The sequence below is a fragment of the Aeromonas rivuli genome (assembly GCF_020149575.1).
GTDB lineage: Bacteria > Pseudomonadota > Gammaproteobacteria > Enterobacterales > Aeromonadaceae > Aeromonas > Aeromonas rivuli.
In genome coordinates, this window is sequence record NZ_CP079742.1 from 3266801 (window position 1) to 3497486 (window position 230686).

At 60.3% G+C, this 230686-nt stretch carries 204 protein-coding genes, 9 tRNA genes and 5 pseudogenes; 117 read left to right on the forward strand and 101 right to left on the reverse strand.

All coding sequences use genetic code 11. The features are described from left to right. Positions 1–241: 241 nt before the first annotated feature. Together KYK33_RS14990 and dinB are read right to left on the reverse strand one after the other, a co-directional pair. Positions 242–2383: a methyl-accepting chemotaxis protein gene (locus tag KYK33_RS14990; protein ID WP_224431051.1), complete on the reverse strand. Its 2142-nt coding sequence runs from the start codon at positions 2381–2383 to the stop codon at positions 242–244. 62 nt (positions 2384–2445) lie between these two features. Continuing rightward, positions 2446–3504 (reverse strand): DNA polymerase IV, encoded by a 1059-nt coding sequence (gene dinB, locus KYK33_RS14995; RefSeq protein ID WP_224431052.1) that lies wholly within the window; start codon positions 3502–3504, stop codon positions 2446–2448. Between the two features lie 139 nt (positions 3505–3643). Between dinB and KYK33_RS15000 the strand changes: the two genes are divergently transcribed. Beyond that, positions 3644–3868: a hypothetical protein gene (locus KYK33_RS15000; protein WP_224431053.1), complete on the forward strand. Its 225-nt coding sequence runs from the start codon at positions 3644–3646 to the stop codon at positions 3866–3868. Between the two features lie 70 nt (positions 3869–3938). Here the strand turns inward: KYK33_RS15000 and nqrM are convergent, their stop codons facing one another. The 9 genes from nqrM to KYK33_RS15045 form a co-directional block, all read right to left on the reverse strand. Then, positions 3939–4163: a (Na+)-NQR maturation NqrM gene (gene nqrM, locus KYK33_RS15005; protein WP_042040789.1), complete on the reverse strand. Its 225-nt coding sequence runs from the start codon at positions 4161–4163 to the stop codon at positions 3939–3941. Between the two features lie 9 nt (positions 4164–4172). Beyond that, positions 4173–5216: an FAD:protein FMN transferase gene (locus KYK33_RS15010; protein ID WP_224431054.1), complete on the reverse strand. Its 1044-nt coding sequence runs from the start codon at positions 5214–5216 to the stop codon at positions 4173–4175. A gap of 3 nt (positions 5217–5219) precedes the next feature. After that, positions 5220–6443, reverse strand: a complete 1224-nt coding sequence (nqrF, locus tag KYK33_RS15015) for an NADH:ubiquinone reductase (Na(+)-transporting) subunit F (RefSeq protein WP_042040791.1) — start codon at positions 6441–6443, stop codon at positions 5220–5222. A gap of 18 nt (positions 6444–6461) precedes the next feature. Continuing rightward, the gene (gene nqrE / locus KYK33_RS15020; RefSeq protein WP_042040792.1) at positions 6462–7058 is read right to left on the reverse strand and encodes an NADH:ubiquinone reductase (Na(+)-transporting) subunit E; all 597 of its coding nucleotides are present in this window, start codon (positions 7056–7058) and stop codon (positions 6462–6464) included. A gap of 3 nt (positions 7059–7061) precedes the next feature. Next, complete coding sequence (locus KYK33_RS15025) at positions 7062–7694, reverse strand: NADH:ubiquinone reductase (Na(+)-transporting) subunit D (protein WP_042040793.1); 633 nt, start codon at positions 7692–7694, stop codon at positions 7062–7064. Next, positions 7687–8475 (reverse strand): Na(+)-translocating NADH-quinone reductase subunit C, encoded by a 789-nt coding sequence (locus KYK33_RS15030; protein WP_224431055.1) that lies wholly within the window; start codon positions 8473–8475, stop codon positions 7687–7689. Before KYK33_RS15030 ends, KYK33_RS15025 begins: the two co-directional genes overlap by 8 nt. After that, complete coding sequence (locus KYK33_RS15035) at positions 8465–9694, reverse strand: NADH:ubiquinone reductase (Na(+)-transporting) subunit B (RefSeq protein WP_042040795.1); 1230 nt, start codon at positions 9692–9694, stop codon at positions 8465–8467. The genes KYK33_RS15030 and KYK33_RS15035 overlap by 11 nt, the downstream gene beginning before the upstream one ends. Positions 9695–9697: 3 nt before the next feature. Then, positions 9698–11041, reverse strand: a complete 1344-nt coding sequence (locus KYK33_RS15040) for a Na(+)-translocating NADH-quinone reductase subunit A (protein WP_042040796.1) — start codon at positions 11039–11041, stop codon at positions 9698–9700. A gap of 422 nt (positions 11042–11463) precedes the next feature. Further along, positions 11464–11778: a BolA family protein gene (locus tag KYK33_RS15045; RefSeq protein WP_042040797.1), complete on the reverse strand. Its 315-nt coding sequence runs from the start codon at positions 11776–11778 to the stop codon at positions 11464–11466. Between the two features lie 234 nt (positions 11779–12012). On the opposite strand from KYK33_RS15045, the gene KYK33_RS15050 reads away from it, so the two are divergent. From KYK33_RS15050 to KYK33_RS15075, 6 genes are all read left to right on the forward strand, one after another. Then, the gene (locus KYK33_RS15050; protein ID WP_224431056.1) at positions 12013–13158 is read left to right on the forward strand and encodes a methyltransferase; all 1146 of its coding nucleotides are present in this window, start codon (positions 12013–12015) and stop codon (positions 13156–13158) included. Between the two features lie 11 nt (positions 13159–13169). Then, complete coding sequence (locus KYK33_RS15055) at positions 13170–13745, forward strand: YajG family lipoprotein (RefSeq protein ID WP_042040799.1); 576 nt, start codon at positions 13170–13172, stop codon at positions 13743–13745. 26 nt (positions 13746–13771) lie between these two features. Continuing rightward, positions 13772–14320 (forward strand): peptidylprolyl isomerase, encoded by a 549-nt coding sequence (locus KYK33_RS15060; RefSeq protein ID WP_224431057.1) that lies wholly within the window; start codon positions 13772–13774, stop codon positions 14318–14320. A 116-nt stretch (positions 14321–14436) separates the two neighbouring features. Beyond that, the gene (locus tag KYK33_RS15065; RefSeq protein ID WP_224431058.1) at positions 14437–14766 is read left to right on the forward strand and encodes a hypothetical protein; all 330 of its coding nucleotides are present in this window, start codon (positions 14437–14439) and stop codon (positions 14764–14766) included. A 214-nt stretch (positions 14767–14980) separates the two neighbouring features. Further along, positions 14981–16360, forward strand: a complete 1380-nt coding sequence (locus KYK33_RS15070) for an AmpG family muropeptide MFS transporter (RefSeq protein WP_224431059.1) — start codon at positions 14981–14983, stop codon at positions 16358–16360. A 156-nt stretch (positions 16361–16516) separates the two neighbouring features. Further along, positions 16517–17323 carry a nucleoside-specific channel-forming Tsx family protein gene (locus KYK33_RS15075; RefSeq protein WP_224431060.1) on the forward strand — a complete coding sequence of 269 codons (807 nt, stop codon included), beginning with the start codon at positions 16517–16519 and terminating at the stop codon, positions 17321–17323. Positions 17324–17425: 102 nt separating this feature from the next. Here KYK33_RS15075 and KYK33_RS15080 read toward each other — a convergent pair whose 3' ends face one another. Then, positions 17426–17908, reverse strand: coding sequence for a YajQ family cyclic di-GMP-binding protein (locus KYK33_RS15080; RefSeq protein WP_042040804.1), 483 nt, complete (start codon positions 17906–17908; stop codon positions 17426–17428). A 195-nt stretch (positions 17909–18103) separates the two neighbouring features. Here KYK33_RS15080 and KYK33_RS15085 point away from each other — a divergent pair, with 195 nt between their 5' ends. Together KYK33_RS15085 and KYK33_RS15090 are read left to right on the forward strand one after the other, a co-directional pair. Then, on the forward strand, positions 18104–19039 hold the full coding sequence (locus KYK33_RS15085) for a ketopantoate reductase family protein (RefSeq protein WP_224431061.1): 936 nt from the start codon (positions 18104–18106) through the stop codon (positions 19037–19039). A gap of 36 nt (positions 19040–19075) precedes the next feature. Beyond that, positions 19076–19633: a DJ-1 family glyoxalase III gene (locus tag KYK33_RS15090; protein WP_042040806.1), complete on the forward strand. Its 558-nt coding sequence runs from the start codon at positions 19076–19078 to the stop codon at positions 19631–19633. Between the two features lie 123 nt (positions 19634–19756). On the opposite strand, the gene tyrS is transcribed toward KYK33_RS15090, so the two are convergent. After that, complete coding sequence (gene tyrS / locus KYK33_RS15095; RefSeq protein WP_224431062.1) at positions 19757–20956, reverse strand: tyrosine--tRNA ligase; 1200 nt, start codon at positions 20954–20956, stop codon at positions 19757–19759. A 112-nt stretch (positions 20957–21068) separates the two neighbouring features. Between tyrS and KYK33_RS15100 the strand changes: the two genes are divergently transcribed. Both KYK33_RS15100 and KYK33_RS15105 read left to right on the forward strand, forming a co-directional pair. Beyond that, entirely contained in the window at positions 21069–22370 is a 1302-nt protein-coding gene (locus KYK33_RS15100) for a peptidoglycan DD-metalloendopeptidase family protein (protein WP_224431063.1), read from the forward strand. A gap of 98 nt (positions 22371–22468) precedes the next feature. Then, the gene (locus KYK33_RS15105; protein ID WP_224431064.1) at positions 22469–23593 is read left to right on the forward strand and encodes an anhydro-N-acetylmuramic acid kinase; all 1125 of its coding nucleotides are present in this window, start codon (positions 22469–22471) and stop codon (positions 23591–23593) included. Positions 23594–23902: 309 nt separating this feature from the next. Here the strand turns inward: KYK33_RS15105 and KYK33_RS15110 are convergent, their stop codons facing one another. Continuing rightward, positions 23903–24220: a hypothetical protein gene (locus KYK33_RS15110; protein ID WP_224431065.1), complete on the reverse strand. Its 318-nt coding sequence runs from the start codon at positions 24218–24220 to the stop codon at positions 23903–23905. Positions 24221–24623: 403 nt separating this feature from the next. Here KYK33_RS15110 and KYK33_RS15115 point away from each other — a divergent pair, with 403 nt between their 5' ends. Next, on the forward strand, positions 24624–25889 hold the full coding sequence (locus KYK33_RS15115; protein WP_224431066.1) for a RidA family protein: 1266 nt from the start codon (positions 24624–24626) through the stop codon (positions 25887–25889). A 104-nt stretch (positions 25890–25993) separates the two neighbouring features. Here the strand turns inward: KYK33_RS15115 and KYK33_RS15120 are convergent, their stop codons facing one another. Beyond that, positions 25994–26797, reverse strand: a complete 804-nt coding sequence (locus tag KYK33_RS15120; RefSeq protein ID WP_224431067.1) for a DUF3800 domain-containing protein — start codon at positions 26795–26797, stop codon at positions 25994–25996. A gap of 122 nt (positions 26798–26919) precedes the next feature. Continuing rightward, positions 26920–28911, reverse strand: a complete 1992-nt coding sequence (tkt, locus tag KYK33_RS15125) for a transketolase (protein ID WP_224431068.1) — start codon at positions 28909–28911, stop codon at positions 26920–26922. 375 nt (positions 28912–29286) lie between these two features. On the opposite strand from tkt, the gene metK reads away from it, so the two are divergent. The 7 genes from metK to ruvX all read left to right on the forward strand — a co-directional run bounded on the left by metK (position 29287) and on the right by ruvX (position 35146). Then, positions 29287–30438 carry a methionine adenosyltransferase gene (gene metK / locus KYK33_RS15130; RefSeq protein WP_042040813.1) on the forward strand — a complete coding sequence of 384 codons (1152 nt, stop codon included), beginning with the start codon at positions 29287–29289 and terminating at the stop codon, positions 30436–30438. Between the two features lie 149 nt (positions 30439–30587). Beyond that, positions 30588–31106, forward strand: a complete 519-nt coding sequence (locus tag KYK33_RS15135; RefSeq protein ID WP_396021354.1) for a SprT family zinc-dependent metalloprotease — start codon at positions 30588–30590, stop codon at positions 31104–31106. Between the two features lie 68 nt (positions 31107–31174). After that, on the forward strand, positions 31175–31858 hold the full coding sequence (locus KYK33_RS15140) for an endonuclease (protein WP_310504048.1): 684 nt from the start codon (positions 31175–31177) through the stop codon (positions 31856–31858). A gap of 95 nt (positions 31859–31953) precedes the next feature. Beyond that, positions 31954–32685 carry a 16S rRNA (uracil(1498)-N(3))-methyltransferase gene (gene rsmE / locus KYK33_RS15145; protein ID WP_224431069.1) on the forward strand — a complete coding sequence of 244 codons (732 nt, stop codon included), beginning with the start codon at positions 31954–31956 and terminating at the stop codon, positions 32683–32685. Between the two features lie 182 nt (positions 32686–32867). Beyond that, positions 32868–33818 (forward strand): glutathione synthase, encoded by a 951-nt coding sequence (gshB, locus tag KYK33_RS15150; RefSeq protein WP_224431070.1) that lies wholly within the window; start codon positions 32868–32870, stop codon positions 33816–33818. 314 nt (positions 33819–34132) lie between these two features. Then, a complete protein-coding gene (locus KYK33_RS15155; protein ID WP_042040818.1) occupies positions 34133–34687 on the forward strand; it encodes a YqgE/AlgH family protein in 555 nt (184 codons plus the stop codon). Positions 34688–34720: 33 nt separating this feature from the next. Then, positions 34721–35146 (forward strand): Holliday junction resolvase RuvX, encoded by a 426-nt coding sequence (gene ruvX, locus KYK33_RS15160; protein WP_005907859.1) that lies wholly within the window; start codon positions 34721–34723, stop codon positions 35144–35146. A gap of 30 nt (positions 35147–35176) precedes the next feature. On the opposite strand, the gene yidZ is transcribed toward ruvX, so the two are convergent. The 4 genes and pseudogenes from yidZ to KYK33_RS15180 all read right to left on the reverse strand — a co-directional run bounded on the left by yidZ (position 35177) and on the right by KYK33_RS15180 (position 40550). Next, complete coding sequence (gene yidZ, locus KYK33_RS15165) at positions 35177–36196, reverse strand: HTH-type transcriptional regulator YidZ (protein ID WP_224431071.1); 1020 nt, start codon at positions 36194–36196, stop codon at positions 35177–35179. Between the two features lie 13 nt (positions 36197–36209). Next, a pseudogene (locus KYK33_RS15170) lies at positions 36210–37425 on the reverse strand (MFS transporter). Between the two features lie 274 nt (positions 37426–37699). Next, positions 37700–38866, reverse strand: coding sequence for an FOX/MOX family class C beta-lactamase (gene ampC, locus KYK33_RS15175; protein ID WP_224431073.1), 1167 nt, complete (start codon positions 38864–38866; stop codon positions 37700–37702). Between the two features lie 253 nt (positions 38867–39119). Continuing rightward, entirely contained in the window at positions 39120–40550 is a 1431-nt protein-coding gene (locus KYK33_RS15180; protein ID WP_224431074.1) for an alanine/glycine:cation symporter family protein, read from the reverse strand. A gap of 714 nt (positions 40551–41264) precedes the next feature. Between KYK33_RS15180 and tal the strand changes: the two genes are divergently transcribed. Further along, positions 41265–42218, forward strand: a complete 954-nt coding sequence (tal, locus tag KYK33_RS15185; RefSeq protein ID WP_224431075.1) for a transaldolase — start codon at positions 41265–41267, stop codon at positions 42216–42218. A gap of 166 nt (positions 42219–42384) precedes the next feature. Continuing rightward, positions 42385–42567 (forward strand): DUF3545 family protein, encoded by a 183-nt coding sequence (locus KYK33_RS15190; protein WP_005907863.1) that lies wholly within the window; start codon positions 42385–42387, stop codon positions 42565–42567. A 127-nt stretch (positions 42568–42694) separates the two neighbouring features. Here KYK33_RS15190 and KYK33_RS15195 read toward each other — a convergent pair whose 3' ends face one another. Then, positions 42695–43240: a hemerythrin domain-containing protein gene (locus KYK33_RS15195; RefSeq protein ID WP_224431076.1), complete on the reverse strand. Its 546-nt coding sequence runs from the start codon at positions 43238–43240 to the stop codon at positions 42695–42697. A gap of 81 nt (positions 43241–43321) precedes the next feature. Next, positions 43322–43990 carry a uracil-DNA glycosylase gene (gene ung, locus KYK33_RS15200; RefSeq protein ID WP_042040825.1) on the reverse strand — a complete coding sequence of 223 codons (669 nt, stop codon included), beginning with the start codon at positions 43988–43990 and terminating at the stop codon, positions 43322–43324. A 472-nt stretch (positions 43991–44462) separates the two neighbouring features. On the opposite strand from ung, the gene grcA reads away from it, so the two are divergent. Then, positions 44463–44843: an autonomous glycyl radical cofactor GrcA gene (gene grcA, locus KYK33_RS15205; RefSeq protein WP_042040826.1), complete on the forward strand. Its 381-nt coding sequence runs from the start codon at positions 44463–44465 to the stop codon at positions 44841–44843. A gap of 71 nt (positions 44844–44914) precedes the next feature. On the opposite strand, the gene kdsA is transcribed toward grcA, so the two are convergent. From kdsA to hemA, 6 genes are all read right to left on the reverse strand, one after another. Further along, positions 44915–45769, reverse strand: coding sequence for a 3-deoxy-8-phosphooctulonate synthase (kdsA, locus tag KYK33_RS15210; protein ID WP_042040827.1), 855 nt, complete (start codon positions 45767–45769; stop codon positions 44915–44917). Between the two features lie 188 nt (positions 45770–45957). Continuing rightward, positions 45958–46761 (reverse strand): SirB1 family protein, encoded by an 804-nt coding sequence (locus tag KYK33_RS15215; RefSeq protein ID WP_042040828.1) that lies wholly within the window; start codon positions 46759–46761, stop codon positions 45958–45960. An 88-nt stretch (positions 46762–46849) separates the two neighbouring features. Then, positions 46850–47233 (reverse strand): SirB2 family protein, encoded by a 384-nt coding sequence (locus KYK33_RS15220; protein ID WP_042040829.1) that lies wholly within the window; start codon positions 47231–47233, stop codon positions 46850–46852. Between the two features lie 37 nt (positions 47234–47270). Then, positions 47271–48119: a peptide chain release factor N(5)-glutamine methyltransferase gene (gene prmC / locus KYK33_RS15225; RefSeq protein ID WP_224431077.1), complete on the reverse strand. Its 849-nt coding sequence runs from the start codon at positions 48117–48119 to the stop codon at positions 47271–47273. 51 nt (positions 48120–48170) lie between these two features. Further along, positions 48171–49259, reverse strand: coding sequence for a peptide chain release factor 1 (gene prfA, locus KYK33_RS15230; protein WP_224431078.1), 1089 nt, complete (start codon positions 49257–49259; stop codon positions 48171–48173). A gap of 51 nt (positions 49260–49310) precedes the next feature. Next, positions 49311–50567 (reverse strand): glutamyl-tRNA reductase, encoded by a 1257-nt coding sequence (gene hemA, locus KYK33_RS15235; RefSeq protein ID WP_042040832.1) that lies wholly within the window; start codon positions 50565–50567, stop codon positions 49311–49313. A gap of 128 nt (positions 50568–50695) precedes the next feature. Here hemA and lolB point away from each other — a divergent pair, with 128 nt between their 5' ends. The 14 genes and pseudogenes from lolB (at position 50696) to KYK33_RS15305 (ending at position 57050) form a co-directional block, all read left to right on the forward strand. Then, entirely contained in the window at positions 50696–51274 is a 579-nt protein-coding gene (gene lolB / locus KYK33_RS15240) for a lipoprotein insertase outer membrane protein LolB (RefSeq protein WP_224431079.1), read from the forward strand. Next, positions 51271–52141, forward strand: a pseudogene (ispE, locus tag KYK33_RS15245) (4-(cytidine 5'-diphospho)-2-C-methyl-D-erythritol kinase). The gene lolB and the pseudogene ispE overlap by 4 nt, the downstream one beginning before the upstream one ends. Then, positions 52121–52195 (forward strand) — tRNA-Gln (locus tag KYK33_RS15250). The pseudogene ispE and the gene KYK33_RS15250 overlap by 21 nt, the downstream one beginning before the upstream one ends. 217 nt (positions 52196–52412) lie before the next feature. Next, positions 52413–53360, forward strand: a complete 948-nt coding sequence (locus tag KYK33_RS15255) for a ribose-phosphate pyrophosphokinase (protein WP_005907893.1) — start codon at positions 52413–52415, stop codon at positions 53358–53360. Positions 53361–53583: 223 nt separating this feature from the next. After that, on the forward strand, positions 53584–54180 hold the full coding sequence (gene pth / locus KYK33_RS15260; protein WP_224431081.1) for an aminoacyl-tRNA hydrolase: 597 nt from the start codon (positions 53584–53586) through the stop codon (positions 54178–54180). Positions 54181–54314: 134 nt separating this feature from the next. Beyond that, a complete protein-coding gene (gene ychF / locus KYK33_RS15265) occupies positions 54315–55406 on the forward strand; it encodes a redox-regulated ATPase YchF (RefSeq protein ID WP_042040836.1) in 1092 nt (363 codons plus the stop codon). A gap of 236 nt (positions 55407–55642) precedes the next feature. Beyond that, positions 55643–55719: transfer RNA gene (locus KYK33_RS15270), tRNA-Met, on the forward strand. 14 nt (positions 55720–55733) lie between these two features. Next, positions 55734–55808, forward strand: a tRNA-Gln gene (locus KYK33_RS15275). A gap of 142 nt (positions 55809–55950) precedes the next feature. Beyond that, a tRNA-Gln gene (locus tag KYK33_RS15280) sits at positions 55951–56025 on the forward strand. Positions 56026–56355: 330 nt separating this feature from the next. Further along, positions 56356–56432, forward strand: a tRNA-Met gene (locus tag KYK33_RS15285). Positions 56433–56446: 14 nt separating this feature from the next. Next, a tRNA-Gln gene (locus tag KYK33_RS15290) sits at positions 56447–56521 on the forward strand. 152 nt (positions 56522–56673) lie between these two features. Continuing rightward, a tRNA-Gln gene (locus KYK33_RS15295) sits at positions 56674–56748 on the forward strand. A gap of 133 nt (positions 56749–56881) precedes the next feature. Then, a tRNA-Met gene (locus KYK33_RS15300) sits at positions 56882–56958 on the forward strand. Between the two features lie 8 nt (positions 56959–56966). Then, positions 56967–57050: transfer RNA gene (locus KYK33_RS15305), tRNA-Leu, on the forward strand. Positions 57051–57264: 214 nt separating this feature from the next. On the opposite strand, the gene KYK33_RS15310 is transcribed toward KYK33_RS15305, so the two are convergent. Then, entirely contained in the window at positions 57265–59097 is a 1833-nt protein-coding gene (locus KYK33_RS15310) for an SLC13 family permease (protein ID WP_224431082.1), read from the reverse strand. A 126-nt stretch (positions 59098–59223) separates the two neighbouring features. Then, positions 59224–60594 carry an MDR family MFS transporter gene (locus KYK33_RS15315; protein WP_224431083.1) on the reverse strand — a complete coding sequence of 457 codons (1371 nt, stop codon included), beginning with the start codon at positions 60592–60594 and terminating at the stop codon, positions 59224–59226. 253 nt (positions 60595–60847) lie between these two features. Here KYK33_RS15315 and KYK33_RS15320 point away from each other — a divergent pair, with 253 nt between their 5' ends. Together KYK33_RS15320 and KYK33_RS15325 are read left to right on the forward strand one after the other, a co-directional pair. After that, on the forward strand, positions 60848–61429 hold the full coding sequence (locus KYK33_RS15320) for an HAD family hydrolase (protein WP_224431084.1): 582 nt from the start codon (positions 60848–60850) through the stop codon (positions 61427–61429). Between the two features lie 221 nt (positions 61430–61650). Beyond that, positions 61651–62541 (forward strand): glycosyltransferase, encoded by an 891-nt coding sequence (locus KYK33_RS15325; protein ID WP_224431085.1) that lies wholly within the window; start codon positions 61651–61653, stop codon positions 62539–62541. Positions 62542–62765: 224 nt separating this feature from the next. Here KYK33_RS15325 and KYK33_RS15330 read toward each other — a convergent pair whose 3' ends face one another. The 5 genes from KYK33_RS15330 to KYK33_RS15350 all read right to left on the reverse strand — a co-directional run bounded on the left by KYK33_RS15330 (position 62766) and on the right by KYK33_RS15350 (position 68942). Further along, positions 62766–63563, reverse strand: coding sequence for a DUF1338 domain-containing protein (locus KYK33_RS15330; protein ID WP_224431086.1), 798 nt, complete (start codon positions 63561–63563; stop codon positions 62766–62768). A 428-nt stretch (positions 63564–63991) separates the two neighbouring features. Continuing rightward, a complete protein-coding gene (astD, locus tag KYK33_RS15335) occupies positions 63992–65461 on the reverse strand; it encodes a succinylglutamate-semialdehyde dehydrogenase (RefSeq protein ID WP_224431087.1) in 1470 nt (489 codons plus the stop codon). Between the two features lie 104 nt (positions 65462–65565). Continuing rightward, positions 65566–66585: an arginine N-succinyltransferase gene (gene astA / locus KYK33_RS15340; RefSeq protein ID WP_224431088.1), complete on the reverse strand. Its 1020-nt coding sequence runs from the start codon at positions 66583–66585 to the stop codon at positions 65566–65568. A 76-nt stretch (positions 66586–66661) separates the two neighbouring features. After that, positions 66662–67879: an aspartate aminotransferase family protein gene (locus KYK33_RS15345; protein WP_042040841.1), complete on the reverse strand. Its 1218-nt coding sequence runs from the start codon at positions 67877–67879 to the stop codon at positions 66662–66664. Between the two features lie 481 nt (positions 67880–68360). After that, a complete protein-coding gene (locus tag KYK33_RS15350; protein ID WP_224431089.1) occupies positions 68361–68942 on the reverse strand; it encodes an aminodeoxychorismate synthase component II in 582 nt (193 codons plus the stop codon). Between the two features lie 474 nt (positions 68943–69416). Between KYK33_RS15350 and kduI the strand changes: the two genes are divergently transcribed. The 3 genes from kduI (at position 69417) to KYK33_RS15365 (ending at position 71678) form a co-directional block, all read left to right on the forward strand. Further along, the gene (kduI, locus tag KYK33_RS15355) at positions 69417–70253 is read left to right on the forward strand and encodes a 5-dehydro-4-deoxy-D-glucuronate isomerase (protein WP_224431090.1); all 837 of its coding nucleotides are present in this window, start codon (positions 69417–69419) and stop codon (positions 70251–70253) included. A gap of 82 nt (positions 70254–70335) precedes the next feature. Then, positions 70336–71097, forward strand: a complete 762-nt coding sequence (gene kduD / locus KYK33_RS15360) for a 2-dehydro-3-deoxy-D-gluconate 5-dehydrogenase KduD (protein WP_224431091.1) — start codon at positions 70336–70338, stop codon at positions 71095–71097. Between the two features lie 65 nt (positions 71098–71162). Continuing rightward, the gene (locus tag KYK33_RS15365; RefSeq protein ID WP_042040845.1) at positions 71163–71678 is read left to right on the forward strand and encodes a YgjV family protein; all 516 of its coding nucleotides are present in this window, start codon (positions 71163–71165) and stop codon (positions 71676–71678) included. A 105-nt stretch (positions 71679–71783) separates the two neighbouring features. Here KYK33_RS15365 and kdgR read toward each other — a convergent pair whose 3' ends face one another. After that, positions 71784–72587, reverse strand: coding sequence for a DNA-binding transcriptional regulator KdgR (kdgR, locus tag KYK33_RS15370; RefSeq protein ID WP_042040846.1), 804 nt, complete (start codon positions 72585–72587; stop codon positions 71784–71786). Between the two features lie 335 nt (positions 72588–72922). Here kdgR and KYK33_RS15375 point away from each other — a divergent pair, with 335 nt between their 5' ends. The 6 genes from KYK33_RS15375 (at position 72923) to KYK33_RS15400 (ending at position 78307) form a co-directional block, all read left to right on the forward strand. After that, positions 72923–73894 carry a 2-dehydro-3-deoxygluconokinase gene (locus tag KYK33_RS15375; RefSeq protein WP_042040847.1) on the forward strand — a complete coding sequence of 324 codons (972 nt, stop codon included), beginning with the start codon at positions 72923–72925 and terminating at the stop codon, positions 73892–73894. Then, positions 73878–74498 carry a bifunctional 4-hydroxy-2-oxoglutarate aldolase/2-dehydro-3-deoxy-phosphogluconate aldolase gene (locus KYK33_RS15380; RefSeq protein WP_224431092.1) on the forward strand — a complete coding sequence of 207 codons (621 nt, stop codon included), beginning with the start codon at positions 73878–73880 and terminating at the stop codon, positions 74496–74498. The genes KYK33_RS15375 and KYK33_RS15380 overlap by 17 nt, the downstream gene beginning before the upstream one ends. 91 nt (positions 74499–74589) lie before the next feature. After that, on the forward strand, positions 74590–75063 hold the full coding sequence (locus KYK33_RS15385) for a YhcH/YjgK/YiaL family protein (protein WP_224431093.1): 474 nt from the start codon (positions 74590–74592) through the stop codon (positions 75061–75063). 319 nt (positions 75064–75382) lie between these two features. Then, positions 75383–76393 carry a TRAP transporter substrate-binding protein gene (locus tag KYK33_RS15390; RefSeq protein WP_224431094.1) on the forward strand — a complete coding sequence of 337 codons (1011 nt, stop codon included), beginning with the start codon at positions 75383–75385 and terminating at the stop codon, positions 76391–76393. Positions 76394–76445: 52 nt separating this feature from the next. Next, positions 76446–76997 carry a TRAP transporter small permease gene (locus KYK33_RS15395; protein WP_084218139.1) on the forward strand — a complete coding sequence of 184 codons (552 nt, stop codon included), beginning with the start codon at positions 76446–76448 and terminating at the stop codon, positions 76995–76997. A gap of 2 nt (positions 76998–76999) precedes the next feature. Further along, positions 77000–78307 (forward strand): TRAP transporter large permease, encoded by a 1308-nt coding sequence (locus KYK33_RS15400; protein WP_042040851.1) that lies wholly within the window; start codon positions 77000–77002, stop codon positions 78305–78307. A gap of 207 nt (positions 78308–78514) precedes the next feature. Here KYK33_RS15400 and KYK33_RS15405 read toward each other — a convergent pair whose 3' ends face one another. The 4 genes from KYK33_RS15405 to rpe form a co-directional block, all read right to left on the reverse strand. Then, on the reverse strand, positions 78515–78730 hold the full coding sequence (locus tag KYK33_RS15405) for a hypothetical protein (RefSeq protein WP_042040852.1): 216 nt from the start codon (positions 78728–78730) through the stop codon (positions 78515–78517). Between the two features lie 123 nt (positions 78731–78853). Next, on the reverse strand, positions 78854–79858 hold the full coding sequence (gene trpS / locus KYK33_RS15410; RefSeq protein ID WP_042040853.1) for a tryptophan--tRNA ligase: 1005 nt from the start codon (positions 79856–79858) through the stop codon (positions 78854–78856). Between the two features lie 18 nt (positions 79859–79876). Further along, entirely contained in the window at positions 79877–80545 is a 669-nt protein-coding gene (locus KYK33_RS15415; protein WP_042040854.1) for a phosphoglycolate phosphatase, read from the reverse strand. After that, the gene (gene rpe / locus KYK33_RS15420; protein WP_042040855.1) at positions 80532–81206 is read right to left on the reverse strand and encodes a ribulose-phosphate 3-epimerase; all 675 of its coding nucleotides are present in this window, start codon (positions 81204–81206) and stop codon (positions 80532–80534) included. Before rpe ends, KYK33_RS15415 begins: the two co-directional genes overlap by 14 nt. A gap of 346 nt (positions 81207–81552) precedes the next feature. Here rpe and KYK33_RS15425 point away from each other — a divergent pair, with 346 nt between their 5' ends. Beyond that, the gene (locus KYK33_RS15425; protein ID WP_224431095.1) at positions 81553–81744 is read left to right on the forward strand and encodes a DUF2970 domain-containing protein; all 192 of its coding nucleotides are present in this window, start codon (positions 81553–81555) and stop codon (positions 81742–81744) included. A 17-nt stretch (positions 81745–81761) separates the two neighbouring features. On the opposite strand, the gene KYK33_RS15430 is transcribed toward KYK33_RS15425, so the two are convergent. From KYK33_RS15430 to pilM, 9 genes are all read right to left on the reverse strand, one after another. Further along, a complete protein-coding gene (locus tag KYK33_RS15430) occupies positions 81762–82637 on the reverse strand; it encodes a Dam family site-specific DNA-(adenine-N6)-methyltransferase (protein WP_042040857.1) in 876 nt (291 codons plus the stop codon). Between the two features lie 69 nt (positions 82638–82706). Further along, positions 82707–84254 (reverse strand): SPOR domain-containing protein, encoded by a 1548-nt coding sequence (locus tag KYK33_RS15435; protein WP_224431096.1) that lies wholly within the window; start codon positions 84252–84254, stop codon positions 82707–82709. After that, the gene (aroB, locus tag KYK33_RS15440; protein ID WP_224431097.1) at positions 84247–85326 is read right to left on the reverse strand and encodes a 3-dehydroquinate synthase; all 1080 of its coding nucleotides are present in this window, start codon (positions 85324–85326) and stop codon (positions 84247–84249) included. Before aroB ends, KYK33_RS15435 begins: the two co-directional genes overlap by 8 nt. A gap of 14 nt (positions 85327–85340) precedes the next feature. Then, positions 85341–85859: a shikimate kinase AroK gene (aroK, locus tag KYK33_RS15445; RefSeq protein ID WP_005909680.1), complete on the reverse strand. Its 519-nt coding sequence runs from the start codon at positions 85857–85859 to the stop codon at positions 85341–85343. 191 nt (positions 85860–86050) lie between these two features. Then, on the reverse strand, positions 86051–88117 hold the full coding sequence (locus KYK33_RS15450; RefSeq protein ID WP_224431098.1) for a type IV pilus secretin PilQ: 2067 nt from the start codon (positions 88115–88117) through the stop codon (positions 86051–86053). Between the two features lie 71 nt (positions 88118–88188). Continuing rightward, positions 88189–88722: a pilus assembly protein PilP gene (locus KYK33_RS15455; RefSeq protein ID WP_042040861.1), complete on the reverse strand. Its 534-nt coding sequence runs from the start codon at positions 88720–88722 to the stop codon at positions 88189–88191. Then, positions 88719–89315, reverse strand: coding sequence for a PilO family type IV pilus biogenesis protein TapO (gene tapO, locus KYK33_RS15460; RefSeq protein WP_224431099.1), 597 nt, complete (start codon positions 89313–89315; stop codon positions 88719–88721). The genes KYK33_RS15455 and tapO overlap by 4 nt, the downstream gene beginning before the upstream one ends. Beyond that, on the reverse strand, positions 89312–89881 hold the full coding sequence (tapN, locus tag KYK33_RS15465) for a PilN family type IV pilus biogenesis protein TapN (protein ID WP_224431100.1): 570 nt from the start codon (positions 89879–89881) through the stop codon (positions 89312–89314). Before tapN ends, tapO begins: the two co-directional genes overlap by 4 nt. Next, positions 89869–90927, reverse strand: a complete 1059-nt coding sequence (gene pilM / locus KYK33_RS15470) for a type IV pilus assembly protein PilM (RefSeq protein WP_318010400.1) — start codon at positions 90925–90927, stop codon at positions 89869–89871. The genes tapN and pilM overlap by 13 nt, the downstream gene beginning before the upstream one ends. 287 nt (positions 90928–91214) lie before the next feature. Here pilM and KYK33_RS15475 point away from each other — a divergent pair, with 287 nt between their 5' ends. Then, positions 91215–93746 carry a penicillin-binding protein 1A gene (locus tag KYK33_RS15475; protein WP_224431102.1) on the forward strand — a complete coding sequence of 844 codons (2532 nt, stop codon included), beginning with the start codon at positions 91215–91217 and terminating at the stop codon, positions 93744–93746. Between the two features lie 106 nt (positions 93747–93852). Here the strand turns inward: KYK33_RS15475 and oxyR are convergent, their stop codons facing one another. The 3 genes from oxyR to KYK33_RS15490 all read right to left on the reverse strand — a co-directional run bounded on the left by oxyR (position 93853) and on the right by KYK33_RS15490 (position 96384). Beyond that, on the reverse strand, positions 93853–94752 hold the full coding sequence (gene oxyR, locus KYK33_RS15480) for a DNA-binding transcriptional regulator OxyR (RefSeq protein WP_042040866.1): 900 nt from the start codon (positions 94750–94752) through the stop codon (positions 93853–93855). A gap of 70 nt (positions 94753–94822) precedes the next feature. Further along, positions 94823–95452, reverse strand: coding sequence for a DsbA family protein (locus KYK33_RS15485; protein ID WP_224431103.1), 630 nt, complete (start codon positions 95450–95452; stop codon positions 94823–94825). Between the two features lie 71 nt (positions 95453–95523). Continuing rightward, positions 95524–96384, reverse strand: a complete 861-nt coding sequence (locus tag KYK33_RS15490) for a Vmh family MBL fold metallo-hydrolase (RefSeq protein ID WP_224431104.1) — start codon at positions 96382–96384, stop codon at positions 95524–95526. 115 nt (positions 96385–96499) lie between these two features. Between KYK33_RS15490 and KYK33_RS15495 the strand changes: the two genes are divergently transcribed. Next, complete coding sequence (locus KYK33_RS15495; RefSeq protein ID WP_224431105.1) at positions 96500–97396, forward strand: LysR family transcriptional regulator; 897 nt, start codon at positions 96500–96502, stop codon at positions 97394–97396. Positions 97397–97435: 39 nt separating this feature from the next. Here KYK33_RS15495 and KYK33_RS15500 read toward each other — a convergent pair whose 3' ends face one another. The 6 genes from KYK33_RS15500 to KYK33_RS15525 all read right to left on the reverse strand — a co-directional run bounded on the left by KYK33_RS15500 (position 97436) and on the right by KYK33_RS15525 (position 104016). After that, entirely contained in the window at positions 97436–98209 is a 774-nt protein-coding gene (locus KYK33_RS15500; RefSeq protein WP_224433033.1) for a BPSS1780 family membrane protein, read from the reverse strand. Between the two features lie 37 nt (positions 98210–98246). After that, the gene (locus KYK33_RS15505; RefSeq protein WP_224431106.1) at positions 98247–99242 is read right to left on the reverse strand and encodes a fimbrial protein; all 996 of its coding nucleotides are present in this window, start codon (positions 99240–99242) and stop codon (positions 98247–98249) included. Positions 99243–99301: 59 nt separating this feature from the next. Then, entirely contained in the window at positions 99302–100039 is a 738-nt protein-coding gene (locus KYK33_RS15510) for a fimbrial biogenesis chaperone (RefSeq protein ID WP_224431107.1), read from the reverse strand. Beyond that, a complete protein-coding gene (locus tag KYK33_RS15515) occupies positions 100036–102489 on the reverse strand; it encodes a fimbria/pilus outer membrane usher protein (protein ID WP_224431108.1) in 2454 nt (817 codons plus the stop codon). Before KYK33_RS15515 ends, KYK33_RS15510 begins: the two co-directional genes overlap by 4 nt. Before the next feature lie 209 nt (positions 102490–102698). After that, positions 102699–103460 carry a fimbria/pilus periplasmic chaperone gene (locus KYK33_RS15520; RefSeq protein WP_052448199.1) on the reverse strand — a complete coding sequence of 254 codons (762 nt, stop codon included), beginning with the start codon at positions 103458–103460 and terminating at the stop codon, positions 102699–102701. A gap of 10 nt (positions 103461–103470) precedes the next feature. Then, positions 103471–104016: a fimbrial protein gene (locus tag KYK33_RS15525; RefSeq protein WP_224431109.1), complete on the reverse strand. Its 546-nt coding sequence runs from the start codon at positions 104014–104016 to the stop codon at positions 103471–103473. A gap of 296 nt (positions 104017–104312) precedes the next feature. Between KYK33_RS15525 and KYK33_RS15530 the strand changes: the two genes are divergently transcribed. Then, complete coding sequence (locus KYK33_RS15530) at positions 104313–105140, forward strand: M23 family metallopeptidase (protein ID WP_224431110.1); 828 nt, start codon at positions 104313–104315, stop codon at positions 105138–105140. Positions 105141–105214: 74 nt separating this feature from the next. Here the strand turns inward: KYK33_RS15530 and KYK33_RS15535 are convergent, their stop codons facing one another. Continuing rightward, positions 105215–106555, reverse strand: a complete 1341-nt coding sequence (locus tag KYK33_RS15535) for an MATE family efflux transporter (RefSeq protein WP_224431111.1) — start codon at positions 106553–106555, stop codon at positions 105215–105217. Between the two features lie 156 nt (positions 106556–106711). On the opposite strand from KYK33_RS15535, the gene mscM reads away from it, so the two are divergent. The 7 genes from mscM (at position 106712) to frdD (ending at position 116748) form a co-directional block, all read left to right on the forward strand. Next, entirely contained in the window at positions 106712–109981 is a 3270-nt protein-coding gene (gene mscM, locus KYK33_RS15540; protein WP_224431112.1) for a miniconductance mechanosensitive channel MscM, read from the forward strand. A 103-nt stretch (positions 109982–110084) separates the two neighbouring features. Beyond that, a complete protein-coding gene (locus tag KYK33_RS15545) occupies positions 110085–110843 on the forward strand; it encodes a glycerophosphodiester phosphodiesterase (RefSeq protein ID WP_224431113.1) in 759 nt (252 codons plus the stop codon). A gap of 69 nt (positions 110844–110912) precedes the next feature. After that, positions 110913–112790, forward strand: coding sequence for a methyl-accepting chemotaxis protein (locus KYK33_RS15550; RefSeq protein ID WP_224431114.1), 1878 nt, complete (start codon positions 110913–110915; stop codon positions 112788–112790). 514 nt (positions 112791–113304) lie between these two features. Beyond that, complete coding sequence (gene frdA, locus KYK33_RS15555) at positions 113305–115167, forward strand: fumarate reductase (quinol) flavoprotein subunit (protein WP_084218143.1); 1863 nt, start codon at positions 113305–113307, stop codon at positions 115165–115167. Next, positions 115160–115894, forward strand: a complete 735-nt coding sequence (locus KYK33_RS15560) for a succinate dehydrogenase/fumarate reductase iron-sulfur subunit (protein ID WP_042040876.1) — start codon at positions 115160–115162, stop codon at positions 115892–115894. Before frdA ends, KYK33_RS15560 begins: the two co-directional genes overlap by 8 nt. 16 nt (positions 115895–115910) lie before the next feature. Beyond that, a complete protein-coding gene (locus KYK33_RS15565) occupies positions 115911–116309 on the forward strand; it encodes a fumarate reductase (RefSeq protein ID WP_042040877.1) in 399 nt (132 codons plus the stop codon). A gap of 82 nt (positions 116310–116391) precedes the next feature. Next, entirely contained in the window at positions 116392–116748 is a 357-nt protein-coding gene (frdD, locus tag KYK33_RS15570; protein WP_042040878.1) for a fumarate reductase subunit FrdD, read from the forward strand. 74 nt (positions 116749–116822) lie between these two features. On the opposite strand, the gene KYK33_RS15575 is transcribed toward frdD, so the two are convergent. From KYK33_RS15575 to KYK33_RS15585, 3 genes are all read right to left on the reverse strand, one after another. After that, complete coding sequence (locus tag KYK33_RS15575) at positions 116823–117785, reverse strand: hypothetical protein (RefSeq protein ID WP_224431115.1); 963 nt, start codon at positions 117783–117785, stop codon at positions 116823–116825. Positions 117786–117860: 75 nt separating this feature from the next. Next, positions 117861–119090 carry a winged helix-turn-helix domain-containing protein gene (locus tag KYK33_RS15580; protein WP_224431116.1) on the reverse strand — a complete coding sequence of 410 codons (1230 nt, stop codon included), beginning with the start codon at positions 119088–119090 and terminating at the stop codon, positions 117861–117863. A 103-nt stretch (positions 119091–119193) separates the two neighbouring features. Further along, complete coding sequence (locus KYK33_RS15585; RefSeq protein ID WP_224431117.1) at positions 119194–119844, reverse strand: class I SAM-dependent methyltransferase; 651 nt, start codon at positions 119842–119844, stop codon at positions 119194–119196. Positions 119845–120039: 195 nt separating this feature from the next. Between KYK33_RS15585 and KYK33_RS15590 the strand changes: the two genes are divergently transcribed. The 7 genes from KYK33_RS15590 to KYK33_RS15620 all read left to right on the forward strand — a co-directional run bounded on the left by KYK33_RS15590 (position 120040) and on the right by KYK33_RS15620 (position 126600). Next, a complete protein-coding gene (locus KYK33_RS15590) occupies positions 120040–120684 on the forward strand; it encodes a thermostable hemolysin (protein ID WP_042040880.1) in 645 nt (214 codons plus the stop codon). Then, positions 120681–122162: an AMP-dependent synthetase/ligase gene (locus KYK33_RS15595; protein ID WP_224431118.1), complete on the forward strand. Its 1482-nt coding sequence runs from the start codon at positions 120681–120683 to the stop codon at positions 122160–122162. The genes KYK33_RS15590 and KYK33_RS15595 overlap by 4 nt, the downstream gene beginning before the upstream one ends. Beyond that, positions 122159–122812, forward strand: a complete 654-nt coding sequence (locus KYK33_RS15600) for a TenA family transcriptional regulator (RefSeq protein ID WP_042040881.1) — start codon at positions 122159–122161, stop codon at positions 122810–122812. Before KYK33_RS15595 ends, KYK33_RS15600 begins: the two co-directional genes overlap by 4 nt. A gap of 40 nt (positions 122813–122852) precedes the next feature. Then, positions 122853–123692, forward strand: a complete 840-nt coding sequence (locus tag KYK33_RS15605) for an SDR family oxidoreductase (protein WP_042040882.1) — start codon at positions 122853–122855, stop codon at positions 123690–123692. Then, positions 123689–124312 (forward strand): tetratricopeptide repeat protein, encoded by a 624-nt coding sequence (locus tag KYK33_RS15610; RefSeq protein WP_224431119.1) that lies wholly within the window; start codon positions 123689–123691, stop codon positions 124310–124312. Before KYK33_RS15605 ends, KYK33_RS15610 begins: the two co-directional genes overlap by 4 nt. A gap of 151 nt (positions 124313–124463) precedes the next feature. Next, the gene (locus tag KYK33_RS15615; protein ID WP_042040884.1) at positions 124464–125135 is read left to right on the forward strand and encodes a response regulator; all 672 of its coding nucleotides are present in this window, start codon (positions 124464–124466) and stop codon (positions 125133–125135) included. Between the two features lie 34 nt (positions 125136–125169). Beyond that, positions 125170–126600, forward strand: a complete 1431-nt coding sequence (locus KYK33_RS15620; protein WP_042040885.1) for an ATP-binding protein — start codon at positions 125170–125172, stop codon at positions 126598–126600. 161 nt (positions 126601–126761) lie between these two features. Here the strand turns inward: KYK33_RS15620 and rloA3 are convergent, their stop codons facing one another. Next, positions 126762–127265 (reverse strand): retropepsin-like aspartic peptidase RloA3, encoded by a 504-nt coding sequence (rloA3, locus tag KYK33_RS15625; RefSeq protein WP_224431120.1) that lies wholly within the window; start codon positions 127263–127265, stop codon positions 126762–126764. A gap of 398 nt (positions 127266–127663) precedes the next feature. On the opposite strand from rloA3, the gene KYK33_RS15630 reads away from it, so the two are divergent. The 4 genes from KYK33_RS15630 to KYK33_RS15645 all read left to right on the forward strand — a co-directional run bounded on the left by KYK33_RS15630 (position 127664) and on the right by KYK33_RS15645 (position 131643). Beyond that, positions 127664–128707 carry a GMP reductase gene (locus KYK33_RS15630; protein WP_224431121.1) on the forward strand — a complete coding sequence of 348 codons (1044 nt, stop codon included), beginning with the start codon at positions 127664–127666 and terminating at the stop codon, positions 128705–128707. Positions 128708–128916: 209 nt separating this feature from the next. After that, positions 128917–130086 carry an elongation factor P maturation arginine rhamnosyltransferase EarP gene (gene earP, locus KYK33_RS15635; RefSeq protein WP_224431122.1) on the forward strand — a complete coding sequence of 390 codons (1170 nt, stop codon included), beginning with the start codon at positions 128917–128919 and terminating at the stop codon, positions 130084–130086. A 51-nt stretch (positions 130087–130137) separates the two neighbouring features. Next, a complete protein-coding gene (efp, locus tag KYK33_RS15640; RefSeq protein WP_042040889.1) occupies positions 130138–130704 on the forward strand; it encodes an elongation factor P in 567 nt (188 codons plus the stop codon). 183 nt (positions 130705–130887) lie between these two features. Then, positions 130888–131643, forward strand: coding sequence for a DUF3530 family protein (locus KYK33_RS15645; protein WP_224431123.1), 756 nt, complete (start codon positions 130888–130890; stop codon positions 131641–131643). Here KYK33_RS15645 and KYK33_RS20150 read toward each other — a convergent pair. Further along, positions 131625–131747: a hypothetical protein gene (locus tag KYK33_RS20150; RefSeq protein ID WP_259235476.1), complete on the reverse strand. Its 123-nt coding sequence runs from the start codon at positions 131745–131747 to the stop codon at positions 131625–131627. The genes KYK33_RS15645 and KYK33_RS20150 overlap by 19 nt on opposite strands. Positions 131748–131770: 23 nt before the next feature. Between KYK33_RS20150 and KYK33_RS15650 the strand changes: the two genes are divergently transcribed. Then, positions 131771–132727, forward strand: a complete 957-nt coding sequence (locus tag KYK33_RS15650; RefSeq protein ID WP_224431124.1) for a D-2-hydroxyacid dehydrogenase — start codon at positions 131771–131773, stop codon at positions 132725–132727. Positions 132728–132979: 252 nt separating this feature from the next. Here the strand turns inward: KYK33_RS15650 and KYK33_RS15655 are convergent, their stop codons facing one another. Continuing rightward, a complete protein-coding gene (locus KYK33_RS15655; protein WP_224431125.1) occupies positions 132980–134062 on the reverse strand; it encodes a glycerophosphodiester phosphodiesterase in 1083 nt (360 codons plus the stop codon). Positions 134063–134297: 235 nt separating this feature from the next. Continuing rightward, positions 134298–134813 (reverse strand): YMGG-like glycine zipper-containing protein, encoded by a 516-nt coding sequence (locus tag KYK33_RS15660; protein WP_224431126.1) that lies wholly within the window; start codon positions 134811–134813, stop codon positions 134298–134300. 389 nt (positions 134814–135202) lie between these two features. Between KYK33_RS15660 and KYK33_RS15665 the strand changes: the two genes are divergently transcribed. Next, positions 135203–135805, forward strand: coding sequence for a nitroreductase family protein (locus KYK33_RS15665; protein WP_042040893.1), 603 nt, complete (start codon positions 135203–135205; stop codon positions 135803–135805). A gap of 158 nt (positions 135806–135963) precedes the next feature. Here KYK33_RS15665 and KYK33_RS15670 read toward each other — a convergent pair whose 3' ends face one another. Then, a complete protein-coding gene (locus KYK33_RS15670) occupies positions 135964–136629 on the reverse strand; it encodes an HAD-IA family hydrolase (protein WP_224431127.1) in 666 nt (221 codons plus the stop codon). After that, positions 136626–136856, reverse strand: coding sequence for a hypothetical protein (locus KYK33_RS15675; RefSeq protein WP_224431128.1), 231 nt, complete (start codon positions 136854–136856; stop codon positions 136626–136628). Before KYK33_RS15675 ends, KYK33_RS15670 begins: the two co-directional genes overlap by 4 nt. Before the next feature lie 113 nt (positions 136857–136969). Here KYK33_RS15675 and KYK33_RS15680 point away from each other — a divergent pair, with 113 nt between their 5' ends. Both KYK33_RS15680 and KYK33_RS15685 read left to right on the forward strand, forming a co-directional pair. Further along, entirely contained in the window at positions 136970–137869 is a 900-nt protein-coding gene (locus tag KYK33_RS15680) for a LysR family transcriptional regulator (protein WP_224431129.1), read from the forward strand. A gap of 82 nt (positions 137870–137951) precedes the next feature. Next, on the forward strand, positions 137952–138203 hold the full coding sequence (locus tag KYK33_RS15685; RefSeq protein ID WP_224431130.1) for a putative hemolysin: 252 nt from the start codon (positions 137952–137954) through the stop codon (positions 138201–138203). Positions 138204–138291: 88 nt separating this feature from the next. Here KYK33_RS15685 and KYK33_RS15690 read toward each other — a convergent pair whose 3' ends face one another. Together KYK33_RS15690 and KYK33_RS15695 are read right to left on the reverse strand one after the other, a co-directional pair. Next, positions 138292–138876 carry a cysteine hydrolase family protein gene (locus tag KYK33_RS15690; RefSeq protein ID WP_042040898.1) on the reverse strand — a complete coding sequence of 195 codons (585 nt, stop codon included), beginning with the start codon at positions 138874–138876 and terminating at the stop codon, positions 138292–138294. A 29-nt stretch (positions 138877–138905) separates the two neighbouring features. Continuing rightward, positions 138906–140102 carry an FAD-dependent monooxygenase gene (locus KYK33_RS15695; RefSeq protein ID WP_224431131.1) on the reverse strand — a complete coding sequence of 399 codons (1197 nt, stop codon included), beginning with the start codon at positions 140100–140102 and terminating at the stop codon, positions 138906–138908. Positions 140103–140396: 294 nt separating this feature from the next. Between KYK33_RS15695 and miaB the strand changes: the two genes are divergently transcribed. The 5 genes from miaB to lnt all read left to right on the forward strand — a co-directional run bounded on the left by miaB (position 140397) and on the right by lnt (position 146079). After that, complete coding sequence (gene miaB, locus KYK33_RS15700; RefSeq protein WP_042040900.1) at positions 140397–141830, forward strand: tRNA (N6-isopentenyl adenosine(37)-C2)-methylthiotransferase MiaB; 1434 nt, start codon at positions 140397–140399, stop codon at positions 141828–141830. Between the two features lie 52 nt (positions 141831–141882). Continuing rightward, positions 141883–142938 (forward strand): PhoH family protein, encoded by a 1056-nt coding sequence (locus KYK33_RS15705; RefSeq protein WP_224431132.1) that lies wholly within the window; start codon positions 141883–141885, stop codon positions 142936–142938. Continuing rightward, on the forward strand, positions 142935–143420 hold the full coding sequence (gene ybeY / locus KYK33_RS15710; protein WP_224431133.1) for an rRNA maturation RNase YbeY: 486 nt from the start codon (positions 142935–142937) through the stop codon (positions 143418–143420). Before KYK33_RS15705 ends, ybeY begins: the two co-directional genes overlap by 4 nt. Positions 143421–143501: 81 nt before the next feature. Next, positions 143502–144386 (forward strand): CNNM family magnesium/cobalt transport protein CorC, encoded by an 885-nt coding sequence (gene corC / locus KYK33_RS15715; protein WP_224431134.1) that lies wholly within the window; start codon positions 143502–143504, stop codon positions 144384–144386. A 163-nt stretch (positions 144387–144549) separates the two neighbouring features. Then, the gene (lnt, locus tag KYK33_RS15720; RefSeq protein ID WP_224431135.1) at positions 144550–146079 is read left to right on the forward strand and encodes an apolipoprotein N-acyltransferase; all 1530 of its coding nucleotides are present in this window, start codon (positions 144550–144552) and stop codon (positions 146077–146079) included. A 69-nt stretch (positions 146080–146148) separates the two neighbouring features. On the opposite strand, the gene KYK33_RS15725 is transcribed toward lnt, so the two are convergent. Next, the gene (locus KYK33_RS15725) at positions 146149–146631 is read right to left on the reverse strand and encodes a zinc ribbon-containing protein (RefSeq protein ID WP_224431136.1); all 483 of its coding nucleotides are present in this window, start codon (positions 146629–146631) and stop codon (positions 146149–146151) included. Positions 146632–146779: 148 nt separating this feature from the next. On the opposite strand from KYK33_RS15725, the gene leuS reads away from it, so the two are divergent. The 17 genes and pseudogenes from leuS (at position 146780) to lipA (ending at position 161843) form a co-directional block, all read left to right on the forward strand. Beyond that, positions 146780–149356: a leucine--tRNA ligase gene (gene leuS, locus KYK33_RS15730; RefSeq protein WP_224431137.1), complete on the forward strand. Its 2577-nt coding sequence runs from the start codon at positions 146780–146782 to the stop codon at positions 149354–149356. A gap of 121 nt (positions 149357–149477) precedes the next feature. Next, positions 149478–149960 carry an LPS-assembly lipoprotein LptE gene (locus KYK33_RS15735; RefSeq protein ID WP_042040907.1) on the forward strand — a complete coding sequence of 161 codons (483 nt, stop codon included), beginning with the start codon at positions 149478–149480 and terminating at the stop codon, positions 149958–149960. A 13-nt stretch (positions 149961–149973) separates the two neighbouring features. Further along, positions 149974–150081: pseudogene (locus KYK33_RS15740) on the forward strand (DNA polymerase III subunit delta); the annotation flags it as partial. A 35-nt stretch (positions 150082–150116) separates the two neighbouring features. Next, positions 150117–150224, forward strand: a pseudogene (locus tag KYK33_RS15745) (DNA polymerase III subunit delta); the annotation flags it as partial. 35 nt (positions 150225–150259) lie between these two features. Beyond that, entirely contained in the window at positions 150260–150403 is a 144-nt protein-coding gene (locus tag KYK33_RS15750; RefSeq protein ID WP_396021355.1) for a DNA polymerase III subunit delta, read from the forward strand. Next, positions 150403–151437 carry a DNA polymerase III subunit delta gene (gene holA / locus KYK33_RS15755; protein ID WP_042040909.1) on the forward strand — a complete coding sequence of 345 codons (1035 nt, stop codon included), beginning with the start codon at positions 150403–150405 and terminating at the stop codon, positions 151435–151437. The genes KYK33_RS15750 and holA overlap by 1 nt, the downstream gene beginning before the upstream one ends. A gap of 94 nt (positions 151438–151531) precedes the next feature. Further along, positions 151532–152218 (forward strand): nicotinate-nucleotide adenylyltransferase, encoded by a 687-nt coding sequence (gene nadD / locus KYK33_RS15760; protein WP_224431138.1) that lies wholly within the window; start codon positions 151532–151534, stop codon positions 152216–152218. Between the two features lie 69 nt (positions 152219–152287). Beyond that, a complete protein-coding gene (rsfS, locus tag KYK33_RS15765; RefSeq protein WP_042040911.1) occupies positions 152288–152623 on the forward strand; it encodes a ribosome silencing factor in 336 nt (111 codons plus the stop codon). Positions 152624–152628: 5 nt separating this feature from the next. Then, positions 152629–153096 carry a 23S rRNA (pseudouridine(1915)-N(3))-methyltransferase RlmH gene (gene rlmH, locus KYK33_RS15770; protein ID WP_005894642.1) on the forward strand — a complete coding sequence of 156 codons (468 nt, stop codon included), beginning with the start codon at positions 152629–152631 and terminating at the stop codon, positions 153094–153096. Between the two features lie 41 nt (positions 153097–153137). Next, positions 153138–155075: a penicillin-binding protein 2 gene (gene mrdA, locus KYK33_RS15775; RefSeq protein WP_224431139.1), complete on the forward strand. Its 1938-nt coding sequence runs from the start codon at positions 153138–153140 to the stop codon at positions 155073–155075. Further along, positions 155068–156171: a rod shape-determining protein RodA gene (rodA, locus tag KYK33_RS15780; RefSeq protein WP_224431140.1), complete on the forward strand. Its 1104-nt coding sequence runs from the start codon at positions 155068–155070 to the stop codon at positions 156169–156171. Before mrdA ends, rodA begins: the two co-directional genes overlap by 8 nt. Before the next feature lie 23 nt (positions 156172–156194). After that, complete coding sequence (mltB, locus tag KYK33_RS15785) at positions 156195–157190, forward strand: lytic murein transglycosylase B (protein ID WP_396021401.1); 996 nt, start codon at positions 156195–156197, stop codon at positions 157188–157190. Then, on the forward strand, positions 157135–158049 hold the full coding sequence (locus tag KYK33_RS15790) for a septal ring lytic transglycosylase RlpA family protein (protein WP_224431141.1): 915 nt from the start codon (positions 157135–157137) through the stop codon (positions 158047–158049). Before mltB ends, KYK33_RS15790 begins: the two co-directional genes overlap by 56 nt. 207 nt (positions 158050–158256) lie before the next feature. Beyond that, entirely contained in the window at positions 158257–159459 is a 1203-nt protein-coding gene (locus tag KYK33_RS15795; protein WP_224431142.1) for a D-alanyl-D-alanine carboxypeptidase family protein, read from the forward strand. Positions 159460–159794: 335 nt separating this feature from the next. Continuing rightward, positions 159795–160058, forward strand: a complete 264-nt coding sequence (gene ybeD, locus KYK33_RS15800; RefSeq protein WP_042040917.1) for a DUF493 family protein YbeD — start codon at positions 159795–159797, stop codon at positions 160056–160058. Positions 160059–160123: 65 nt separating this feature from the next. Then, positions 160124–160792 carry a lipoyl(octanoyl) transferase LipB gene (gene lipB / locus KYK33_RS15805; RefSeq protein ID WP_042040918.1) on the forward strand — a complete coding sequence of 223 codons (669 nt, stop codon included), beginning with the start codon at positions 160124–160126 and terminating at the stop codon, positions 160790–160792. An 85-nt stretch (positions 160793–160877) separates the two neighbouring features. Next, positions 160878–161843, forward strand: coding sequence for a lipoyl synthase (gene lipA / locus KYK33_RS15810; RefSeq protein ID WP_042040919.1), 966 nt, complete (start codon positions 160878–160880; stop codon positions 161841–161843). Between the two features lie 119 nt (positions 161844–161962). Here the strand turns inward: lipA and KYK33_RS15815 are convergent, their stop codons facing one another. Next, positions 161963–163039 (reverse strand): Gfo/Idh/MocA family oxidoreductase, encoded by a 1077-nt coding sequence (locus KYK33_RS15815; protein WP_224431143.1) that lies wholly within the window; start codon positions 163037–163039, stop codon positions 161963–161965. Positions 163040–163227: 188 nt separating this feature from the next. Between KYK33_RS15815 and KYK33_RS15820 the strand changes: the two genes are divergently transcribed. Further along, positions 163228–163827, forward strand: a complete 600-nt coding sequence (locus tag KYK33_RS15820) for an RBBP9/YdeN family alpha/beta hydrolase (RefSeq protein WP_224431144.1) — start codon at positions 163228–163230, stop codon at positions 163825–163827. 99 nt (positions 163828–163926) lie between these two features. Here KYK33_RS15820 and recJ read toward each other — a convergent pair whose 3' ends face one another. After that, the gene (recJ, locus tag KYK33_RS15825; RefSeq protein ID WP_224431145.1) at positions 163927–165657 is read right to left on the reverse strand and encodes a single-stranded-DNA-specific exonuclease RecJ; all 1731 of its coding nucleotides are present in this window, start codon (positions 165655–165657) and stop codon (positions 163927–163929) included. 281 nt (positions 165658–165938) lie between these two features. On the opposite strand from recJ, the gene mscL reads away from it, so the two are divergent. Beyond that, entirely contained in the window at positions 165939–166346 is a 408-nt protein-coding gene (gene mscL, locus KYK33_RS15830; RefSeq protein ID WP_042040923.1) for a large-conductance mechanosensitive channel protein MscL, read from the forward strand. A 158-nt stretch (positions 166347–166504) separates the two neighbouring features. Next, positions 166505–168061 carry a sensor domain-containing diguanylate cyclase gene (locus tag KYK33_RS15835; RefSeq protein WP_224431146.1) on the forward strand — a complete coding sequence of 519 codons (1557 nt, stop codon included), beginning with the start codon at positions 166505–166507 and terminating at the stop codon, positions 168059–168061. A 1-nt stretch (position 168062) separates the two neighbouring features. Here the strand turns inward: KYK33_RS15835 and xerD are convergent, their stop codons facing one another. Then, positions 168063–168980 carry a site-specific tyrosine recombinase XerD gene (xerD, locus tag KYK33_RS15840; RefSeq protein WP_042040924.1) on the reverse strand — a complete coding sequence of 306 codons (918 nt, stop codon included), beginning with the start codon at positions 168978–168980 and terminating at the stop codon, positions 168063–168065. Between the two features lie 184 nt (positions 168981–169164). Here xerD and fldB point away from each other — a divergent pair, with 184 nt between their 5' ends. The 4 genes from fldB to KYK33_RS15860 all read left to right on the forward strand — a co-directional run bounded on the left by fldB (position 169165) and on the right by KYK33_RS15860 (position 173423). After that, on the forward strand, positions 169165–169683 hold the full coding sequence (gene fldB / locus KYK33_RS15845) for a flavodoxin FldB (RefSeq protein WP_224431147.1): 519 nt from the start codon (positions 169165–169167) through the stop codon (positions 169681–169683). 154 nt (positions 169684–169837) lie between these two features. Continuing rightward, entirely contained in the window at positions 169838–171238 is a 1401-nt protein-coding gene (locus KYK33_RS15850; protein ID WP_224431148.1) for a TldD/PmbA family protein, read from the forward strand. Then, positions 171238–172578 (forward strand): TldD/PmbA family protein, encoded by a 1341-nt coding sequence (locus tag KYK33_RS15855; protein WP_224431149.1) that lies wholly within the window; start codon positions 171238–171240, stop codon positions 172576–172578. The genes KYK33_RS15850 and KYK33_RS15855 overlap by 1 nt, the downstream gene beginning before the upstream one ends. 470 nt (positions 172579–173048) lie before the next feature. Further along, complete coding sequence (locus tag KYK33_RS15860; RefSeq protein ID WP_042040928.1) at positions 173049–173423, forward strand: VOC family protein; 375 nt, start codon at positions 173049–173051, stop codon at positions 173421–173423. Positions 173424–173499: 76 nt separating this feature from the next. On the opposite strand, the gene KYK33_RS15865 is transcribed toward KYK33_RS15860, so the two are convergent. Further along, positions 173500–174438 carry a L,D-transpeptidase family protein gene (locus KYK33_RS15865; protein ID WP_042040929.1) on the reverse strand — a complete coding sequence of 313 codons (939 nt, stop codon included), beginning with the start codon at positions 174436–174438 and terminating at the stop codon, positions 173500–173502. Between the two features lie 346 nt (positions 174439–174784). On the opposite strand from KYK33_RS15865, the gene KYK33_RS15870 reads away from it, so the two are divergent. Next, positions 174785–176158: an endonuclease/exonuclease/phosphatase family protein gene (locus KYK33_RS15870; RefSeq protein ID WP_224431150.1), complete on the forward strand. Its 1374-nt coding sequence runs from the start codon at positions 174785–174787 to the stop codon at positions 176156–176158. A 62-nt stretch (positions 176159–176220) separates the two neighbouring features. On the opposite strand, the gene KYK33_RS15875 is transcribed toward KYK33_RS15870, so the two are convergent. Genes KYK33_RS15875 through dsrO form a run of 3 tightly spaced genes read right to left on the reverse strand, consistent with a single transcriptional unit; the run spans position 176221 to position 181215 of the window. Next, positions 176221–179328 carry a tetrathionate reductase subunit A gene (locus tag KYK33_RS15875; protein ID WP_224431151.1) on the reverse strand — a complete coding sequence of 1036 codons (3108 nt, stop codon included), beginning with the start codon at positions 179326–179328 and terminating at the stop codon, positions 176221–176223. After that, positions 179328–180440, reverse strand: a complete 1113-nt coding sequence (gene nrfD / locus KYK33_RS15880; protein ID WP_224431152.1) for an NrfD/PsrC family molybdoenzyme membrane anchor subunit — start codon at positions 180438–180440, stop codon at positions 179328–179330. The genes KYK33_RS15875 and nrfD overlap by 1 nt, the downstream gene beginning before the upstream one ends. After that, a complete protein-coding gene (gene dsrO / locus KYK33_RS15885) occupies positions 180430–181215 on the reverse strand; it encodes a sulfate reduction electron transfer complex DsrMKJOP subunit DsrO (protein WP_224431153.1) in 786 nt (261 codons plus the stop codon). The genes nrfD and dsrO overlap by 11 nt, the downstream gene beginning before the upstream one ends. A 316-nt stretch (positions 181216–181531) precedes the next feature. On the opposite strand from dsrO, the gene KYK33_RS15890 reads away from it, so the two are divergent. The 3 genes from KYK33_RS15890 (at position 181532) to pepE (ending at position 184839) form a co-directional block, all read left to right on the forward strand. Next, positions 181532–183355: a sensor histidine kinase gene (locus tag KYK33_RS15890; protein ID WP_396021402.1), complete on the forward strand. Its 1824-nt coding sequence runs from the start codon at positions 181532–181534 to the stop codon at positions 183353–183355. A gap of 1 nt (position 183356) precedes the next feature. Next, positions 183357–183968, forward strand: a complete 612-nt coding sequence (locus KYK33_RS15895) for a response regulator transcription factor (protein WP_224431155.1) — start codon at positions 183357–183359, stop codon at positions 183966–183968. Positions 183969–184110: 142 nt separating this feature from the next. After that, positions 184111–184839 (forward strand): dipeptidase PepE, encoded by a 729-nt coding sequence (gene pepE, locus KYK33_RS15900; RefSeq protein WP_224431156.1) that lies wholly within the window; start codon positions 184111–184113, stop codon positions 184837–184839. A 90-nt stretch (positions 184840–184929) separates the two neighbouring features. Here the strand turns inward: pepE and KYK33_RS15905 are convergent, their stop codons facing one another. From KYK33_RS15905 to KYK33_RS15915, 3 genes are read right to left on the reverse strand one after another with little or no spacing between them, the layout of a single operon-like run. Next, on the reverse strand, positions 184930–186465 hold the full coding sequence (locus KYK33_RS15905; protein ID WP_224431157.1) for a DHA2 family efflux MFS transporter permease subunit: 1536 nt from the start codon (positions 186463–186465) through the stop codon (positions 184930–184932). A gap of 10 nt (positions 186466–186475) precedes the next feature. Continuing rightward, complete coding sequence (locus tag KYK33_RS15910) at positions 186476–187537, reverse strand: HlyD family secretion protein (protein ID WP_224431158.1); 1062 nt, start codon at positions 187535–187537, stop codon at positions 186476–186478. A 27-nt stretch (positions 187538–187564) separates the two neighbouring features. After that, a complete protein-coding gene (locus tag KYK33_RS15915) occupies positions 187565–187993 on the reverse strand; it encodes a MarR family winged helix-turn-helix transcriptional regulator (protein ID WP_042040938.1) in 429 nt (142 codons plus the stop codon). Positions 187994–188135: 142 nt separating this feature from the next. Between KYK33_RS15915 and fumC the strand changes: the two genes are divergently transcribed. Then, positions 188136–189527 (forward strand): class II fumarate hydratase, encoded by a 1392-nt coding sequence (gene fumC / locus KYK33_RS15920; protein ID WP_224431159.1) that lies wholly within the window; start codon positions 188136–188138, stop codon positions 189525–189527. Between the two features lie 55 nt (positions 189528–189582). Here the strand turns inward: fumC and KYK33_RS15925 are convergent, their stop codons facing one another. Next, complete coding sequence (locus tag KYK33_RS15925; protein WP_042040940.1) at positions 189583–190020, reverse strand: VOC family protein; 438 nt, start codon at positions 190018–190020, stop codon at positions 189583–189585. A 558-nt stretch (positions 190021–190578) separates the two neighbouring features. Here KYK33_RS15925 and putA point away from each other — a divergent pair. Further along, complete coding sequence (gene putA / locus KYK33_RS15930; RefSeq protein ID WP_224431160.1) at positions 190579–194562, forward strand: trifunctional transcriptional regulator/proline dehydrogenase/L-glutamate gamma-semialdehyde dehydrogenase; 3984 nt, start codon at positions 190579–190581, stop codon at positions 194560–194562. A 481-nt stretch (positions 194563–195043) separates the two neighbouring features. On the opposite strand, the gene alr is transcribed toward putA, so the two are convergent. From alr to KYK33_RS15945, 3 genes are all read right to left on the reverse strand, one after another. Next, complete coding sequence (gene alr, locus KYK33_RS15935) at positions 195044–196117, reverse strand: alanine racemase (RefSeq protein WP_224431161.1); 1074 nt, start codon at positions 196115–196117, stop codon at positions 195044–195046. Positions 196118–196313: 196 nt separating this feature from the next. Continuing rightward, a complete protein-coding gene (dnaB, locus tag KYK33_RS15940; RefSeq protein ID WP_042040943.1) occupies positions 196314–197708 on the reverse strand; it encodes a replicative DNA helicase in 1395 nt (464 codons plus the stop codon). Beyond that, positions 197693–197869 (reverse strand): hypothetical protein, encoded by a 177-nt coding sequence (locus KYK33_RS15945; protein WP_224431162.1) that lies wholly within the window; start codon positions 197867–197869, stop codon positions 197693–197695. Before KYK33_RS15945 ends, dnaB begins: the two co-directional genes overlap by 16 nt. Positions 197870–197996: 127 nt before the next feature. On the opposite strand from KYK33_RS15945, the gene KYK33_RS15950 reads away from it, so the two are divergent. Both KYK33_RS15950 and KYK33_RS15955 read left to right on the forward strand, forming a co-directional pair. Beyond that, on the forward strand, positions 197997–198857 hold the full coding sequence (locus tag KYK33_RS15950) for a Tim44 domain-containing protein (protein WP_042040944.1): 861 nt from the start codon (positions 197997–197999) through the stop codon (positions 198855–198857). Positions 198858–198983: 126 nt separating this feature from the next. Then, positions 198984–200567 (forward strand): EAL domain-containing protein, encoded by a 1584-nt coding sequence (locus tag KYK33_RS15955; protein ID WP_224431163.1) that lies wholly within the window; start codon positions 198984–198986, stop codon positions 200565–200567. A 147-nt stretch (positions 200568–200714) separates the two neighbouring features. Here KYK33_RS15955 and KYK33_RS15960 read toward each other — a convergent pair whose 3' ends face one another. Next, positions 200715–202586: a methyl-accepting chemotaxis protein gene (locus tag KYK33_RS15960; protein ID WP_042041018.1), complete on the reverse strand. Its 1872-nt coding sequence runs from the start codon at positions 202584–202586 to the stop codon at positions 200715–200717. 261 nt (positions 202587–202847) lie between these two features. Between KYK33_RS15960 and prfB the strand changes: the two genes are divergently transcribed. Further along, positions 202848–203946, forward strand: a protein-coding gene (prfB, locus tag KYK33_RS15965; RefSeq protein WP_157013917.1) for a peptide chain release factor 2 whose coding sequence is annotated in 2 segments (ribosomal slippage) — positions 202848–202922 and positions 202924–203946 — 1098 coding nt in all. Because the reading frame shifts where the segments join, the coding sequence is not laid out codon by codon here. Between the two features lie 18 nt (positions 203947–203964). Further along, entirely contained in the window at positions 203965–205503 is a 1539-nt protein-coding gene (gene lysS / locus KYK33_RS15970) for a lysine--tRNA ligase (RefSeq protein WP_042040946.1), read from the forward strand. 116 nt (positions 205504–205619) lie between these two features. Here the strand turns inward: lysS and KYK33_RS15975 are convergent. Beyond that, a pseudogene (locus tag KYK33_RS15975) lies at positions 205620–206410 on the reverse strand (PhzF family phenazine biosynthesis protein). Positions 206411–206615: 205 nt separating this feature from the next. Between KYK33_RS15975 and KYK33_RS15980 the strand changes: the two are divergent. The 3 genes from KYK33_RS15980 to KYK33_RS15990 are packed head-to-tail and all read left to right on the forward strand — an operon-like array spanning position 206616 to position 210946. Next, positions 206616–208403, forward strand: coding sequence for an assimilatory sulfite reductase (NADPH) flavoprotein subunit (locus KYK33_RS15980; protein ID WP_224433035.1), 1788 nt, complete (start codon positions 206616–206618; stop codon positions 208401–208403). Then, complete coding sequence (gene cysI, locus KYK33_RS15985) at positions 208403–210127, forward strand: assimilatory sulfite reductase (NADPH) hemoprotein subunit (RefSeq protein ID WP_224431164.1); 1725 nt, start codon at positions 208403–208405, stop codon at positions 210125–210127. The genes KYK33_RS15980 and cysI overlap by 1 nt, the downstream gene beginning before the upstream one ends. 60 nt (positions 210128–210187) lie before the next feature. Then, positions 210188–210946 carry a phosphoadenylyl-sulfate reductase gene (locus KYK33_RS15990; protein ID WP_224431165.1) on the forward strand — a complete coding sequence of 253 codons (759 nt, stop codon included), beginning with the start codon at positions 210188–210190 and terminating at the stop codon, positions 210944–210946. Between the two features lie 58 nt (positions 210947–211004). On the opposite strand, the gene KYK33_RS15995 is transcribed toward KYK33_RS15990, so the two are convergent. The 5 genes from KYK33_RS15995 to KYK33_RS16015 form a co-directional block, all read right to left on the reverse strand. Further along, positions 211005–211484, reverse strand: a complete 480-nt coding sequence (locus KYK33_RS15995; protein WP_042040951.1) for a 2TM domain-containing protein — start codon at positions 211482–211484, stop codon at positions 211005–211007. Positions 211485–211664: 180 nt separating this feature from the next. Then, positions 211665–212636, reverse strand: a complete 972-nt coding sequence (gene proX, locus KYK33_RS16000) for a glycine betaine/L-proline ABC transporter substrate-binding protein ProX (protein WP_224431166.1) — start codon at positions 212634–212636, stop codon at positions 211665–211667. Next, a complete protein-coding gene (gene proW, locus KYK33_RS16005; RefSeq protein WP_224431167.1) occupies positions 212633–213787 on the reverse strand; it encodes a glycine betaine/L-proline ABC transporter permease ProW in 1155 nt (384 codons plus the stop codon). Before proW ends, proX begins: the two co-directional genes overlap by 4 nt. Continuing rightward, positions 213784–214980, reverse strand: coding sequence for a glycine betaine/L-proline ABC transporter ATP-binding protein ProV (gene proV / locus KYK33_RS16010; protein ID WP_042040954.1), 1197 nt, complete (start codon positions 214978–214980; stop codon positions 213784–213786). The genes proW and proV overlap by 4 nt, the downstream gene beginning before the upstream one ends. Positions 214981–215572: 592 nt before the next feature. Next, positions 215573–216556, reverse strand: a complete 984-nt coding sequence (locus KYK33_RS16015) for an MsnO8 family LLM class oxidoreductase (protein ID WP_224431168.1) — start codon at positions 216554–216556, stop codon at positions 215573–215575. Positions 216557–216701: 145 nt separating this feature from the next. Between KYK33_RS16015 and KYK33_RS16020 the strand changes: the two genes are divergently transcribed. Beyond that, positions 216702–219650: an HD domain-containing phosphohydrolase gene (locus tag KYK33_RS16020; protein WP_224431169.1), complete on the forward strand. Its 2949-nt coding sequence runs from the start codon at positions 216702–216704 to the stop codon at positions 219648–219650. A gap of 45 nt (positions 219651–219695) precedes the next feature. On the opposite strand, the gene KYK33_RS16025 is transcribed toward KYK33_RS16020, so the two are convergent. From KYK33_RS16025 to rplU, 5 genes are all read right to left on the reverse strand, one after another. Then, positions 219696–221372 (reverse strand): AMP-binding protein, encoded by a 1677-nt coding sequence (locus tag KYK33_RS16025; RefSeq protein WP_224431170.1) that lies wholly within the window; start codon positions 221370–221372, stop codon positions 219696–219698. A 242-nt stretch (positions 221373–221614) separates the two neighbouring features. Further along, the gene (locus KYK33_RS16030) at positions 221615–222985 is read right to left on the reverse strand and encodes a YjiH family protein (RefSeq protein WP_224431171.1); all 1371 of its coding nucleotides are present in this window, start codon (positions 222983–222985) and stop codon (positions 221615–221617) included. A 390-nt stretch (positions 222986–223375) separates the two neighbouring features. Beyond that, a complete protein-coding gene (gene cgtA / locus KYK33_RS16035) occupies positions 223376–224578 on the reverse strand; it encodes an Obg family GTPase CgtA (RefSeq protein ID WP_042040958.1) in 1203 nt (400 codons plus the stop codon). Positions 224579–224767: 189 nt separating this feature from the next. Continuing rightward, positions 224768–225025: a 50S ribosomal protein L27 gene (gene rpmA / locus KYK33_RS16040; protein WP_005911261.1), complete on the reverse strand. Its 258-nt coding sequence runs from the start codon at positions 225023–225025 to the stop codon at positions 224768–224770. Positions 225026–225044: 19 nt separating this feature from the next. Beyond that, a complete protein-coding gene (rplU, locus tag KYK33_RS16045) occupies positions 225045–225356 on the reverse strand; it encodes a 50S ribosomal protein L21 (protein WP_005304210.1) in 312 nt (103 codons plus the stop codon). A 243-nt stretch (positions 225357–225599) separates the two neighbouring features. On the opposite strand from rplU, the gene ispB reads away from it, so the two are divergent. After that, a complete protein-coding gene (gene ispB, locus KYK33_RS16050; protein WP_042040959.1) occupies positions 225600–226571 on the forward strand; it encodes an octaprenyl diphosphate synthase in 972 nt (323 codons plus the stop codon). A gap of 348 nt (positions 226572–226919) precedes the next feature. On the opposite strand, the gene hflC is transcribed toward ispB, so the two are convergent. The 4 genes from hflC to hfq form a co-directional block, all read right to left on the reverse strand. Next, entirely contained in the window at positions 226920–227804 is an 885-nt protein-coding gene (hflC, locus tag KYK33_RS16055; RefSeq protein ID WP_042040960.1) for a protease modulator HflC, read from the reverse strand. A 3-nt stretch (positions 227805–227807) separates the two neighbouring features. Further along, positions 227808–228959, reverse strand: coding sequence for an FtsH protease activity modulator HflK (gene hflK, locus KYK33_RS16060; protein WP_224431172.1), 1152 nt, complete (start codon positions 228957–228959; stop codon positions 227808–227810). A gap of 83 nt (positions 228960–229042) precedes the next feature. Then, on the reverse strand, positions 229043–230329 hold the full coding sequence (hflX, locus tag KYK33_RS16065) for a ribosome rescue GTPase HflX (protein ID WP_042040961.1): 1287 nt from the start codon (positions 230327–230329) through the stop codon (positions 229043–229045). A gap of 56 nt (positions 230330–230385) precedes the next feature. Further along, positions 230386–230652, reverse strand: a complete 267-nt coding sequence (hfq, locus tag KYK33_RS16070) for an RNA chaperone Hfq (protein ID WP_042040962.1) — start codon at positions 230650–230652, stop codon at positions 230386–230388. Between the last annotated feature and the right edge of the window lie 34 nt (positions 230653–230686).

A 230686-nucleotide genomic window follows, 5' to 3' on the forward strand; every position in this document is an offset into this window, starting at 1 on the left:
TAATTCGCTCCGCAATCCGTTGTCATATGACTCACATTTTCTGCCCCATGTGGTTTACATGTGCCTTATGAGCCGACGATCCGATTGTGGTGTTGTGTTTCTTCCTCTGCGGGAAGAGGGTTTATGCCGTGAGGTGTTGACCCAGTCTGTCATCTGAATGTGTTTGGCGCCTCCTATTGGATGGCGCCTTTTTTATGGCTGCAACAAGGGGTTGGCCCGCAGCGCGCCACGGGCCCCATCATCATACTTTGAACTGACCCACCAACTGCTGCTGCTGATCGGCCAGGGATGCCAGGGAGCGGCTATTTTCGGCGGCGGTTGCCGCCTGTTCACGAATACGATGGCTCACGTCGCGAATATTGCTGACGTTGCGATTGATCTCGTCAGCCACCGTGCTCTGCTCCCCCGCCGCCCGGGCTATCTGCTCATTCATCTGGTGTATGGTACCCACCGCATAGATGATCTGCTCGAGCACCCGCACCGAGGAGTCCACCTTGTCCAGGGTCAGGCTCGCCTGATCATGGCCGCTCATGATCCCCTTGACCACCGCCTGAGTGCCCGATTGCAACTGATGGATCAGGGTCTGGATCTCGACGATGGCATTCTGGGTGCGGCCGGCCAGGTTGCGTACCTCATCCGCCACCACGGCAAAGCCACGACCCTGCTCCCCTGCCCGCGCCGCCTCTATGGCGGCATTGAGCGCCAGCAGATTGGTCTGCTCGGCAATGCTCTGGATCACCGTCAGTATGTCGTTGATGTTCTCGCTGTTGGCTGACAGGCGCTCCACCTCAGGCTTGGCCTCACTGATGACAGTCATCAGCCTGGCCATGGCGACCTGGGTATCGGCCACCACAAACTTGCCCTCCAGGGCCGCACTGTCCGCTTCATCGGCCGCCGCAACCGCCGCCTTGGCATGGCCCGAGACCTGCAGCGCAGTGGCGCTGAGCTCCTCGAACGCGGTCGCCACCAGATCCACTTCCTGATACTGGGCCTGCATCCCCTCGCTGGTACTGTCGGCCACCACTGCGGCCTGAGTGGCGCTGGCCCGAGTGCCGCCGACTGTGGTGATGATGTCGCCCATGGTGAGCTGCAACTTGTTGAGGAAGCGGTTGAAGCCATCGGCCAGTTCGCCAATCTCGTCGCTGCGCTGGATGTCGATACGCTGAGTGAGATCCCCCTCCCCGGAGGCGATGTCATTGAGACGAGCCACCACGGCGCGAATGGGCGCCACTATGTGATGGGCCATCCACCAGATAAACAGCAGGGCCGCCAGGGTGATCAGGCTGCCGACCCCAAGTTGGGACCAGATGCTGCGTGTTGCCTGGCTCGTCAGCTCGCGTTGCAGCTCGCTGGCCGACGCCAGCACCACAGCCCGTGGCAAATCGATATAGATGCCCCAGCGCTGCTCGCTGCCCCGCATGGTCACCGGCATGAAGCTCTGCAGGCTGCTGCCATCCTGGCTCCACTGAGTGAGCGGCTGGCCCGCACTGAGCCAGCCGGTGAGCATGGTCATCAGCCCCTGGAACTGTGCACCGGGGGCCTTGCCGGGGATGATGTCAAAACCGGCAGCACCGGCGACCCGCCCGCCATGGCTGAGCAGCAGTATCCGCCCCTGGCCCTGATAGAGGGTCTGATCCATCTCGGCCACCAGCGCTTGCAGCTTGGCCAAGGAGATATCCATGCCCACCATGCCGAGCAGCTTGCCCTCTTCGAGCAGCGGCGTGGTGACCGAGGTCATCAACACCTCCTCGCTACCCACCTCGTCGAGATAGGGCTCGAGCAGACAGAGAGCCTTGTCACGCAGGCTGCAGCGATACCACTCATTCTTGGGGGTGCCAGACTCATCGGGACTGGCATCATTCAGGGTGGCTTCGTTCATCACCTCCAGACTCACCTTATCCCCTACGTGGGCCCAATAGCTGGAGAAGCGCCCCTTGTCATTGGAGCCAAGATCCGTGGAGCCCTGGTAGTTGGCATCCTCACCATCGAGCTGATCGGGCTCAAAAATGGCATAGGCACCAAGCAGGTTCGGAGAGTGCATGACCGCATTGTGCAGTTGCTGGTTGACGGCCCCGCGCAGCGCCTCGGAGTGGATGAAGTTGTCGCTGGCATTCTGGCGCTGGAACAGCAGGCTCTGGGCCAGCAGGGTGGCCCGGAAATAGGCTTCATCCAGATAGCTGGTGATCCGGGCCGACTGCTCCGAGCCCATGGCCTGCATCCAGCGGGTCGCGGCCAGTTCGGCCTCCGCCGTGGTGGAGGTCATCACCTCACCTTGCATGCGGGACGCGTTGTAGAGAGAGGAGACCACTAGCGTGGCGGCACAGAGCAGCAGGGAGCAACCCGCAATCAGGGTAATACGCCCCTGTACTGAGAGAGAAAACATGCGAAACATCCTTTTAATGCAGTCGTCTACAGGTTATCGGTGACAATAACAAAAACTTAACCTCAACGGTCGAGATCCAGACTAAGTTGATTCACTTCCCCCTCCTTTGGCAGGCCCACCACCAAGCCAAGGAGTCGTATGGGTTTTCCTTCCGCTCGCACCAACCCCTCATGGAGCAGATCATGGAACAGAGGGGCCGAATAGCCTCCATGACTGCGGTAGACGGTGGTCTGCTGGAAATCGGCAAACTTGAGCTTGATCCCCTGCCCCATGATCTGGTCCCGCGGACAGCGCTGGCCAAAGCGCAGCTCCAGCTCGGGAATGAGCCGGGTCAGCACGGCCCAGCAAGCCGCCTCGTCATAGACATCGGCATCCAGGGTAGTTTCCACCCCTATGCTCTTGCGCACCCGGCTCGCCTGAACCAGGCTGTCGTCGCGTCCCCAGATGCGATCGGCCAGCATCACACCCAGCTTGCCAAATCGCCCCTTGAGCTCCTCTTTTGGCAGTTGACGTGCATCTTCGCACAGATAGAGCCCCTGTAGTTCAAGCCGCTCCGCCGTCTTGCGCCCTATCCCCGGGATCTTGCCAAGGGGCAACAGGCGCACGAAATCGTCCACCTCCTGGGGGGCGATCACGAAGAGACCATCGGGTTTGCGCCGCTCGCACGCCAGCTTGGCCAGGAACTTGTTGGGCGCCACCCCGGCCGAGGCGGTCAGCCCCAGCTCACTCTGGATGGCGGCGCGGATCTGCTCGGCCATCAGGGTGGCACTGCCGCCGCAATGGGGGCTGTCGGTGACATCCAGATAGGCTTCATCCAGAGAGAGCGGTTCAACCAGCTCGGTGTAGCGGGCAAAGATGGCCTGGATCCGGGTCGAGGTCTCCTTGTAGAGCGCCATCCGCCCCGGCAGCAGCACCAGCGGGGGACAGAGCTTGCGCGCCAGGGCGGTCGGCATGGCGGAGCGCACCCCAAAGCGGCGTGCCACATAGTTGCAGGTGGAGATGACCCCGCGCCTGTCCGCCGCACCGCCGATGGCCAGCGGCACCTCACGCAGGGCCGGGTTCTCGCGCATCTCGACGGCGGCGAAGAAGCAATCCATATCGATGTGAATGATCTTGCGCATGACACTGTACAAATAAACAGTTGATGCCAACATCTTACCCCAGCGCCGGGACCTAGACCAGATAGGTGTCATTCGGCATCTTTCGGCCACTTTTTCGACTAGTCTACAAGACTCGATAGATGACATATCAGGGGGCAATATGGAGAGAGGATGGGGATATCGGGGGCTGGTTCTGGGGCTGCTGCTCTGGCCTATGCTGGGGAGTGCCAAACAGCATCCCACCGCCGAGTGCCGCTGGCTGCACGACAGGATAGCCACGCTCAAGCAGGTTATCGCCAAGGGCGACACCCTGGGCACTCACGAGGAACTTGCCCGCTGGCAGCAGGAGTACAGCGAGAAACAGTGCCGCCAATACGACTACTAGCAATGCCAGGGGCGGTCTGCCTGGCCAGACTCAAGATAAAAAAGGCCATCCGAAGATGGCCTTTTTGCAATCAGATGATCCTGTGCTCTTCGAGCATCTTGCGGCGGGCCTCTTCCTTGGCCATCTTCTTCTTGCGATTGTCACAGGGATCAGGGCAGTCGCACGCCTTCTCGATACCTACAGTGCCCAAACCACCACAGGATCCCGAGATGCTCTTCTTCTGGAAGATGTAACCGATGGCCATACCGGCCACCACCAACAGAAACACCGCGAAGGTGATCAGAAAAATCTGCATATTGATTCCTTACTTAGCATCACGGGTCAGGAATGGTTCGAAAGCGGGAGAGTAACGCTCCTCAAACCCTTCATCCGTCTTGGTCACCATGAAGATGGCCAAGCCTTTTTCGGTCGCATAGGCCATCCCCTTCTCGGGGCCCATCACCGTCAACGCCGTGGCCAGCCCATCCGCCGTCATGCAGGAGGGGTGCACCACTGTCACCGAGACCAGTCGATGATGAATGGGTTTGCCGGTGGCGGGATCGATGGTGTGGGAGAAACGCTGCCCATCCAGTTCGTAATAGTTACGATAATCCCCCGAGGTGGCAACCCCGTTGTCACCGACCTGGATCACTTCCTGCACCGAGCCCAGATTGACGGTTGGCTTCTCGATGGCGACGCGCCAGGGGTGACCCTTGCCGTTGACGCCATTGATGCGCAGCTCGCCGCCGATCTCGACCAGATAATTGCGCGACCCCTTGGCTTCCAGATACTCGGCGACCTTGTCGACCCCAAAGCCTTTGGCGATGGAGGAGAGATCCACATAGAGATCCGGAATGTCCTTCTGCAGGGTATCGGCATCGGCCGAGGTGATCACGTGCAGATTGCCCAGCCCCGTCTTCTGGCGAGTCTGGCTGATCAGCTCATCGGATGGCACCTTGGTCAGCTTTGCATCCGGGCCAAAGCCCCACAGATTGACCAGAGGGCCCACCGTCACATCCAGGGCGCCGCGGGTCTCGCGGCCCAGATGCAGGGACTCGGTCACCACACGGGCGGTATCGCGAGAGACCACAACCGGCGTCGCGTTACGGGCCTGATTGAACCGGGACAGTTCCGACTCCGGCCTGTAGGTGGACATCTGATCGTTCACCAGCTCGAGCAGCTGGTCGATATCGGCCTGGAACTTGGCTTTGTCCAAGATGGCGTCATCGGCCACCTTGATGGAGTAATAAGTACCCATGGTGCTGCCGGTGATCTGCATCTCCGGATGAGTTTTGACATTCTCCTGGCCACACCCTGCCAAGAAAAAGGCTAGCCCGAAGGCTAGCCAGGTCTTTACAACACTGCGCATGGATTAACCACCAAAGTCATCCAGGAGGATGTTTTCGTCTTCAACGCCGAGGTTCTTCAGCATGTTGATGACGGCCGCGTTCATGACGGGAGGTCCACACATGTAGAACTCGCAATCTTCCGGCGCCTCGTGGTGCTTGAGATAGTTCTCGAACAAGACGTTGTGGATGAAGCCGGTGTAGCCATCCCAGTTGTCTTCCGGTTGCGGATCAGACAGGGCGACGTGCCACTGGAAGTTGTCGTTCTCGGCGGCCAGCATGTCGAAATCTTCGACATAGAACATCTCACGCTTGGAGCGAGCACCGTACCAGAAGGTCATCTTGCGATTGGTCTTCAGGCGACGCAGCTGGTCGAAGATGTGGGAGCGCATCGGCGCCATGCCGGCACCACCGCCGACAAACACCATTTCGGCGTCGGTGTCCTTGGCAAAGAACTCACCAAACGGACCCGAGATGGTCACCTTGTCCCCAGCCTTGAGGCTGAAGATATAGGAGGACATCTGGCCGGGAGGCGCAGTCCAGTTGCTCGGTGGCGGGGTCGCGATCCGCACGTTCAGCATGATGATGCCGAACTCTTCCGGATAGTTCGCCATGGAGTAAGCACGAATGATCGGCTCCTTCACCACAGACTCCAGCTCGAAGATCTTGAAGCGATCCCAGTCACCACGATACTCCTCGGGAATATCGAAGCTGTTGTACTTGACGTGGTGGGCCGGCGCTTCGATCTGGATATAACCACCGGCGCGGAACGGCACGCTCTCCCCATCGGGGATCTGCAGCTTGAGCTCCTTGATGAAGGTGGCCTTGTTATCGTTGGAGATAACAGTACAGTCCCACTTCTTCACCCCGAAGATCTCTTCAGGCAGCTCGATCTCCATGTCGGAACGCACTGTGACCTGACAGGCCAGACGCTCCCCATGACGGGCTTCACCCTTGCTGATGTGATCCAGTTCGGTCGGCAGGATATCGCCGCCGCCGGCTTTCACCCGCACCTTGCACTGACCACAGGAGCCGCCGCCGCCGCAGGCGGAAGAGACGAAGATGCCGCTACCGGCCAGCACGCTGAGCAGCTTGCCACCGGCCGGGCTGGTCACGCCCTTGGCCGGATCGCCATTGATGCTGATTGTCACGTCACCCGCGGTCACCAGCTTGGACTTGGCGAACAGAATGACTGCCACCAAGGCCAGCAGGATCACGGTAAACATGACCACACCCAGAATAATTTCCATTTATGATTCCTTTTCCGATTACAAGGAAATACCAGAGAAGGACATAAAGCCCAGCGCCATCAGACCCGCGGTGATGAAGGTGATGCCGAGGCCACGCAGGCCTTCCGGAACATCGGAGTACTTCATCTTCTCGCGGATCCCCGCCATCGCAACGATGGCCAGCATCCAACCGGCACCCGAGCCCACGCCATAGACCACAGACTCCGCGAAGTTGTAGTCACGCTGCACCATGAAGGAGACGCCGCCGAAGATGGCGCAGTTCACGGTGATCAGTGGCAGGAAGATACCCAGGGCGTTGTAGAGCGCAGGGAAATACTTGTCCAGGGCCATCTCCAGGATCTGCACCAGGGCCGCAATCACACCGATGAAGGTGATGAAGCTCAGGAAGCTTAAGTCCAGACCGGGGGCCAGGGCACCGTCTTTCAACACGAAGTTGTAGATCAGGTTGTTAGCCGGTACGGCGATGGTTTGCACCACAACCACGGCGATACCCAGACCCATGGCGGTCTTGACCTTCTTGGACACCGCCAGGAAGGTACACATCCCCAGGAAGAAGGAGAGGGCCAAGTTTTCGATGAAAATCGAACGAACCAACAGACTCAGATAATGTTCCATACCTTAATCCTTCGCCTCCACCTGCTTGGGATCCTTGGTGCGTACGCCCCAGATGATCAGACCAATGATGAAGAATGCACTCGGCGGCAGCAGCAGCAGGCCGTTGGGCACATACCAGCCACCGTTGTTGACCAGCGGCAGCAGCTCGATGCCGAACCAGGTGCCTGACCCTAAGATCTCGCGCACGGTCGCCACGGTCAGCAGCACGGCGCCATAACCCAGACCGTTACCGATACCGTCCAGGAAGGAGGGCAGCGGGGCACTCTTCATGGCAAAGGCTTCGGCACGACCCATCACGATACAGTTGGTGATGATGAGACCCACGAATACCGACAGTTGCTTGGAGATGTCATAGGCATAGGCCTTGAGCACCTGGTCAACCACGATAACCAGGGACGCGATGATCGCCATCTGGGCGATGATGCGCACACTGTTCGGGATCTGGTTACGGATCAGGGAGATGAACAGGTTAGAGAAGGCGGTGACCGCCATGACCGCCAGGGTCATGACGAACGCCGTCTTCATCTGGCTGGTAACGGCCAGGGCGGAACAGACACCCAACACCTGCAAGGCGATGGGGTTGTTGCCGAGCACTGGCGTCAACAGCAACTTCTTCATTGCGGTATTGTCAGCCATTGTTGAGTTCTCCTGCGCGGATCTTGGCAAGGAAAGGACCGAAGCCCTGGGGGCCCATCCAGAAATCGAACGAGTGCTGGACACCGTTGCTGGTCAGGGTCGCGCCGGAGAGACCATCGATCTCATGCTCGGAACCTTCCGGGGCATGACCCTTGATCACCCGCAGCGCAGGCTGACCATCTTGACCGAACAGCTTCTTGCCGACGAACAGCTCACGCCAGGCCGGGTTCTCGATCTCGCCACCCAGACCCGGGGTTTCGCCCTGGTCATAGTAGGTGATGCCCTTGATGGTCTGGCCATCAGCGGCAACGGCGACGAAGGCATACATGGTAGACCAGAGGCCCTGACCATAGATCGGCAATATGATGTTATCGACCTTGCCTTCGCTGTCTTTGGCGAAGAAGACCGGCATCAATTTGGAGATCTGACGGATCCCTGCCTTGTCATCGGAAGGTGCCAGACGAACATTCTCGGCCGGATTCTTGGCAGCCAGCTTGAAATCGAAGCCATCAGCATCGCCATCGACGAACTGACCGGTAGAGAGATCTACCAGACGGGCTTCGATCTTGTCGCCATAGAGCTTGCCGAGTTCATTCTTGGCGATGCTGGTCACATCAATGCCAGCAACGGCAAGGATGTTGCTCTGCTTGTCCAGAGCCTTGTTCAGCTGCTGAGCCGGACGCAGGCCCACGGCGGCCACAGAGACCACGATGGAGCAGACCAGGCACAGACCCGCCACTATGCTGACGGTGCCGACGGTTGAGTCTTTATTAAACGCCACGACTGATCCTCCGCTTGATGTTCGCCTGTGCCACGAAATGGTCAAACAGCGGGGCAAACAGGTTCGCAAACAGAATGGCCAACATCATGCCTTCCGGGAAGGCGGGGTTCACAACACGGATCAGCACCACCATGAGACCGATCAGGATGCCGTACCACCATTTACCTTTGTTGGTAAAGGAAGCAGACACGGGATCGGTTGCCATGAAGGCCATCCCGAAGGCAAAGCCACCCAGTACCAGATGCCAATGCCACGGCATGTTGAACATGGGGTTGGTATCGGAACCTATGACGTTGAACAGCAGGGAGGTCGCTATCATACCGATCATGACACCGGCGATGATGCGCCAGGATGCGATCCGCATGTAGACGATCATGGCCGCGCCGATGAGGATCATCAGGGTGGAGACTTCACCGATGGAACCCGGCAGATTGCCCAGGAAGGCATCCATCCAGCTGATGGCCTGACCGGTGGCGCCATTGATCAGCGACATCTGGCCACCTTGAGCCCACTGGCTCAGGGCGGTCGCACCGGAGTAGCCATCGACGGCAACCCAGACGGCGTCGCCAGAGATCTGGCTCGGGTAGGCGAAGAACAGGAACGCACGACCCGCCAGGGCAGGGTTCAGGAAGTTCTTGCCGGTACCACCGAACACTTCCTTGGCCATGACCACACCGAAGGTGATGCCGAGGGCAGCTTGCCACAGGGGCAGCTCAGGCGGCACGATCAGTGCAAACAGGATGGAGGTCACGAAGAAGCCTTCGTTGATCTCGTGCTTGCGGATCATGGCGAACAGCACTTCCCAGAAACCACCGACGATGAAGACGGTGATATAGATGGGGAAGAAGTGGGCCGCACCGATCAGCATCTTGCTGCCGATACCGGCCACTGCCGGATCCAGAGAAGCACCCAACAGGGTAGCCAGACCATACTGCCAGGAGACGGCACCGGCGGCGGAGCCGAGGTGCGCGATGGCAGCGATCGCCTGGTTGCCTATGTTGAACATGCCCCAGAACATGGCCGGGAACACGGCCAGCCATACCATGATCATCATGCGCTTCAGATCGAGGGCATCACGAACGTGGGCGGCGTTACGGGTTACAGAACCCGGTGTGTAGAAAATGGTGAAAGCCGCTTCGTACAGGGCGTAGTACTTCTCGTACTTGCCGCCCGGCTCGAAGTGGTGTTCCATATTTTCAAGAAATTGCTTGAAACTCATCGCTTAACCTTCCAGTTCGATCTTGGTCAGGCACTCACGCAAGATGGGGCCGTACTCTGTCTTGCCAGGGCAGACAAAGGTACAGAGCGCCAGATCTTCCTCATCCAACTCCAGGCAACCCAGGGCTTGCGCACTGTCGGTATCGCCAGAGATCAGATCCCGCAGCAGCAGGGTCGGCAGGATGTCCAGCGGCATGATGCGCTCGTAGCTGCCAATTGGCACCATGGAACGATCACTCCCGTTGGTCGTGGTGGTGAAATTGAGCAGCTTGCCCTTCACCAGGTGAGACAGGGTGGTGCGGGTGATGGAGAATTTGTCGGCACTGGGTTTGATCCAGCCCAAAAACTCCTTCTCGCGCCCCTCGGCCAGTACGCTGACCTGATTGTGGTAACGACCCAGATAGTCATGTACCTCATCGGTCTTGGCACCACTTAGCAGGGAACCGGAGATGACACGGTTTTCATCGCCGCGCAGCTCATTGTGAGTCAGCTGGCTGATGCAGGCGCCCATACGGGTGCGCAGCAGACGCGGCTTGACCACATTGGGGCCGGCCAGGGCGATCACCTTGTCGGTACAGATCTGGCCCGTGGTGAACAGCTTGCCCAATGCGATCACATCCTGATAGTTGATGTGCCACTGGATCTTGTTGCTGCCAACCGGATCGATGAAGTGAATATGGGTACCCGGCAGACCAGCGGGGTGAGGGCCGGTGAAGACCTCTTCCTGGACTTGCGCTGCGGAAGACTGCGGCAGACTGCCTTCGCCCTTGCACACATACACCTTGCCATCCGTCAGACGGCTGAGCACGGTCAGACCATCGATAAAGGCCTGGGATTGCTCCTTGATGATGAGTTCAGCGCTGGCAGCCAGCGGGTTGGAGTCCATGGCTGTCACGAAGATAGCGCGGGGCTCGGAACCGACGGCAGGCACCTTGCTGAAGGGGCGGGTGCGCAGTGCAGTCCATTGACCTGACTCGACCAGGATCTCTTGCACCTTGCTGCGCGCAAGCTGTGTCAGCTCGGCGGACGCAAACTGCTCAAAGGTCACCTGTTCGTCAGCGCCATCGAGTTCGATGACCACGGATTGCAGAATGCGTTTGGCACCACGGTTGATCTCTGAAACTACGCCGGTGGCGGGAGCCGTGAATTTAACGCCAGGGTTCTTCTTATCTTCGAAGAGCACCTGACCTTTAATGACGCGATCCCCTACTTTGACAAACATAGTAGGTCGCATCCCCACGAACTCTTCGCCCAGTGTAGCAACACGGGTGATGGCCGGGCCATCGTAGATTACTTGCTCTGGCGCACCCAGCACGGGGATGTCCAGTCCTCTTTTAATTGTAATCATACTCACTTGCACTACCGTTACGGGAGAGAGAATGGTTAGCGCCGAGAAATACATCACGACGGGTTGTTGAACACACTCGGCACATGGCTGGATGGATACAAATAAACAACAAATCAGCAACATACGGGGTGTTTCAAAAGCGCTTGAGTTTACCACTTTCAGGCTGCTGACTGCCACGTCAAATGGGGAAAATTAACCCGCTATCACAAAATTAACCCGCACACTTGCGTGCAGCACTCCCATCAAAACCCCTACTTCCGCCACACCTGGACTAAAATACCCACTAAGAGTTAGTTTCGTGAAAGTTCACTGCAGGATTAGAAAAATTGATGAGGTTGCCGACAAATGTTGCCGATGAAACAGGCAAAGGGGTGTCCCTTTGTTAACGGAACATCACAGCTTCTCAGTTATTTCCCTGTCACTCATTGGGAACCCAGCTTGCTGGCACAGACCGGACTGCGCGGCGCCATGCCCTTTTGTTGCCACTCTTCATCGGTATAGGTATGCAGTGCCAGCGCATGAACGGGCCCGGCCAGCAGATCGGCCAGCAGTTGATTGACCTGGCGATGACGGCTGATGAGGCGCTGAGCGGCGAAGGCTTCGCTCACGATGATCACCTTGAAGTGGCTCTCGGCGCCCGGCTCGGTACGATGCATGTGGCTCTCGTTGAACACCTCTAGATGGCTGGGATGAAGGGCCTCATTGAGGCGTTGGCTGATGGTCTCTTGGGTATTCATGATCTCTTCCGATGGCTGATAGGGACAAACCCCATTCTATCGACTTTGGCGCTCAGGGAGAACGTGCATGGCGGGACAAGGGGTGAATTGCCCCTGCGCCGTTGGAGCCGTTAGAGCAGCCCCACTCGATCGGCGTTGCCCCTGAGAGAAAGCCCTCACTGCGGGGTAATTGGTGAATTGCCCCGGCGCCGTTAGAATAGCGCCATTCGATCCAGCCGTGAGACAGACAGTTCAATGCAGACCCACCTCGAGACAGACCATTGCCGCCTGATCCTGCAGCGCTATCCGCGCCAGGCGCAGGATCCCCTGCAGGCATGGGATGCCGCCGATGAGTACCTGATCAATCAGTTGGCAGAGCAACCTCCCGAAGGCTGCGGCCCCGTCATCATCATGAATGACAGCTTCGGCGCCCTGGCCGCCTTTCTCCATGACCATCAGCCCCTGTGCGTGACCGACTCCTTCGTCAGCGAACAAGGCACCCTGGCCAATCTGGCCGACAATGATCTGGATCCGGCATCCGTCCGCATCCAGGACTCGCTGGCACCACTGCCAGCGGCCCCGACCCTGGTGATCATCAAGGTGTCCAAGTATCAGGCCCTGCTCGAGCAGCAGCTGCTGGCCCTGCGTGAGGTGGTCACCCCGGCCACGCGCATCCTGGCCGCCGGCAAGGCCAAGGAGATCCACAGTTCGACCCTCAAGTTGTTCGAGAAGTATCTGGGCGAGACCCGCACCTCCCTGGCCTGGAAGAAGGCCCGCCTCATCCATTGCAGCATCGCTGACGCAGCGGGGACAGACAGCCCCACCCTGGCCAACCCCTTCCCGACCGTCTGGCCACTGGAGGGAAGCGAGATGCACATCCACAACCATGCCAACGTCTTCTCGCGTACCAGCCTGGATATCGGCGCCCGCTTCATGCTGGCCAACCTGCCTATCCACAGCGCCCGCAAGGTGATCGATCTGGGTTGTGGCAATGGCGTGCTCGGTCTGGCCCTGCTGGCCCGGGACAGCGAGGTGGAGGTGGCCTTCATCGATGAATCCTATATGGCGGTGGCCTCGGCAAGGCTCAACGTCGAACACAATCTGCCCGCAGCCCTGCCCCGTGCCGAGTTCCTGGTCAACAACTGCCTGGATGGCTTGCCGACCGGTTATGCTGACCGCATCTTGTGCAACCCGCCGTTCCACCAGCTCCAGGCGATCACCGATCACATCGCCTGGCAGATGTTCGAAGATGCGCACAGGGTGTTGCCCAAGGGGGGGGAACTCTGGATAGTGGGCAACCGGCATCTGGACTATCACAACAAGCTGAAGCGACTGTTTGCCAATGCACAAGTCGTTGCATCCAATAGTAAATTCGTTATTTTGAAAGCCATTAAACGCTAGAGGAATCCATCATGAAATCACCACTCCTGCTGCTCGCCGCCCTGCTGCTTGGCGGCTGTGCCACCCACTGGCCCGAGACGGCACTGCTCAATCCCCAGGTGATCCCGGCGAATCAGCAGTACTACTCCGGCAACCGCATCACCATGGAAGGCATAGACAAGCGTGCCGCTGCCCATGTGTTCGCCATCAAGCAGAAAGAGAAGGCCCCCGTCTACATCAAGAGCGAGCAGCCCCTCAATACCCTGCTGGTCGAGCGCCTCAGTGAAGGGCTGCGCAGTCAGGGGCTGGAGGTGGGCAACAGCGGCACTACCAACCTGACGCTGCAGGTCAATAACGCTCTGGTAAACGTTGAAGAGAAGACCTTCACCTATGTCACCAAGACCAAGGTGAGCCTGCAGGTGATGGCCGATTTCCAGGGGAGCCGCCTGACCAAGGTGTTCAATGCCAGCGCCAGCAAGGAAGGTCCGGGAGAGCCCAGCATCGCCGATCTGGAGCTGGTGCTGAACCAGCAACTCGGTAGCCTGATCCAGCAGATCATGGCCGACGAACAACTGCGCGGTTACCTCAAAGGCCAGCCAAGCGCCTGATCTCTCTATGTATCAAGGATAATGTCATGAAGAAGCTGATGTTGCTGGCCCTGCTGGCCTGCCCCCTGGCCTTCGCAGCCCCCAAGGTGAAGCTTGAAACCAACCACGGCAATATCGTGGTGGAGCTGGCCCCCAAAGCGGCCCCCCAGACGGTGAAGAATTTCCTGCACTACGTGGCCGATGGCAGCTACGATGGCAGCCTGTTTCACCGGGTCATCCCCGGCTTCGTGGTGCAAGGGGGCGGCTACAACCAGCAGTTCCAGCAGCTGCCCACCTTCGATCCCGTGGTAAACGAGTCCAAGGGGGGCCTGCCCAATACCCGTGGCAGCATCGCCATGGCCCGCACCCAGGCGGTGGACAGCGCAACCCGCCAGTTCTACTTCAACCTTGCCGATAACAGCAACCTCAACGCCAATGCCGGCGCCGGCTATACGGTATTTGGTCAAGTGGTGCAGGGCATGGAAGTGCTGGACAAGCTGGCTCAGGTTCAGACCGGCTACAGCCCCATCCTGCGTGCCAATGACGTGCCGACCAGCACCATCATCCTCAAGAAGGTGACACTGCTCGCCGAGTAAATCCGACTGCCGGGCCCGCTCGGGCCCGGTCTCTTGCCCATCCAGTCCCTTTTCCCTCCCGATGCCAGATCGTTTTCTATACTGCTCACTCCCCTCAATCTGGATTGGAGCATCTCGTGACCTGCGATGACTATTTTGCCCAGCACAGGGCCCCCCTGGCCCTGGCCGTTCGTCAGTTTCTGGCACAACAGCTCGACTATGACGCCCTGCAAGACGTGAGCTGGCAACTGCTCGGCCAATGGCAGTCTCTGCCCCGGGACTGCGCCGACAAGCAAGCCGATAGCCCGCAGGAGAGCGTGTTCTGGCACCTGCTGCACAGTCTGCACCTCTGGAACCAGGATGAGCTGGCTCAGGATCCGGCGTTGCGCCACCAGCTGCATGACTGCGCCGCCTGTTTGCTGGGCGAGGGACCGGCACCGCTGGGCTGCATAGGAACCCGCCCCTGAGCTCATCGCACGGGATGGCTGGCTCCCGGCAGAGCAAGGTGAGGCCGACGAGCGTCAATAATCTCATTCGACACCGCGTTAACGACCCATCGCCGCCGTGATCTGCCCTCTGGCGGCCAGACGACCTCTCTTTGTCCCCACAATCTGAGCGCCCGCCTTGGCGCGGGCGGATGAACCTGCCAAAATGGCTCACTTTTCCCGAGGAGTCAGGCACTTGAACGCTGTCAGCAAACCAAGCTGGAAAGAATCCCTCCGAGTCTATCTCGAGCCCCGCGTCCTTATTCTGTTTGCCATGGGGTTCTCCTCCGGTTTGCCGCTGTTGCTGGTATTCGGCACCCTCTCCTTCTGGCTGCGCGAGGCGGGAGTGAGCCTGACCGACATCGGCTACATGAGCTGGGTGGCGCTGGCCTATGGGGTCAAGTGGCTGTGGTCCCCCCTGGTGGACAGGTTGGCCCTGCCGCTGCTCTCGCGTCTGCTCGGCAGACGCCGCAGCTGGATGCTGTTCTCCCAGCTGTTGATCGCCGCGGCCCTGGTCGGCATGTCCTTTTGCGATCCCAAGACCCAGCTCGCCCAGCTTGCGCTGTTCGCCCTGCTGGTGGCCTTTGCCTCCGCCACTCAGGACATCGTGATCGATGCCTATCGCATAGAATCAGCCCCTGAACGCCTTCAGGCGGCCATGGCGGCCTCCTACATGACGGGTTATCGACTGGCCATGATCATGGCCGGGGCGGGCGCTCTTGCCCTGGCAGCCTGGCTTGGCAGCAACAGCGTCTATGACTATCGGGGCTGGCAGTTAACTTACCTGCTGATGGCGGGAATGATGAGCATTGGCCTCATCACCACCCTCTGTTGCCATGAGCCCGACATCGATGTGGCAAGTCAGGACAGGCAGCAAGCGATGCGCAAATCCCTGCTGCTGCAACACGGCTGGCCACGCTCACTGGCGGGACTCGGCGCCTGGGCCTACGAGGCCGTCTGGTGCCCCTTTGCCGACTTCTTCGAACGCCATGGCCGTTCGGCCCTGTTGATCCTCGGGCTCATCGCCTGCTATCGCATCTCGGATGTGGTGATGGGGGTCATGTCCAACAGCTTCTATGTGGATCTCGCCTTCAGCAAGACGGAGGTGGCGACCATCACCAAGGTATACGGTGTCATCATGACACTGGTCGGCGCCAGTGTGGGGGGCATTCTGGTGATGCGCTTTGGCACCTTGCGCATCCTGATGCTGGGCGCCCTGCTCACCGCCAGTACCAATTTGCTGTTCGCGCTGCTCAATCAGATCGGTCACAACCTGGAGCTGCTGACCCTGATCATCTCCCTGGACAATCTGAGCGCCGGCATCGCTACCGCGGCGTTCATCACCTATCTGTCGAGCCTGACCAATGTCGCCTTCTCGGCCACTCAATACGCCCTGTTCAGCTCCGTCATGCTCTTGCTGCCAAAACTGCTGGCTGGCTTCTCCGGTGGCTTCGTCGAACAGTTTGGCTACAGCGTCTTCTTCATTGGGACCAGTCTGCTGGGCATCCCGGTGCTGATCCTCATCACCATGGTTGCCAGACGAAACAGTGCGTTGTTACCGAAATCGAACGAATAGCAAGCGTTTGCGCCAATTTGGGGGTGATTAGATTCACACTTCCAGAGAAAGTTCCCTCTTGATCGTTTATCCGCGGAAATTAATTGGCTAGAATCCCTCCGCTCCTTGTGGGCAGGCTACGGAAAACCTCAACTAAACGCACAAGAGACCAATAAAATGGCCAAATTGAACAAGACTCTGATCGCGGCAGGCTTGCTGGCAGCATCCGCCACTCCGGCTATGGCTGCCGACTATAGCGGTGACATCCACAAGAACGACTACAAGTGGTTCCAGTTCAACGTCATGCACACCATCGATCAGCTGCCTTACAGCGAATCCGAAGGTGGTTACAACGACACCTACTTCGAAATGGAATTTGGTGGTCGCTCCGGTATCTTTGACCTGTACGGTTACGTCGACGTGTTCGACATCTTCCAGAGCAAGCACGACGACAAGCATGACAGCGACAACCTGTTCATCAAGTTCGCCCCACGCCTGTCCATCGATGCCATGACCGGCAAAGATCTCTCCTTCGGTCCGGTGCAAGAAGTCTACATTGCCAACCTGGTCAACGTGGGTGGTCCGGATGGCCTGTTTGAAGCCATGACTGGTCTGGGTGCCGACGTACAAGTGCCTTGGTTCGGCAAAGTGGGCATGAACCTGTACGCACGTCACGTCAACGAAGGCTCTGGCGAGCAAGGCTGGAACGGCTATCAGTTCTCCATGAACTGGTTCAAGCCCTTCTACACCTTCAGCAACGGCAGCTTCGTCGCCTATCAGGGCTACCTGGATCACCTGTTTGATGCCAAGGACACCTCCACCGACGGTACCGCCATGTTCAACGGCCTGTACTGGCACTCCGACCGCTACGCCGTCGGTTACGGCCTGAAGTACTTCAACGACATCTACGGTATCCAGAACGGTACCTACGGCCTGAAAACCACTGGTTTCGGTCACTACTTCTCCGTGACCTACAAGTTCTAATCGAACCCGTAGCACGCAGAAACGAAAAACCGGAGCCCTGGGCTCCGGTTTTTTTATGGCGCAACGCGCAGAAAAAGAGGGCCGAACCCTCTTCCCCCGGGATCAGTCGCGGAAATTCTGGAACTGCATAGGCTGACCCAGCTCGGCGCCACGCACCAGGGCCATGGCCTCTTGCAAGTCGTCACGCTTCTTGCCGGTGACGCGCACTTCATCGCCCTGAATGGCGACCTGCACCTTGATCTTGGAATCCTTGATGAGCTTCACCAGCTTCTTGGCGACCTCTTTCTCGATCCCTTGCTTGAACTTGACGTTCAGATGGAAACGCTTGCCGGAGTGGACGCTATCGCCCGCCTCCATTGAACTGTTTTCGATGTTGCGCTTGAGCAGGGCTGCGCGCAGTATCTCTACCATCTGCTTGAGTTGGAAGTCGGCATCGGCCTCCAGCTTGACCTCTTCCTTGGCCATCTCGAAGCTGGCTTCTACACCGCGAAAATCGAATCGGGTGGCCAGTTCACGATTGGCGTTGTCGACTGCGTTCAACACCTCGTTCATTTTGACTTCAGAGACAATATCGAATGACGGCATGGCCGGGGCTCCTCATGTTGCGTTCGTTATGAGGGGGCAAATCTACCAGAAAACCGGCAAATTTGCTGATTTCGATAAAGGCGCTCTGTTAGAATCCTTGCCATTGCCGACAGGTGAGACCCATGAGTGTCCACCCTATCGCCATTCGGGCACCTCTCCAGGTCGAATGGCCCACCCTCTTGATCGAGTCATATCATGCCAAGCGGATCTCAATCCCCCCTCCCCCCCTCCTGGTCCCTGCTCGGTTGTGGCGCACTTGGCGGCGTCTTCGCCGCCCTGCTGACCCAATCCGGCCAACCGACTCAGGTGCTGCTACGCGAGCGCCACAGAGCGACACTGCACCCCGTCATCGACTTTACCGGGCTGGATGGCCAGCATGGGCTGCTCAGCATTGCCAGGGGTTTCCTGGCCGATAACCCCCCCATCCGTCGCCTGTTGGTGATGACCAAGGCGGATCAGGTGATCCCCGCCTTGCAGCTCCTGGTCGGCAAGCTGGACAAGTCTGTGCCCATAGTGCTGCTGCACAACGGCATGGGGGTGGCCGAGCGGGTCGCCGAGCTGTTTGCAGAGAACCCCATCATCGCGGGTGTCACCAGCCATGGCGCCCTGCAGCAGGGTCACTTCGTGTTCCGCCACACTGGCCGGGGCGAAACCTGGCTAGGCCCGGTCAACGAGCAGGGGCGCCACTTCGCCCATCTGGCAGACCGCCTTGCCCAGGCCCTGGGCCAGGCGGGCTGGGACGAGCAGATCCTCGCCCGACAATGGCACAAGCTCGCCATCAACTGCGCCATCAACCCCCTCACCGCCCTCTATCGCATCAAGAATGGCGAGCTGACAGGTCCACGCTTTGCCGACACCTTGCAGCAAGTCTGCATCGAGGTGGCCGATGTCATGAATGCAGAGGGCATTGCCACGACCCACGAGGAGCTGGCGCGGCGGGTACAGTCGGTCGCCGGACTGACCGCGGACAACTACTCTTCCATGCAGCAGGATCTGGAGCAGGGCAAAGAGACTGAGATAGAAGCCATCACCGGCTTCCTGCTGGCCAAGGCGCGCCTCCACGGCATCATGGTACCGGTCAATCAGGGCCTCTATCAGGCCGTCAAGGATCGCCACCAGGCCGAGCGCTGATCCACCTTTAGTCCTCAACCGGAGCAGGAGTCCCCCATGAGTGTCTTGGTATTGGTCGCCCCCGGCTCGGAGGAGATAGAAACCGTCGCCATCCTGGATGTGCTGGTGCGCGCCAACATAGCGGTGCTGCTCGCCTCCTGCTGCCCTTTGGGCCTGCGCCAAATTCGCGCCTCACGCGGGGTTCAGCTGGTCGCCGACTGCCATCTCGACGAGCTGCCGCAAGAGGAGTTCGAGATGATAGTGGTGCCCGGCGGCCTGCCCGGCAGCGAGTGCATCCGCGATAACAGCCGCGCCATCGGTCTGCTGCGCGAACAAGCCGCGAACGGTCGCTGGCGCGCGGCCCTGTGCGCCGCCCCCGCCGTGGTGCTGCTGCCCCATCAGCTGCTGGGGCAAGCCAGCGTCACCTGCCATCCCGGCTTTTGGGCCCAGATCCCCGCCGCCCAACTCCGCCATGAGCGGGTGGTGATAGACAAGGGCGCGCGACTGGTGACCAGCCAGGGACCGGGGACGGCCATCGAGTTTGCCCTCACCCTGGTGCAGGTGCTGCGTGGCGCCACTGCGGCCGAGGCCGTGGCTGGCCCGATGATCCTTTAAGAGAAATGGCCACTGGATCGACCCATCAGCTTGCCGAGGGGACATCGCCAACGAAAAGGCCTCCGCGAGGGAGGCCTTTCTGATCTCAGGACCAGCCTGATCAGGCTGGCGGAGGGGAAGCGCTTACTTCACCGTCACCCGGGCAAACTTGCGCTTGCCGACCTGATAGACGGCGGTGCCGGCAGCGATCAGCGCCTTGCCATCGTCCAGCTTGTCGCCATCCACCTTGACCGCGCCCTGCTTGATCATCCGCAGTGCCTCGGAGGTGGTCTCCACCAGGCCGGCGTCTTTGAGCAGGTTGGCGATGGCCAGGCCGTCCCCTTCCAGGGCCAGTTCGACTTCCGGCATCTCGTCCGGGATGGCGTTCTTGGAGAAACGCTGGGTGAAGTCTTCGTGGGCCGCCTCGGCCGCCGCCTCGTCGTGATAACGGGCGATGATCTCTTTCGCCAGCCAGATCTTCACGTCGCGCGGGTTCAGGGTACCGGCTTCGATGCCGGCCTTGAAGCCTTCGATGTCCGCCAGCGGGCGGGAGGAGAGCAGCTCGTAGTAGTTCCACATCAGGGTGTCGGTGATGGACATGATCTTGCCGAACATCTCCCCCGGGGCGTCGTGCACGCCGATGTAGTTGGCGGCGGACTTGGACATCTTCTTGACGCCGTCCAGGCCCACCAAGAGCGGCATCATCAGCACGCACTGGGCGGCCATGCCGGCATCTTTTTGCAGCTCGCGACCCATCAGCAGGTTGAACTTCTGATCGGTACCGCCGAGCTCGACATCCGCCTTGAGCGCGACCGAGTCATAGCCTTGCAGCAGCGGATAAAGGAATTCGTGGATGGCGATGGACTGGCCGCTGCTGTAGCGCTTCTTGAAGTCGTCGCGCTCCATCATGCGGGCCACGGTCTGCTTGGCCGCCAGCTTGATCATGCCGGTGGCGCCGAGCTCACCCAGCCAGCTGGAGTTGTACTCGATGCGGGTCTTCTTGGGATCCAAAATCTTGAACGCCTGCTCCGCATAGGTGAGGGCGTTGTACTTGATGGCCTCTTCGGAGAGCGGCGGGCGAGTGCTGTTCTTGCCGGAGGGATCCCCCACCATGGCGGTGAAGTCGCCGATCAGCAAGATGATCTCATGGCCCAGATCCTGGAAGGTCTTCAGCTTGTTGAGGATCACGGTATGACCCAGGTGAATGTCCGGAGCCGTCGGGTCCATGCCCAGCTTGATGCGCAGCGGGCGCCCTTCCTTCAACTTGGCAACCAGTTCTTCTTCAACCAGAATTTCTTCCGCTCCGCGCTTGATCTCGGCTAGCGCCACCTCGAGCTGGGACATTTTTTGACTCTCCAATCACGATTCCACAGGGCCAGACATATTACTGGAATGGCGAGACAATTGGAAAGCCTGTAAAATCCGCTGATTCCGCCCGACTTCACGCCCTTTTCTCATGCATATTTGGCACACCTTCAACGCTCTTCCCCTCTGGCACCGCAAGATGGTGCTTATTCTGAGCATCCTGGTGATGATGCTGGCCGCCTGGCCCGGCGAACAGGCCGTCGCCACCCGGGTCGATGAGCATGCCGCAAGTCGGACCCGCGACGAGTTGCCAGACGAGCAGGATCGCCTCGCACTGGAGCAGACTGTCCGCCCGGCCAAGCCTCTTTATGTCACCAAGCAGGTCAAGGTTCGCAGCGGCGACAACATGGGGGTCATCTTCCAGCGTCTGGGCCTCGGCACGGCAGATCTGCACCTCATCGATCAGCTCGCGGCCGCCGATCCGCTGCGCATGCTCAAACCCGGTCAGGAGCTGACCTTCAAACTCACCCAGGGCGGCGAACTGCAGAGCCTCTATTACCCTCACAGCCTGGAGCAGGCGCTCAAGGTCAACCGACGGGAAGATGGCTTCGTGGCCAAAGCGGTTCGCCTGGAACTCGACACCCGTGAAAACTGGGCCCAAGGCAATATCCGCTCCAGCTTCTGGGGCGCCGCCGTCGAAGCGGGCATGACCGAGGATCAGATCATGGATTTGGCCGCCATCTTCGGCTGGGACATCGACTTTGCCCAGGACTTGCAACCAGGGGACAGCTTCCGGGTGCTGTTCGAGGAGAAATACCAGGATGAGGAGCGGGTCGCCTCCGGCGATATTCTGGCCGCCGAGTTCGTCAACCAGGGCGAGGCCTACCGCGCCGTGCTGAGCGATGATGGCAACTACTACACCCCGGCGGGCAAGGCGATGCGCAAGAGCTTCCTGCGCGCGCCGGTCAACTTCAAGTACATCAGCTCCAACTTCAACCCGCGTCGCCTGCACCCGGTCACCGGCAAGGTGCGCCCCCACAACGGCATCGACTACGTGGCCCCCGTGGGCACCCCCATCATGGCCTCGGGGTCGGGGAGCGTGGTGGCCGCCGGTTACAACCAGTTCAACGGCAACTATGTGTTCATCAAGCATGCCGGCAACTATGTGACCAAATATCTGCACCTCTCCAAGCGCACAGTCAACAAGGGTCAGCGGGTGAAGCAGGGACAGACCATAGGCCTGCTGGGCAGCACGGGCCGGGTCACGGGCGCCCATCTGCACTACGAATTCCTGGTCGCCGGGGTACACAAGAACCCGCGCACCCTGACCCTGCCTCAGGCAGAAACCCTCAGCGGCCGCGAGTTGAGCCAGTTCAAGGCCCAGGCCCTGCTGCAACTCGCCAAGCTGGAGCGCTCAGAGCCTCAGCTTGCCCAGCGCCGGGACGGATCCTGAGTCAAGGGCTCACCCGGATCACGGGGAGCAAGCAGCAGCCATCGCCGGTATGGCGACAGGCAAAGCGGTTATCACAAGCAATGACAAGGAGCCCTCAGATGGCGGAACGTTACTTGGGTCTGATGTCCGGCACCAGCCTGGATGGCATCGATGCGGTGCTGATAGAGACGGATGGGGATGGCGTGCGGGTCGAGGTGGCGCTGTGCCATCCCTGGCCCGATGACACGGCTCACGCGCTGCACACCCTCTGCACTCCGGGGGAGAATGAAATCGATCGCATGGGGGTAGCCGATAACCTGGTGGCCCGCGAATTTGCCGCCGCCGCTCAGGCTCTGCTCGACAAAGCGGGGCTCGCGCCCGCCGATATCCGTGCCATCGGCTCCCACGGCCAGACCATTCGCCACCGCCCCCAGCTCGGCTTCACCCTGCAAATTGGCAACAGCGCTCTGTTGGCCGCACTGACCGGCATCGACGTCATCAGCGACTTCCGCAGTCTGGACATGGCCCTCGGCGGCCAGGGAGCCCCCCTGGTGCCCGCCTTCCATCAGGCCATTTTTGCCAAAGCGGGCGTCCTGCGGGTGGTGTTGAATCTGGGCGGCATCGCCAATATCTCTGTGCTGCCCGGCGGCTCCGGTTGCAATGTCTATGGCTTCGACACCGGCCCCGCCAATACCCTGCTCGATGGCTGGTATCGCCGTCATCAGCCCCAGGGCGGCAGCTACGATGCCGGTGGCCAGTGGGGTGCCAGCGGCCAAGTGGTTCCTGAACTGCTCGACAAACTGCTCAGCCACCCCTACTTCGCCGCCCCCGCCCCCAAGAGCACCGGGCGGGAGATGTTTACCCTGGAGTGGCTAGACGGCGAGCTGGCAGGCAGCCATTACTCCCCCGTCGATGTGCAGCGCACCCTGCAGGCGCTGAGCTGCCACAGCATCGCCCGCCAGCTGCCCGTGCTTGCAACGGGAGCGGATGACACCCCCCCCCAGGCCGAGCTGTTTGTCTGCGGCGGCGGTGCCCACAACGACCCGCTGCTGGCCGAGCTGGCGGCTCTGCTGCCCCGCTGGCGCATCGCCAGCACGGCCGAGCTGGGGCTCGCCCCCGACTGGGTGGAAGGGGCCGCCTTCGCCTGGCTGGCGCAGCGCTTTATCCAGCGCCAGCCAGGCAACCTACCTGCGGTGACCGGCGCCAGCCGCCCAGCGGTACTAGGTGCCCTCTACCCCGCCTGAAGGGCCGAGAGGGGCAATAGGGGTAGCCGACTGTCATCCCGGCCCCGTTTATCAAACCGGGCAACCTGCCCTTATTCGAGCACCGGCGCCAGTCGACCGGCCGTACTCGGTGCCCTCTATCCCGCCTGAAGGGCCGAGAGGGGCAATAGGGGTAGCCGACTGTCATCCCGGCCCCGTTTATCAAACCGGGCAACCTGCCCGCCGTCACCGGCGCCAGCCGACCAGCGGTGCTCGGTGCCCTCTACCCCGCCTGAACGGGCAACCAGCGCACACGAACAGAGAGGGCGGCACATGCCGCCCTCTCTGTCATTATCCGGCTCTGCCGGCAGACGTTATCGACCTTGTTCTCTTCCCTTCTTTTTCCCGCTGCAATTTCATTGCATAAATCTGAATGTCATATGCAGCCCGTATTGGTTGATTGCGGCGGCTCGCTTGCGTCAATGACATCGTCGTCATGCAGCCTAGGTGAATGATAATTCTCGCCTCTGTTTCAAGGGTCGAAAACGGACATTGGCTAGCATATTTTTGATGTTGCTGACAGCCCCGTTCATGGGCATAAAATGCATAGCCATTCATATTGAAGTGCATGAACAGCAAAATATTGCCGATGATTAACCCTTTATTCACAGAATTGATCAACGACGGCCCGGTACAAACCCACGCACTGCGGCCATTTCCCTTATAAGGCGCGTTATGACACCCGGCCAGCCGTTATATATCGTGAATTGAACCGCATTTTAGCTATATTTCAGAGCATTGAGCCACCTCATAGAAATGCGATCCCAGTTTGCATCCCCTGGTCGGCCCCCCATAGAATCCCCCTGTCTGAATCATCAACCCGATCCATTTCTCCATCAGCCGCTCGCCCACGCAGGCGACGTCGAAGCAAGACTCGAAACAGCGATGACTGTTTTCCGTATCACCCGTCGTCATTCGTCGGGAACGGGCAACTGTTGCCGAAATAAAGCGAGGCGTGCGGCAAACGAGGAAGGCGTTGACCCTACATCAATAAAGAGAAAGGAGTATCGCCATGAGTGGTACCATCATCAAGTCAGCCAGAAATACCCCTAATGCCCCCCAGGATCTGGGCCCCTATACCCAGAGCGTGGCGTTCTCTCATTACAACAATATTTCCGCTCAACTCCCTGTCGATCCCAAGACCGGCAAGCTGGTGAGTGGCGATATCCAGGCGCAGGCCAGACAGTGCCTGAATAACCTCAAGGCGATCATAGAGAGCATCGGCCACGTGATGGACGATATGGTCAAAGCCACCATATTCCTGAAAGACATGGGGGATCTGGAGGCGGTCAACAGCGTTTATCGCGAATTTTTCCCGGGCTATGTGCCGACCCGCACCGTGCTCGCCGTGGCCGCCCTGCCGATGCATGCGCTGGTGCAGATGGACGCCCTTATCTCCAACGGCGAAGGCACCTTCCCCCAGGCACCCTGCGCCTTAGTGAAACTCGCCCGCAATAGCGACAAAGCCCCGCAGTGTGCACTCTCGACCCATACCGTTGCCTTCTCTCACTACAACAACATTGGTGCCCAGCTGCCGGTCGACGGGGCATCGGGCAAACTGGTTGCCGGTGGTATCCAGGAGCAGGCGGCCCAGTGCCTGCGCAATATCAAAAACGTGCTGGAGAGCATAGATGTGCCCTTTGACGACATCGTCAAGGTGAACATCTACCTGACCAGCCTCGCGGATCTGGAGGCCGTTGACGAGGTCTACAGCACCTTCTTCCCGGACTCCGCCATCGCCCGCGCCGTGGCTTATCTGCCGGCCCGCAGCCTGATCGTGGCCTCTGCCCTGCCGCTGGGTGCCCGGGTGCAGATGGATGCGGTCATCTCCCACGGTGACGGCACCCCGCCCCAGCTGGTGGAAGACAGGCACAACCTGGTGATCCGCGCCCGCAACACCGACCAGGCACCACGCAGCCCGCTCCATTGCCAGAGCGTCGCCTTCTCCCACTACAACCATATTGCCGGCCAGCTGCCGATCGACATGGCCACCGGCAAGGTGCTGACCGGCTGTATCCGTGAGCAGACTGCCCAGTGCCTGAGCAATATCAAGGCGATTGTGGAGAGCATCGGCCATGTGATGGACGATATCGTCAAGGTCAATATCCAGCTGAAGAACATCGAGGATCTGGACGCAGTAAACGCCATCTACACCAAATACTTCCCGAGCTATCTGCCCGCCCGTACCGTCATTGGCGTGAGCGAGCTGCCCGCCGGCGCCCTAGTGCAGATGGATGCCGTACTCTCCAATGCGGAAAGTACCCCGCCACAGGCTTAAATTTAATAAACTCTACGAGAGATTAGAAGATACCGGTGAAATCGTTATCTTCTAATCATCAAGCCAATTTAACTGATCTACTAACATCACAATCTGATTATCTATCAACTCCTTATCGAGTCCAAATACAATCGCTGCATGTAGTCATAGTGCTCTGAATTTAGCTCGCTATATTTAACATCTATTTTAGGCGCCCCAACATAATTAAAATCAGCGAGTTCTATGCATTTCAAAATCAAGTCATCTATCTCACTTCTTTTTTCCTTTACTGCTAATAACTGAGATTTATTTAAGCAGTATGCGGCAAAATCTGCAATTTGTAGGAATGGATTTCCACTTGATCTTTCGAAAGATATAGATGCACGCTTAGTAATACCTCGCAATAATGGTAACACCATTTCACTACCTGCTTTTCGGCGCCCCTCATCGAAAATTATAGAAACAGGAGTTTTATAATTATTATCTATCAAATAATGCTTTGCTTTTATCAATGCCATAAACATAGCCATATCACTATGTTCATATAATTTCAGTGCTCCATGCTTTGTCCCCTTACCAAGGGCAATGTTATTCCTAACGTAATAAGAAGGAGCCCAGGACTGAACTAAACACGTGAATTTGTAATGTGAAAAAATATCACAAAATGTACTAAATATACATAATCGCATGTCAGAGTCTATTTTAGCCCACTCTCCTTGGCCATTCATTATTTCAGTAAGATGACATTCTGTCGTGTTGAGCTCATCTTTAAATAGGCCTAACACACCATTCATCTGCGTTCGTACCTCATCAATAATATTAGGCTCAAATAAAACACCAACATATGTTTTACGATCAGAGTCTAAATATTTAGAATTAAGAGACTTGCCTGGAGAGCCGGTATCATCAAATGCAATTAGTGTATTCACATTATGCCCTTCTTGTTATTAGTTTTTATCTTATAAAAAGCCCCCCATCTTGCGATGGAGGGCGTTTTATCCTTCCGGCTATTGAGCCTAGACGGCCCAATCTTCAGGAATTACAGGGGCTATTACAGAGACTCTGCGGTCGCAACCACGTTTTCCACGGTAAAGCCGAATTCCTTGAACAGCAGCTCGGCCGGTGCGGACTCACCGAAGGTGGTCATACCGATGATCTTGCCGCCGAAGCCCACGTACTTGTACCAGTAGTCGGCGATACCCGCTTCGATGGCCACGCGCTTGGTGACGCTGGACGGCAGGACGGACTCCTTGTACTCGGCAGACTGGGCGTCGAACACGTCGGTGGCTGGCAGGGAGACCACGCGCACGGCGCGGCCCTTGGCGGTCAGCTGCTCATAGGCGGCCACGGCCAGCTCCACTTCGGAACCAGTGGCGATCAGGATCAGCTCCGGGGTACCGGCACAATCCTTCAGCACATAACCACCCTTGGCGGTATCGGCCAATTGCTGGGCGCTGCGGTCCATCTGGGGCAGGTTCTGACGAGAGAAGATCAGCGCAGTCGGGCCATCCATACGCTCGATGGCGTGCTTCCAGGCGATGGCGGATTCCACCTGGTCACAGGGGCGCCAGGTGCTCATGTTCGGGGTCAGACGCAGGGAGGCTATCTGCTCTACCGGCTGGTGAGTCGGGCCATCTTCACCCAGACCGATGGAGTCGTGGGTGTAAACGAAGATGGCGCGCTGCTTCATCAGGGCGGCCATGCGCAGGGCGTTACGGGCGTACTCCATGAACATCAGGAAGGTGGCGCCGTAGGGGATGAAACCACCGTGCAGGGCGATGCCGTTCATGATGGCGGACATGGCGAACTCGCGCACGCCGTAGTGGATGTAGTTGCCCGCCGCACTCTCGGGAGTCAGAGACTTGGAGCCGGACCACATGGTCAGGTTGGACGGCGCCAGATCGGCGGAACCACCCATGAACTCGGGCAGCAGCTTGCCGAAGGCTTCCAGGGAGTTCTGGGACGCTTTACGGGTCGCTATCTTGGCCGGGTTGGCTTGCAGGGTTTCGATGATCTTGGCGGATTCAGCGGCCCAGTTGGCTGGCAGCTCGCCTGCGGTACGGCGCTTGAATTCAGCAGCCAGGGTCGGGTGCGCGGCTTCATAGGCGGCGAACTTGGCAGCCCAGTCGGATTCGAGCTTGGTGCCTTTCTCCTGGGCATTCCACTCGGCGGCGATCTCGGACGGGATGACGAAGGGCGCGTGATCCCACTTCAGGAAGGCACGGGCGGCGGCGATCTCGTCGTTGCCCAGCGGTGCGCCGTGGCAATCGTGGGAGCCGGACTTGTTCGGTGAACCGTAACCGATGATGGTACGGCAGCAGATCAGGGTCGGCTTGCCGGTCTCGGCCTTGGCGGCTTCGATGGCGGCGTTGATGGCTTCCGGGCTGTGACCGTCAACGGCCGGGATGACGTGCCAGCCGTAGGCTTCGAAACGCTTGGGGGTGTCGTCGGTGAACCAGCCTTCCACGTGACCGTCGATGGAGATGCCGTTGTCATCCCAGAACGCGATCAGTTTGCCAAGCTGCAGGGTACCGGCCAGGGAGCAAGCCTCGTGGGAGATACCTTCCATCAGGCAGCCGTCGCCCATGAAGGCGTAGGTGTAATGGTCGACGATGTCGTGACCCGGCTGGTTGAACTGCTCGGCCATGGATTTTTCAGCGATCGCCATGCCCACGGCATTGGTGATGCCCTGACCCAGCGGGCCAGTGGTGGTTTCGATGCCAGGGGCATAACCGTACTCAGGGTGACCCGGGGTGCGAGAGTGCAGTTGGCGGAAGTTTTTCAGATCCTCGATGGTGAGGTCGTAACCGGAGAGATGCAGCAGGGAGTAAATCAGCATGGAGCCGTGGCCGTTGGACAGCACGAAACGGTCGCGGTCGGCCCACTTGGGGTTGTTCGGGTTGTGCTTGAGGTGGCCACGCCACAGCACTTCGGCGATATCTGCCATTCCCATGGGGGCGCCCGGGTGACCGGAGTTGGCTTTTTGTACGGCATCCATACTCAATGCGCGAATGGCATTGGCAAGCTCTTTACGAGAAGGCATCTGTATCTCCTGCGATTGCTTCATTTGATGGCCAAGATTAAGGCGCGTTATTGTCCCAGCAGGGCGGGCGAGGTGCAAATATTATCTGGGCGAATAAAGTGGCTTTGGGAGCGCAGTCGCTTTTCTTGCCCCGGCAAACGATTCGCTTTGCGGCCATTTGCAACCCTTTATGGGTAAGGCTGGCCACAGCTGGCACCAAACCAAAATAGTGCTGGCAATCACCCTCCCCCCTCTTTAAAATAGACGTCCAGATGGAGATACCTCTACAAAGACGTCCCTAGAGTGACGTCCCGATGCAGATATCTCAAATACCAAGACTCTCCTTTTTACCCGGTTATGGCCAAGGCGATAACCCCTAGCGTTGAGAATGCTTCCATGGCAAAGCTGTTTACTTCCGAGTCGGTCTCCGAAGGCCATCCCGATAAAATCGCCGACCAGATCTCCGATGCGGTGCTGGATGCCATCCTGGAACAGGATCCCATGGCCCGTGTCGCCTGTGAGACCCTGGTCAAGACAGGCATGGTACTGGTTGGCGGCGAAGTAACCACTTCTGCCTGGGTCGACATCGAGCAGATCGTGCGCGATACCGTGCGCGAGATTGGCTACACCCACTCCGACATGGGCTTCGATGCCGACTCCTGCGCCGTGCTTAACGCCATCGGCAAGCAGTCCCCGGACATCAACCAGGGTGTCGATCGTGCCGATCCCTATGAGCAGGGCGCCGGTGACCAGGGCCTGATGTTTGGCTACGCCACCAACGAGACCGAGGTGCTGATGCCAGCACCCATCACTTACTCTCACCTGTTGGTGAAGCGTCAGGCCGAAGTGCGCAAGAATGGCACCCTGCCGTGGCTGCGTCCGGATGCCAAGAGCCAGCTCACCTTCGCCTATGACAGCGAAGGCAAGATCCTTGGCGTCGATGCCGTGGTGCTCTCCACCCAGCATTGCGACTCCATCAGCCACGCCGATCTGGTCGAAGCGGTGCGCGAAGAGATCATCAAGCCGGTACTGCCCGCCGAGTGGATCAGCAAGAACACCAAGTTCTTCATCAACCCGACCGGCCGTTTCGTCATCGGCGGCCCCATGGGTGACTGCGGTCTGACCGGTCGCAAGATCATCGTCGATACCTACGGCGGCATGGCCCGTCACGGTGGTGGCGCCTTCTCCGGCAAGGATCCATCCAAGGTGGATCGCTCCGCCGCCTACGCCGCTCGCTATGTCGCCAAGAACATAGTGGCCGCCGGTCTGGCCGACCGCTGTGAGCTGCAAGTCTCCTACGCCATCGGCGTGGCCGAGCCGACCTCCATCAGCGTCGAAACCTTCGGCACCGCCAAGGTCTCCGAGGAGCTGCTGGTCACGCTGGTGCGCGAGCACTTCGAACTGCGCCCCTACGGCCTCATCGAGATGCTGGATCTCAAGCGCCCCATCTTCAAGGCCACCGCCGCCTACGGCCATTTCGGTCGCGAAGAGTTCCCCTGGGAGCGTACCGACAAGGCCGAGCTGCTGCGCGCCGCCGCTGGCCTCTAAGCCAGCCGGTAGTCAGAAAGGGGAGCTCAGGCTCCCCTTTTTCATGTCCGGGATCCGGATGAACAGACCCCTTGCCTGCTTTTCGTCAGCATGAGCAAGAGGTAGACTGCCCCCTTTCGCTCACCTGCATGAATAGCCTTCAATTGCCCATGTCAGCACTTACTCTCACCCCGCTACAGATGCAGCAGACCCTGACCGAACGGGTCCATCTCTGTTTCAGTCAAGCCGAGCAGAAACTGGGGCGCCCGTTCCCGCGTCCGCAGATCCACTGCAACATGCGTGGCCGGGCGGCGGGGTCGGCACGGCTGCAAACCTGGGAGCTGCGCTTCAACCCGGCACTGTTTGCGGCCAATTATCAGGCCTTCCTCGATGAGGTGGTGCCCCATGAGGTGGCGCACCTGCTGGTGCATGCCTTGTGGGGTGCAGGACGAGGCAAGGGGCGAGTGCTGCCCCACGGCCGCCAGTGGCAGTCGGTGATGCGAGAAGTGTTCAATCTGGAACCCAGAACCACCCACAGCTTCGATCTCGCCGTGCTGGCTCAGCCTAGCGTGACCTACGCCTGTGCCTGCCAGCAGCATCAGCTCTCCATCCGCCGCCATAACAAGGTGGCGCGCGGGGAGGCCAATTACCATTGCCGGCGCTGTAAGCAGGTGCTCACTCGCCCCTGAGTCGCATTCTTGTCGCCCCCATGCCAGGGGCGCTGCCAACATCACTCCCGACCCCCTTAAGGAAGCCCATGTCTCGTTTCGCCTCGTTCATCCTGCTTGCCCTCTTCATGGCCCTGCCGTTGCAAGCCCAGACCTTTCGCACCGCCAAACAAAGTCTTAATCGCCTCTATCAGTCCCACCCCACCAGCTTCTACTGCGGCTGCGACATCGACTATCAGGGCAAGCAGATGAGCCCGGATCTGGCCAGCTGTGGCTATGAGCCGCGCAAGCAGGCCAAACGCGCCGCCCGCATCGAGTGGGAACATGTGGTGCCCGCCTGGGAGTTCGGCCACCAGCTGCAGTGCTGGCAGGAGGGTGGCCGCAAAAACTGCGGCAAGAGCGACCAGTTCAACCAGATGGAGGGGGACATGCACAACCTCTTCCCCGCCATCGGCGAGGTGAACGGCGATCGCGCCAACTACCGCTTCTCCGACTGGAACGGCAAGCCGAACCAGTATGGCCAGTGCCAGATGCTGGTTGATTTCAAGGCGCGTCAGGTACAGCCGCCCAAGGGGCCGGTACGGGGCCAGATAGCCCGCGCCTATCTTTATATGAGCAAACAACACGGGCTGCGTCTGGCCGCACAACAACGTAAACTGTTCGAAGCCTGGGACAGGCAGTACCCGGCAGATAGCTGGGAGTGCGAACGCAATCGCCGCATCGGCAAACTGCAGGGCAACACCAATCCCTTCATTGAAAAGCAGTGCCAATGACACCATGTAAGGAAGCAGGCGTCCCCTTGCTCCCAGACAGGGCGGGATGAGAGCCATCCCGCTCATTGAATCAGCCAAGAGACAGACACTCAGCCATGCGCATTCCACGTATCTATGAACCGGCCGCCCTGCAGGTTGGCCAGACCCTCGCCCTGTCGGAAGACGGTGCCAATCACATAGGCCGGGTGCTGCGCATGCAGGCCGGTCAGGCCATCGAGCTGTTCAACGGTGATGGCCAGCAGTACCACGCCCTCATCACCAGCGTCGGGAAAAAATCCCTCGAGGTGAGCATAGAGAGCGCCGAGGCCCGCTCGGTCGAGTCGCCTCTGGCCATCCACCTGGGCCAGGTGATCAGCCGTGGCGACAAGATGGACTTCACCATCCAGAAATCGGTGGAGCTGGGCGTCACCTGCATCACCCCGCTCTTCTCCGAGCGCTGCGGCGTCAAACTGCCCGCCGATCGGCTGGAGAAGAAACGCGAACAGTGGCAGAAGGTGGTGATCAGTGCCTGCGAGCAGTGCGGCCGCAATGTGGTGCCAGAGGTGCGTATGCCGATGGAGCTGGATGCCTGGCTGGCAGAAGAGACCCAGGAGCTCAAGCTCAACCTGCACCCGCGCGCCGAGTACAGCATCAGCACCCTGCCTATCCCTGCGCACGGCGTACGCCTGCTGATAGGCCCGGAGGGCGGCTTGTCCAGCGACGAGATCGCCCGTACTGTGCAGGAAGATTTCAAAGAGATGCTGCTGGGGCCGCGGGTGCTGCGCACCGAAACCGCGGCCCTGACCGTCATCACGGCGCTGCAGTGCCGGTTTGGCGATCTCGCCTGAAACCAGTCCAATGTCTTACTGCGAGGTCGTGATCAAGGCTCATGCGCTGCTCGGAATCCTCACGTATGTCTATACGCTCCGGTTCCTGCGCTGCTCTTTACCTTGCTGACGACCTCTCGTGACAGACCTTGAACAAGTTTTAAGAATCTCACTCGCAATCGAGCTACCAGAAGGATATTCGGATGACCATTAAACTCGGCATCGTGATGGACCCCATCTCGACCATCAACATCAAGAAAGACTCCAGCTTTGCCATGTTGCTGGAAGCCCAGCGTCGTGGCTATGAGCTCTTCTATCTGGAGATGGCGGATCTCTACATGGAGGCCGGTCGCGCCTTCGGCACCATGCGCCCACTGCGCGTGGATCAGAACCCGGCCAAGTGGTATGAACTGGGCGAGGTGGTCGATCAGCCGCTCAGCGAGCTCAATGTGATATTGATGCGCAAGGATCCGCCGTTCGACACCGAATTCATCTACGCCACCTACATGCTGGAGCGGGCCGAGGACGAGGGTAGCCTGATCGTCAACAAGCCCCAGAGCCTGCGCGACGCCAACGAGAAGCTCTACACCGCCTGGTTCGCCGAGCACACCCCGACCACCCTCGTCACTCGCCGCGCCGACAAGCTGCGCGCCTTCCACGCCGAGCACAAGGACGTGATCCTGAAGCCGCTGGACGGCATGGGGGGCGCCTCCATCTTCCGCATGAAGGAGGACGATGCCAACGTCGGCGTCATCATCGAGACCCTCACCGAACATGGCAGCCAGTACTGCATGGCGCAGACCTTCCTGCCCGCCATCAAGGACGGCGACAAGCGGGTGCTGGTGGTGGACGGTGAGCCGGTGCCTTACTGCCTGGCCCGTATCCCGGCCCAAGGGGAGACCCGTGGCAACCTGGCGGCCGGTGGCCGCGGTGAGGCGCGCCCCTTGAGCGAGGCCGACTGGGCCATCGCCCGCGCGGTCGGCCCGACCCTCAAGGCCAAGGGCTTGATCTTCGTCGGCCTCGACATCATCGGCGATCGGCTGACCGAGATTAACGTCACCAGCCCGACCTGCATCCGCGAGATTGAGGCCGCCTTCGACGTCTCCGTCACCGGCATGCTGATGGATGCCATCGAGCGTCGCCTGGGCCACTGATCAGCCCAGGTTGGCAACACAACGAGGGAGTGGGGCAACCCGCTCCCTCATTTTTTTCGCCTGCCATTTTATCGCCGCAGCGCCGAAGATCCCGCGCTGCGGTAACCGCCAAGCACGCAGTGGTCACCGCCAGGAAAGTGGCGTGACTCAGCGCTTTCGCAGCCTCTTCTACCAAGAACTGGCCCCCGTTTCAGGGCTCCCATCATGCTCATCCGCTGGCAACTCTCCAGCCCGCCCACTAAAAAAGCGGTTTTGCCCGCCCGCCCTAGCTGCCATAATTGGCCCAAATACCTCGGCCTTGCACTCTTTGACCCATGCAAACACTGCAAAATCATTTTCTGCTCGCCATGCCGAGCCTCAAGGATCCCTACTTCGAGCGTGCCCTCGTCTACCTGTGCGAGCACAGCCCAGAGGGGGCCATGGGGCTGGTGGTCAACATCCCCGTCGACATGGCGCTCGATACCATGCTGGCGCAGCTCAAGCTGACGCCGCCCCCCAAACCCGAACTCAAGCAGCCGGTGTTGCAGGGCGGGCCGGTCGCCGCCGAACGCGGCTTCGTGCTGCACAGCTTTCGCCCCGGCTTCAACTCCAGCCTGCAGGTCAGTGACGAGCTGATGGTCACCACCTCCAAGGACATCTTGGAGACCCTGGGCACGGAGCTGGCGCCGGATCACTATCTGGTGGCGCTGGGCTACGCCGGCTGGAGTGCGGGTCAGCTCGAGCAGGAGCTGGTCGACAGCGCCTGGTTGGTGATACCACCGGACAAGGCCCTGCTGTTTGATACCCCAACCCATTTGCGCTGGCAGCAAGCCGCCGCCAGCATAGGGGTCAACCCCCTGCACCTCTCCAGCGACATAGGGCACAGCTAAGCCTGGCCCTTCCCTCACCTCACAGGAACAGACATGTCATCAGCGCGTAGCATCATGGGTTTCGATTACGGCACCAAGAGCATAGGGGTCGCCATCGGCCAGGAGCTCACCGGCACGGCGCAGCCATTGCGCTCCCTCAAGGCCAATGACGGTGTGCCCAATTGGGACGAGATTGAAAAGTTGCTCAAGGAGTGGCAGCCGGATCTGCTTATTGTCGGCCTGCCGCTGAATATGGATGGCACCGATCAGGAGATCACGGTACGGGCCCGCAAGTTCGGCAATCGGCTCCATGGCCGCTTCGGCAAGCAGGTCGAGTTCAAGGACGAGCGGCTCACCACCACGGATGCCCGTGCCCGACTGTTCGAGCGCGGCGGCTACAAGGCCCTCGACAAGGGCAGCGTGGATGGCGTCTCGGCCCAGCTCATCGTCGAAGCCTGGATGGAAGAGCAGTACGGTTGAGCCCGGGGGGCCAGCCATTGGCCCCCTGCATCAGGCATCTCCCGCCGGCGCCAACGCCGCCTCTCCCCCGCCCCATGGGAACAGGGCAAGTCCCTCCGCCGCCAGGCCATAGAGCAGTTTCGTCTCATTGCGCAGCCACATCACCTTGGCATCCTGGTTATGGCGCTTGTGCCACAGCAGGATGAAGGCGATCTCCAGTTGCTGATAGAGCGCCTCGGCCAGCGGCAACGGCATGGCGATCAGATTGCCGTGGTGCCTGGCGGCATAGCCGGCGCAATAAGACGGCGCCACCGCGATCAGCTCATGACTCGACTGGGAGGCGATGTGCAGGGCCTGCTCAAAGCTCGCCACCATGATGGGCACCTCCCGCTTCAGCCCCTCGTCCTCCAGCAGATCATCCAGCGCCCAGCTGTCGCTGGCCTCCCACACCACGCTTACCTGGGGACAGGCCAGGAAGTTCTCCAGGGACCAGGTCTGCTGGAGCAGGGGGTGATTTTTACGCAGGAACACCACGGGCCTGTCACTGAACAGCACCTCGTGATCGATGTAATAGGGCAGCCGGTTGACCCTGGCCTGGGAGCGACCGTGGGTCTCCCGGGCGCAGAAGCCGAGATCCGCATCCCCGTTGACTATGTCGTTGAGGGAGTGATGATCCCACCCCAGCATCCTGACCACAGAGTGGGGATACTTCTGGTAGATGGTCATGGGCAGCTCGCTCAGGAAGCTGGTGCTGAAGGGGGACTCCATCACCAGGCTGAAGCGGGCCCCCTCGGGGATCGCCTCGCTATTGAGAGAGGTGATGCTGTCTGTCAGCAGGAACCAGGCCTTGAGCTCCTCCTCCAGAGTCAGGGAGAGCTGGGTCGGCTGCAGCCCCTGACGCACCCGCACGAGGAGGGGATCGTCAAACCAGTCCCGCAGCTTGGCGAGCGCCTTGCTCACCGCCGAGGGGGTGACGCAGAGCTTCTTGGCCGCCCCTGTCACGCTGCGCTCCTGCATCAGGTGCTTGAAGACCACCAGCAGGTTCAAATCCAGTTCACCCAGGTTGCGCATCTTTCCTCTCCCCTTATCCCCGCGACCGCGCTTCACGCAGCGCAAGCCATGGTAGCAGCCCTTTGACGGCCAGGTAACTGAGCAGGGTCAACAGCAGGGCAGAGATCAGCATCAAGGATGGGGCCACGCCAAGCTGGCCCAGCAGCCAGATATAGAAGCCGGAGAGGCTGATCTGCATGATGCAGAGCAGGGCGCTGGCAAATGCCGCCTGGTGCTGACACTCCGCCAGCGCCTCCCCCATCGCCACCCCGAAGCCGCAGGAGAAGCCGATGCAGACCAGGGCAAAACCCGGCAGCAGCAACCGGATGTCGTCCCCCAGCTGCCAGCAACCGAGCAGAGCTATCGCCGCCAGCAGGTAGGTCAGATGAGAGAGCGCCAGCACCTGATGCTTGCCGAGCCAACGCAGCAGCAGCGGGGTCAGGAAGGAAGTGGACATGCTCACCCCGGCCATCACCATCATCACTATCGCGTACTGCTCAGTGGTGAAGCCGAACTCCTGCATCAGGATCAGCGGCGAGACGCTGACATAGACCAGGATGGCGGTCACGCTGGCACTGGTCAGCAGCGAGTGCAGCATGAAGCGCGGAGAGCCCAGCAGGGCAAGGGGCCGGGTCGCGCCACTCTGCTGGCGGGCCGGGCGAGTCTCCCTGAGCAGCAGCAGGTTGACCAGACCGCTGACGGCGGCCAGCAGCGCCATCGCCACAAAGATCCCGCGCCAGTCGAAATGCGACAGGATGAGATAACCGAGCACAGGCGCCAGCACAGGGATGACACAGATCACCCCGTTTATCATGGAGAACGCCATCGCCAGCCGCGCCTGGCTCAGCACATCCCGCAGCACGGTAAAGGTCATGATGTAGAGCGCCCCCGCCCCGACTCCCTGCCAGAAACGGCCGAGATAGAACTGGCGGATCCCCGCCGCATTGGCCGCCGCCAGGGAGGCGAGGACAAAAATCAGGGCGCCTCCCAGCACCACCCAACGCCGTCCATGGCGATCGGCAATGATCCCCCCCAGCAGCACAGTGGCCGCCATGCCGAACAGGTAGATGGAGAAGGCGGTGTAGCACAGTGGCCGCCATGCCGAACAGGTAGATGGAGAAGGCGGTGTGGATCTGCGCCTCGCTCGCCTGCAGGGCATCGGCAATCTGGGGCACTGCCACCAGATAGAGATCGATCCCGACCGGATAGAGGATGATCATCAGGAAAGTGCACAGCAGGAAAATGCCCATGGATGCTCCATTGCGAAGGGTCAGCCCACGCAGACCATGCCAACCAGCGTCGGTGGCGGGAGCAGGGGGGACAGGTTGAATATGGACAGCACTATAGGAGGGGCACCCGCTCGCACCTAGTGACGAGATGGCGATCGGTAGATTCCAATTTGGAAATTCGGGGGCAAGGGGCAAGCCATTGGGGCCATCAGGTGATGCGTGACTGTGCCGGACAACACCAAAAAGTACGCCGGGTAATCCCGGCGTACTCATGTCAATCAACAGGGCCGAGCTGTCACTCGGCCAGCTTGCTCAGGATGGCGTGGGCCGCCTTGACCCGGGCTTCGTTGGGGTAGTTGCGATTGGCCAACATGACGATACCAATCCCCTTGGCAGGCACGAAAGCCACATAGGCGCCGAAGCCATTGGTAGAACCCGTCTTGTTGAACAGCACACTGCCCCCCGCCACGACCGGCTTGGTGACAGGGCTCACGGGATGAGGCTTGAGGGCCATCTCGGCACTGTTCCCCCCCTGCAATGTCTCCAGGCTCAGCGGGTATTCATACATCTCCCATCCCAACCCCTGGGTCATCTTCCCCACCGAGTAGAAACCAGTGTGGGTCAGCTCTATCGCCTTTTTGACCTCGCTATCCCCTTGATACACCATGTTAGCCCGCACAAAGGCCAGCAGATCGGCCGAGCCGGTCTTGATGCCATAGGCCTCTGCCGCCAGCATCCCCGGATTGACTCTGATCGGTTTGTCATCCTTGGCGTAGCCATAGGCATAATTCGCCATGGCCGCCTCGGGCACGGTGAGATAGGTATGATCGAGACCTAGCTTGGGCAGCAGAGTCTGGCTCATCAACTGCTCGAAGGGCTGGCCCAGGCTACTCGCCGCCAGATGGCCGAACAGACCTATGCTGGGGTTGGAGTACTGGCGATGGGTTCCCGCCTGATATGGAGGTGACCAGTGGCGGTAGTAAGCCTGCATGCTGTCGGTCGAATTCACCTCGTCCGGGAGCTGCAGCGGCAGGCCCCCGGCGCTGTATGTGGCGAGTTCGGCCATGGTGATGCCGTCAAATACCGAGCCTTGCAGCCAGGGCGCATGCTGGCTCACCTTGTCGTCCAGTTTGATCCCTCCCTTCACCACGGCATAAGCCCCAAGCGTTGCCGTAAGAGTCTTGCTGACCGAACCTATCTCGAACAGGGTCTGCTCGCTGACCTTGGCCCCGCTTGCCCGATCAGCCACCCCATAGTTGAAATAGTGCGCCTTGCCCCCTTTGAGCACGGCGACCGCCATGCCGGGGATCCTCTGCTCTTTGAGCAGGGGTTGAATGTTGGCATCGACCAACTTGTTCAGGGTATCGGCTTGAATGTCGGTGGCTGCGCTGCCAGCCTGAGCCAGACCGACCCACAACAGCGTGCTCGCTGCCACCCAGTTAATCCGCTGTCGTTGTTGCATTGTGTCTTCGTCCTCTTGTTTATCGGCAGGTCGCCGTCATGGCGCACAGTGAGACCAGCATAGGCGAGCAGCATGTGCTGGTGATGAGGCCATGTGAAGTCTGGGTGAAGTCGCGCCGGATAATCTCGCTGCGGGCCGGTCGCGCCGAAGCCCTCTGGTCTACGCCTCTCCCGCCCTGACCCACTTCCCCGCCCTCAATCCATAAAAAAGGGAGCCATTGTCTCCCCTCTTGCTATCGGTCTGGTGTGCGGTGTTACTTCTTGACCGGCGTATCCCAGATCCCCGCCTCCAGCTGGCTGCGGATCTCCGGGTACTTGTTGGCATCGAAGGTCGGCACCTTGCCCAATTTGAGCTGATCGTTGTAATCCTTGGCCAACTTGATGGCGACCCCGGAGAGCAGGAGTATGGCGACCAGGTTGACGATGGCCATGAAGCCCATGGAGACATCCGCCAGGGCCCACACGGTCGGCAGCTCGCCCACAGAGCCAAACATCACCATGCCAAGCACCAGCAGACGGAAAAACAGCAGGCCGCCCTTGTGGTTGTGTTCCAGGAAGATGAGGTTGGTCTCGGCGTAGGAGTAGTTCGCCACGATCGAGGTAAAGGCAAAGAAGAAGATGGCGGTGGCAATGAAGATATTGCCCGAGCTGCCAATCTGGGACGAGAGTGCCCGCTGGGTCAACTCGACCCCCGTGATGCCAGAACCCGGCTCGAACTGACCGGACATCAGGATGATGGCGGCAGTACAGGTACAGATGACGATGGTGTCCATGAAGACCCCCAGCATCTGCACATAACCCTGGGAGGCCGGGTGCGGCGGATAGGGGGTGGCGGTCGCGGCGGCGTTGGGGGCAGACCCCATACCGGCCTCGTTGGAGAAGAGACCACGCTTGATGCCGTTGATCATCGCCTGGGAGATGGCATACCCCATGGCACCGGATCCGGCCTGCTCTATGCCAAAGGCAGACTTGATGATCAGCACAAACACCCCGGGCAGCTCGGTGATGTTCATCGCGACAATGACCAGGGCCAGCAGTATGTAGGCCAGGGCCATGAAGGGCACGACCAGTTCGGCGAAGCGGGCGATGCCGCGAATGCCGCCGAAGATGATAAGACCCGCCAGCAGCACCAGGACGATGCCACTCATCCAGTCAGGAATGCCAAACGCCACGTTCATGGCCAGACTGATGGAGTTGGCTTGCACGGCATTGAATATCAGACCGAAAGCCAGCAGCAGACAGAGGGAGAAGAGCACCCCCATCCAGCGCATGCCAAGGCCACGCTCCATGTAATAGGCGGGGCCCCCTCGGTAGTTGCCATCCTCATCCTTGACCTTGTAGAGCTGAGCCAGGGTGCTCTCGACGAAGGCGGTTGCCATGCCGATGAAGGCAATCAGCCACATCCAGAAGATGGCGCCCGGGCCCCCCAGATAGATGGCAACGGCGACACCGGCCAGATTACCTGTCCCCACGCGGGCGGCCAGACTGGTACAGAGTGCCTGGAAGGAGGAGATGCCAGCCTGGTCGGATTTACGACTGTTGCGTAGTACCGAGAACATGTGGCCAAAGTGACGCACCTGGATAAACCCCAGGCGGACAGTGAAGAAGATGCCGACCCCAATCAGCAGGTAGATGAGCACGGCTCCCCACATCAGGTCGTTCAGTAGCGCTATCAAGGTATCCATAATTCTCTCGTTGTTATTCACATCCATGGCCAGTCTGCGCTGACCGCTTTGCTGTATGTTGCCGCATTAGCTTTCTGCTAAAGGGGCGGAATCTAGCATAGCGGGCAGGTTCAGAATAGTGATCCCCGTCACCCTGATCACAATAAGTGAACGATACCAGGCCGAAAAACCGCAGTTATTCAGCAAAGATTCAACAAAAACAATAATCCATACCCAATCTGGGCATATTTAGCCCGCGCAGATGTACAAGATGCCAGTGCCCGGCCCTCCCCGATCCACGCGCCATCGTTTGCTCAAACGTTTCCCAGAACAAGGGCCAAAACAGGCGGTTTTCTGAAAAACGTTTTACACGTAATAAAATTTCAAGTAGTGGCCATCAAGTTTTTTGTGACCAACTCCACATATCCGATAAAAACATAAAAAAAGTGACGCTGACAAGCCACTCGATAGTGCGATGAAGATATTAAAAAAATCATATAAATCATACGCTTTAACCATGGTTTACCCTAAAGACCACGCCACTGTTCGATCCCTGTGCAATCCCCCCTCTTGCGGTAGGCCCTTCAACTGTATTAAGTAGGCAAACAGTGTGGATGGGGTCGCCTCATCCAGCAGTTCTGAGCGTCTGCCGCCGCGTTTTTGTAATTTTGTTTCAAAACGTACCGCCCACGCCATCACCCTGGGATGACTCCCCATCAAGAGATGATATTTGCCATGGCCGATAAATTAACTCAGCTCAAAGCCCTGACCACAGTCGTCGCCGACACCGGTGATATCGAAGCCATCAAGCGCTACCAGCCGACCGACGCCACCACCAACCCATCATTGGTGCTCAAGGCCGCCGAGATCCCCGAGTATGCACCGCTGATCGACGACGCCATCAACTGGGCCAAGGCCCAGAGCCAGGACAAGGCTCAGCAGCTTATCGACGCCGGTGACAAGCTGGCGGTCAATATCGGCCTGGAAGTGCTGAAGATAGTGCCGGGTCGCATCTCCACCGAGGTGGATGCGCGTCTCTCTTTCGATACCGAGGCCAGCATCGCCAAGGCCCGCAAGCTGATCCGTCTCTATAACGAAGCGGGCATTAGCAACGATCGTATCCTGATCAAGCTCGCCTCCACCTGGGAAGGGATCCGTGCCGCCGAGGTGCTGGAGAAAGAGGGCATCCAGTGCAATCTGACCCTGCTGTTCTCCTTCGCCCAGGCCCGTGCCTGTGCCGAAGCCGGCGCCTTCCTGATCTCCCCCTTCGTGGGCCGTATCCTCGACTGGTACAAGGCCAAGCACAACCGTGACTACACCCCGAGCGAAGATCCGGGCGTGGTCTCCGTTACCGCCATCTACGACTACTACAAGCAGCACGACTACTCGACCGTGGTGATGGGTGCCAGCTTCCGCAATACCGGCGAGATCCTGGAACTGGCCGGCTGCGACCGCCTGACCATAGGCCCTGCCCTGCTGGAAGAGCTGAGCAAGAGCGAAGGCGCCGTGGTACGCAAACTGAGCTACACCGGTGAACGCCAGGCCAAACCCGCCCCCCTGAGTGAAGCCCAATTCCGCTGGGAACTGAACCAGGACGCCATGGCCGTCGAAAAACTGGCCGAAGGCATCCGCCTGTTTGCCGTCGATCAGGGCAAACTGGAAACCATGCTGGCCAGCCGCTTGGCGTGAGTCTGCATCGGATGAAAAAACCGGGCTCCCTGTTGGGAGCCCGGTTTTTTTTCGTCGATTAATTTAGCCAATTGAACCCTGTCATATGAATGTCACGAAAACGTTTTAATTTCCATAGCGCTGTGTTATACGGTTGGTGAAAAGAATAACAACCAAGGAGGGATCCATGGATATGTTCAGCTATGACGTTGAAGATGTTGTTGAGCTGGGTTCACGCGGTCGCGGGACAACGGGAAAAAAACGCAAGTGGAGAGAAATTGAGGCATTGAAGGATAAACATCGCTTGCAGAAGGAGCTGCAGTCGATCGATATCACCTACGATGGTCTCTCCGAGGAGATAGTGCTGTAACCGCATCGACTCTCATGAAAAGACCCCGCCTGCGCGGGGTCTTCTTATTTCAACGAGGCTGCTGCCACCGCCATTCTCTCTCAACAACAGGCCCGCTATCACAGCCCCCTTTCAGTGAAATAACCATCTAGATGACTGGCAGAGAGAGGCGACGGGCCAGCTCCTGAAAGTGCTGGCTCACCTCGGGTCCGAACAGGGGATCGCCTATGGCACGGTTCTGCCACTGTTGCTCCAGTTGACGCCAGTCATCTTCGGTCAGCACATCGCGCAGATGCGGGAATATCACCCCTTCCTCATAGTTCATGTGTCCCTCTTGCAAGGCCACGAACTGGGCTAGCTTGGCGGTAAATTGATCCAGGGGGATGACGGCGTCCATCAGGATCATCTCCACCATCTCCTTCAACTGGGAGCCAGTCTCGACCAGAGAGGCATGCTCCAGTTGCAGCCGCTGGCTGACATTTCCCTCGACCAGACGGTACTTGAGGTAGTAGTCATAGATGAGATCTTCCTTGGGATGGTGGTATTTGTCGGCCACTTCCCGCAAATAGTCGATCACGTCACGCATCAACGCATAATCGACCGGCCGCTCCTCATGGATGGCATTGAGCTTGCTTTTGAGCAGCTCCAACAGCCTGGCTATGTTGAGGTGATCCTGGTGCAGCTTGGCTAACATAAGCTCTCCTTGGCTTAAAAATGAACATATCCATCCTTGAGTATACGGCCATTTATCCCCTCAACTTTGCCCTCAATCAAGTCAGACGCAGACAGAACACCAGTCGACCGGGTGCTGACCCTGCTCAACCAGCAGGCGATTCGTCTCGGTGAAATGACCGCAGCCGATGAAACCACGATGGGCTGAAAGCGGGCTGGGATGGGGCGCTGTGAGCACATGGTGACGCTCCTTGTCGATGAAACGCCCCTTCTTCTGGGCATGGGCACCCCATAACAGAAACACCACCCCTTCCCGGCTGGCATTGAGCTGCTCTATCACCCTGTCGGTGAAGGTTTCCCAACCCAGAGCCGCGTGGGAGTGGGCCTGCCCCGCCTCCACCGTCAGTACCGTATTGAGCAGCAGTACCCCTTGTTTCGCCCAGGACTCGAGGAAGCCATGGTTGGGGATGGTGAAGCCGGGCAGATCCCGTGCCATCTCCTTGTAGATGTTGACCAGCGAGGGCGGGGTACGGACTCCGGGCAATACGGAAAAACAGAGACCATGGGCCTGACCCGGGCCGTGGTAGGGGTCTTGTCCCAGGATCACCACTTTGACATCCGCCAGCTCGGTCAGTTTGAAGGCGTTGAACACCTCGCTGGTCGGAGGGTAGATGAGCTTGCCCGCTTCCCGCTCAGCCCTGACCGCAGCCAGGGTCTGCTTGAAATAGTCCTGCTCCTTCTGGGAGCCAATCACATCCGTCCAGGTCAACACCGGGATACCTCGTTCTCAGTTTCTGCAAGGTGCCCAGAATAGGGGGAGGAACCGCCGGACGCAACCAGGGCCGACTCAGGCGCCACCGGACAAAGAGAGTGAGATACGGGATAAGAGATTGAGCCACCCGCCATATATCCTCACCGCCCTGAGCTTATATGTGTGGTTAACAAGCGCATAAGATGTAGTTAAATTACTAGATTAAGAATTGAAAAGATGCATAATTAGACCATCTTACAATTCGGCACAAATGACTTAATATTGATTAAACTCAATGAATTAAATATCTATAAGCCCAGCTTTCCGGATGTTTTTTGATTTAGATCAAGATTGGTTTTATTACTAACATGCTATATATGACCCCATCAGAGTAAAGGTGTAAGGCAAGCGCCCGTTAAGGCTGTTTCAGTTATTTTCAGCGCATTTGGGTAATTTCCTTACAGTGGATCCGCTTTTAATGAGGAGTCATGCCATGATCAAGGGCATTCAAATCACCCAGGCCGCCAACCCGGCGCTGCTGAATTCTTTCTGGCTGCTGGATGAAGCACAGCAACAGGCTCGCTGCATTTGCGCTAAAGACGATGCCTTCGCCGCCGATCAGGACGTCAAACTGTCCGATCTTGGCCAGTTCGAATATCGTGAACTGCCGCTGCAAAGCGACCCCGTCGTCGAAGGTGGCCAGCACCTCAATGTCAACGTGCTGAGCCGCGAGACCCTGGAAGACGCCGTCGCCAACCCCGAGAAGTACCCGCAGCTCACCATCCGTGTCTCCGGTTACGCAGTGCGATTCAACGCCCTGACCCCGGAACAGCAGCGTGACGTGATCACCCGTACCTTTACCAAGAGCCTGTAAGCCACGCTTAAGGTTACGGATGAAAAAAAACCTCCCGACGGGAGGTTTTTTTATGGCTGTTGCGCGCAGGCTCAAGCGGAGGTATCGAGGGGCTCAAAGCCCTTGATGAGGTCATCGATCGCCTTCATCTGCTTGAGGAAGCCTTCCAGCTTCTCCAGCGGCAAGGCGCTTGGGCCGTCGCAACGGGCCGATTTCGGATCCGGGTGGGATTCGATAAACAGGCCGGCCAGACCGACCGCCATGCCGGCACGGGCCAGCTCGGTGACCTGATCCCGACGGCCACCGGAGGCGGCGCCCAGGGGATCGCGGCACTGCAGGGAGTGGGTCACGTCGAAGATAACCGGGTAGCCACCGGTGCTCTTCTTCATCACTCCCAGACCCAGCATGTCCACCACCAGGTTGTCATAGCCGAAGTTGGCACCGCGCTCACAGAGAATAAGTTGATCGTTGCCGCACTCCTCGAACTTGTCGGTGATGTTCTTCATCTGGCTCGGGCTCAGGAACTGCGGCTTCTTGATGTTGATGACGTTGCCGGTGCGAGCCATGGCCTCCACCAGATCGGTCTGGCGCGCCAGGAAGGCGGGCAGCTGGATGACATCCACCACTTCCGCCACCGGCTTGGCCTGATGCACCTCATGCAGATCGGAGATGACCGGCATGCCGAAGGTCGCCTTGAGCTCCTGGAAGATCTTCATCCCCTCTTCCAGGCCCGGGCCGCGGTAGGAGTGGATGGAGGAGCGGTTCGCCTTGTCCCAGCTCGCCTTGAACACGAATGGGATGCCCAGCTTGCTGGTCACTTCCACGTACTTCTCGCACACCGCCATCGCCATGTCGCGGGATTCCAGCACGTTCATGCCACCAAACAGCACGAAGGGTTTGTCATTGGCTACGTCGATCGCGTTGATCTTGATATTCTTCTGTTCCATCTCAGCATCCTTAAGTGAAGGGGCTTGGGCACGTCGGCCTTGATATTCTTCTGTTTCAATTCCCAGGCCCCCTTAAGTGAAGGGGCTTGAATCCAAATCAGTCCGCTGCGCCTTGAGCACATCGATCTTGATATTCTTCTGTTTCAATTCCCAGGCATCCTTAAGTGAAGGGGCTTCCCCAGACGCCCTCAATGGAGGGGCTTGGGGCTGAGATCCAGGGCGGCCAGCTGCATCTTGAGCACATCGGCCACCGGATCGTCCGGGCACTGTTCAATAAAATATTCAAAGTCGTCGGCGGCGAAGCGTGGGCAGTCGAGCTGCTCGTAGATGAAGCCTCTGTCCCGCGTCTCCAGCGGATCGCCGGGTTTCATGCGCAGCAGCAACTCGCTGGCGCGCAGCGCCTCCGCCATGCGATTCTCACGCAGCAAAGCACTCTTGCTGACGTTGATCAGGCGCTCGATGATCTCCCACTGCCCCGAAGGTTGCAGATGATCCGGTTTCAGGGCCGCCAGATCCCCGAGGGAGCCGCGCAGCAGCAGCTCGATACGGTGGTGGCTCAGCACCTCGCCGTTGAAGGGATCGACATAGACCTCCCCCTCGTCCCCTGCAAAACTCACCAGGAAGTAACCGGGGAAGCAGATCCCCTCCACATCCAGACCAACCCGTCGCCCAAGCTGGATAAGCAGTATGCCGAGGCTGACCGGGATCCCCTGGCGCCGCGTCAGCACAGTGGCAATGTCGCTGTTACCTGAGGAGAAAAAGTCCTGCCAGTCGCCGTGAAAACCCAGACTCTGGTAGAAACCATGGATCAGCTGAGTGCGCACCTCATCGGCCGTGCCTTCCTGAAGGGTCTCATTGAGCCACTCATCGAGCAGCTCCAGTTCCCGCAGGGATCCTTCCCCATCATGCTGATTGATCTCCTCGCTGACGCTCAGGGCCAGCAAGACGAGATCCTGGGCCTCAAAATCCGTCCACTCATCGATGCGAAACATCAGCTTATTCCCCCAGGCACGAGATCGCAGGCGGCTAGCCGCATGCAGGCAACCTCAGTCCATTTCTCAATTACGGGCATCATGAGCCTTAACCGAACAGCGTTGAGTGCTTGAGTATGGCCAGCTTGGCCACGAAATAGACCCAACCCAGGGTGCCCAGGAAGGCAAACCAGCGGATCATATTGCCTCGGGCCAGACGCAATGCCATCAGACCCAGGAAGGCAACCACCAGAATGGATACCAGCTTCTCGCTCAGCCAGGGCACGACATTATTGAACGGATTGAGATCCAGCACCATGCACAGGGCCACACCGGTGAGTACCACCAGGCCATTGCACCAGCCACTCAGTTGCAGGGTGCGGGGATCTCTCCCTCGGTCAGAACCCGTCTGTTGCCAGTAGAAACGCAGTATGAACATCAGCACGGCAGCCGCGATCAGCAGCAGATGAAGATGTTTGAGAGCAAAATACATCACTTATCCTTGAACAAGATGCGGGCCTGGCCCGCCATCAATCATGAGGGTGCCAGCAACCCAGGGTCACCCGTTCGTTATCGCCATAGTCACGTATGGTCGCCACCCCCTGATAACCCTGCTGCGACAGCAAGTTGCGCACCGCCTCCCCTTGTTGCCAGCCATGTTCGAGCAGCAACCAGCCGCCCGCCTGCAGATAGTCCGGGGATTGCGCCACTATCTGGCGCAAGTCAGCCAATCCCTGCTCGTCGGCCACCAGGGCAGAAAGCGGTTCGAAGCGCACATCGCCCTGCGCCAGATGCTCATCATCCGGGTCTATGTAAGGCGGATTGGAGACAATCAGGTCAAAACGCGGCGGCGTGATCAGCTCGGCCAGAGGGGCAAACCAGCTGCCCGCCAGCAGCGTCAGCGGCAATGACAGGGTCTGACTGTTCTCCCGGGCCAGGGCCACGGCACCTGGCATGAGATCCAGGGCCCAGATATCGGCATCGGGGCGCTCCGACTTGAGCGCCAGGGCAATGGCACCGGTGCCGGTACCCAGATCGAGCACACGGCAGGGGCCTGCGGGCAAGCGGGAGAGTGCCTGTTCGACCAGCAGCTCGGTATCCGGGCGCGGGATCAGGGTCGCCGGGCTCACTTTGAGGGGCAGCGACCAGAACTCCCGCTCGCCGATAAGGTGGGCGATGGGTTCACCGGCCAGGCGACGCACCAGCCACGCTTGCAGCGTCCCTTGCTGCGCGGCATCGAGAGTGCGCTCCGGCCAGGTCATCAGGTAACTGCGCCGGCAGCTCAGCAGATGGCAGAGCAGCGCATCGGCGTCGGCGCGGGGGGATTCCCCGGAGGCCAGGGTCGCCATGATATGGGCCCGGGCTTGCTGGATCTGCATCAGTGCGGCTCTCTCTGGGTTGCCATCCTATACACACTCCTCTGCTGGCGATTAACCATTGTCCGCCAGGGAGGCGAGCTGATCGGCTTGATACTCCTGTACCAGCGGCGTGATGACGCAGTCCAGATCCCCCTCCAGGATGTCGCCCAGCCGGTAGAGGGTGAGGTTGATGCGGTGCTCGGAGAGGCGCCCCTGGGGGTAGTTATAGGTACGAATACGCTCGGAGCGATCGCCAGAGCCCACCAGATTGCGGCGGGTGCTCTGCTCGGCGGCGCGGTGGCGCTCATCCTCGGCCGCCTGCAGGCGGGCGGAGAGCACCGACATCGCCTTGGCGCGGTTCTTGTGCTGGGAACGCTCATCCTGGCACTCCACCACCAGCCCGGTGGGCAGGTGAGTGATGCGGATGGCGGAATCCGTCTTGTTGACGTGCTGACCACCGGCCCCGGAGGCGCGGAAGGTATCTATCTTCAGGTCGTTCGCATTGATCTCGACTTGCTCGGCTTCCGGTACTTCCGGCAGCACCGCCACGGTACAGGCGGAGGTGTGCACCCGGCCCTGGGATTCGGTCTCCGGCACCCGCTGCACCCGGTGGCCGCCGGATTCAAACTTGAGGCGACCATAGACGTGCTCGCCATCAATCTTGGCGATCACCTCCTTGTAGCCCCCATGTTCGCCGTCGTTGCAGCTGACGATGGAGAGGCGCCAGCCCTGACGTTCAGCAAAGCGCGAGTACATGCGAAACAGATCCCCGGCAAAGATGGCCGCTTCATCCCCGCCCGCTCCGGCGCGGATCTCCAGGTAGCAGTTGTTGTCATCCCGGGGATCCCTTGGCAACAGCATCACCTGCAGCGCCTGCTCTTGCTCTTCCAGCGTGGCCTTGACCAGGGGCAGCTCCTCCTGCGCCATCTCGCGCAAGTCGGTGTCACTGTCCTCCAGCATCAGCTTGGTGGTTTCCAGCTCGTCTTCGGCGCCGCGAAAACGCTGGAAGGCGTGCACTATGTCTTCCAGCTGGGAATACTCCCGGGTCAGGGCGCGGTATCTGTCCTGATCCGAGGCCACCCCCGGCTCGCCGAGCAAGGCCTGTACTTCTTCGTGGCGCTCGATGAGGCCTTCCAGCTTTCTGATCAGTGACGGATTCATAGTTCCCGATATCTCAATGGTGACGGGGCGGCATGGCCTGCCCGGGCAAAGTTAGTCCGCTGACAGGCCAAGGACCTGACGCAGCTGGATCAGCTGTTCGCGATCCCCGCTCGCCCCCGCCTGACGAAGGGCCTGGGTCGGAGCATGGATCAGCTTGTTGGTGAGTCTGTGGGTCAAGGCGCGCGCCGCCGCCTCGGGAGATTCCCCTTGCGCAAGGGCTTGCAGGGCACGGGCCAGCTCCTCTTCCGCATACTGCTGGGCCTGGGCGCGGTAGTCGCGGATGAGATCGACCGCATGCAAGGAGCGATACCAGTCCATGAACTCGTCGCGCTCTTCCAGGACGATGACCTCGGCCTGGGTGGCCGCCCGCTTGCGGGTCTCCAGGTTCTGCTCGATGATGCCCTGCAGGTCATCGACCGTGTAGAGGTAGGCATCGGAAAGATCGTCCACCTGCGCCTCGATGTCGCGGGGCACGGCGATATCGACCAGAAACATCGGCTTGAAGCGACGCGCCTTGAGTGCCCGCTCCACCATGCCCTTGCCGATGATGGGCAAGGGGCTGGCGGTGGAGCTGATGACGATGTCCGCTTCATGCAGATAATCCGGGATCTCTTCGAGGGTCATCACCTGAGCGCCGAACTCCTCGGCCAGGGTATGAGCACGCTGCAGGGTGCGGTTGGCCACCATCATCTGACGCACGTTCTGCTCGCGCAGATGGCGGGCGACCAGTTCGATGGTTTCGCCGGCCCCGACCAGCAGCACCTTGGTCTGGGAGAGATCCGAGAAGATACGCCGCGCCAGACTCACGGCCGCGAAGGCGACCGACACGGCGCTTGCGCCTATTTCGGTGTCGGTACGCACCCGTTTGGCCACGGAGAACGCCTTCTGGAACAGGCGCTCCAGGGAGCCCTTGAGCACCTCGGCCTGCTGGGCATGGGCGTAGGATTGCTTGATCTGCCCCAGGATCTGCGGCTCTCCCAATACCAGGGAGTCGAGCCCGCAGGCGACCCGCATCAGGTGGCGTACCGCCTCCTCGTCATGGTGCTGGTAGATGGCCTTCTCCACCTCGGCGTTATCCAGACCGTGATACTGCTGCAGCCACTGGGCGACCTGGGCGCCATGGCCCTGCTCCAGGGCGCAGTAGAGCTCGGTGCGATTGCAGGTAGAGACGATCACCGCCTCGCTCACCCCGGGTTGCGCCACCAACTCCCGCAGGGCATGGTCGATGCAATCCGGGCCAAAGGCGACCCGTTCCCGCAAGGCGACACTGGCGGTGTTGTGGTTGATTCCGAGGGCAAGCAGACTCATGAGTGGGCGCTGATCGTTTCTTGGGCACAGGGTGTATAAGGCCGTCAATTGTACGAGAAAGGGTAAGGCTTTAAAAGCAATACGGCCGCCCCTTATACTGTGGCAAACCTCTTATCCGGAGCACGACCTTGTTCTTGCGACTTTTCCCCCTGCTCGGCCTGCTACTGCTCGCCGGTTGTACTGTCACCCAACCCCAGCGCCAACAAGTCGATTGGCAGCAAGAACGGACCCGATTAGAGCGGCTCGATCACTGGCAACTGTCGGGCAAGATGGCCATCATCACCGCCCAGCAGAAGGGCAGCGCTCGCCTCAACTGGCAACAAAACGGTGAGGATTATCGCTTGAATCTCACCAGCCTGATCGGCACCAGCATCCTGGAGCTGAGCCGGGTGCAAGGCCAGGTCAGCCTGACCGACAACGAGGGCAAGCTGCACCAGAGTCAGGATGCCGAGGCGCTCATCTACCAGCTCACCGGCTGGCATCTGCCCATCGACGGCCTGCCCGAGTGGATCAAGGGGCTGCCCGGCAAAGCCGACTACAACCTCAACCCGGACAACAGCCTGGCGAGTGTCCGTGATGGCCAGTGGCAGATCAATTATCAGGACTACCGGGATCAGAATGGCTACCGCCTGCCCCACTTGCTGAACATGACCGGCCCCCAGAGCCGCCTCAAGCTGCAGATCAACGAGTGGATCCTGCAACCATGAGCCAGACTCGCTGGCCTGCCCCGGCCAAACTCAATCTGTTCCTGCACATCAATGGCCGTCGCCCGGACGGCTATCACGAGCTGCAGACCCTGTTCATCTTCCTCAACCACGCTGACTGGCTCGAATTCGAGCCGCTGCCGGACAGCGACCAGCTCACCCTGAGCCCGGCCATTCCCGGCGTACCCGATGAGCAGAATCTCATCATCCGTGCCGCCCGGCTGCTGCAAACCAGGTTGAGCCGTCCCATGGGGGCCCATATCAGGCTGGAGAAGGTACTGCCCATGGGTGGCGGTATCGGCGGCGGTTCATCGGATGCCGCCACCACCCTGGTGGCCCTCAATCATCTCTGGCAAGGGGGATTGAGCCTGGATGAGTTGGCCGAGCTGGGGGTGAGCCTGGGCGCCGATGTGCCGGTGTTTGTGCGCGGACGCGCCGCCTTTGCCGAAGGAGTGGGCGAGCGGTTGCAACCCGTCACCCTGCCCGAAGCCTGGTACCTGGTACTCAAACCCGAGTGCCACGTCAGCACCGCCGAGGTTTTTCAGGATCCGGACTTGCCACGCAATACCCCCAAATTGGCATTGAACAGCCTGCTGGACGGGGTTTGGAAAAACGATTGCGAGCCACTGGTGAAAAAGCGCCACCCCGAGGTTGCCAATGCGCTCGGCTGGTTGCTAGAATACGCGCCGTCAAGAATGACGGGCACAGGAGCCTGCGTCTTTGCTCAGTTTGAAGACGAAGTGAGTGCTCGAAAGGTGTTGGCCAAGGTACCGAGAGAGTGGGGGGGATTTGTCGCCAAGGGCGAGAACATATCACCACTCTTCGTGACATTGCAACAGACTCAATGATTGGGGTATCGCCAAGCGGTAAGGCAGCGGGTTTTGATCTCGCCATTCCTAGGTTCGAATCCTAGTACCCCAGCCATCATTGACGCATGGGAAGGATTACCGAAGACAGACTAGCGTCATGGCTTCGACCCCCTCTCCTCTGTTATAAGGTCTCTGCATAGTTCATTCGGTTGGTCTGCCGACCCGGGCCCATTGCCCTGCCCCGTCAGCTTGCTAAATCGTTTGCTAGCGAACGATATGGGTTCGATTACGGACTCACCCACATACTGGATGCAACCCCGAGGTTTCAAACCGTGCCTGACATGAAGCTGTTTGCTGGTAACGCAACGCCGGAACTAGCCCAGAAGATCGCAGATCGCCTGTTTATCAAACTCGGCAATGCTGCCGTAGGTCGCTTTAGCGACGGCGAGATCAGCGTACAGATCAATGAGAATGTACGTGGTGGCGATATCTTCATCATTCAATCCACCTGTGCCCCGACCAACGACAATTTGATGGAATTGATCGTCATGGTGGATGCACTGCGTCGTGCTTCAGCTGGCCGTATCACGGCTGTCATCCCCTACTTTGGTTATGCCCGTCAGGACCGCCGCGTCCGCTCCGCCCGTGTCCCCATCACCGCCAAGGTCGTCGCCGACTTCCTGTCCAGCGTGGGTGTGGATCGCGTGCTGACCGTTGACCTGCATGCCGAGCAGATCCAGGGCTTCTTCGATGTCCCGGTTGACAACGTGTTCGGCAGCCCGGTGCTGCTCGAAGACATGAAATCCAAGAACCTCGAGTCCCCCGTGGTTGTCTCCCCGGACATCGGCGGCGTAGTCCGTGCCCGCGCCATCGCCAAGCTGCTGGACGACACCGACATCGCCATCATCGACAAGCGTCGTCCCCGTCCGAACGTCTCCCAGGTCATGCACCTGATCGGTGACGTCGCCGACCGCGACTGCATCATCGTCGATGACATGATCGATACCGGTGGCACCCTGTGCAAAGCGGCCGAAGCGCTGAAAGAGCGTGGCGCCAAGCGGGTATTTGCTTACGCAACTCACCCTGTGTTCTCCGGCTCCGCCGTGGAAAACATCAAGAACTCGGTCATCGACGAGCTGATCATCACCGACTCCATCCCGCTCACCGCGGAGATGAAGGCCATCGGCAAGGTCAAGCAGCTGACCCTCTCTACCGTGCTGGCCGAGGCCATTCGCCGCATCAGCAACGAAGAGTCCATCTCTGCCATGTTCGAGCATTGATGCAGGCTCGCCAGCTTGCTGGCAGGCCAGATAAGAAAAACCGCCCCAGGGCGGTTTTTCTCTTTCTGCACGCGGCAAAGGGCCCGCAGCCACGGCCCTGACAGCAGAACAAATGGCAAGCCGGGACGGCATTGGTTGAGTGATCGCCACGCGGCGGCTAGAATATTGCGTCCTATTGCCCCGGGCACACCGTTTCGGGCTGCAGCGAGTGAAGAGACTGAGCGTGACAAGCCAAATCAAATTGATCGTCGGTCTGGGTAATCCGGGTGCCGAATATGCCAAGACCCGCCACAATGCGGGCGCCTGGTATGTGGAACAACTGGCCCGCTGGCACAACGCCAGCCTGCGTGAAGAGCCCAAGTTCCACGGTCACACTGCCCGTATCCTGGTCGAGGGAGAGGATGTGCGTCTGCTCATCCCCAACACCTATATGAATCTCTCCGGCAAGGCGGTGGCTGCCCTGGCCCGTTTCTACCAGATAGCGCCCGAAGAGATGCTGGTCGCCCATGACGAGCTGGATTTGCCCCCCGGCATCGCCAAGTTCAAACAGGGCGGCGGTCATGGGGGTCACAATGGCCTCAAAGACATCATCGCCAAGATGGGCAATAACAAGGAATTTTTCCGGTTACGGCTCGGCATCGGCCACCCCGGCGCCAAAGAGCTGGTCGCCGGCTTCGTGCTCACCAAGGCACCCAGCAGTGAACAGAGTCTGATCGATGCCGCACTGGACGAAGCCCTGCGTGCCACCGACATTCTGTTCAAACAGGATATGACCAAGGCCATGAACCGCCTGCACAGCTTCAAGGCCGAAAAAGCATAAGTGCGTGGCATGAATACCTGCGTATTCATGCCACGTGAACAAGATACGGGCCATGAACGCAGTTCAGGGCAGAAAGATAGACAGGCGCCGCCTTGGCGGCTCCTCACAGCATCCATCACGTAAGGTAACTATCCATGGGTTTTAAATGCGGTATCGTGGGCCTGCCCAATGTAGGTAAATCCACCCTGTTCAATGCGCTGACCAAGGCCGGCATCGAAGCCGCCAACTTCCCGTTCTGCACCATTGAGCCCAACACGGGTGTGGTCCCCATGCCGGATCCCCGTCTCGATGCCCTGGCGGCCATCATCAACCCCCAGCGCGTGGTACCGACCACCATGGAGTTCGTGGACATCGCCGGTCTGGTCGCGGGCGCCTCCAAGGGTGAAGGTTTGGGCAATCAGTTCCTGGCCAACATCCGCGAAACCGAAGCCATCGGTCACGTGGTGCGTTGCTTCGAGGATGAAAACATCATCCACGTCGCCGGCAAGGTCTCCCCGGCCGATGACATCGAGGTGATCAACACCGAGCTGGCCCTGTCGGATCTGGACGCCTGCGAGCGCGCCATCCACCGCCAGTCCAAGCGCGCCAAGGGCGGCGACAAGGATGCCAAGCTGGAAGTGGAGACCCTTGAAAAAATTCGGACCGTGCTGGAAGAGGGTCAGATGATCCGCGGCATGAAGCTGGACAAAGAGGAGCTGGCCGCCGTCAGCCACCTCAACTTCCTGACTCTCAAGCCCACCATGTACATCGCCAACGTGGCGGAAGATGGCTTCGAGAACAACCCCTTCCTCGACAAGGTGCGTGAAATCGCCGCCGCCGAGAATGCGGTTGTGGTCGTAGTCTGCTGCGCCATCGAGTCCGACATTGCCGAACTGGATGACGAAGATCGCGCCGAGTTCATGGCCGATCTGGGTATTGAAGAGCCGGGCCTGAACCGGGTGATCCGCTCAGGTTATGAATTGCTCAACCTGCAGACCTACTTCACCGCCGGCGTGAAAGAGGTGCGAGCCTGGACCATTCCGGTCGGCGCCACCGCCCCGCAAGCGGCAGGCAAGATCCACACCGACTTCGAAAAAGGCTTTATTCGCGCACAAACCATCGCATTTGATGATTTTATCACCTACAAGGGTGAGCAAGGCGCCAAGGAAGCGGGCAAGATGCGCGCAGAAGGGAAAGACTACATCGTCAAAGATGGCGATATCATGAACTTCCTGTTCAACGTCTAACCCCATGACAGGTCAGCATTTGCTGGCCTGTTTTTGCTCATGGTTCAGGCCCTTGCCATCCCTGCCATGAGTTTAAAAAAACCAGATTGTTGGGCTTTTGCACGACAGAGCGCAATATCTGGTCAAACGCACCCAAATTCGGATTTTCTGGCAAAAAAAGGGTTGACGCCCCAAAGCCAGATACGCATAATTCGGGCCGCACAGTGACGAGGTAACGACTCACTGGACGCTAGGTTGGCTATGTAGCTCAGTTGGTTAGAGCATCGCACTCATAATGCGAGGGTCACAGGTTCGAATCCCGTCATAGCCACCATTTCTAGTTGCAGTTGGGGTATCGCCAAGCGGTAAGGCAGCGGGTTTTGATCTCGCCATTCCTAGGTTCGAATCCTAGTACCCCAGCCATTATTTCAGTCGTTGACATCGTCGATGACAAGCCATGAAAGCAGTGACAATCTGAACACGTCAATGCGGCCGGTGAGTGACTGGCATCAAGGCAAGTGTTAAAGGTTCTTTAGCGGCCAGCTGGCTGATGGGGAATAGCAGTTGGGGTATCGCCAAGCGGTAAGGCAGCGGGTTTTGATCTCGCCATCCCTAGGTTCGAATCCTAGTACCCCAGCCATTTTTACTGTCGTTGGCCTCGCTGATGACGTGCTGTGATAAGCGTGAGAGGTTTTGATCTCGTCAACGCTCCTAGGTTCAGAGCCTAGTATCTCAGCCATTTTTACTGTTATTGGCATCGCCGATGACGTGCTGCGATAAGCGTGAGAGGTTTTTATCTCGTCAACGCACCTAGGTTCAGAGCCTAGTATCTCAGCCATTTTTACTGTCGTTGGCCTCGCCGATGACGTGCTGTGATAAACGTGAGAGGTTTTGATCTCGTCAACGCAGCTAGGTTCAGAGCCTAGTATCTCAGCGATTTTTACTTGTATCGACTACGTCGGCACAAGACGGCTATGTAGCTCAGTTGGTTAGAGCATCGCACTCATAATGCGAGGGTCACAGGTTCGAATCCCGTCATAGCCACCATTTCTAGTTGCAGTTGGGGTATCGCCAAGCGGTAAGGCAGCGGGTTTTGATCTCGCCATTCCTAGGTTCGAATCCTAGTACCCCAGCCATTAATTCTGGTTATCGATGTTCACCTGTCGGTAGCAAGCTGAGGAAAGCATTGAGAGATTTTGATCTCGTCAATGTGCCTAGGTTCAAATACTGGTTCCGCAGCCATTTTTAAAAGTTCTTTGCCAGTCTCACGGCTGTTGAGGAGCGCTGTTGGGGTATCGCCAAGCGGTAAGGCAGCGGGTTTTGATCTCGCCATCCCTAGGTTCGAATCCTAGTACCCCAGCCATTTTTACTGTCATTGGCATCGCCGATGACGTGCTGTGATAAGCGTGAGTGGTTTTTATCTCGTCAACGCACCTAGGTTCAGAGCCTGGTATCCCAGCCATTTTACTTGTACACGACAATGTCGGATACAAGACGGCTATGTAGCTCAGTTGGTTAGAGCATCGCACTCATAATGCGAGGGTCACAGGTTCGAATCCCGTCATAGCCACCATATAGTTTGCGGAAGTGGCGAAATTGGTAGACGCACCAGATTTAGGTTCTGGCGCCCTAGGCGTGAGAGTTCGAGTCTCTCCTTCCGCACCATTACAGCAGTACCAAACAGACCAGCTCAGGCTGGTTTTTTTGTGCCCGCGGGTCAGCTCCCCGCCTCTTCACGCCCTGCTCACATCCCTGATTTCTCCTGCACAGCCACGTCCCTCATGACTGGATCTGCCTCAGTATTCATGATGCCGCCGATAAAAAGCGGCCCGCAGGCCGCATCTGTCCATCTTCCTGCGTTCATTCCACCCAAGACTGCTCAGAACGGGAAGAACCAGGGGATGGCCACCACGCTCACCCCCATGACCAGCAAGGTGAAAGGCACTCCCACGCGCACGAAGTCGATGAAGCGATACTCGCCAGGGCCGAGCACCAGGGTATTGACCGGCGACGAGACCGGCGTCATGAAGGCCGCCGAGGCCGCAATGGCAATGGTCATGGCAAAGGGATAGGGAGAGACCGCCATCTGCTGCGCCGCGCCGATGGCGATGGGAGCCATCAATACCGCGGTGGCGGTGTTGGAGATGAAGAGCCCGGTGAGGGCACAGAGGGCAAACAGGCTGGCCAGCATGACCCTGGGACCCATGTCGCCGACCAGCTCCATCAGGAGGCCGACAATAAGATCCACGCCCCCTGTCTTCTGCAACGCCAGGGCAAAGGGCAACATGCCGACGATGAGGATCAGGGTCGGCCAATGGATAGACTTGTAGGCGCTCTCCAGATCGATACAGCGAAACTGGCCCATCAGCAGGCAGGCTATCAGGGCAGCCACCACATTGGGCACCGGATCTGTCACCATCAGCAGCACCATGACCCCCAGCGAGAACAGCGCATAGGCCGCCTGGCTGCGGGCCGGGGCCATCTCGTCCACCTCGGCGGGCAGCCCCAGCAGCAAGAAATCCCGCTGATGGGCGTGTAGCTGGCGAATGAGACTCCAGTTGCCCGCCAGCAGCAATCTGTCGCCCAGTTGCAAGGGCTCATCGACCAGCCGCCCGGCCAGCGCCTCACTGCCGCGCCGCAGCCCCACCACGCTCAGCCCATACTGACTGCGAAAGGTCGTCTCCCGCAGGCTCTTGCCGAGCAGGCTGGATTCGGGAATGAGGGAGATCTCGGCCAGGCCCACCTCCCGCGCCTGATCCGAGAAATAGTCCCCTCGGAGTATCATGGGCTCGAGCATGGCCTCGCTGCAGAAGGTGCGGATATCCACCTCGGGATCCGCCATGTCGATGAGCAAGACGTCTCGCGCCTGAAACTCCGAGATACCGGACACGCTCACCATGACCCGCCGGAATTTGCGCCAGCGCTCCACCCCGATGACGTTGGCACCGTAACGGGCACGCAGTTGCAGCTCGTCCAGGGTGTGGCCTATCAAGGGAGAGCCCGGCCGGATCGCCAGACGCCGCGCCCGCCCCGTCAGCCGATAGTCACGAATAAGCTCGCGCAATGTGCTGCGCCGCGATCCCTTGCTGCGGCCGGGCGCCGTATCCTTGGCCAGGGTACCGCGCACCAGCAGCATATAGCCGATGCCAAGCACCAGGATGATGAGCCCCAGGGGGCTGAAGCTGAAGAAGCCAAATCCCGGGATCCCATGGCGAACCAGTTCACTGTTGACCACCATGTTGGGCGGCGTCGCCACCAGGGTCATCATGCCGCTGATGAGGCCGGCGAAGCCGAGCGGCATCATCAGCCTTCCAGCCGGTATGCCCATGCGATTCGAGACACTGAGCACCACGGGGATGAAGATAGCCACCACCCCGGTTGAACTCATCACGGCGCCGAGCCCGGCGACCGCCACCATCAGCAGCACCAGCAGCCGGGTCTCACTATTGCCCGCCACCTTGACCAGGGCATCCCCCACCTGATAGGCGATGCCGGTGCGCACCAGCCCCTCCCCCACCACGAACAGAGCCGCTATCAGGATCACGCTGGGATCGCTGAAGCCAGCCAGCGCTTCACTAAGGGTCAAGGTGCCGCTGAGCACGAACAGGATCAGCACCAGCAAGGCCGTCACATCCATGCGCACCTTGTTGCTGACGAACAGATAGATGGCACCCAGCAGCAGGCAGAGCACCCAGACCAACTCGGAATTCAACGAACTCTCCTCCCTCTCTATCCCATCTGCCGCGCGCTCATCATCACGACAGCGGACTCCATCAGAGCACAGTCACCCTGGCAGCATCTTGTGACATATCAATAAAGCCCGCCATCCCGATCAGACCTAGTGGGTGCGGCTCGACAGCTCATGGCGTTTGAGGGCAAGCAGGGTGAGCAGCAGTGCGCCGCTGGCGATGGCGGCCATGCCGATATAAGTCGCACTGAAGCCCGGCGCCAGCTCGGCCGGGCTGAGCTTATCCAATGCCCCCTCCGAGCGGGTGGACAGGGAGGCATGAAACAGCACCGAGCAGACGGCGACACCGATGGCGCCGCCCAGCTCACGGCCGAAGTTGAACAGCGACATCCCGATGCCGCGATCCTGGGCTGGCAACGCACTTTGCACCACCACGGAGAGCGCAGGCAGGGTCAGTCCCAGCCCCAACCCGGCAAACAGCAGCGCCAGCCTCACCCAGACATCGAAGTGCAATTGCCACAACGCCACCGCCGCCAGGGCAAAGCCCACCACCACGAACCGCTTGTAATGGCCGGTGCGGGCGATGAACTTGCCACCGACGAAGGCCCCAAGGGTGATGAATACCATGAAAATCACCATGTCCTGACCGCTCTCGCTCGCGCTCATCCCCTTCTGCCACTGCATCTGCAAGGGCAGATAGACCAGCACGGCAAACATCAGCAATTGGGCGATCAGAGAGAGCAGCACCGCGACCAGATAACCGGGCAGCCGCACCAGGTGAGCAGGCAGTATGGGATCATGGGCACGCCGTTCGATGAGGATGAGCACTAACAGTGCCGTGCCGAGCGCCGCGGCCAGCCAGAGACCAGGCAGCGGCGTGTCCGGCGAGAGCAGCAACAGCGACAAGGTGGTCACAGTGATAAGCAGTCCCGCCCCCTTCCAGTCGAAGCGACTGTGGCGACGCACATTGAGATGGCGCAGATTGCGATTGACCAGCCAGAGCGCCAGGGCGCCGAGGGGAAGATTGATCCAGAAGATCCAGCGCCAGTTCAGTTGTTCGGTAAAGTAGCCACCGAGCAGAGGACCCGCGATGCTCGAGACCGCATAGACGATGGAGATATAGCCCTGATACTTGCCCACCTCCCGCGGTGGTATGCTGTCGGCAATCACGGTGAAGGCGAGTGCGATCAGGCCGCCGCCGCCCAGCCCTTGCAGCACCCGAGCCGCCAGCAGAGTAGGGAGATCCTGGGCCAAACCGCAGGCGAGGGAACCCGCCAGAAAGAGTGCTATGCCGATGTTGAGCATCCGCAGGCGGCCGAACAGATCGCTCAGCTTGCCATAGACCGGCAGCGCGGCTGTCGCGGCAAGCAAGTAGGCGGTGACCACCCAGGTCAGGGCCGAGCCGGCGTTCAAATCGGCGCCAATCATGGGCAGAGGCGTGGTGACAATGCTCTTCTCCAGTGATCCCAGGGCAATGACCAAGGCAACACTCGAGAACACTGTTTTTGGCGAAATGGACATCAGGGGTCTCGCATAGGGGTAGGCCACGGGGGCTCGGTGTTTCACATGGTGCCATATTATGGCGGCGGCTGCCCCATGGTTCGCGGATCCCCGCCTCACCGCTTTGCGGCCTCGCCATGACCTCCCTTCTGCCGGATGGCACCCAAGCCCTATCCGCCCCCTGCATATTCGAAAGCCGTGCATGAGACTAATCCCAACATGGTCGATGTGCATCATGTTAGGCTGAACCTTTCCCCCGTGCGGAGCCAACCCCTTGTTTGAACAATATGATGCCCTGATCTTCGACATGGACGGCACCCTGGTCGATTCCATGCCCCTGCATCTGGATGCCTGGCAGATCACCTGTGATGAGTTCCAGCTCTCCTTCGATCGCGCACTGCTGAACAGCTATGGCGGCATCCCTACCCGCAAGATAGTCGCCATGCTGGCCGAGCAGCAGGGAGTGACCATAGACATTGACGCCTTCGTCCGTCGAAAAATCGACCTCTATTTGCAGCACATCGGCGAAGTCACCCTCTTCCCGGCCATGGCGGAGTTGGTCAGGGCACAATATGGCAAGATCCCCATGGGCATCGGCACGGGGGCGCCTCGGGATCAGGCGCAGCAGATACTGCGCAATACCGGACTGGATGCCCTTATCCCTGTCCTCATCAGCGCCGATGATGTGCAAAACCATAAACCCAACCCCGACACCTTTCTCAAGGTGGCCGAGCTGCTGGGGGTCGCCCCCCATCGCTGCCTGGTATTTGAAGATACCGAAATAGGCATTCAGGCTGGCAAGGCGGCGGGCATGGCAACCATATTGGCGACAGAGGGCATGCTTGAATGGGTCTGAGAGACCGGCCCGTTTCACTGGCTTGCTGCCATAACATAGCGGGGCGCGCAGCAATGCCATCGGGCATCGCACATTGCCCTTTTAATTCGAACACCATAAAATAAATCATTGATTTATTTTATGGTGTGGAGATGATTCAACCAAATATCAACCCTACAACCCAGAATGCAAAAAACAACAAAGAAACCACACCCCGATAACATTGATGGCGTTGTAGAATAATGAAAAGAGTAAAGATACATGTGGTTTGCCGTAAGAATGCCATGGATAAATACGGTAAAAACGTCCAATCTCTGCTCAACGCCCGCATCCACCCCGATGAGATCCCTCAAACCCTTTGTATGAGTGGGTGTACCGTCTGGACATTTCAAACACTTATCAATTTAAACCACTATTATGGTGATGAAATAACGTGCAGCTTTGGCACAGAATGTCTGCCAGGCAGAATTAATTTACTTCATTATGATGATTTCAGTCCGAGAGTAAAACCATGGCGTGGGCTGACTGTTGTCTGCCGAGCAGACAGGCCATATTTTTTTGGGGCCGACTATGTCGTCGAGCAAATAAAGTCAGCGGAGAATAATGGCGGCATATTTATCTCACACTGGCCACAACCTGGCCTCAAACCCAGAGATAAAGCGCGTTGTTCCATCACGACTATTGGTTATTTTGGTCGCATGGACAGCTTCCCTCCCGAATTGGCAAGCGATGCATTCAAAGAAAAATTAGCGGCGCATGGTCTTTCATTAAAAGTAGAATTGAATGACTGGACTGACTATCAGAATGTAGACATTGTGCTCTGTTTTCGAAAATACCATGACCATCGATTATCACGCAAACCAGCGAGCAAGCTCATCAATACCTGGTTGGCTGGTTGTGTATTGATTTGTGATGACGAGCCTGCGATCAAGGCAATAAAGAATAGCCCATTGGATTACCTTGTTGCACATAGCCAAGATGACATTATAGAGACGGCCATGATGCTTAAGAACAATCCGGTTCTATATCAGGACATGGTAGAGCATGGCAAGCAACGAGTGAGGGAATACGCCAGAGAGACGGTCGCAAAAAACTGGATGTACTGTTTGAACATATCTGGGAAGAAGGATTAAATCGTCGTAGTACCACTATGAGGGCGTTGGCATTTTTCCTCTGGAAATTAACCAAACCCTTCATGAAATAAACCTTGGCTCATGATGTATTCACCCTAAACGGCAATGCCTTGCCAATAACCCCAGCCAATACCCGTCACTGCCCGATATAAATGACAAACGCCTCCCAACCGGAGGCGTTGCAATACGAATGACCGAAAGCTGACCTCAATCTCCCCCCACAGTTACATGCTATTGGTGGATTCGAAGATCTTGTCGGCAGAGGCCTCGACGAAGCCCGGGTAGAGGGTGCCGTCGACCCGCGGGTAGCGCAGGGCAAACTCGTAGAAGCAGCTCGGGATCTGTTGAACCCCGTCGCTGAAAGGCACGCAGGCCTTGTCCGCCATGGTGGAAGATTGCTCCAGCATCACCTGGGGATCCCCCTTCACCTCGCCCCCGGCAGTATTGAGCACGAACCCCGCCGCTTTCAGCGTCTCGTTGACCGCCTCTATGGTGTCAAACTCGGCCAGACGATTGATGCTGACGGTGAAGTGGTTGGCGCGATAGCCCCATGCCGCCATCCAGGCCGCGTACTCGCTCTCGGCAAGCAGGGTCTGGTAGTCGGCCCCCGAGACCTGCCAGGGTGCCCCCGCATGGAGGAAGGCGCTGGTGTCGGTCAGATGGGTTGGCACCTGGGCAACCAGCTTGTGAATGATGGCCTGAGCGCCCTCGGAGAGCTCCTCCACCTTCAGCTCGCTGATAAACACCTTGGGAGCATCCGGATCCGCATGCTCGAAGTGCTTGGCATAGAGTTTCTTGGCCTTGAACACATACTCATCTCTCTCCTCATAACCCAGCGCCCGAAAATGAGCGGCCAAGGTCTCGAGGCCGATCTGGGGCAGGTTGAAGGTGCGAAACGCCACATGGTCGTTGACGATGGGGGCACCACCACCCAGTAACTGGTGGACCTTGAGGGCACTCGGGGTGACTTGAATGTAGTTATCCCACAGATGACCGAACAGGGTTTCGATATCCTTTTGCATCTCTCTTTCCTTTGCTTGCGGGGTCAGACAAGGGCAGCCTGAGCTGCCCTTTTATGGTTGGGTTGTCAGAACGTCAGGCCGGGCGACAGCTGCTCTGGCATGGCTGCCTTGCTGTCTTCCACCGAGGCAACCGGGCAATGGGGACAGTAGTCGGCCAGCACCTGACTGTTCATTTCTGCCTCTTTCCTAGAACGTCAGGCCGGGCGACAGCTGCTCCGGCATGGCGGCCTTGCTGTCTTCCACCGAGGCAACCGGGCAATGGGGACAGTAGTCGGCCAGCACCTGCCTGTTCATTTCTGCCTCTTTCCTAGAACGTCAGGCCGGGCGACAGCTGCTCCGGCATGGCGGCCTTACTGTCTTCCACCGAGGCGACCGGGCAATGGGGACAGTAGTCGGCCAGCACCTGCCTGCTCATTTCTGCCTCTTTCCTAGAACGTCAGGCCGGGCGACAGCTGCTCCGGCATGGCTGCCTTGCTGTCTTCCACCGAGGCGACCGGATAAGCACAGTAGTCGGCGGCGTAGTAGGCACTCGCTCTGTGATTGCCGGAGGCACCGATGCCGCCGAACGGCGCGGCACTGGAGGCTCCGGTGATGGGCTTGTTCCAGTTGACGATACCGGCCCGAATGCGTTTGAAGAAGTGGTTCCAGTCCGCTTCGTTGTCCCCGAGCAGACCAGCCGAGAGCCCGAAGCTGGTGGCATTGCCCAGATCGATGGCGGCATCGAAATCCTGGTAACGAGTCACCTGCAGCAGGGGGCCGAAGTACTCCTCATCCGGCAATCCTTGTGCGGCAGTGATGTCGATGATGCCAGGGGAGACAAAACCGGTGCCCGGCTCCAGATGCTTGAGCACGAGCAGGCTCTTGCCACCCAGGGATTGCAACTTGGCCTGGGCCTCGACCATGCCCAGCGCCGCGCGTTCGCTGATCATCGCCCCCATGAAGGGTTGATCCGCATCATCGTAATGACCCACCTTTATCTTGCCGACCACCTCGATGAGGCGTGCCAACAGTGCATCTCCGGCTGGCCCCTGTTCCACGAACAGACGGCGGGAGCAGGTGCAGCGCTGGCCAGAGGTGATGAAGGCGGACTGGACGATGGCGTGCACGGCGCCGTCCACATCGCTCACGTCCTTGACGATGAGCGGGTTGTTTCCCCCCATCTCCAGCGCCAGGATCTTGCCCGGTTGGCCGGCAAATTGCTGATGCAGGAAGTGACCGGTACGGGACGAGCCGGTGAAGAAGAGACCATCGATGTCCCCATGACTCGCCAGGGCCTTGCCGGTATCGACCTCTCCTTGCACCAGATTGATGACACCGGCAGGCAGACCCGCCTCCTGCCAGATCTTGAGCATGGCCTCGGCCACCATGGGGGTCAGCTCCGAGGGTTTGAATACCACGGTATTGCCGGCGATGAGTGCAGGCACTATGTGGCCGTTGGGCAGATGACCCGGGAAGTTATAGGGGCCGAACACCGCAACCACACCATGGGGTTTGTGGCGCACGAATGCCTTGGCACCAGGCATGGGATTTTCGACCGTGCCGGTACGCTCCTCATGGGCGCGGATGGAGATGGCAATCTTGCCCTGCATGGCGGCGACCTCGGTACGGGTCTCCCACAGCGGCTTGCCGGTTTCCCGGGCTATGGTGAGCGCCAGCGCTTCCTTGTGCTCGCCGAGCAATTCCCCATAACGGCTGATGATGGCACTGCGCGCCGTCAAGGAGAGATCCGCCCAGTGATAGAAGGCGGAGCGCGCAGCCTTGACGGCGGCATCGACCTGAGCGGCACTAGCCGCTTGCCCACCCCAGATCACCTGGTTCTTGGCCGGATCTGTCGACTCGAACGCCTTGCCCTCGCCCGCCAGCCAGTTGCCATTGATCAGCTGTACTAATTCGCTCATTGCTCATATCCCTTGTTGCTTGGCTCTCGCCTGCCTGGCCGCCCAATGCGGGCCGCCAGCTCATCATGTTCAAGGGGACAATGGATCGCACTGTCCCCATGTTGTCAGTCCAGATCCACGACCCTGACCTGATCGCCATTCTCCACCTTGAGGGCCGCGGCCATCTTGGGGGGCACTATGGCCTCCTGCTTGTCCAGATCGACCCGGATATTGCCAAGGCAGGCACGGTATTGTTCGAAGCGGGTGTTGCACAGCAGATAGGTGTGGCCGCCCAGGGGCTCGCCCACCACCACGGTCAGCCGCTTGCTGCGGCGGATGCTGCGAATGTTGTTCACGTCGCACTCGACCGTGGGACCGGCATCGAAGATGTCGACATAGCCGCGATTCACGAAACCTTCATCCTGCAGCATCTTGATGGCAGGCCGGGTCTTGTCGTGGGTTTTGCCGATCACGGCCCGCGCCTCATTGCTGAGCAGATTGACGTAGATGGGGTACTTGGGCATCAGCTCGGCGATGAAGCGCTTCTTACCAATCCCGGTGAGATAGTCGACGGTGGGGAAATCCATCGAGAAGAAGTGCTTTTGCAGCCACTCATAGAAGGGGCTATGACCGTTCTCATCGGAGACACCGCGCATCTCGGCGAACACGGTTTTATCAAACAGCTCGGGGTGCTCGGCCATGAACAGGAAACGGTGCTTGGAGAGCAGCCGACCATTGAGTCCCTCGCGAGCGCATTCGCGCAAGAACAGGGTGCACAGCTCAGAGTTACCTGTGTAGTCATTGGACAGGGTCAGCGTCTCGACCACGTTATAGATGCCGAGTTTGGGGGATGAGTGCACCACCTTGCCGATATGGTAGTTATAAAACGGCTGGGACAGACCCACGGCCGCATCGATGGCGCAGGTGCCGACCATGTCCCCGGTGTCCAGATCCTCGGCCACGAAGAAATAGAGGCAGTCGCCCTTTCCCGCGGGTTTGTCCGAAAAAGTCTGGGTGGAGGCGTCGATTTTGCGCTGTAGCAGCTCATCGTTGACCGGCAAGGAGGTCATGCCAGTACCGGATTCGATGGCGCAGGTCTTGAGACCGGCAAAATCTTTCTGTTCGATAGGACGGATTAACAACATAGATGACAACTCCCTTTCATTGACGACAGGTGGGGTCCCGGCTCCTGCCGGGAGGGCTCCCCACCTCAATTCGGGATCAGGCGTTAACGACCTGAGCCACGGCCAGCTCGAAGCGAGCCAGGCCTTCCTGGATGTCCGCTTCCGGGATCACCAGGGAGGGGGCAAAACGCACTACGTTGGTGCCGGCCACCAGGGCCATCAGCCCCTGATCGATGGAGGCCAGCAAGAAGTCACGGGAGCGGCCCTTGAAGTCATCGTTCAATACGGCGCCGAGCAGCAGGCCCTGGCCACGCACTTCACTGAAGCAGTGATACTTGGCGTTGATGGCTTCGATACCGGCGCGGAACAGGGCTTCGCGCTGCTTGACCCCTGCCAGCACGGCTGGCGTATTGACCACATCGATCACCGCCTCGGCCACGGCGCACGCCAGCGGATTACCGCCGTAAGTCGAGCCGTGAGTACCCACTTTCAGGTGAGCGGCTATCTCTGTGGTGGTCAGCATGGCACCGATGGGGAAACCGCCGCCGAGCGCCTTGGCGCTGGTGAGGATGTCCGGCGTGACGCCCAGACCCATGTAGGCAAACAGCTCGCCGGTGCGACCGACGCCAGATTGCACCTCGTCATAGACCAGCAAGGCATTGTGCTTGTCACACAGCTCGCGCACACCCTTGGCAAATTCGTCGGTGGGACGAATGATGCCGCCTTCCCCTTGCAGCGGCTCCATCACCACGGCGCAGGTATTGTCGGAGATGACGGCGGCCAGCTCGGCCAGGTTGTTGTAGGTCACGTGAGTGATGTCGGCAGGCTTGGGGCCGAAACCGTCAGAATAAGCGGCTTGACCACCGACGCTCACGGTGAAGAAGGTGCGACCGTGGAATCCCTGGTGGAAGGCGATGATCTGGGTCTTGTGGGCCCCGAACTTGTCGATGGCATAACGACGGGCCAGCTTGAGGGCCGCTTCGTTCGCTTCGGCGCCGGAGTTGCAGAAATAGACCTTGTCGGCGAAGGTGGCGGCGACCAGCTTCTTGGCCAGACGCAGGGCCGGCTCATTGGTCATGACGTTGGAGAGATGCCACAGCTTCTCACCCTGAGTCTTCAGGGCTTCGACCAGCTTGGGATGACAATGGCCCAGGCCATTGACCGCAATACCGCCGGCGAAATCCACATACTCACGTCCAGCCTGATCCCAGACACGTGACCCTTCACCACGCACCGGGATGACATTGGCGGGCGCATAGTTGGGAACCATCACTTCATCGAACACTTCACGTGTCACTGCCAACAACTCTGACATACTTGCTCTCCTTCCAGATGGCGACAGAATAATCCACCGCCTAAAAGTTAAATCCGTGTAAACGTGACGGTATTGTCACAGAAAAAAAGTAAAAAGTCTGTAACTTGACGGCCTACAAGGAACAATCTTCGATTGCCCGTGAGATTTTAGGCAGCCCCATTGCATAACGGCTCAGAGGCTGTTGGCAAGAGATAATTTCGACTGGTGCGGGGGTGAATAAACCGTCAGAGAAAAAAATTTCGCCCATCCCATGGAAATGGGATTTTCATCACGTTTTTGAGCCGGAGCAGGGCGAAATCCCCCCGGATCCCGGGGTGGGAAAGGGGAATAAGTCTAGTCGAACGAAACCCTGCTTTACCGCTGAGACAGGCTTTTATGCTGCCGATCGGCGCCGCGCTGCCATGGATGGGAACCGAGGCCGTTCATCAGCAGATGATGCGGGTAAAGAGGAAAAAGCAGTGAAAAATTGGGTAGGGATGGCTCAGCGCCGAGCCAGAAAATTGGCAAGCAGCTCATGACCTTGCTCACTCAGGACGCTCTCCGGGTGAAACTGCACCCCCTCCACCGCCAGTGTCTTGTGGCGCAGCCCCATGATCTCATCGACGCTGCCATCCTCGTGCTCGCTCCAGGCGGTCACCGCCAGGCAGTCCGGCAGGGTCTGCGCCTTGACCACGAGTGAGTGGTAGCGGGTCACACGCAGCGGATTGTTGAGCCCCGCGAACACCCCCTCCCCCTGATGGCGGATGAGAGACGTCTTGCCATGCATCACCCGCCTGGCCCGCACCACCTCGGCGCCAAACACCTGAGCCAGGGATTGATGGCCGAGACAGACCCCGAGAATAGGCAATCGACCGGCGAAATGTGCGATGGCGGCCAGGGAGATACCCGCCTCATTGGGGGTACAGGGACCAGGGGAGATCACCAGGCGATCGGGGGCCATGGCTTCAATGTCCGCCAGGGTCAATTCATCGTTGCGTTTGACCACCACCTTCTCCCCCAGCGCACCGAAGTACTGCACCAGGTTCCAGGTAAAGGAGTCGTAGTTATCGATGAGTAGCAGCATGCAAACACCCAGGATTGAGATCGAGGCTAGGGTAACTCGCCTGCTCGTTGGCTGGCGAGTCGCGCATTCTGGCACGTCTGCCCCGGTTAATAAACGCCTGCCACCGGATACCCGTGGCTGGGGCCACCCTCGCCCATCAATGCCATCTTCGGCTCGCGCCAGACAATACGGACCCCCCCCATTGAAGAAGACCCACTCAGCCTCCTTCATATCAGGTGCGCTATGCCCCTCCTCCCAGCCCCTCACACTGTCGCCCCTGCTAAGAGGGCTCTCGATACAACACCGCGATCCCGCTCCTGCCGCCACCCTCGCTCACCGCGTTAAAATAAAACTTTAAATGTGAATCACAAAAAACAAAACAAAGTTTCATTTTAGTTTGATCGCAGTTTTTCATTTTGCTATCGTGCCTTCAACGACAGGATTTCCCGACACATTGTCATTGATGCCGCGTGCGGCCCGGAATTGAGGTTCATTATGCAAACTCGTCAAAGCATCCACAGCGATCATGCCAAACAACTCGACACCCAGGGTCTGCGCCGTGAGTTTCTGGTCGAAGAGATCTTCACCCCGAACACCCTGACCATGACCTACAGCCACATAGACCGCATCGTGTTTGGTGGCATCATGCCGGTGGATGCTCCCCTGACCTTCTCCGATGAACTCGGCAAGGGATTTGGGGTCAGCTATTTCCTCGAGCGGCGTGAGCTCGGCCTCATCAATATCGGTGGCCCGGGGGTGGTGGTGGTGGATGGCACTACCTATGAAGTGGACAAGGCCGAGGCCCTCTACGTCGGCCAGGGAGCCCGCACCCTGAGCTTTGCCAGTGTCGATGCCTCGCAGCCTGCCAAGTTCTACTACAACAGCGCTCCCGCCCACACCTGCTACCCGACCCGCACCGTCACCCAAGCCCAGGCCTCGCCGGCAACCCTGGGGGATGCCGCCACCAGCAACCGCCGCACCATCTACAAGTACCTGGTACCGGATGTGCTGCCGACCTGCCAATTGGTGATGGGCATGACCCAGCTGGAAGAGGGCAGCCTGTGGAACACCATGCCCTGCCACACCCACGAGCGCCGCATGGAGGTCTACTTCTACTTCAACATGAAAGAGGACGCCGCCGTGTTCCACATGATGGGCAAGCCGGACGAGACCCGTCACCTGCTGGTGCACAACGAGCAGGCCGTCATCTCCCCGAGCTGGTCCATCCACTCCGGCGTCGGCACCCAGGCCTACACCTTCATCTGGGGCATGGTGGGCGAGAACCAGGTGTTCGGTGACATGGACCATGTCGCTGTTCAGGATCTGCGCTAACCGGCTTCCCCATCCCGAGCCGCCATGGCGGCTCCTGCCCGACACTTCACCCCACATTGGCCCACGGCTTAGAGGTAACAATATGATTCTTAATGCATTCGATCTGAAAGGTAAGGTCGCCATCGTCACCGGTTGCGATACCGGTCTGGGTCAGGGCATGGCACTGGGGCTCGCCGAGGCGGGCTGCGACATCGTCGGCATCAATATCGTCGAGCCGACCGAAACGATCGCCAAAATCGAAGCCATTGGCCGCCGCTTCCTGAGCCTGAAGGCGGACGTCAGCAAGGTAGACACCCTGCCAGCCCTGGTCGATCAGGCGGTCTCCCACTTCGGCCGCGTCGATGTGCTGGTGAACAACGCCGGCATCATCCGCCGGGAAGACGCCATCAACTTCAGCGAGAAGGACTGGGACGATGTGATGAACATCAACATCAAGAGCGTGTTCTTCATGTCCCAGGCGGTGGCCAGGCAGTTCATGACCCAGGGCCAGGGCGGCAAGATCGTCAACATCGCCTCCATGCTCTCCTACCAGGGGGGTATCCGCGTGCCCTCCTACACCGCCTCCAAGAGCGCCGTCATGGGCATCACCCGCCTGCTGGCCAACGAGTGGGCCAGCAAGGGGATCAACGTCAACGCCATCGCCCCCGGTTACATGGCGACCAACAACACCGCGGCCCTGCGTGCCGATGATGACCGCAATGCCGCCATCCTTGAACGGATCCCGGCAGGCCGCTGGGGGGTGCCGGACGACATGATGGGCCCGGTCGTATTCTTGGCCTCTGTCGCCTCCGACTACATCAACGGTTACACCATCGCCGTCGATGGCGGCTGGCTGGCCCGTTAATTCAGTTCACTATGACCAGGCGCCGCGAGGCGCCTTTTGCCGTTGTCTCCTGACAGGAAGGCCCTATGTTGCTCGACAGTCTCTGGTTTGCCCAGTCAATCGGCCTGTTGGCCTGCCTCGTGGGTGCCACGGCATTCATGCAGCGCCAGGATAGCAAGCTCAGAGTCCAGCTCACCCTCAATGGCACCCTGATGGGGCTGCATTTTTTGCTGCTGGGTTCCTCGGTTGCCGCCATCAACTGCCTGCTCTGTGCCGTGCGCAACTGGGTCTCCGGTTACTATCGCGGCCTCGGTGTGATGCTGCTGTTCCTCGCCCTGGCCTGGTTGCTGGTCATCCCCCGGATCGAACACCCGGTCCAGATGCTGACCCTGCTCGGCACCACCCTCAGCACCTTCGCCCTGTTTCGCCTCAACGGTATTGCCCTGCGACTGTGCATGCTGAGCAGTACCCTCTGCTGGCTGACCCACAATATCTGGGCGGGATCCATCGGTGGCATCCTGCAGGAGAGCATCTTTTTCGTCATCAATGGCTACACCATCCTCAAGCTCTACCAGGCCGCCCCGCAGGACATCGAGGGGTGAACCACCCTGCCTGCGGGTCCAATCACGGGCAACGGCTCATTGTCGCTGAGAACTGACATGCAAAAGAGCAGGCCAAGCCTGCTCTTTTTGAGACGAGATACTCAATCAGCGTGAGGAGTGAGTACCAAATGGATAGTCGTGGAAACCCAGCCCGGCAGAGATATTGGCCGCCGCCTCATGTAGCTGGGCCACCAGGGTTGCCTTGTGCTCTTCATGGAAGCGCACCAGGGGCAACGACAGGGAGAGCCCCGCGATGATCCGCCCCATGCGGCTGTAGATGGGGACGGCGAAGCAGCGCAGACCGTGTTCCATCTCTTCCCGATCTTCGGCATAACCTTGCTCGCGCACCTGGGCCAGCTCCACCAGCAGGGCATCGACATCGGCAAGGGTATGCTCGGTGAAGCGCTCGAAGGTCACCCCGGCCAGCATGGCGCGTACTTCGGTCTCGGGCAGCCAGGCCATCATCACTTTGCCAAGGCCGGTGCTGTAGAGCGGACGGCGACGACCGATACGGGAGTACATCCGCAGGTTGTATTCAGAGTCAATCTTGTGCAAATAGACGATGCTGTCTTCATCGAGCATCCCAAGGTGCAGGGTCTCTTTGGTCAGCTTGCCGAGACGGTACATCTGTTCATCGGCGATCTGCACCAGATCCTGATGTTCCAGCGCCTTGGCGCCCAGCTCGAACAGCTTGAGGCTAAGGGCATACTTGTCAGTTTCACCCTCCTGGGTGATATAACCCAGGGTCTTCATGGTCTGCAAGAAACGGTAGACGGTGCTCTTGGACATCATGATCCGCTGGGACAGCTCGGTCACCCCGATCTCTTTCTGCTCCCCCAGCGCCTGCAGTATGCCGAACACCTTGAGTACCGATGACACCGATTCGGGCGAGTTGTCTATCATCGACATTGTTTACGTCCAAAAAAAATGATTGATTGTTTCATTGTATTTGAAATGAGCTGGCCCTCATAGTGACAGAGCCACTTATCCAGTCAAATCATCCACTCATGGATAGAGAATGTGGTCTCGCTCACGCGACTATTCACCCGCACCTCGCCGCAGAGGTGGCGACGATAGTCTTTATAACCCCTGGCTCACGGCCACTTTCCCCTGCCTCCACCCTGCGAGTCATCAACACAAGACAATCATCACATTTTTAATGAAATGATGTTTCAATTGTTTTTTATTCTCCGTTAGTTAAATAGAATAGCGCCATCATCAACGCGGAAAACAGGGGAAGCGCTATGCCTATCAAGGTCGCCGTCATTGGCGAATGCATGATCGAGCTGTCCGAAAGCAGGGCCAACATAGTGCGCCATTTTGGCGGGGACACCCTCAACACGGCGGTCTACCTGACCCGCGCCAACCCGGACATCGCTGTGCATTACGTGAGTGCCCTGGGCACGGATCCCATGAGTGGGGCCATGCTGACCCAGTGGCAGCAAGAGGGAATACACACCGAGCTGGTGCAGCGCCTTGACCACAAGCTGCCCGGTCTCTATCTCATCGAGACCGATGATCGAGGTGAACGCACCTTCCACTACTGGCGCAGCGACTCTGCGGCCCGCTACTGGCTGCAGACGCCAGAGGCCGAGCGGATCGGTGAGCGACTGCACGATTTCGATTACCTCTACCTGAGCGGGATCAGCCTCGCCATCCTGTCACAAGATGACCGGCTGACCCTGCTGAACAGGCTGGCCGAGTGCCGGGCTGGCGGGGCCAGGATAGCCTTTGACAACAACTACCGCCCCCGCTTGTGGGAGAGCCAGGCCGCGGCCCGGCAGACCTATGCCGCCATGCTGGCGCTAACCGATCTCGCCTTCCTGACCCTGGATGACGAGGTCGCCCTCTGGGGGGACAGCGACGACTCCCAGTGCCTGGCCCGCACCCTTGCATGTGGCGTGAACGAGATCGTCATCAAGCGCGGGGCCGAGGCCTGTCTCATCGTGCAGCCTGGGTACAGCGACCAGGTGCTGGCCGTCCCCCTGGCGAAAGAGCAGATCATCGATACCACGGCGGCTGGCGACTCCTTTAGCGCCGGTTACCTCGCCACCCGGCTGGCGGGGCAGTCCATGGCCGATTCGGCCCGCTATGCCCATCGGCTGGCGAGCACCGTCATTCAACATCGTGGCGCCATCATCCCCCTGACGGCCATGCCACACCCCATCACCCCTGATCACCCATACAATGAGGCTTCCCATGTCAGCATTGCTTGAACGACTCTGTGCCCTGAAGATCATCCCCGTCATTGCCATCAAAGACGCCAATGATGCCGTCGCCCTTGGCCGCACCCTGCTGGAAAACGGCATGCCCAGTGCCGAGATCACTTTCCGCACCCCGGCGGCGGCCGAATCCATCCGCCGGCTGCGGGAAGCCTTTCCCGAGATGATCATTGGTGCCGGCACAGTGCTGACCACAGCCCAGGTCGATCAGGCCATCGAGGCGGGGGTCGACTTCATCGTGAGTCCCGGGCTCAACCCGCGCATCGTGCAATATTGCCAGGCGCGCGGTGTTCCCATCATTCCCGGCGTCAACAACCCCAGCCTGGTCGAACAGGCTATGGAGCTGGGTCTGAAGACCCTCAAGTTCTTCCCGGCAGAGCCATCCGGTGGGCTGGGCATGCTCAAGGCCATGAGCGCCGTCTACCCGGTCTCCTTCATGCCCACTGGCGGCGTCAGCCCGAGCAATGTGAAGGACTATCTTGCCCTGCCTGCGGTATTCGCCTGTGGCGGCACCTGGATGGTGCCTGCCAACCTCATCGACAATCGCGAATGGGACAAGATCGGCGCCCTGACCAAGGAAGCCATGGCCGCCCTCTAAATCGGCCGGGGCCCGTCTCACGGGCCCATCATTCCAGCCTCGACCGGTTCGCCATCGACCTCCACCACCGGTTCAATCAAAGGAGCTACCCATGATCGTTGGTAATCTGCAGCAACTGGACATCGCCATGCTGCCATCCCCACTGCTGCATCTTCTCAACCGGCCCGCGCTCTCCTTGCACAACCTGCAACAGCAGGCAGAGGGGAAATATGATCTCATCGAGGATGCCGTCTTCTACATCGTCTCCTCCCCCATCACGGCTCAGGAGGCGGATCTGAAGAGTGAGTTCCACGATCGCTATCTGGATATCCAGATAGTGCTGGCCGGGCAGGAGGCGATCGCCCTCAGCACCACAATCCGCGCTCCCCATGACCATCAGGAAACCAAACCGGACCTCATCTTCCTGGACAACCCGGCGATCACCACCCGGCTGTTGCTCGACACCGGTGACTTCGCCATCTTCTATCCCGGTGAGGTGCACAGACCCACCTGCCAGGTCGGCTCCCCCGCCCAGATTAAGAAAGTCGTGGTCAAGATCTGCAAAGAGTGGCTGTCAGCCCAATAAGAGTCGCCGGCCTCCACCCCCTTGGCATGAACTCCCGGTCAGGAGGCCAGCACCATTTAGCACGCCTCCCCCATCTTCTATTCGCTCTCCTGTGCTCCGGTGGGATCTGCCCTCCCCTATTTTTATCGAAAAACTCGTTTGAAGCCTTATTCCATCAGCGTTGCCGCAGTGTAACAAACGGCCATCACAAAACTTGATTTTTGATTTCCACAAATATGGAACGCCATTTCATTAACTTGATTTTGATCACTGAAATGCGGCCGGATTCACGTAGCATGAACAGCATCAAAATAACGAAGTCCATAAAGGGGTTACACACATGCGTACAATGAATGCTCTGCCCAGACTGTCTCTGATTGGCACAGTGGTCGCCGCGGGTCTGTTTCTGACTGGATGTGGTGAAGACAGCAAGGCTGCTGGCCCCCTGATCCTGAAGACAGCGTTCAACCAGTCTGAACACAATCCGCAGTTCAAGGCGCTCGAAGATTTCAGCCAGAAGCTGGAAGCCGCGACCGGTGGTAAATACAAGCTGGAAATTCACCCGAACGAGCTGCTGGGAGATCAACGGGCGGCACTGGAGCTGGTGCAATCCGGTGCCATTCAACTGGCCGTCGTCGCCAACCCCCTGGTCGAGAACTTCAACAAAAACTTCTCCGTGCTGGCCATGCCTTACATCTACGACAACCCGGATCACCAGCGCAAAGTCTTCACCGGTGATCTCCTCGATGGCCTGTTCAGCTCCACCAAGGGCAACGGCTTCGAGGTATTGACCGCCTATACCGCCGGGGCCCGCAGCATGTATGTCAAAGGGGCTCCAATCAAGACTCCAGAAGAGATGAAAGGGAAGAAGATCCGGGTTATGCAGTCCGATACCATGGTCAAGATGCTGACCTGTATGGGGGGCACCGGGGTTCCCATGGGTCAGGGCGAAGTCTACTCCGCCATCCAGCAGGGGGTGCTTGATGGCGCCGAGAACAACGAGATCACCTACGCCGATCTGAAGCAGTATGAAGTGGCGCCCCATTTCTCTTACACCCGCCATGTGATGGTGGCCGATCTGCTGGTGGTCAATGAGTCATTCCTGGAGAAGATGGATGCCGCCGATCAGGCGACCTTCCGCAAACTGGCCAAAGAGAGTACCGCGACCGAGTTTGATCTCTTCAGCCAGGCGCTAGAAACCGCCAAACAGACGGCCACTGCCCAGGGCGCCACCTTTACTGAGGTCGATATTGCCCCCTTCCAGGCGCGTTGCAAGCCGCTGCAAGAGACGCTGCTGACCACCCCGGAGCAGAAAGATATCTTCAACAAGATCCGCGCATTGGCCAACTAATGGCTGTTGTTGCCAGGGGTTGCCATGGCAACCCCTCCTATGAGGTTCCGCTATGAAACCCGCTCAACAACCAGCAACCCTCTCCGAACCATCCGTTCAGCATGGCTTCTATGCCTCGCTGACCGGGTTCAAGCAAAGAGTGGATCTGGTGGTCTCTTATCTCTGCATCGCCATCGTGGCCGTGATGACCCTGCTGGTCACTTATCAGGTGGCAACCCGCTACCTGCTCAATAGCCCAAGCGCCGTGAGCGAGGTGCTCTCCCGCTACCTGTTCATTTGGCTGGTCTTGATCGGCAGTGCCTATGTCTTTGGCTTGCGCGAACACATGGCAATCACCTTCATGCGTGATCGCATGTCGCGCAATGTGCGCATCCTGGTGGAGATGCTCGGTGAGCTGGCGACCACTCTCTTTGCCCTGCTGGTACTGACCGTGGGGGGTTACATCGGGATGAGCCGCCAGATGGGACAGCTCGATTCGGCGCTGCAGATCCCCATCGGCGTCATCTATGCCGCCATCCCTCTTTGCGGCGTGCTGACCGTTTTCTATTGCCTGTACAACCAATACGGGTTGGCCAGACAACTCTCCTTCAAGCAAAAGGTATAACCATGGATATTGCGGTTGTTGTCGCGCTGGTGATGTTCATCGGTGCCTTTGTCCTGCTGTTTATCGGCACCCCTATCAGCATCAGTATCGGGCTCCCCTCCTTCCTGGCCATGGTGATCATCCTGCCTTTCGATGGCGCCATCCTGACTTCGGCCCAGCGGGTCTTCGTCGGCCTGGACTCCTTTGCCCTGCTGGCCATTCCCTTCTTCATCCTGGCTGGCAATCTGATGAACAATGGCGGCATAGCCATCCGCTTGATCAACTGCGCCAAGATAGTCAGCAACTTCCTGCCGGGTCCTCTGGCCCAGACCAACGTGGTTGCCAACATGCTGTTTGGCTCCATCAGCGGCTCCGGCGTCGCCTCGGCGGCGGCCATCGGCGGCATCATGTCCCCTATCCAGAAGAAGGATAAATACGATCCCGCCTTCAGTGCCGCGGTCAATATCGCCTCGGCACCGACTGGCATGCTGATCCCCCCAAGCAACTCCCTGATCGTCTATGCCACTGTGGCGGGCAGTGTCTCCATCACGGCTCTGTTCATGGGCGGCTACGTGCCCGGCATTCTGTGGGGACTGGGGGTCATGCTGGTGGCGGGCTTCATTGCCAAGCGCCGTGGTTATGTGGCCGAGCACAACTCTCTCAAGGGTCTGCGCCTCAAACTGTTGTTAGATGCCATCCCCAGCCTGCTGATGATCGTTGTGGTTATCGGTGGCATCCTCGGTGGCATCTTCACCGCGACCGAAGCCTCCGCCATCGCCGTGGTCTATTCGCTGATCCTTGGTGTCTGCTACCGGAACATCAAGGCCGTCGATCTGCCCGCCATCTTCCTGGCTACCGCCAAAATGACCGCCATCGTGATCCTGATGCTGGCCGCCTCATCCATCATGTCCTGGGTAATGGCGTTCACCCAGATCCCGGCACTGATCGCATCGGCCCTGCTCTCCTTCACCGACAGTTTCCTGATCATCCTGCTGGTCATGAATCTGGTACTGCTGCTAGTGGGCACCTTCATGGACCCCACCCCGGCGGTACTCATCTTTACCCCCATCTTCCTGCCCATCTGCACCCAGTTCGGCATGGATCCGGTGCAATTTGGCATCATGATGATCTTCAATCTCTCCCTTGGCACCATCACGCCACCGGTTGGCCCCATACTGTTCACCGGATGCAAGATCGGGGGGATAAAAATTGAAGGGGTCATCAAGCCACTGCTGCCTTTCTTCGCGGTCATTGCACTGGTGCTGATGCTGGTGACCTATGTACCGGCCATCTCGATGGCGCTGCCCCAGGCGATGGGACTGATCAAATGATGCCTCTGTGCGACGGGCATCGATGCCTGTCGCACTCGTGATGAATTCACCCCGGGCGCGTCGGCGTCCGGGTTTTTTCATCTCTGCAGCAAGGAAACGGGGGATGAGAACAAGCAGGAGAGAGCAGGGCGCCCTGGGACTGGCACGCACTGTCAGGGAGATTACGTGGGCAGAACCACCGCGGATGGCAGAGCCCGGAGGGGCGCCTCAGCGATCCAGGTAGCGGCCTTGTTCCATCTCGCGCTCTCGTTGACACTCGGCGAGGTAGATGGCGGCAGCGATGGCCGGGGTAGCATGGTGTTTGTCGATGGCATTGGAGACCATCAGTTGCAGGGTATTGAGGTTCTTGGCCTTGCGAAACTTGCGCAGCCAGTGACCTTTGTCGCCCAGCTCGTCTATGGAGATTTTTTCTTGGATGGACATGCTCACTCTTGGGACTCGGGGTCCACTTAAATTCAGGATCCGGGGATCACAGATACCGAGGGGGAAAACAAAGAAAGCCAGGTTGATACCCGGCTTCCTACGGTTACACCACAATCCGATATATCAGGCTCTGGGAACGAAGCCAACCACATCATATACGCTGGCCAGGGTTTTTTCAGCCCTTTCCCGGGCCTTTTGTGCACCGGCCGCGAGGATGGCCTGCAGATGAGTCTCATCTTGACGCAGGGCATGGAAACGGGCTTGTAGCGGCTCAAGCAGGGCAACCACGGCCTCGGCGCACTCACCTTTCAGATGGCCATACATCTTGCCTTCGAAGTGCTGCTCCAGCTCGGGGATGGGGCGGCCGGTCACGCCAGACATCAGGGTCAGCAGGTTGGACACCCCAGGCTTGTTGACCGGATCGAAGCGCACCACGGCCGGCTCGTCCGAATCGGTGACGGCCCGCTTGATCTTCTTCACTATCTGCTTGGGATCTTCCAGCAGACCGATGAAGTTGGCCTCGTTGTCGTCAGACTTGGACATCTTCTTGGTCGGATCCTGCAGGCTCATCACCCGGGCACCCTCTTCGGGAATGAAGGGTTCGGGCAGGGTAAACACCTCGCCATGCAGATTGTTGAAACGGGTGCAGATGTCGCGGGTCAGCTCCAGATGCTGCTTCTGATCGTTGCCGACCGGCACCTGATTGGCCTGATAAAGCAGGATGTCCGCCGCCATCAGCACCGGGTAGCCGAACAGACCGACGTTGACGTTATTCTCGAAACGGGCGGACTTGTCCTTGAACTGGGTCATGCGCGACAGCTCACCCATCTGGGTGTAGCAGTTGAGGATCCAGCCAAGCTCGGCGTGCTGGGGCACATGAGACTGGATGAAGACGGTGCTCTTGGCGGGATCAATCCCGACTGCCAGATAGAGGGCGGCGGCATCCAGGCACGCCTTGCGCAGGGCAGCAGGCTCCTGGCGGGCGGTGATGGCATGGAGATCGACGATGCAGTAGAGGCAATCGAAGTCATCTTGCATCTTGACCCACTGACGCAGGGCGCCCATGTAGTTGCCTATGGTGAGCTGCCCGGAGGGCTGGGCACCGCTCAGTACTATTGGTTTGGCCATGGAGAGGAGTCCTTGTTCTTATTCGACCAGCAGGGCATCGAGCTCACAGAAATGCTCGCACACCCAGTCTGGATTGGAGTCGGCAATGGGGCGGCCATAGTTGTAGCCATAGGTGAGCCCTACCACCTTCATGCTGGCGGCCTGGGCGGCCAGCACATCATTTTCGGAGTCACCCACCATCAGGGTGCGCGCCGGGCTGACACCCAGCTCATGGCAGGCATGCAGCAGCGGTGTCGGGCTCGGCTTCTTTGGTTCCACACAGTTGCCGCCCAGCCAGAGCGCGAAGCAATCGGCAATGCCGAGGGCATCGAGGATCGGCTGCACGAAGTGACTCGGCTTGTTGGTCACCACGGCCTGGCGGTAACCCAGTTTTTGTAAACGGCGCAGGCTCTGCTCGACCCCGTCATACATGGCCAGCCCTTCCAGCAGACAAGCCTGATAGTGCCGATCGAACAGGCCGCGGGCCTGGCTGAACTGTTCGCCAGCACCGCGATAATCCAGGGCGCGGGAGATGAGCTTATCGGCACCATTGCCGACCCAGGTACGGACCACGGCCTCGTCGGCCTCGGCCAGACCCAGATCGGTGAGAGTGCGATTGACCGCCAGCGCCAGCTGGGAAGCACTGTCGATCAGGGTGCCGTCCAAATCGAACAGCACCAGATCGAAGGGACGATTAACGCTGGACATGGGCAAGCTCCGCACGCATCTGGTCGATCACCGCCTTGTAGTCTGGCTGGCTGAAGATGGCAGAACCGGCCACGAACATGTCGGCACCTGCCTCGGCAATGGCACGAATGTTGTCTACCTTGACGCCGCCATCGATCTCCAGGCGAATGTCACGGCCACTCTCGTCTATCAGACGGCGCACCTGGCGCAGCTTGTCGAGGGTGCCGGGGATGAAGCTCTGACCACCGAAACCGGGGTTGACCGACATCAGCAGGATCACGTCCAGCTTGTCCATCACATATTCGAGGCAAGAGAGCGGCGTGGCCGGATTGAGCACCAGGCCAGCCTGGCAGCCCTGCTCCTTGATGAGCCCAAGGGTGCGGTCGACATGATCGGACGCTTCCGGGTGGAAGGTGATGAGATTGGCACCCGCCTTGGCAAAATCAGGGACTATCCTGTCCACCGGCTTGACCATGAGGTGCACATCGATCATCGCCTTGATACCGAAGTCACGCAGGGCCTGACAGACCATGGGGCCTATGGTCAGATTGGGCACATAGTGATTGTCCATCACATCGAAATGCACCACATCGGCACCCGCTGCCAATACCTTGGCAACATCGTCGCCCAGACGGGCAAAATCGGCGGAGAGGATCGAGGGAGCTATCAGAAAGTCTTTCATCACGTCATCCATTGGCAGCTAGGCGAAAAAACGGCGCAATTTTACCCCAAACTGGCTCAGGAAACGAGACTGATTGCCGCTTACCGCGCCTCATGGCCCACGGGAGACCCATTTTCCCGGATATGGGGAGATATGGGCGCCCCCCGGGCCGGGACGTTGAGAGAGCTCAACCCGTCTCCAGCCTCCAATCTCGACTCATATCACCCTCATCAGGGCAGAAGAGCGGAAGAGCGGAAGAGACAATCTTCCATGATGGGATGAACAACATGACAGCGCAGAGTGATGAGGGACGGAAGGGGCTCTCTTGGCGAAAGCTGGCTAGGCTGTAGGGAGCCAGGAGGCGCACATGAACCAAAGACTCACCCTGTGGCATACGCTCACCAGCACCCTCGCCGCCCTGTTCGGGGTGCAATCCCAGCGCAATCGCCAGCGAGATTTTGCCAACGGCTCGCCATTGGCTTTCATCCTGATGGGAGTGCTACTGATCGCCCTGATGCTAGGCAGCCTCTGGCTACTGGTGAGCTGGGTGCTCGCTTAGCCGTTCAGCGGCCCTGCCTAGACGCTGGTGCCAACCTCGACCAGATCCCCTGGATACCACCCCTGCTCCGGCGCTATGCCGGGAGGATAGAGTGCCAGCAGCTCGGCCACCTTGTTGCGGGTGCCGCCATTGCGGCTGATGGTGCGTTTGACCAGGATTTCATCGAGCCTGGCACCACGATAGAGTTCGCGGGTCAGTTCGATGTCGTGGTTGCTGATGAGCACGGGAACCCCTTTCTCGGCAGCCGTGTGCCGCGCCAGCCGCGCCAGCACCGCCTGATCGTCCAGGGTAAAGCCCCCGGCCGAATAGCTGGTGAAGCTGGCCGTGGTAGAGAGGGGGGCATAAGGGGGATCGCAATAGATGACCCAGTCGGCCTGCGCCCGCTTGATGGCATCGGCATAGCTCTCGCAGATGAAGGTCGCCTTCTGCGCCTTCTCAGCGAAGAACCACAGCTCTTTTTCCGGGAAATAGGGCTTCTTGTAAGAGCCAAAGGGGACGTTGAAGCCCCCCTTCTTGTTGTATCGGCACAGGCCGTTGAACCCGTGGCGGTTGAGGAACAGGAACAGCAGGGCGCGCTCGAAGCTGCCCTCTGTCTGGTTGAACTGAGTCCGCAACCGGTAATAAGCCGCCTTGTGATTGTTCTCGGCCACAAACAGCTTGCGCGCCTCGGCAATCAATTGCTCAGGTGTGAGCTTGAGATGGTTATAGAGGGCAATCAGATCCGGATTGATGTCGTTGAGCACATAGGCATCGTAATCGGTGTTGAGAAACACGGATCCTGCACCAACGAAAGGCTCCAGCAACACACGCCCTGCTGGCAACCGCTCGGCAATCTCTTCAACCAGGGAATACTTTCCCCCGGCCCATTTTAAAAAAGCGCGTGTTTTCTTCATGGAAATCCGGCGTTAAGAAGGCAGCAACCCAAAAAGGGGGACGATTCTACCCCCTTATCCGACCTGCTGCTATGGCTTCAGCTCTTTTTGTACCTGGGCGAACGACTTGGGCCAGGGCTGCCCCTTGACCAGGGCGGGTGGTAACTGGCGGATGGCCGCCTTCGCCTGCTGGAGGCTGGCATGATCGCCCTGCAGCACCACGAACCAGGGACTGCCGCGGAACTGAGTCTGATAGACCCAGACCTTGCCCGACAGCTGGTTCTCCGCCACGAAGCTGTCGACCGCTGGCCGGTTGCTCGCCCCCATCAACTGCACGCTGTAATGGGTCTTGGCTTTCTGCTGCAAGGTGGTTACCGGGGTCAGGGCAACCCGGGGGGCTGGAGCGGCCTGCTCGACCATCTTGGCAGGGCCTGTCTGGCTCGCTGGGGCTGTCGTAGCAGCCTGATTGCCTGTCGCCTGCTTGGCTTGCGAGCCTGCCTGCCCATTGGACGGGGCCACGTTTGACTCGTCACCGGTCAGCTCCTTGACCACCTCGCTGGGCAGGGCGCCGCTGACGCTGGGCCCTGTCATCAGCTTCTCGACCACGTCGTCGGAGATCACTATCCGGCGACCTTCGTAATTGCCTGACTCGGCAGTCACCGTCTCGCTCTCCACTTTCTTGGGCAAGACCTGGCTCTCTGGTTTCCAATCCCGAACCAGAGCGCCGCTGTCATTACTGGCTGCTCCCGGTTGAGTATCTGCCTGGTTCACAGCCCCAGCCGGACTCTCCTCCGGAATGGGGGCCGGCAGTGTTGTGCTCAGCGGTTTCGCCATCTCCTGGCCCTCCGGCTTGTCTGAAAACAGCGAGGGAAGCAGGTAAGTGAGCGCCAGCAAGATGCCGATGACGGCAACAAAACCCAGGACGACCTGCTTGATGGGCAGCTTGGGTTGCGACTTCTTGGGTCTTCTGTCGGTCATGATATCCTCCAGGGCCTGCATGATGATGGACGGCTGTCCTTTCGATTGGCTCAGGATCTCCTCTACCTTGGCTTTGGGCAAGAGGGTCGCCGGTATCTTCTGCGCTTTTGCTTTCTCATACAGGAAGATGCGCTGCTCAGGGGCGCTCAGGGGGGCAACCTCCAGCTCGAGGGAGGGCATGGCTCGCCCCTTGAGACCCGGGCGCACAGTGCGACACCAGACGTCATCACCGGTCAACAGGGTCGCCAACTGATGAGGCTTGGTCAGGGTGTCATTGTGACGACACAGGGTCCAAAGCTCGCTGAGCACCTCGGCAGGCAACTCGTGCGCCCGCTCGATCAGCAACAACAGCGTTGCAGGCTTTCCTTCCATCATGCGAAAGAAGCTGTCAGCCAAGGCATCTTGAGGATTGAACAGGGGTTTATCGACTATCTGCTCAAGCAGCAGCTGACGCACCTCGCCCATCTTCATGTCGGGACGGCCGATCAGGCTCACCACCTGCACCTTCTCAGGCAGGCGGGTCAGCAACAGCTCGCAGAGGGTGGCGCGGCCGCTGCCGGCCGGACCGGATAGAAATATAAAAGGATGATTGAATTCAATCAGATGCAGCAGCCGTTCGACCAGCTGCCGCTGAGAGGGAAACTGGAGCAACTTACTCACATTCGGACTCGATCACCGATTGCAATTGAGCATCAGACACATCGGCCACCACTTCGGCATGGCCTATTCCCACCGGCAATACCAGACGCAGCTTGCCAGCCAGCACCTTCTTGTCACGGCGCATGTGACGCAGGTAAGCATCGAAGTTCATATCGGCAGGCCCCTTCACCGGCAGCTTGGCCGCCAGCAGCAAGGCACGGATCCGCTCCTGCTGTTCGGCGCTCACCTGACCACGCAACCGGGCTGTGGCCGCCGCTTGCATCATACCCGCAGCGACAGCCTCGCCATGCAGCCAGTTGCCATAGCCTTGTTCTGCTTCGATGGCATGACCAAAGGTATGACCCAGATTGAGCAGCGCCCGCACACCGTGCTCAGTCTCATCCTCGGCAACCACTTCGGCCTTGATCTCGCAGCAACGCTTGATGGCATAGGCTAACGCAACCGGATCCTGCCGCTGTAGCCGAGGCATATTCTGCTCCAGCCAGCTGAAGAAATCTGCATCCCAGATGATGCCGTACTTGATCACCTCTGCCATGCCTGAGGCAAATTCACGCTCGGACAGGGTCTGCAGGCATTCAGTATCTATGACGACCAGTTTGGGCTGATAGAAGGCACCGATCATGTTTTTGCCGAGGGGGTGATTCACGGCAGTCTTGCCGCCAACAGAGGAGTCGACTTGGGAGAGGAGTGTAGTGGGGACCTGGATGAAGGGGATACCGCGTTGGAAGCTGGCGGCCGCAAAGCCCACCACATCCCCTATCACGCCCCCACCCAGAGCGATCAGGGTAGTATCACGTCCATGGTTGGTCTCAAGTAGCGCAGACATGATGCGTTCGAAAGTCGCCAGCGTCTTGTGTGCCTCACCATCCGGCAGGATCAGGTGTTCTACCTGATAATCCGCCAGTAGCTGACTCACCCGCTCCAGATAGAGGGGAGCCACCACGGTGTTGGTCACTATCATGACCCGTCTACCCTTGATGGCCTGAGTCAGCACGTCGGGGTGCTGCAGCAGTCCAGCCGCTATTTCTATCGGGTAAGAACGCTCACCCAGTTCGACCTTCAACCTTTCCATGGACGTCCTCGACATTACATACCGATTAGCTTGACGATTTGATTGGCGACGATTTTAGCACTCTGATCATCGGTGTGGATAACAAAGTCGGCCACTTCCTCATAGAGGGCATTGCGCTCGTACGCCAGACGCTCCAATACTTCACGGGGCGGCTCTTCGGTCTGTAGCAAGGGCCTGCGCTTGTCTCTCTGTGTGCGCGCCAGTTGCTTTTCAATGGTGGTTTCGAGGTAAACGACGATGCCGCGGGCAGAGAGCTTGTTGCGGGTTTCGCGGCTCTTGATTGCACCACCGCCCGTCGCCAGCACTATGCCTTGCTGCTCGGACAGATCGCCGATCACCTTCTCTTCGCGAATCCGGAAACCTTCTTCGCCTTCAACATCGAACACCCAGCTGATATCGGCACCACTGCGGCGCTCAATTTCATGATCTGAGTCGAAAAACTCCATATGCAGTTGTTCTGCCAGATGTCTACCTATGGTGCTCTTGCCCGCACCCATGGGACCTATCAGGAAAATATTGCGTTTCTCAGCCATGTCTTTTCATTAGTAATTACAAACTGTACGACCCCGATGAACTATGGATCGGGGTACCTATGAACCTTGTCTTGCGATGGATCAGGAGGGGGATTATCTCAATAGAAATCAGGACTGGCAACCGCAGACCTTACGCCCCAGCCTCATCGGGGCGTAAGGTTATATGTGTTTTACCCTGATATGTAAAGCATTCAAAACTTGTCGGTAACTATCCTTGGCGTCACAAAAATCAGCAACTCGCGTTTCTTGTTCTCGCTGGTGGTCTTGCGAAACAGGATGCCAAGGCCCGGGATATCACCGAGCAGGGGGACCTTGCTGACATCGTTCTTGATGGTCTGCTGATAGATACCGCCGAGTACCAAGGTCTCCCCATTGTTGACCAGCACCTGGGTGGTGATGGACTGGGCATTGATGGAGACCGCATCCCCGGTCCCGGTAGGAACCGTTTCGCCTTTGGTATCCTGGGTCACAGTGAGATCGAGGATGACCCTGTTGTCCGGCGTAATCTGCGGTGTCACTTTCAGGCTCAGTACCGCTTTTTTGAAGGTAACCGAGGTCGCACCGCTGGAGGAGGATTCCACATAGGGGATCTCGGTACCCTGTTCAATCAATGCCGGTTTCTGGTTCGCCGTGGTAACTCTTGGGCTCGCGATGATCTCCGCCTTGCTCTCTTTCTCCAGCGCCGACAGCTCGAGATCCAGCAAGGTTCCGTTGGCGAGGCGAGCCACCTGGAAGGCCAGGGTGCCTGCGGCATTGGTGACCGGCAGATTGACGTTTAACCTGTCCTCGACACTTGGAGGTCCGGAGGTAATACCGTTTGAGTTATCATTCCCCTCTATCGAACCCGATGTGCTATTGCCATGACCATCATTCTTGGTCACCCCCCAGCGCACCCCGAGCGCCTCGTCGAAACCGTCATCTATGGTCACCATCCTAGCCTCGATCACCACCTGTTTGACCGGGATATCGAGGATATCCAACATGCGTTTGATGTTGCTAATGACATCGGCCGTGTCTTTCACCACCAGCACGTTGGTGCGCTCATCCACGCTCACCGCGCCTTTTGCCGAGAGCAGCTTGGTGCTCTCGGAGGAGAGCAGGGCCGCCACTTCCGACGCCTTTGCATAATTGATCTGCATATATTCGGTATAGAGCGGTGCCAGATCTGCCACCTGATTGCGGCTCTCCAGCTGCTGTTTCTCCCGGGCCGCTATCTCTTCTGCCGGCGCGACCAGCAAGATGTTGTCATCGAGGCGCTTGTCGAGACCACGCACCTTGAGAATGATGTCGAGGGCCTGCTCCCAGGGCACACCATCGAGGCGCAGAGTGATATTGCCGGAGACTGAATCCGTGGTCACCAGATTGAGGTTGTTGAAGTCAGCGATGAGCTGCAACACGGTACGTACCGGTATGTCCTGGAAATTCAGGGAGATGGGCTTGCCTTTATACTGTTTTGCGACAGTACCGACCGGCGCGCGCTTTTTCACTTCGATGATGAACAGCTTGTCCGCCTGATCGTAGCGAAAATCGAACTGGCCATTCACCGATAGCTCGAATCGGGTGTCATTACCCTGACGAAATGCCTCCACTTGAGAAACCGGAGTGGCAAAGTCTTGTACATTGATGAGGTTCAGCTGATCGTCCGGGATCCGGGTTCCGTGAAACTTGGCCACCACTTTCTGTCCTGTACTGCTGACATCCACGGCTGCCGAGCTGTTATCCAACCGCACCAGAAACTCACCCTGGCCATCTTTGCCACGGCGAAAATCGACCCCCTTGACCGAGTTGAAATAGGCATCTTCGGTATTGGCTTTGGTGGCAGGTAACACCATGGGTGCTTTGGGGACAGGGGTCGGTTCCGGTTTGGCCGCCTTGTCACCGAGAGAGATAAGTAACTTGTTGCCTTGCTGATGCACCTGATAAGGCATCAATCTGTCCAGTGCAATCTGTATATCCAGTCCTGTTCCTTTACCATCGACCTTGACGCTGTCGACCCCCTCCTGCTTGATGGGCAATGGGTTGACCTTCAGGGCCCCTACCGCCCCCGGGATGTGCAACATCAACTGATTGGGTTGATAGCCAAGCCGGTCGGTAAAACCCGAAACCGGCTCGCTAAAGCTCAGTTCCAGCAAGAGTTGATCGGCCAACAGGGGATTGACTTTTACCTCCTGCAAAGTCGGGATCGCCCATACCGGATGAAACGAACTGCCCAGTAACAGCGCAGCCACCCTGAATGTAATTGCTGTTGTTATTCTCATCGACGCTCATCCCTGATTATCGTTTCGCTTCAAGAAGATGGACCATCACCAGCGGCAACGTCTCATGCTCATCACCGATTATTTTTTGCTTCTATATTGGCCATCACCAACTGCGTTTCACGCGTTACCCAACATCCCTTGCCGTCGGGCACTGTTTCCAGCAAATCCACCGCCGTATTGGTGATCCTGATGACCCGCCCCTGATCCAACCCCATGTAATGATTCAGCCCCATGCGCATGGATTGACCATCAGGCGTGCGAATGAGTGCCCACAATTGCCCCTGCTTGCCCATGGTGCCCTGCATCGCCAGACTCGCCAGCGAGTAGTTCTCAAGCACCTCCTTGGGTCTATCTGCCACTATCTGGGCACAGTCAGCTTTGGCTTTTTGTTCAACGCCGGCACGACTCTCTGGCTGAGGCTCAACAAAAGGGTTTCGTTTATCCATCGATTCGTAATGCAGGGGAGAGAATGGCGTTATGGTGGGCAATGGCTCTATGGCAACCGGGGGCCTGGCCCTGATCTGGCTGATGTAGCCATCCATGTTCTCCTGGCTATTACAACCCGCAAGCAACAACACAAAACAATATCTGGGGAGTTGCCTCATTTTTTCTGCCCCCCGGCATTGCCATTGTATTTATAAGTCTTGGCCAGCATGGACATGGAGATGATGTCGCTGTTGGTTCCATGGCTCAGGGTAAAAGAGTCCAGAATAACGATACGCGGCAGTGCCGCCATGGCTGCCGTAAACTTGCCAATCTCATGGTAGGTACCTGCAACCTCAATGCGCATCGGTAGTTCAGTAGAGAACTCATGGGGCGTCTCGGCCTCCCAGTGAATACGATTGAGTTTGAGACCGTTGTCAGTGGCGATGAAGCTGATGTCATCAAGCAAACCAGCGACCTCATGGGTGTTGGGTAACTGCTTGAGCTGGGTATCAACCAGTAACTCCAATTCGACCAGCTGCTTTTTATAGGCAGACAAGTTAGCGGCCAGCATCGCCTTGCTCTCAAACTGTGCCTTGAGCTCTTTCTCCTTGCTCTGTTCCTGAGTCAGGGCGGTCAGTGAACTGGCTATCACATAGTAATAAATAGCACCGCCGAGCAAGACACAGCCAAACAGGATGAGCACCAGCTTGGCCGCCTTAGGCCAGCCGCCTATGTTGTTCAGATCCAGATCGTTGAGTTGTTGCAGGTTCATGATTTACCTCCCGCGGCATCGGCTGGCGACTTGATGACCTGGAACATCATGGAGAATTGGCTGAGGGCGACGGGAGCCACATCCGAGGCAAAGATAGTGCTTATGCGAGACGCCCCCAACCAGCCGGAACCATCGATGCGCCGCATCATGCTCGCCACCCGGCCATAGGCTTCAGCCTTGCCATTCACATCAATGGCATCGCTCTTCAACGCTAGCGTATTGAGGTAGACGCCATTGGGCACCAAAAGCGGCAACTGGTTGAAGAGGCGCACGGGTAAGTTACGGCGCTGCTGCAATCTCTCGATGAGCGCCATCCGTTCAAGCAACCCTTTGCGCTTATCCTTGATGAGACGGATCTCACCAAGCTGGGCATCCAGCTTGACCATCTCCTGCACCAGGCGCTGATTCAAGCCGCGCTGCTGAGAAACTTGCTGGTTCACGAACCAGTCAACCGCAAACCCCAGAGAGGCCGTCACCGCCAGACAGACCCCAAACAGCACACCAAACTGCGCCTTTTCACGCTTTTGCTTAGCGTCGCGCCAAGGTAGCAGGTTTATATTTGACATGGTGTGAAGCTCCGCAAGGCCAAGCCAAACGCGGTCATATACTTGGCGCCATGACCACGCCTATCACCGCCAGTATTGCCAAACAGGGCAAACGGATCCGGGTGTAGCACCTCCAGAGAGAACTCCTGACGCAACATATCTGCCAGCCCGACGACCAGACTCCCTCCCCCGGTCAGTACCAGCTTGGCGAGATCCCGTTGTCCGGACGAACTGACAAAAAGTTGAATATTGCGACGTACCTGCTGTAACAGGCTCTGCAAGTACGGCTGCAGTACCTCAATCTCATGATCCTGAGGTAACTGGTTCTGAGTCTTGGCAAGTTCAGACTCATCCAAGGGAAGGTTATAGAAGGAGGAGATCGCCTGGCTGTATTGGTCACCACCAAAATTCTGCAAGCGAAAGTAGGTCACTTCCCCCTTTTGTACCGAGGCGAAAGTCATGGTGCTCGCCCCGATATCGATGACCGCCACAGGCTTTTCCAAACTGGCGAGCTCAGGCTGACAGGCCAATACGGCGCGAACCAGTGCATGGGCCCCAACATCCACTACTCGGGTCGTGAGTTCGGCCTCAGCCAGTGCGCTGACCCTGCCGCTGACACTCTCAGTACGGGCGGCGCTGAGCAAGACCCGCTGACGAGTAGCCTCGGGGGTACCAGCCAACACCTCGAAATCCAGACTGACCTCATCGAGAGGGTAGGAGATAAGCTGCTCGGCTTCCCGCTGCACCTGCTCTTCCAACTCTCCTTCACTGAGGCCCGCATCGACCAGTATCACCTTGGTGATCACATTGGATCCGGTGACGGCGGTCGCGACATTCTGGTTGCTGCCAACCAGCTGACGCTTGAGGGTTCTGAGAGATTGACTGACCCTCTCTATATCCTGCACCTGATAGTCGATCAAGGCCCCTTTGGGCATTTGGACATCGGCTATCGACTCGAGCCTGGGCTTGCTCGCCGTGCCGTTCAGGGTAACAGCCTTGAGGGACTGGCTGCCAAAATCCACCCCTATCATGGGGATCAGAGTTCCATTCTTGAATAGCCCAACCATATACACATCCATGCGTTATTGGGTTGTGGTCATGATTGTAGAACAGCTAATTCCATATTGAGCGGCGCCACAACTTAGAATTGTCTAATTATCAGAGCCATAACACATCTTCACTATATCGCCACTACAATCGCCATTTTGGCGCAGCTTGGTGAAAAGGGCCCGAGATGCTAATCTGAGCGCTCTTTGGCCAGCCGATCCCCTGCTTGGAAATGTCGAATTTTCCTGGGCAGTGTGGGTATACTCTGCGCCTGTTGGTTACTTTTAAGACGATTGGTAGTTCTTCCATGCAGAAATGGCTCGTACGCCTGTTAATAGTGATGATGTTGGGTGCTGTACTTGGCGTCGCCAGCCTCATCGGTATCTACTTCTACATCAAACCCCAGTTGCCGGATGTGTCGGCCCTGCGTGACGTCAAGCTGGCCACCCCCATGAAGGTGTACAGCCGCGACGGCGAATTGATCGCCCAGTTTGGCGAAATCCGTCGCATCCCGCTGCAACTGAGCGATATCCCTCAGTCCATGATCGATGCCGTGCTGGCCACCGAAGATGCCCGTTTCTACGAGCATCCAGGCATAGACCCCATCGGGATCCTGCGTGCCGCCACCGTCTGGGCCGTCTCGGGCAAACCCCAACAGGGCGCCAGTACCATCACCCAGCAGGTGGCTCGTAACTTCTTCCTGACCAATGAAAAGACCATAGTGCGCAAGGTGAAGGAGGTCTTCCTCGCCTGGCGTATCGAACAGAATCTCACCAAAGACGAGATATTGACGCTCTATCTCAACAAGATACCGCTCGGCTATCGCTCGTTCGGGGTCGGCGCCGCCGCCCAAGTCTACTTTGGCAAAGATGTCAAAGAGCTGACCCTGGATGAGATCGCCATCATCGCCGGTCTGCCCAAGGCGCCGTCCATGCTCAACCCCATCCGTTCGCCAGAGCGCGCCTTCGCTCGCCGCAATGTGGTACTGGGTCGCATGCTGGATACTGGCAAGATAACCCAGGCTCAGTATGACGAAGCCAGCAAGATGCCCATCAAGGCGCGCTACCATGGCGCCGAGACCACGCTCCATGCCCCCTATCTGGCCGAGATGGTGCGCCAGAAGATGGTGGACCAGTTTGGTGAAGACGCCTACACCATGGGCTTGCATGTCTACACCACGGTCAGCGCCGACCGCCAGCGGGCAGCCAAGAAGGCACTGCTCGATGGCATCACCGATTACGACACCCGTCACGGTTACCGTGGCCCCAGCGCCCAGCTCTGGAAAGAGGGTGAGGCTCAGTGGGACTACAACCAGATAGTCGCGCACCTCAACAAGGAGCCTACCTACAATCCCCTGATCCCGGCCGTGGTCACCAAACTCGCCGACAAGAGCGCCAGCATAGTGCTCAAGAACGGCAAGCAGGCCGAACTGAACTGGGATGGCATCAAATGGGCTCGCGCCTTCATCACCGACTCGCGCCAGGGCAATGCCCCCAGGGCGGCGAGGGATGTGCTGAAAGTCGGCGCCCAGATCTGGGTACGAGAACAGGGTGAGGCCCTGATCCTGGCGCAGATCCCTGACGTCAACGCGGCCCTGGTCGCCATGAACCCGACCGATGGCGCCATCGAAGGTCTGGTGGGTGGTTTCAGCTTCGAACTATCCAAATTCAACCGGGTCGAACAGGCACGTCGCCAGATCGGCTCAAACATAAAGCCATTCCTCTACGCCACCGCCCTTGAGCAGGGTTATACCCTGGCATCCATCATCAATGATGCCCCCATCAACCAGTGGGATCCCTCCAAGGGCCCCATGTGGCAGCCCAAGAACTCACCGGCCGTCTACGATGGTCCGACGCCGCTGCGCATTGGTCTGGCCAAATCCAAGAACGTGATGTCGGTGCGCCTGATGCGCGCCATCGGTCTCGATACCTACATGGATGGCCTGGTCAAGTTCGGCTTCCCTCGCGAACACATCCAGCGCAATGAATCCCTGGCACTGGGTGCCGCTGAATTTACGCCGATGGAAGTGGTGCGTGGTTTCTCCATGCTCGCCAACGGCGGTTATCAAGTCACCCCTTACTTCATCAGCGAAGTCAGAGACAGCTTCGAAACCCTGCTGTTTGCCGCCAACCCGGCCGCCGCATGCCGGGGTTGTGGTGCTCTGGCTGCCGCCGACATGAACGCTCCCGAGGCCTATCTTAATGTGGAAGGTGATTGGCGTGCTCAGTGTGCCATCGACCCTGTGGTGCCCAACAACCTGGCCCCGCAAACCATCAGTGCCCAGAGTGCCTTCCTTATCACCGATACCCTGACCACGGCCATCTGGGGTGGACGTGGCTGGATGGGGACAGGCTGGCGTGCGGCCCGCGACCTCAAGCGCCACGATATCTCGGGTAAAACGGGGACCACCAACGAATCGCGGGATGCCTGGTTCTCAGGCTATACCCCGAATCTGGTGGCGACCGCCTGGATAGGTTTTGACAATCATCAGCGGGCCCTGGGCCGTGTCGCCTACAACGCCAACATGGGACGCGACCAGACGGCCGGTGGTGAATTTGGCGGCAACGCCGCCCAGCCTATCTGGATCGACTTCATGAAGGTGGCGCTCAACAAGGTACCCGAGCAACCGATGCCGGTCCCTGAAGGCATCATCAAGCTGCCGGTTGACGCCAGCACGGGTCTCTTGACCCACAGCGGCAATGCCACCACCGAGTATTTCAAGGAGGGCACGGAACCAACCCGTTACTCGGCACCCGTCTCGAACGGCAACAGAGTCTATGGGGAGGATGGCTATTTCGGTGATGGCGACAGTCCCGTCTCGACCGACGACCTGTTCTGATCCAGGCCCGCCAGGCGGGCCTATGGCAATCAAAAAAAACCGGCGCCTCTGCGCCGGTTTTTTATTGCCGCTCAAACACTGAGCTGCGCTTTGTGCTGTTCATGGCTCAACTGGCCAACTGCACCTTCATCAGGGCGCGGATGCGGGTCGCCAGCTCGTTAAAACAGGGACGACGCACCGAATAGTGGCGATAGAAGAGTGAGATGGCGCGTCCAGGTACGGGGTCAATCACGGGCCTGTAGCTCACCCCCCCCTCGTCGCGATTGGCAGGCACGGCCAGGCGCGGGATCAGCGTCATGCCGCTGCCTGCCGCCACCATGTTGCGCAGGGTCTCCAGGCTGGTTCCCTGAAAACGCACATCCTCCCCCACCCCGGCTGCGAAGCAAAAACCCATGGCCTGATCCCGCAGGCAGTGACCGTCGGCCAGCATCAGCAGCTTCTTGCCCTTGAGGTTGCCCAGCGGCACAGCCTTGGCGTGGGCTTCGGGGTGCAGTCGGGGTACCGCCAGCCACATGGGCTCTTGGTACAGCGGCAGTGAACCAAAACCCTCCATGCCATCCAGTTCGGCCAAAATGACACAGTCCAGCTCCCCTTCCTCCAGACGCTTCATCAATACCTGAGTCTGCTCTTCGTAGAGGTAGAACTCGAGCTGGGGAAAATGCTCACGCAGATCCTGGATGATATGGGGCAACAGATAGGGGCCCACCGTGGGGATGAGGCCGATGTGGATCTCCCCTGACATGGGCTCGGCGAAGTGCTGGCCGATGTTCTTTAGCTCGCGCGCCTCACGCAACACCTTGCGAGCCTGCTGGGCCATGGCATCACCGGCGGGGGTAAAGAGCACCTTGCGGGAGGTGCGCTCGATCAAGATCACCCCGAGTTCATCCTCCAGCTTGCGCAACTGGCCACTCAGGGTCGGCTGGCTGACGAAGCAGCGCTCCGCCGCCTTGCGAAAATGTTTCTCCTCTTCCAGCGCTACCAAATACTCGAGATCGCGAAGGTTCATATATCCCCACTGCTGACGGGCAAAAATCGACCCCTAGCATGCCCAATAAGTGCTTGAAGAACAAGGCAACCTAGTCGGCCAATCGCGCCAGAAACCCAGCCACATCTCCCAGATAGGGAGCGATGTCGAGCCGCTCCAGCGTCTCGCCCCGCGCCAGCCCCAGGGTCGGGTACCCCTGACCCTTGAGCCGGGTTAACCAGCGCTGACTCTCTTGCAGGGCTGGCTCCAGCGCCTGGGCCTCATAGGCATGATGGAAGGCTGCCTCGTCCACCCCCTGTTCGGCGGCGAGACCGGCCAGCCGCGCCACGTCCCCGACCCAGAGGCCATCCCGATAGTGGGACTCCTGGATCCGTTGCAACATGGTCAACTCGTCGCCCCCCAGAGATCCGAGCGCGAGTATGGCGCGAATAGGCGGCTCGGAATCGAGGGACAGGCCCTCGCTCAGCAACAACTCGTCGAAGTAGCGTGTCCCAAAAAGCTGGCCGGTCAGGGCCTGGATCCGCTCATCATGGGGCCTGACATAATCACGCAGCGCCGCTCCCATCGGCTGGCGACGCGGGCCCAGCCAGAAGCCTCCCGGGTGCAACTTGACCCTCACCCCGGCCTGCCTCGCGGCCGCTGCAAGCAGGGGGGCCGCGCCATAACACCAACCGCAGAGGGGGTCATAGATGTAGTGCAATGTCGTTTCATTCATCTTCATGGCATCGTATCCAACTTGAAAAAACCGGGCCAAGGGCCCGGTAAAAAACACAGGGAAGCAGGCTTATTGCTTTACCACTTCATCTCGCCAGTCGCGACCTTGGCGCCGATAGCCAGACCGTCATCGGCAGGCAGCGCCGGGAAGGCCAGCTTCATGCCTTGGATCAGGCTGTCTGAGCCCTTGGCCTTGGCCAGCTCCTGCTCGAAGCGCTGCACATAATCGCGGGTGAAGGTCACCGCCTCGGTGCCCTTGGGTTCGGCGCCCAGGAAGTGGCCCGGGATCACGCGAGCAGGTTGCATCGCCAGCAGCTCATTGAGGGTCTTGACCCACTGCGCCCGCGCCGCCTTGGTCTGGCTGTCTGCCATCCAGACATGGACTCCGTGATAAACAGGCACGCCACCCAATGCGGTCTTGATAGAGGGAGCCCACAGATAGGCGCTCGGGGTATTCATTGCCTTGATCTCAATCCGCTCGCCTTCCAGCGTCAGGTGGGATGCCGTCATCACCTCGGGGACTATCAGGCTCTTGGGCGCCTGGTCGCCCAGTATGGGGGCCCAGTAAGCCAGCTTGGCATCCTTGGTCGCCTTGATATGGTCAACCACGTGTTGACTGGCCACTATCTTGGCGTTCGGGAAGGCGGCCTTGAGAGGCTCAAGACCGAAATAGAAGTCAGGATCGCCACCACTGATGAAGATGGTGGTCAGCGTCTTGCCACTCTTGTGCAGCAACTCGACCAGCGCCTGGCCATCACCGACCCCGAACTGGGCATCGACCAGTATGGCCTCCTTGTCTCCTGCCACTATCTCGGAAGAGACCGGGAAGATCCCCTGCTCGCCAGGGTTGTAGACGGTCACCGTCAGAGGGGCAGCTAGTGCGGCGCCGCTGAGCATTGTGGTGGCCAGGGTCAGGTTGCGAAGTGCGTGCTTGTTCATTGCGTCATTCCTAATGATGGATTCGGGATGAACAGAGTTTATTAGAACGGTTGAGTTGCAAATACCGCATAATAGTCACCTCACTGTTGCATAAATCGAGCATATAGAGGCAAACATGGATCGACTGACCGCCCTGCGGGTCTTTGTCAGCGTGGTGGAGCAGGGCAGCCTGAGCGCCGCGGGAGAGCAGCTTGAGATGTCGCGGGCCATGGTGTCACGCTACCTGGCCGAGCTGGAGCGCTGGATGGGAGCCCGCCTGCTACACAGGACCACTCGCCGCCTCAGCCTGACCGGGCCGGGTGAGGAGGCGCTGCTGCGAGCTCGTACCATGCTGACCCTGGGCGAAGAGATGGAGCAGCTGGCAGTGCAGAGCCAGGATGCCCCCAAGGGCTTGCTGCGCATCACCAGCAGCTACTCCCTCTCCGAGGCCTTGCTGGTGAATATCGCCAATGACTATCTGGCCCGTTATCCAGGCACCGCCATCGACATATTGCTGTTGGACAGAACGGTCAATCTGGTGGAGGAGCGCATCGATCTGGCCGTGCGGATCACCAACGATCTGGACCCCAATCTGGTTGCCCGCCGGCTCGGCACCTGCCACTCGGTGGTCTGCGCCAGCCCGGCTTACCTCGCCAGCCATCCGGTACCGCAACAGGTGCAAGATCTCGCCTTGCACAACTGCCTCACCTACACCTACTTCGGCAAGAGCCTGTGGCAATTTGATGGTCAGCAGGGCCCCCAGTCGGTCCCCGTCAGCGGCAATCTGAGCGCCAATATCTCCAATCTGCTTCTGGCCGCCACGCTGGCGGGCACAGGCATCAGCCTGCAGCCCCACTATTCGGTTAAAACGCATCTCGAACGAGGTGAGCTGGTGGCCTTGCTGCCCGACTGGCAACCCAAGCAAATGGGCGTTTACGGTGTCTATGGTACCCGCAAGCAGATGTCTCCCTTGCTGCGCAGTTTCCTCGACTTCATGGTCGCGCGCATGGCAGCCGATCCACTCTGGCGATAAAAAAGGGGCCTTGCGGCCCCTGATAGGAAGAAGGCAGGATCAGGCTTCGAAACCGGTCAGCGCCACTGGCTCTTCCCCCTCTTGCTCGATGAGGAAAATATCCTTGTATGCCATATAGATGGAGTAGTTGAGCGCAGGCAACACCACCAGCAGGCCAATCAGCATCAGCAGGGTGCCGAGTAGCAACATCACGCAGCCCAGCAAGCCCCACCAGAGGAAGGGCCACATATTGCGCTGACAACCGATGAAGCTCAGCTTGGCGGCCTGCCAGGCTCCGACATCATGGAAATAGATGAGGGCGGGGGCAAAGGTCATCGCCATCAATACCGGCACCAGCAGCAGCATCCCCAGCAGTACGCAGAGCAGCACGCCTCTGGCCTGCTCCACCGTCAGGGAGAGCTGTTCGGGATCCTGACTAAACAGATCGCTCAGCCCCCACAATGAGAGCAGTCCGAAACAGAGCATGGCGATCAGGGTGAAGAGACCAAGGGCAAACAGGCCCCCCATGATCAGTGGCGTCAAGCGATGGCGAAAGCCTGCGAACAGGTCGGAGAAGGTCAAGCGCCCCTGCTCATCCCCCCCTTTGGCCACCACCATCCAGCCGGCCATCCACACCATGTAGAGCAGCTGGGAGATGAAGCCTCCTGCGGGCAGCTGTTCGATCAGCAGGCCAACCCCCAGCCAGAGCAGCAACATGGCGACGCTCAGTCCCATGCCCTTGTTGAAGATATCGAATCCGCTACGGATCCATAACCAGCCACGTCCTATGGGATGACGCTGGGGTTCGGTGCGCAGGGCGCTCTGGGTACTCATCATGTTGCCTCGATCGGATGGGCGGGCAGAGGGCGGCTCAGGGCACAGTCACCGTCACCATGACGGTGGCCGTATAGGGCCCGGTTCGTACCGGCTGACCGGGCAGCTTGGTCGGATACACCCTCACCCTGTAGTCAGTCTTATGGGTGCTTTGCGAATAGGGTACCTCGATGGCTGTATCAAATGGAATAGGGGTATCCGTATCCTGTTGGAACAAGCCAATACCGACCCCCGCCAGGCTGGTGCTGATGAAGTTGCCCTGACTGGTGAGGGCGCCACCAAAACGGTAACTGAGCGGAGTCACATAGTCGCTAGGGATCTGGCTGCAGGTCACACTCACGTTGACGCTGCGCGGGGCATAACCCTGTGGCACGCCCCCCTCGACGAAGGCGCTCTGGGCCACGGCGCCGAGATCCAGGGGGATGCTGGTGCCCGCCGGAAACTGACAACTCGGAGTCGAGGTGATGCTGATATTCATGGCCAGCCGGCTGAACTCGTTACCAACCGCGGTACTGGGCATAGCGGCGCGGCGCACGAAGAGGCTGGCGACAGTGCCACTGAAGGTTTGGGTCCCCGTAATCCCCTTGAGCAATTTGAGGGTATATCGCCCACCATTGACGCTGATCCCCCCTAGCACAGACACATTTAACAGCCCCCCCACACAAACGGACAACAGACCTGTCGTTGTGTTGTTGAAGGGGACGGTTTGATACCCCCCTCCGGCATTGAACTCCGCCTTGAGACCGAAATAATCATTGAGTTTGATCAGGGTGCCCAGGGGGTCGGCAATGGTCGGCAAGGTGGTGGTCCCCTGGTAGTAAACCGTCATCAAGAGACCAATACCGATGCCGGTACAGTCGCAGGTCGCCGTACTGGTGGTGGCAAAACTGCCAGTGGCCGTATCCCCCGGTTGATAGACGCTGGCAGGGTTGGTCACCGGGACTGTAGCCAGGAAGGGGCTGGTGCACTGGCCGTTGACGGCGTTTGCCTCGGGCAGGCAGCACAGCGCGCCGAGCAAGACCACTCCCCGCATACCCACTCGCCGAGTCACCGGCCGGGCCCAATTCACCCACGTATGGTTTTTGAAACTTATCATCCTGCCCCCTGCCCCAATCGAAAATCCTGCTCATGATAGTTGCCATCATCATCAATCCAGCGCACTCGGCCATGGGCACCCTGCAATGGGGCCTCACTCCCCCCCGCCATGGGCAGGAACAGCTTGCCCAGAGGCGGGATCAGGGCGGCCTCTTGCCAGACCAGCGGCTTTTTACCATGGGAGATCAACACCTCGCTCAGGCTGATATAAAACCTACCGGGATTGAACACAGTCACCCCCAGCCCCGGCCCGGTTTGCCAATTCAGCCGAGTCACCGCCTCCCTCACTGAACCAGGCAGGCCAGCGGGTCGATAGAGCAGCTTGATGCGAGTGCGATAAGCGAGCTGCACCCTGGCCCCGTCAGTGACCGCATTGGGGGGCAGACCCAGCACATTGAGCCAGAACAGAGATTCGCGATCCTGCACCAGACGTTTGGTATCAGTCCCGTAAACACGCAGCGTCTGGCCCTTGCCCCCCCCCAGCCGCATCATGGGAGGGGTCACCAGGAATGGCGCCTTGCTTTGACTCGGTCCCTGCTGCGCATCCCCCTCATCGACCCAGACCTGCAACAAGCTGGGCCGCTGGTCATCGTTGAACACCCTGAGACTGGCTTCCGGTGCCCCGCCCGGATAGATGAGACGCGTCGCCATCAGATTGATGGCTGCCCGCCCCTGCTCTCCCCACAGGAGGAGCGAGCACAGCATCAGACAATAGAGCCCGCCTCTTTGCATCATGGTGTCTCCTCCGGCTGGCAGAGCGCGGTCACCTGCTGATAGGGAATGGCAGGGTCCGGCTTGGGTTGTCGATAGTCCAGACGGCAGCGCTGGCTTCCCTCCTTGCCCCACTGCACGTGAAGCTGACCCTGCTCACCACGCACGAAAATGAGTCCCCCCTGGCCGACCACGGCCACCGAGCGGCCACTGCTATCGATCACATCGGCGCCAAACGGCAGCGTCATCCGATCCGGTAGCTGGGCCTGCACCAGCAAGGGTTGACCAATATGGGTCTCATAGTCGAGTTTGACGATGGCGCCGCGCCTCGGGGCCACCATCTGCGCACTGCCATCTATCTCCACGTCCACCGGCAGGCCGCCCGGATCCAGACTGATGATGTTGTTACGATAGGGATTGAGCCCGGCCAATACCGCATAACCATCCCCATCGACCTCGCTGCCGATGCCATGGCTTATCTTGGCCCCCTGGGCGCCCTTGGCTTCCACCAGCGCCATTGTCTCCCCCTGCGTCTGCCCCAGTACCCACCCATCTTTATGTACCAGCAAGGTCCCCTTGGCCGAAGCAACGTACTGGGAGTAACCATCTCCCTGGCTGGTACTGGCCCCAAGTTGAGCCGCCGCCCCCTGATACTGCAAGTTGCCGCCATAGCCATAGTGGCTGGGTGCCCCGCCCCCATTCTTGCTGGCGTAGAGCCCGTAATAGAGCAAGCCATCACGCGCACCACCATTGAGATCGGCACGGGCGCTGTAGCCCTGTCCCTCCTGATAGGAGAGGGTGCTACTCAGTCTTGGCCCGCCGAGCGCTTCACCGATGGGAATGCTGAGACTCAGTACATATTGATCCCCGCCGTCGTCTTCATTGAGGGAGTGACTGACCGAGAGGGAGAGACTGCCCCAGCTAAATCCCTTGTTGTAACCCAGCTGGAAGCTGCTGTTGTTCGGCTCTCCCCCCCAGTAGTTGCGGGCGATGCCGCTGAAGTAGAGATCGCCCAGCTCTCCCACCGGCTGGCTGATGTTGAGCTGGAAGCGGTTGCGCTCCCGCTGCAACACATTGAGGCGATCCCCCTGCAATGCCGCCACATCATCAAGATCCAGATACCCCTCACTCGAGAATCGGTATGCGGCCAGAGTGAAGTAGGTGCGGGTGTAGTCCAGCTGCTTGCTGTAGGTCACCCGATAACTCTGCCCCGACAGATCCCCGGCTAAGCCGGACTCGGGGGGAAGATCCCGCGCCCAGGAACCGGTGAGATCGAGTGCCAGGGCGCCATAATCGGATCCCACCGCCAACCCACCCAGCAGGGCGCCATAATCTTGCGCCGCAATAGTGCCGCCATAGAGAGTCAGGGTATTGGAGAGGCCACGCCTGTAGGTGCCTTGCAAGAAGTTGGGGCCATCCTCCCCTTCATCATTGCGATATTGTCCCAGGGTCAGGCTAAACCGGGAGGCATCGGTGCGCAGCATCTGCACCACGGAGGAGAATGGCAGGGTGAAGCTGCGCTCACGGCCATCCGCCTCTGTGATGGTCACATCGAGATCCCCCGCAAAACTGGTGGCGTAGAGATCGTCGATGGCGAAAGCACCTGGGGCAACCTGGGTCTCATAGATGAGCGCCGTTCCCTGACGGATGGTGACCCTGGCATTGGTTTCGGCGGTGCCGCGTACCACAGGGGCAAAGCCACGTTCAAAATCCGGCAGCATGGCATCATCGCTGGCCAGCTGCACCCCCGTGAAGGGCACACTGTCAAAGCTGTCCCCCGGGGTAAAATACTCTCCCAAGGTGAGCTGGGCTCTGTGCACCGTGATATCCCGCTGGGCATAGCTGTTGAGCGCTTGATAGTCCCCTTCGCTCTGGAAGGAGCCGTTATGACGTAAACGCCAGCTTCCCAGATTGAGGCCGGTATTGAGGTTGATGTTGCTGCTGAGCCGGTCTGATGCGCCTTGCTGGTCGCTGTAGTAGAGGTTGGCGTTATAACCGACAAAACCGGCATTGATCCCCTCCACCCACTGATCCGGCCCCACATAATTGCGGCGTACTCGCCCGACATAGGCCTGTGGCAGGCTGAGGGCACCCGTCAGGCTGGGTAGGTCCAGCGTGAAACGGGCCTCAGGCACCAAAGCGTCGACTTCGATGCAATCGCTCTGCAGCAGGGCGTTAACTGTCTCCTGATCAGGAAGTTGGTCTATCAGCAAGCCCCACTGCTCGACCTGACCCGCCTTGAAGCAGAAGCGGGGTGACTGGGGATCCGCGCTCGCCCTCACCTCTAGCTGCTGGCTCAACTTGTCCTGGCCATTAATGATGATGTCGAGTTGATACATGCCTGGTGGCACAAAGTCGGCGCGGGAGAAGCGGGTCAGGTCGATGTCCATGCCAAGCGCATCGAGCAGCTGACTATTGAACTCCACCGGTTCGGGAGCCGCTACCGCCTTGGTTTGCACGGTCTCAGCGGCCATTGCGACATGAGCGATGAGCAGGATTATAAGCAGGAAAATACGTGTAACCCGGCAAGATATCCGGCAAGGGGGGAGGTAAACATGATGGCCAGTCATCGACACGGCGGCAGGGAGCTCACTGGCAATCACGGCGCACCCCCTCCAGATACAGACTGACATCGAATGCGGGAAGACCTGATGCCGGGCTTACTCCCCCGACCCGGTGCTCGTCAGTTGAACGCGAATCGGCCCACCTCGCGGGCACCATAATCATTAAGCCAATAGAAGGTCACCGTCTTGGCCTGCACTGGCCCGCTCAATCGTTCCAGAGGAAAATCAAAGCTGGCCCCAGGCGCCACCATGCCACCACTGCGATTGGCATACTGCCCGGCCTGAACAGTCGTCAGATCGAGATGGCTGATACTGACGTGGTAACTGCTCGGGTTGCTGGCACGCAGCACATAACCACTCGTCTGATGCAGTAGTTGCCACTGCAAACCATTGGCGGATTTCTGGATGTCACCGGCTAGCCCCTGGGGCCGGTAGAACAGCTTGATGCGAGAGCGAAAGGCGAGTTGCACCAGATTCTGACCCGCCACGGCAGACTTGGCGCTGGGCGGCACCTCCAGCACATTGAGCCAGAACACCGACTCCTTGTTGGATGGCAACCCTTGCCCCACATAAGCCAGGCGCAGGGATTGGCCTCGCAGGGCCTCTATTCGGGTAATGGGGGGAGTAATGAGGAATGGCAATCTGTCGGCACCGGGTCGGATCCGACGATCGCCGCTGTCCATCCAGATCTGTACCAACGCGGGCAGCGTGCCCTTATTGGTCAGCTCCAGCGTCACCTCACGGGCCGTGGAGGGATAGATGACCCGGGTGCCAGATATCTGGACCTGGCCCCAGGCCAACATGGGCAAGATCACCACCCCAGGGAGCAGAAACCGGCCGCACATGCCACCCAGACGGGCCAGACGCCATGCCATGCTCATGGGGCTGATCTCAGTGATAGTCGAGAGAGTAAATGAGATCAGCGGACACCAACCCTGCCCCCACAGCCCCAGTGGCTATGTATTGGGCGCTGTAATAGAGGGTGGCATCACCGGTCGCATTGAAATCAACCAGCACATCGTTGCCCGTGTTATCTCTCAGATCGATAGGCGTACTGTCGGATGCGAGGATCTGCACCTCCACATTCGCTGCCGGATTCTTGCCCCCGGACGCCACCGCTTTGTTGCTCAGGTTGCCGGTGCTCTGGGCCACGCCAAAGTTCTCGAAATAGGCTCGTACCGAGCCCGTCGTCGGGCAACTGGTGAGCTCCAGGTTGAAACCTGTCGCGCCGGCGGTGACTCCGAGACCGGATAGCGCATTGGTACTGACGGTGGGCAGGGTCACAATCGCCGAGGCACTGCCGCCGTTGACAGAGATGTCGCAGGTTCCCGCCGTGACCTCCCCAGTGATCGTTATGGTGCCATTGAAGGCCAAGACAGACCCCGAGGCCAACAAGCTGGCCGAGAGTCCAAGAGCCGCAAGAAGACTTATTTTCATCACAACCTCCACCTAACCCGTTGGGATAGCTCAACTCGGTGTGCTGGCAATGCTCTGTTTTCTATCTCCGGCACATCATCCTTGATGGGTGTCATTTAACGACCGAAAATTAATGACTTATTAGTAAATAGCACAACCTGTGGCGCTGTGCCTGTCGCAGGCCAAATATAGAGAAAGCCCCAAGTGAACCACTCCTTGTTTCAGGGGGAAGTACTATTCAACCTGGAGATGTCAGACAGATAAACGAGGATGTGGCATCATAGCCCCTTTGCAATTTTCCCCTATCCGGAGTGGTCATGCGCCTCTTGTTCCCCCTCTGTCTGCTGCTGTGCAGTGCAGCCTTGCAGGCTGAACCCAGCTTTATCAGCCGTCTGCTCAATCAACCCGTTCCCGGTGGCGTTGCCGTGATCCCTCTCGATGAGGGTAGCCAGACACCCGCTCCTCGCTATGAGGGAAAACCCGTATTGGTGGTCAAGGAACAAGGTAAACAGTGGATCGCCATCGTCGGCATTCCGCTCAAGAGCAAACTCGGTGGGCATCAGCTCGACCTGGCCGATGGCCGCACCCTCGCCTTCAAGGTCGAAGGCAAGCACTACCGCGAGCAGCACATCAAGCTCAACAACAAGCGTCAGGTCAATCCCAACCCGGATGATCTCGCCCGCATCCAACGCGAGCTGGCCGAGCAGACCCAGGCTTATCAGACCTTTAGCCCCATCCAGCCGAGCAACTTGCTGTTCGACAAGCCGGTACAGGGGCCCCTCTCCAGCCCATTCGGACTGCGGCGCTTCTTCAATGGCGAGGAGCGCAATCCCCATTCCGGGCTCGACTTTGCGGTCGGTGCCGGCACCCCCGTCAAGGCTCCCGCGGCGGGCAAGGTCATCCTCGTCGGTAACTACTTCTTCAATGGCAACACCGTCTTTGTCGATCACGGCCAGGGGCTGATCAGCATGTTCTGCCATCTCTCCAAGGTGGATGTGACTGTGGGTCAGAGCCTGCCCAGGGGCGGCATTCTCGGTCGAGTCGGCTCAACTGGCCGCGCCACAGGTCCCCATCTGCACTGGAACGTCAGCCTCAACGACAGCCGGGTCGATCCCGCCATCTTTATCGGTGCCTTCAAACCCTGACCTCGACTATCGAACAGACAGAAAAAAGGCAGCCATCGGCTGCCTTTTTTCTGTCATTCACCCGTGCTCTGGGTTCAAGGGGCGGCGCGGCCATGCAGCGCAGATTCCTGGCCCATGGCCCAGATCATGATGGCCACCAGCAGGGCGCTGCTGCTGGGCAGGGCCAGCCAGACACCGGCCACGCCCCACAGGGTGGAAAATAGCCACAAGAAGCCGCCGATCAGCACCAGCTTGCCGCCGGTGAGCAGGGATGCCAACCGGGCTCGCCCTATGGCCTGAAAATGGGTGGCGCCCACCAGCAGCAATCCCTCCAGCGGCAAGCCCCAGAAGTAGAGCCAGATCCCCAGCGTCGCCACAGGTAACAACCCAGGATTGTCACCGGCAAACAGATAAACGGCCCCTTCTGGCCAGAGGTAGAGCGGAAACAGGGCCACCAAGGCGATAGCGAGGGTCGCACCGAGCGCCAGGTTGCGAACGCGAATGACCCTGTGCCACAGACCAGCCCCGGCATTGAAGCTGGCGATGGGCTGGATGCCCATGGCGATCCCCTCGAAGATGAGATAGAAGAAGGCCTCGGTGTAACTGATCACACCATAGGCGGCCACATGCAACGAGGTGCCCACCCCTAGCAGGGCCTTATTATGCATGGCCAACACCACGGAGAGATAGAGGTACATCAGGAAGCTGGAAAAGCCGAGTTGCAACGTCTGGCCAATTTGACGCCAATCCGGACGCAGGCTGTCCCAACGAATGCGTAGCTGGCTGCGGCGGCCGAGGAAGTGCCACAGACAGAGCCCCCCCGTCATCGCTTGTGAGAGCATGGTGGCGATGGCGGCCCCCGCCAGCCCCCATGGCAACACGACCATCAGCAGATAATCGAGCAGCACATTGAGCACGCCTCCGGCCACCAGGATCCAGGTAGCCAGCCCTGGACGGCCATCGTTGCGCAGCAGGGCAGTAAAGGCCATGGAGAGCACGGCGAAGAACCCAAGCAGGGCGTACCAGTCGAGGTAGGCAATGCCTGCCTCGAACACGGCACCCTCGGCCCCCATCCAGCGCAACAGCCCATCCCCATAGATGAGACCGATGCCACTGAGCAGCAAGGATGCCAGCAGCACCAGCAGCAAGGCATTGCCGACAATCAACCGGGCCAGTTCCGACTCCCCCTTGCCCTGCAAGAAGGAGACCCGGGCACTGGCGCCCATGCCGATGAGGGCACCTACCGCATAGAGCACGGCGCAGATGGGATAGGCGAGCATCATGCCCGCCAGCCCATCCTGGCCCAGAATGTGGCCGACGAAAATGCCATCTATGGTGACATAAATACCCGTGACCAGCATGGCGGCCACGGTCGGTGTGACATAGCGCAAGAACAGACGGCCGAGTGGGGCAGTGCCCAGATCCAGGGTCGACATAGGACTCTCAACAACGAAACAGGAGGGGGCAGAATAATAGCCAAACAAAGCCATCCCTACCCGTTATTTATGTTACGAATCATTAATATGTAAAACTTTACCCGCCCAGAGCCCTGCTTTAGGCTAGGACTCTTCTCTCGAACGGAAACGCGCCTCATGTTGCAACGCCTGCTCCCCCTGCTTTTCCTCTGCCTTCCCCTGCTCTCCCAGGCCGATGACGCCACCTCGCAGATAGAGGAGCTGCTCCAGAGCGTGCCCAAGGGCGATGCACCTGAGCATCAGAAGCTGCGGGAAAGCTATCAGCAGGCACTGCAATACGCCCGGGATGCGGAACGCTACCGGGCACAGGGTAAAGCCTATCAACAGCTGATGATCGACTACCCCAATGAGTCGGCACGGCTCAAAGATGCCCTGCACAACTACCAGCCCGCCAACAGGGTGCCCCTCGCTAGCCTGAGCGAGGATGCCCTGCGTCAGGCACTGGGGCTGAGCAACAATCGCCAGCTCAACCTGCGCAAGGAGCGTCAGGAGCTGATCGACAACCTCAATCAGCAGGAGATCACCGGCCAGGAGTTTCACCTGCGTATCGATGAGCTGCGCAAGCAGCTGCAACAGACCCGCGCTCAGCTCGATCGGATGAGTTTCAGTGGCGAGTCGGATCGTCAGCATGAGGCACTGCAATTGATGACCCGCCTCAAGGAGCAGGCGCTGTCTGACCGGATCCAGATGCTGGAGCTGGAACAGCTCTCCGCCCAGCAACGCAGCGATCTTGCCAAGCTCAAGGTACAGGGGCTCAACCTCGCCATCACGGATGAAGATGAATGGCAAAATGCCCTCATCGGCCAGCAGAACCTGCTCAGACGCCAGAATACCGAACGCACCCTGGCCCAGAGCGCGCGGCTCAAGGCCCAGCTCACCGCCGACATGCCGCTGCTGCAGGAGCAGCAACAGCAGAACCAGACGCTCTCCATCCAGCTCGGTACCCTGGAAGAGCAGATAGAAAGGGTGCAAGACGAGCAGCGGGATCTGGACAACAGCCTCTCCCACCTCAATGACCTGGTCGATTCGGTACGCGAACAGCTCGAATGGCTGCAGATAAGCAATGCTTACGGTGAAAACCTGCGCAGCAAACTGGCCGACCTGCCCGCCCACTTCCCCCTCGACAAGCTCGAATCGGCCATAGTGCAGTCGCGCATCGCCAAATACCGTTATGAAGGGGAGCAGGAGGGACTCAAGGATCCGGCTCACGTCCGGGATAAACTGCTCGAAGAGGAGAACAACAAGCTCGACCGCACCCAGATCACAGTGCTCGATAACCTGCTCAAGACGCGTCGCCTGCTGTTGACCCGGCTCAATGATGCCGCCGATACCTTGATCCAGGAGCAGACCAGGCTCAAGCTGCTCTACATCCGCCAGAACAGCAAAATAGACGAAATTCGCGATCTCAGCGCCAGCCATCTGTTCTGGCTGCCAGATGTGCCTCCCCTGACCCCGGCCGTCCTGCTCGGGGTGCCTGCCGCGTTGGGACTGGCATTCGATCCTGCCAACTGGTGGCAACTGCCCCTGGCCCTGGCCGAACAGGGCGCCACCCGCCTCACCTTCATCGTCCTCACCCTGCTGCTGCTATTCGGGCTCTGGATCCGGCTGGCCCGCCATCTGAGCAATTTCAGCCAGCAGATAGCCTCACGGGTCGGCAAGGTAACCCAGGACAAATTCAGCCTGACCAGTCGTTTGCTGCTGCGATCCTTGGTCGCCGCCCTGCCCCTGCCCGCCATGGCACTGCTACTGCGCTACCAGCTGGAGGGGGCCTGGCAATATCCCTTCGCCATCGCCGTCGCCAAGGGGCTCGGCGAGATTTGGTTCCTGCTGCTGGCCCTGCTGCTGGTGCGCCATCTCACCCTGGAGAAAGGCATACTCATTCACCACTTCGGCTGGAGTGGCGTGCAAGTGACCCGCGTCTGGGGCCAGTTCCGCACCCTCTTGCTGATCCTGATCCCCAGCTTCTTCGTGCAGGGCATGGCCGACAGCTATCAAGAGCACGCCTTCTACGACACCCTGGGGCGACTCGCCTTCATCGTGGGTGCGCTCTGGCTGCTGCTCTTCTTCGTGCGCCTCAATCATGAGCGGCTGCCGCTCACCTGGGGACAGGCAGACATGAACAAGCCACACCTGTTGCACCACTTCATCTGGAACGCCCTCATGCTGGCGCCCCTGGTGGCGGTGACCGGGGCCCTGCTCGGCTACTTCTACACCTCCCGCATCCTGCTGCGCCAACTGGAAGTGAGCCTGCTGATGGGGCTCGGCTGCCTGCTGGTCTACTACCTGGCAAGGCGCTGGATGCTGATCCAGCGCAGGCGACTCGCCTTCGATCGCGCCAAGAGCCGCCGCGCCGAGATCCTGGCCCAGCGTGAACGGGAAGAACAAGATGACCTCAGTTCGGAGATCCCGGATGTGGTGGAGGAGCAGGAGCTGGATCTGGACACCATCAGTGCCCAGTCCCTCGGCCTTATCCGCACCCTGCTGATGCTGGGCTTCACCATACTGGTGGTGGTGCAATGGTCCGATCTCAACTCGGCCTTCAGTTTCCTGAGCAACATCGAAGTGTGGCAGGTGAGCAGCAAGGTGGCGGGCATAGAGCAGCTCTCGGCCATCACCTTGCAGGATCTGATGCTGACCCTGTTCGCCTTCATCCTGACGGTGATGACGGCCCGCAACCTGCCGGGTCTGATGGAGCTCACCCTGCTGCAACACCTGAGCCTCTCCCCCGGCACCGGCTTTGCACTGACCACCGTCAGCAAATACATGGTGATCCTGATAGGCGCCCTGACCGGCTTCTCCATGCTCGGCATCGACTGGTCCAAGACCCAGTGGCTGGTGGCGGCGCTCTCGGTGGGGCTGGGCTTCGGCCTGCAGGAGATCTTTGCCAACTTCGTTTCCGGCCTGATCATCTTGTTTGAGAAGCCGATCCGGCTCGGCGATACCGTCACCATCCGCGATCTGACCGGGACAGTCTCCAAGATCAAGACCCGGGCCACCACTATCGTGGACTGGGACAGAAAAGAGATCATTGTGCCCAACAAGGCTTTCATTACCGAACAGTTCATCAACTGGTCCCTGTCCGATGCCATCACCCGGGTCAAACTGCGTATCCGCATCGGCCTGACCCAGGATCCCAAGCGGGTGCAGCAGCTGCTCGAGCAGTGCGTGCGTGAATCCAGCCTGGTGCTGGATACCCCGATCCCCGAGGTGTTCCTGATCGAATTCACCGATTCGGCGCTCATCTACGAGATCCGGCTCTACGTCAACAACATGGATCACCGGATGCCGATCACCCACGAGGTCCACTCGGCCATCCTGGAAAAACTGCATCAGTTAGGCATGCATCTGCCTCACCAACAAATCGACATTCGGATGAGCCGGGGATGATATGGATAGCGATGCAATTCACGTTGTTCATTGCACCCTGCGGGGCTGGTAGGGTGCAACAAGCGCCGCGCCGTGCACCGACACCGACAACAGGAGCCCGCCAATGCAGATCATCGCCCATCGCGGGGCCAGCAGCCTGGCCCCGGAAAATACCCTCAAGGCCATACGCCTTGCCCTCGAGTTGGGTGCCCCTGCCATCGAGATAGACGTGCAGCAAGCAGATGGCGAACTGTGGGTATTCCATGATCGTCGCCTGGAACGCTGTACCAATGGTCATGGGGTGCTGAGCCGACAACGTGCCGACTACTTGCATGGCCTGGATGCCGGTGAGGGGGAGCCCATTCCCCTCCTGTGGCAAGTCATGACGCTTCTCAAGGGACGCTGTGAGCTGCATATCGAGCTCAAGGGGAGTGATACGGCAGAGGGGGTCGCGGCCCTCACCCGACGTGCCGAGCGCGATCTCGGCTTTACCCCGGAGCAGTGGCTGGTCTCCTCCTTCCATCACCCCGAATTGGCCCGCTTCGGCGCACTGCGCCCCGAGATCCGGCTCGGCGCCCTCATCGCCAATCGCCCCCTGGCCTTCTCCCATGCCGCCGAAGCACTCAATGCCTGGTCACTGAACTGCGACCTCGATTTCGTGGATGAAGCCCTGGTGAGGGATGCCCATGATCGCGGATTCAAGGTGCTGATCTATACGGTCGATCAGCTGGAAGATGCCCGGCAATTACATGAATGGGGGGTCGATGGAATCTTCACCAACAGTCCCGAGCGGATGCTGCAGGACCCTGAGCTGGGTCAAAACGCCACAGACCACGAAAATAAAGGGGTCGAGGGGATAAAGAAGCCGGAAATCGGCCGATAACCTAAGGGACCATAACAATAAAATAACCCATTCTGACTAACGCAGACAGACGCTCACAAGGATGTACCCATGAACCTATCTATCAAAAACAAGCTGGTACTGGCCGTCGGCCTGATCATTCTGATCATTACCGGGCTGCAGGTCTGGTACAACACCAGCCAGCTCAAGAGTGAAACCCAGCGCCTGGTCTGGAACATCATCGACGAGAGCTCCACCTCCAACGTCAAGGGGATCTCCCGCTGGCTCGACTCGCGCATCGGCATGGTCACCTCCGCCAAGGAGGCCTTCACCGATCAGGATGCCCCCATCAGCCACCTGGCCCAGGCCATGAATGCCGGCAACTTCGACCTCGTCTACGCCGGGACTCAGGATGGCAAGATGATCCAGAGCAAGCCGACCGACCTGCCCGCTGACTATGACCCTCGCCAGCGCCCCTGGTACAAGGAAGCCATCGCCGCCGGCAAGCTAATCATCACGGAGCCCTATGCCGACATCACCACGGGCCAGCTCATCATCACCATCGCCGAGCCTTTCACCCGGGGCAACACCCAGGGCGTCATCGCCGGTGACGTCTCCATCGACAGCCTGGTGCGCGATATCCTGGCCATGAACCAGGAAGGTACCTATGCCGTGCTGGTCGACAAGAGTGGCGTCATCATCGCCCACCCGGACAAGGCGTTGGCCCTCAAGCCCGCCACCGAGATCTCCCCCGAGCTGACCCCTGCCAAGGTCAACGAACTGGCCCATGATGGCGCCATCTCCGACATGGTGATCGGCGGCAAGCTGAGCGTATTCGACCTGACCGAAATTCCCAACTCCAGCTGGTACTTCGGCATAGTGGTGGATGAGGCGGTGGCCTATCAATCGGTGTCGCGCATGGTGACCTCCACCCTGCTGCAGGGACTGCTCACCATCCTCATAGTGGCGGGTTTCTCCTCCCTGGCCATCAGCCGTGCGCTCTCCCCCTTGCAGACCCTGGGTGAGGCCATCGCCGACCTGTCCCGTGGTAATGGTGACCTGACCCGCAGGGTCAAGATTGAGCGGGAAGACGAGGTGGGTACGGTTGCCAAACACCTCAACACCTTCATCGATCGCATCCACGTCATGGTGCAGGACATCTCCAACTCCTCGGGTCAGCTCAATCAGCAGGCCAGCTCCTCTCATAACATGGCGGAGAAATCGAGCCAGGGGCTGGCCCGCCAGCAGAACGAGATCTCCCAGATTGCCACTGCGGTACACGAGATGTCCGCCACCGCCGTCGAGGTGGCCAGCAACGCCGAGCAGACCGCCGATGCGGCGCGCACCTCCTCCAACAGCTGTGAGCACGGCAAGCAGGTGATTGCCCGCAACCAGAGATCAATCACCGATCTCGCCACCCAGGTGAAGCAAGCCTCCGGCATCATTCAAGAGCTGGAGAAGAACGCTCAGGAGATCAACACCATCCTCTCCACCATCCAGGGCATCGCCGAGCAGACCAACCTGCTGGCGCTCAACGCCGCCATCGAGGCCGCCCGGGCCGGTGAACAGGGTCGCGGTTTCGCCGTGGTCGCCGACGAGGTGCGAGTCTTGTCCCAGCGCACTCACAGCTCCACCGTCGAGATCCGCAGCATGATAGAGACCCTGCAGCGCAACACCCAGGGGGCAGTCAGCACCATGCACGAGGGTCAACTGCTCGCCCAGAACAGCGTGGATGATGCCAGCAACGCCACCCTGGCCCTGGAGCAGATCACCGCCTCCATCAATCAGATCTCCGACATGGCGACCCAGATCTCCAGTGCCGCCGAGGAACAGCGCGCCGTCACCGACGAGGTGAGCCGCAACATACAGGCGGTGAAGGATGTCTCGGACGAGCTAGCCGAGGATGCGGATAGCTCCCGCAACCTCTCCGCCCAACTCAAGAACATCTCGGGAGAATTGAGCAATCAGGTCGGCATGTTCCGCATCTGAGCGCGTTGAAAAAAACAAAGGGGCCATTCAGGCCCCTTTGTTTGATAAACTCTTTTTGCTTCTGTGGCCATCATTCCCTTTCCCCCCACCTCGCTGTGAGCCCGCTCTCCATCCAGGCAACGAATTTACTCATATAAGTCCCCACTCAGTTATATTCGCATTACTTTTTTGACGCCTTTTTTGCACAAGACCATGCGAATAATTATTATTAAATATTTTTGATAAAAAACTTAAAAACGTTAGGGTTAATACCTAAAAAGAGAGGTGTTTCTCATTTTTTTGACAGAAAACTACGTACAATCTTGGACTTAAATGACAACGATCCGCAATGCGGCTAATCCGAGCTGACTGAAGGATGGCGATGAATACGGCAGTTTTGTCCATGGAATGGGGTGATTTGCATAAAAGTCACCATTGCCACGCACTAAAACAGAGCAGTTTGACTTGTATCAAGCCTGAATTTTTTTCATAGAGCAAAATCGTGCCTAGCAAATCTATCCCTAAGGAGGCAGATGTGGATATTATCAAGACCGATGTCGCCATCATCGGTGCCGGTGGTGGTGGCCTGCGTGCCGCTATCGCCATAGCAGAAGCCCACCCGGATCTGGAGATCGCCCTGATCTCCAAGGTCTACCCGATGCGCAGCCACACCGTGGCCGCAGAGGGTGGCGCCGCCGGTGTCGTCCGCGACGATGACTCCCTCGAAAACCACTTCAACGACACCGTGTCCGGTGGCGACTGGTTGTGCGAGCAGGACGTGGTCGATTACTTCGTCGAAAACTGTACCCAGGAGATGGTCCAGCTGGAGCACTGGGGCTGCCCCTGGAGCCGCAAACCGGACGGCAAGGCGAACGTGCGCCGCTTCGGCGGGATGAAGATCCCCCGCACCTGGTTTGCCGCCGACAAGTCCGGTTTCCACATTCTGCATACCCTGTTCCAGACCTCCATCAAGTACCCGACCATCAAGCGCTTCGACGAGCACTTCTGCATGGACTTGATCGTGGAAGACGGCCGCGTGCAGGGTGTCCTGACCTTCGATATCCAGAACGGCATCACCCGCTTCATCCAGGCCAAGTCCGTCATTCTGGCCACAGGTGGCGCCGGTCGTGTCTACCGCTACAACACCAACGGTGGCATCGTCACCGGCGATGGCATGGCCCTGGCCTACCGTCACGGTGTGCCCCTGCGGGACATGGAGTTCGTCCAGTATCACCCGACCGGCCTGCCGGGCACCGGTATCCTGATGACCGAAGGTTGTCGTGGTGAAGGTGGCATCCTGGTCAACAAGGATGGTTACCGCTATCTGCAAGATTACGGTCTGGGCCCGGAAACCCCGGTCGGCGAGGCCAAGAACAAGTACATGGAGCTGGGCCCCCGCGATCGTCTCTCCCAGGCATTCTGGCAGGAGCAGCAGAAAGGCCGCACCATCCCAGGCCCCATGGGCGACGTGGTGCACCTCGACCTGCGCCACCTCGGCGAGAAGTACCTGAAAGAGCGCCTGCCCTTCATCTGCGAGCTGGCCAAGGCCTACGTGGGTGTGGATCCGGTCAAGGAGCCGATCCCGGTTCGTCCGACCGCCCACTACACCATGGGTGGCATCGAGACCAACGGCCAATGCGCCACTCGCATGCCGGGACTCTATGCCCTCGGCGAGTGTGCCTCCGTCGGTCTGCACGGCGCCAACCGGCTGGGCTCCAACTCCCTGTCCGAAATCGTGGTGTTCGGCAAGGTGGCCGGTGAACACGCCGGTGAATTTGCCAAGACCCAGACCCATGGCGACACCCAGGCCCTGGCCGCCAAGGCCGAGCAACTGATCAAGCAGCACCTCTCTCTGCTCGACATCGACGGCACCGAAAACCCGGCCGATATCCGCAACGAATTGGGTCTGTCCATGGAAGCCGGGGTCGGTATCTACCGTACCGAAGAGCTGATGCAAGGCACCATCGACAAGATCAACGAGCTGAAGGCCCGTTACAAGAAGGTCAAGATCAACGACAAGTCCTCTGTCTTCAACACCGATCTGCTGTACGCCATCGAACTGGGCTACATGCTGGACGTGGCCGAAGCCATGGCCCACTCCGCCATCAACCGCAAAGAGTCTCGTGGCTCCCACCAGCGGCTGGATGGATTTGAGGAGCGGGATGACCTGAACTACCTCAAGCACTCCCTCTCCTTCTATAACCAGCAAGGCGCCCCGACCATCGACTACTCCGATGTGAAGATCACTAAATCCCAACCGGCAAAACGCGTCTATGGCTCCGAGGGTGAACAGCAGGACAAGGCCAAAAAGGCCGCGACCATGGCATCCCAACCGGTAGCTGAACAGGTGCACGGTTCCGAGGGTGAGAAACAAGACGAGGCTAACAAACATGGCTGAGATGATCGAAATTGAGATCCTGCGCTACCGCCCGGAGCAGGACAACGAGCCCTGGATGCAGACCTTCCAGGTGCCTTATCTGAAAGAGATGTCCCTGCTCGATGCCCTGCAGTACATCAAGGATCAGCTGGACTCTACCTTAAGCTTCCGCTGGTCCTGCCGGATGGCGATCTGCGGCTCCTGCGGCATGATGGTCAACGGCATTCCGAAGCTGGGTTGCAAGACTTTCCTGCGGGACTACCTGCCGGGCAAGATGAAGATCGAACCGCTCAACAACTTCCCGATCGAGCGCGATCTGGTGGTCGATATGTCCGATTTCATCGAGAAGCTGGAGAGCATCAAGCCCTACATCATCCCGTCTGAGCCGCGCAACCTGTGCGACGGCGAGTACACCCAGACTCCGGCTGACATGGCGAAATATCACCAGTTCTCCATGTGCATCAACTGTGGTCTGTGCTACGCCGCCTGCCCGCAGTACGGCATCAACAAGAAGTTCACCGGCCCGGCGGCCCTGGCACTGGCTTATCGCTACAACGCCGACAACCGCGATGGCGCGTCCAAGGAGCGGATGAAGATCATCAGCCAGGATGAGGGTGTCTGGGGTTGTACCTTCGTGGGTTATTGCTCCGATGTCTGTCCGAAGGGCGTGGATCCGGCCGCAGCCATCCAGCTTGGCAAGGTCGAGAGCGCCAAGGACTACATGATCGCCATGTTCAAGCCAGATTGAGATCAGGAGTGAGACCATGAACAACACCCAGAGCAAACGTAAGCCCTACGTGCGCGAAATGAAGAAAGACTGGTGGCTGAAGAACGCCTTCTACACCGGTTACATGATCCGCGAAGGCACCAGCATCTTCGTCTCCATCTACGCCGTGGTGCTGATGTGGGGTCTGTTGCGGCTGGTTCAGGGTCAGGAGGCGTTCAACGGCTGGCTGGAATCCCTGCAGAGCCCGATAGCCATCCTGTTCCACGTCATCGCGCTGGCAGCCTGCCTGTTCCACGCCAAGACCTGGTTCGCCCTGGCTCCCAAGGCCATGCGCATCTTCCGTGGTGAAGACCTGCTGCCGGAGAAGCCGATCGTCATCGTCCAGTATGTGGCGCTGGCGGTGGTATCCCTGCTTGTCCTGATCATCGTGGCCTGAGGAGATTAATGATGAGACGTTCTGACGAGCCCGTATTTATTGGCGTCCGTTTGGTGCCGGTAGCGCTATATGAGGAAAAATCATGAGACGTTCTGACGAACCCATTTACTGGGGACTCTTTGGTGCCGGTGGCATGGTGGTTGCCATGCTGCTGCCGGTGATTGTCCTCATTACCGGTCTGCTGGTGCCCATGGGCATCATGGACGTGGAGACCATGAGCTTCGAGCGCGTGCACGACTTCGCCAGCTCCTGGTGGGGTGCCTGCATACTGCTGGTGATCATCGCCCTGCCCATCTGGCACGGCATGCACCGCATCTATCACGGTCTGCACGACCTTGGGATCCACACCACCAAGCTGCACCACTATGTGTTCTATGGCTTCGCCTTCCTGGTGTCTGCCATCACAATCGGCCTGCTGATGGTGCTGGTACTCCAGTAATCCTTAAGTTGCCAGCAACAGATGATAAAACCGGGCCCAGTGCCCGGTTTTTTATTTCCACTTAGCGCTGGCCTTCATCCACGTAATTCCAGTGCGTGAATTTCTCTGGTATTGACGGAAGTCTTAACATAGCCGACACCAGGCTTACCAAGAATGGCCACCAGCAACCGACAAACCAATGCTTCCATTTGCAGTAGGGTATTTTCCTGTTCTGCTGAGCGCGGGTTACCGCCGTAACTCGCAAACCCCAACGGCCCATCAAAGAACAGAGCTTCGTGGAAGGTGTCGTTACGGGCAACTGATAGCGATGAGGGATCTGTTTTGCTGTTCTTAGCCCAACTTGGCACGGGGATAGCAAATTTTTCACACATCCATTGAACACGCCCTGCATGTGAGGTGCGAGGTTCCTGCGCTTCCTTTACCGCAACCAACTTGAAGCAAGCATCCAGCGCCATATAGAGATACTGAAACTTCTCAAAGGAAAGACTCTGCGGATACTGAGCCAAAAACAAGGCATGGATGACAGCAGTCACCCGCTTAAGCGCACGAGCATCACCGCGCTCCGATTCCAGATAGTCCAGCGCCAATTCGACGACATCGGCGACAGTGCTGCGACTCAGGATAAAATCAACGAGCTTTCCCGGCTGGATAGGGGTTGCATCGAGAAAGCCCGCCTCTGTTGTGGTCAGCCGCATACCGGTGAAAAAAGATAAACACCACACCACGAAATCGAGGTCCTCTCTGCTCTGGCCCTCAGGAAGCGTCAGAACATGGGTCATGGGAAGACCGAAAACTCGGGCGTTGTACGGCATCGAGCGAACCTTTCCGCTCATGTACTCTATATGTTCCTCCACCCTCGGATAAATCCAACCTTTGAGGGCATTCGGATCTCCTGATACGGCCGCTACGATGCGTTCATGTTCGGGAAGCGTTCTGATAGAAAATCTATCGGTTTCAATATTGCAGAACACTGGGTAGTAACCGAACTCTGCTGAAACCTCGCAAGATAGTGCATTAAGTCGTTGTTCTGTCACCATACTGATGCCTCCCACAGTTTGATCTTGTAGCGGTACGCTAACCAATTAGCGTTCAAACGCTTCAGCAGATGCCTATTAATCCCTATTAGACGATGACTCTGGCCACAGGGCCCGCAGGGAGGCTGGCATGGCAGCGACGTGCAGAGACGGCGTCTGGTGCCAGTCGGCCAGTTTTTGCAGCGCCTTCTCCAGATCCTGCGCCAGGCTGGCGCTCACCCTGACCCCATCCTCCAGGTAGAGGCTCTTGACCTCGAACACCCCCTCCTTGCGATGAGCCTTGGCATCCAGACGCCCCACCAGCTTGCCCCGGCGCAGCAGGGGCAGCACGAAGTAGCCGTATTGACGCTTGGGAGCCGGGGTGTAGCACTCGATGCGATAGTCAAAGCCAAACAGTTCGCTGGCCCGCTTGCGATCCCACACCAGGGGATCGAAGGGCGATAGCACGGCTGTGTGGGTCGCCTTGAGAGTGCCAGCCTGGGCCCGGGCCAGCTCATCGGAGAGCGATGCGTGCACGAAGGCGCCATGCTGCCACCCCTCCACCCGCACCGGCAACAGCTCCTCCTCGTCCGCCAGCTGATGGAGCAGGGCGTCGAATTTGCCGCGCCGCAGCCGGTAGTAATCCGCCACCCAGCCGGTCTTGACCAGCCCCAGCGCCCGGCAGCTGGCCCGCACCATGTCCCGCCGGGCGAGCTCAGGGCTCGGCAGATCCCGCCCATCGTCCCACTCGGGCATGACCCGCTCGGCCAAGTCGTAGACCCGCTGGAAGTTGCGCCGCTCGCGCACCATCAGGCGCCCTGCGGTAAACAGCACCTCCAGGTGGCGCTTCTCCGGCTTCCAGTCCCACCAGCCGTTGCCCTTGCCCCCCTTGCGCTCGAAGTCGATGGCCCGCACCGGGCCCTGCTGGCGAATGCGCTCGACTATCTGCTCTATCTCGCCGCCGTGGGTCTTGAGCCACTGGGCCGAGAACTTCCAGCCCATGGCGGCGGGATCCAGCATGCGATGGCGCAGCAGCCGGTAGTCCTCGCGAGGGACGAAGCAGGCCTCGTGGGCCCAGTATTCGAAGAGATCCCCCTCGGCCAGCAACTGCTCCAGCCAGGCGGGATCGTAGTGGCCGAGCCGGCTGAACAGCACCAGATAGGGGCTGCGCGCCACCACAGAGATGCTGTCTATCTGCAGCAGCGCCATGCGGCGGATGCAGGCCAGCACATCGGCCGGGCCCGCCTTGTGCCTGGGCGGCGCCAGCAGACCCTGGGCTGCGAGTTGCAGATGACGGGCATCCTGAACACTGAGATGAATGGCAGACATGGGGATGGCCTCGGGAGAGTGGATCCCCAGCATGCCCAAAAGTGGCCCGGATGAAAACCGGGCTCACACCATGTGGACGCGATCCCCGCTGAAGAGGGCGCCCCTAGGGCTGAATCCTGCCCTTGGCGAGCACGGCCACATCCGGGTGAGGCAGACTCAGCTGTGCGCCGAGCCGCGCTGCCAGCCAGTGAAAGGAGGCGTCGGCGAAAAAAACGATATGTGTGGGATCGTGGCGATAACGCCAATGCCGAAAGCGCTCGTCGCTGAGCACCCGCTGGGTCTGCAACACCAGCAGGCCACCGGGCTTGAGGCAATCCCACAACTGGGTGAGCACGGCGCCTGGCTCGGCCAGATGTTCAATCACCTCGGTACTGGTGATGAAGTCATATTGCCGGGTCAACAGGGCGGGCTGGTCGGCATAGAACTTGTCATAACCGGCCATCTGGTAACCCGACTCGCGCCCCATGGCCAGCAGCGCAGGTCCCGGGCCACAGCCGAAATCCAGCCCGCTCGCGGGCGCCGGGATCTGCGCCAGCACCTGACCAAAGGCGCGCATCAGAAACCTGCGGTAGCCGGGGTCATCCACTTCGTTCTGGTGGCCGTCATAGACCCGCTTCTCGGTCGCATCACCCAGCCGATGGACCGGCGCCATGAACACCAGGGCACAGTCGAGGCAGCGGCCATACAGCTTGTCAGCCACCGGCAAGGCATAGTGCCGGGTGCTGCCACACAGGGGGCAGGCGCAGAGTTCCACACAGACTCCTTACTTGTATCGGGATGAAGCGCGATCTTGGTCGGCGAGCAATGTGCCTGCCCACAGACGCCATGGCAAGGGCGGAGTGCGACTGCGTCATGACCGGACATTATCGGAGCCTATTTTTTCATCTTCTTAATGGTGTCTTAAGTTTGCTCTTTTAGGCTGCACTCATTGACGATGAGGAGATGGCCCATGACGACAGATATCCAAGCCCCCTATCGGCTCGTGCTGGCCGAGCAGCCGCAGCAGAGGGCCGAATTGCAAGCCTATATCCAGCACGCCTATCAGCGTGAATTCGATGCCACCATACCCCACTTTCTCTCTTGCCTCGTCGGTCTCTATCGCGCCGATGGTCTGCTGGTGGGGGCCTGTGGCCTCCAGCTTGCCAGGGATGAGCCCCTCTATCTGGAGCAGTATCTGGAGCAGCCGATTGAAGATGCGATCGCCTGCGGCCTCGGCATCCAGACGGGGCGAGAGCGCATCATAGAGGTCGGCAACTTCGCCTGCCTGACCCCGGGCAATGCCCGCCTGATGTTCGCCGCCCTCACCTGCCTGCTCTGTGACAATGCGTTGGATGTGGTGGTCTTCACCGGCACCGCCAAGCTGCGCAACAGTTTCCATCGCCTGCACCTCGAGCCCGTTGAGCTGGCGAGCGCCGAGCCGCACCGGGTCGGTGAAGACGCTCAGGCCTGGGGCGCCTATTACCAGTGCCAGCCCAGAGTCATGGCTGGCGATCTCGGCCTGGGGCGCCAGGTGTTGAGCCAGAACAGTCTGCTGATCTCCCTGTTGGGGCCGATGCCGTCCCTGTTTCCCTGCCAGATGAGGGCATCCTTATGAGCCTGTTCGACACCCTGTTCGATCTCTCCTGTCAGGATCCGCACCGCCCGGCCCTGTGTGACAGCCAGCAGAGCCTGAGTTATGGCGAACTCTGGCCTCAAATACGCGGCCTGGCCTGGCGTCTGGAAGACGCGGGGGTGCGCCGCCTCGCTCTGCAACTCGATAACGGCCTGCCCTGGGCGCTGATCGACCTGGCCTGCGCCCTGGCCAACATCGTCGTGATCCCCGTGCCCCACTTCTTTAGTGCGCAGCAGCAGGCCTGGCTGCTCCAGAGCAGCGGGGCCGATGCCCTGGTCGGCCCTGCCCGTGATGGCTGGCAAGCGGATCATCCCCTCACCCTGCTCGGTGCCGAACTGACGCTGTGGCGCTGCCAGCCAGCTCAGGTCCCAGCCCTGCCAGAGGGCACCGCCAAGATAACCTACACCTCTGGCAGCACGGGGCAGCCCAAGGGAGTCTGCCTCTCCTGGCCCCACCTGATGAGGGTGTGCCACTCCCTGGCCGAACGGGTCGCGCCAGCCGGGGTTGAACGGCACCTGACCCTATTGCCCCTGGCCACTCTGCTGGAGAATCTTAGTGGTCTGTACGTGCCGCTGCTCACCGGCGCCTGCAGCCGCATCCCTTCCCCGGTCGAACTCGGTTTCTCCGGCTCCAGCAAGCTGGACCCCATGATATTGGCCGAGGCACTCACACGCTGGCCCAGCCACAGTCTGGTGCTGGTGCCCGAGTTGCTGCGCCTGCTGGTCGGCCTGCGCGCCAACCAGCCAGATCTCGCCGGTGAGGTACGTTTCATTGCCGTCGGTGGCGGCAAGGTGGCCCCTGCACTGATCCTGCGTGCCCGCGCCCTCGGCTTGCCCGTCTATGAGGGCTATGGCCTGTCGGAATGCGGCTCTGTCGTGGCGCTCAATGGCCCGGATCAGATGAAAGTGGGCAGCGTGGGGAGGCCTCTGGCCCACTGCCGAGTCAGCATTGCCCTGGATGGCGAGGTCATGGTGGAGGGCGCCACCATGCTCGGCTATCTGGGGGAAGAGAGCACCGCAGGCGAGCCTGCGGACCTGCAGATCGCCACCGGGGATCTGGGTCACCTGGACGCAGAGGGCTACCTGCATATCACCGGGCGCAAGAAAAATGTCCAGATCACCGCCTTTGGTCGCAACTTTTCCCCCGAATGGATAGAGGCCGAGGCCCAGATCTGTCCCGCCATCGCCCGCATCGTGATCTTCGGTGACGGCCAGCCCGCCAACGTGGCGCTGATCCAGGCGCTGCCCGGTACCCATACCCAGCTGGCGCAACAGATCGAGCAACTCAACCAGCAATTGCCCGATTACGCCCGCATCCACCACTGGCTGCCGGTGGCGCTGGATCAGCACCCCGGCCTGCTGACCGCCAACGGTCGGCCCCGCCGCAACGAGATCTATCACCACTTTTCCCGGCAGATCGACCAATGCCTGACCCAAGGCCTCACAGGAGAGACCTCATGAGCTTCTATCAGACCCTGCAACACGCCACCGCACATGAGCGCGAACATCTGCTCAGCGCGCCCATCATCGAAGCCTGTCGCCGCGGCGAGATCAGCCGCCAGACCTATCTCACCTTCCTGGCCCAGGCCTTTTATCATGTGCGCCACACCGTGCCGCTGCTGATGGCCACCGGCGGCAAGCTGGGACAGGAGTATGAGTGGGTGCGCGGCGCCATCCGGGAGTACATCGACGAGGAGTACGGTCATCAGGAGTGGATCTTAAGCGACATCCGCGCCTGCGGCGGTGATGCCGAGGCGGTGCGCCACGGCCAGCCCGAGCAGCCCATCGAGTTGATGGTGGCCTTCCTCTATGACCAGATAGCCCGTGGCAATCCCATGGCCTTCTTCGGCATGGTGCAGGTGCTGGAAGGCACCAGCGTGGCCATCGCGACCACCATTGCCGACCAGCTCAAGAGCGGATTGGGTCTGCCACCCCAGGCGATGAGCTATCTCAGCTCCCACGGCGCCCTGGATCAGGAACACCTCAAGTTCTTCGCATCCCTGATGGACAGGGTCGAGAACCCGGCCGATCAGGGGGCCATTGTTCATGCCGCCAAGGTGGTCTACCGCCTCTACGGCGACATGCTCTACAGCCTGACGGAGCGCCATTGATGCCTGTCATCTGTTCTCTTTCACCCGGGGAGCGCTCGTCATGAATCTTTCCGCAAAGCGCATACTGCTCACCGGTGCCAGCGGCGGCATCGGGGAGGCCCTGGCTCAGGAGTTGGCAGCACAGGGAGCCATCTTGTTGCTGCATGGACGCCGCAGCAGCGCCCTGGAGCGGCTGCGCAAGGGGCTACCCAACCCTGATCGCCATCAACTGCTGGTAGCGGATCTGATGACGGCAACGGGCCGCGCTCAGTTGCTGCAGCACCCGGCACTGGATGAGCCCATCGATGTGCTGATCAACAACGCCGGTTGCAACGAGTTTGCCTGGTTGGAAGATCAGAGCAGCGAGCAGGTCGAACGCCAGCTGCGCCTTAACCTGGAGGCCCCTGTTCAGCTCTGCCGCGCCCTCTTGCCCAGGCTCAATCACCCTGGCCTCATCATGAATGTGGGTTCCTGTTTCGGCGCCATCGGCTACCCGGGCTACAGCGTCTACTGCGCCAGCAAGTTTGCCCTGCACGGCTTTAGCGAAGCCCTGGGGAGGGAGCTGAAAGGCTCTGGTATCAAGGTGATCCACTTCGCCCCACGGGCGACCCGCACCCGACTCAACTCGACCGAAGCCTATGCCATGAATGCTGAACTTGGGACCAAAACCGATACCCCGGAAGCCGTGGCCGAGGCGGCGTTGCACGCCCTGATGCGGGAGGGACGCAACTACTGGCTCGGTTGGCCCGAGGCCTTGTTTGTGCGGCTCAACGGCCTGCTACCCGCCCTGGTCGACTGGGCCCTTGCCAAACAACATGCCGTCATAGCACGCCATGCCCGCCAACGACAGACCCTCAACACCGAACAAAAAAAGCAACAGGATCAAGGAGAAACACAATGAAAAAGACAGTGATAGCCACCCTTGCCCTGCTCGCACTGACCCCCGGCCTCTCCCAGGCCACCCCCCTGGATCTCGGTGGCATACAACAGGCCTGGGCCCAGTGTCAGTACCAGCAGAGCGGCGACAACCAGGAAACCTGCCTCAAGCAGTTGAACAGCGAGGCAGCCGAGGCCAGCGCCGCGGCGCCCTTCAACACGGATCTGCTGATCTGGTCTGCCATAGTGCAGAGCAGCTGGGCAGGTGCCAAGGGGGGGCTGGGGGCGCTGAGTCTGGTCAAGGCGGCCAAGACCAAACTGGAGATTGCCATCAAGCAGGATCCCAAGGCGCTCGACGGCTCCGCTTATACCAGTCTGGGATCCCTCTACTACAAGGTGCCGGGTTGGCCGGTGGGTTTTGGCGATGACGAAAAGGCGGAGCAACTGCTCAAGCAGGCGCTTGCCCTCAATCCAGACGGCATAGACCCCAACTTCTTCTATGGCGACTTCCTGATAGATCAAGGCCGCAAGGCTGAAGCCAGGCCTTATCTGGAACACGCCCTCAAGGCACCGGACAGACCGGGGCGCGCCCTGGCCGATCAGGGCCGACGGGCCGAAGCCAAGGGGCTGCTTGCCAAACTCTGACGCCATGGCATACCCGAGAGGGCGGCGGCAATCCGCCCTCTCTCCTCCCGCGGGAACCTGTCCAAGCGGGTGAGTTAACCCGTGGAATTCTTTGTTTAAACTGCGCTCGCCAGCAGACATACTGGGAGGCCTTGCTGACCCGGAGTTGTGTATGCGAGTACTGTTGGTGGAAGACGATCTCATGCTGGGTGACGGCATGCGCGATGCCCTGCGCAGCAGCGGTTACACCGTGGACTGGCTGCAGCTCGGCCTGCCTGCCCTGTCCGTGCTCAAATGCGAAGAGTTCGCCACCCTGATCCTGGACCTCAACCTGCCCGATATAGATGGCATCAGCCTGCTGCGCCAACTGCGCCGCGCCGGGCACAGCCTGCCGGTATTGATCCTCACCGCCCGGGATGCCCTGGATGACAGGGTGCTCGGCCTGGATGCCGGGGCCGACGATTACCTGGTCAAGCCGTTTGCCCTGCAGGAGCTCAACGCCCGCCTGCGCGCCCTGGTGCGGCGCAGCAAGGGGCAGGCCCAGTCGGTGCTGGAATATGGCGATATCCTGCTCTATCCGGATGCACAACAGGTCACCTATCGGGGGGAAGCCGTGCGACTCACCCCTCATGAATACAAGCTGTTGCAGGAACTGTTGACCCAGACGGGTCGAGTGCTCAGCAAGGAGCAGCTGCAACAGAGCCTCTATGGCTGGGATGAAGGCGCCGAGAGCAATGCGGTCGAGGTACATATCCACCACCTGCGTAAAAAGCTCTATTCGGACCTCATTCGCAACATCCGTGGCGTCGGCTACATAGTGCCGCTCAAGGAGTCCCTCCCCTGATGGTCACCACTCCTCCTTGCGAGAACTTGCTTTCATGAAACCACAGCGCTCCATTCGTCGCTTCCTGCTCACCGGCATACTGACTCTGGTGGGCGGCAGCCTGGTGCTCAGCGCCTTCATTGGTTATCTCGAGGCGAGCCACGAGATGGAGGAGCTGTTTGATGCCCGGTTGGCCCAGTCGTCCCGTATCACCAATCAACTGCTGATCAGTTACATCAATCACACCAAGACGCTGCCCGCCGATGGCACCATCTATGAGGATTGGGAGCAGCGCAATCCGGGCACCCGCCCCCATGAGAAGGGGATGAATCTCAGTGGCGAGGACAGGGATACCACCCCCTATGGCCACGAATTCGAGCGCAACCTCACCTTCCAGCTCATCGACAGTGACGGCGTCATACTGCTGCGCTCCCCCAGCGCCCCCGTGACCCCTATGGTAAAGCTGGCCATCGGCTTCGAGACGATGCATATCGACCGGCATCAGTGGCGCACCTTCACCCTCTATAACGACAAGCAGCAGACCTGGCTCATTGTCGCCGAGCGGGACGACGAACGCGGCGAGCTGGCCAGCAAGATGGCCACCCTCACCATGCTGCCGCTCTTCATCACCCTGCCCTTCCTGCTCGGCCTGCTCTGGTGGCTGATCACCCGCGGTCTCGCACCACTGCGCCAGCTGGTGAAAGCCGTCAGCGAGCGCCACCCCGCCAACCTGGATCCCCTCGACCTCGAACTCCAGGTACAAGAGATCACGCCGCTCACCAACGAGATCAACCGGCTGATGCACACCCTGGCCGACACCCTGGAGCGGGAAAAACAGTTCACCAATGAGGCGGCTCATGAACTGCGAACCCCCCTGGCAGTGCTGCGCATCCATAGCGAGAACGCCCTGGCGGCCCAGGATGAGGCGAGTCGACGCCACTCCCTCGGCAAGATGCTGATCGCCCTGGATCGCAGCGATCGCCTGTTGCGCCAGTTGCTGACCCAGGCCCGCATCGACAATCAGCAGGATCCCGTGCTGGAGCGCGTCGATCTCGGCCAGCTGCTACAGGGCAGCTTGGCCACTTTGGCCCCCCTGGCGTTGCAAAAGGATCAGCAACTCTCCCTCGATGTCGAGGGCCAGACGGAGGTCATGGGGCAGCCCACCCTGCTCGACCTGCTGTTTAGCAATCTCATCGACAATGCCCTGCGCTATACCCAGGCCAAGGGGGAGATAAGCGTGCGAGTCGAGCAACTCGGCAAGCGGGTACGGGTGGAGGTCCGGGACAATGGCCCCGGCATTCCGGCCGAGGCCATGGCCCGACTGTGCGAGCGCTTCTTTCGGGTCAACCCCCAGCAGGGAGATGGCGTCGGGCTTGGCATGGCGATAGTGCGCAGCATCGCCGAGCTGCATCGCGCCGAGCTCGATATTCACAATGGCGCCGAGGGGGGCCTGGTGGTCAGGGTGATCCTCGACGGAACCCCATAAAGCCGCGCATGGATGTGACGCCGCTCCGACTCGGCAGCAGGCGCACAAGCGGGCTCGGGACACCCCAGGGACACCAAAACAGAGAGGGCCACACCTGCCGGCGTGGCCCTCTTTGCATGGGCAGGGCTGTCATGGAAGAGCAGCCTTGTGGTTGAGGCCGCTCAGGGGCACTCAGGCTGGGTGGTGAACGTCCGCCCTGCATCCACAGGACCCAACTCCGCCAACAGGCGCCGTCCCAGCAATACCGGGTAAACCATGTTCGCCCGGGATCGCAGGGTGAACTCCTCCTTGTAGAGGGTCTCACCGATACAAATGGACATATGCACCACAGGCCGCTGCTCGGAGCCACCGGCACCACTCACCGTCACGCGGCGCAGCACGGGCCGCTCTATCTCCTGCTTGACCTGCTTGTCTGTCTCCACATCTTTCATATTCAGATTGAAGCGCACCCACTCCTTGCCATCGCGCTCGAAGCTGGTCAGGTTTCGCGCATCCATGGAGGAGGTGAGCGCACCGGTATCCAGCTTGAGTTTGACCGTCACCCCGCTTGGCATGATCACCCCTTTCTCGACCCAGCCATAGACATGGTCGCTGTCGGCCTGGGCCTGCGAGGTGCTCAGCGACAGCGCCAGCAAGCCCCACAGCGCAATGTTCTGATGTTTCATCCTGTCGCTCACCCTCTTTGATCTATGCCGGGCCCCTGCCCGTCATCGGTTCCAGCTTGAAGCTTGATGTTGCCCCCGTCAATGCGGCGCGGTGCATCCGGGATAAGATCGGGAAAGTGGCAGCTATCTTCCGACAAATTCGGACATCTTTCGACAAAACAGCGACAACGGGACGATGCGATGTGAATGAAGGGACTGGGGGAGACGTCGCGGGAGAAAACCCAGGTTGTGACGCCAAAGGCTACCACAAAAGATCTGCCATTATCAGTCTTGTTCCGGAGGGATTTCTGACTAGACTGTTGTAAACCGGAGGCCTCGAAAACCTGCGGTTTTTTTGTGCCTGCCGTTTATCCAGACAGGGCTCCTGGCCCCTCGACCAGGCTCATTAAGGAAATGTCATGCGTATCGAAGAAGACTTGAAGCTCGGTTTCAAAGACGTGCTGTTTCGCCCCAAGCGCTCAACCCTCAAGAGCCGCTCCCAAGTCAGCCTGACCCGTCAGTTCACCTTCAAGCACACCCAGAGCCAGTGGCAGGGGGTGCCCGTCATCGCCGCCAACATGGACACCGTCGGCAGCTTCGCCATGGCGCGTACCCTGGCGGGCTTCGAGATGATGACGGCGGTACACAAGCACTACAGCCTCGCCCAGTGGCAAACCTTCGTCAGCGAAACCGATCCGGCCCTGCTCGGCCATGTGATGGTCTCCACCGGCACCTCGGAAGAGGATTTTATCAAGACCCGCCAGATCCTGGCCATGTCGGCGGCCCTGCGCTTCATCTGCGTGGACGTGGCCAACGGCTACTCCCAGCACTTCGTCGAATTCCTGCGCAAGACTCGTGAAGCCTGCCCGAACCACGTCATCCTGGCCGGCAACGTGGTCACCGGCGAGATGGTGGAGGAGCTGATCCTCTCCGGCGCCGACATCGTCAAGGTCGGCATAGGCCCAGGCTCGGTCTGCACCACCCGGGTCAAGACCGGGGTCGGCTATCCCCAGCTCTCCGCCATCATTGAGTGCGCCGATGCGGCCCATGGCCTGGGCGGCCAGATCGTCGGTGACGGCGGCTGCGCCTGCCCGGGAGACGTGGCGAAGGCCTTTGGCGGCGGCGCCGACTTCGTGATGCTGGGCGGCATGCTGGCGGCCCACGAGGAGTGCGGTGGCGAGATCGTCGAGTCAGAAGGCAACGCCTTCATGAAGTTCTACGGCATGAGCTCGGCCAGCGCCATGGACAAGCACGCAGGCGGCGTCGCCGACTATCGCGCCTCCGAGGGTAAAACCGTGCTGCTGCCCTATCGCGGCCCGGTCGAGAACACGGTGCGCGACATCCTCGGCGGCGTGCGATCCACCTGCACCTACGTCGGCGCCAGCCAGCTCAAAGAGTTGACCAAGCGCACCACCTTTATCCGGGTGCGTGAGCAGGAGAACAACATCTACGGCAAGGAGTAAACCCGCTCCCGTTGTGTTTGCTCCACCTGCATCTATCTGGGTCGGCGCCAGCCAGCTCAAGGAGCTCACCAAGCGCACCACCTTTATCCGGGTGCGCGAACAAGAGAACAACGTCTACGGCAAGGAGTAGCGCGCCGCTGACGGTTAGAAGCCAACCCACCGGTGTGCTACCCTGCGCACCGGTTTTTTTGCATCTGGAACCCCGAGCCATGACAAGCCCCCTGCCCCCCTTTGACTGGGACATCTTCTGCACCGTGGTGGACAACTTCGGCGACATAGGCGTCACCTGGCGGCTGGCCCGCCAGCTGGAGCAGGAGGGTCATGGACAGGTACGGCTCTGGGTGGACGATCTGGCCAGCTTCGCCCGCATCTGTCCGGGGCTGGATCCTGCGCTGGATCGCCAGTGGGTTGAGGGGATCCACATCCAGCACTGGCACTATACCCTGCCCGTCGATGTCATCCCGGCCAGGGTCGTGATCGAAGCCTTTGCCTGCGAACTGCCCACGCCTTTCGTACAGGCCATGGCCGAGCAGAGCCCGCCCCCCTGCTGGATCAATCTGGAGTACCTCAGTGCCGAAGCCTGGGTCGAGGATTGCCACGGCCTTGCCTCCCCCCAGCGAGTCGGTAGTCAGAGCCTCAATAAATACTTCTTCTTCCCGGGCTTCACCCCCAGCACCGGTGGCCTGCTGTGCGAGCGCGGACTGATCCAGGCACGAGAGGCCTGGCAACAGGATGAAGCTGGACTTGTCGCCTACTGGGCCAGTCTCGGCCTGCCGCCCCAAGGGGAAGATGAGCGGCGCATCAGCCTGTTTGCCTATGAGAGCGAGGCGCTCATCAGCCTGGTCGAGGGATGGCAGGCCAGCCCAACCCCGGTCACCCTCTTGCTGCCGCTGGGCCGCGCCGTGGCGGACGTGCTGCGGGGCCTGGGCTGTGAGGGCCAGGCCGTGCAGGCCGGTGATCTGTTGCGAGGGGGCAACCTCAGCGTCAAGCTGCTGCCGATGACGGATCAGGCCGGTTATGACAGGCTGCTGTGGAGCTGCGATCTCAATCTGGTGCGCGGCGAAGACTCTTTCGTGCGGGCCCAGTGGGCGGCGCGTCCCTTCCTCTGGCACATCTATCCCCAGGAGGAGCAGGCCCACATGGTCAAGCTGGACGGCTTCCTCGATCATTACCTGGCCGACTTGCCACCCGAGGTCAGTCAATGGCTACGGGCCTTCAACCACGCGCTTAATCAAGGGGATGGCACGAGGGAGCTCTGGGACAAATGGCCGCAATATGACGCTATTTTGCGGCAACATGGGGGAGACTGGTCACAGAAGTTGCTGAGGGATGGGGATCTCCTCACACGATTGGTGAAATTTCTGGAAAGCCGTATATAATCTGGCGGTTTTTATCCCCTTATACGCACATATTGCACAGGAATTTTTTACATGAAAACCGCACAGGAAATCCGCGCTGGTAACGTCGTCATGATCGGCACCGAGCCGATGGTGGTACAGAAGGCCGAGTTCAACAAATCCGGCCGTAACTCCGCCGTGGTCAAGATGAAGCTGAAGGGCCTGCTCAACGGCAGCGCCACCGAGACCGTCTTCAAGGCTGACGACAAGCTGGACGTGGTTCAGCTGGAGCGTAAAGAGTGCACCTACTCCTACTTCTCCGATCCCCTGTATGTCTTCATGGACACCGAGTACAACCAGCACGATGTCGAGAAAGACAACCTGGGTGATGCCCTGAACTACATGGTCGACGGCATGGAAGACATCTGCGAAGTGACTTTCTACAACGAGAAAGCCATCTCCGTCGAACTGCCGACCACCATAGTCCGCGAAGTCGAGTACACCGAACCGGCCGCCCGTGGCGACACCTCCGGCAAAGTGACCAAGCCTGCCCGCCTGAAGGGCACCACCTACGAGCTGGCCGTTGCCGCCTTCGTAGAGATCGGTGACAAGATCGAAATCGATACCCGCACCGGTGAGTTCAAGCGTCGCGTCAACTGATGTGACGGCTTAGGCCAGTGTTGAAAAAAGCGAGCCCCTGGCTCGCTTTTTTATTGGCCGACTTTCCTCCGCCTGTCTGGCGATCCCAGCCCACGACCTCCTAATCCCTCGACTCCCCTTCAGGAATGCCCCAGGCCGCCGCTAACAGTAAGACCCGCACCCAGGGTGAGCCAAGAGGGGCCTATGGCCAGAGTATCGCTACCGTTGTTGTTGAGCCTGTGCAGCCTGAGCGGTGGGCCTCTCCTTGCCAGCGAGCTGACCCCGCCCCCTCCGGCGGATCACTGGCAGAGTCGTGACTGGCAAGGTCTGCCCGGCGCCAGTCAGCTGGAGAAACAGACGGTGCTCTTTGCCAAACATGACAGCAACAGCTACCTGGGTCTGGCCATCCTGCTGCCTGACTGGCAGCGCAGTGGTCAGTTGTGGCAACTGACACGCCAGCTGACCCGCGTCGGCTTCGATACCCTGTTGCTGCTGCCCTCCCCAAGTCAAACCGAGCTCGATCCCACGGCCGAGAAGAAGCAGCAGGGCATAGATGCCTTTCGCAAGCAGTTCGCCGAGCGCATCGTCCAACTCGGTGACGCCAAGTGGCAGGCGGGGGGCTTCAAGCTGCTGCTGGCTCAGGGCACCAGCGCCGCCTGGGTCAGCAACCTCATTGCCAGCGAGCAGCTGCCCGCCCCCGATGCCCTGGTGCTGCTCGACGGCTTCTTCCCCAATTCCCAGAGCAACCAGACCCTGGCCAAGCAGGTCGCCCAAGGCACCATACCCACGCTGGATCTCTATCAGGAGCAGGGGGGGAACTGGCCACTGCAGGCCGCCGAGCAACGCCGTGAGGAGAGTCGGCGCAGTCACAATCTCAACTACCGCCCCTATGCCCTGATGGAACTCGATGAGGCGCCGGGGCGCATCCAGGGTTGGCTCACTCACCTCGGCTGGCTCTGACGGCTCTGATGCCAGGGGATGAAATAGCGGATCCGGCCCCAGAGCGGGATCTCGCTGCCAAGGGCGATTGGCAGTGGCCCTCCGCCCCCTTTCTTTGGCATCATGGGACTCCATAGCCGGAGGCCCCATGCAGCAGATAGTCTTCCTCGATAGCGATACCCTGGATGCGGGCGTGCGACTGCATCGCCCCGACTTCCCCCATCACTGGTTGAGTTACCCGACCACGACACCGGATCAGGTGGTGCCTCGCCTGCGTGAGGCCAGCATCGCCATCATCAACAAGGTGCGCATCGGCGCCGCCGAACTGGCCGCGTTGCCAGGGCTGCGCTTAATCGCCCTGGCCGCCACCGGCAGCGACAACCTGGATCTGGAGGCGTGCCGCGCCGCCAACGTCGCCGTGTGCAACATCCGCAACTACTCGGGCCCCTCGGTACCAGAGCATGCCATGGCCCTGATGCTGGCCCTGTCGCGCAACCTGTTCGCCTGGCGCCAATCCCTGCTGGAGGGGCGCTGGCAACAGAGCGGCCAGTTCTGCTTCTTCGATCACCCCATCATGGATCTGCACGGCAAGCGGCTCGGCATCATCGGCAAGGGCACCCTGGGCCAGGCCCTGGGCGAGCGGGCGCTTGGCATCGGCATGGAGGTGCGTTATGCCCAGAGCCAGATAGGCGGTGAGGCAGCAGGCGATCGCCTGCCCCTCGATGAGCTGTTGGCCAGCTCGGATGTGATCAGCCTGCACTGCCCGCTCACTCCCTACACCCGCCACCTCATCGGGGAGCGTGAGCTGGCACTGATGAAACCGACGGCCTTGTTGATCAACGTAGGCCGTGGCGGCCTGGTGGACGAGCAGGCGCTGCTGGAGGCGTTGGGGAACGGCCGGCTCGGCGGCGCCGGCTTCGATGTGGCCAGCCAGGAGCCGCCCCCTCCGGATCACCCGCTGATGCGGGCGCTGCAATATCCCAACTTCATCCTGACCCCGCACGTGGCCTGGGCCAGCGAAGAGTCGATGCAGCGCCTGGCCGATCAGCTGATCGACAACATCAACGCCTTTGCCGCCGGGAGACGCCAGCACCGGCTGGTCTGACCCAGGACGCTCAAGGCGAATGAACACGAGGCATATAGGTTCCCACGGAGGGCGACACAGCGGCGATAGTGAAACGGCAGAAAGAGGGGAGGCACCATGCCTCCCCTCTTCTATTGTTCCCGGTAAGAGCCGGGGTCGAGACCAGGCTGCGGCTGCAGCTCGTCTTGTTGCACTTATCCTTGCACTTGTCTCTGAGCCTATCTCTACACTATCCGCACATGGGCGAACTCATGCCTGCAGACGCCCTGCGTTTCAACGTGGGGAGACAGGGGGCGGCAGCGGGATCCCCCGCGCCTCCATCACCACCCGCAGTCGATCCGGGTAGTCGGTGATCATGCCGTCGACCCCGTTCTCCAGCATGCGATTCATGGTGCCCTCATCGTCGACCGTCCAGGGGATCACCTTGATGCCCTCGGCATGGGCGGCATCGACCAGATCCGGAGTGGTGTACTCCACATAGCCGGGATCCCCGTAACGTCCCCCCTGGGGATCCCCGTGCACCGGAGAGATGGCATCGGCGCCGAAAGAGGCCACGGCCTGCACCAGATCCCCATTGAAGTCATCGATGTCGAGCCCCCCCAGCCAGGGAGACGCACCCGGCATGCCAACCTGCAGGAACTGCTGACCATTGGTCAAGGCTATGATAGGCAGGCTGGGTTCGAGCTCCCGCGCCAGCATAAGAGAGCCCCAGTCGAAGCTCTGTATGGTTGCCTGCCGCATCAGACCGGCGTCACGGATCTCCTTGAGCACCGTCTTGACGAAGATCTCCCGGGGGGCCGTCTCCTCCGGTGCGCCCGCCTCGACCTTGGTCTCGATGTTGAGCAGCACCTGATCGGCCTGGTAGGCGTTCACCAGGGCTAACACCTCTTGCAGGGTCGGCATGGTGGCACCGGGGACCAGCACCTGCTCGGGAAAATCGGCCAGAGGCAGGGAGCCGCAATCCAGGGTCTTCACCTGGGCCAGGGTGAGATCCTTGATGTATTTGCCCACGTAGGGGTACAGGGGATCTCCCTCGCTGGCGGGCTGGGTATCCAGACACTTCTTGTCCGAGATCTTGCGATCATGGGTCACAACCGCTATGCCATCCCGGGTGATCTGGGTGTCCATCTCCAGGGTGGTGACTCCCATCTCCAGGGCGTTGGCAAAGGCGGTCAGGGTGCTTTCCGAGACGAGGCCGAGGCCGCCACGATGCGCTTCTAGATCGAAGGCCCTGGGCTCGTTGAACAGGTGTGGTGGGGGATCAAGCTGGGATATCGACTCATTGTCATTGCAGGCCGAGAGCAACAGGGGAGAAAAGAGCACCAGGCTAAGGAGGCGAGGTGTTGGGATAGACATGAACATAACCTTGTTGGGTAAGAGGTCCGGCTAAGCTAACTCCTTTATATTTCTAAAAAATTAATATGACTGATGTTGTTACCATTCTCTTGTTCGTCTCTCTTCCAGGGAGGGCGATGGATCAACAGGCCGGACATGCCACGGCCCGCATACCGCAGACAGAATGCAATCAAGCATGCCAGTCTGACAGACTGGCATGCTTGTCACGGATCCTTTGCTCGGCACACGAATGAGATCAGTCGTCGTCATGCCATCCGTGTTTGCGGTGCTTCTTGTAATATTTTTTCTTGTGCTTGTTGTGGTGATAATGGCGATCGTCATGATAGCGACGTCCGTCGTAGCGGCGACCGCCCCTGTCATCATCACGGGATTCGTGACCGTCCCCGGTGCGGGCGCCAATAGCCGAACCACCGGCACCACCTATGCCTGCACCGATCAACTGACCGGTATCACCGCTCAGACTCTTGCCGATGGCCGCCCCACCCAGGGCCCCCACGGCGCCGCCGATGGCGGCTTCGTTCTTGTTACCGCGATTGGCAGTCGCGGCACCACCTGCCGCGCCACCCAGGGCCGCGCCAACCAGGGCACCGGTATCACCACCAAGCTGCTTGCCAAGCATGGTCCCCGCCACGCCACCGACACCACCGCCGAGTATGGTATTGACCGTCTCGGAGGCCTGCGCCGGCAGCCAGGCCAACAACAGAGGCCCCAACAACGCCAAGGAACGCAGCGTCTGTCTGTTCATTCCCATGGGATACTCCTGTCCAGCTGATTAATTTTCCCCTGCACTATGATGAGAGTCGGTCACGCGCGCCATAGCCCCTCCCCCTTCCAGACGACAAAGCTTGACTGAGCCTGAATGGGTCAGCGTTTAACTCTTTGAATTGTCATGAATAGTTCTCGATAACGCCTGCCAGCTCATCCTGCATCCCCCCCCTGACGTCATTCGTCATCGGTCAACTCCTGTCGGTAAGGGGCCCAGTCGGGCATGACCTGAACCTGCGGGATCTCCAAACGCTATGGATGGATGGGCTAGGAAGAGCTTGATGGCGGCGCTACACTGGCTGCGCACGAGGCCAGCTTGGCCCTTGGGTCCGCCATGCCGTTGAACCACGCATTTTCGTTACGCAAGGAGAGGTTATGAGCAATTCATTTATCGAACTGATGAAAGTACGCCGCACCATCTATGCACTCGGGGACAAGGTTTCCCACAGTCAGGACGCGTTGACCGCCCTCATTCAAGAGGCGGTCAAGCAGAGTCCCTCTTCGTTCAACTCCCAAAGTTCCCGGGTGGTCATTCTCTTTGGTGATCAGCACCACGCCCTCTGGGACCTGACGAAGGAGACGCTGCGCAAACTCGTTCCCACCGAGGCCTTCCCCCAGACGGAAAACAAAATCAACGGCAGTTTCCGTGCAGGGTTTGGCACTGTGCTCTTCTTCGAAGACACCGCCGTCATCAAGGAGCTGCAGCAGAAGTTCGCCCTCTATGCCGACAACTTCCCCATCTGGTCCGAACATGCCACCGGCATAGCCCAGTTTGCAGTCTGGAGCGCCCTGGCTCAGGAAGGCATTGGCGCCTCACTGCAACACTACAACCCGATCATTGACGATCAGGTTCATCAGCGTTGGGAGCTCCCCGCCAGCTGGCTGCTGCGTGCCCAGATGCCCTTTGGCAGCATAGAGCAGCCCGCCGGCGACAAGACCTTTATGGATGATGCCGAGCGCTTCCGCGTCTTTGGTTGAGATCCACCGCCCCCTCCCATGAGGGGGCTCACAACCCATTCTCATCGGACTCTGTGCCCATCCCATGGGCCCCCTTCTGCATCAACCGCTTGCCACTGTCCATCGTCTCCCCAAGCCGATCTCTGCAGCGGCGAACACTCGCTTTGGCAGGATGTGCACTACCACCAGCTGCTGTCAGCGTGCAGGCTGATCGCCAGCCCCCCCTCTTGCTCTGTCACCTTTATCTGCCGCCAATCCCGCACTCGGGCCACCACCGCAGGATCGAGCGCGCGATCTCCACCGATCTGCACGACCCGGCAACCCGCTCTGATAGCACTCTGTATTCCAGCCAGCGCATCCTCAAACACCAGGCAGTCGGCAGGCGCCACTCCCAGGCTCTTGGCTCCCAGCAGATAGGGTTCGGGATCTGGCTTGCCTCTGGCTACCTCGGCGGCACCAATCAGTTGCAGCGGCACGGGCAAACCCGCCGAGGCCAGACGGTGCAAGGCCACCCGGCGGCTGGCCGAGGTCACCAGCGCCCAGCGGGTCATGGGTAGCCCCTGCAAGACGGCGCGACAACCCGCCAGCGGTTCGGCGGCCCCTGTATGCTGGATCTCCATCTCATCGAGCAGGGCTATCTCCCGGGCCAGATCCAGGTCGGGCGCCAGGGCCTGGATCACCTCAAAGGATCGCACCCCATGACAGGCGGCCAGGATGGGTTCGGGGTCGAGCCGGTGGCGCCGACACCATAGCCGCCACACCGTCTCCACTTCGGTGGTGGAGTGAACCAGGGTACCGTCCATGTCGAGCAGCAGCGCCGCCGCCTGCAACGTGAGCCCCGTCATGACGGGCGTCCCGCCCTGCGGGTGCCCTGAATGCCGGGCAGCGCCCCTATCTCCTGTTCATGGCAGGCCAACGCCTGCCGACTGTTGCCCGCCAGGATCTGCCGGGGATCCAGCACAAACCCCTGCTGCAACAGACTGACCAGCAGCTCTCCCGTCTCCGGGGCCGCCAGGGGCTGAGCGATCACAGTCCCTTCTTTGCGTAATAACAGATACGTTTCTGTGCTCATGGTCTCTTCCCTCTGGGCAGCGTGACGGACAACAGGCCCGTTTCGAGACCATTAGAACAAGGGCAATAGATAATTTATAATCAATAAAACTCAACATTCGATAATCAAACGGAATGAAATTCGACCTCAAACAGCTACAAGCCTTCGTGACCCTGGCCCAGAGCGCCAACTACCGGGAGGCGGCGGCACGCCTCTTCATCACGCAACCGGCCCTGACCAAGCAGATCCAGGGGCTGGAGCTGATGCTGGGGGCCAGCCTGTTCAATCGTGGTCGCCACGGGGCAGCGTTAACCGCCATCGGCGCCCAGTTGCTCGTCCAGGCCCGCGCCCTGGTCGAGCATGGACAGGGATTCGAGCGCCACGCCCTGGCATTGGCCAGCGGCATAGCCGGACGGCTCAATATTGGCTTCGGCCTGTCGAGCTTCGAACTGGCGCCAACGCTGGTCGCTCGCTTTCGCCAGCACGCCCCCGAAGTGCTTGTCCATCTGCGGGACATGCCCTCGGCCGTCCAGCATGAACAACTGCTGTCGGGGCAATTGCAACTCGGCTTCATGCGCCGCCCTCAAGGTGAACAGCTTCACGAGATCCCGTTGCTGACAGATCGACTGGTGCTGGCGGTGCCCACCCAAAGCATTCAGGGTGACGCTACCGGGCTGGATGTGGAGCAGGCGCTGACTCGGCAACCGCTGCTGCAGATGGTGGGGCATCGCTGTCCGGGCCTGAGCCAGCAGATTGCCAGCTTCCTCGGCGCCAATCGACTGACAGGGACCATTCAAGAGGCGGAAGATATTCAGACCCTGGTGGCCCTGGTCGCCGCCGGCATCGGCAATGCGATATTACCGAGGAGTGTCAGCTTCATCGCTGGCCCCAACGTGACCCTCTATCCCCTCTCGGGTCCCCACTCCGCATGGGAGATAAGCCTGGTGTGGAACCCGGGTTTCCATGATCCCATCCGGGATAACTTCTTGAAAATGATGACGACCATGGCACCACAGCGCCCGGGATCACAGTGACGAGATCCGGGGATGCCTGAGTTGCGACCCGGCCAAGCCTGGGTGTATCGTCTGCGACACTGACACTGCCGAGAGGTTTGATATGAGATCGAGATGGCACAACGCCCTGCCCCTGCTCCCCTTGCTGACCCTGGCGGGCTGCGCCCAGCAGGGCCCTGCACCCGCACCAGCCAAGATAGGCATGGCCAATCCGGCCTCGGTCTATTGCACCGAGCAGGATGGCAAGTTAGTCATGGAAGAAGAAGCGGGGGGGACAGTGGGATATTGCCATCTGCCAGATGGCACCGTCATGGAAGAGTGGACCCTCTACCGGGCAGCCCAGCAATCCCAGTAGGTGCAGTTGCCCTCATGCCCACCCGCAAAAACAGAAGGCCGATCATGAGGATCGGCCTTCTGTTATGAGCGAAAGCCGCCCAGAGGCGTTAGCCTTGCCCATCCGCCGTTAGCTGTTCGACCTTGATGACCTCGGCGATACGGCTCAGCATCCGCAGGGATGCATGGTGTTCATTGGCATCCGCCGCGGCGCAGGCATCTTCCAGAATGGTGATGCGGTAATCCCTGTCATGGCCATCCCGCGCCGCGGCCTGGATGGCCCAGCTGCTGCTCAGCCCGCACAGGTAGAGGTGTTCGATGCGATTGGCCCGCAGGGCAGGCTCAAGCAGGGTGCCATAGAAGGGACTGACCCTTGGCTTCTCCATCACCAGATCGGTCGGTTGCACATCAAGCTCCGGGTGAAACTCGCACCCCTCGCCATCGAGGCAGAGGGCACCAAAGGCCTGCGCGCGGCCAAACATGGGGGAGCCCTTGGGCTGGACATGATAGTTGGCCTCAAAACCTACCTTGACCTGGATCACCAGCCAACCATGGGCCCGGGCATATTTCAGTGCCTGATTGGCATGAGTGATGGCGTCTTGCTCCTGCACGTGGCGGGCAGAGGCCGCTATCTTGCCATCCGGGTGGGCGAGATCCTTGATGAAATCGATGACCAGCAGTGCCTTGTCTGTCATGGTTGCGTCTCCAGATGTGAACGAGTGACCTACACCAGCCCCAGTGCGTAGCGTAGCGCCATCTCCTTGAGGGGGCCCGCCTTGTCGGCCAGATTGAGCGCCAGATTGCGCGCCAGGCGCAGCGGCCCTATGTCGTTGCTAAAGGCCGCGTAGAAGAGATCCATCCCCGACTGCATCAACATATTGTCCGGGCGCCTGCGCCGCTCATAACGCCTTGCCAAGGCAGGATCTTGCCAATTGTCTCCCGCCGCCTCTAGCAGTTCACTCCAGCAGGCCACGTCCTTGAAGCCGAGGTTGACCCCCTGACCCGCCAGCGGATTGATGGTGTGGGCGGCATCGCCGAGCAGCACCACCCGCCCGGCGTGATAGTCGTTGGCATGACGGCGTACCAGCGGGAAACTGCCCTTGCCGGTCACCCTGAAACCGCCGAGCCGGGTCGGGAAGTGCTGACGCACCTCGGCGGCCAGGGCCTCGTTATCCAGGGCCGACAGAGCCCGGATCCGGGCCGGGCTGTCGTACCAGACCAGAGAGCCATGCTGACCCGGCAGCGGCAGGAAGGCGCGCGGCCCACTCGGGGTGAACTGCTGCCAAGTGATATCTTCCTGCTCGAACTCGGTATCGATATTGATCAGCATGCAGTGCTGGCGATACTCGAAGCGTGACACCCCGATCCCGGCCAGGCGGCGGGTGAGGGACTCGGCACCGTCGCAGGCCAGCACCCAGCTGGCCCGCAACTCGGTACCATCATCGAGCAGCAAGGTGGCGTGATCACCGTTCTGCTGCAGGCTCTGCACCGCCGCCGGGGTATGGGTCTGGATGTTCGCAAAATCCTCGATGCGGCGCAGCAGGGCGAGCTGGATGAGGCGGTTCTCTATGATGTAACCGAGCTGGGGCAGGCCCAGCTCCTCGGCCGAGAAACGGGTCGCGCAACCCGCTTGCTCCCAGGTCTCCAGTCGGCGGTAGGGACACAGCCGCATCTGTTGCAGGTGTTGCCAGGCACCGGCCTTGTCCAGCAGCGCCACCGAGGCCTGGCTGATGGCGGAGACTCGCAAATCCAATGGCTGTTCTGGGCTGAACGGTTCGGGCAGGCGCGTCTCGATGAGCCGCACCGAGCGCCCCTGACTCGCCAGCAGACAGGCGATGGCGGCGCCCACCATGCCGGCCCCAACGATGATCACATCGGCGTCATTGGGCCGTTGGCTGGGGACATCTAACTTTGCAAACATGGGTGCTTCCTGAAAACGGGCGCCCAGAGGCGCGGCGCCAACCGACGAGGGTGGGCTCTGTGACAAAGGCTTGGCAACCGGCCAAGCGTCGCTGTGGCCATGATACCCCAAGATGCGGTGGCAAGCAGTGACCTGGCTCGCCAGGGCCCGGCCATGGCAACAGGACAAGTTCCATCACGCCAAGCCTGGTGCCAGCTGGATATTAACTGGTCAGCGTCCCCATTGCGGAGTAAAATGCTCGGTCGTTTGACCCTGTCAAATTTTAGAAACAGCCAAAAACCGTCAAGAGTAGCAATGAGCAAGAAACTTCACATCAAGACCTGGGGCTGCCAGATGAACGAGTACGACTCGTCCAAGATGGCCGACCTGTTGGACGCCAGCAATGGCTACACGCTGACCGAAGAGCCCGAGGAGGCAGACGTCCTGCTGCTCAATACCTGCTCCATCCGTGAAAAGGCCCAGGAGAAGGTGTTCCACCAGCTCGGTCGCTGGAAGAAGCTCAAGCTGAAAAAACCGGGACTGGTAATCGGCGTAGGTGGCTGTGTCGCCTCCCAGGAAGGGGAAGCCCTGCGCCAACGTGCGCCCTATGTGGACATCGTGTTCGGCCCCCAGACCCTGCACCGCCTGCCCGCCATGATCAAGCAGGTCCAGGAGGGGCGTGGTGCCCAGGTGGACATCGCCTTCCCCGAGATCGAGAAGTTCGACAACCTGCCGGAACCCCGTGCCGAGGGAGCCAGCGCCTTCGTCTCCATCATGGAAGGCTGCTCCAAATACTGCTCCTTCTGCGTGGTGCCCTACACCCGCGGCGAGGAGGTGAGCCGACCGCTCGACGACGTGCTCTACGAAATCGCCCAGCTCGCCCAGCAGGGGGTGCGCGAGGTGAACCTGCTCGGCCAGAACGTCAACGCCTACCGGGGCCCGACCTTCGATGGCAATGACTGCACCTTCGCCGAGCTGCTGCGCCTGGTGGCCGCCATCGACGGCATCGACCGCATTCGCTACACCACCAGCCATCCCATCGAGTTCACCGACGACATCATCGAGGTCTACAAGGACACGCCGGAAGTGGTCAGCTTCCTGCACCTGCCGGTGCAGAGCGGCTCGGATCGCATCCTGACCATGATGAAGCGCCCCCACACTGTGCTGGAGTACAAGTCCAAGATCCGCCGCCTGCGCGCCGCCCGTCCCGACATCACCATGAGTTCCGACTTCATCGTCGGCTTCCCGAACGAGACGGACGAGGATTTCGAGGCCACCATGAAGCTCATCGAGGAGATCAACTTCGACATGAGTTTCAGCTTCATCTACAGCCCGCGCCCCGGCACCCCGGCCGCCGATCTGCCGGACGATGTCGACATGGAGGTGAAGAAGGCCCGCCTCACCCGCCTGCAGAACCAGATCAATCACCAGTCCATGCTCATCGGCCGCGCCATGCTGGGCTCGGTGCAGCGCATCCTGGTGGAGGGCCCCTCCAAGATGGATCCCATGCAGCTCAGTGGCCGCACCGAGAACAACCGGGTGGTCAACTTCGAGGGACCGCACCGTCTCATCGGTGGCTTCGCCGACGTGGAGATCACCGACGTGCGCCCCTACTCCCTGCGTGGCCGCTTCATCCGCGGCGAGGACGAAATGAATCTGCGCATCGCCACGGCGCCGAGCGACATTCTGGCGCGTCGGCCCGACAACCTGCCCAATGAACTGGGCGTCGCCGCCTTCAGGCCCCACTAATTTTCTTCCCCCTCCGCCTGCCGGAGGGGGATATCGCTGAGACGAGGACACTTTGAGCCGACACATCTCGACCCTGAACCTGCACCTGGAGCCCGCTGACAATCAGCGCCTCGTCAGCCTGTGCGGTCCCTTCGATGACAACATCAAACAATTGGAACGCCGCCTCGGCGTCGAAATCAGCTACCGTGACAACCACTTCCAGCTGCTCGGCAAACAGGCCCAGGTGGATGCCGCCGCCGTCATCCTCAAGCATCTCTATGTGGAGACCCAGGCGCTCAAGGGGGGCAAGGTGACCGACATTACCCCCGAGATGGTGCACCTGACGGTGCAGGAGTCCCGTGTGCTGGAGCAGGACGATGAGGAGACCCCGAGCCAGCCCCATGGCAAGGAGGTGACGGTCAAGACCAAGCGCGGCCTCATCAAGCCCCGCAGCCCGAACCAGGCGCAGTACATCAGCAACATAGTGCGCCACGACATCAGCTTCGGCATTGGCCCGGCCGGTACCGGCAAGACCTATCTGGCGGTGGCCGCCGCAGTGGATGCCCTGGAGCGCCAGGAGATCCGCCGCATCCTGCTGACCCGCCCGGCGGTGGAAGCCGGGGAGAAGCTCGGCTTCCTGCCCGGGGATCTCTCCCAGAAGGTCGATCCCTACCTGCGCCCCCTCTACGACGCCCTGTTCGAGATGCTGGGCTTCGAGCGGGTCGAGAAGCTGATGGAGCGCAACATCATCGAGGTGGCGCCCCTCGCCTATATGCGCGGAAGAACCTTGAATGACGCCTTCATCATCCTGGACGAGGCCCAGAACACCACCACCGAGCAGATGAAGATGTTCCTGACCCGCATCGGCTTCAACTCCAAGGCGGTGGTCACCGGCGACATCACCCAGGTGGACCTGCCGCGCAGCACCAAGTCCGGCCTGCGCCACGCCCTGGAAGTGCTGCAGGGGGTCGATGGCCTGTCGTTCAACTTCTTCGAATCCAAGGACGTGGTGCGCCACCCGGTGGTGGCCCGTATCGTGCAGGCCTATGAGGCATTCGACGCCGCGCAGGCCGAGTCCGCCACTGCCAAACCCAATAGAGCCAACGCCAAACAAGAGAGCGCCCAATGAGCCTGACCCTGGATCTGCAACTGGCCTCTGAGCAAGAGACGGGGCTGCCGAGTGCAGCCCAGCTGCAAGGCTGGCTGGAAGGCACCATCCTCGGCTTCCAGCCAGAGGCCGAGGTGACGATACGCATCGTCGATGAGGCCGAGAGCCAGCAGCTCAACCACACCTATCGCGGCATGGAGAAGCCCACCAATGTGCTCTCCTTCCCGTTTGAGGCTCCACCTGGCATGGAGCTGCCCCTGCTCGGCGATCTCGTTATCTGTCGTCAGGTGGTGGAGCGCGAGGCCGCAGAGCAAGGTAAAACCCTGGAAGCCCACTGGGCCCATATGGTTGTGCACGGCAGTCTGCATCTGCTAGGTTATGACCATATCGAGGATGAGGAAGCCGAAGAGATGGAAGGGCTTGAGCGCGACATCATGGCCGAGCTCGGTTTCCCAGATCCTTATCAGGACGATATACTCGGTGACGAGCATCACGGCGACTGACGTCAACCCCGTTGACGACGCAGGCCTTCGGGCCTGACCTATTCGGGTCGCTGACCCTTTAATGAGTAATCAAGAGACATCATGACCGACGATCACCCTAGTACCGGCTCGCCGAAGAAAACCTGGCTCGATAAACTCAGCCAACTCTTCCAGGGCGAGCCAAGAGACCGCAATGATTTGGTAGATGTGATTGCCGACGCCGAAGAGCGCGACCTCATCGACCAGGACACCAAGGACATGATTGAAGGTGTGCTCGAAATTGCCGAGCTGCGCGTGCGCGATATCATGATCCCCCGCTCCCAGATGGTGACCATCGAAAAATCCCAGTCCGTGGATGAACTGCTGCCGGTCATCATAGAATCTGGTCACTCCCGTTTTCCGGTGATCAACGAAGACAAGGATCATGTGGAGGGCATCTTGCTCGCCAAGGATCTGCTGCCATTCGGTTTTGGCTCTCACCACGCCAGCGAGCCCCTGCAACTCGAAAACATCCTGCGCCCGACCGTGATAGTGCCCGAGAGCAAGCGGGTCGACCGTCTGCTCAAGGAGTTCCGTGAGGAGCGCTACCACATGGCCATAGTGGTGGACGAGTTCGGCGGTGTCTCGGGTCTGGTGACCATAGAAGACATTCTCGAGCTCATCGTCGGCGAGATAGATGACGAGTTCGACGATGACGACAACGAACCCGATGAGATCCGCCGCATCAGCAAGCGGGTCTTCGCGATCAGCGCCCTCACCGAGATAGAAGACTTCAACGACTATTTCGGCACCCAGTTCAGCGATGAAGAGGTAGATACGGTGGGCGGCCTGGTGATGCACGCCTTCAGTCACCTGCCCAAGAAAGGGGAAGAGATAGAGCTCGATGGCTATCTGTTCAAGGTGATGCACGCCGACCGTCGTCGTCTGCAGCAGTTGCAGGTCCGAATCCCCGAAAATCATATCGCGGCACAATCCGAGACCCAGTAAGCCGGCGCACGCCACTCTGGCTGACTGCAAAAAACGCCCCGCACCGCGGGGCGTTTTCATTGGCGATCTGTCAATGCCGAGCCCCCGGGCTCGCCGTTACCCGCCATTACGGGTTAAGATAGCGGCCAATATCATTGAAGCCCAATTTGAGCCCCAATTACCCGTGAAATCAAAACTCCTGACAAGCCTCTGTGCCTTTGCCTGTGGCGCCCTCGCCGTGCTGGCCTTCTCGCCCTTCGGTTACTGGCCCGTGGTTGTCCCCTCCCTGCTTGGCCTCTATGCCCTGCTGGACAAGGCCAACCCCAGGCAAGCCGCCTGGCGCGGTTTTGGTTACGCCATGGGGATGTTCCTGCCGGGGCAGTGGTGGATCCATGTCAGCATGACGGAGTTTGGTGGCATCCCCCTGCCAGCGGCCTTCCTGCTATTGACCGCACTGGCGGCTTATCTGTCCCTCTACCCGACCCTGGCCTGCTGGCTGTTCGCCCGCTTCTTCACCGCCCGCCACTGGAGCCGCTGGCTGCTCGCCTTCCCGGCGCTCTGGCTCATCGCCGACTGGCTGCGCGGCTGGGTGATGACCGGCTACCCCTGGCTCTGGTTTGGCTACAGCCAGATTGATGGCCCCCTCAAGGGTTTTGCCCCCATCCTCGGGGTGCAGGGCATCACCCTCGCGCTGTTGCTCTGTACCTCAGCCCTCTGGCTGCTGTGGCAGAGTCGCAAACCGGCCTGGCTGCTGTTGCCGGTCGCCCTGGTCGCCAGCGCCCATGGATTGATGCAGCTCAACTGGGTGACCCGGGGCGAGCCGGTCAAGGTGGCGCTGGTGCAGGGCAACATAGCCCAGTCCCTCAAGTGGGATCCCGAGGCCCTGGTGCCCACCATTCGCACCTATCAGGATCTCAGCCGCGACAACCAGGATGCCGACATCATCATCTGGCCGGAATCCGCCATTCCGGCACTCGAAAAAGAGATGGGCAACTATCTGGAGAGCCTGGACAAGGCGATGAAGATCAATGATACCGCCCTGCTGGCCGGTATCATCAACTACGACACCAAGCAGCAGCGTTTCTATAACGTGGTGCTCGGCATGGGGGTACAGGATGCGGGCGGCAAGCAGAGCTACCACTATGAGCATGAGAACCGCTTCAACAAGTATCATCTGCTGCCCATTGGCGAATATGTGCCGTTCGAAGATTGGCTGCGCCCCATCGCCCCCTTCTTCAATTTGCCCATGTCCTCCTTCAGCCCAGGGGATGAGGTGCAACCCAATTTGATCGCCAAGGGGTTCAAGCTGGCAGCGGCCATCTGCTACGAGATCATCTTCCCGGAGGAGCTGCGCCGCACCGTCCAGCCGGACACCGACTTCTTGCTGACCGTCTCCAATGACGCCTGGTTTGGCAGCAGCATAGGTCCCTGGCAGCACATGGAGATCGCTCGCATGCGCGCCCTGGAACTGGCTCGCCCGCTGCTGCGTGCCACCAACAACGGCATCACCATCACCACCGAGATCGATGGCAGCATCACAGGCCAGATCCCGCAGTTCGAAGCCAAGGTGCTGCGCAGTGAAGTGCGTCCCGCCCATGGCCAGACTCCCTATCACCGCTTTGGCAGCTGGCCCCTCTACGCGTTCTGCGCCCTGGGGCTGGGGCTGGCCCTGGTGCTGAGACCCCGCGCCCACCCCTGGGCTCGTGAACTGTGATAGCCGAGGGATAAATGAAGAAGGCGCCCCAAAAAGGCGCCTTCTTCTATGTCTGGGATACGCGGACTCTCAGGGCGAGAGGGGCTCACGATGGAACTCGCTCGCCCCGCATTCCGGGCAGGGGCCGAGCTGCTGCGGATGAAGCACCGTATGGCGCCACTCACAATCCTCGCACACCAGCACCCCGAGGCCGACCCAATCACCAACACGATAAACGCCCTTGTGCTCCAGTTCGTCGGCCAGCTCCTGCCATTCCACCTGGGATCGGTCGGTCACATCGGCGAGCCAGGACCAGGCAGTGTCTTTGAGCGCCAGCATGAAAGCCGACTCCGGTGCCTCGGCCCGACCGGCCTCAAAGTTGCCCAGATCCCGCTTCACGTATTCGGCGATCAGGGCCAGCTCATCCTGGGTCAGGTCACCGGCGGCTTCCATATAAGCCTGTACCTTGGCAATCATGCGATTGAGGCGCTCGCCCTGAAAGGCTTCCGTCTCCTCCCACTGCTGCCTGAGCTGGGCGATGAAGGCCTCATAACCTTTTCGACGTTTGTCCATGGCATTACTCCTCTCGAATGACGGATGGATGCTTTGCCCGACTGGTAACCCGGGACGCTGACGGTTGTTGCCGCCGCAGGATATGGGTATTCTATCGGGATTTCCCAGCCGATTTATCTACCCATTTCACAGATCCGGATGTCACCAAATGCAAGAGCAATACGTTCCCCAGTCCATAGAACCAGCAGTGCAACAGCACTGGGATGCCAAGAAAACCTTCAAGGCAGTGGAGAAAGTAGACAAAGAGAAGTTCTACTGCCTCTCCATGTTCCCTTATCCGTCTGGTCGTCTACACATGGGGCACGTGCGTAACTACACCATAGGTGATGTGATCTCCCGTTATCAACGGCTCAATGGCAAGAACGTGCTGCAACCCATCGGTTGGGATGCCTTCGGTCTGCCCGCCGAAAACGCCGCCATCAAGAACAACACGGCGCCGGCCCCCTGGACCTATGAAAACATCGAATACATGAAGAACCAGCTCAAGATGCTGGGACTGGGCTATGACTGGGATCGTGAGCTGGCCACCTGCAAGCCGGATTACTACCGCTGGGAGCAGTGGTTCTTCACCAAGCTCCATGAGAAGGGCCTGGTCTACAAGAAGACCTCCTCGGTCAACTGGTGCCCGAACGATCAGACGGTACTCGCCAACGAGCAGGTGATCGACAACTGCTGCTGGCGTTGTGACACCCCGGTGGAGCAGAAAGAGATCCCCCAGTGGTTCATCAAGATCACCGACTATGCCCAGGAGCTGCTGGACGATATAGAGAACCTGGATGGCTGGCCCGAGATGGTCAAGACCATGCAGCGCAACTGGATTGGCCGCTCCGAAGGGGTCAACATGACCTTCCAGGTCGCCGATAGCGATGCCTCCTTCGACATCTATACCACCCGTCCCGACACCCTGATGGGCGTGACTTACGTTGGTATCGCGGCCGGTCACCCGCTGGCCCTGCAGGCTGCTGCCACCAATCCGGAACTGGCCGCGTTTATCGAAGAGTGCAAGCACACCAAGGTCGCCGAAGCCGAGATGGCAACCATGGAGAAGAAGGGCATGGCCACCGGCCTCTACGCCATTCACCCTCTGAGCGGCCATAAGGTGCCAGTCTGGGTCGCCAACTTCGTGCTGATGAACTATGGCACCGGCGCCGTCATGGCGGTCCCCGGCCACGATCTGCGCGACCATGAATTTGCCACCAAATATGGCCTCGAGATCAAGGCGGTCATCAAGCCTGCCGATGGCGAGGTGGATGTGAGCGACGCCGCTTACACCGACAAGGGTGTGCTGTTCAATTCCGGCGAGTTTGACGGCCTCGAATTCCAGGCCGCCTTCGATGCCATCTCCAACAAGCTCGAGGCGCTGGGCCGCGGCAAGCGCACCGTCAACTTCCGCCTGCGCGACTGGGGCGTCTCCCGTCAGCGCTACTGGGGTGCCCCCATCCCGATGCTGACTCTGGCCGATGGCACCGTAGTGCCGACCCCGGAAGATCAACTGCCGGTACTGTTGCCGGAAGACGTGGTGATGGACGGCATCCAGAGCCCGATCAAGGCCGATGCCGACTGGGCCAAGACCACCTACAACGGCCAGGAAGCGTTCCGCGAGACCGATACCTTCGACACCTTTATGGAGTCCTCCTGGTATTACGCCCGTTACTGCTCCCCGGACTACGACAAGGGCATGCTGGATCCCGCTGCCGCCAACCACTGGCTGCCGGTGGATCAGTACATCGGCGGCATCGAGCACGCCTGTATGCACCTGCTCTACGCCCGCTTCTTCCACAAGCTGCTGCGCGATGCGGGCCTGGTCAACAGCAGTGAGCCGTTCAAGCGCCTGCTCTGCCAGGGCATGGTGCTGGCCGACGCCTTCTACTACAAGGACGAGAAGGGCGGCAACGTCTGGGTCAGCCCGACCGAGGTCAAGCTCGAGCGTGACGAGAAGGGCCGCATCACCAAGGCCGTCGATCTGGAAGGCCGCGAAGTGATCCACTCCGGCATGACCAAGATGTCCAAGTCCAAGAACAACGGCATAGACCCGCAACTGATGGTGGAGCGTTACGGCGCCGATACCGTCCGTCTGTTCATGATGTTCGCCTCCCCGGCCGACATGACCCTGGAGTGGTCCGACTCCGGCGTCGAAGGGGCCCAGCGCTTCCTGCGTCGTCTGTGGCGCCTCACCTTCGAACACGTCTCGGCCGGTGCCGTGCCTGCGCTGGACCTGGCCGCCCTGACCGGCGATCAGAAAGCGGTGCGCCGTGAACTGCACAAGACCATCAAGAAGGTGAGCGATGACGTGGGTCGCCGCCAGACCTTCAACACCGCCATCGCCGCCATCATGGAACTGATGAACAACCTGGCCAAGCTGGGTTCGGATGCGCAAGACCGCGCCCTGATGCAAGAAGCGCTGGAAGCCGTGGTGGTCATGCTCTACCCCATCACCCCGCACATCGGCTTCGAGCTGTGGAAGATGCTGGGCAAGGGTGACGATGTGGACCACGCCGTCTGGCCGGTGGCCGACGAGGCCGCCATGGTCGAGACCGAGAAGCTGGTCGTCGTGCAGATCAACGGCAAGATGCGCGGCAAGCTGACGGTGCCCGCCGAGATCAGCCAGGCCGACGTCGAGGAGCTGGCCATGGCCGATGCCTCGGTGCAGAAGTTCACCGACGGCCTGACGGTGCGCAAGATTGTCTATATCCCGGGCAAGCTGCTCAACATAGTCGCTAACTGATTGATCAGGCATCCTTCCCGATGCCATCACCGGGTGCAAGGCCGCAAGGTCGCGCACCCTCGTATAATCAAAGGAGGCGGCTCGCCGGTGCGCGCCGCCTCCTTGTTGGAGAGGACATGCCATGGGTTCGCCCCTCATTCGCTGGATCAGCATACTGTTGACCACACTGTTGCTTTCGGCCTGCGGCTTCCAGATGCGCGGCCAGGCCATTCCCCCCGAACTGATGACCATGAAGGTGGTCGGTGACACCAAGAGCGATCTCTATCGACTGGTGACCACCCGCCTCAAGGCGTCAGGGGTCGTGCTGGACGACAAGGAAGGCATTCCGGTGCTGACCCTGGGCAGCATCGGCAACAGCAGCGAGGTCGCCTCGGTCGATGCCCTCGGTCAGGACAGGGAGTATGTGCTCGGCTACAGCACCAGCTTTACCATCTCCATGCCGGGTCAACCGACCCAGATCTTCCCCATCACCTTCAACCGCAGTTTCCTGAACAAACCGGACGCGGCCCTTGCCTCATCCCGTGAGCAGGAGCAGCTCGGCAAGGAGATGCAGGAACAGGCCGCCAGCCTGATAGTGCGGCAGCTGAGCCAGGTCAAGTTCTGATGAGAGTATCTTGATGAGGATTTACCCCGAGCAGTTTGCGGATCACCTCAAGGCAGGGCTCAGGCCCTGCTATCTCGTCTTTGGTGCCGAGCCGCTGCTCGAGAAAGAGCAAGCCATCGACCTTGCGACTCACCCACTCAACCAGGCCAGGCTCTGATGCGGATCTACCCCGAGCAATTTGCGGATCACCTCAAGACAGGGCTCAGGCCCTGCTATCTCGTCTTTGGTGACGAGCCGCTGCTCGAGAAAGAGCAAGCCATCGACCTTGCGACTCACCCACTCAACCAGGCCAGGCTCTGATGCGGATCTACCCCGAGCAATTTGCAGATCACCTCAAGACAGGGCTCAGGCCCTGCTATCTCGTCTTTGGTGACGAGCCGCTGTTCGAGAAAGAGCAAGCCATCGACCTTGCGACTCACCCACTCAACCAGGCCAGGCTCTGATGCGGATCTACCCCGAGCAATTTGCGGATCACCTCAAGACAGGGCTCAGGCCCTGCTATCTCGTCTTTGGTGACGAGCCGCTGCTCAAACAGGAGGCCATCGACAGCATCCGCCAGCACGCACGCAAGCTGGGGTTCGATGAGCGCCACAGTTTCGTGGTCGAGCCGGGGCTTGACTGGAATCAGGTCTACGATGCCTGCCAGGCCATGAGCCTGTTCTCGGCCCGCCAGCTCATCGAGTTGGAGCTCCCCCCCAAGGTCGACAAGGATCTCGCCGCCCGCATCAGCGAAATCGGCAAGCAGCTGCATCCCGACCTGCTGCTGGTGCTGAGCGGTGGCCGGCTCAACCAGACCCAGATGAAGGCAGCCTGGTTCGACAAGCTCTACCAACTTGGAACCTATGTGCCGGTCAACCACCCGGAGCCGCGCTTCTTCCCGCGCTGGATGGGGGCCCGTTTTCAGAAGTTCGGCCTCAAGGCCCTGCCCGATGCCATCAATTTCATGTGCCATGCCTATGAGGGCAACCTGCTGGCGGCGAGTCAGGAGATTGAGAAGCTGACCCTGCTGGATCCACCTCAGCCCATCAGCGTCCCCTATCTGCAAGAGACCATCATTCGTCACGCCCACTTCACCCCCTTCCAGCTGATCGATACCCTGCTGGAGGGCAAAGTGAACCGGGCCCAGCGCATCTTGCAGGCCCTGCGCGCCGAGGGCACCGAGCCCGGCATGCTCGCCTGGACCCTGACTCGCGAGCTGGAACAGCTCACCGAGCTGTCGCTGGCCATGCGCAGTGGCCAACCCCTGGGGGAGCACTTCTCCCGCCTGCGTATCTGGCAGAGCCGCCAGCAGCTGATCCAGCAGGCACTGACCCGCTTGCCCTTTGCCAAGTTGCAGCAGCTCTGGCAGCTGATGAGCCAGCTCGACGCCGCCCTGAGCCACTTCGAGACACAGCGTGCCTGGCTGCTGTTGCAAACCCTGGCCCTGGGATTTCGCGATGGTGCGCCGCTGCCGTTGCCAGAGGCAGCCGCATGCTAAGCAAACCAATCGGCCTGCGCGCGACAAAGGCCACCTTCGAGTCCACTTGTCATCGGCCCCCGACGATCAGGACAGTGCCACAGGGGTGGGCAGCATGTTGAATCCAGCTATCGGCCTGCTCGGCGGCACCTTCGATCCCATTCATATCGGCCATCTGCGCCCAGCCATCGAGGCGCAACAGGCGCTGTCACTGGCCGAGATCCGGCTCATTCCAAACCATATCCCCCCCCACAGGGCCAACCCCTTCTGCTCGAGCGAGCAGCGCCTGGCCATGGTCAGGCTGGCGGCGGCAGAGAATCCGGGGTTTGTGGTCGATGAGCGGGAGCTGAGGAGAGAGCGTCCCTCCTACACCATAGAGACGCTTATCGAGCTGAGGAGCGAGCTGCCCGACACGCCGCTCTGCTTTCTGATGGGCATGGATTCCCTGCTCAGTCTGCCGAGCTGGCATCGCTGGCAAGCACTGCTCGACCATGCCCATCTGGTGGTGAGCGGCCGCCCGGGTTGGCAGCCGGATTACCCCGCCCCGGTGGCCGAGCTGCTGGCCCGCCATCAGACTCGGGATCCCGGTGCCCTGCACCAGCACCTGGCCGGTCATATCTGGCTGGCAGACAACCTGCCCATCCATCTCTCTGCCACGGCGCTGCGGGAGTTGCTGGCCAAGGGACAGGATCCCCGCTATCTGTTGCCAGCCTCTGTCGCGCACTATATTGATCAACAAGGGCTCTATCGCGCCAGCGCAAAGATCCCCCTTGCTTCCCCTACCCAGCCTGGTAGGAAATGAAGCCACCCATGATATAATCCGCCGCCCCATGCCCAAGCAAGCCGCGCCGGATCCAGAGGAGAAACACTATTGCAAGAGCAACAACTGCACGCCTTCATCATCGACAAGATCGATGACATGAAGGGCCGCGACATCGTTACCCTGGATGTGCGCGGTCAATCCACCATCACGGATACCCTGATCATCTGCTCCGGCAACTCCAGTCGTCATGTCTGTGCCATCGCCAGTAACCTGGCGAGCGAGGCGCGCCATGCCAAGCTCAATCTGCTGAGCGTGGAAGGACAACAGACCGGCGAGTGGGTGCTGGTCGATCTGGGCTCCGTCATAGTGCATGTGATGCAAGACGAGTATCGCGACTTCTACCAACTGGAGAAACTCTGGGGCAGTGCTCCGGTACAAGCCTGATCCCCATGAAGATTCAGTTAATTGCCGTGGGCACCAAGATGCCCGCCTGGGTCGAGCACGGCTTCCAGGAATACCGCCGCCGCTTTCCCAAAGACATGCCATTTGAGCTGGTCGAGATAAGCGCAGGCAAACGCGGCAAGAATGCCGACATCCCCCGTATCCTGCAAAAGGAGGGGGAAGCCATGCTGGCCGCTGCGGGTCGTTCACGCCTCGTCACCCTGGATATTCCCGGCAAGCCCTGGACCACGGAGCAGCTGGCAGGCCAGCTGGAAGCCTGGAAGCTGGATGGCCGCGACGTCGCCCTGCTGGTAGGCGGCCCCGAGGGGCTCTCCCCTGAATGCAAGGCGGCTGCCGAGCAGAGCTGGTCCCTCTCGCCACTCACCCTGCCCCATCCCCTGGTGCGGGTCTTGGTGGCCGAGAGCCTTTACCGGGCCTGGAGCATCACCACCAACCACCCTTATCACAGGGAATAGCGCTTTATGTTTTCGCTCCCCCCCAAGGTTGAGGCATCCCCATGCTGAAACAACGCATCGAGATGCGCGATCACAGTGCAGAGGGCAACCTCTTCTTCCGTCGCACCCTGGTCGCCTACCTGGGCATGGTCGCCCTGATGCTGGTGCTGCTCGGCAATCTCTACTACCTGCAGGTAGAATCGTTCGACACCTACCAGACCCGCTCCAATGACAACCGGATCAGGGTCGTGCCGGTGGCCCCTCCGCGCGGCCTCATCTATGACACCAATGGCGTGCTGCTGGCGGAAAATCGCCCGGTCTACAGCCTGGAAATCGTGCCGGAAGAGGCCGGGGACATCGACAAGATGGCCGATGAACTCATCGCCCTGCTCGGGCTGCCGGAAGGGACCAAGGAGAAGTTCCTGGCGGAGGTCAAGCGTCAGCGTCGCTTCAAGCCCGTCTCCCTCTATGAGAAGCTGACCGAGAAGCAGGTCGCGGTCTTCTCCGTCGATCAGCACAACTATCCGGGGGCCAGCATCGAGGCCTACCTCAAGCGCTATTACCCCTTTGGCGATACCCTCACCCATGCCCTGGGTTATGTGGCCAAGATCAATACCCGGGATGTGGAGCGTCTCGATAAAGAGGACAAACTCGCCAACTACGCGGCCACCAAGGATATCGGCAAGCAGGGGGTGGAGAAGTTCTACGAGGATCAGTTGCACGGCGTCGCCGGCTACCAGGAGGTCGAGGTCAATAACCGTGGCCGGGTGGTGCGTACCCTCAAGTTCCAGGCACCCCAGCCCGGCAAGGACATCTACCTCAATATCGACATCCGCCTGCAGCTACGTGCCCAGCAGCTGCTGGCTGGCCAGCGGGGGGCCATCGTCATGATGGATCCCAAGACCGGTGCCATCCTGGCCATGGAGTCGAGCCCGAGCTATGACCCCAATCTGTTCGTGACTGGCATCTCCACCACCAATTATTCGGGTCTGCTCAACGATCCGGCCCGCCCGCTGGTCAACCGCACCACCCAGGGCATCTATGCCCCCGCCTCCACCGTCAAGCCGATGATGTCGGTGATGGGGCTCAACGAGGGGGCCATCACCCCCCAATACCGCTACTTTGGCGGACCCACCTTCTCCATTCCCGGTACCACCAAGAAGTTCCGGGACTGGCGCCGCTGGGGCCATGGCTGGCTCGATGTGTATCGCGCCATCGAAGTGTCGGCGGATACCTATTTCTACGATCTCGCCTACCGGGTCGGCATCGACAAGATCCACGAATACATGACCCAGTTCGGTTTCGGTCAGTACAGTGGCGTCGATCTCTACGAGGAGACCCGAGGGGTCATGCCCTCCCGGGAGTGGAAGATGAAACGCTGGCGCCAACCCTGGTATCAAGGTGACACCATCTCCATCGGCATAGGCCAAGGCTACTGGAGTGCCACGCCCATCCAGCTCGCCAAGGCGATCAGCATCCTGACCCAGAACGGTCATGACGTGACGCCGCACCTGCTCAAGAGCACCGTCTCCCTGGATGGCTCGGTGCCTGCGCCGATCAATACCAAGGTGGCGCTCAAGACCAAGAGCGACAGCTATTGGCAAGTTGCCCAGCAGGGCATGTGGCGGGTCAACCAGGGCAAGGAAGGCAGTGGCCGTCATGCCTTTGCCAATACCGCCTACGTCTCCGGTGGCAAATCGGGCACGGCCCAGGTGGTCGGTCTGAAGGAGAACCAGATCTATAACGCGGCCACCACCAAGGTCGAGCACAGGGATAATGCACTCTTTGTCGCTTATGCCCCCTTCGAGGCGCCCAAGGCCGTGGTGGCCCTGGTGCTGGAGAACGCCGGTGGCGGCAGCAAGAACGCAGCCCCTGTGGCACGTCAGATGCTCGACTCCTATCTGCTGCCCCCCGAGCCCGAACTGCCCCCGGCCCCGCTCAAAGCGGCGGCAGCCAAACCGACCGATGCCAACGCCACAGAGGTAAGCCCCCATGAGTAACTCGGCCCGCCAGAACAGCCTCTGGTACCGGCTGCATATCGATTTGCCCCTGCTGATCGGTCTGCTCTGCCTCATGGCCCTCTCCATGGTGGTGCTCTACTCCGCCTCGGGTCAGGACATGGACTCCATCGTGCGCCAGCTGGTGCGCGGCGGCCTCGCCTTCATGCTGATGCTGGCCCTGGCCCAGCTGCCACCGACTATCTATGCCCGCTGGGCCATCCCCGTGTTCGCCGTGGTGGTGCTGATGCTGATCGCGGTCGATGTCTTTGGCCATATCGGCAAGGGGGCGCAGCGCTGGCTGGATCTCGGCTTCATGAAGTTCCAACCCTCCGAAGTCATGAAGGTCTCCATGCCCATCATGGTGGCGACCTGGCTCAGCCGACATTCGCTGCCTCCCAAACTCAGCCACGTGATAGTCGCCCTGATCATGGTGCTGCTGCCGACCCTGCTCATCGCGGCCCAGCCCGATCTTGGCACCTCCATCCTGGTGGCGGCCTCCGGCTTCTTCGTCATCTTCCTGGCGGGGATCAGCTGGTGGCTCATCGGACTGGCCGCGCTGCTGGCGGCGGCCTTCATGCCGGTACTCTGGTTCTTCCTGATGCACGACTACCAGCGTCAGCGGGTGCTGATGCTGCTCGATCCGGAGAAAGACCCCCTCGGCCGCGGCTACCACATCATCCAGTCCAAGATAGCCATCGGCTCCGGCGGCGTCTTTGGCAAGGGCTGGCTGCAGGGCACCCAATCCCAGCTGGAATTTTTGCCAGAGCGCCACACCGACTTCATCTTCGCGGTATTCAGCGAGGAGTTCGGCCTGGTGGGCGTCGCGCTGCTGCTCGCACTCTATCTCTACATCATCAGCCGCTGCCTCTATATCTCGATGCAGGCCCAGAGCAGCTTCGAACGCCTGCTTGGCGGCGCCCTGACCCTCACCTTCTTCGTCTATGTGTTCGTCAACATGGGCATGGTCAGCGGCATACTGCCGGTGGTCGGCGTGCCGCTGCCGCTGGTGAGTTACGGCGGCACCTCCATGGTGACCCTGATGGCCGGCTTCGGCATCCTGATGTCCATTCAGACTCACAGAAGGCTGCTGGCCTGATGCTGCGGCGCGCCTCCCGCCTGCTGTTGCTGGCAGTGACCTTGCCAACCATGGCGGCTCCCGTCGCCACTGCGCCGCCGAGCATGGCCACCCTCACCACCCTGGCCGAACGTCAGGCCGTTCCTCTGGCCGACTTGCAGGCTGCCGCCGGGGCCGCCCGACTCAATCCCGAGATACTGGCGCTGATGCAGCGCCCCTGGGAGGCCAAGCCCTGGTATCAGTACAGAGCGCTGTTCGTCACCGAACAACGCATTCAGGCCGGTGTGCGCTTCTGGCAAGAAAACCACACGCAGCTCAGCCAGGCGGAACAGACTTACAGAGTCCCCGCCGCCCTCATCACCGCCATCCTGGGGGTAGAAACGGCCTACGGTAAGCAGATGGGCCGCCACGGGGTACTCGACAGTCTCTATACCCTGGGTTTCTACTACCCGGAACGGGCCGATTTTTTCGCCAAGGAATTTGCCCAGCTGGTGCTACTCGGCCAGGAGGAGGGATTGTCCCTCCAGACCCTCAAGGGCTCCTACGCGGGCGCCATGGGCATGGGTCAATTCATGCCCTCCAGCTATCGCCACTATGCCGTGGATTTTGATGGTGACGGCAAGCGGGATCTGTTCGGCAACAAGGCCGATGCCATCGGCAGCGTGGCCAACTATTTTGCCGAGCATGGCTGGCGCTGGCAGGAGCCCGTGGTCGAGCCCGCCGAGGCGACCCTGCCGGTCGCCGAGTCTCTGATAGGCAAGGCCCCCGAACCAACCCTGCCATGGCAGACCCTGTCTGATGCCGGGCTGCGCCTCGCCACGCCACCGGATGCCAATACCAGGGTCCGTCTGCTGGCCCTCGATAAGGCGGACGGCCCCAGCTACTGGGTCGCCCGCCACAATTTCTACGTGATCAATCGCTACAACCGCAGCCCCTTGTACGGCATGGCGGTCTATCAACTCAGCCAAGCCATTCAGGATGCCTATGCAGCACAACCAAGCCCTCCTTCTCAGCCTGACCTTGTTGCTGGCCGCCTGTAGCAGCCAACCCGAGCAGCCCCCGGCCCCCCCTTCCCCCCCAGTACAGGTGGAGAAACCGCCGGTCATCGAGTTCCCCCAGGCCACTGGCGCCATACCGCGCCATGAGCCCCTGAGCGCGAGCGGCAACCGCGACTACTGGGTAGGCAAGCAGAAGTATCAGGTGTGGCGCGACATCAAGGACTACAGCGAGGAGGGCTCCGCCAGCTGGCTCGACCAGGGACTCGACGGCAACAAGACCGCCAACGGCGACATCATGGACAGCAGCCAGTTCAGTGCGGCCCACCGCAACCTGCCGCTGCCGAGCTATGTGCGGGTCACCAACCTCGACAATGGCAAAGAGACCATAGTGCGGGTCAACGACCGTGGTCCCTTCACGCCATCACGACTCATCGACCTCTCCCATGCCGCCGCCCATCAACTCGGCATGGTCGATAACGGCACGGCGCGAGTCAGGCTGGATCTCATCACCGATACCCCGGATCAACAGATTGAACGGGTGGCAGACATTCCCATGACGGACACCCTCGCGGCCCAGGTCCCCGAGCCCCTGATAGCGGCCAAGCCTCCAGTCGCGCCCCCAGCCAAACCGGCGGTGAAGGCCCAGACACCTGTGGCCAGCACTGCGGCCACCCCGGCGACAGGGTCTGACAAGCGGATGCAGGTGCTCGCCAGCGGGTCCCAGCAGCGGGCCCAGAGCCTGGCCGAGAGCCTCGGCAAACAATATGGGGTACCTCATCAGATTGAGGCCGCCGGCCACGTCTTTCGCGTGCTGCTGGGCCCCATCCCTGCGGCCAAGCAGGCTGAGTTGCTGCAACAGTTACGCAGCTCAGGATTCGAACAGGCTTTCTTGCTCCCCTGATGCGCTCGTTTCAGGCCCTCCCCCGCGACCACAGCAAGGCGGGGCGCGCCTGATTACGACGCGTTTGCTGAGCTGGATTGTTAAAAAATCCCCCCCGATCGCCATGCCGGACTATAACCGCTGCGCGCTTCTGGTATAGTTAGCCCCGCTTTTTCATTTACATTTACCAGGGGTCACCCCCCGACCAGGCCCGCAGGAATTTTCACGATGTCCAAATTTTCTCATTCAGTTATCCTCGCCGCCCTGATCAGCGCAACCGCCCAGGCCAATACCCCGGTGCCGGATGCACTGCCCACCCCCAACAGCATGCCGGTGGTAGTGCCCGCCGCGCCGACCATTTCGGCCAAGGCCCATATCCTGATCGACTACGCCAGTGGTCAGATCCTCGCCGAGGAGAATGCCGAAGAGCGCCTGCCGCCTGCCAGTCTGACCAAGATGATGACCTCCTACATCATTGGTCAGGAGCTGCTCAAGGGGAATATCAAGCGCACCGACATGGTGACCATCAGCCAAAACGCCTGGTCCAAGAACTACTCCGATTCGTCCAAGATGTTTATCGAGGTTGGCAAACAGGTTTCCGTCGACGATCTCAACAAGGGCATTATCATCCAGTCCGGCAATGACGCTTGTGTCGCCATGGCCGAATTCCTGGCAGGCAGCACCGACTCCTTCGCCAGCCTGATGAATACCTGGTCCGCCAAGCTTGGCATGAACGACAGCCACTTCATGAACCCCCATGGTCTGGATGCCGAGGGGCACTACAGTACCGCCCACGACATGGCGCGCCTGGGCCAGGCCCTGATCCGCGACTTGCCGGAGGAGTACAAGATTTACTCCCAGAAGTCGTTCGTGTTCAACGGTATCACTCAGCACAACCGCAACCGCCTGCTGTGGGATCAATCCCTGCAGGTCGATGGCATCAAGACCGGCCACGTCAGCCAGGTCGGTTACAACCTGGTCTCCTCCGCCACCAACAATGAGGGCATGCGCCTCATCGCCGTGGTATTCGGTGCCAACAGCGAGGCCTCCCGCGCCGCCGAGAGCAAGAAGTTGCTCACCTACGGCTTCCGCTTCTTCCAAAGCGCCACCCCCTATAAAGCGGGTACCGAGCTGGTGAGCCAGAAGATCTGGATGGGTGACAAGCCGGAGGTGAAGCTGGGGGTTGATCAGGATGTCTCTGTGGTGGTGACCCGCGGTCAGGCCAACAATCTGAAAGCGGACTTCCAGCTCGACAGCGAGCTGAAGGCACCGCTGACCAAGGGACAAAAAGTCGGGACCGTCTTCCTCAAGCAGGGTGACAAAGAGATCAAGCAAGTGCCCCTGGTTGCCCTGGAAGATGTGCAAGAGGGTGGCCTGATGAGCCGTCTGTGGGACTATGTCGTCCTGCTGGTGACCAGCTGGTTCAAGTAAGGCTCGGCTAAGTGCGTCAGCCTGCGAGGCCTAAGTCATGGCCCGGCAGCTGACCAGCTGACGCCGGACAAGCAGGGTAAAATGTTGTCAAGTAACGGCGCCATCAGGCGCCGTTACTGTCTCGCTGACAGCCACTAGCGAATAACCCTGCAATCTGCAGGTTCCGCCGCCCCGGGATTTGTGGTAAAAAGCAGCACCTCCATGTCTTGTCGCACGAAACCGGGTCTTGATCCCGGTCTGGGCCATGCCCATATAGACTTGTACTGGCGGCCGTCTAGGCCAAGGGCAATGAGCTACATGAGAGAGTCATCCCTGATGACACAAAAGGTGAGTCAATGAATACCAAGTTTGATGAACTGCTGGAGTTCCCCTGCAAGTTCCCCTTCAAGGTACTGGGTGTCGCCGATCCCGCCCTGCCGGATCAGGTTGTCCAAGTGCTGCAGCAGCATGCGCCGGGCACTTACAGCCCCGTCGTCCAACCCAGCTCCAAAGGCAATTATCACTCTGTAAGGGTGACGGTTACCGCCCAGAGCAAAGAACATGTCGAAGCCATGTATACCGCCTTGGGTAACATAGAGCTGGTTCGCTACGTTCTGTAACCTCATGCCTTCGTCGCCCCCTGAGGGCGACGAATTTTTTGTCGTGCCCTGCCCGTGAGGAAACCATGTCCAGCCCAGCACAACGTCACCTGCTGATCAGACACCTGGGTCGCAGCCCCTATCAGGCCGTGTGGGACGCCATGAAGGCGTTCACCGACGGCCGCGATGGCGACACCCCTGACGAGTTCTGGTTGGTGGAGCATGAGCCCGTCTACACCCAGGGACAGGCCGGCAAGGCCGAGCATCTGCTCGCCCCCGGCGACATTCCTGTGGTGCAGAGCGATCGCGGTGGCCAGGTGACTTATCATGGCCCCGGCCAGCTGGTGCTCTATGTGCTGGTGGACGTGCGCCGCTGCAAGCTGTCGGTGCGCGAGCTGGTGACCGCCCTGGAGCAGGCCATCATATCGACCCTGGCCCTGAGCGATATCGCCGCCTATGCCAAGGCGGATGCCCCCGGTGTCTATGTGCAGCAAGCCGGTTTCGAGGCCAAAATCGCCTCCCTGGGACTGCGCATTCGGCGCGGCTGCTCCTTCCATGGCCTGGCCCTCAACGTCAACATGGACATGAGCCCCTTCCTGCGGATCAACCCTTGTGGTTATGCAGGCATGCCGATGGCTCAAACCAGTGCCCTGGGCGGCCCTTTGAGCGTCGCCGACGCGGCGGTGCCGCTTATCGACGCCCTGGCCAGCCTGATCGGCTATCAGACCATTACCCATGTCGAGCAAGCAGCATGAGTCGTTTCCTGCCCTGCGGCGATGGGAACATCAAGATGCCCCCTTCGGCCATCAACCTGACAGTAACAAACACCGAGAGTGAATCATGAGCAAACCAGTTCGTATGGAGCCGGGCGTCAAGCTGCGCGATGGCGACAAGATGGCCCTGATCCCGGTGAAATTCATGCCGGATCCCACCGAAGAAGTGCTGCGCAAACCGGACTGGATGCGCATCAAGTTGCCGCCTTCGAGCCAGAAGATTGAGCACATCAAGAGCACCTTGCGTAAAAACAAGCTGCACTCGGTATGCGAAGAGGCCTCCTGCCCCAATCTGGCCGAGTGCTTCAACCACGGTACCGCCACCTTCATGATCATGGGCGCCATCTGCACCCGTCGTTGCCCCTTCTGCGACGTGGCCCACGGCCGCCCACTGGCACTGGATCCCGACGAGCCGCAGAAACTGGCCCTCACCATCAAGGAGATGGGGCTGAAATACGTGGTCATCACCTCGGTGGACCGCGATGACCTGCGTGACGGCGGTGCCCAGCACTTCGCCGACTGCATCAAGCAGATCCGTGAGCACAGCCCCCAGACCCGCATCGAGATCCTGACCCCGGACTTCCGTGGCCGGATGGAGCAGGCCCTGGACGTGTTCCGCGAGACCCCGCCGGACGTGTTCAACCACAACCTGGAAACCGCCCCGCGCATGTACCGGGTCGCCCGCCCCGGTGCCGACTACAAGTGGTCCCTGGAGCTGCTGCGCCGTATCAAGGAGATGCACCCCCATGTACCGACCAAGTCCGGTGTCATGATGGGTCTTGGCGAAACCAACGAAGAGATAGTCCAGGTGCTCAAGGACTTGCGCGAGCACGGCGTCAACATGCTGACCCTGGGCCAGTATCTGCAGCCGAGCCGCCACCACCTGCCGGTGAAGCGCTACGTGCCGCCCGCAGAGTTCGACGAGCTCAAAGACGTCGCCATGGATCTGGGCTTCTCCCACGCCGCCTGCGGTCCCTTCGTGCGCTCCTCTTACCACGCAGACCTGCAAGCCAAGGGCGAAGAGGTCAAATAATCGCCCTTGCATCCCCATGCATCTGCCAACAAGAAGAGCGCCTCAGGGCGCTCTTCTTTTATCGGTCAATCAAGGCTGTAATAGGTCGAGCGCCATGCCGGGTCTGCTGTAGGCTTGGCTCAATGAGGGCCCCGCACCTGTTGTTGCAGCTCAAGCAGGGCCCTGACCTCGGCCAGGCGGCGCCGGGTCAACGCAATACGCTCCGCCTTGCCAATGCCCTCACCCGTCAGCAAGTCGGCCAGACAGTGATCATAGAGAGGGCCGCTCAGGCGCCAACTGCGGCTGACGGCTCCCTGAGTCAAGGTGAGCCGCTCCTCGCTGCCACAGCGATCCAGGCTGATTTGCCGACCATCTGCCAGAGAGGCCCGGATCCCCTTCTGTCCCCCGGCAGGGCCGGCGTATTTGTCGAGCCAGATATGAAGCGGTATGGATCCCAGGGAGCCAAGCAGTTCGGCCCGCCCTTCGGCGCTGTGCAGGTCGCCTCGGGCTATGGCCTGGCCCAGCCGGTCTGTCACGCCACGGGCTTTCAGTTGCAGGGATTCATCCTCCCCAAGCGCCGCCACCAGCTCTCTGGCCTGAGTCAGCACATGGGTGCCTATGTCGAGGATGACCCCATCGGGATGGCGCAGCGCCCGGCGATCCGCTTCTCCCGTGGCAAAGTTGAGGGCGATGGGCTGCCCCTGATCGTCCCTGCCACTGGCTTCTTGCAGATAGCCCTCCAGCAGCACAAGTCGAGCACCAGTGAAATCAGGAAGATCCGCCTGCGCCGGATCCTCTGCCTGCCAATGCGCGCCAAGTTGCCCCGATAGCAGTTGCTGGATCCCACGGCGTGCCATCCAGTGATCCAGGGCCAGCACTCGCCCGGCCTGGGCAGCGTCGGCCAGCAGCGCCTCCATCTCCCCAAGCTGATCCAGACGGGCAACCAGGGGTTTTTCCACCACCAATAGCGGTATTGCGCTAGCCAGGGCTGCCTGCAGGGTCTCCAGATGAACGAGGGAGGGAGTGGTAATGAACAACAGATCCAGCGGCTTGGCCAGCAAGGCTCCCAGACTCGGCAGGCCATGAATGCCCATCAACTGCCGAGCGGGATCCACGTCATGGCCCCACAGATCTAGGCCCGGTATGGTGAGCCGCTTGAGGGCTGGCAGATAAGCGGTTTCCACCACGGCGCCCAGGCCGACGAATCCAATTTGCATCAGCTTCTCTCCAAATAGATTCAATCTAGCGCCACTGGCCTTGACCTGGCCTGATCCAGAGCAATGAATCCCGCGGACCTGACTCGGCGCAGGCGTCTGGAGGCAACGACAAGGCCCCGTTCGAGCATTCCTGTTCCTTCGGGCAGAGGCTATGATGCCGACTTTCCCGCCGCATTCAGGAGCTGCTCATGTCCCCGGTCAAGGTCTTCATCATCCATGGTTACACGGCATCCCCCCAGGCCAACTGGTTTCCCTGGCTCGCCACCCGGCTCGAAGAGCAGAGGGTGCAGGTCACTGTGCTGGCCATGCCGGATCCCCATACCCCGGCGCCTGCCGCCTGGGATGCTTATCTGGCCCAGCGTATCGGAGAAGCAGATGGCAGCACCATACTGGTTGGCCACAGCCTGGGCTGCATCGCGGCCCTGCGTTACCTGCATCAACAAACCGCGACGCATCACCTCGGCGGTTTGCTGCTGGTCAGTGGCTTTGATGAGCCCCTCGCGACCCTGCCCGAGCTGACCCCCTTCGTCGCCCAGTCGCTGCCCCTTGCCGAGCTTCGTGCTCGCCTGCACCATTGCGCCCTGATCGCCTCCATGGATGATGCCATAGTGCCCCAGCCCTACTCGGCGCGTCTGGCCCAGCGGCTCCAGGCTCCTTTGCATCTGATCGAGCAAGGGGGACACTTCCTCGACCGGGAGGGTTTCACCGAGTTGCCCCTCGCCTATGAACAAGTGATGGGTATGGTCAGTGCCCTGGGTGATGTCCAAGGGACGCTTAAGGCAGGTTGATGGCATGGCTGTCATTGTCGGTAGATTTCGATAACTTTCGATGACAAAACGGCCACCCGAGGGTGGCCGTTGGCTTGCGTGACGTTTGAAGCGGCAAGACTAGAGACCGGCGGCCTCCAGATGCTCCACCAGCAGCTGGACGCTGCGGTTGCCGCGCCACTCGTTGACATCGAGCCGGTAGACCAGCCGCACCCGTTTGACCGAGGCATCGGGCCAGCGCTTGAGATCCACCCCGAAGGCAATGGCATCTACCGCATGGCCGGAATCCGTGGTCAGCATCATCTTGAGGTGCTTCTCCCCCACCAGCCGCTGCTGGACCAGCACGAACTCGCCATCGAACAGCGGCTCCGGGAAGGCCTGGCCCCAGGGGCCCGAGGCGCGGATCAGCTCCGCCAGCTCCAGACTCAGCTCGTCGGGCAGCAGCTCGCCGTCGGTGAGCAGCACCCCGGTCAGCAGCTCCGGGGTCACCAGCTCGGCGATGACCGCCTCAAACGCCCGGCCGAACGCCTCTATATTGGCCTTGGGCAGCGTCAGCCCCGCCGCCATGGCGTGGCCGCCAAACTTGCCCATCAGACCGGGATGGCGGGTATCGAGCAGCTCGAGGGCATCGCGCAAGTGCACCCCGGGGATGGAGCGGCCGGAGCCCTTGAGCTCGGTGTCGCTGCTTTCGGCGAAGGCGATCACCGGTCTGTAGTACTTCTCCTTGATCTTGGAGGCCACCAAGCCCACCACCCCCTGATGCCACTCGTCCCTGTGCAGCACTATGCCGCTGGGCACCTCGCCGTCGCGAAAACGGATCTGCTCCAGGGTGGCCAGCGCCTCCTGCTGCATGCCCTGCTCTATCTCCTTGCGCTCCTGGTTGAGGCTGTCCATCTCCGCCGCAAGCTGACGCGCCAGATTGATGTCATCGCTCAGCAGACAGGCGACCCCGAGGGACATGTCATCCAGCCGGCCCACCGCATTGAGGCGAGGCCCCAGGGCGAAGCCGAGATCGGCGGCGCACAGGCGGCGACCATCGCGGCCCGACACGTCCACCAGCGCCTGGATGCCGGGGCGGCAGCGACCGGCCCGGATCCGCTGCAGCCCCTGATGGACAAGGATACGGTTGTTGCCATCCAGCGCCACCACGTCGGCGACTGTGCCAAGCGCCACCAGATCGAGATAGTCCGCCACGTTGGGGGGACGAATGCCGAGTCGCTCATACCAGCCGCTCTGGCGCAGATGGGTGTTGAGGGCCGCCATCAGGTAGAAGGCCACCCCCACCCCGGCCAGGGACTTGGAGGGAAAATCGCAGCCACGCTGGTTAGGGTTCACTATCGCATCGGCAGCAGGCAGCTCATGACCCGGCAGGTGATGATCGGTGACCAGTACCTGCATCCCGGCGGCCTTGGCGGCGGCCACCCCGGCGATGCTGGAGATGCCGTTATCCACTGTGATGAGAAACTCGGCGCCGCGAGCCACCGCCAGCGCGACGATCTCCGGGGTGAGGCCATAACCGAACTCGAAGCGGTTGGGCACCAGGAAATCGACACTCTGCCCTCCCATGGCCCGCAGCGCCAGCACGCACAGGGCCGAGCTGGTGGCGCCGTCGCAGTCGAAGTCGCCGACGATGAGGATGCGTTTCTGGGCAGTCAGCGCCCCGGCCAGCAGCGGCACCGCCTGCTCCATGCCAAACAGCCGCTGGGGCGGCAGCAGCTGGCTGGCGCTGCGCTCCAGCAGGGCGGGATCCTCCACCCCGCGACTGGCGAAGATTTGACGCAGCAAGGGATGCAGGGTATCGGGGAGATGAGCATCATCCACCCGGGGACGACGACGAATTTGCAGGGACATGGGGCTATCCAATGGGGTTAATCAACACGGTGGCAGAGGCCGAAAACAGGTGGCAAGGATCGCACTCCTGCCCCCGATAGGCAAATTCCATCATTCGGGATCTTATTACGAATCCCATTAATAACTGATCGTTAACAGAAATTTTGCCCGCTCAGGTTGCCAATTGGGCTCAGTCACATCAAGCTAGCAGAGATGGCTCATGGGTGTAGGCGCAGCCTGTACTCAGCCCTCACTCCATGACTAATAACTTTGTGCAACTTTACCCATTTGGAGAGATTTCAATGAGCCTGATCCAGGAATTCAAGGCCTTTGCCGCCCGTGGCAACGTGATCGACATGGCCGTCGGTATCATCATAGGTGCCGCCTTCGGCAAGATAGTCTCCTCGTTCGTCGGTGACATCATCATGCCCCCCATAGGTATCATCCTGGGCGGGGTCGATTTCAGCGATCTGGCCGTGGTGCTCAAGGCGGCCGAGGGAGAGACCCCCGCCGTGGTGATCGCCTATGGCAAGTTTATCCAGACCATCATCGACTTCCTGATCATCGCCTTTGCCATCTTCATGGGCGTCAAGGCCATGAACAGCATGAAGAAACAAGCCGAGGAAGCGCCAGCGGCACCAGCCGCGCCGACCAAGGATCAAGAGTTGCTGAGCGAGATCCGCGATCTGCTCAAGAACAAGCAGCAATAACTCTCCGGCAAGCCCCCGCAACCACGCCGAGGAGGGCCCCCTTCTCGGCATAAACCCAAATGAATATACAAATGACAGATCAATCATTTGCCTTGAGGGATCCCGCCACGTAGACTGGTCGGTCAGCCTGTTTCGGCCCAGAACCTTTCAGGAATGCCATGACCTCCCCCAGCAAACCCACAAACAGTTACCATCAGTTTGTCACTTATTATCTCATCATCCTGGCCATCCCCATGCTGCTGATCAGTGGCGGTCTCTTCTATTTCAATCAACTCACCCAGTCCAATCTTCTCCAGGCGACACTCAAGGCGACCAGCCAGATCATGGTTCAAGACATAGCCCGCCAGAGCACCATGCTGGTCGCCCAGCTCAATATGGCGGGAGAGCAGTTGCACAAGACAAAAAGAGGAAATCGGCTCTCCAATGCAGAAAAAGAAGAGCTGGCCCAGCGCTGGCGCGCTCTTAGCTATCCCTCCCCCCTGATAAAGCACATCTACTACAGCAGTCATCAGGGCAGCTTCTTCTCCTATCCCACCTTGCTGCTCACCGACGACTACCAGCCCACCCGGCGCCCCTGGTATCAGGTTGCCCTTGAGCTGCCTAATACACCGGTGTGGGGGAATCCTTATAGCGATGCCTTGACCAAGATCCCGGTCATATCGGTCTCCAAGGCCTTGCTCGCTCCCGACGGAGAAATTGATGGGGTAGTCGCCCTCGATGTGTCACTGCAGGAGTGGAGTCTTATCTTTCAGCAACACACCAAACTGGCCAACGGGGCCCGTATGATGCTGGTCGATACCCAGACCGGGATCCTGATCGCTCACAGCGACGCTTCTCTCATCAACAGCCCCGCCGACCCCAAGATGCTGGTGCAGTTAGAAGGGTTGGATGGCCAGTTCCTCGATGATGAGAATAACCTCGTCACCTTCGGCAGCATTGAGGGGCACCCCAACTGGATCCTGGTGACTCAGCTCCCCCTCAGCCTGACCAATAACATCAACAAGGGTTTCATCACCACAGTCATTGTCATGTTGCTGCTCTCCCTACTGCTGTTTGGCCTGGTGGCCGTCATCTTCAAGAACAAAATTGAACAGATCATCACCCAGCTCATCCAGGTCGTGCGCCTGATGCGAGTCACGCCTCCCGGCAAACAGGTTATCCTGCCCAGTATCAAAGGGGTTGAGGAGCTGGAAGATGAACTCAACCGGATGACGGCCAAGATGGACAAGGTGGCCGACAAGGCGAATCGAGATGCGCTCACCGGCCTCTACAATCGCCGTTATTTCGATAACCAAATGCGTCGGCTTCATGACGAGCAGCGTCCCTTCGTACTCGCCTTGGTCGATCTCGACAATTTCAAGTCGATCAATGACAGCTTCGGCCACCCGACCGGAGATGCGGTCCTCAAGCGCGTGTCGGCCCTGGGACAGGAGATCCTGCCCCAGGGGGGGACCCTGTGCCGCTATGGTGGCGAGGAGCTGATCGTCATCTTCGAGCAGGAGTCACTGCTGGAGGCCAAGCTGCTGATGGAAGCGTGGCGAACAGCAGTCAGCACGCTGGTATGGCGTGAACCTGCACTATCCGTCACCTTCAGCGCTGGTCTCGGAGCCTGGCAGGGGCAAGCCTGGGAAGCGCTGTTGCAACAGGTGGATGATGCGCTCTACCAGGCCAAAGCCAATGGCAAGAACCAGTTGGCAGAAGTCAGCTCACATTGAATCAGGCACGGGGGTGATGCTCACCATGCAGCGCCTTGAGTCGTTCATTCGCCACATGGGTGTAGATCTGGGTGGTGGAGAGATCCGCGTGCCCCAGCAGCATCTGTACCACCCGCAAGTCGGCACCGTGGTTGAGCAGATGGGTGGCGAACGCGTGACGCAGGGTGTGAGGTGACAGCTCCCCGGCAATGCCGGCGCGCAGGGCGTAGAGCTTGATGCGATGCCAGAAGGTCTGGCGGGTCATCATCTGCGCCCGCTTGGAAGGGAACACCACATCCGAGCTCACCCCGCCGAGCAGCAGGGGGCGCGAGGCACGATAATAACGCTCGAGCCAATGCACCGCCTCCTCCCCCATGGGCACCAGCCGCTCCTTGTTACCCTTGCCGACCACTCGCACCAGCCCCTGGCGCAGGCTCAGGTGTTCGGCGGTCAATCCCACCAGTTCCGAGACCCGCAAGCCAGTGGCGTAGAGCAGCTCCAGCATCGCCTTGTCCCGCAGCTCAAGGGGATCCTCCACATCAGGCTCATCGAGCAAGGTGCCAACCTGCCCCTCACTCAGGTCTGAGGGGAGCTTCTTGGGCAACTTGGGCCCCTCCAGCAAGACGGTCGGATCGTCACTGCGCAGCTTCTCCCGGTTGAGATACTGATAGAAGCGGCGCAAGGCGGAGAGAAAGCGCGCCGTGCTGCTGGGGGCGAAGCCCTGATCCACCCGCCAAGCGAGGTAGTGCTGGATCTCGGCCATCCCCGCCAGCAGCAGGGCGCTGCCCTGCGCATCCAGCCAATGGGCGAACTTGCTCAAATCGACCCGGTAGGAGGCCACGGTATTGTCAGACAGGCCCCGCTCCAGCCAGAGCGCGTCGAGGAACTGCTCGATCAGGGGGTGCGGAGAGTGGGCGGACTTGACGGTTTGCTTGGTCATGGGGCGGCCGGGTTGACGAACAGGTTGCCATTCTAACGCCAAGTCGGGGCCGCCACACAAGCCGGGCTGCGAGTGTCGGATCAGACGCCCTGATATGGCGAGGGATCAAGGCCCGTCCAGACTGGGAAGCGGCGGCCACTCTCTGGTAAACTTGCCCCCTTACCTTGAGCTGGCTGGAAGAGCGATGAAGATAGGTCTGTTTTACGGTTCCACCACCTGTTACACCGAGATGGCCGCCGAGAAGATCCGTGCCCTGCTGGGCCCGGAGCTGGTCGACATCCACAACATCAAAGACGTGCCCATGGTACGCATGCAGGATTACGAGATCCTGATCCTCGGCATCTCCACCTGGGATTTCGGCGAGTTGCAGGAAGATTGGGAATCCAGCTGGGATGACATCGCCGGGCTCGACCTCGAGGGGCGCATCATCGCCCTGTTCGGCATGGGCGATCAGCTCGGCTACGGCGACTGGTATCAGGATGCCCTCGGCCTGCTCCACGATCAGCTGCTGCCCAAGGGAGTCAAGCTGGTGGGTTACTGGCCCAATGAAGGGTACGAATTCGAGGCCTCCAAGGCACTCATCGACGACGGTCGCCACTTCGTCGGCCTGGCCCTCGATGACGCCAACCAGTATGACCAGACCGATGAGCGACTCGAACAGTGGGTCGAACAGATCCTCAATGAGATCCAGGAACTGCTGTAAGCCTGCCCTTCCCCTCATATTTTCTATTGTCGTCATCGGGTTCGGCCTAGCGACTTTTGCACACTGGTCTGTAACAATGTTTACCTGCGCCCAACATAATCCTAAAAATCAGGGCGCTGGAAGCAAACAGGAATAGACCAGAAAAGGAAATTCTATGATCCAAATCTCCCTCCTGGCCCCCGCCATCGCCCGCGACGTGCTCGATCACGCCCTGGCGCTGGGGGCCGACTTCGCCGAGCTGTTTGTGGAGCGCAAGCGCCGCAGCCAGATCAGCCTGCTGTCGAGCCAGATAGAAAATATCAGTGGCGGCCTCGATTTTGGCATAGGCGTGCGCCTGTGCTATGGCCACAAGGTGCTCTACGGCTACACCAATCTGGCCAGCCGCGATGAGCTGCTGCGCATCGTCAGTCTGCTGGCGGCAAAAGACAGACGGGATCCTGTGGTGACCGCCACCGCCTTCGATTTCACCCGTTTGACCGATCACCATCCCATCGCCCTGCCGCTGTCGGCGGACAAGCTGCTGGAGCAGAAAATCGCTTATCTGCATGCCATGGATGCCGCCGCCCGCAGCGAGAGTGACAAGTTGAGCCAGTTCTCCGCCAATGCCATGGGCTGGGAGCAGGAGGTGGAGATCTTCAACAGCGAAGGGTTGCAGGTGGGGGATCGTCGCCACTACAACCGCATCATGGCCCAGGCCATCGCCGCCCAGGGCAGCGAGCAGACCATGGGCTACGAGGCCCCCGGTGCCCTCATGGGCTGGGAGCATGCGGCCAGCATAGATCCCCGCGAGCTGGCGCTCACCGCCACCCGTCAGGCGCTGGTAAAACTCGGCGCAGCGCCCTGCCCGAGCGGTACCCTGCCGGTCATCATGGAGAGCGGCTTTGGCGGCGTCATCTTCCACGAGGCCTGTGGCCACCTGCTGGAGACCACCTCGGTCGCCAAGAAGGCCTCGGTGTTTCACGACAAGATGGGCCAGCTCATCGCCAATCCGGCGGTCAGCGCCGTGGACGAAGGCTTGCAAGGCAACGCCTGGGGCTCCATCAACGTCGATGATGAAGGCATGGCGACCCAGCACACCCAGCTCATCAAGGATGGGGTACTGACCGGCTTCCTGGTCGACCGCATGGGGGCGCTCAAGACCGGCCATGCCCGCACCGGCTCAGGGCGACGCGAATCCTATCGCTTCGCCCCCGCCTCGCGCATGCGCAACACCTTTATCGAAGCGGGCAATCACAGCCTGGACGAGATGCTGGCCACGGTGGAACACGGCATCTATGCCAAGAAGATGGGCGGCGGCTCGGTGCAACCTGGCACCGGCGAGTTCAACTTCAACGTGCAGGAGGCTTACCTCATCGAGCACGGCAAGATCACCCGGCCGCTCAAATCGGCCACCCTGATAGGCACCGGCCCCCAGGTGCTCAAGGAGATCTCCATGGTCGGCCGCGACCTGGCCCTGGCCGCGGGCATGTGTGGTTCCGTCTCGGGCTCAGTGCCCACCTCGGTCGGCCAGCCAGCCTTGAAAGTGGATAACATCTTAGTGGGAGGGAACGCCTGATGAGCACACTCGATATGAATACTCTGCTCAGCCGCCTGCTGGAGAAAGTGGCCGATATCAATGCCGAGGCGGATATCATCGCCAATCAGGACAAGGCGTTCTCCCTCAAGGCCGACAAGGGGGAGCTTGGTGAATACAAGGTCACCAGCAGTCAGCAGCTTGGCCTGCGTCTCATCAAGGATGGCCGGGTCGGCATCGCCTATTCGGAATCCCTGGATGAGGCCGCCCTCGATGCCATGTTGCAAGATGCCCTCGACGCCAGCCGTTTCGCCAAGGTGGATGCAGATCAGGCGATTCGGGTGGCCGACAGCCAGCTCAATACCGACTGCGCCGAGATCCATCAACCCGATCGCACCCCGGTGGAAGAGAAGATAGCCCTGGCCCTGCGCCTCGAGGCGGACATGCTGGCCCTGCCGGATGTGACAGGTGCGCCCTACAACAGCCTGTTCGAGGGGGAGAGCCGCCTCTGGCTCGCCAACAGCCTGGGAACCCTCTGTCAGCACAGCGAGTTCAGCGTCGGCTGCTACACCTCGGCGCTGGTTGAGCGTGAAGGGCGCCAGTCCATGCATTATCAGGGACAGTACGGCCGCCGCTTCGACGAACTCGACAGCCGTACCCTCATCGAACAGGTGTATGCCGTGGCTGAGGGGCTGCTGATGGGGGACCCCGTGCCGAGCGGCCGCTACAGCGCCCTGTTCAGCACCAACTGCCTGGCCAGCCTGTTTGGCTGCTTCCAGTCGGCGCTGTCTGGCAAATGGGCCCAGCAGGGGATCAACCCCTGGCGCAACAAAGTAGGGCAGAGCGTGGCGTCGCGCTGGCTCACCCTGGAGAGCCGGGTCTATATGCCGGGGGGCATGAACATCAAGGCCTTCGACGGTGAGGGAGCCCCCAGCACCGATCTGCTGCTGATTGGCGAGGGGGAGCTGAAAACCCTGCTCCACAACAGTGTCACGGCGCACCACTTCGGCATCCAGAGCAATGGGGCCGCATCACGCAGCGCCCGCAGCGCTCTGGATGTCAGCCCGCGCCATCTGGTGTTTGGCACAGGCCCCCACAGCGAGACCGAGGTACAAACAGGCGAGTATCTGGAACTGGTCAAGCTCGATGGCCTGCACTCGGGGGCCGATGCGGTGAGCGGTGACTTCTCGTTTGGCGCCTCGGGCTTCCTGTGTCGGGACGGGGTTCGCATCGCGCCGGTACGCGGCATCACGGTGGCGGGCAACTTCTACCGCCTGCTCGGGGAGCTGGAAGCGGTCGGCGACTTGCTGCACCACGACGATGGCAAAGGCTTCTACGCGCCGCTCATCCGCTTCGGCGGCTTGAACATCGCCGGGAAATAAGCGGTGCGTTTGACCCGATGGCAAAGGCTCCTACGCACCATCATTCATCCGCTTCGGCGGGCTGAGCATCGCCGGGAAATAAGCGGTGCGTTTGACCCGATGGCAAAGGCTCCTACGCACCATCATTCATCCACTTCGGCGGCTTGAATATCGCCGGGAAATAGCCCGCTGACACAGGAAATGATGGCAAAGTCTTCTACGCGCCATCATTCATCCGCTTCGGCGGGCTGAGCATCGCCGGCAAGTGAGCCCTTCGGACAAGAAGAGCCGCTGTATGCCAGCACAGAGAGGGGGCGGTGGCCTGAACCTCGAAGGTAACTGACTGTATACAGTGCAGAAATTGCTGCTCTCCCCCACGCCAAAACGGCGCCTGATGGCGCCGTTTTTTCATTGATGGCGCCCCTTATTCTCCCCTCCTAACCTCTAAGAGCCACCGGTCGCATCGGCCGGAAACGTCTGGAGAATGCAAGATGGACAACACGCTAGTCTGGGCCGACATTCCAACCCGGGATCTGGACCGCGCCATGGCCTTCTACTCGGCCCTGCTCGACGTGCCGGTCACGGCACAACAGGAGGAGATACGCTTCGCCATGCTGCGCCACGACGGCAATAATGCAGCGGCCTGTCTCGGCCCCATGGATGAATACCACCAGCCCGGCGGCAGTGGCCCCCTCATCTATCTCTCCCTCGGAGACAGGCTGAAAGAGGCCGAACTCATGGTTCCCCGGCTCGGCGGGCGAGTCCTGGCACCTCTGCACGGCATCGGCAGCGGTCACGGCTCCCGGGTCATTATCGAGGACACCGAAGGCAATCGACTGGCGCTCTATGCGCCCCCGGCATCCTGATCCAATGGCTGCCATAGAAACAACAACGGCGACCCAGGGGTCGCCGTTCTCTAGACTGACACTCTCAATGAGACCATCAGACCTCGGGGTTGAGGCGAGTCGGCAGGCCGGAACGCTGCTCCAGAGCCTCTTTCACCATCTTGGAATCGTTCTCGGCATGAGCGACGAAACGGCTGATGGGGGCCGTCAGCTTGAGGGGGACCGGCGTATTGGAGTTGAACTCGGCCTCGCTGCGCGACAGCGGCTCATGGACTTCCATGTAACGGCTGCCATCGGGTTCGACCGTGGCCTTGACCGGCTGGTTGACGAACTGCACGCGAGTACCGACCGGTACCTTGTCAAACAGGTACTTGATGTCGTCGGCACGCAGACGGACGCAACCACTGCTCACCCGCAGGCCGATGCCGAAGGTCGCGTTGGTACCGTGGATGGCGTACAGGTTACCGATATAGAGGGCATGCAGACCCATGGGGTTATCCGGGCCGGCCGGCCAGACAGCGGGCAGCGTCTTGCCTTGCGCGGCATAACGGCGACGGATGTTCTCGGTCGGCGTCCAGGTCGGGTTGGCACGCTTGCGCTCCACCTTGGTGACCCAGTTTTCCGGGGTATTGACCCCAAGCTGGCCTATGCCTATCGGCAACACCTGCACCACATTCTTGCCCTTGGGGTAGTAGTAGAGACGCATCTCGGCCACGTTGATGACGATGCCCTCACGGGGCGCATCCGGCAGTATCAGCTGATGAGGGATCACCAGGGTGCTGCCCGCTTTGGGCAGGAAGGGATCCACGCCGGGGTTCGCTTCCATGATGTTGGTCAGCCCCAACTGGAAGTCGGCGGCGATCTGTTCGAGGGGGCGGTTGTCCGCCGGCACCACGTACTCCTGATTTTCACCGATCAAACGGCTCTTGGCGGTAGGCAGAGCATATTCAACAGCGGCGGCTTGCTGGCTGACCAGTGTCAGGCTGCACAAGAGGGCCGAGGCGGCGACGCGAACCGTGGTACTAAAGGCGTTCATACAATTCCTATAGGTGTTTCTGTGACCTGATCTGGGGAAGGTGCACGCTCATCATGAGCTGCCAGCACCCTTGGTGCGCATTCTTCCCTGCCGTGACACAAATTTCAACGTCCAGACGGGGGATTTATCACTCAAAGGCCCCGCTTTGACACTATTTAATCATTTACCCTACTGCCCTTTGGCTGACTATTCCATGAACAGTGGGATCCCGCTTAAGGTTGCTGCTATTTCCCGGCCTGTGAAGTGGCTCACAACCGAGGTCAATCGACACCCAACCTTCCTCCTTGCGCCTTATAATGCCAGCGCCAAAAAAAGGCGCTAACCTATTGACGCTACGGAAAATATAATGAAAAACCTCAATAAAACCCTACTGGCCGCCGCCATTTCCCTCGGATTACTGGCAGGCTGTAACAGCAACAATGACTCCAAGGCCCCCGATCCCATGGTTCGCTTCGCTACCTTCAATCTGTCGTTTGATCGCACCGCCCCCGGCATGCTCTCCGGCGAACTGGCCCTGGACCGCGCCGCCCAGGACGCCCTGCTGGCCCGCTACCAGGACGGCGACACCAGCCTCGGCAAGGCCGAGATAACCCAGGCCAAAAACGTGCAGCAGATCCGCAATATCGCCGAGATAGTGCAGCGCACCCGCCCGGATGTGTTCCTGCTCAACGAATTCGACAACGACGGCAAGGGCGAGAGCACGGCCGATCTGAAGGCGTTCAACGACAACTACCTGGCCCATGCCCAGCACGGCGAAGTGACCGCCATCAGCTACCCGGTGCTGCAGAATTTTGCCACCAACACCGGCCTGATGAGCGGTCATGATCTCAATCTGGACGGCAAGCTGAGCAGCGGGCCGGATGACGCCTGGGGCTTTGGCAACTACCACGGCCAGTACGCCTTCGCGGTGATGTCGAAGTACCCCATCGACACCAAGGAGATCCGCACCTTCCAGCACTTCAAGTGGAAGGACATGCCGGGCGAAGCCAACCCCGTCATCGACGACTGCAACAATCCCAAGGCGCCGATCCCGGCCGGTCGCCAGTGCGGCGATGCCTGGTATGACGCCGCGGCCTGGGAGCAGTTCCCGCTCTCCTCCAAGAACCACGCGGACGTGCCGGTGCGCATCAAGCAGGGCAACAAGGAGGAGGTGATCCACTTCCTCATCTCCCACCCCACGCCCCCCATCTTCGGCAACGCGGCGCGCCACAACGTCAAGCACAACAGGGCCGAGGTCGCCTTCTGGCAGGACTATGTGGAAGCCGCCAGCTACATGGTGGATGACGCGGGTAAGGCGGGTGGCTTGGCCGAGGGCGCTCGCTTCGTCATCGCCGGGGATCTCAACGCCGATCCCCAACTCGGCGACGGGGATCTCAGTGCCATCCAGGACTTGCACAACCACGTGCTGGTCAACCAGGCAGTCACCAACGGCGCCCTGATCCCGGTCAGCCAGGGTGGCCCCGAGTGCCTCGCCAGCCAGCCGGATCAGTGCAAGCGCAACAACAACCGCACCACCCCGGAGCGCATCACCAGCAGCAGCGGCCTGCAGCTCGATCACCTGATCCCCTCCGCCAACCTCAACGCGGTCGCCTCAGGGGTGTTCTGGCCCGCCAGCTTCGAGCCCGGCTACCACCTGGTGTATGACGCCAAGCTTGGCATCGCCAAGGGAGTGAGCTCGGATCACCGCCTGGTGTGGGTGGACGTCGAACTGGACAAGTGATCCAAGGGATCCACTCAATGAAAAGCGGGGCCATGATGGCCCCGCTTTTTTTGCATCTGGCGCTAGACCAGCTTCTCGACCCGGGCCGGCAAGCCCTGGCGCGCCGAGGAGCCGATGGCCCAGTCCACCAGCGGGTAGCGGCCGTGGCGGCTCGGATCCAGCACCGCCAGATCGTTGAGGTTCACCCCGGCGCCGCGCAGGGCGCTGGCCGCCACCGGCTGGCCGTCTATCCAGTGCGCCCGCGCCCCCAGCTCCTTGTGGCCGAAGCCGTGCTCGATGGCGATGGCATCCACCTGCACCCCGGCCACGCACTCGGCCAGCCCGATCACGCTGCCATTGGGGGTGCTGACCCGCACCCTGTCCCCGCTCACTATGCCAAGCCTGGCCGCCGTCTGGGCGTTGAGCCGCACCCCATTGCTGGGGTGCACCTGGCGCAGACGATCCGAGCTTATGCTCATGGAGCTCATGGTGTGGGACTTGTAGCTGGTGAGCAGCAGGGGCCACTGGGCCGGCTTGAACGCCTCGCTCAGCGGCGTGCCGTCGGCGAGCTGGGCCCGGAAGAAGCGCGGGGTGCCGCTCAGGAACTGGCCGCTCTGGCTGTGACGGCGGCTGCCCACCGCCGGGTTCCACAGCATCAGCGGCTTGGGCCAACGCTTGCTCGGCTGCCCCGATTCATCGCGCCCCTTGGCCACCGGCTCGAAGCGCCCGCCCCGGGCAAAGAGGTAGGCGGCGCGACTCGCCTCCTCCGCGCTCAGTGTGGCGTTGAGGGTCGGCAGGATCCGCTCCACCCCGGACCAGGCGAGGTCTTCAGCGCCGATGGGAGGCACCGGCTGGCCGAGGTAGGCGACGTTGGCCGCCCCGTAGAGGGAGAAGTCCGCCGCCTTGTTGAGCCCATGCAGCTTGCCATCCGCCCCTTTCAGGGCCCTCTCGCCGAAGCCCGGCAGGCCGAGGCGTTTCGCCACGGCGATGAGGAAGGACTCCATGCAGACCGGATCCCCCTCGGCGGTCTTGACCACCCTAGGCTCCACCACAGGCCAGCGCCCGGTCGAGACCTTGGTCATGACCCCGTGCCAGGCGGTTGCCCAGCCCCAGGACTCGTAGGTCAGGGTGTCAGGCACTATGTAGTCAGACAGCGTCGAGGATTCGTTGATGAAGCTGTCGATGCTGATGAACAGCGGCAACACCCTAGGGTCTTTGAGCTGTTCACCTATGGCCTGGTGCAGCCCGGCCTGACCGTAGAGCGGGTTGCCCATGTGGTTGATCCAGGCCTTGGCGCGGTAGGGGTAACCGCTCACCGCCGCGGTCAGGTGCTCGCCGAGCAGCGGGCCCGAGATCGGGAACCAGGGCTCGTGGGCCGGATAGGGGTTCTGCCCCGCCTCTTTCTTGCGACGATATTCGGAGGTCTTCTCGTAGGGGAACTTGGAGCGGGAGAGGAAGACGCCGGCGGGTTTCACCATGCCGGGGAAGCTCTCCAGATCGTAGCGCGGCCCGCTCCCGAAGGGATTGAACTTGCCGCCGCTCGCCACGGCGCCACCCTTGGCATTGAGGTTTCCTATCATGGCGTTGAGCATCATGATGGCCCAGGCCGAGTAGAAGCCGTTGGCACTCATGGTGCCGCCGTGGGTGATCACCGCCGCCCGGGTGCCGTGGCTGGTGAACTCCCGGGCCAGCTCCTTGATGTCGGCCACCGGCACGGCGCACTCGGCGCTGTATTGCTCGAGGCTGTGCTCCCGACTCGCCTCGGCCAGCAGCTGGAAGCTGCTCTTGACCGCCAACGCCCCGCCCGGGGTCGGGATGCGGCGATCCACCCAGAGGCTGGCCCGCTCGCAACGGCCGGCCGGTGTCGGCTCGTCACTGTCCGCCTCCATCACCAGCACGGCATCCCCCTCGCCATAGGCCTCGCCCTCAAAGGGCAGCCCCAGATCGCTGGCGTGCAGCATCTGGCCGAAGCGGGGGTGCGACTCGTCACTTATCACCAGATGGCTGGCGTTGCTGAAACCGCGATAGCCGGCCCGTTCGGCGGCCTCCGCATTGGGGGCCGCCAGGAAGGGCGCGGCGTAACGATCGTTGTCGATGATCCAGCGCAACATGGCCAGGGCCAGGGCCGAGTCGGTGGCGGGCTTGATGGGCAGCCAGCGGTTGGTGGGGGCGGACGGCATGTTCACCGTGTTGGGCAGACTGGGGGCCACCACCACATAGGAGAAGGGCTTGCCCTGCCGTGCCCGCCCCGCCGCCAGCTGGCGGGACTGGCGTTTGAAGGGGTTGCCGGACTGCTGGGGGGAGGTGCCCATGAACAGCAGGAAGTCGCTCTCGTCCCAGTCGGGCTTGAGGTGGGCGTTCTTCTCCAGATCATCCAGCAGGGCGCCGGCCCCGACCCGGAACGACAGGCCGCAGTAAGCGCCGTGGTTCGCGAAGTTGCGGGTGCCGAAGCCGTTGAAGGTGAAGCGCTTGATGAAGGTATCGCGCCCCTCGTCCGAGGCGTTGCTCACCAGCAGCTGGTTGGCCTTGGGGCCATATTCCGGGTTGGCGGGATCGAGCGGCTCGGCGAGGTTGCGGATGGCCCTGAGCCCCTCGACACTGCCCTCCCCGAACAGATCGCCCCCCTCCACCACCTCCTCGATCAGCTGCTCGAAGGGGATGCTCTGCCAGCGACCGCTACCACGGGGGCCGACCCGCTTGAGACAGCGGGTGACCCTGTGGGGGCTGTCGAGCTGCTCCAGCATGGCGTTGCCCCGGGCACAGGCGGTGGAGCGGCCATCCAGGCCCCCCTCCTGATAGCCACTGGTAGCGATCAGCGCCTGCTTGACCGGCGTCTTGAAGTCGATGTGATGCAGGGCGGAGAGCGGGTGGTAGGGGTTGCCGAGGATGCGCACTATCTTGTCGCTCTCGTTGTCGATGCGGGCCCGCACCCCGCACAGGGTCCAGCAGCCGAGGCACATGGTGTTGGCCAGCCGCTGGGCCGGGTTGGGGTGGATCTCCCCTCGATCATCGACCCTGTACTCCACCGCCAGGGAGTTGCCGTGGATGGGATCCCGGGTCGGCTTGCCCGAGCTGCCGGTGGCCACCCCGCTCACCACCTGCTTGAGGGTGTCGCTGTAACCGGCCACGAACAGCCCCGTGCCCCCGGCGATGGCGGCTCCCTTGAGAAACTTGCGTTTGCTGTGATCCATCAGATTGCCTCGCGAGCGGAATGAGTGGTGGATGCCTGGGTGACGGATGGCAGAGCCGGGGCGCGTACCAGTTCGGAGAGCGCCACCAGCAGGGCCAGCAGCAGGCCGAAGGTGCCGAGGATGCCGAGCACCCCGGCCGGCCCCCAGGCGATCTGGTAGACATAGACGCCGGCGCCATATTTCGGTGCCAGCTGCCCCTGAATGAGCACCAGCCAGCGCAGGCCCCACACCAGGTGCAGCGCCAGCAGCGCCACGCCCCAGGATTGCAGACGGGGGGAGAGCCGGTGCCCCGCCAGCAGCAACAGGCCGAGCAGGCCCAGGGTCAGCAGCAGCCAGTGGGCCGCCAGCCGCCAACTCGGATCGAGCCGATAGAGGGCGCCAGCCTCAGCCGCCGAGGCGCCACCGAGCAGGGCCCAGCCCAGCAGGGAGAGCGCGAGCAGGCCAAGGGTTGGGCGGATCTGGCACAGTAGCCCCGCCTCCGTGCACTGCTGCCAGCCGGCCAGCAGCCGGTTGAGCAGCAGCAGGGCGCTCTGGGCCGCCAGCACGGCGCTCAGCGCCAGCAACCAGGGAAGCCAAGAGGTGTGCCAGAGGGGCCGCGCCTCTACCACCATGGTCTCGAGCCCGGTGTAGAGCGCTATGCTGAGCCCGCTCAAGGCCGCCATCAAGGCAAGCGCCTTGCGCCAGCGCTCGCCGGACCAGCTCCCCAGGCAGAGCAGCCGCGCCAGGGCGGCGACCCTGTCATGCTCCTCCCCACGCCTGGCCAGGTTCGGCCTTATCAGCAGCCAGCCCAGCCCCATGCTGAGCAGGCTGAACAGCGGCAGCAGGTAGGCGCCATACCACATGATGGAGGTGAAGCGGGTCTGGGCGTAGAAGTGCCAGGCCCGGGCTGGCTGGTGCAGATCCGCGGTCAGAGCGATGGGCGCCACCAGACCGGCCCCCATCATCAGCACGGCGGCCAGGGTCTGCAGCCGCCGATCCGGTACCTTGCGCCATAGATCGGCCGCGCCCAGCCAGAGGGCCCCATAGGCGAGGCCGATGAGGAAGAAATATTGCACCGCCCAGGGCAGCCAGGTGATGGGCTGATCCGGGGCCAGCAGTTCGTTAATGGTCATGGGCTATCTCCTTGCCGTCGTCGCCGAGCAGGGTACGCTGCGCCGGATGGCCGTCGATCTTGCTGACGAAGGCCTCATCCATGCCCAGATAGAAGACCCGCGGCTGGGTATGGGCCTCGGGCTTGAGCACCTTGAGGGCGGACTCATATTCCCGCAGCAACCGGCTTATCTGGCTCTTGGGATCGTTGAGATCGCCGATGATGCGCGCTTCGCCGACGCAGCTCTCCACGCAGGCGGGCAAGAGCCCCGCCTCCAGCCGGTGGGCGCAGAAGGTGCACTTGTCGGCGGTGTTGGTCTCGTGGTTGATGAAGCGGGCGTCATAGGGGCAGGCCTGCACGCAGTAGCCGCAGGCGACGCACCAGTCGTTGTTGACCACCACTATGCCGTCATCGCGCTGGAAGGTGGCGCCGGTGGGGCAGACGTCGAGGCAGGCGGGCTCGGCGCAGTGGTTGCAGAGCCTCGGCAACATCAAGAGGGAGGCGGGGGCATCGAGTGCCGCCACATCGCTCACCTCGTACTGGCTGACCGTGGTGCGAAACTGGCCGAGGGGGGGCTGATTCTCGATGGTGCAGGCCACGGTGCAGGCCTGACAACCGACGCAGCGGCGCAGATCGATCAGCATGCCGTAGCGCTTGCCGGGATCGCCCCGGCCTATGGCTGGGCGGGCACCCGGGGCGGCATGGCGCGGGCTCCTGGCTTGAGCGACGGGGATCAGGGCCGCCCCGGCGGTGATGGCGGCAATGCCGGATAACAATCGGCGCTTGCTGGGCTCCATGGACTATTCCTTCTGCTGGCTTGCCTAGGGGGCAAGCGTGGGGATGAGGCCATTGTCCCCGCCACAAAAATCCGTCTCTATTGTGGTTTTCCACATAGCGGGGGCCCCCTTGATCCAGCGCAAGAAAAGCGGCGGGCCTCTGGCCGAACTGTGACGGGCCCCCCATTGCACGCCCGACAGGGGGTCAAGCCGGCCCCTGATGCCCCTCCCGGTGATAGACTGGCCGCCTATGTTCGCGCCCCTGTTCCTCCAACCCTCGCCATCGTTCCGGTGCCAGCGGCTGAGCTGGCTGCTGTCCTGCCTGCTGCTCTGGCTGATGGCCCTGCCCGCTTTGGCCGCACCCGAGCCGAGCCACCCTGTGTCCGTATCAGTCCAAGTAGAGCCGGTGCGAGTCGGCGTGCTGGCGACTCGCGGCCTCCCCCTCGCCCGACAGCAGTGGCAGCCGCTGATGGGCTGGCTGGATGATCGCGTGCCAGAGCGGCGCTTCGCGCTGGTGCCCCTGGAGCTCGATGCCCTGGCCGAGGCCGTCGCACAGAACAGGCTCGACTTTGTCATCACCAACCCGGGCCAGTCGGTGAGTCTGGCGCGCCAGTATCCGCTGGCCTGGCTCGCCACCCTCAAGAGCCCGGCGGGGGGTGACAACCTCGCCATAGGCGCCGCCCTGGTGGTGCGCGCCCATGCCCCCTACCGGCACTGGCAGGATCTCGAGGGGCGGCCGGTCGCCGCCGTGTCGGAGAACGCCTTCGGTGGCTACCTCGCCTACCGCTTCGAGGCAGACGAGCAGGGGGTCAGGCTGGAGCGCTTCTTCTCCGCCGTGCGCTTCACCGGCTTCCCCCTGGACAGGCTCATCGAGCAGCTGGCAGCGGACGAGGTCGCCGCCGCCATAGTGCCCGTGTGCCAGCTGGAGCGCATGGTGCGGGAGGGCAAGGTCGCCGACTCGGATTTTCGGGTGCTGGACAACCAGGCGCCGGCGGGCTTTGGCTGCCAGAGCTCGACCCGGCTCTACCCGAACTGGGCCTTCGCCCAGACGGAGCAGGCCTCCCCTGCGCTTGCTCTGGCGGTGACGCGAGCACTGTTCGACCTGCCAGCAGACAGCGAGGCGGCCATGGCCGCCGATTCGGCGGGCTGGACAGTGCCCACCAGCCAGCTTGGCATCGACCGCCTGCTCAAGGCGCTGGATCGCCACCCCCTGCAGGGCCCCTGGTGGCAATCGGCCTGGCACTGGCTGCGCCAGCATCAGCAGTGGGGCTGGGGCGCCCTGGCGCTGGTGCTGCTGCTCGGCGGCCACCACCTGCTGCTGCAACGGCTGTTCAACCGCAGCCAGCGCCGACTGCTCGCCACCCGCCAGCAACTCGAGGAGAAGGGACGCCAGCTCGAGCAGGCCAGACGCCTCGCCGAGCTCGGCGAACTCGGCGCCAACATGGCCCACGAGATCAACCAGCCCCTCACCGCCATCGCCAACTACAGCCAGGGTGCCCTGCTGCGCCTCGCGAGGCAGGGGCAGGATCCGGCCACGACCGCATCACAGGAGCCCCTGCGCCAGGCCCTGGAGCAGATTGGCCTGCAGGTCCAGCGCATCACCCAGACAGTCCAGCGACTCAGAGCCCGGCTGCAAAAGCGCCCGCGCCAAGCCGAGCCCACGGACCTGGTCGCCCTGGTGGAGGGCCTGCAACCCCTGCTCGGTCAGATGCTGGCCCCCCTCGGCGTCACCTTCACCCTGCGCTGGCAGGGGCAGCCGCGCCTGCTCCCCCTGGATGGCATAGGGGTGGAACAGTTGCTGATGAACCTCATCAAGAATGGCGCCGAGAGCGCGGCCCGAACGAACGGCCCAGCGGCGCAAAGGGCTGAGCCGGGCCGGGTCGAGCTGCTTGTCTGCTTCGAGGCGGCGCTATTGATCCTGGAGATCCGCGACAACGGCCCCGGCCTGAGGATGCCAGAGGCGCTGCTGCAACAGGCGTTTCACAGCGACAAGGAGGGCGGCATGGGGCTGGGGCTCGCCATCTGCCGGGACGTGGTCGAGTGTCATCGCGGCCAGCTCGCCTTGAGCAACCTGAGCCCCCATGGCTGCCTGGCCCGGGTGACCCTGCCCGCCCCTCAGCAGCGGCTTGAGGTCGCTTCCCATCCCAATCCAAGGAGCTGATATGCAGCCCGTTGACCGCCCTCCCCTCTACCTGGTCGATGACGATCAGGCCGTGCTCGACTCCCTGCGCTTCATGCTGGAGATCTGCGACGAACGCCAGTTGCGCTGCTTTGCCGACGGCGAGCGCTTCCTGGCAGAGGTCGATCTGCACCTGCCCGCCTGCCTCGTCCTGGATTGCCGCATGCCGGGGCTGTCGGGCCCCGAGGTGCAGCAGCGGCTGAAGGCGGCCCAGAGCCCCATCGCCATACTGTTTCTCACCGGCCACGGGGAGGTGCCCCTGGCGGTGGAGTCCCTCAAGCAGGGGGCTGTGGATTTCTTGCAAAAGCCGGTGCAGCTGGCGCCCCTGCTCGCCGCCATCGCGCGGGCCGAACAGGCGACCCTGGCCGCGGCGGCGCGCCTTGCCCATCGACACGCTTTCGAGCGGCTCACCTCCCGCGAGCACCAGCTGTTGCAGCTCATCGCCCAAGGCCACAAGAACCAGCAGATAGCGCAGGATCTCTGCATCTCGGTGCGCACCGTCGAGGTGTGCCGCGCCAGCCTGATGAGGCGGCTCGAGGTGGGCTCACTGGCCGAGCTGATGCTGCGCTATGCGGCGGTCAATGGGCAGCCCTGAATCGCTCACGCCATGGGCAAACCCCAGCCCCGGGAGATAAAACGTGGCGAGATCACACACTTGGCGCCGCCTTGGGGGTAGAGTAGCCCCTTCCCTTTATCAGGGCCGACCTAGGTCCTGCGCATTATTTCGAGGAGACATCATGGAACTGCTGTTACTGAGCAACGGAAAAACCACCGAACACCCGGGCCTGCTCGGCTGGGCCCGCGACCGGGTGCAGACCCTGCTCGCCCGCAAACAGGTCAAGCGCATCCTGCTCATCCCCTATGCGGTGATCCGCAGCGACTGGGATGCCCGCGCCCAGGATCTCAGCGAGAGCCTGGGAGTGGAGACCATCAGCATCCACCAGTTCGACGATCCCGTGGCGGCCATCAACCAGGCAGACGCCATCTTTATCAGCGGCGGCAACACCTGGCGCCTGAACCAGCTGCTGCACGAATACGGTCTGGTGGTGCCCATACAGCGCGCCGTGCGTGAACGGGGCGTGCCCTATGTGGGCTGGAGCGCAGGTTGCAACGTGGCGACCCCGAGCATCCGCACCACCAACGACATGCCGGTGTGCAGCGCCGCCGTGCTGCCGGCCCTGGGCCTGTTCCCGCTGCAGATCAATCCCCACTATCTGGACGCCAGCATCAGCGGCCACATGGGGGAGACCCGGGACGAGCGGCTCGCCGAGTTCTGCGCCATCAATCCGAGCGAATCCGTGGTGGCCCTGCGCGAAGCCAGCCTGTTGCAGATCAGCGGCGAGACCGTCGAGTACTGGAGCGTGCGCGGCGAAGGCTTCAAGATCTTCAAGCACGGCGAGACGATCCAGGAGCATGAGGATGCCGCTCCCCTGGCCGCCCTCACCCCCTTCATCCCCAAGCTCTGAGTCAGGGGCACTGCAATGAAAAGAGGGATGGCCTGGGCCATCCCTCTTTCGTTTGCCCCCTCGCGCCGGGGTGAAGTCCTGCAAGGGCACTCACTCCAGGATCGCCATCTCCTCCTTGCCGGCGCCCCGCTGGGGGGCTTTTAGCAGCAACACCAGCGGAATGGCGCACAGGCTCACCCACATCATCAGCCGGAAGTCCTGCAGATAGGCGAGCAGGCTGGCCTGGCGGGTCACCTCGCCATTTATCGCGCTGAGCCCTTTGGGCGTCATCAGCTCCGCCATGCCTCCCCCATGATGCAGCGCCTGGTTGAAGGGGGTGATGTAGGAGGCAAACACCTCATGATTCATCTGAGTGCGCTGGGCCAGATAGGTGATCACCACAGAGATGCCGATGCTGCTGCCGATGTTGCGCATCAGGCTGAACAAGGCCGTGCCCTCGGTGCGAAAACGGGGCGCCAGGGTCGCGAAGGTGATGGTGGAGAGCGGCACGAAGATGAAACCCAGACCCAGGCCCTGAACGACCCCGGTACGGATGATGTCCCAGTTGCTGATGTCGGTATTGAACAGCGTCATCTCCCACATGGAGAAGCTGGTGAGCAGCAGCCCCAGCAGGATCAGGATGCGCACATCCACCCGACCCGACAGCCTGCCCACCAGCATCATGGCGAACATGGTGCCGACTCCCCGTGGCGCCAGCAGGTAGCCGACATCGATCACCGGATAACCCATCAATCCCTGCATGAAGGGGGGCAGCAGTGTCATGGTCGCCAGCAAGATGATGCCGACGATGAAGATGAACACCAGGCCGACGCTGAAGTTGCGATCCTTGAACAGGGCCGGCTCTATGTAGGGGTGCGAGTGGGTGAAAATGTGCACCACGAACAGGTAGAAGCAGAGCACCACCAACCCGGTCTCTATGACGATCTCGGCGCTGGCGAACCAGTTCTGGGATTGGCCCCTGTCCAGCGCCATCTGCAACGCGCCTATGCCAATACTGAGCAGGGCAAAGCCGAGCAGATCGAAGCGCCGACTGCTATTGAGCTTGGTCTCCTCGATGAAGGCGGCGAGGCCGAACCAGGCCAGCAGACCGAACGGCAGGTTGATGTAGAACACCCAGCGCCAGTTGTAGTATTCGGTGAGCCAACCCCCGAGCGAGGGGCCCAGGATGGGGCCAACCATGACTCCTATGCCCCACATCGCCATGGCAGAACCATGCTTTTCAGGGGGATAGCTGTCGAGCAGTACCGCCTGGGAGAGGGGGACCAGGCTGGCGCCGAAGATCCCCTGCAGCAGCCGGAACAGCACTATCTGCTCCAGACTCTGGGCCGCGCCACACAGCATGGAGGCGATGGTGAAACCCGCCACCGACCACATGAACAACCGCTTGCGGCCAATTCGGTCAGAGATGAAGCCGGTCAGCGGCATGAAGATGGCGGCCGCCACTATGTAGGAGGTGAGCACCCAGGAGATCTGATCCTGGGTCGCCCCCATGGCACCCTGCATATGGGGCAGGGCCACGTTGGCTATGGTGGTGTCCAGCGCCTGCATGATGGTGGCCAGCATGACCGACAGGGTGATGAAGCCAAGATGTGCCTTGCTGGGTCCTTCCTGAGTCGCTGTTGTCATAGGGTTCACCTCACAACGACCAGCCAAGCAGGCTGCGGTGATGGCCGGTATCTATCTCGGCCACGGCACTGAGTCCAGCCCTGAGCGCAGGCGCTGCACTGGCATCGTCCAACCGGATCCTGACCGCGACCCTTTGGGTGATCTTGACCCAGTTGCCGGTCGCATTCTGGGCCGGTATCACCGAGAACTCTGAACCTGTCGCCGGGCTAAGACTCTCGACCACCCCTGTCCAGCGAGCATCCGGATAGGTATCCACACTGATGTTCACCTGCTGGCCAGGCTGGACATGAGTCAGATCCGTCTCGGTGAAGTTTGCCTCTATCCAGGGCTGATCGGTCTCTACCAGCATCATGGCGGTCATGCCCACAATGCTGTACTGGCCAGACTTGGGCAGTTGGCTGACGATGCCATTGACCGGGGCATAGATCTTGGTACGGGCCAAATCCAGTTTTGCCTTGGCCAATTCGGCGGCCGCTTCCATATAGGCGGGTTGCTGTTCGACCGGCAGATTGACGTCACCGTTCAGGGAAGCCTCTATCTTCTTGAGCCCCTCTTCCAGCGCCACCTGTTGCTGCGCCGTCTGTATGGTGAGCTGACGGGCATCATCATAGTTGGCGGTCGAGGTGAAGTGCCTGGCAACCAGATCTGCCTGGCGATGCTCTTCCTTCTGGGCATAAGCGTTGCGGGTATGAGCCACGGCTATCTCGGCCTGCTGGCCGCGATAGCTGGTCTGCAATGCCACCAGATCGGTGCGTACCTTGGCAAGCTCAGCCTCGGCCTTGCCCACGGCGAGCTCGAAGGAGGCGGGATCCAATTCGAACATCAGATCCCCGGCCTTGACCTGGGCATTCTCCTTGACCATCACCTTGTCTACCCGGCCCAGCACCTCGGTACTGATCGGCACCTTGTCGGCCTTCACATAGGCGTTGTCGGTCTCCACATAGCGCCCTCCCAGCATATAGATGACGCCGCATCCAAACAGGGCAATGAGAGGGACCGCCACCAGCAGTAACAGTCGGGTACGGCGTCGGTCGGAAACCGCCACAGGGGCGGAAGTCGGATCAGTAGTCATGAGAAACACTCCGAAAAATCGAGAAGATCAGCTCTGGGAAAGGTTGTCGTGCATTGTCTTTAGCGCCTGATAGAGGGCGTTCGCCGCCTTCTCATCCAGATCGCCCATGGCACTGCGATGTACGGCGTCGCCAGCCCGCTTGATGCATTGCAGGTGAGGGACGGCCGCTTCGGTCAAAAACAGCTGATGAGCACGCCTGTCATCGGGATCCGGGCGTCGCTCGACCAGACCACTCTGGGCCAGCTGATCGAGCTGGCGAGCCAGGGTGATAGGCTGGATATCCAGCCGCTCGGCCAGCTCAACCTGACGCATCCCTTCATGCCGGGCGATATGGACCAGGGCACGGGCCTGGGCCAGGGTCAGACAACTCCCTTCCAACTGTTGCTGGAAGTGACGACGCATCAGGCGATGCACGTCGCCGATCAGGAAGCCCAGGGTGTCAGGTTGTTTCATCATAGCGAGACCAATAAATTAGTAAGCATTACTTATTATATACAATGCATGTTTAAATTCAATGCTGGCCTCCCTCTCTTGTTGCCAGCATGCTAAGGCTCTACAGCCAAGAGTTGCTGATCTAGCCAACAAAAGGGGAACGACGATGAAGACAAGGATGGAGCGGGACAGCCTGGGAGAGATCGCGGTACCGGCCAACCGGCTGTGGGGGGCTCAGACCCAGCGATCCCTGCACCACTTCGCCATCTCGGTGGAGCGGCAGAGTCCCGAGCTCATTCGTGCCCTGGTGCAAATCAAGAGCGCCAGCGCCCGGGTCAACCAGCGGCTGGGGCTGCTCAAGGATCGCCATGCCGAGGCGATCATTGCCGCCGCCGCCGAGGTGCTGGCGGGTCAGCATGACAATGAGTTCCCCCTGGTGGTCTGGCAGACCGGCTCTGGCACCCAGACCAACATGAACGTCAATGAGGTGCTCGCCAACCGGGCCAGCGAGCTGCTCGGTGGCATGCGCGGCGAGGAGCGTCTGGTGCATCCCAATGACGAGGTCAATCGCAGTCAATCCAGCAATGATGTCTTCCCCACCGCCATGCATCTCGCCGCCGTGACCGCCATAGTGGCGCATCTGCTGCCCGCCCTCGCCAGCTTGCGCCAGACCCTGGGGCACAAGGCCAAGGCATTTGACCATATCGTCAAGATAGGCCGCACCCACCTGCAAGATGCCACCCCCCTTACCCTGGGTCAGGAGATCTCCGGCTGGGCCGCTCAGCTCGCCCATGGAGAGCGCCATCTTCGAGCCGCCCTGCCCCATCTGTGCGAACTGGCGCTGGGCGGCACCGCGGTCGGCACTGGCCTCAATGCGCCAGCCGGTTATGCCGAGGCGGTAGCCGGGGAGCTCGCCAGCCAGACCGGCTTGCCTCTGGTCACAGCGCCGAACAAGTTCGAGGCTCTGGCGAGCTGCGATGCCCTGGTCCACGGCCATGGCGCCCTCAAGACCCTGGCCGCCAGCCTGATGAAGATCGCCAACGATGTGCGCTGGCTCGCCAGCGGCCCGCGCAGTGGCATAGGGGAGATCAACATCCCGGAGAACGAGCCAGGCTCCTCCATCATGCCGGGCAAGGTCAATCCGACCCAGTGCGAGGCGCTGACCATGGTGGCGGCGCAGGTGATGGGCAACGACGTGGCCATCAATATCGGCGGGGCCAGCGGCAACTTCGAACTCAATGTGTTCAGGCCCATGATTGCCCACAATTTCTTGCAGAGCGTGCGCCTGCTCAGCGATGCCATGACCAGCTTCGAACATCACTGTGCCCGCGGCATAACCCCGAACCAGGCCCGCATCGACGAGCTGGTGGCCAACTCCCTGATGCTGGTCACGGCGCTGAACCCCCACATCGGTTACGACAAATCCGCCGAGATAGCGAAGAAGGCACACCATCAGGGGATCAGTCTGCGGGAAGCGGCCATCGCCTCCGGCCACCTGAGTGCCGAGCAATTCGATCTCTGGGTGGTGCCTGCCGAGATGGTGGGCCGAAACAAATAGCCACGAGTAAAAACCGAAAGGGCGCCATGGCGCCCTTTTCATTAGCAAAGCCGTCTCAGCTCTTGCTCTGACAGTTGAACATCCAGTGGGTACCGAACTTGTCCACCAGGCTGCCAAAGTAGTCACCCCAGAACATCTCCTGTAACTCCATCTCTACGCTGCCGCCTTCGGCAAGGGCAGCAAACAGGCAGTCGGTCTCGGCCCGGCTGTCCGGCTCCAGATTGAGGTAACTGTTGTTGCCCTGCACCAGGGTGAACCCCATGCTGGCCGGCGCATCCGTGCCCATCAACACATGGCCGCCCAGGATGGCCAGCTCCACATGCATCACCAAGTTCCCATCTTCCGGGGAGACGGGATCCTGACCCGGGCAGCCCGGTGAATCGCTGAACCTGTGGATGGGGCCATTGAATTCGCCACCAAACACCTCCCGGTAGAAGAGGAACGCCGCCTCCGTCTCCCGGGCAAAGTTGAGATAGGTACTGACACGCGCCATGGTGAACTCCTTGTCACTGATTACGGGTTACGAGGCCAGCTATCAGCATAGAAGAGCGCGGCTCCATCGCCTCAATGGCCTCCTCTCACCGTGCGGGCAGCGCCAGCCCATTGCACTGTGTCAGCCATACCAACCTAGGCAGCATGTCCATTGGCACAGGCCTTCCCCTGGGCTGGCATCGCCAATCAACGGATATGCCGTCTGCGGCGCCCTGTGACAGATCCTGACCCCTGGCACAAGGCCGACAAACCTCCATTTGCACCCACACCATGGGTTGCACCCACACCACGATACGACTGAGAAAAGGTGCAACCCTCCGTTTATGCGTCCGTAGCGAGCGCACATTTTTGAGACATATTTTTAACTTCATTATCTTGTCGCAACACACTGACACTGCATTGTTTTTCACCGCCAGCCCCCGCCAGCGCGCTTATCCAAACGCAACCATGTAACGGAGACATTAAAATTTCTAACTTGAAGGTTGCACCTGGTTGCGCCATCCTCATCGGAATTTAACCATACGGCAATATTCTCGCCGGCACAGATACAGGAAGTCCCATGGCTACTACCACCCTTGGCGTTAAACTCGATGAAGCGACCCGCGACCGGCTCAAGCAGGCAGCGCAGACCATCGACCGCACCCCGCACTGGTTGATCAAGCAGGCGATCTTCACCTATCTGGAGCAGCTGGAGCGTGGCCTGACCCCCACGGAACTCTCTGGTCTGGCCGCCGCCGCGGGAGAAGAGTCGGTGGAAACCCTGACCGAACAGGGTCTGCAACTGTTCCTCGAATTTGCCGAGAGCATCTTGCCGCAGTCCGTGCTGCGCGCCGCCATCACCTCCGCCTATCGCCGCCCCGAGACCGAGGCGGTGCCCATGCTGCTGGAGCAGGCCCGCCTGCCCAAAGAGAAGGCAGAGGCCACCCAGAAGCTGGCCACCAGCATCGCCGAGAAGCTGCGCAACCAGAAGGGTGCCAGCGGTCGTCAAGGGCTGGTGCAGGGTCTGCTGCAAGAGTTCTCCCTCTCCTCTCAGGAAGGGGTGGCACTGATGTGCCTGGCCGAGGCGCTGCTGCGCATCCCCGACAAGGCGACCCGCGATGCCCTCATTCGCGACAAGATCAGCGGCGGCAACTGGAGCCAGCATCTGGGCAACAGCACCTCCTTGTTCGTCAACGCCGCCTCCTGGGGCCTGCTCATCACCGGTAAACTGGTCTCGACCCATAACGAGGCCGGCCTCAACAGCTCCCTCAAAGGCTTGATCGGCAGGGGCGGCGAGCCGCTGATCCGCAAGGGCGTCGACATGGCCATGCGGTTGATGGGGGAGCAGTTCGTCACCGGCGAGACCATAGCCGAGGCGCTGGCCAACGCCGGCAGCACCGAGAGCAAGGGCTTCCGCTACTCCTACGACATGCTGGGTGAAGCGGCCCTCACCGAGGAGGACGCCAAGCGTTATCTGGCCTCCTACGAGCAGGCCATCCACGCCATCGGCAAGGCCTCCCACGGCCGCGGCATCTACGAGGGTCCGGGCATCTCCATCAAGCTCTCCGCCCTGCACCCGCGCTACAGCCGCGCCCAGTACGATCGCGTCATGGCAGAGCTCTACCCCACCCTGCTCGGCTTGACCCAGCTCGCCAAACAGTACGACATCGGCATCAACATCGACGCCGAGGAGGCCGATCGGCTGGAGATCTCCCTCGATCTATTGGAAAGGCTCTGCTTCGACCCGAGCCTCGCCGACTGGAACGGCATCGGCTTCGTCATCCAGGCCTACCAGAAGCGTTGCCCCTATGTGATCGACTATGTGATCGATCTCGCCAAGCGCAGCCGTCACCGCCTGATGATCCGGCTGGTGAAGGGCGCCTACTGGGACAGCGAGATCAAGCTGGCCCAGGTCAACGGCCTGGAGGGTTATCCGGTCTATACCCGCAAGCCCTACACCGATGTCTCCTACCTCGCCTGTGCCCGCAAGCTGCTGGCGGTGCCGGAAGCCATCTACCCGCAGTTCGCCACCCACAACGCCCACTCACTCGCCGCGATTTACCAGCTGGCGGGGCAGAACTACTACCCCGGTCAGTACGAGTTCCAGTGCCTGCACGGCATGGGTGAGCCGCTCTATGAGCAGGTAGTCGGCAAGGTTGCCGATGGCAAGCTGGGCCGCCCCTGCCGCATCTATGCACCGGTCGGCAGCCACGAGACCCTGCTCGCCTATCTGGTGCGCCGCCTGCTGGAGAACGGGGCCAACACCTCCTTCGTCAACCGCATCGCGGACAACAACATCTCTCTGCAGGATCTGGTACAGGATCCGGTGCAGCAGATCGAACAGATGGCCGCCCGTGAAGGCACCCTGGGCCTGCCTCATCCACGTATTCCGCTGCCGCGGGACTTGTACGGCGAGGCCCGTCCCAATTCGGAAGGGCTGGACTTGGCCAACGAACACCGCCTGGGGTCGCTCTCCGCCGCCCTGCTCGCCAGCACCAACAACCGCTATCAGGCGCTGCCCATGTTGGGTAATGAACAGCCGGGCTGTGACACTGAGGCACCGACCGAGTTCCTGAATGTGCTCAACCCGGCGGATCACCGCGATGTCGTCGGTCAGGTGAGCGAAGCCACCCCCGAGCTGGTCGATTCTGCCCTCGGCTGCGCCCTGGCCAGCGGCCAGATCTGGCAATCGACCCCGCCCGCCGAGCGCGCCGCCGTGCTGGACAGAGCCGCCAGCCTGATGGAGTCCGAACTGCAACCCCTGATGGGCCTGCTGGTGCGCGAGTCCGGCAAGACCTTCAGCAACGCCATCGCCGAGGTACGCGAGGCGGTGGACTTCCTGCGCTACTACGCAGCCCAGGCCCGCAACCACTTCGCCAACGACAGCCATAGACCGCTCGGCCCCGTGGTCTGCATCAGCCCCTGGAACTTCCCGCTGGCCATCTTCGCAGGCCAGGTCTGCGCGGCGCTCGCCGCCGGCAATACGGTGCTCGCCAAACCGGCGGAGCAGACCCCGCTCATCGCCGCCCAGGCGGTGCGCATCCTGCTGGAAGCCGGCGTGCCCGCCGGCGCGGTGCAACTGCTGCCGGGCCGCGGTGAGACCGTGGGCGCCGCCCTTATCGCCGACGAGCGGGTGCGTGGCGTCATGTTCACCGGCTCCACCGAAGTGGCGGGCATCATCTCCCGCAACCTGGCCGGTCGCCTAGACGCCCAGGGTCGCACCATACCGCTCATCGCCGAGACCGGCGGTCAGAACGCCATGATCGTCGACTCCTCCGCCCTGACCGAACAGGTGGTGATGGACGTCATCTCCTCGGCGTTCGACAGCGCCGGTCAGCGCTGCTCCGCCCTGCGGGTGCTCTGCGTACAGGAAGATGTGGCGGATCGGGTGATCCGCATGCTCAAGGGCGCCATGGCCGAGTACAAGGTCGGCAACCCGGAGCACCTCTCCACCGACATAGGCCCGGTGATCGACGCCGAGGCCAAGGCCAACATCGAGCAACACATCAAGGCCATGAGCGACAAGGGTCGCCGGGTGCACCAGATTGCCCGCGTCCCCTTATGTGCAGACAAGGGGGCCGATTACAGCCGCGGCACCTTCGTGCTGCCGACCCTGATCGAGCTCGACAGCCTGGACGAACTCGGCCGCGAGGTGTTCGGCCCGGTGCTGCACCTGGTGCGCTACCCCCGTGCCAAGCTCGGCGAGTTGCTCGCGCAGATCAACGACAGCGGCTACGGCCTGACCCTGGGGGTCCATACCCGGATTGACGAGACCATCGCCCAGGTGGTCAACACCGCCAAGGTGGGCAACCTCTATGTGAACCGCAACATAGTGGGCGCCGTGGTCGGGGTGCAGCCATTCGGCGGCGAGGGCCTCTCCGGCACAGGTCCCAAGGCGGGCGGTCCGCTCTATATGTACCGCTTGCTCGCCACCCGTCCGCAGGATGCGGTGGCCAGTCAGCTGCGCCAGGAGTCCGGTGCATCTCAACAGACCGAGGCGACCAAACCGGCCCTGCAGGCCCTGCGCAACTGGGCAGCCAAACAGGCTCCGGCCCTCGTCATCCTCTGCGACCAGTATGCCAAGCTGGCCCAGAGCGGCCTGACCCAGGTGCTGGTCGGCCCCACCGGCGAGCGCAACACATACAGCCTGCTGCCCCGGGAGCGGGTGCTCTGTCTGGCCGCCGACGATAACGAGGCCAAGGCGGATCTGCTGGCCCAGCTGGCGGCCTGTCTGGCGGTCGGAACCGAGGTGCTGTGGCAGGACAATGCCGAGCGTCGCACCCTGCTCGCCAGCCTGCCAACGGAGGTGCAACAGCGCATCCAGCTGGTCGGGGACTGGGCAAACAGCGACATCGGCTTCGATGCCCTGCTGCACCACGGCGATTCGGATCAGCTGATCGAGGTGAGCAAGCTCGCCGCCGCCCGTCCCGGCGCCATCGTCGGCGTGCACGGCCTGCACCGTGGCGAGACCGACATCCCGCTGGAGCGGCTGCTTGTCGAGCACGCCCTCTCGGTCAACACCGCCGCCGCCGGTGGTAACGCCAGCCTGATGACCATAGGCTAAGCGCCACATAGTGACAGAGACTCAAGCCCCGCCGATGCGGGGCTTGTTCTTTCGGCCATGGGATAAACGAGCATAAAAGAAGGCCGCCCTTATCGGGGCGGCCTTCTTGTTGGTGCATCCAGCGGGGGAACTTACTTGGTTATGGCAGCGGCCGATTACGCTTCGCTAATCGACCCTACACAGATTCCATAAAGACTCGGGAGCTGAACTTGGTGATGGGCTCGTAGGGGAAAGGTCACGCCTGTCTCCGCCATTCATTGCCTTCTAAACCGAGGTCCCAGACCTACACGTACTCCATAAACACCCGGGAGGTGAGTTTGGTGATCGGCTCGTAAGGAGGAGATTGTGCCTATCTCCTCGGCCGCCATCCCCAATCAAAGGGTTAGACGTACTCCATAAAGACTCTGGACGTCAGCTTGGTGATCGGCTCGTAAGGAGAAGATTGTGCCTATCTCCTCGGCCGTCATCCCCAGTCAAAGGGTCAGACGTACTCCATAAAGACTCTGGAGGTGAGCTTGGTGATCAACTCATAAGGAATGGTGCCTATCTCCTCGGCGACTCGCTCCACCGGCAAGCCCTCGCCCCAGAGTACGGCCTCGTCGCCGGCCTGGTCGGTGGCGCCGGGGCCGAGATCCACCGTGGTCATGTCCATGGAGACGCGGCCCACCAGGGGCACTATGCGGCCATTGACCAGCACCGAGGTGCCGTTGGGCGCCATGCGCGGATAGCCATCACCGTAGCCGATGGCGATGACCCCGAGCCGGGTATCGCGGTCCGACACCCAGTTGGCGCCATAGCCCACCGGCTCGCCGGCCTTGTGATCCCGCACCGCGATAAGCTGGGTCTTGAGGGTCATCACCGGCTTGAGGTCATAATCCGCCGCCACCGTGTCCGGGAAGGGGGAGACGCCGTAGAGGATGACGCCGGGGCGCACCCAGTCGCAATGGGAATCGGGCCAGGCCAGGATCCCCGCCGAGTTCGCCATGGCGCGCTCGCCCTTGAGCGGCGCAGTCAGGCGGCTGAACAGATCGATCTGCTCGCGGGTGGTCGATTGTTCGAGCTCATCGGAGCGGCTGAAGTGGGTCATGATGTTGAACGGCTGCACCACGTTCTTGCACTTGGCGAGGCGCGCGATAAAGGCGGGCATCTCCTCGGCCCGCACCCCGAGCCGGTGCATGCCGGTGTCGAGCTTGAGCCAGGTCACTACCGGGGCGGGCAGCTCGGCCTGCTCCAGGGCCTCGAGTTGCTCCCAGGTGTGCACCGCCGTCTGCAGGTTGTTGGCCGCCAGCACCGGCAAGTCTGCCCGGGAGAAGAACCCCTCCAGCAGCACTATGGGTTTGACCACGGCGCAGGAGCGCAGCATCAGCGCCTCTTCGATGCGGGCCACCGCATAGGCGTCCGCGTCCACCAGGGTACGGGCGACCGGCAGCAGGCCATGGCCATAGGCGTTGGCCTTGACCACGGCGATGATCTTGCAGGAAGGGGCGTGGCGCTTGACCACGGCGAGGTTGTGGCGCAGGGCCGAGGTATCAATTTGGGCAATAGCCGCTTTCATCTGTTTTCCCTATGCGAGGGCGTGATGGCGCGTGAATGCGCCAGGCACCTTGTGGTGTCAACCCTGAGTCATCATCGTCGAAGGCCGGACCGGCATAATTGTCGAACCGGGAAAACTGGCTCTGACGGGAGCTACGAGCACTGACTCGGCCATCCCCTGTCAGGGCGAACATGGTGATACCTAAACCAATATCACCTTAGTAATCATCATCAAACGCCGGACCTGCGTAGTTGTCGAACCGGGAGAACTGACCCTGGAAGGTGAGTCGTATACGCCCTATCGGGCCGTTACGCTGCTTGCCGATGATGATCTCGGCCACCCCCTTGTCGGGGCTGTCATCGTGATAGACCTCGTCGCGATAGATGAACATGATCAAATCCGCATCCTGCTCGATGGAGCCCGATTCCCGCAGATCCGAGTTGACCGGCCGCTTGTCGGCGCGCTGCTCCAGGCTTCGGTTGAGCTGGGAGAGCGCCACCACCGGCACTTGCAGCTCTTTTGCCAGCGCCTTGAGGGAGCGGGAGATTTCACCGATCTCCAGGGTTCGGTTGTCAGACAGCGCCGGAACCCGCATCAGCTGCAGGTAGTCGATCATGATCATGGAGAGGCCGCCGTGCTCACGGGCGATGCGCCGGGCACGGGAGCGCACGTCGGTCGGGGTCAGGCCGGAGGCGTCATCGATGTACATCTTGCCCTTCTCGAGCAGCAGCCCCATGGTGGAGGAGAGCCGCGCCCAATCCTCGTCGTCGAGCTGGCCGGTTCGCACCTTGGTCTGATCGATGCGCCCGACCGAGGCGAGCATACGCATGATGATCTGCTCGGAGGGCATCTCCAGGGAGAAAATGAGCACCGGCTTGTCGGCGGTGAGGGCCGCGTGCTCACACAGGTTCATGGCAAACGTGGTCTTGCCCATGGAGGGACGGGCCGCCACGATCACCAGATCCGAGCGCTGCAGACCGGCGGTCATCTTGTCGAGATCTCCATAACCGCTGGAGACCCCGGTCACCCCGTTGTGAGGGGTCTTGAACAGCTCCTCAATCTTGTCGACCGTCTGCTCCAGAATGAGCTTGAGCGGCTGTGGCCCCTCATTGGCGCTGGTGCGCTGCTCGGCAATCTTGAATACCTTGCTCTCGGCCAGATCGAGCAGATCGCCGGAGGTCCGACCCTGGGGCTCGTAACCCGCTTCGACTATCTCGTTGGCAACCGAGATCATCTCCCGCACCACGGCGCGCTCGCGCACGATTTCGGCGTAGGCGCTGATGTTGGCGGCGCTCGGGGTATTCTTGGCGATCTCCACCAGATAGGCAAAACCTCCCGACTCTTCCAGCTGCTCGGAGCGCTCCAGCTCCTCCTGCAGGGTGATGAGATCGATGGGGTTGCCGGTATTGGAGAGGCGCGCCATGGCCTGGAAGATCAGCCGATGGGGACGGCTGTAGAAATCCTTGTCGATCACCCGCTCGGCGACCCTGTCCCAGGCCTCGTTATCCAGCATCAGGCCGCCCAGTACGGACTGCTCTGCCTCAAAAGAGTGGGGGGGGACTTTCAGCTGTTGTGTCTTGGCGTCTTTTTTCGCCGTCACTTGCTCTGCCATACACCTAAAAAACCGCAGCGGGAAGGGGACGAGAATTTTACAAAAGAAAGCCCGCCACCGCGAGCGCTAATCTGGCCGCGTGCCGGATAAGCGACCAGGCCGCCGCGATTTGCCAAGAGATCGCCGTTCGGGCAGGCTGGTACCTTGATAAATTCGTTCATGAATAATTCATGCCGGGAGTGTTACTCCTAGTGACAAGCTGCGACACATAGCGGGACTGGCAGCTTGCCATGCGCCTTGCCACTAACGGGGCATGCCCCATCCATTGCTGAGAGTGAAAGCGTCAAAATGAAAAAAATGCTGACCTTGTTTGCCTTGATCCTGGCCGTTGGCCTGGGGGCACCCATCGCCGAAGCCAAGAAATTTGGCGGCGGTAAATCTTTTGGCAAGAGCTACAAGACGGCACCGGCCCAGCCTGCCGCCAAGCCCGTTGACAGCAAGAACCCGACAGTGGGCGCCCAAGGGGCTCCCAAGAAGAGCGGCATGATGGGCGGCCTGCTCGGCGGCCTGCTGGCCGGTGGCCTGTTTGCAGCCCTGCTCGGTGGCGGTGCCTTCGAAGGCCTGCAAGGCATGGACATGTTGCTGATAGCGGCTCTGGCCCTCGGCGCCTTCTTCCTGATCCGTGCCCTGCGCCGCAGCAAGGCGGCCCAGATGCCACAGCAGCAGCGAACGGCCTATGCCGGAGCAGGTTATCAGCCCCAGGCACCACAGCAGTTCGAGCAGAGCAGCAGCGCCCCCCAGGCGACCGGCTTTGCCGACAGCGATGTGCCTTTCCGTCTGCCGCCGGGCTTTGACATGAACGGTTTCCTGTCCGGTGCCCGCGATCACTACCGCACCCTGCAAGAGGCCTGGAACCAGAACGATCTGGAGAAGATGCGTGAATATCTGAGCCCGGAGTTGTTCGAACAGCTCATCACAGAGCGTGCCGAACTGACCGGTGAGCAGCATACCGAAGTGATGTATGTGGACACCCAGCTGGTCCGCGCCGACCACGGCAGCGACTGGGCTCAGGTCAGCGTGCGCTTCAGCGGCCGCTACATGGACCGCCAGGAGCAGGTTGAGGAAGATATCAAAGAGGTATGGCACCTGGAGCGCAACCTGGCCAAGGCCGGTGCCCCCTGGCATATCACTGGTATCGAACAGCTCTGATTCCTGCCTTGTTTGTTGAAAAAGCGACCTTATGGTCGCTTTTATCATTTGTAGAATGTGAAATGCACTAGTCTATCCCTCTCCCCCTCAGTAAACTCAGCGGCCATTTTCCACCAAGGTCAGGCTATGCCCCTCTCTTTCATGCGCAGCAACAAGCCTCGCCTGCTGAACAGCCTGTTGTCTCTCCTGTTGGTCGCACTCACCGCACTCACCGCGCTTTATTGGCAAACCCGATCCGACCTGCGTCAACAGGCTCACAACGCAGCTCTTGATGCCGTGGAACAGATCGATCAGGTATTGGAAGACAGTAAAGAAATAACCATGCAGGCCACACCCCTGGCGGGCAGCGCCTGCACGACGGCCGCGCGAGAACTTCGCATGCTGGCCGCCTCCTCTCCCTATATTCGCGCCATCAATCTCACTCGCAATGGCCACCTTTATTGCTCTTCTATTTTCGAAGAGGTCGATGTGCCTGAACACAGGGACAGCTACATAGGGGGTCAGTTGCGCCTGCTACCCAGCTCGCCCCTGGGCCGCCATTCTCAACTCTTTCTCTATCATCTGGACCTCGGCGGTACAGGTGTCCAGGTCGCTATCGACCCTTATAACCTGTTCCGCAATCTAGACTGGACTCTTACTGGTCCCCAGACCTTGATCAAGGTCGGCGATCGCTGGATTGGCACCCATGGCGTCATACATCTGGAGCCGCCGCCGCCGCTGATGGGGGATAACGTCCAGCTCGACTCCACTCTTTATCCCTATAGCGTGCGCTTTGGTTTCAGCCAGGCGCAGCTCCATCAATATCTGCTCGAACAGCAAAGGCCCGCCCTGCTGCTCTGCCTGGTGCTGGCACTCATGACGGGGCTCAGCGTCTACCGCTGGTGGTGGCACATATCCACCCCGACCCAGGAGCTCAGACGCGCCCTAGGCAACGGGGAGTTCATCCCCTATCTGCAACCCATCATAGATAGCCAGAGCAAGGCCATCCGTGGCTGCGAGGTACTGATGCGCTGGCAGCACAGGCATCAGGGGCTGATCCGCCCGGATCTCTTCATTCCCCTGGCCGAGGAGAGCGGCCTTATCGTCCCCATGACCCGCAGCCTGATGCAGCAGGTGAGCCAGGCACTTGCCCCTAAGGTTCACCTCCTTCCCCCTGACTTTTACTTCGGCTTCAACATCTGCGCCCGCCACTGCCAGGATCTCAGCCTGCTCGATGATTGCAGGGCCTTCCTGGCCGCCTTCGAGCGCCGAGACTTGGTACTGGTACTGGAGTTGACCGAGCGTGAGCTCATCACCCCCACCCTCATCACCGAGCAGCTGTTTGGCGCCCTCCATGAGTTAGGGGTCAAGATAGCGCTGGATGACTTTGGCACAGGCAATTCAAGCCTGAGTTATCTGCAAAAATTCCAGATAGACCTGCTCAAGATCGACAAGAGCTTCGTCGACATGATCGGTACAGACGCGCTCTCTCACCACATACTCGACAACACCATCAATCTGGCGACCCGTCTCGGTCTGGATACGGTCGCCGAAGGGGTCGAGACCCAGGAGCAGGCCGACTTTCTGCGCCAGCGCCAGGTGCACTTCCAGCAGGGTTACCTCTACGCCAAACCCCAGCCCCAGCAGCAGTTCCTGCTGCAGCTGAGCAAGCCGTCTCCATCGGCTGTCGCCCCGGGCGAAACGGTGTTGCTGACCCCCTCCTTCGACTAAGGCCCGGCGCCATCTCATTTCGTGGTGGGGACCCAGCACGGCACCGGCTTGCAGAGCGGCTGACGCCCAGATAAGAAAAGAGCCCGAATGGGCTCTTTTTCATGGCGCTGGCGACAGGGGTCAGCTCACTGGACCAACCCTGCCTCGCTACAGGATAAAGGTCGACACCTGTTTGCTCAGATCCGTGGCCCGACCCTTGAGGCCATGGGCCTGATCCAGGTCGCGCATGGCGGAGGCGGTGATCTCGTCACTCACATCCTTGATGGCCGTGGTGTTCTGGGTGATTTCGCCAGTCACCTGAGTCTGCTCCTCGGCGGCGGTGGCGATCTGGCCCGCCATGTCGGAGATGAGGGAGACCGCCTGGGTGATCTCCTCCAGGGCGGCGGCGGCGGCATCGGCATCCTGCACGCTGTTGTCCGCCAGCCCCTGACTGGTCTGCATCAGGCTCACCGCACGGGCCGTGGTCTTTTGCAGGGTCTCGATGGTGGACTGGATCTCCTGGGTGGAGTCCTGGGTGCGGCGGGACAACACCCGCACCTCGTCCGCCACCACGGCGAAACCGCGACCCTGCTCACCGGCACGGGCCGCTTCGATGGCGGCATTGAGCGCCAGCAGGTTGGTCTGCTCGGCAATGCCCTGGATGGTGGAGAGAATGCCGGAGATGGCCTGAGCGTGGCGGCTCAGCTCGCCAATCACTTCGGTCGCCTGCCCCACTTCACTGGCCAGGCTGTTGATGGATTGACGGGTCTGGTTCACGAGCTGCTTGCCCTGTTCACTGCTCTGGGCCGACTGCTGGGCCGCAGAGGCGGTGTTCTCGGCGTTGCCGGCGATCTCCATGGTGGCGCTCGCCATCTCGGTGACGGCGGTGGCGACCATGGTCACCTCCTGCTGTTGACGCTGCAGCTCTTCCACGGCGGCCTGGCTGGTCACCAGACTGCGCTCGGCGTCGGCATTCAGCTCATGGGCCAGATTGCGGATATGGCCGATCAGCTGATGCTGGCTGCCGACGAAGCGGTTGAAGCTGTTGGCCAGCTGACCCACCTCATCATTGGCATCTATCTTGATGCGCTGGGTCAGATCGCCATTACCGTCGGCGATGCGGGCCAGGGCCTGGGAGACCTTGGCCAGGGGGCCAAGCAGCAGACTGACCAGCCAGGAGATGGCGAGGATGCTGCCCACCAGCACCACCAGCGCCATGGCGAGCTGGGTCATCAGCAAGGAGGAGAGCGGCGCCTCCAGGGTGGCCTTGTCCAGCACCAGCACCAGCTCCCAATCGGTATCGGGCACGTCCACCGCCAGCAGCAACTTGTCGCGCCCCTCGTTATCAAAGTAGGCAGGCACCAGGCTCTGGCTCGACTTGCTCTGATCGATCAGGGCATTGGTCAAGTCGTTGTCGATCTCGGTGGCCGGCTTCATCGCCTTGGCGGCATCCTTGTAGGCGATGACGGTGCCGTCCTTGTGCATCATGATGGCAAAACCGTCTGCCGGCAGGGTCATCTTGGTAACGTCATCGACCAGCGCGGCGATGGAGAGATCGCCGCCGACCACGCCGCCCTGGGCGGGTTGCGCCAGGGTGACCACCAGAATGTTGTAAGCCACGTCCAGATAAGGCTTGGTGACGATGAGGCCGCCCTTGCTCATGGCCTCCTGATACCAGCCACGGGAGCGAGGGTCATAGCCGTCGCGGTTGATGGAGGGATCCGAGTCATTCATCTTGCCATTGCCCTCACCAAAATAGGTGAGCTGGAAACGGCCGGAGACCTGGGCCTGCTGCAGGGCATTGAGGGGCTCGCTGCTTGCCTTGTTGCCCAGTGCCTGGATCACGTCGCGGCGGGCACTCAGCCAGTCGCTGACACTCTGTGCTTGCTGGTTACCCAAGCGCTGCACCTGTTCCTGACTGCCTTGCAGCAACAGGGACTTCTGGCTGGTATAGCTCTGCCAGGAGAGCAGCAGGATCACCAGGGAGAGAGCGATCACCACAGATAACAGTATCTTCTGCTTGAGTGAGAGGTTTTTCATCATGTGTGCTTCTTATGTCAGGAAGAGAGAGTGCCCATTAATGCCGTCGACATCTTTGTCTTGCAGACGTTAATAGCGGCGCGCTGGGGAAAATCTGAACCTTTATCTGCCTGTGCCGCTAAAATTTTCACCCCCATGGGCAAAAATGCACCACTAATTGCCCCATCAAGTCCCACGAGGGGCGGGCAACCCTGTTTATTCCTTCCACAATTGGCTAGAATATCCCGTTTTTAAATCACATCGACCCCGAGAGTTTTCACGATGTTTGAAGTCAATCCTGTATTAAACAAGCTTAAGGAGCTGTCTGAGAGGACCGAGCTTCTTAGGGGGTACCTTTGACTATGACGCCAAGAAAGAGCGTCTAGAAGAGGTCAACGCCGAGCTGGAACAGCCCGACGTCTGGAATGAACCCGAGCGCGCACAGGCGCTGGGCAAGGAGCGCGTGTCGCTCGAAAACGTGGTCACTACCATAGACGTCTTGACACAAGGTGCTGAGGACGTCGAGATGCTGGTCAGCCTGGCCGTCGAAGGGGAAGATGAAGAGACCTTCAACGAAGCCGTGGCCGAAGCGGATGTGCTGGAAGCCAAGCTGGTGGATCTCGAGTTCCGCCGCATGTTCTCCGGTCAGCACGACGGCTCCGACTGCTACATCGATATCCAGTCCGGCTCGGGCGGTACCGAGGCCCAGGACTGGGCCAACATGGTGCTGCGCATGTACCTGCGCTGGGGCGACGCCCACGGCTACAAGCCGGAGCTGATCGAGCTCTCTGACGGCGACGTGGCCGGCATCAAGTCCGCCACCGTCAAGTTCACCGGCGAGTATGCGTTCGGCTGGCTGCGCACCGAGACCGGCGTGCACCGTCTGGTCCGTAAATCGCCGTTCGACTCCGGTGGCCGCCGCCACACCTCGTTCTGTTCGGTGTTCGTCTACCCGGAGATCGATGACGACATTGAGATCGACATCAACCCGGCCGACCTGCGCATCGACGTCTATCGCGCCTCGGGCGCCGGTGGTCAGCACGTCAACCGGACCGAGTCTGCGGTGCGGATCACCCACATCCCGACCGGGGTGGTGGTGCAGTGCCAGAACGACCGTTCCCAGCACAAGAACAAAGATCAGTGTATGAAGCAGCTGAAAGCCAAGCTCTACGAGCTGGAAATTCAGAAGCAGAATGCCGAGAAACAAGCCCTGGAAGAGACCAAGTCCGACATCGGCTGGGGCAGCCAGATCCGCTCTTACGTGCTCGATGATGCTCGTATCAAGGATCTGCGCACCGGCGTCGAGACCCGTAACACCCAAGCGGTGCTCGACGGCGACCTGGACAAGTTTATCGAAGCCAGCCTGAAATCAGGTCTGTAACACGCAGCAGGAATCACCATGTCTGAACAAAGCACCACTCCGGCAGTCGAGAACCAGCTCGAACTGAACAACGAGATGACCGAGCGTCGCTCCAAGCTGGCCGCCCTGCGCGCCCAGGGCAACCCCTTCCCCAACGATTTTCGTCGTGACAGCCTCTCCGGTGATCTGCACGCCGAATTCGACGACAAGAGCAGCGATGAGCTGACTGCCCTGGGTAAACGGGTGTCGATCGCCGGTCGTATCATGACCCGCCGCATCATGGGCAAGGCCTCCTTCGCCACCCTGCAAGACATGGCGGGCAAGATCCAGATCTACGTGACCCGTGACGATCTGCCGGAAGGCTTCTACAACGAACAGTTCAAGAAGTGGGATCTGGGCGACATCGTCGGCGTGGAAGGCACCCTGTTCAAGACCCAGACTGGCGAGTTGTCGGTGCATGTCTCCACCATTCGTCTGCTGACCAAGGCACTGCGTCCGCTGCCCGAGAAGCACAAGGGCCTGACCGATCAGGAGGCGCGCTGCCGTCAGCGTTATCTGGATCTGATCGCCAACGAAGAGTCCCGCAAGACCTTCATGATCCGCACCCAGGTGGTCTCCGGCATCCGCAAGTTCTTCAACGAGAAGCGCTTCATGGAAGTGGAAACCCCCATGATGCAGGTCATCCCGGGTGGTGCCTCCGCGCGTCCCTTCGTCACCCACCACAACGCGCTGGACATCGACATGTACCTGCGTATCGCCCCCGAGCTCTATCTGAAGCGGCTGGTGGTCGGTGGGTTCGAGCGCGTCTACGAGATCAACCGCAACTTCCGTAACGAAGGGATCTCGGTGCGTCACAACCCCGAGTTCACCATGATCGAGTTCTACATGGCCTATGCCGACTACATCGATCTGATGGACCTGACCGAGGAGCTGCTGCGCACCCTGGCCCAGGACATCCTGGGTGACACCCAGATCCGTTACGCCAAAGAGGGTGAAGAGGGCCTGACCATCGATTTCGGTCAGCCGTTCCAGCGCCTCACCATGGTGGACTCCATCCTGAAGTACGCCGAGGGCGTCACCCTGGAAGATCTCGCCACCCTGGAGAGCGCCAAGGCCGTCGCCAAGCGTCTGCACATCGAGCTGATGAAGGGCTGGGAACTGGGCCACGTGATCACCGCCATCTTCGAAGAGACGGTGGAACACATGCTGCTGCAACCGACCTTCATCACCGAGTACCCGGCCGCCGTCTCCCCGCTGGCCCGTCGCAACGACGCCAACCCGGACGTGACCGATCGCTTCGAGTTCTTCATCGGCGGCCGCGAGCTGGCTAACGGCTTCTCCGAGCTCAACGATGCGGAAGATCAGGCCAAGCGCTTCCAGGATCAGGTCAACCAGAAAGAAGCGGGTGACGACGAAGCCATGTTCTACGACGCCGACTTCGTGACCGCGCTGGAACACGGCCTGCCGCCGACCGCCGGTCAGGGCATAGGTATCGACCGCCTGGTGATGCTGTTCACCAACAGCCACACCATCCGCGACGTCATCCTGTTCCCGGCCCTGCGCCCGCAACAGAAATAAGCACTCTGGCAGGCTTGACCTGCCCCTTGAGCGCAACGAAACGCCCCGCAACTGCGGGGCGTTTTTTATGGGTTGGATCAGCCTATCTCTTGCTCAGCCACTGAGCCTGAGGCTTGTCACCCTGGCAGCAACCACTCACCCCGGCTCAGGGTCAGCGCCCGCCCCGTCATCTGCACCCTGTCACCTGCCAGCCGCAGTAACAACTCTCCACCCCGCCCTGAAGCCTGATAGGCCCTGAGCTCCGTTTTGCCCAGACGCTTGCCCCAGAAGGGCGCCAGGGCGCAGTGGTTGGAGCCGGTGACCGGATCTTCCTCCACCCCGACCCAGGGGGCAAAGTAGCGGGACACGAAATCTATCGCCGGATCCTCCGCGGGGGCGGTGACGATGAGTCCCCGTCCCGGCAGGGCGCGCAGGGCCTGAAAATCGGCTTTGATGGCACGCACCTCGGCCTCACTAGTTCGAGCACAAATTTGGCCCCTGCGGCCAGGCAGTGACGAGGGTTGACCCCGAGGGCCTGACCGTAAGCGGCGTCCAGCGTCAGCGGCGCCATCGCGATGGCAGGGAAATCGAGCCGGATCCCCCCCTCCGCCTGCACCGCCGTCAGCAAGCCACTGCGGGTATCGAAGCGCAGTGGCTGGGCAGGGAGAGCCAAGCCCAGCGCCCAGATCACATGAGCCGCCGCCAGGGTGCCGTGGCCGCACAAATCCACTTCAAGCTGCGGCGTGAACCAGCGCAGTCGATAGTGATCCCCTGTGATGGCCTCCAGGAAGGCGGTCTCGGAGAGACAGAACTCGGCGGCCATGCGCTGCATGGTGGCCTCGTCAAGCCCCTGACTCAGCACCACCATGGCGGGGTTGCCGGTGAAAGGGGCATGAGCGAAGGCATTGACGTGAAACAGACGGATCATCGGGGCTCCAGGCAGACAGATGGAAGACACTGACTCTAACAAAGATCGCCCTCCCCCAGACATGCCTTCCTGTGGGCAGGGATCTGCAAGGGAGATTTCACACTTTTTAATGCCTCAATCGAATAAAAAAGACATTTTTATTCTTTGTTGTTATTCATGCCAACCCTTAATCTGACCAAAATTCAGACCATGGAAGACCTGTGTGATGCAATTGACGGACTCTTTGACCAACATAACTCCCCTCTCCGATGAGCAGCAGCGCCAGCTAACCCAGGCCCTGGGCACGCTCAACAGCCAGCAGCTGACCTGGGTCAGCGGTTATCTCTATGGTCTGGTCCAGGCCGGTGGCGCTGTCAGTGCGGCGCCTGCCCTGCACGCCAGCGCCGGTGGCAGCCTGACTATCTTGTACGGCTCCCAGACCGGCAATGCCAAAGGGGTGGCCAGTGCCATCGAGAAACAGGCCCAGGCACAGGGATTACCCACCACGCTGATCTCCATGGCCGACTACAAGCCCAAGCAGCTCAAGAAAGAGAGCCACCTGCTGATCGTCGTCAGCACCTATGGCGAGGGCGAGCCGCCCGAGCCTGCGGTCGATCTCCACGAGCAGCTCAAGAAGGGCAAGCTCGGCAAGCTCGATGGCGTCAAGTTTGCCGTACTGGGGCTGGGGGACAGCTCCTATGAGTTCTTCTGCAAGACCGGCCAGGATTTCGATGGCTGGCTGGCTCAGGCCGGGGCTGAACGTATCGCGCCCCTGGCCGGTCTGGATGTGGATTACGAAGCGGGTGCCAAGGCCTGGACAGAACAGGCGCTGGCGGCAGTCGCCGCGACCCTGAATGCGGGGCCGGTCGGCTCGGTGGCCGGTGCCGTCAAGAGCGCGGTCGGTCACCGTCAATATGATAAAGCCAACCCCTTCCCGGCCCGGCTGTCTGTGAATCAGAAGGTCACCGGCCGTGATTCGACCAAAGATATCCGCCACATCGAGATAAGCCTCGAAGAGTCCGGCATCACTTATCAACCCGGTGATGCCCTCGGCGTCTGGTTCGATAACGAGGCCGCGCTGGTGGACGAACTGCTGGCCCTGGCCAGCCTGTCCGGCGAGGAGCCGACCGAGCAGGGCAGCCTGCGTGCGGCTCTGACCCGCAACTTCGAGCTGACCCGCTTGCATGGCGGCTTTATCACGGGTCTGGCCGCCATCTCCAACGATGCGGCACTGCACGACATCGCCGGTGACAAGACTCAGCTCAACGCCCTGGTCGCCAGCGCCCAGGTCGTCGATGTGCTCAAGCGCTTCCCGACCCCCTTGAGCGTGGAACAGCTGGTCGGCCTGCTGCGTCCGCTCACCCCTCGCCTCTACTCCATCGCCTCCGCCATGAGCGAAGTCGAGGAGGAGGTGCACCTCACCGTCGCCGTGGTCCGTTATCCCCAGCAAGATGGCACCCTGCGCAGTGGCGCCGCCTCCTCCTATCTGGCCGATCGGCTGGATGAGGATGCCGAGGTACGGGTCTTCGTTGAGCACAACGACAACTTCCGCCTGCCCGCCAACCCCGCTACCCCCGTCATCATGGTGGGCCCGGGCACCGGCATAGCGCCGTTCCGCGCCTTCTTGCAAGAGCGTGATGCCATCGGAGCCTCGGGCAAAAACTGGCTCTTCTTCGGCAACCCCCACTTCACCCAGGATTTCCTCTATCAGCTGGAGTGGCAGCGTTATGTGAAGAGCGGTCTGCTGTCGAACATCTCCCTGGCTTTCAGCCGGGATCAGGCCAGCAAGATTTATGTGCAAGACAGATTGCGTGAACAGGGTGCAGAGTTGTTCTCCTGGCTTGAGGCGGGTGCCCACTTCTATGTGTGTGGCGATGCCAACCACATGGCCAAGGATGTGCAGGAAGCCCTGCTGGATGTGATTGCCCAACATGGCCACAAGAGCCGTGAAGAAGCAGAAGAGTATTTGAGCGAATTGCGTCGTGCCAAACGTTACCAAAGGGATGTCTACTGATGAGCAAGCAAACAATCTCAACACAAGAAGCGGGGCCGGTTGCAGGGCCGCTGTCCGACAACGAGCGGCTCAAGCGCGAGAGCAACTTCCTGCGCGGCACCATAGAGCAGGATTTGCAGGATCCCCTGACCGGCGGCTTCAACGGCGACAACTTCCAGCTGATCCGCTTCCATGGCATGTACCAGCAAGATGACCGCGACATTCGTCCGGAACGCACCGCCCAGAAGCTTGAGCCGCTGCACAACGTCATGCTGCGTGCCCGTCTGCCCGGTGGCATCATCACCCCGGCCCAGTGGCAGGTGATCGACAAGTTCGCCGAAGATCACAGCCTGTATGGCAGCATTCGCCTCACCACCCGTCAGACCTTCCAGTTCCACGGGGTGCTCAAGCGCGACATCAAGCTGATGCACCAGACCCTCAACAGCACCGGCATCGACTCCATCGCCACCGCCGGGGATGTGAACCGCAACGTGCTCTGCACCAGCAACCCGGTCGAATCCGAGCTGCACCAGGAGGCCTACGAGTGGGCCAAGCAGATCTCCGAGCACCTGCTGCCCAAGACCCGCGCCTATGTGGAGATCTGGCTCGATGGCGAGAAGCTCGGCGACGATGAGGAACCCATCCTCGGCTCCAATTATCTGCCGCGCAAGTTCAAGACCACAGTGGTGATCCCGCCCCACAACGACATCGATGTGCACGCCAACGATCTCAACTTCGTGGCCATTGCCGAAGGCGGCAAGCTGGTGGGCTTCAACGTGCTGGTCGGTGGCGGACTGGCCATGACCCACGGCGACACCAGCACCTATCCACGCAAGGCGAGCGACTTCGGCTTTATCCCGCTCTCCCACGTGCTGGAGGTGGCGGCCGCCGTGGTCAGCACCCAGCGCGACTGGGGCAACAGAGTCAACCGCAAGAACGCCAAGACCAAATACACCCTCGAACGAGTGGGTGTGGCGGCCTTCAAGGCCGAGGTGGAGCGCCGCGCCGGCATCACCTTCGCCGACAGTCGCCCCTATGAGTTCACCAGCCGTGGGGATCGCTTCGGTTGGGTTGAGGGCATAGACGGCAAGCACCACCTCACCCTCTTTATCGAGAATGGCCGCCTGCTGGACTTCCCGGGCAAGCCGCTCAAGACCGGGATGCTGGAGATTTCCCGCGTGCATCAGGGGGATTTCCGCCTGACCGCCAACCAGAACCTGATCATCGCCGGGGTGCCCGCCAGCGAGAAGTCACGGATCGAAGCCCTGGCTCGCCAATACGGCCTGCTGGACGATGGGGTGAGCGAGCAGCGCAAGCAGTCCATGGCCTGCGTGGCCCTGCCCACCTGCCCGCTGGCGATGGCGGAAGCCGAACGCATGCTGCCCGCCTTCGTCACCGACATCGAAGCCTTGCTCGGCAAGCACGGCCTGGCCGATGACGCCATCATCTTCCGGGTCACCGGCTGCCCGAATGGTTGCGGGCGCGCCATGCTGGCGGAGGTGGGACTGGTGGGCAAGGCCCCCGGTCGCTACAACCTCTACTTGGGCGGCAATCTGGAAGGGACCCGGATCCCGCGCATGTATCAGGAGAACATCACTGAGCCGCAGATCCTGGCCGAACTGGATGCCCTTATCGGCCGCTGGGCCAAGGAGCGCAACCCGGGTGAATGCTTCGGTGACTTCGTGATCCGCGCCGCCATCGTCGCCCCCGTGGTCAACTCGGCCGTGGACTTCTACGCCGCCTGATCCCAAGGGCGCCCCGCATTGCCGCGGCGCCCGCTTTTCTTCACAGAGCGAGACACTGAGATGACACTGGATCTGACCCTATTGCTCAACCTCTCCAAAGAGGAGCAGGTCGCCGCCCTGGCCCCCCACAACCGTGAGCTGGAGGCCATGAGCGCCCCCGAGCGGGTGCGCTGGGCCCTGGCCAATCTGCCAGGACAGCACATCCTCTCTTCCAGCTTCGGCATTCAGGCCGCATTGATGCTGCACCTGGTGAGTCGCGAGCAAGGTGACGTGCCCGTGGTGCTGACCGATACCGGCTACCTCTTCCCCGAGACGTACCGCTTCATCGACGAACTGAGCGAGCGGCTCAAGCTCAATCTCAAGATCTACCGCTCCGAGCTGTCCCCTGCCTGGCAGGAGGCCCGTTTCGGCCTGCTGTGGGAGCAGGGAGTGGAGGGGATCACCCGCTACAACCAGCTCAACAAGGTCGAGCCCATGGACAGGGCGCTGCGGGATCTCGGCGCGCAAACCTGGTTCTCCGGTCTGCGCCGGGAGCAGTCCGACAGCCGTGGCAACTTGCCGGTGCTGGCCATCCAGCGCGGCCGTTTCAAGTTCCTGCCGGTGATCGACTGGAGCAACAAGGACGTCTTCTATTACTTCAAGGAGTTCGACCTGCCCTACCACCCCCTGTGGGAACAGGGATATCTCTCGGTGGGCGATGTCCACACCACCGCCAAGTGGGAGCCGGGCATGAGCGAGGAGCAGACCCGCTTCTTCGGCCTCAAGCGAGAGTGCGGCCTGCACGAAGAGAGCGGCGAGAACGACGGCTCCGGGATCTGAGCACCGGTTTACCCCATGAAAAAAGGCCCGGATCATGCCGGGCCTCTTCATATTCGGCTCACAACTTGCGGCCGAGTCGCTTCTCTATCTGGCGCCGCTCCCAGTCGGGGCCGAGCCACTTGGGCAGCTTGAACAGATTGAAGGCGTGAGCCGTCAGACCTATGCCCCAGCCCAGCATGGGCCACCAGGCCCAGATATGCCCCGGGCTGGTCACCAGATTGATGACCCACAGCAGGCTGATCACCAGCCCATAGCTGATGAGGTGGCCGTAGAATCCCTTGAGATCCTCGACAAACTTCATCGCCTCGCGCTCTTCCAGCGACACCCCGGATCCCGTCTCCATGCTTGTTTCCCTCATCTCGCTCTCCTGCAGTTGACTGATATCGAGTTCGAAGACGGCGGCCAGGGCCTTGAGGGATTCGAGGCCGGGGGCCTGCCCCCGCTCTATCCGTTGCACTGTGCGGACGCTCAGCCCCGACATGGTAGCCAATTGATCCTGTGACCAGCCGCGCTGCAATCTCAACTTCCTGACAATCATCGATGAACTCCTTGTGGTATTGACGAGAGCAAGCGTACCCGGCCTGGCAGTAATCCTTGACGACAGCGACCCGACATCTGCGCGACAGCCTTTTTAGATCAACATCTTATAGAATAAGTTGCACAAATAAAAACGCCCGGCTCAAGAGCCGGGCGTGATCGGATGACAGACTGCTGACACCTATTTGGCGGCGCGAGCCTCCGTCAGCCACTGCTTGACCAGGCTATCATGCCCCTTGATCCAGGCATCGGCGTGCCGCTCTATGTCGGCGGGCTTGTTCTGACCCTGCTTCATCAGGCTGTTCTGGACGTTGATGTCGTTGATGGGCAACTTCATCTCGTCAAACAGTTTGGCTGCCGACGGATTGGCCTCGGCGAAGACGCGGTTGGCCACTATGTGCATGGTGTTCATCTCGAAGCCATAGTTCTTGCCATTGGCCAGCTTGGTGTCGCCATCGCGGCCATCCGGCAGCGCGGTGAAGGGCACTTCCAGCCAGACCACATCCTTGCCCGGGATCAGATCGCCACTGACCCAGTATGGGGTCCAGGTGTAATAGAACACCGGCTTGTGCTCCTTGTAGCGGGTAATGGTGTCGGCAATGATGGCCGCATAGTTGCCCTGCTGGTGAGTCACCGTCTTGTCCAGGTCAAACGCCTTGAGTTGATGATTGATCACCCCCTCACAGCCCCAGCCCGGATTGCAACCGGCCAAGTCGGCCTTGCCATCGCCGTCACTGTCAAACAGGGCGGCCAGCTTGGGATCCTTCAGTTGCGCGATATTGGTGATGCCGTACTTGTCGGCGGTCAGCTTGTCGATGAGGTAGCCCTGGGCCGCCCCCGTCACATAGGTGCCTTCACGATAGAACTTGGTGTCACCGCCCGCTTTTTCGTATTTGTCCTTGTGCAGCGGATCCCAGTTGAACGCGAGGAAGGTCGCATCGCCGCTGGCGACCGAGGCATAGCCCACGTTGTAATCCGCCTCTTTGGCGGGTTTGACGTCATAGCCAAGCTCGCCGAGCAGCTTGCTCACCAGCAGGGTCTGAAATGCCTCCTCCGGTACGCTGCTCTGAATGGGTTGCACCGGGACGCTGGCCATGGCGGTGGTGCTCAGTAACAGGCTTGCCAGGGTCAATCCCTTGGTGATGGCTCTCATAGTATTTCTCCTTTGGTGTGATTCTGATGATGGCGCCCGAACGGGGCGAGCAGCAGGCCGACGGGGCCTCGCTGATACCAGCGACCGGTACGCTCGGCGCTGGATTGGCCCATGGCCTGGGTGAGACGGTCGAGCACTATGGCCAGCAGCACTATGCCGAGCCCGCCGACCGAGGCCATGCCCATGTCGAGACGGCCTATGCCGCGCAGGACCATCTGGCCCAGCCCGCCCACCGCAATCATGGAGGCGATCACCACCATGGAGAGGGAGAGCATCAGCGACTGGTTGACCCCGGCCATGATGGTCGGCATGGCCAGCGGCAGTTGTACCTTGAACAGCAGTTGCCGTGGGCTGGCACCAAATGAGTGACCCGCCTCGATGAGATCCGCCGGTACCTGGCGAATGCCGAGTATGGTCAGCCGGATCATGGGTGGCAGGGCGAAAATGATGGTCACCACCACCCCTGGCACGTTGCCTATGCCAAACAGCATGACGATGGGGATCAGGTAGACGAAGGCTGGCGTGGTCTGCATGGCATCGAGCAGGGGCCGGGTCCAGGCGGTGGCCCGCTCGCTACGGGCCAGCAAGATGCCGGCAGGCAGACCGAGCAACATGCAAAACAGCAGGGAGGTCATCACCAGGGCCAGGGTGACCATGGCATCGGACCAGGCCCCGATGAGGCCAATCCCGATGAGGGAACCCAGGGTGCCAAGTGCCATGCGCCCACTGACCAGCTGCCAGGCGATCAGGGTCAAGAGGCCCACCATCAGGGCGGAAGGCACGCTCTGCAGCGCCTGGGTCAAGGCATTGAGGGTCACCTCGACCGGTGCACGAATCACCTGGAACAGGGGTCTGAAGTGGGTCACCAGGACACCGATCCCCTCTTCAACCCAGACATCGAGGGGCAACCAGGCCTGCTGGAAAGGATCCAGCAGATCCAGCGCCGGCTTTTCATCGGCCACGGCTATCTGGTTCTGCCAATCGTTGCTGGCGACCGCGGTCTGGGTAGTGCTGCCCCAGGGATCCGCCTCGGCTTGCGTCGTCGGGGTTTCGGCCCAGGGATCCGGAGCGGCGCCAGGGGCTTCGTCGGCCCAGGCTGGGTGTGCGGCCAGCAACAGGGTCGCCAGGCAGAGGGATAACAGATGCTTCATGCCGGGGTACTCCTGTCCAGGGTATTGAGCAGATTGGCCTTGGAGATAAGCCCCAGGTAAGTACCATCCTCTTCGATCACCGGCACCTGACAGGGTGCGGCTGCCACCTGACTGATCAGTTCATGCAAGGGGGTATCCGCCAGCAAGGGGCTCACCTCCTCGAGCAGGGCCTGATCCAGGCTGCCCTTGCTCGCCACGGCACAGGCAAGGGAATCGAGAGAGACGACACCGACGAAGTGTCGGCTGCGATCGATCACATAACCAAACTCCCGCTCCTGCTCCTTGAGCTGACGCAGGGCGTTGGCCGGGCCATCCGTGATGTGTTTCTTGATGAGCGGGGTCTGTTTGCGGCTGGCGATGTCACGGGCGCTGAACACATTGGCGAGATCCACGCCGCGAAAGAAGGCACGCACATAATCGTTGGCTGGCTGACTCAGGATCTCATCCGGGGTGCCGACCTGGATCACCTGGCCATCCTGCATGATGGCGATGCGATCGCCGATGCGCATCGCCTCGTCCAGATCGTGGGAGATGAAGACGATGGTGCGCTGGTGATTGGCTTGCAGCTTGAGCAGCTCGTCCTGCATCTCGGTGCGAATGAGGGGGTCTAGCGCGGAAAACGCCTCATCCATCAACAGGATATCGGGGTCATTGGCCAAGGCGCGGGCCAGGCCGACCCGCTGCTTCATGCCACCGGACAGAGCGTCAGGATAGGCGTCCGCCCACTTGTCCAAACCTACCTGAGCCAGCGCCTGACGGGCACTGCGATGACGATCGTCCTGGGATACCCCAGCCAGCTCCAGACCAAAAGCGGCGTTGTCCAATACCGTCAGGTGCGGCATCAAGGCGAAGGATTGGAACACCATGCTGATCTTCTTTCGGCGCACCTGACGCAACGCCTCATCCGAGATGACGGCGATGTCTTCGCCATCGATCAACACCTGTCCTCGGGTCGGCTCTATCAGCCGGTTGAGCAGGCGTACCAGGGTGGATTTGCCAGATCCCGACAACCCCATCACCACGAAGATCTCTCCTTCATGGATCTGCAGATTCACATCATGCACACCGAGGGTCTGCCCAGTCTTTTGCAAGATACCGGCACGATCATCACCCTCTTCCAATAACTTGAACGCCTTGTCAGGCTGCTCTCCAAAGATCTTATACAGGGTCTTTACTTCCAGTTTGACTGTCATGTTGCCCTTTTCTAATTGATTAAAACTCCATCGCCATGGCATGGCCATGGTGAAATTCACTTTATACACTAAACAATTTTTGAGTGAATTCAAAGGCTAAATAACAGCCACCAACCCACAACCATAAACCAAATAACTGATTTAAAACCAGAAAATACGATAATAACAATTTCCATTATCAGGTTGAGGCACCAAGCCAGAAGCTTTTGACCATAATATTATTTAATGTTCTAAACTAAATTTAATGCTTGAGCCTCAGAGCATCAAATTCCTGGAACAGATGCCTCTTTTCCACCACTGCAACAGGAGGGCCTGATCAGCCGACACCGAAGCAGGCAGAGCCAGCAATGGGCAGAAAAAAGCAGGAGGAAATAGGGATGAAAGTCAGGATAAATTGATAAAAATCGGCAAAGTTGCCGCTAAATGCCAGAAACGTCGAACATATGAATGGTTGCCGAAACCAATGAGATGACGTGCCGTGGATGGCAAGAATGAGACCGAAGGTCAGAAGGTCGGAAGGGGATAAAAAGGGTGGGGAGGTCTGTCAATCGCGAGTGAAAACCCGGTGTCTGTACACCGGGTTTGCGGGCCATCAGAGCGAGCGCATTACCTCGGCACCCAGGGCGAAGGAGTGCAAGCGGGCCTGATGATCGAAAATGGGGCCATTGAACATGAGTTCATCGGCCTGAGTTTCGGCCAGCAATGCCTGAATACCATGACGAATGGCCGCTTTATCACCCACCAGGGAGCGAGACAGCGTCTTCTCCATGGCCACCAGCTCATGGGGTGCCCAACCGGTCAGCTCCTCGACCGGCGCCGGCAATTCCCCGGCATCTCCCCGATAGAGCCGCAAAAACTGCTGCTGTACTGTGCTCAGCAGAAAGCGGGCCTCGGCCGTGCTCTCGGCGGCAATCAGATTGACGCAGACCACGGCATAGGGCTTGGGCCAACGCACCGAGGGGCGGTACTGGCTGCGATAGATCTCCAGCGCTTGCGACAACAGGGCCGGGGCAAAATGGGAAGCAAAGCCGAACGGCAACCCCATGGCCGCCGCCAACTGGGCGCTGTAAAGGCTGGAGCCGAGCAGCCAGACCGGCAGTTTGAGCCCCAGCCCCGGCACGGCGCGTACCGGGCCCGGCTCATCACCGAAATAGGCCATCAACTCTGCCACATCGGCGGGGAAATCATCCACCTCACCGATCCGCTGACGGCGCAGGGCCTGCATGGTGCGCTGATCCGAACCTGGTGCCCGGCCAAGACCCAGATCGATCCTGCCCGGATAGAGGGATTCCAGGGTGCCAAACTGCTCGGCGATCACCAGAGGAGAGTGATTGGACAACATGATGCCACCGGCGCCCAGGCGCAGGGTATGAGTACCCGCCGCCAGATGACCAATCAGCACCGAGGTGGCCGCACTGGCGATCCCCGGCATGTTGTGATGTTCGGCCAGCCAATAGCGGTGATAACCCCAGGCCTCGGCCTGCTGGGCCAACTCAAGGGAGCGACGGAAAGAATCGGCGGGGCGGGAACCGACGGGGACAGGCACCAGATCCAGTACCGAATAGGGAACACCCATGACTCACTCCTGTGGATGAGAAAACCCCCACTCTATCACTAGCTCTGAATGAGACACAATCATCCATCACTGGCGATCTCGATGCCATGAGCCACACTCATTGCTGGCCAACCATGGATGAGTGGCCATCACAAGGATCTGGACCATGAGGCAATCCGGCTCACAACGCCGCCCTTTCTATGTGCATATAGCCACTCTGTTTATCGGCCTGTTCTGTCTGTTCGGTGCCCTCTTGATACTGCAGCAATTCGCACAGCATCGTGCTCAGGGCATGGCACACGAATATCAAAATTTTCAGCAATATAGGGAGCGGTTGGCCCTCGCATTGCAGCTCAACGAACGTCCCGCCCGAACCAGTCTCAAGCTACTCAGGGCCGGTTCACTGATGCAGGCAGACGATCTGGAGGCGCGACTGACATTTTTGCCCCAGCTCATCGAAGTACTGGCCAGCAACCACGGTTATGGCGCCATCTATGTCGGCTATGACAACGGTGACTTCTTTCTGGTGCGAACCCTGACCGAGCGAGTCAAGGCGCAGCTGGGTTCACTGCCAGAAGGCAGCAACATTCTGGTGCAGAGCCTCGCCAGAGGCCAAGGCGACTACCTCTACTATGATGCCCGCCAGCAGTTGATTGCCCGCCAGCCCATCCCCGACTACCAGTTCGATCCCCGCGCCAGGCTCTGGTATCAGCAGGCGCTTCACCACAATGGCATCACCAGCACAGCCCCCTATCTCTTTTTCACCACCAAGGAGCCAGGCATCACACTGGCGATGGCCAGCCAGGATCGCAAAGCGGTGATCGGCATCGATGCCAGTGTCGAGCGCATCTCGGCACTCATCGGCAAGATGCAGCAGGAGGGAACCCAGCTGGTACTGTTCGATCGTCATGCCACCCTGCTGGCCACGGATCCGGCCCAGCTACCCGGCTACGACAGACTGCGAGTTCTCCCCAAGATCTCGACCCTGAGCGATCCCGTCTTTACCCTGTTGCAGCGCCGGCTGAGCGCCGACCCCGAACTGCTCAATGGCCGCCACGCCCTGACCCTCGACGATCCAGAACGGGGGGAGTGGCAGGTCAACCTCTCTCCAGTCGGAGAGGGATCGTCCTACTACCTCGGGCTGCTCATCAGTAGCGAACGCCTGTTTGCGGATGCCAAGCGTCAGGCCTTGCACAATCTCGGCAATGCCCTGCTGGCCTTGTTGCTCATGCTGCCTATCATCTGGTTTGCGGCCAGACGCACGGCCACCCCCCTGCTAGCCCTGACCCGAGAGGCCGAACGTATTCAGCATTTCGACTTTAGCGAAGGTGAACATACCCACTCCTCCATTCAGGAGATAGAGGATCTCTCCCGCACCATGTCAGGCATGCGCCTGACCCTGGGCAACTTCATGAACATGGGCAGAGCCCTTGGCGCCGAGCACGACATGGATGCACTGTTCAAATTGGTGCTCAGTGAGACCATATCCGCAGCGGGGGCGATCGGGGGAGCCCTCTATCTGGTCGAGTCCGGGCAATTGCGGCCCGTCAGGGCCTTCTGGCAGGGTCAACTTCTGCAGCGGTTCGATGGTGATCCCCTGCTGCGCCCCGTCTTGCGGGGCGAGCGGGTGAGTCTGGCCCTGGAGAGCGGGATATGGCATCGCCATCTGAGTGGCTGGGGGGATTATCCGGGCCCAGGACAGCTGGTAGCCGAACCCTTGCTCAGTCACAACCAGGAAGTGACCGGGTGTCTGCAGATCTTGTTACCCCCCTGCTCCCCTGATGAACTGGCGGCTCGCATCAGTCTGATCGAGGCACTGGCCGGCACCTCGGCCTCGGCCATCGAAAATCAGCGCCTGCTCGCGGAGCAAAAGCAGTTATTGGAGTCCTTCATCGAGCTCATCGCCGGCGCCATCGATGCCAAGAGCCCTTACACGGGCGGCCACTGCCAGCGCGTCCCCGAGCTGACCCGGCTGCTGGCCGAAGCCGCGAGCGCAGAGCGCCATGGCCCCTTTGCCGATTTCCGTCCCAATGCCCAGGAGTGGGAAGCCATCCACATCGCCAGCTGGCTGCACGACTGTGGCAAGGTGACCACCCCCGAGTTCGTGGTCGACAAGGCAACCAAGCTGGAAACCCTCTACGACCGCATCCACGAGATCCGCACCCGCTTCGAGGTGCTCAAGCGCGATGCCCACATCGCAGCCCTGAGTGAACAGCTGTCAGAGCAGCAGTGCAGCCTCGCCCGCACGGCCGTGGCCCCGGCCTGGGCAGAGCTCGATGCCGAGTTTGCCTTCGTGGCCGAGTGCAATCAGGGCGGTGAGTGGATGGCACCCGAGCGGCTCGAGCAGTTGCAACGGATTGCCAGTCGCAGCTGGCTACGCACTCTGGATGACCGGCTTGGCATTGGCGTCGAGGAGTTCAAACGCCATGGCAGGGCCCCACTTCCCCTGCCCTGCCGCGAATCCTTGCTGGCCGACAAGCCCGAGCACAGGATCCCCCGCCCCGACCACGATAGACTGGAGGCTGACAATCCCTGGGGCTTCAAGGTGAAGGTACCCGAGTGCCTCTATGATCGCGGCGAGCTCCACAATCTCGGCATTCGACGGGGCACCCTGAGCGAGGAGGAGCGCTACAAGATAAATGAACACATCATCCAGACCATCAGGATGCTGGAACGGTTGCCCTTCCCCCGCCACCTGAAACAGGTGCCAGAGATAGCGGGTGGCCATCACGAAAAGATCGATGGCAGCGGTTATCCGAGGGGGCTGAACCGGGCGCAGATGAGCATACCGGCCCGCATCATGGCCATCGCCGACATCTTCGAAGCGCTGACCGCGAGCGACCGTCCCTACAAGTCAGGCAAGAGTCTCAGCCAGTCCCTTGCCATCATGAGCCAGATGGCCAATGAGGGTCACATTGACCCGGATCTCTTCTCCCTCTTTCTGCGCAGCCGTATCTGGCAACAATATGGCCAGCGCTTCCTGGACGAGACGCAATGCGATCAGGTCAATCTGGCTGCCTTCTCCAATCCGGGGCCGAGTGAGCCTGCCTCGCTCCTCAGGTCCCGGGATCTCAAGCCTTCCCGGCAGACCAGCAAGCGCCCTCCCCCTGGCTGACACAACAGGTCGCCGGGCTATCCGCCCTGGGACGGCCCCCCGTGACTAGTGAGGGGCAAGTTCGGCACTCATCAACTCCTTCATGCGAAACTTCTGCAGTTTGCCGGTGACCGTCATGGGATACTCATCCACGAAACGGATATAGCGTGGCACCTTGAAGTAGGCGATGCGGGCCGACAGGAAGTGTTTAATCTCCTCTTCATCGGCATCACAGCCGGGCCTGAGCTTGATCCAGGCACAGACCTCCTCGCCATAGCGATCGCTGTCGATGCCAAACACGGCGGCATCCTGTACCGCAGGGTGATCATAGAGCCGCTCCTCCACTTCCCGGGGATAGATGTTCTCGCCACCCCGGATGATCAGCTCCTTGCTGCGCCCCACGATCTGCACATAGCCTTCGCTATCCATGACCCCTATGTCGCCGGAGTGCAGCCAGCCCTCGCCATCTATCGTGGCGACCGTCTTGGCCGGATCCTGCCAATAACCGCTCATGACGTTGTAGCCACGGCAGCAGATCTCCCCCTTCTCCCCTATGGGCACCGTCTCACCGCTGGGGTCGACCAACTTTATCTCGGTATGGCCGATAGCCCGTCCGACCGTGGTGACTCGCTTGTCGAGGGGGCAATCCACCGCCGTCATGTGATTGATGGGACTGCACTCTGTCTGACCATAGGCGATGGTCACCTCGGTCATGTGCATCAGGGTCTGCACCCGCAACATCAATGGCTCCGGGCAGATGGCCCCGGCCATGATGCCGGTACGCAGGGAGCCGAGATCGAACTCGGCGAAGTTCGCAAGCTCCAGCTCGGCGATGAACATGGTTGGCACCCCATGCAAGGCGGTACAACGCTCCTCACTGACCATCTGCAAGGTGATGGCGGGGTCGAACGCCTCACTGGGGAAGAGCGCGCAGGCCCCCACACTCAGACAGACCAGGTTGCCGAGCACCATGCCGAAGCAGTGATAGAGGGGCACAGGGATGCAGAGCCTGTCGTGCTCGGTCAGTCCCATGCCGGCGGCAACCAGCAGACCATTGTTGAGTATGTTGTTGTGGCTCAGGGTCGCGCCTTTCGGGCTGCCCGTGGTGCCCGAGGTGAACTGGATATTGATGGGATCCGAGGCCTTGAGCCCGGCAGATACTCTTTGCAGAGCGCAAGCATCCTGTTCATCGCCCAGGGTGAGCAGGGCGTCGAAGTTGAGCATGCCCGGGCTCTTATCCTCCCCCAGGCGCACCACCCAGGCCAGACTCGGCAAGGCGGCCGCCTTGAGAGAGCCGGGCGCTGAACTGTCCAACTCAGGGGCCAGCTCGGCCAGGATGGCAAGATAGTCGCTGCCCTTGAATCGGCTGGCGCAGATCAATGCCTTGCAGCCCACATTGTTGATGGCAAAGGCCAGCTCCTCGCGGCGATAGGCCGGATTGATACAGACCATGATGGCGCCGATGCGCGCGGTAGCAAACTGCACCAGGCACCACTCGATGTTATTGGGAGACCAGATACCGACCCTGTCACCGGGCTGTATGCCGATGGCCAGCAACCCCTTGGCCAGGCGATCTATCTGCTGCGCGTATTCACGCCAGTTCCAGCGGATCTGTTGATGGCGCACCACCACGGCGGGCCGGTCCGGGAAGCGTTCGACTATCCCTAGCAGGTAGTCACCTATGGTCTGATCAAGCAGGGGGGCATCGGTCGGGCCGACGCGATAGCTGAGCGGTGCGGGCATGAGGGCTCCTTGCCATAAGGGGAACGACTGGCCTACGGCTCGGCTGGCAACATCGCGATGACGAATGTTACGTTAATGTAAGATTATGAAATTACAAAGCCCACTTTGGTCGAACAGCAGCCTGAGTGGCCGCTGCGATTGCAAAAGGCCAGTTCGATCACAGATCGGCAGAAAATATATATAAAAAACGGACAGCCAAGGGACTGTCCGTTTTTTTAGCCGTTTTTTACCAACACGCTGGTTCAGAACAACAGATGAGCCATGGCGGCAATGACCGGCAGGGTCACCAGGGTACGCAGCAGGAAGACCACAAACAGCTCCCACAGCTTGACCGGGATCTTGCTGCCAAGCAGCAGAGCACCTACTTCCGACATATAGATAAGCTGAGTCACCGACATGGCGGCGATGACGAAGCGGGTCATCTCGCTCTCTATGCTGGACGCCAGGATCGCCGGGATGAACATGTCCGCGAAACCGACCACTATGGTCTTGGAAGCGGCTTCGGCCTCCGGCAGCTGCAACAGCTCAAGCAGCGGTATGAAGGGAGCACCCAGCCAGTTAAACACGGGCGTATGTTCGGCCAGCAGCAGGGCACAGGTGCCGATCGCCATCACCACCGGCAGCACGCCAAACACCATGTCCAGGGCGTTCTTCACCCCCTCACGCGCCACGGCACCAAGGTCAGTCACGCTATCGGCTTTCTTGAGGGCACGCTCGAAGCCATAGCTCACCAGACTGTGTTCGTGGGGCACCGCCTCCTGCTTGCGGCACAGCGGAGTGCCATCGGCATAGACATCCTTCTTCCAGGAGAGCGGCGGCAGACGCGGTACTATGATGGCAGCCACCACACCGGCCAGACAGACGGTCAGATAGAAGGGCACGAACATATGCTCGAGCCTGACTTGCGAGATGACCACCAGGCAGAAGGTAATGGAAACGGCCGAGAAGGTGGTGCCGATGACGGCGGCTTCTCGCTGGGTGTAGAACTTGCCTTCATACTGCTTGCTGGTCAGCAGGATGCCCACGCTGCCATCGCCGAGCCAGGAGGCGAAGCAGTCGACTGCGGAGCGCCCCGGCAGACGGAATACCGGACGCATGATGCGGGTCATCAGGGTGCCGACAAATTCCAGCAGACCAAAATCCAGCAGCAGCGGCAACAGCAGGCCGGCGAAGATAAACACCGAGAACAGCACGGGCAACAGGTCATGCAGCACCAGACCACCGGTCGCATCGGAACGCAGTGCCTCTGGGCCCACTCCGAAGAAGGTCAGCAACGCGAAGAGGCCGCCCAGTACTCGCACCATGGCCCAGAAAGGGGACACGTTAAACAGGGCATTGAGAAAGGGGCGACGTACCAGGATCGCAGGCTTGAACAGCCAGGCAACCAGGGTCAATAGCATGGTCGTGGTGATCAAGGCGCACACCACGGCCACCAGGGAGTCGGCGAACACCGCTTGTACCGTCTTGGCCAGCACAGCCACGGGGATGGTGATATTGCCGTCATAGAGCACAGGCGTCATGAACAGCAGGATCCCGATAAGTGACGGGATCAAGAACATCAGCAAGTTACGGCGCGTATTTACCGCAGGAGCTTCGAGGGTCTTTTCCAACATGAGATTACAGCCTTAATGTTACTTTTCCTTAGCCAGGTCGCCTGCATACTCATGCCCCGCCCAGCAAAACGGGCGAAAGAATACTCTAAAAAAATGCACAAACAAGCTTTTAATGCATAATTTTAAGCATAAGTATTTTTCAGACGAAGCTTCCATAAGAACATCCCCAAACAGATATGCATATCAATTCATGACACAGTGTTAGCATATTGTTTCAAGCAGGTTACGTTCAGGTGCGCAGTATAACCAGCTGGCGAGGACAGGCAAGAACAGGCATCACAAATACATCTACTGGTACGCTTCGGATCCATGAAAACCACAGTAGCGCCCATAAAAAAACCGGAGTCCGTTGCCGGACTCCGGTATTCATCTCAACCATCTGAAGAGTGATCAGTCACGCACGTAGATGACTTCTACGCCGTCATCATCGTCTTCATCCCAGTCATCATCACCGAGGGATTCATCGAAGGCGCGGGAAGCCGCTGCGGCCTCTGCTTCGGCCTGGGCCAGCTGGTTCTTGTGGTAGTCATCCCACTTGAACTCCACCTTCTCGATGGCGTCCTTGGCATCCTGTTCCAGCTGACGAGGCATGGTATCGAGCAGATCCAGAATGTCGTAGCAGACCTTCTTGGTACCTTGCTTGCTGATAGCGGAGATCTCGTAGACGGGGCCTTCGTAGGCCAACGCACTCTTGACGCGCTCCATCACCTCGGCCGCTTCTTCTTCCAGGATCAAGTCCATCTTGTTGAACACCAACCAACGCGGCTTGCTCGCCAGCTCAGGGCTGTACTTCTCCAGCTCCTTGACGATAGTGACCGCGTTTTCGGCAGGATCGGACTCATCAACCGGACAGATATCAACCAGGTGGATCAACACGCGGCAGCGCTCAAGGTGCTTGAGGAAGCGAATACCCAGACCGGCGCCCTCGGCGGCACCTTCGATCAGGCCCGGAATATCGGCGATCACGAAGGAGCGGGAGTTTTCACCACGTACCACACCCAGATTCGGCACCAGGGTGGTGAAGGGGTAATCGGCAACCTTGGGTTTGGCGGCAGAGACGGCACGAATGAAGGTAGATTTACCGGCATTGGGCAAGCCCAGCATACCGACGTCAGCCAGCAGCAGCAGTTCCAGCTTCAGGGTACGCACTTCACCCTCGGTGCCGTTGCTCTTCTGATAGGGGGCACGGTTGACCGAGCTCTTGAAGCGCGTGTTGCCCAGACCATGGAAACCGCCCTTGGCGACCAGCAGCTTTTGGCCATGCTGGGTCAGGTCACCGAGCCGCTCGCCGGTATCTTCATCGCTGGCACGGGTACCGACCGGCACCTTCAGGGTCAGATCCTTGCCACGGCGACCGGTACAGTTGGCGCTCTGGCCATTCTCACCACGCTCGGCGGCGTGGAAACGCTCGAAACGGTAGTCGATCAGGGTATTCAGGTTTTCATCGGCAAGCAGATAAACGTCGCCGCCATCACCACCGTCGCCACCATCAGGGCCACCGTTGGGGATGAATTTCTCACGGCGAAAGCTCACACAACCGTTACCACCGTCACCGGCATCGACTCGAATTTGGACTTCATCAACAAACTTCATAGGTAACCGTCACCTTAATTCGAAAAACCGATACGCAATTATAGTGGTACAGACCCCTGCGGGCGAGACGCATCTTGGCGATGAGGCCTGTCAGCGCCAGCTCATCCGCGTGCCGTTTTTTCGTCAAACTTTTCAGAAAAACAAAAGCCCCGCCAGGTTGGCGGGGCTTCGGATCCTTGCGGTCCGTAATTACTCAGCAACGATGCTGACGTACTTACGATTCTGCGGACCTTTAACTTCGAACAACACTTTACCAGTCGCAGTAGCGAACAAAGTGTGGTCGGTACCCAGACCAACGTTGGTGCCAGGGTGGAACTTGGTGCCACGCTGACGAACGATGATGCTACCAGCCAGTACAGTTTCGCCGCCGAAGCGCTTGACGCCGAGACGTTTGGCTTCTGAGTCGCGACCGTTACGGGATGAACCGCCAGCTTTTTTATGTGCCATTTTTCAGATTCCTCTCGAATTAAGCGCTGATGCCAGTGATTTTGACTTCAGTGAACCACTGACGGTGGCCCGCTTGCTTACGATGGTGCTTACGACGACGGAACTTGACGATAGTCACTTTCTCGCCACGGCCGTGAGCCACAACTTCAGCTACAACCTTGCCACCTTCAACGAAAGGAGCACCTACTTTAAAAGTGTCGCCTGCAGCAACCATCAGAACTTCATTGAAGTCGATAGTAGCGCCAGTCTCAACGTTCAGCTTTTCAAGACGAACGATTTGACCTTCGGCCACACGGTGTTGTTTTCCGCCGCTTTGGAATACCGCGTACATTTGATTAACTCCGTAAAGGCGAGTCTTTTGCTCAAGGCCAGACCCGCACAAAAACCTATAACAATGGGCCGGCATTCTACGCACATCGATCTGTTCAGGCAAGACCAATTTAGCAAAAAGTTTATTTTGTGCGCACGTGCCGAGCCGTGAATAAACGCTTCACTGTAACCCATTGTGAAATCGTGTAGAATCCCCGCCATTACTAAAACTGCAGACATTGCTGCCCGTCACGTTACGAGATCTATGGACCAACAGACTATTCGAGCGCTCTGTGCCGCCGACATGACGGCGGTCAATGAGCTGATCCTGGCCCGACTTCAGTCCGAGGTCAGTCTGATCAATCAGCTGGGCTTCTATATCGTCAGTGCAGGCGGCAAACGGATGCGTCCCATGCTGACCGTCATGGCTGCAAGAGCACTGGGTTATGAGGGAGAAGATCACCTCAAGCTGGCTGCCATCATAGAGTTCATCCATACCTCGACCCTGCTGCACGACGACGTGGTCGATGAATCCGACCTGCGCCGTGGCCGGGAGACCGCCAATGCCATGTTCGGCAATGCGGCCAGCGTGTTGGTCGGTGACTATCTCTACAGCCGCTCCTTCCAGATGATGGCCGAACTCGCCGACCTGCGCGTGATGGAGATCCTGTCCGACGCCACCAACACCATCGCCGAGGGCGAGGTGCTGCAGTTGATGAACTGCAACGATCCCGACACAACAGAACAGAGCTATATGACGGTCATCTATTGCAAGACCGCCAAGCTGTTTGAGGCCGCGACCCGACTCGCTGCCGTGCTGACCCAGCAAGATGCCCGCATAGAGGCGGCCATGACCGATTACGGCAAGTATCTGGGTACCGCCTTCCAGATCATCGATGACGTCATGGACTACTGCTCTCAGAGTGATGAGATGGGCAAGAATGTCGGCGACGATCTCGCTGAAGGCAAACCGACCCTGCCGCTGCTGCGTGCCATGGAAGTGGGGACGCCGGCCCAGCGTCAGCGCATCCGTGATGCGATAGAACACCGTAACGGCATGGAGCATCTGGACGAGATCCTCACCATTCTGGATGGCACAGGGGCGCTCGACTACTCCCGCCAACGCGCCCGCGAGGAGGCCGACAAGGCCATAGCGGCACTCATGGTGCTGCCGGACTCACAACATCGTCAGGCCCTGATCCAGCTGGCCCAGATGGCAGTACAGCGCAGCGCCTGAATGCTGGCGCCGTGACCAATAAAAGAGAGGCCTGATGGCCTCTTTTTTATTGGTTGATATGCACCAGGGTGGAGAAGAGACAGACCCTGTCTTCATCGCTCAGCCCACCCTCTGCTCAAGAGCGTCCTTGGCCTTTGTTCTACCGCAGCTGCTGCCCAAGCACGTCATCCCCTGGCCCTACTTGTCCCCTCCATTTACCAGCGCCTTTACGAACACGTCATAGGTCAGTGGCAGTGGCCTCCCCCAGCTGAGCATCATCACATCTGTCGGCCTAAACCGGCGTTAAATCCCAGCCATAGAAAAGGGCCCTCACGGGCCCTTTTACATAACGACATGGGACTAACAAGCTTACTGCTTGTTGCCTTCCGGCGACTTGAGGTAGCGGAAGAACTCGCTGTCCGGCTTCAGGACCATCAGGTCGTTGCCGCCGGCGAAGCTCTTGCGATAGGCCTCCATGCTACGCACGAAGCTGAAAAACTCGGGGTCTTTCTTGTAGCTGTCGGCATAGATCTTGGCGGCTTCCGCATCCCCTTCACCACGCAGCTGACGCGCATTACTGTCGGCGTCGGCGATCATGACGGTCACCTTGCGGTCGATGTCAGCACGCAGGATTTCAGCCTGCTCGCGACCCTGGGAGCGATGCTCACGGGCCACGGCAGTCCGCTCGGCACGCATCCGCTGATAGATGGAGTTGGAGACTTCCACCGGCAGGTTGATCTGCTTGATGCGCACATCCACCACCTTGATACCGAGCTCGGAAGAGCGCGCCATCTTCATCAGGGCATCTTCCATCACGGTACTGCGTTCACCGGAGACGATGTCCTTGATGGTGCGATTACCTATCTCGGAACGCAGGCCGTTGTTGATCTTGCGCTTGAGCAGGTCTTCGGCCTGGATCTTGTTGCCACCACCCGTTGCCAGGTAGTACTTGGAGAAGTCCTCGATCTTCCACTTCACGTAGGAGTCGATGATGAGATCTTTCTTCTCCGAGGTGACGAAGCGATCCGCCTGGCCTTCCAGAGTCTGGATGCGAGCATCCATCTTGCGAACCTGGTCGATCACCGGCACCTTGAAGTGCAAGCCTGGCTCGAAGAGACGAGGCTCACCGGAATCGACTCGCTTCACCTTGCCAAACTGTACCACTATCCCTTTCTGCCCTTCATCGACGATGAAGACGGAAGAGAAGCAGACCATGGCAGCCACAGCGATGACACCAATAGCTATCTTATTCATCTATCAGTTTCTCCCTGTGCTGAAACGGTCACCGCTACGCAGCGGCGTCGGAGTGGAGTTGGCCCCTTCGTTGGACGGCTGAGCCGGTTCCACCGCAGGAGTGCCAGCCGGACGGGCCGGTTGCACCGCATTCGCCTTGCCAGACAGCTTGTCGAGGGGCAGATAGATCATGCTGTTGTTGCCAGCAGGCATGTCGACCAGCACCTTGTTGGTCTGCTGATAGAGCTCTTCCATGGTTTCCAGGTAGATACGCTCACGAGTCAACTCGGGGGCGGCCTGATACTGGGGCAGCAGCTCATTGAAGCGTGCAACTTCACCCTTGGCCTTCAGCACAATCTGGGACTTGTAGCCTTCGGCTTCCTGTTCCAGACGTTTGACCGAGCCGCGAGCCTTTGGCTCCACTTCACGGGCATAGGCTTCCGCTTCACGGATGAAGCGCTGCTCATCTTCCTGAGCGGAGATGGCATCATCGAAGGCATCTTTCACTTCTTCTGGCGGACGCGCCGGCAGGAAGTTGACGTCGACGATTTGCAGACCCATCTGGTAGGGCTCGATGATGCCATCGATCACCTGCCAGGTCTCCTGACGAACCTTTTCCCGACCCGTGGTCAGGACATCATCCATCTTGGTGTGACCCACCACGTAGCGCAGGGCACTGTCGGTGGCCTGGCTCAGACTCTCGTCGGCATTGGTCACGCTAAACAGATAGGCCTGGGGATCGACGATGCGATACTGCACGTCCATCTCGACCCGGACCACGTTCTCGTCCTGAGTCAACATGAAACCAGAGGCTGGCAGGGAGCGTACCGATTCCACATCCACCGGGATCACCCTGTCGATGAAGGTCGGTTTCCAGCGCAGACCCGGATCCACGTTATGGGAGTACTCCCCAAAACGCAGCACCACGCCACGCTCGGCCTCGCGAATGGTATAGAAGCCGCTGACGACCCACACCACCACGGCGACCAGCAGGGCGATGGAGAGGCCGAACTTGCCTATCTCACCACCGGATTTACCACCGCCGCCAAACAGACCGCCGAAGCGACGGCTGACCTTGCGCAGCATCTCGTCCAGATCAGGGGGTCCCTGAGTCTTGCCGTTATTCCCCCAAGGGTCACGGTCTTTGCCGTTGTTACCAGGCTCATTCCAAGCCATCAGCATCTCCATTTAAATACTTGCGAATGGATGTCATCTCTATCGGCAATCAGTCCACCAGGCTCAGTAGCCCATGTGATGGATCAATGCATGATAAAGCGTTGTAAAACTTCACCTTCTTGCTTCACGAGGCGGTTCCAGTCGGCCACTTGCAAGCGGACTTCCAGCACGAAATCCCCCTCCTCGCTAAAACCTTCCTGCTCTATCCCTTTGAGGCGATAGAGGGTACTGCGCAACCGGGCGGCCGAGGGTGGCAACTGCAACCTGTGGTGCACCATGGTGCCAGCCAACAATTCGGTCAGGGCCTGGAACAAGAGTTCGCGGCCTTCACCCGTCTGGGCGGAGAGCCAAACCCGTACCGGTCGGCCCTCATCGTCACGCTCCAGCATGGCGGGGCGATCGCTCAGCTTGTCAATCTTGTTACAGATCATCAGCTGGGGGCGATCATCGGACTCGATCTCGACCAAGACCCGCTGCACGGCGTCAATATTCTCCTGCATCTGCTCGTCGGCGCAATCCACCACATGCAGTAGCAGGTCAGCCTCCCGGGTCTCTTGCAGGGTCGCCTTGAAGGCCGCGACCAGATCATGAGGAAGGTGTCGAATAAAGCCTACCGTGTCCGCCAGTATCACATCTCCTACGTCCCGGATCTCCACTTTACGCAGCGTCGGGTCCAGAGTTGCGAACAACTGATCGGCAGCATACACGCTGGCATCTGTAAGTTGGTTGAACAAAGTGGATTTTCCGGCGTTGGTATAACCCACCAGAGAAACGGTTGGTACTTCATTGCGATTGCGGGCACGACGGCCCTGTTCCCGCTGCTTGGCGACCTTGTCGAGCCGACGCAAGATGGCCTTGATGCGTTCACGCAACAGACGACGATCGGTTTCAAGCTGGGTTTCACCCGGGCCACGCAGGCCGATACCGCCCTTCTGGCGCTCAAGGTGAGTCCAGCCACGGATCAGTCGGGTAGAGAGGTGGCGCAACTGGGCCAGTTCGACTTGCAGCTTGCCTTCATGGGTACGGGCGCGCTGGGCGAAGATATCGAGAATGAGGCCGGTTCTGTCGACGACCCGGCATTGGAACAAGCGCTCCAGGTTGCGCTCCTGGGCAGGGGTCAGGGCATGGTTGAAGATCACCACATCCGCCCCCAGGGCTTGCACCTCGGAGGCGATCTCTTCCGCCTTGCCGCTGCCGACAAAGAACTTGGCGCTGGGCGCACTGCGACTGGTGGTGACGACGCCCAACATGTTGACCCCGGCAGAGCTCACCAACAGCTTGAGCTCTTCGAGATCCTCACGTTCCCCTTCATCACTGAAGTTGACATGCACCAGCACAGCCTGTTCGCCTGCTTCATAACGGTCAAACAAGCGCTTGCTCCTTAACTGGACTCATGAGGCATGGCGAGCTGGCTCGCCGCTTGGACTCACTCCTCACTGTCACCTGACGGCTCATCACCCTGACCAGTGGCGGTATGCTGATGATGATTGACGGCACGAGCCGGCACCACGGTGGAGATGGCATGCTTGTAGACCATCTGGCTGACGGTGTTCTTGAGCAAAATGACGAATTGGTCGAAAGATTCGATTTGACCCTGCAGTTTGATGCCGTTCACCAAATAGATAGAAACAGGAATCCGCTCACGGCGCAGCGCATTCAAAAACGGGTCTTGGAGTGATTGCCCCTTAGCCATCTTCTTTTTTCCTTATAGTTTGTTGTTTTTAAAC

What these genes read in the sequence shown, in the direction of transcription:
- KYK33_RS15215 (WP_042040828.1), bottom strand. Translation starts at nt 46,761, where the DNA reads ATGTTTCGCATCGATGAGTGGACGGATTTTGAGGCCCAGGATCTCGTC.
- KYK33_RS15190 (WP_005907863.1), top strand. Translation starts at nt 42,385, where the DNA reads ATGGATATGTTCAGCTATGACGTTGAAGATGTTGTTGAGCTGGGTTCA.
- KYK33_RS15330 (WP_224431086.1), bottom strand. Translation starts at nt 63,563, where the DNA reads ATGCAAAAGGATATCGAAACCCTGTTCGGTCATCTGTGGGATAACTAC.
- grcA (WP_042040826.1), top strand. Translation starts at nt 44,463, where the DNA reads ATGATCAAGGGCATTCAAATCACCCAGGCCGCCAACCCGGCGCTGCTG.
- KYK33_RS15055 (WP_042040799.1), top strand. Translation starts at nt 13,170, where the DNA reads ATGAAATCACCACTCCTGCTGCTCGCCGCCCTGCTGCTTGGCGGCTGT.
- rodA (WP_224431140.1), top strand. Translation starts at nt 155,068, where the DNA reads ATGAGTAACTCGGCCCGCCAGAACAGCCTCTGGTACCGGCTGCATATC.
- KYK33_RS15035 (WP_042040795.1), bottom strand. Translation starts at nt 9,694, where the DNA reads ATGAGTTTCAAGCAATTTCTTGAAAATATGGAACACCACTTCGAGCCG.
- KYK33_RS15425 (WP_224431095.1), top strand. Translation starts at nt 81,553, where the DNA reads ATGAACCAAAGACTCACCCTGTGGCATACGCTCACCAGCACCCTCGCC.
- KYK33_RS15455 (WP_042040861.1), bottom strand. Translation starts at nt 88,722, where the DNA reads ATGAGGCAACTCCCCAGATATTGTTTTGTGTTGTTGCTTGCGGGTTGT.
- miaB (WP_042040900.1), top strand. Translation starts at nt 140,397, where the DNA reads ATGAGCAAGAAACTTCACATCAAGACCTGGGGCTGCCAGATGAACGAG.
- KYK33_RS15045 (WP_042040797.1), bottom strand. Translation starts at nt 11,778, where the DNA reads ATGAATACCCAAGAGACCATCAGCCAACGCCTCAATGAGGCCCTTCAT.
- KYK33_RS15525 (WP_224431109.1), bottom strand. Translation starts at nt 104,016, where the DNA reads ATGAAAATAAGTCTTCTTGCGGCTCTTGGACTCTCGGCCAGCTTGTTG.
- tapO (WP_224431099.1), bottom strand. Translation starts at nt 89,315, where the DNA reads ATGAACCTGCAACAACTCAACGATCTGGATCTGAACAACATAGGCGGC.
- KYK33_RS15050 (WP_224431056.1), top strand. Translation starts at nt 12,013, where the DNA reads ATGCAGACCCACCTCGAGACAGACCATTGCCGCCTGATCCTGCAGCGC.
- kdsA (WP_042040827.1), bottom strand. Translation starts at nt 45,769, where the DNA reads ATGGAACAGAAGAATATCAAGATCAACGCGATCGACGTAGCCAATGAC.
- hemA (WP_042040832.1), bottom strand. Translation starts at nt 50,567, where the DNA reads ATGAGTCTGCTTGCCCTCGGAATCAACCACAACACCGCCAGTGTCGCC.
- KYK33_RS14990 (WP_224431051.1), bottom strand. Translation starts at nt 2,383, where the DNA reads ATGTTTTCTCTCTCAGTACAGGGGCGTATTACCCTGATTGCGGGTTGC.
- KYK33_RS15515 (WP_224431108.1), bottom strand. Translation starts at nt 102,489, where the DNA reads ATGGCCGCTGAGACCGTGCAAACCAAGGCGGTAGCGGCTCCCGAACCG.
- dnaB (WP_042040943.1), bottom strand. Translation starts at nt 197,708, where the DNA reads ATGGCAGAGCAAGTGACGGCGAAAAAAGACGCCAAGACACAACAGCTG.
- rplU (WP_005304210.1), bottom strand. Translation starts at nt 225,356, where the DNA reads ATGTACGCGGTATTCCAAAGCGGCGGAAAACAACACCGTGTGGCCGAA.
- KYK33_RS15655 (WP_224431125.1), bottom strand. Translation starts at nt 134,062, where the DNA reads ATGTCTATCCCAACACCTCGCCTCCTTAGCCTGGTGCTCTTTTCTCCC.
- tkt (WP_224431068.1), bottom strand. Translation starts at nt 28,911, where the DNA reads ATGCCTTCTCGTAAAGAGCTTGCCAATGCCATTCGCGCATTGAGTATG.
- recJ (WP_224431145.1), bottom strand. Translation starts at nt 165,657, where the DNA reads ATGTCCCTGCAAATTCGTCGTCGTCCCCGGGTGGATGATGCTCATCTC.
- gshB (WP_224431070.1), top strand. Translation starts at nt 32,868, where the DNA reads ATGACCATTAAACTCGGCATCGTGATGGACCCCATCTCGACCATCAAC.
- tapN (WP_224431100.1), bottom strand. Translation starts at nt 89,881, where the DNA reads ATGTCAAATATAAACCTGCTACCTTGGCGCGACGCTAAGCAAAAGCGT.
- KYK33_RS15690 (WP_042040898.1), bottom strand. Translation starts at nt 138,876, where the DNA reads ATGACAGACAAGGCACTGCTGGTCATCGATTTCATCAAGGATCTCGCC.
- KYK33_RS15660 (WP_224431126.1), bottom strand. Translation starts at nt 134,813, where the DNA reads ATGGGAATGAACAGACAGACGCTGCGTTCCTTGGCGTTGTTGGGGCCT.
- KYK33_RS15060 (WP_224431057.1), top strand. Translation starts at nt 13,772, where the DNA reads ATGAAGAAGCTGATGTTGCTGGCCCTGCTGGCCTGCCCCCTGGCCTTC.
- KYK33_RS15980 (WP_224433035.1), top strand. Translation starts at nt 206,616, where the DNA reads ATGCAATTGACGGACTCTTTGACCAACATAACTCCCCTCTCCGATGAG.
- holA (WP_042040909.1), top strand. Translation starts at nt 150,403, where the DNA reads ATGCGGATCTACCCCGAGCAATTTGCGGATCACCTCAAGACAGGGCTC.
- prfA (WP_224431078.1), bottom strand. Translation starts at nt 49,259, where the DNA reads ATGAATCCGTCACTGATCAGAAAGCTGGAAGGCCTCATCGAGCGCCAC.
- KYK33_RS15140 (WP_310504048.1), top strand. Translation starts at nt 31,175, where the DNA reads ATGTCTCGTTTCGCCTCGTTCATCCTGCTTGCCCTCTTCATGGCCCTG.
- KYK33_RS15415 (WP_042040854.1), bottom strand. Translation starts at nt 80,545, where the DNA reads ATGTCCAGCGTTAATCGTCCCTTCGATCTGGTGCTGTTCGATTTGGAC.
- KYK33_RS15495 (WP_224431105.1), top strand. Translation starts at nt 96,500, where the DNA reads ATGGATCGACTGACCGCCCTGCGGGTCTTTGTCAGCGTGGTGGAGCAG.
- lipB (WP_042040918.1), top strand. Translation starts at nt 160,124, where the DNA reads ATGTCCAGCCCAGCACAACGTCACCTGCTGATCAGACACCTGGGTCGC.
- KYK33_RS15365 (WP_042040845.1), top strand. Translation starts at nt 71,163, where the DNA reads ATGTTGCTCGACAGTCTCTGGTTTGCCCAGTCAATCGGCCTGTTGGCC.
- KYK33_RS15890 (WP_396021402.1), top strand. Translation starts at nt 181,532, where the DNA reads ATGGCCCTGCCCGCTTTGGCCGCACCCGAGCCGAGCCACCCTGTGTCC.
- KYK33_RS15875 (WP_224431151.1), bottom strand. Translation starts at nt 179,328, where the DNA reads ATGGATCACAGCAAACGCAAGTTTCTCAAGGGAGCCGCCATCGCCGGG.
- KYK33_RS15345 (WP_042040841.1), bottom strand. Translation starts at nt 67,879, where the DNA reads ATGTCAGAGTTGTTGGCAGTGACACGTGAAGTGTTCGATGAAGTGATG.
- nqrF (WP_042040791.1), bottom strand. Translation starts at nt 6,443, where the DNA reads ATGGAAATTATTCTGGGTGTGGTCATGTTTACCGTGATCCTGCTGGCC.
- frdD (WP_042040878.1), top strand. Translation starts at nt 116,392, where the DNA reads ATGAGACGTTCTGACGAACCCATTTACTGGGGACTCTTTGGTGCCGGT.
- trpS (WP_042040853.1), bottom strand. Translation starts at nt 79,858, where the DNA reads ATGGCCAAACCAATAGTACTGAGCGGTGCCCAGCCCTCCGGGCAGCTC.
- fldB (WP_224431147.1), top strand. Translation starts at nt 169,165, where the DNA reads ATGAAGATAGGTCTGTTTTACGGTTCCACCACCTGTTACACCGAGATG.
- KYK33_RS15820 (WP_224431144.1), top strand. Translation starts at nt 163,228, where the DNA reads ATGTCCCCGGTCAAGGTCTTCATCATCCATGGTTACACGGCATCCCCC.
- lipA (WP_042040919.1), top strand. Translation starts at nt 160,878, where the DNA reads ATGAGCAAACCAGTTCGTATGGAGCCGGGCGTCAAGCTGCGCGATGGC.
- KYK33_RS15040 (WP_042040796.1), bottom strand. Translation starts at nt 11,041, where the DNA reads ATGATTACAATTAAAAGAGGACTGGACATCCCCGTGCTGGGTGCGCCA.
- KYK33_RS15925 (WP_042040940.1), bottom strand. Translation starts at nt 190,020, where the DNA reads ATGGCGCGTGTCAGTACCTATCTCAACTTTGCCCGGGAGACGGAGGCG.
- KYK33_RS15915 (WP_042040938.1), bottom strand. Translation starts at nt 187,993, where the DNA reads ATGATGAAACAACCTGACACCCTGGGCTTCCTGATCGGCGACGTGCAT.
- proX (WP_224431166.1), bottom strand. Translation starts at nt 212,636, where the DNA reads ATGAGAGCCATCACCAAGGGATTGACCCTGGCAAGCCTGTTACTGAGC.
- KYK33_RS15565 (WP_042040877.1), top strand. Translation starts at nt 115,911, where the DNA reads ATGAACAACACCCAGAGCAAACGTAAGCCCTACGTGCGCGAAATGAAG.
- KYK33_RS15685 (WP_224431130.1), top strand. Translation starts at nt 137,952, where the DNA reads ATGAGATCGAGATGGCACAACGCCCTGCCCCTGCTCCCCTTGCTGACC.
- KYK33_RS15545 (WP_224431113.1), top strand. Translation starts at nt 110,085, where the DNA reads ATGCAGATCATCGCCCATCGCGGGGCCAGCAGCCTGGCCCCGGAAAAT.
- KYK33_RS15085 (WP_224431061.1), top strand. Translation starts at nt 18,104, where the DNA reads ATGCCAAGCGGATCTCAATCCCCCCTCCCCCCCTCCTGGTCCCTGCTC.
- KYK33_RS15665 (WP_042040893.1), top strand. Translation starts at nt 135,203, where the DNA reads ATGAGCAATTCATTTATCGAACTGATGAAAGTACGCCGCACCATCTAT.
- kdgR (WP_042040846.1), bottom strand. Translation starts at nt 72,587, where the DNA reads ATGTCGATGATAGACAACTCGCCCGAATCGGTGTCATCGGTACTCAAG.
- KYK33_RS15395 (WP_084218139.1), top strand. Translation starts at nt 76,446, where the DNA reads ATGAAACCCGCTCAACAACCAGCAACCCTCTCCGAACCATCCGTTCAG.
- KYK33_RS15075 (WP_224431060.1), top strand. Translation starts at nt 16,517, where the DNA reads ATGGCCAAATTGAACAAGACTCTGATCGCGGCAGGCTTGCTGGCAGCA.
- KYK33_RS15315 (WP_224431083.1), bottom strand. Translation starts at nt 60,594, where the DNA reads ATGTCCATTTCGCCAAAAACAGTGTTCTCGAGTGTTGCCTTGGTCATT.
- KYK33_RS15595 (WP_224431118.1), top strand. Translation starts at nt 120,681, where the DNA reads ATGAGCCTGTTCGACACCCTGTTCGATCTCTCCTGTCAGGATCCGCAC.
- KYK33_RS15795 (WP_224431142.1), top strand. Translation starts at nt 158,257, where the DNA reads ATGTCCAAATTTTCTCATTCAGTTATCCTCGCCGCCCTGATCAGCGCA.
- tal (WP_224431075.1), top strand. Translation starts at nt 41,265, where the DNA reads ATGGCCGATAAATTAACTCAGCTCAAAGCCCTGACCACAGTCGTCGCC.
- KYK33_RS15115 (WP_224431066.1), top strand. Translation starts at nt 24,624, where the DNA reads ATGAGTGGTACCATCATCAAGTCAGCCAGAAATACCCCTAATGCCCCC.
- metK (WP_042040813.1), top strand. Translation starts at nt 29,287, where the DNA reads ATGGCAAAGCTGTTTACTTCCGAGTCGGTCTCCGAAGGCCATCCCGAT.
- KYK33_RS15580 (WP_224431116.1), bottom strand. Translation starts at nt 119,090, where the DNA reads ATGTCTGCCATTCATCTCAGTGTTCAGGATGCCCGTCATCTGCAACTC.
- KYK33_RS15945 (WP_224431162.1), bottom strand. Translation starts at nt 197,869, where the DNA reads ATGAACGAATTTATCAAGGTACCAGCCTGCCCGAACGGCGATCTCTTG.
- ychF (WP_042040836.1), top strand. Translation starts at nt 54,315, where the DNA reads ATGGGTTTTAAATGCGGTATCGTGGGCCTGCCCAATGTAGGTAAATCC.
- cgtA (WP_042040958.1), bottom strand. Translation starts at nt 224,578, where the DNA reads ATGAAGTTTGTTGATGAAGTCCAAATTCGAGTCGATGCCGGTGACGGT.
- KYK33_RS15835 (WP_224431146.1), top strand. Translation starts at nt 166,505, where the DNA reads ATGACCTCCCCCAGCAAACCCACAAACAGTTACCATCAGTTTGTCACT.
- KYK33_RS15510 (WP_224431107.1), bottom strand. Translation starts at nt 100,039, where the DNA reads ATGATGCAAAGAGGCGGGCTCTATTGTCTGATGCTGTGCTCGCTCCTC.
- KYK33_RS15195 (WP_224431076.1), bottom strand. Translation starts at nt 43,240, where the DNA reads ATGTTAGCCAAGCTGCACCAGGATCACCTCAACATAGCCAGGCTGTTG.
- KYK33_RS15530 (WP_224431110.1), top strand. Translation starts at nt 104,313, where the DNA reads ATGCGCCTCTTGTTCCCCCTCTGTCTGCTGCTGTGCAGTGCAGCCTTG.
- kduD (WP_224431091.1), top strand. Translation starts at nt 70,336, where the DNA reads ATGATTCTTAATGCATTCGATCTGAAAGGTAAGGTCGCCATCGTCACC.
- KYK33_RS15385 (WP_224431093.1), top strand. Translation starts at nt 74,590, where the DNA reads ATGATCGTTGGTAATCTGCAGCAACTGGACATCGCCATGCTGCCATCC.
- leuS (WP_224431137.1), top strand. Translation starts at nt 146,780, where the DNA reads ATGCAAGAGCAATACGTTCCCCAGTCCATAGAACCAGCAGTGCAACAG.
- rpmA (WP_005911261.1), bottom strand. Translation starts at nt 225,025, where the DNA reads ATGGCACATAAAAAAGCTGGCGGTTCATCCCGTAACGGTCGCGACTCA.
- nqrM (WP_042040789.1), bottom strand. Translation starts at nt 4,163, where the DNA reads ATGCAGATTTTTCTGATCACCTTCGCGGTGTTTCTGTTGGTGGTGGCC.
- ybeY (WP_224431133.1), top strand. Translation starts at nt 142,935, where the DNA reads ATGAGCCTGACCCTGGATCTGCAACTGGCCTCTGAGCAAGAGACGGGG.
- pepE (WP_224431156.1), top strand. Translation starts at nt 184,111, where the DNA reads ATGGAACTGCTGTTACTGAGCAACGGAAAAACCACCGAACACCCGGGC.
- rloA3 (WP_224431120.1), bottom strand. Translation starts at nt 127,265, where the DNA reads ATGAAACATCAGAACATTGCGCTGTGGGGCTTGCTGGCGCTGTCGCTG.
- alr (WP_224431161.1), bottom strand. Translation starts at nt 196,117, where the DNA reads ATGAAAGCGGCTATTGCCCAAATTGATACCTCGGCCCTGCGCCACAAC.
- KYK33_RS15080 (WP_042040804.1), bottom strand. Translation starts at nt 17,908, where the DNA reads ATGCCGTCATTCGATATTGTCTCTGAAGTCAAAATGAACGAGGTGTTG.
- ybeD (WP_042040917.1), top strand. Translation starts at nt 159,795, where the DNA reads ATGAATACCAAGTTTGATGAACTGCTGGAGTTCCCCTGCAAGTTCCCC.
- rlmH (WP_005894642.1), top strand. Translation starts at nt 152,629, where the DNA reads ATGAAGATTCAGTTAATTGCCGTGGGCACCAAGATGCCCGCCTGGGTC.
- KYK33_RS15350 (WP_224431089.1), bottom strand. Translation starts at nt 68,942, where the DNA reads ATGCTGCTACTCATCGATAACTACGACTCCTTTACCTGGAACCTGGTG.
- KYK33_RS16025 (WP_224431170.1), bottom strand. Translation starts at nt 221,372, where the DNA reads ATGCCCGCACCGCTCAGCTATCGCGTCGGCCCGACCGATGCCCCCCTG.
- KYK33_RS15010 (WP_224431054.1), bottom strand. Translation starts at nt 5,216, where the DNA reads ATGCGCAGTGTTGTAAAGACCTGGCTAGCCTTCGGGCTAGCCTTTTTC.
- KYK33_RS15615 (WP_042040884.1), top strand. Translation starts at nt 124,464, where the DNA reads ATGCGAGTACTGTTGGTGGAAGACGATCTCATGCTGGGTGACGGCATG.
- KYK33_RS15955 (WP_224431163.1), top strand. Translation starts at nt 198,984, where the DNA reads ATGCCCCTCTCTTTCATGCGCAGCAACAAGCCTCGCCTGCTGAACAGC.
- KYK33_RS15090 (WP_042040806.1), top strand. Translation starts at nt 19,076, where the DNA reads ATGAGTGTCTTGGTATTGGTCGCCCCCGGCTCGGAGGAGATAGAAACC.
- KYK33_RS15220 (WP_042040829.1), bottom strand. Translation starts at nt 47,233, where the DNA reads ATGTATTTTGCTCTCAAACATCTTCATCTGCTGCTGATCGCGGCTGCC.
- kduI (WP_224431090.1), top strand. Translation starts at nt 69,417, where the DNA reads ATGCAAACTCGTCAAAGCATCCACAGCGATCATGCCAAACAACTCGAC.
- nadD (WP_224431138.1), top strand. Translation starts at nt 151,532, where the DNA reads ATGTTGAATCCAGCTATCGGCCTGCTCGGCGGCACCTTCGATCCCATT.
- KYK33_RS15910 (WP_224431158.1), bottom strand. Translation starts at nt 187,537, where the DNA reads ATGACTACTGATCCGACTTCCGCCCCTGTGGCGGTTTCCGACCGACGC.
- KYK33_RS15380 (WP_224431092.1), top strand. Translation starts at nt 73,878, where the DNA reads ATGTCAGCATTGCTTGAACGACTCTGTGCCCTGAAGATCATCCCCGTC.
- KYK33_RS15450 (WP_224431098.1), bottom strand. Translation starts at nt 88,117, where the DNA reads ATGAGAATAACAACAGCAATTACATTCAGGGTGGCTGCGCTGTTACTG.
- KYK33_RS15675 (WP_224431128.1), bottom strand. Translation starts at nt 136,856, where the DNA reads ATGAGCACAGAAACGTATCTGTTATTACGCAAAGAAGGGACTGTGATC.
- KYK33_RS15325 (WP_224431085.1), top strand. Translation starts at nt 61,651, where the DNA reads ATGAAAAGAGTAAAGATACATGTGGTTTGCCGTAAGAATGCCATGGAT.
- KYK33_RS15485 (WP_224431103.1), bottom strand. Translation starts at nt 95,452, where the DNA reads ATGAAGATGAATGAAACGACATTGCACTACATCTATGACCCCCTCTGC.
- KYK33_RS15535 (WP_224431111.1), bottom strand. Translation starts at nt 106,555, where the DNA reads ATGTCGACCCTGGATCTGGGCACTGCCCCACTCGGCCGTCTGTTCTTG.
- KYK33_RS16030 (WP_224431171.1), bottom strand. Translation starts at nt 222,985, where the DNA reads ATGTTGGAAAAGACCCTCGAAGCTCCTGCGGTAAATACGCGCCGTAAC.
- aroK (WP_005909680.1), bottom strand. Translation starts at nt 85,859, where the DNA reads ATGGCTGAGAAACGCAATATTTTCCTGATAGGTCCCATGGGTGCGGGC.
- prmC (WP_224431077.1), bottom strand. Translation starts at nt 48,119, where the DNA reads ATGCAGATCCAGCAAGCCCGGGCCCATATCATGGCGACCCTGGCCTCC.
- nqrE (WP_042040792.1), bottom strand. Translation starts at nt 7,058, where the DNA reads ATGGAACATTATCTGAGTCTGTTGGTTCGTTCGATTTTCATCGAAAAC.
- KYK33_RS15725 (WP_224431136.1), bottom strand. Translation starts at nt 146,631, where the DNA reads ATGGACAAACGTCGAAAAGGTTATGAGGCCTTCATCGCCCAGCTCAGG.
- KYK33_RS15815 (WP_224431143.1), bottom strand. Translation starts at nt 163,039, where the DNA reads ATGCAAATTGGATTCGTCGGCCTGGGCGCCGTGGTGGAAACCGCTTAT.
- KYK33_RS15590 (WP_042040880.1), top strand. Translation starts at nt 120,040, where the DNA reads ATGACGACAGATATCCAAGCCCCCTATCGGCTCGTGCTGGCCGAGCAG.
- KYK33_RS15670 (WP_224431127.1), bottom strand. Translation starts at nt 136,629, where the DNA reads ATGACGGGGCTCACGTTGCAGGCGGCGGCGCTGCTGCTCGACATGGAC.
- xerD (WP_042040924.1), bottom strand. Translation starts at nt 168,980, where the DNA reads ATGACCAAGCAAACCGTCAAGTCCGCCCACTCTCCGCACCCCCTGATC.
- KYK33_RS15790 (WP_224431141.1), top strand. Translation starts at nt 157,135, where the DNA reads ATGCAGCACAACCAAGCCCTCCTTCTCAGCCTGACCTTGTTGCTGGCC.
- KYK33_RS15610 (WP_224431119.1), top strand. Translation starts at nt 123,689, where the DNA reads ATGAAAAAGACAGTGATAGCCACCCTTGCCCTGCTCGCACTGACCCCC.
- KYK33_RS15505 (WP_224431106.1), bottom strand. Translation starts at nt 99,242, where the DNA reads ATGCGGGGAGTGGTCTTGCTCGGCGCGCTGTGCTGCCTGCCCGAGGCA.
- earP (WP_224431122.1), top strand. Translation starts at nt 128,917, where the DNA reads ATGACAAGCCCCCTGCCCCCCTTTGACTGGGACATCTTCTGCACCGTG.
- pilM (WP_318010400.1), bottom strand. Translation starts at nt 90,927, where the DNA reads ATGGTTGGGCTATTCAAGAATGGAACTCTGATCCCCATGATAGGGGTG.
- KYK33_RS15025 (WP_042040793.1), bottom strand. Translation starts at nt 7,694, where the DNA reads ATGGCTGACAATACCGCAATGAAGAAGTTGCTGTTGACGCCAGTGCTC.
- KYK33_RS16015 (WP_224431168.1), bottom strand. Translation starts at nt 216,556, where the DNA reads ATGGGTGTTCCCTATTCGGTACTGGATCTGGTGCCTGTCCCCGTCGGT.
- corC (WP_224431134.1), top strand. Translation starts at nt 143,502, where the DNA reads ATGACCGACGATCACCCTAGTACCGGCTCGCCGAAGAAAACCTGGCTC.
- KYK33_RS15405 (WP_042040852.1), bottom strand. Translation starts at nt 78,730, where the DNA reads ATGTCCATCCAAGAAAAAATCTCCATAGACGAGCTGGGCGACAAAGGT.
- rsmE (WP_224431069.1), top strand. Translation starts at nt 31,954, where the DNA reads ATGCGCATTCCACGTATCTATGAACCGGCCGCCCTGCAGGTTGGCCAG.
- hflK (WP_224431172.1), bottom strand. Translation starts at nt 228,959, where the DNA reads ATGGCTTGGAATGAGCCTGGTAACAACGGCAAAGACCGTGACCCTTGG.
- proV (WP_042040954.1), bottom strand. Translation starts at nt 214,980, where the DNA reads ATGACAGTCAAACTGGAAGTAAAGACCCTGTATAAGATCTTTGGAGAG.
- ispB (WP_042040959.1), top strand. Translation starts at nt 225,600, where the DNA reads ATGGACCAACAGACTATTCGAGCGCTCTGTGCCGCCGACATGACGGCG.
- lysS (WP_042040946.1), top strand. Translation starts at nt 203,965, where the DNA reads ATGTCTGAACAAAGCACCACTCCGGCAGTCGAGAACCAGCTCGAACTG.
- hflC (WP_042040960.1), bottom strand. Translation starts at nt 227,804, where the DNA reads ATGAATAAGATAGCTATTGGTGTCATCGCTGTGGCTGCCATGGTCTGC.
- KYK33_RS15995 (WP_042040951.1), bottom strand. Translation starts at nt 211,484, where the DNA reads ATGATTGTCAGGAAGTTGAGATTGCAGCGCGGCTGGTCACAGGATCAA.
- KYK33_RS15865 (WP_042040929.1), bottom strand. Translation starts at nt 174,438, where the DNA reads ATGAACGCCTTTAGTACCACGGTTCGCGTCGCCGCCTCGGCCCTCTTG.
- KYK33_RS15650 (WP_224431124.1), top strand. Translation starts at nt 131,771, where the DNA reads ATGCAGCAGATAGTCTTCCTCGATAGCGATACCCTGGATGCGGGCGTG.
- KYK33_RS20150 (WP_259235476.1), bottom strand. Translation starts at nt 131,747, where the DNA reads ATGATGCCAAAGAAAGGGGGCGGAGGGCCACTGCCAATCGCCCTTGGC.
- fumC (WP_224431159.1), top strand. Translation starts at nt 188,136, where the DNA reads ATGAAGACAAGGATGGAGCGGGACAGCCTGGGAGAGATCGCGGTACCG.
- KYK33_RS15520 (WP_052448199.1), bottom strand. Translation starts at nt 103,460, where the DNA reads ATGAGCATGGCATGGCGTCTGGCCCGTCTGGGTGGCATGTGCGGCCGG.
- KYK33_RS15905 (WP_224431157.1), bottom strand. Translation starts at nt 186,465, where the DNA reads ATGACAACAGCGACTCAGGAAGGACCCAGCAAGGCACATCTTGGCTTC.
- KYK33_RS15735 (WP_042040907.1), top strand. Translation starts at nt 149,478, where the DNA reads ATGGGTTCGCCCCTCATTCGCTGGATCAGCATACTGTTGACCACACTG.
- KYK33_RS15895 (WP_224431155.1), top strand. Translation starts at nt 183,357, where the DNA reads ATGCAGCCCGTTGACCGCCCTCCCCTCTACCTGGTCGATGACGATCAG.
- KYK33_RS15950 (WP_042040944.1), top strand. Translation starts at nt 197,997, where the DNA reads ATGAAAAAAATGCTGACCTTGTTTGCCTTGATCCTGGCCGTTGGCCTG.
- KYK33_RS15105 (WP_224431064.1), top strand. Translation starts at nt 22,469, where the DNA reads ATGGCGGAACGTTACTTGGGTCTGATGTCCGGCACCAGCCTGGATGGC.
- KYK33_RS15560 (WP_042040876.1), top strand. Translation starts at nt 115,160, where the DNA reads ATGGCTGAGATGATCGAAATTGAGATCCTGCGCTACCGCCCGGAGCAG.
- KYK33_RS15605 (WP_042040882.1), top strand. Translation starts at nt 122,853, where the DNA reads ATGAATCTTTCCGCAAAGCGCATACTGCTCACCGGTGCCAGCGGCGGC.
- KYK33_RS15630 (WP_224431121.1), top strand. Translation starts at nt 127,664, where the DNA reads ATGCGTATCGAAGAAGACTTGAAGCTCGGTTTCAAAGACGTGCTGTTT.
- KYK33_RS15430 (WP_042040857.1), bottom strand. Translation starts at nt 82,637, where the DNA reads ATGAAGAAAACACGCGCTTTTTTAAAATGGGCCGGGGGAAAGTATTCC.
- yidZ (WP_224431071.1), bottom strand. Translation starts at nt 36,196, where the DNA reads ATGCGCAACCTGGGTGAACTGGATTTGAACCTGCTGGTGGTCTTCAAG.
- putA (WP_224431160.1), top strand. Translation starts at nt 190,579, where the DNA reads ATGGCTACTACCACCCTTGGCGTTAAACTCGATGAAGCGACCCGCGAC.
- cysI (WP_224431164.1), top strand. Translation starts at nt 208,403, where the DNA reads ATGAGCAAGCAAACAATCTCAACACAAGAAGCGGGGCCGGTTGCAGGG.
- KYK33_RS15550 (WP_224431114.1), top strand. Translation starts at nt 110,913, where the DNA reads ATGAACCTATCTATCAAAAACAAGCTGGTACTGGCCGTCGGCCTGATC.
- KYK33_RS15960 (WP_042041018.1), bottom strand. Translation starts at nt 202,586, where the DNA reads ATGAAAAACCTCTCACTCAAGCAGAAGATACTGTTATCTGTGGTGATC.
- KYK33_RS15000 (WP_224431053.1), top strand. Translation starts at nt 3,644, where the DNA reads ATGGAGAGAGGATGGGGATATCGGGGGCTGGTTCTGGGGCTGCTGCTC.
- ampC (WP_224431073.1), bottom strand. Translation starts at nt 38,866, where the DNA reads ATGCAACAACGACAGCGGATTAACTGGGTGGCAGCGAGCACGCTGTTG.
- nrfD (WP_224431152.1), bottom strand. Translation starts at nt 180,440, where the DNA reads ATGACCATTAACGAACTGCTGGCCCCGGATCAGCCCATCACCTGGCTG.
- KYK33_RS15100 (WP_224431063.1), top strand. Translation starts at nt 21,069, where the DNA reads ATGCATATTTGGCACACCTTCAACGCTCTTCCCCTCTGGCACCGCAAG.
- KYK33_RS15870 (WP_224431150.1), top strand. Translation starts at nt 174,785, where the DNA reads ATGAAAAACCTCAATAAAACCCTACTGGCCGCCGCCATTTCCCTCGGA.
- mscM (WP_224431112.1), top strand. Translation starts at nt 106,712, where the DNA reads ATGTTGCAACGCCTGCTCCCCCTGCTTTTCCTCTGCCTTCCCCTGCTC.
- KYK33_RS15180 (WP_224431074.1), bottom strand. Translation starts at nt 40,550, where the DNA reads ATGGATACCTTGATAGCGCTACTGAACGACCTGATGTGGGGAGCCGTG.
- KYK33_RS15155 (WP_042040818.1), top strand. Translation starts at nt 34,133, where the DNA reads ATGCAAACACTGCAAAATCATTTTCTGCTCGCCATGCCGAGCCTCAAG.
- KYK33_RS15575 (WP_224431115.1), bottom strand. Translation starts at nt 117,785, where the DNA reads ATGGTGACAGAACAACGACTTAATGCACTATCTTGCGAGGTTTCAGCA.
- KYK33_RS15860 (WP_042040928.1), top strand. Translation starts at nt 173,049, where the DNA reads ATGGACAACACGCTAGTCTGGGCCGACATTCCAACCCGGGATCTGGAC.
- tyrS (WP_224431062.1), bottom strand. Translation starts at nt 20,956, where the DNA reads ATGTCCCAGCTCGAGGTGGCGCTAGCCGAGATCAAGCGCGGAGCGGAA.
- ruvX (WP_005907859.1), top strand. Translation starts at nt 34,721, where the DNA reads ATGTCATCAGCGCGTAGCATCATGGGTTTCGATTACGGCACCAAGAGC.
- efp (WP_042040889.1), top strand. Translation starts at nt 130,138, where the DNA reads ATGAAAACCGCACAGGAAATCCGCGCTGGTAACGTCGTCATGATCGGC.
- KYK33_RS15695 (WP_224431131.1), bottom strand. Translation starts at nt 140,102, where the DNA reads ATGTTTGCAAAGTTAGATGTCCCCAGCCAACGGCCCAATGACGCCGAT.
- KYK33_RS15645 (WP_224431123.1), top strand. Translation starts at nt 130,888, where the DNA reads ATGGCCAGAGTATCGCTACCGTTGTTGTTGAGCCTGTGCAGCCTGAGC.
- dinB (WP_224431052.1), bottom strand. Translation starts at nt 3,504, where the DNA reads ATGCGCAAGATCATTCACATCGATATGGATTGCTTCTTCGCCGCCGTC.
- KYK33_RS15400 (WP_042040851.1), top strand. Translation starts at nt 77,000, where the DNA reads ATGGATATTGCGGTTGTTGTCGCGCTGGTGATGTTCATCGGTGCCTTT.
- astD (WP_224431087.1), bottom strand. Translation starts at nt 65,461, where the DNA reads ATGAGCGAATTAGTACAGCTGATCAATGGCAACTGGCTGGCGGGCGAG.
- KYK33_RS15500 (WP_224433033.1), bottom strand. Translation starts at nt 98,209, where the DNA reads ATGAGTACCCAGAGCGCCCTGCGCACCGAACCCCAGCGTCATCCCATA.
- KYK33_RS15990 (WP_224431165.1), top strand. Translation starts at nt 210,188, where the DNA reads ATGACACTGGATCTGACCCTATTGCTCAACCTCTCCAAAGAGGAGCAG.
- KYK33_RS16020 (WP_224431169.1), top strand. Translation starts at nt 216,702, where the DNA reads ATGAGGCAATCCGGCTCACAACGCCGCCCTTTCTATGTGCATATAGCC.
- mscL (WP_042040923.1), top strand. Translation starts at nt 165,939, where the DNA reads ATGAGCCTGATCCAGGAATTCAAGGCCTTTGCCGCCCGTGGCAACGTG.
- KYK33_RS15375 (WP_042040847.1), top strand. Translation starts at nt 72,923, where the DNA reads ATGCCTATCAAGGTCGCCGTCATTGGCGAATGCATGATCGAGCTGTCC.
- KYK33_RS15750 (WP_396021355.1), top strand. Translation starts at nt 150,260, where the DNA reads ATGCGGATCTACCCCGAGCAATTTGCAGATCACCTCAAGACAGGGCTC.
- KYK33_RS15855 (WP_224431149.1), top strand. Translation starts at nt 171,238, where the DNA reads ATGAGCACACTCGATATGAATACTCTGCTCAGCCGCCTGCTGGAGAAA.
- hfq (WP_042040962.1), bottom strand. Translation starts at nt 230,652, where the DNA reads ATGGCTAAGGGGCAATCACTCCAAGACCCGTTTTTGAATGCGCTGCGC.
- KYK33_RS15490 (WP_224431104.1), bottom strand. Translation starts at nt 96,384, where the DNA reads ATGAACAAGCACGCACTTCGCAACCTGACCCTGGCCACCACAATGCTC.
- KYK33_RS15600 (WP_042040881.1), top strand. Translation starts at nt 122,159, where the DNA reads ATGAGCTTCTATCAGACCCTGCAACACGCCACCGCACATGAGCGCGAA.
- mrdA (WP_224431139.1), top strand. Translation starts at nt 153,138, where the DNA reads ATGCTGAAACAACGCATCGAGATGCGCGATCACAGTGCAGAGGGCAAC.
- KYK33_RS15620 (WP_042040885.1), top strand. Translation starts at nt 125,170, where the DNA reads ATGAAACCACAGCGCTCCATTCGTCGCTTCCTGCTCACCGGCATACTG.
- aroB (WP_224431097.1), bottom strand. Translation starts at nt 85,326, where the DNA reads ATGGAAAGGTTGAAGGTCGAACTGGGTGAGCGTTCTTACCCGATAGAA.
- proW (WP_224431167.1), bottom strand. Translation starts at nt 213,787, where the DNA reads ATGAAGCATCTGTTATCCCTCTGCCTGGCGACCCTGTTGCTGGCCGCA.
- dsrO (WP_224431153.1), bottom strand. Translation starts at nt 181,215, where the DNA reads ATGGAGCCCAGCAAGCGCCGATTGTTATCCGGCATTGCCGCCATCACC.
- oxyR (WP_042040866.1), bottom strand. Translation starts at nt 94,752, where the DNA reads ATGAACCTTCGCGATCTCGAGTATTTGGTAGCGCTGGAAGAGGAGAAA.
- KYK33_RS15475 (WP_224431102.1), top strand. Translation starts at nt 91,215, where the DNA reads ATGCAGAAATGGCTCGTACGCCTGTTAATAGTGATGATGTTGGGTGCT.
- astA (WP_224431088.1), bottom strand. Translation starts at nt 66,585, where the DNA reads ATGTTGTTAATCCGTCCTATCGAACAGAAAGATTTTGCCGGTCTCAAG.
- rpe (WP_042040855.1), bottom strand. Translation starts at nt 81,206, where the DNA reads ATGAAAGACTTTCTGATAGCTCCCTCGATCCTCTCCGCCGATTTTGCC.
- KYK33_RS15135 (WP_396021354.1), top strand. Translation starts at nt 30,588, where the DNA reads ATGTCAGCACTTACTCTCACCCCGCTACAGATGCAGCAGACCCTGACC.
- KYK33_RS15680 (WP_224431129.1), top strand. Translation starts at nt 136,970, where the DNA reads ATGAAATTCGACCTCAAACAGCTACAAGCCTTCGTGACCCTGGCCCAG.
- KYK33_RS15390 (WP_224431094.1), top strand. Translation starts at nt 75,383, where the DNA reads ATGCGTACAATGAATGCTCTGCCCAGACTGTCTCTGATTGGCACAGTG.
- KYK33_RS15850 (WP_224431148.1), top strand. Translation starts at nt 169,838, where the DNA reads ATGATCCAAATCTCCCTCCTGGCCCCCGCCATCGCCCGCGACGTGCTC.